Consider the following 226,347-nt stretch of genomic DNA (forward strand, 5'->3'; position numbering starts at 1 on the left):
TCGTGCATCAGCCCGCTGAGGGTCCAGATGTCCTGCTGCAGCTCCCACACGGCCTGGTTGAGCTCGGCGATGACGATCGGGCCCAGCCGGTACAGCGGCTCGGACCCGGCGGTCGCCTTGTCGCCGTAGGGGGTCGCCGCGAAGGTCCAGCCCTGGGACAGGTCCGGGTTGGCCGCCGCCTCGACGTAGAAGTCCACGGACATCCCGCTGCCCAGCAGCTTCAAGGGAATGTACTGGTTGCGCGGGGAGATCGCCTTGATCACGGTGCCGTCGGCCCGCCAGGCGGTGCCCTCGCATTGGAACCCCGGAAGGTCGCCGCTGAAGCCCAGGTCCACGAGGATTTCCACGCAGGTGTCCGCCGCACTGCCCCAGGAATCGGGGACCTCGCCCTGGAGCCGCAGCCACTTGGTGCTCCAGGGCCTCCCCCAGGCCTCCCCCTGCTCCTGCGGCGTGAACTGCTGCCGCACCGCCTCGAGCGCCGGGACGGGTTCGCCCGGGGCGTCCCAACTGCTCAGCGTGAGGGGCGCGCTGCGCGGGTAGACCGCGGGGATGATGCGTTCGCGCAGAAAGCGGTCCAGCCGGACTTCCGTGAGACGGCGGTCGTCGTGCAATGTGATCCTCTTCGCGCTGGTGCCGGTGGTTCGTGCGGGGTCGAGACGTGTGTCCAGTCGATGGATAAAAATCTACGTCGGCCGCCGCGGTTAAGCCAACGCGCCCTAGTCGGTGCCCTCCGGGGAGGACACGCGTTCGTGGCCCGCGTAGACGTTGAGCGTGGTGCCACGGCTGAACCCCGCGAGCGTCATTCCGCTGGCCTCGGCGAGTTCCACTGCCAGGCTGGAGGGGGCACTGACGGCGGCCAGAACCGGGATCCCGGCCAGCGAAGCCTTCTGCACCAGTTCAAAGGACGCCCGGCCCGACACTTGGAGCACGGTGCCGCTCAAGGGCAGCAGGCCTTCCCGCAGCGCCCAGCCCACGACCTTGTCCACCGCGTTGTGGCGGCCCACGTCTTCCCGCAGGCAGAGCAACTCGGCGGAACCGTCGTCGGAAATCCGGAAAAGTCCCGCGGCGTGGACGCCGCCGGTGACGTCGAAGACGGCCTGGGCTTCCCGCAGCCGGTCCGGCAACGAGGCGAGTGTCTCCACGGGCACGGTCAGCGGGTCGTCGGCGGGGTGGAAGTGCGAGGACTTACGCACGGCATCGATCGAGTCGGTGCCGCAGATCCCGCAGGAGCTGGAGGTGAAAAAGTTGCGCCCGGTGTCCGGCCGGACGACGTTGGGGCGCAGCTGCGCCTCCACAACGTTGAACGTCTGGACGCCGTCCTCATCCTCGCCGGCGCAGAACCGCAGGGAGACGAGTTGCTCCGGCGTCCAGATGACGCCCTCGGAAACCAGGAAACCGGCGACGAGGTCGAAGTCGCTGCCTGGCGTCCGCATGGTGACCGAGTAGGAGAGGCTGCCCAGCCGGATCTCGAGTGGCTCCTCGACGGCCAGCACGTCCTCCCGGTGCCGGACCGGGAACTCCAGCGCCTGCGGCGAGCCGTCCAGGACAAATTTGTGCACCTTGCGGCGCTGTGTCACGCGGCCCATTCGATACTCCTCATCAGCATTGCATTCGGGGTCGGCCGCCGGCGGCGGCACGCCCCTGGATCAATCATGAACTCAGCCCGCGCCTCAGCCAAGCAGTCCGCTCCAGTCCACCGGGCCGTCCGCGGCCGGCTTCCGGGCGGCACGCTTCGTGGCCGGCTTGGCGGGCGCCTTTGCCGGGGCGGGTTCCGGCAGCGCCGCGCCCCACGGCAGGGCAAACGCCGGCACCGGTTCGCCCAGCTGCACGCCGTGCGGCGGGACCACCAGGACACCGTCGGCCGCGGCCAGCCCGCGCATCATGCCCGGACCGGTGTGCTGCGCCGGCGACGCCATCCCGTAGACCATGCGGAACGGCATCAGCCGGGTCCGGCCGGGGTCGGGATCGATCATGGTTCCGCACGGTACCTCGGTCACCGCAGGCGGCGCACCATGGCCCAGGGCGGCCAACAGCGGGGCGCCGAGGGTGGACAGCGCCATCATGGCGGCGAGCGGATTTCCCGGCAGACCGATGATGAAGCGCCCGTCCGGCAGTTCCGCGAGTACGGCCGGGTGGCCCGGGCGCATGGCGATCCCGTCGACCAGCAGCCTGCCGCCCAGTTCCGCGACCGTGCGCCGGAGATGGTCGGTGCCGGAACGGCCCGTGCCGCCGGTGGTGATGACGACGTCGGCCGGCAGCGGTTCCGCGGCGTCGCCGGCGGCCGCGCCGGCCTGCGCCGCCGGGGCGTCGGTGTCTTCAAGGGCGGCGAGCCAGTCGGCGTCGGCGTCGCCGATCTTGACCGCACCGGCGAAGATCCCGCCGAGCATTTCCACGACTGCGGCCAGCTGCGGTCCGAAGGTGTCCCGCACCTCGCCCGGTTCGGGGACGCCGCTGCTGACGACCTCGGAGCCGGTGAGCACGAGCCGGACCACGGGCTTGCCCAGGACCGGCAGCTCGTCGTGTCCGGCGAGGGCTGCCAGGGCCAGGTGCGCGGGATTAAGGACGGCGCCAGCCTTGATGAGCACCTCACCGGCGGCGGCTTCCTGCCCGGCGTTGCGGATGTGGTCGCCGTTGCGCGGTTCCCCGGGCTTGGCCCCGCCGCCGAGTTTCACGACCGGCAGCCCGTCCTCGTCCGGGGCGATGACGCCGCTCTCACTGCGGAGCACGGCTTTCGCGCCGGCCGGGATCAGTCCGCCGGTGACGATCGGGCTGGCCTGGTGCGGGGCCAGCCGCTGCCCGGGCTCGGCGAGGATCCAGGGGCCGCTGCCGTTGACGGCCCAGCCGTCCATCGCGGAGGAGGCGTAGTGCGGCATGTCATGCAGGGCTCTCAGGTCCTCGGCCAGGGTCCGGCCCAGCGCATGCCGGAGCGGCACCGGTGCGGCCGGGATGGGGGTGGCACAGTCGAAGGCCAACTGCCGCGCCTCCTGCCAGCCGTGTGCAAGGTGCCGGTGGGGAGCCTCGGTGGAATCTCCGGGGGCTCGGTCGTCGGTGACCGAGGCGGCGGCGTCGGCATGCCGCGTGGGCAGCGGATCGTCGGGGCCGGTGCTGCTGTGGGGCGGCTCAGGCGTCATGCCCCGGGAGCCTCGGCGGCGGCGTATTCCTTCGCGAGTTTCCGTGCCACGCCCATCGCGGCCTGCATCGACACACTGTCCGCGGCCTGGCCTGAACCCGAGGCCAGGCCGGCGGCGAAGCCAGCGATGAAGGTGGTCAGCGGCGCGGCGGGGCGGACGATGGAGTGCGCCGCCACGCCGGCCAGTCCCAGCACTTCATTGATGTCGATTTCGACGTCGTCGAGCTCCAGGGCCTGGAGCAGCGCGCGGCACCAGTCTTCCAGTGTTTCATCCTGGCTTTTCACCGTTTGCCTCCAAAGTCGAATTCGGCCGCCCCGTCCCGGACCGGCCCGGGCCGGGGTCTGAAACCCCCAGCGCGGAAGCGTCATCCCAGGTGTCCACGTCGTCGGTGGAACCCGGCGGAACCGGAACCTTCCGCAGTTCAAGACTAGCAAGCAGGGCAAAGATGGAAGCCCCCTCAAGGGCGTTCCGCCGGGCCGCGTCGTCGACGGCGCGTTGTAGCGCAGCTGTGCGATATAGCCCGGCGAGGGGTTGGGGGCGTCCGTCCGACGAAACTGCCATGACCCCGTCGCCGGCCGGGACTCCCGTGTGGCCTTCCTCCCCTGCAGCCAGCAGGGTGCCGACGGCGGCGGCGATTCGCGGCATGTCGCAGGCGAGCACCAGGGTCAGGGCTGCGGGGCTGTTCCCGGCCTGCTCCCCCGCCCCGGCCAGGGCGTCGAGTCCGGCAGCGATCGCGGCGGCAGGTCCGGCGAACGGGGGTTCCTCGCGGCAGCCCAGCACCTCCGGCGGGAGGCCGCCCAGCTGCGGACCGACCACCACGGTCCGGCGGGCCCCACGGACTGCCGCGAGGGTGAGTTCCAGCAAGGTGGAGCCGTCAACTGCCAGTTGAGCCTTAGGCACGCCGCCGAGCCGGGAGGACCTGCCCCCGGCGAGGATCACGGCGTCGAATTCCACTCGCCCAGCCTAGCCGCAGCGGCCGGCACAGAGTGCAAGCGTGCGCCGTTCAGTGCGCCTTTTCGGGGAGCAGGAACGGGTCCCACGCCGGGGCCGGCTTCTCCAGTTCCTTGATCTGCCAGATGGTGCCTTTCGGTGGACCCGGGACGAAGCCGAGTTTCCAGCCCATTTCCGCGGGCGTGTGGTCCCCCTTGGCGTTGTTGCAGCGCAGGCAGGCGGCGACAAGGTTCTCCCATGAATCCGCGCCGCCCCGGGACTTGGGCTGGACGTGGTCGATGGTGTGTGCAGCCTTGCCGCAGTAGGCGCAGCGGTGATTGTCCCGGCGGAGCACTCCCCTGCGGCTGACCGCCGTCATGGTGTTGTATCGGGGCCTGATGTACCTGTTCAACAGGATCACCGAAGGGCGGCCGAGGATGTCCTGCGGGCCCACCACGGGATCGTCGCCTTCGGCCACCACGCTGGCCTTCCCCGTCAGCACAAGGACCAACGCCCGGCGGAAGGTGACTACCGCCAGCGGTTCATATCCAGCATTCAGAACGAGAGTGCGCATCCGCATACCTCTTCACGGCCGCACCCGCCAGGGGCACGAGGGCCGGCTGCCCTGTGCATGGTCGGGCTATGGATCGACACCACAAGAGTAAACACCGGGAGGCCGGATTACCGAATTTTTCTTATCCCTGGCCCCCACGGCACGGCCCAGCGGCGGTCCGCCAACGCAAAGGACCCCTGCCGCGGGGCAGGGGTCCTTCACAATGCTTCCGGCGTCGCCGGGATTCAGTCCTAGCCGCCGACGCGGATGAAGACCGGGCCGGAGCCTACGTTGACGCTGTAGAGCGCGGTGGTTCCGCCGTTCCAGCCGCCGTGGACGGCCATGCCGTTGCCGACGTAAACAGCGATGTGGGCCATGCCCATGCCGCCGTTCTGGTAGTAGGCGAGGTCGCCCGGCTGAGCCTCAGCGGCGCTCACGGTGCGGCCCAGGGACAGGTAACCTGCCGGCCAGCCGTGGTAGTTGATGCCCACTGCGGCCAGCGCGTTGGTCGCCAGCATGGTGCAGTCCTGGGAGACGCCGATCTGCGCGTAGGCAGCTGCGGCGATCGAAGCGCCCATGCCGCTGACAGCAGCCGGAGCCTTCGTGGCCAGGGAAGCCGTCACGGCGGTGCCGGTGGAAGCAGCAGCTTCCTTGACCTGGACGACCGGCTTGGGTGCCTCGACCGGGGCCGGTGCGGTGGTGACAGCAGGCTTCTCGTAGGAGATCGCGATGCTGGAGGCCGCTGAGATCGTGGCCGGTGCGGTGGACTGTACTTCCGTGGCGGAAGCAGAAGTCGATTCGCGCTGAACGTTGGTCTCGGCAGCGTTGGCTGCGATACCGCTGGTCAGTACCAGGCCGGAGGCTGCAGCGATAACCGCGGCCTGGCGACCCATACCACCGGCGTTGTCGCCGACGGCCTTAGCAATGACAGCCAGCGAGTTGGTCTTGGTGACCTCCGCGCGGTGGCGTGCAATGGTTGCACGAGTAGTCATTCAGTTCTCTCTTTCGTGATCCTTTTGTCCGCGCTGTTGCAGGCGGGACTGAGGACGCTCCGGCATCTTGGGGGTACGCCGGATCGCCCCGAAACGGGTTTCTTTAGCGAAGGGTGTACTGCGAAGACGCGCCAAAAGCGGGAACTGCGTTGTGAGATCCAGTCCGGGCGCCGGCAAGGGCCGCGCGGAGCATGGAGTTCAGCGGGCTCAAGTGAGCCTCGCCAGCGCGAGAACGCGCAGCATTGTGGCGTGAAGACACGAAAGTAGCCTCTCCCAATGCCTACGAGGTGAGCTGTCGGATTCGGATGGGAGTCACCCGGCCGCGCCGCTTCCTGGGAAGCTTTGCGACTTAACCCCAAGGTCTTCTTGCGAAGACCAAAATTGGTTCCCCCGCCCCTGCCAGACGATGTCATGCGAACGGACCTTGAGCGGTGGCAGAGTTAGGCAATCCACTCAAGAGCGCCAACTTCGGTGAAGTTGGCGTGCTTCATACGGTACAGCAGTTAGGACTCAATGTCACATTCAGATCACGGCGTGTCACGGAAATGCGAGTGGTCCCTCGGGTCGGTCTAAAGCCAGCCCAGCGGATCAACGACTTCTCCGTTGACCATCACCTCGAAGTGGAGGTGGCAGCCGGTGGAGGCGCCGGTGGTTCCGCTCATCGCCACCACATCGCCGCGGGAAACCTGCTGGCCCACGCGGACGTTTGAGGACGACAAGTGGTTGTACGTGGTCTCCAGGCCGTTGCCATGGTCGATCACGACGCGGTTGCCGCCCCCGTAGGGGTGCCAACCGGTAAAGGTTACGGTGCCGCTGGCCGCGGCGTGCACGGGGGTGCCGCACTGGGCGGCGTAGTCCTGGCCGCGGTGGAATTCGCCCACGGCCCCCGTGATGGGACTGATCCGGTAGCCGAACGGCGAGGCGGTCACCATCACGTCCAGCGGTGCCCCCAGGCTGCCGGCTGAGGCGGCCCGGGTAATCGTGCTGGCGGACTGGGCACTGAGCAGCTGCTTGAGCTTGCCGTCCGGGTCGCCCTTGGTGGTGATAGCCGTGCGGTTGAAGTCGATCTGGGCCGCTGAGGCCTTGACCTCGGGCTGGGCTGCGGCCGAAACAGAGCCGGTCTTTGCCGCGTCGTTGGCCATGACCGGGCCAGTGGCCGGGACGCTGATGGTGAGGACCAGTCCAGTGGCCGCCAGGGCGATGCCTGCCTTTTGCCCGACGCCGCTGACGGCGGCGAAGTCTGTCATCTGGCGGAACGCGCTGCGCCGGCCGCGGCGTTCAACGCGATGCGCGTCACGCGGGCGCTCGGCGGTCACGACGGCGGCCGGGCGCGGCTCCGGAGCGGGACCGGTCGCACGACGGCGGCCCCTGACGGTCTGGGTGGTCAAGTACGGTTCCTCTCTGGATAGCCTGCGAAGTTAGCTGTCGGATTCGGGTCAGAGAGATCAAAGACCCGGTCCGCCGATGCAAGCATCCAGACAGAGGGACATCCAGGGAGGCCCTCGTAGAGTTTGCTTGCCGCTAGCGGACTTCACCCCAAGGCTGTTGGATCAACAGCCGGTTGTGGTTCCCCCGCCTCTGCCAGAAGGTGACTCGCCTACTGATCCGCTGGCAGAGCTCGGCTTCGGATCAGATAACGCTTTAGTATCAGTGCCAGTGCTCAACTATAGGGGATTAAGCCAAGCGGTAATAATTTCGTTATCTCGCCTGTGCACAACCCCTGGCCGGCCCCGCGGGCGCCCGCCCCGCGCTTAGCTACCCGAGAGTAACAAAGACGTGGGCTGCAACCTCGGGAGGCAGTTCCAAGGCGCCTTCAATGTCCGGGACCCGAACCGAGATGTACTCCCCCACGCGTTCCAGCGACACCCTTGCGCCGGGACGGATTCCGCCTTCGTCCAGCTGGACCAGCAGCTCCGGCTCCACCTGGATGGGCTCAGCCAGGCGGCTCACGGTGATCCGGGAGTCTGTGCCGTAGCCGGCCATGGCGTCGAGGAGGTTGACGACCCCGTCCGCGATGCCTGATTCGGGGAGCCCGCCAAGATCTGCCAGTCCGGGGATCGGGTTTCCGTAGGGGGACACGGTGGGGTGGTCCAGCATCTCAAATATGCGCCGCTCAACCCGCTCGCTCATCACGTGTTCCCAGCGGCAGGCTTCCTCGTGGACGTACGCCCAATCGAGTCCAATCACGTCGGCGAGCAGCCGCTCAGCGAGCCGGTGCTTGCGCATGACCTCGATCGCGCGCTTGCGGCCCGCTTCGGTCAGCTCCAGGTGCCGGTCGCCGGAAACCACCACCAGGCCGTCCCGCTCCATGCGGCCGACAGTCTGGGAAACGGTGGGGCCGGAATGGCGGAGCCGTTCGGCGATGCGGGCGCGGAGGGCGACGATGTTCTCTTCTTCAAGTTCCAAAATGGTCCGAAGATACATCTCGGTGGTATCAATCAGATCCGTCATTCAGCTCAGCTCCTCGAGCGCCGTCCTTGCGTCATTCCCACCGTACCGCGTGCGGGATGCGCCCCGGCGAGATCCGCCGTACGTCACCGCACAGCGTAGCCTATTTTGAATTACTCCGGATAATCCCGGACCCCCGACGGCGCCGCCCCACCGCGCCTGTCTCAATGACCGGACTATGACGGACGATTTTCCCGCCTGCCCGGGACCGTCGGGCAGAATAAGGGCAGGTCCCCGGCCGCAGCCCACGCACGATCCGCCCGGGCCACGCCACGCACCCAGCCGACAATTGGAGCCACTGTGAGCGACACCAGCATCACCATCCCCGCGAACCTCATGCCCAAGGACGGCCGGTTTGGCGCCGGCCCGTCGAAGGTCCGGCCGGAGCAAATCCAGGCCCTGTCCGCGGCGTCGGCGACGCTGCTGGGCACCTCGCACCGCCAGGCTCCGGTCAAGAACCTCGTGGGTTCGGTGCGCACCGGACTCAGCGACTTTTTCCGGGCCCCCGAAGGCTACGAGGTTATCCTCGGCGTCGGCGGGTCCACGGCGTTCTGGGACATTGCCAGCTTCGGCCTCGTAGAGAACAAGGCACAGCACCTCTCCTTCGGCGAGTTCGGCTCGAAGTTCGCCGCGGCCACCAACAAGGCGCCGTTCCTGGCCGAATCCTCGGTCATCACATCCGAGCCCGGCACCCGCCCCGAGGCCCGGGCCGAGGCCGGCGTCGACGCCTACGCCTGGCCGCAGAACGAGACCTCCACCGGCGTTGCCGCGCCGGTGCGGCGCGTGCCGGGTGCGGACGAGGGCTCGCTCGTACTGGTCGACGCCACGTCCGCGGCCGGCGGCCTGGATGTCGACGTCGCCGAGGCGGATGTGTACTACTTCGCCCCGCAGAAGAACTTCGCGTCCGACGGCGGACTGTGGCTGGGCCTGTTTTCCCCGGCTGCGCTGGAGCGCGCCGCCCGGATCAAGGCCAGCGGCCGCTGGGTCCCGGATTTCCTGGATCTGCAGACCGCCATCGACAACTCACGGCTCAACCAGACCTACAACACTCCGGCGCTGGCCACCCTGGTGACCCTCGACGCGCAGGTGCAGTGGCTCAACGCCAGCGGCGGCCTCGACTTCGCCGCCGCGCGGACCGCCGACTCGGCCGGCCGCATCTACCGCTGGGCCGAGGCCTCTTCCTATGCCACGCCCTTCGTGGCCCGGGCCGAGGACCGCTCCAACGTGATCGCCACGATCGACTTCGATGACTCCATTGATGCCTCGGCCGTCGCCAAGGTCCTGCGCGCCAACGGCATCGTGGATACCGAGCCGTACCGCAAGCTGGGCCGAAACCAGCTGCGCATCGCCACCTTCGTGGCGATCGAGCCCGACGACGTGTCCGCGCTCCTGGAATGCATCGACTTCGTCGTGGGCGAGCTCAAGCAGTAACCGCGGCGGTGTCCCCCGCGGGGACGCGTCAGCGGCCGACGGCGTCGCCGGGGGCTTCCCCCCGGTCGGCGCCGTCGGCGTTTTCCCCGGCGTTTGCCTCCCGCCCGGCGGCGCCGGTCGACGGGCTGCCCGGGATGACCCGGAAGTAGCGCAGTCCGCGGGCACGGCGGTTGAAGCCGATCCGGAGCTGCTTTGCCCGCACAATCCAGGCCATCCCGATCAGGGCCGCGGCGACTCCCGCGGCCGCCGCGACGCCCATGGACCAGCGTGCGCCGGCAACGTTCGCCACCCACCCCACGAACGGGGCCCCGATGGGGGTTCCGCCCATGAAGATCGCCATGTACAGCGCCATCACCCGGCCGCGCATCACCGGATCGGTGGTGGTCTGGACGTAGCCGTTGGCGCTGGTCATCATGGTGATCGCGAAGAGGCCGACCGGCACCAGCGCGACGCCGAACCAGAAGTAGTCCGGCGCCAGCGCGGCGAGCCCGGAGGCCAGGCCGAAGGCCCCGGCCGCCCCGAAAATCACACGCATCCGCGGCCGTCCCCGTCCGGCCGAGAGCAGGGCGCCGGCGACCGAACCGATCGCCATGATCGAATTCATCAGACCAAAGGCTCCGGCGTCCAGGCCGAACTCCGTGCCGACCATGGCCGCAATGAAGAGGACGAAGTTCAGTCCCAGGGTTCCCACGATGAAGACCGCCACGAGCACCACCACGATGTCCGGCCGGAAGCGCACGTAGCGCAGGCCCTCGCGGATCCGGCCCTTGCCGGCCGGAGCCCTGGGCAGCTGCCGCAAGGAGGCTGCCGGGATTTTGGCCAGGCTCAGGAGCAGGGCCAGGAACGTGACGGTGTTGACCAGGAACACCCAGCCGGGCCCGATGGCCACGGTGAGCAGGCCGGCGACGGCGGGCCCGATCATCCGCGCCACGTTGAATGAGGCGCTGTTGAGGGCGACGGCGTTGGGCAGGTAGTCGTCGCGTACCAGCTCGGAGACGAACGTCTGGCGCACGGGGGCGTCGAGGGCGGACACGACGCCCAGCAGGAGCGCAAAGATGTACACGTGCCAGAGCTGCGCGGCCCCGGAGAGCACCAGGACGCCGAGCGCCGCGCTCAGCAGTGCCATGGCGGACTGCGTCAGGACCAGCAGTTGCTTGCGGTCGAAGCGGTCGGCGACCAGTCCGGCCACGGGTGCGAGGAACAGCTGCGGTCCCAGTTGCAGGGCCATCGTGATGCCCATGGCTCCGGCGTCCTGCGCGCTCAGGTGGTCAAAGACCAGCCAGTCCTGCGCGGTGCGCTGCATCCAGGTCCCGATGTTGGAGACCAGCGCGCCGATGAACCAGATCCGGTAGTTCAGGATGTGCAGCGATTTGAAGGTGGACCTCATGTCCGAACCCTCTGCTGCCTTCCCCCGAACGGAGCCAAATCGCTAGTCGGCCTCGACGGTGGACTCGTCCTCCGCCGCCCCGGTATTGGCGTTGTCGTCGGGCGCTGAGTGCGCCTCCACGGCGTTCTCGTCGGCGGGCTGTTCCGTCGGGGCGCCACCGGTGGGGGCGGCATCGTCGTCCTGCTGCGCGTCCTCCGGGCGAACCCGTTCGGCCCACGGAACCCACTCCGGGGCCAGGATGGAATCCTCGGAGGGCAGCAGTCCCAGTTCGTCCACCGTGACGACCTTGGAGCGGGAGTTGCGCGTCAGCACCGCGTACCACTGCCAGCCACCGTAGCCGGGCAGTTTGGACTCGAAAAGGTGCGTGACCAGACGGTCGCCTTCGCTCTTGGCACCCAGATGCCGGCCGATCTGCTCCGCCGGAGCGATGCCCTCCACGGCCGTCCGTGCGGCGTCCACCGCGGCGGCCAGAAAGGCGTCGGGCTTGCCGGTGCGCCAGACGGGGACGCCACAGCGCGGCTTGGATCCTGCTTTGGCGCCGGCGGCCTTGGCGGCCGCACCGGCCGTCGCGGCGGCGTTCTGTTCAGGTTCCGGAGTCATCGCGGGCCCTTACGCGTCCAGCTCGTCGGCGACCTTACGAAGCGCGGCGGCAATGGCCTTGGCCTTGTTGCCTTCCGGGTACTTCCCCGCGGACAGTGTTCCGGAAAGGTTGTCCAGCACGCTGACCAGGTCCTGCACCAGCGGTGCGAGGTCCTTGGCACTGGGCCGCTTGGCCTTCGCGATGGACGGCGTCTTATCCAGCACCCGCAGGCCCAGGGCCTGGGCTCCCTTGCGGCCGTCTGCCACGCCAAACTCCACCCGGGTTCCGGCCTTGAGCTCCGTCACGCCTTCGGGCAGCGCCGACTTGGGCAGGAAGACCTCCTGGCCGTCTTCGCCTGCGAGGAATCCGAAGCCTTTTTCCTTGTCATACCACTTGACCTTGCCGGTGGGCACGTAATCAACCTTCTTCGTTCTGCGGGGGACGCGGCCGGCGGTCAGCGCATCCGCATGGATATGCGGGTTCAGGGTGTGACTGCCAGGTCCGAGTTGGTCTGTTCCTCCAAGGTTATCCTGCCTTGGCCACTTTGACGGTTTGAGGCGCGGGCTGGACCGGGCTGTTAGCGTTGCCTGCATGACACCTCAGCGTTTCCGGCGGCCCGTGTTGATCCTGGCGGCCGTCGTTGCGGCGCTCTCGCTGGCCGCCGTCGGAGCCGTGATGGCCATGGCGTTGAACAATACGGTGGCCCCGGTGTGGGTCACGTCCGTCGCCCTGTACGGGCTGCCCCTGGCGTTCCTGCTCATGCTGGCCCTCGTGATCGACGCCGTGGCCAGCCGTCGCCGGACACCAGGGCACGGCGAAAGGTAACGTTGGACTGATGTCCCTGATCCGCGCGCTCAGCAAGGAACTGCAGGCCCGCAGCGACGACTCGTTGCGGGCCCTGTTCTCCGCGCGGCCGGACCTGATCTCCCCGGCGGTGCCGGACTTCCCCGCCTTGGCCGCGCGGGCCAGCGGCCGGGTCAGCGTCCAGCGGGCGCTGGAACGACTGAACCGTCCCGAAATGCAGGTGCTGGAAACCCTGCACCTCTGCACGAACACGGACACTGGCCACAGCGCGTCCGCCGCGACGCTCAAACGGCTGATCAACGGCTCCACCGTGACCGCGCTCGAGCGACTGCTGCACTCACTCCAGGAACTCGCCCTCGTGCATCGGGCCGAGCCCCCGCATGGTTCGACCCCGGCCGCGGGCCGGCAGCGCTTTTACCTTCCGGTCGGGAGCCTCAAGGACGTCATCGGTATCTATCCTGCCGGGCTGGGACGGAGCTATACAGAACTGGTGCGGCTGCAACCTGCCTTCGCCCAGCGCGTGGTCCAACTTGTCGGCGAACTGCACCGCACCGGTGCTGCCATCGCCCCGGCCACGACGCCGATGGAGGCCGCGCTGTCGTTGCAGCACTGGACCGCCTCGCCGGAAGCCCTGCAAACGCTGCTCGCCGACGCTCCCGACCGCACGGCGGCGCTGCTCGCCCGGTTCGGAAACTGGGCTATGGGCGCGGTTCCCCAGGCGCAGCGCCGCGCATCCGTGCTGAACGAGGGCTCCGACGTCGGGCCGGTCGACTGGCTGTTGGCCCGCGGGCTGTTGGTGCCGCTGGACGCCGCGCACGTGGAGCTTCCGCACAGCGTGGGCATTTCGTTGCGGGGCGGCTTCGTGATCGAACACTTCGCGCTCAGCCCGCCGGTGCCACGGCTGGGACAGACCAGCGCGGCGCTACGCCGCAACGCCGCGCTCGGCGCCATCGCCGAGACGCTGAGGCTGGTCGGCGAACTGCTCCACGCCGTGCGGGAACAGCCGCTCGTTACCCTGCGCAGCGGCGGCGTGGGCGTCCGGGAAATGAAGCGCCTCGCCGACGCCCTGCGGATCGGCCTGAATGAAGCCGGTGTGCTGGCGGAGCTCTGCGCCCTCTCCGGGCTGCTCCGCCTGGACGTGGACAGCTCTGCCTGGATCCCCGCGCCGCAGCTGGAATGGCCGGCGCTGCCCCGGCAGGAACAGTGGCTGTGGCTCGTCAACGCCTGGCTTGCCAGCGAACGCGTCCCGTCCCTGGTGGGCCAGCCGGTGAGTGGCGTCGCCACCGCCCAGGCGCACCGCGGCACGGCCGCAAGCACCATCAATGCCCTCTCCGCGGAAGCGCAGCGGCCCGATGCCCCGGTGGTCCGGAAACGGATCCTGGAGATCCTGAACGAACTCACTGTGGAGGCCGCGGCGGCCGACGGCGAGGCCCCGGTGCTCGACGCCGCCGCCGTGCTGGAACGCGCCGACTGGTCGCAGCCGCGGATGGCGCGCCGCTTCAGTTCGCTGATCCGCGGGGTCCTTGCGGAAGCCGAAATGCTGGGCTTGATCGGGTCCGGCGCCCTGAGCCAGATCGGGGCGGCGATCGCCGTCGAACAGCCCGATGAGGCCCTGGCCATCCTGGGCGAGCACCTGCCGGCGGCGCTGAACCACGTGCTACTCCAGGCGGACCTGACCGCCGTCGCCCCCGGGTACCTTGACCCGGAGCTGAGTGAGAAACTCCTGACCATGGCGGACGCGGAGGGCCAGGGCCCGGCCACCATCTACCGCTTCTCCGTGGCCTCGGTCCGCCGTGCCCTGGATGCCGGGCAGGACGCCCGGGGGCTGCTGGAGTTCCTGCGCGAGCACTCCGCGACCGCGGTGCCGCAGCCGCTGGAGTACCTGATCGAGGACACGGCCGCGCGCCACGCCCGGCTCCGGGTGGGGCCGGCAGCGAGCTTCATCCAGAGCGAGGACGAGACGTCCCTGCTGGAACTGCTCAATACCCCGGCTGCCGCCGGCCTGGCCCTGGTCCGGATCGCCCCGACAGTGCTGGTCTCGCCGGCCGCGCCCCGGGAGGCAGCCCAGGTGCTGCGCGGCCTGGGCCTCTCCCCCGCGCTGGAGGACACCGGTTCCCCCGTCGTCCGGCTGCGCCGCAGCACGGCGGCGCCCGGGAGCACCCGGCCGGTCTACACGGCCCCCCGCACCGCCCCTGCGGACGCCGACGTCGACGCCCAGCTGGCCGTGCTGCGCGACGGCCGCACCCTGCCCGCCGGCGGAGCGCCGGAGGGCCGCGGCACGGCGGCGCCCGGCGCCGAGGCCGCTACACAGCTGGGCCTGGAGACCCTGCAGAAAGCGATCCGGCTCAAGCAGCCGGTGGTGATGAACGTAGTGGACAGCCTGGGGAATGCCAGCCGCGAAACCGTTGTTCCGGTAGCAGTGAACGGCGGCCGGGTGCGGGTGTTCGACCCGGCCAAGGACACCGAACGCGTCCTGTCCATCCACCGGATTATTGATGTTGAAGCCACAGAGGAACTGCTCCAGTGAATGACGGACCGCTGATCGTCCAGAGTGACAAGACCATCCTGCTGGAAGTGGACCACGAACAGGCTACCGAGGCGCGCCACGCGATCGCCGCCTTCGCCGAGCTGGAGCGCGCCCCGGAACATGTCCACAGCTACCGCTTGACGCCGCTGGGGCTCTGGAATGCCCGGGCGGCCGGGCTCGACGCCGAACAGGTGCTCGACACCCTACTCAAGTACTCCCGCTTCCCGGTGCCGCACTCGCTGCTGATCGACATCGAGGAAACCATGTCCCGGTACGGCCGGCTGCGGCTGGAGAAGGACCCGCAGCACGGCCTCGTCATGCGCACCTCCGACTACCCGGTGCTCGAGGAGGTCAGCCGGGCGAAGAAGATCGCTCCCCTGCTGGGGCCGCGGATCGATGCCGAGACGGTGGTGGTGCACTCGTCGCAGCGGGGTCAGCTCAAGCAGTTGCTGCTCAAAATCGGCTGGCCCGCGGAGGACTTCGCCGGCTATGTCGACGGCACGCCGCACCCCATCATGCTCAATGAATCCGGCTGGAAACTCCGCCCCTACCAGCAGCTGGCCACGGAGAACTTCTGGGCCGGCGGCAGCGGCGTCGTCGTGCTTCCCTGCGGCGCCGGCAAGACGCTGGTGGGCGCTGCCGCGATGGCCACGAGTTCCACCACAACGCTGATCCTGGTGACCAACACGGTGTCCGCGCGGCAGTGGAAGGACGAGCTGCTCAAACGGACCTCCCTCACCGAAGAGGAGATCGGCGAATACTCCGGCTCGGTCAAGGAAGTCCGGCCCGTCACGATCGCCACCTACCAGGTGCTCACCACCAAGCGCGGCGGACTGTACCCGCATCTGGAACTCGTGGACGGCAACGACTGGGGCCTGATTATCTACGACGAGGTCCATCTGCTGCCGGCGCCGATCTTCCGGATGACCGCGGACCTGCAGGCACGCCGCCGCCTGGGCCTGACCGCCACGCTGGTCCGCGAGGACGGCCGCGAGGGCGAGGTTTTCAGCCTGATCGGGCCCAAGCGCTACGACGCCCCGTGGAAGGACATCGAGGCGCAGGGCTACATCGCGCCGGCGGACTGTGTGGAGGTCCGGGTGGATCTTCCCCGCGACGAACGCGTGGCGTATGCCATGGCCGAGGACGCGGACAAGTACCGGCTCTGCGCCACCTCGGAGACCAAGACCGGGATCGTGGAGCGGCTGGTGGCCGAGCACAACGGCGAGCAGCTGCTCGTGATCGGGCAGTACATCGACCAGCTGGACGAGATCGGCGAGCGGCTGCAGGCCCCGGTGATCAAGGGCGACACCTCGGTCAAGGAACGCCAGCGGCTCTTCGACGCCTTCCGCGCGGGCGAAGTGCAGACCCTCGTGGTGTCCAAGGTCGCGAACTTCTCCATCGACCTGCCGGAGGCCTCGGTGGCGATCCAGGTCTCTGGGTCCTTCGGCTCCCGCCAGGAAGAGGCCCAGCGGCTGGGGCGGCTGCTGCGGCCCAAGCAGGACGGTCGGGCCGCACGCTTCTATTCGCTCGTGGCACGGGACACCCTGGACCAGGACTTCGCCGCAAAGCGCCAGCGCTTCCTGGCCGAACAGGGCTATGCCTACAGGATCATGGACGCCAAGGATGTTGGCGCCGGCAGCTAGCCGGCCTCCATTCAACACACATCTGCCTCCCAGAAAACTCACAGAGTCTGGGAGCATCATGGGAACCATGAAAAAGAACGGTCCCGAAGCCAAGCTGCTCGTTGTTGACGATGAACCCAACATCCGAGAGCTGCTCTCCACCTCCCTGCGCTTCGCCGGCTTCGAAGTCGTCTCCGCCGGCACTGGGCGCGACGCCCTCGCCGCCGCGGAGCTCCATGCCCCCGACCTCGCCGTGCTGGATGTGATGCTGCCGGACATGGACGGGTTCACCGTCACCCGCCGGCTGCGCGCTTCGGGCAAGCACTTCCCGGTGCTGTTCCTGACCGCGAAGGACGACACCGAGGACAAGGTCACCGGCCTCACCGTCGGCGGCGATGATTACGTCACGAAGCCCTTCAGCCTCGACGAGGTGGTGGCGCGCATCCGCGCGGTGCTGCGCCGCACGCAGCCGCTCCAGGACGACGACGCCGTCATCCGCGTCGACGACCTTGAACTGGACGACGACGCCCACGAGGTCCGCCGCGGCGGCACCGTGATCGAGTTGTCCCCCACCGAGTTCAAGCTGCTGCGCTACCTCATGCTCAACCCGAACCGGGTGCTCTCCAAGGCGCAGATCCTGGACCACGTCTGGGAGTACGACTTCAACGGGGACGCCTCGATTGTGGAGTCCTACATCTCCTACCTCCGGCGCAAGGTGGACATCGACCCCGAGGCGCCGGCCCTGATCCAGACCAAACGGGGCGTCGGCTACGTGCTGCGGACGGCTGAGAAGCGCTGACCTTGCTGCACCGTTGGAGGGCGGCCTCGCTGCGGTCGCAGCTGGTCGCGATCATGATGGCCCTGATGCTGGTGGCACTCACCGCCACCGGCGCCGGCACGCTTGCCCTGCTGCACAGCTACCTGCAGGGACAGGTCGATGACAAGCTCAAGGCCGCCGTCGAGACCGCCCGCCAGCAGCAGTCCTTCAGCCAACTGCAGGACCAGAACCCGAACGTCCCCACCGACTACTCGCTGATGCTCTTCAGCCCGGGCCAGCCCGCCTACGTCTTTGGCGGCAGCAAGGGCTCGCGCCCTTCCATCGGCAGCATCAGCCCGGAGGACGCCCGCAGCCGCGGCGAGGCTCCCTTCCAGGTCCGCGGCACCGACGGCCGAAACTGGCGGGTCGTGGCGGTCAACGTGCTGGATGGGAACCAGCGTGCCGCCGTCGTGGTGATCGGCCTGCCGCTGTACCCGGTGGATTCGGTGATGGAACACGCCGCCCTCGTGGTGGTCGGCGTCGGGCTGCTGACCCTGGTCCTGGCCTTTTTCATCGCCACCTGGACCGTCACCCGGTCCTTCCGTCCGCTCGCGCGGGTGGAAAAGACGGCCGCGGCGATCGCCGCGGGCGACCTTTCCCGGCGTGTGGAGGTCGAGAACCCTGACACCGAGGTCGGCCGGCTGAGCCGGTCCCTCAACGCCATGCTGGCGCACATCGAATCGGCGTTCGCCGCCAGGATGGCTTCCGAGGCGAGGATGCGCCGTTTCGCCGCCGACGCCTCCCACGAACTCCGCACCCCGCTGGTCACCATCCGCGGCTTCTCGGAGCTCTACCGGCACGGCGCCCTGGCCACGCCCGAGGACGTTGCCACCGCCATGGGCCGGATCGAGAGTGAAGCCAAGCGGATGGGCGCCATGGTGGAGGACCTGCTGCTGCTGGCCCGGATTGACGAACAGCGCCCGCTGCAGCAGAAGCCTGCCGACCTCCTGCTGCTGGCCCACGACGCCGTGGTGGACACCCAGGCCAGCGACCGCAGCCGGGTGATCTCGCTCCGGGGGCTCGACGGCGGCTCCGGTGCCCCTGCCCCGGTGCTGGGCGACGAAGCGAAACTGCGCCAGGTCATTGGCAACCTGGTGGGCAACGCCCTGCGCTACACGCCCGAAGGCACCCCGATCGAGCTCGCCGTGGGGGTGCGGATGGACCCCGACGGCGCACGCCGCTCGGTGATCGAGGTCCGCGACCACGGGCCCGGCGTGCCCGAGGACGAGGCCGCGAGGATCTTTGAGCGTTTCTACCGGGCGGACACCTCGCGGACGCGGGAGACCGGCGGCAGCGGCCTCGGGCTGGCGATCGTGGCGGCCATTGTCGGTTCACATTCGGGTACGGTCCGCGTCCAGCCGACCGAGGGCGGAGGCGCTACCCTCGTGGTCAGCCTTCCGTATCTGGATGAAGCAGAGGCCACTGAGACGGCCGAGGCAGCCGAGCCACCCGTGGAGACGCCGTCGGAGGCCGGGGAGTCAGCGGGGGCCGCGGCCGGCCCGGCAGACGGTGCCGCGGCGGAACCCGGGCCGGATCGTTCCGTGCGCGGCTAGCGGTTGTCCACATAGCCGAACTGCCCTCTGGGGCGGGTTCCCGTCGCTGCCTAGGCTCAAAGGGTCCGGAAGATCCGGGCGCTTCCACCCCAGGCAGCCGGGAATCCTGCTCCCCCTGCGATTAAGTCGGGATGCCCGGCTGCCTGCCGGCACACTCGAAAGGCACCCCGTGAGCATCATTTCTGTCGACACTGAACTGCTCCAGCTCAAGTCCGCCAACGTCCAGGCCACGGTCGAAAGGATCAGTGCCGACGTGCAGTCCATGAAGCGCGGGCTGGACGAACTTCAGGCGAGCTGGCGCGGCGCCGCCGCAACCAATTTTCAGGCCTTGATCACGGAATGGGCGCTGACCCAGGGCAAAGTCGAGGCCTCTTTGGCCTCGATCAACCTTGCGCTCAATTCGGCAGCCGCCAACTACGCGCAGGTCGAGCTGAACAACGCCCAGCGGTTTGGCTAGCAGTTCCTGCACGCCAATGTTTGCTGCACCCCAACGCTCCCGTGCGCCCCTCAGCCGAGTTCGCTTGCCCGGGCCTGCGCCGCGTCTAGGCCTCGGGGGTGCCCTGGTGGAAGCGGAGCCGCCACTGCGCACCGTCGAGGACCCACAGGGAGCTGCGCAGCGCCGTTCCGGTGCGGGTGTGGCTGCGATAGGTCAGGAGCACGGTGCCTTCGCCGAGTCGCTCGGCGGCAATCAGCTCCAGCTCGGCGGGAACGCATGGATCGTCCTCCAGAGCCATCATCATCTCGTCGCGGGTCCAGAGCCGCCCCGAGATGCCGATCTCGGTGAAGTCCGGATGCAGCAGCACTCCCGTTCGTCCCAGGTCGGAGCGCGTCTCAGGCAGGAGCAGTTCCCGCTCCAGCGCCTCGACGGTGGCCTCCGGGGTCTGTTCCGCGCCGGCCGCGGCTGCCCGGGATTCCTCTTCCAGCACGCTAAAGAGGTCCGGTTCGGCGAACGGGCCGGATTCGCCGAACAGGGTCGGTTCATCGAACAGCTCCCGGGTTCCGGCCCGGGGTGCCGGCGCGGCGGCCGGGGTCCGGCGGACGCTTGCGGCAGACATGGTCTCCCCTGCGGGAACAGGCTCGCCGGCAACCTGCGCTGCGGGATCCTGCTGCGTGGCGGGGGCAGAGGCTTCTCCGGCGCGGACGAAGCCCGGGCCCTGCCGCGGTGCGACGCCCTGTTGGTAGGCCGTGGCCACCGCCCGGGCGCGGTCGTCCGCTGCCTCGTTGAGGTTGTGGCCCGCGTGGCCGCGGACCCACTCGAAAGTGTATTTGCGCCCGACGAGCGCCTGGTCGATCTCCTTGAGCAGTTCGACGTTAAGCACAGGCTTGCCGTCAGACTTCCGCCAGCCCTTGCGCTTCCAGCCCGGCATCCACTTGGTCACCGAATTGATGACGTACTGGCTGTCGCAGAGAATGTGCAGGTCCTCGCCGGGGAGGTGAGCCGTGGACCGGAAGAGGTCCAAGACGGCCATCAACTCGCCCTGGTTGTTGGTCCCATGCGGCCACCCGCCGGCACGCCAGCAGTCATCGTTCACGTACCAGGCCCAGCCGGCCGGACCGGGATTTCCTAGAGCCGAACCGTCGGCCGCTGCAGTAATCGTCACTGCACTATCCTGCCAGACCTCCGCCCTCCGACGCTCCCGCAGCACCGGCAACAAACCGCCCAACGCTCCCTCACCAATGTTTTTCGGGTGAGGGAGCTTTCCGCACGCCGCCGCCACAACCGCGGGAGCGTGTCTTAACGCCGACGGCGGCCCCACCCGAAGGTGGGACCGCCGTCGTCGAACAGCCAGTGGCTGGCGCTGGGGTTAGAAACCGCCCATGCCGCCCATGCCGCCCATGTCGTCGCCGCCGCCCATCTGGGCACCGGCCTTTTCGGGCTTGTCGGCCACAACGGCCTCGGTCGTGAGGAACAGGCCGGCGATGGACGCCGCGTTCTGCAGGGCAGAGCGGGTGACCTTGACCGGATCGTTGATGCCGGCAGCCAGCAGGTCGACGTACTCGCCGGTGGCTGCGTTCAGGCCGTGGCCTGCGGGCAGGCCACGGACCTTGTCGACCACGACGCCCGGCTCAAGGCCGGCGTTGAAGGCGATCTGCTTCAGCGGAGCGTCGATGGCAACGCGGACGATGTTCGCACCGGTTGCCTCGTCGCCTTCGAGCTGCAGGTTGGCGAATGCCTTGGCGCCGGCCTGGATCAGGGCCACGCCACCGCCGGCGACGATGCCTTCTTCCACAGCAGCCTTGGCGTTGCGGACGGCGTCCTCAATGCGGTGCTTGCGCTCCTTGAGCTCAACCTCGGTTGCGGCACCGGCCTTGATGACTGCAACGCCGCCGGCCAGCTTGGCCAGGCGTTCCTGCAGCTTCTCGCGGTCGTAGTCGGAATCGGAGTTCTCGATCTCCGCACGGATCTGGGACACGCGGCCGGCGATCTGGTCGGCGTCGCCGGCACCTTCGACGATGGTGGTCTCGTCCTTGGTGACAACAACCTTGCGGGCCTTGCCGAGCAGTTCGAGGCCGGCGGTCTCAAGCTTGAGGCCGACTTCCTCGGAGATGACCTGGCCACCGGTGAGGATGGCGATGTCGGCCAGCTGGGCCTTGCGGCGGTCGCCGAAGCCCGGAGCCTTGACGGCAACGGACTTGAAGGTGCCGCGGATCTTGTTGACGATCAGGGTGGCCAGGGCCTCGCCTTCGATGTCCTCGGCAATGATCAGCAGCGGCTTGTTGGACTGCATGACCTTTTCGAGGACCGCAACCAGTTCCTTGACGTTGGAGATCTTGGAGTTGACGATCAGGATGTACGGATCCTCGAGGACCGTTTCCTGGCGCTCTGCGTCGGTGACGAAGTAGGCCGAGATGTAGCCCTTGTCGAAGCGCATGCCCTCGGTGAGTTCCAGCTCGAGGCCGAAGGTGTTGGACTCCTCGACCGTGATGACGCCTTCCTTGCCGACCTTATCCAGGGCTTCGGCAATGAGGGCGCCAATTTCGTTGTCACCGGCGGAGATGGACGCGGTGGCAGCGATCTCTTCCTTGGTCTCGATTTCCTTGGCGGAGGCCAGGAGTTCGCGGGTGACGGCCTCGACGGCCTTCTCGATGCCGCGCTTGAGCGACAGGGGATCAGCGCCGGCCGCGACGTTGCGCAGGCCTTCCTTGACCAGGGCCTGGGCCAGCACGGTGGCGGTGGTGGTACCGTCGCCGGCGACGTCGTCCGTCTTCTTGGCAACTTCCTTGACCAGCTCGGCGCCGATCTTCTCGTAGGGATCGTCCAGCTCGATCTCCTTGGCGATGGAAACACCATCGTTGGTGATCGTGGGGGCGCCCCACTTCTTTTCGAGGACGACGTTGCGTCCACGCGGGCCGAGGGTGACCTTGACGGCGTCGGCGAGGATGTTCAGGCCCCGCTCAAGACCGCGGCGTGCCTCTTCATCAAATGCAATGATCTTGGCCATAACGGCAGTAGTCCTTTCGGGACAGTCGTTAAGAATGAACCTTGGCCGTGGTGCCCGCGACGGACGATTCCTGCCCGGCAGCCTCTGTATGCCGCCGGGCCGGGGATCTCACCCCAGCAAGGTGTTTCTCTCGCCCCCGGTGATCCCGCCGCCACGTCACAGCCGGCCGAGCCGGGCGTCGTGTTAGCAGTCAATACGCGGGAGTGCTAAGTCAATAATTAGCACTCCCCCGGGGAGAGTGCAAGCAGTGGCCGCCCCCGGCCCCGCCGCCACGGTGCGCTCTTCGCTACGAGCGATCAGGAGCCGGCACTGCGGGCGGTTTCGCTTCCGGTCATCTTGGCGTTGTTGTCGGGACCGTAGCTGTAGACCATGAAGGCGGCGGCGGTGACGTCGCCGTTGGAGTCGAAATTGACAGGCCCGGACTGCCCGTTGTAGTCAGGGCGCTTGCCGGCGCGGAGGGCTGCCACGCAGTCCTGGTAGGACCCGCAGGCCTCGGCCTCGCCGGACCCCGCTCCTCCGGCACCGGCCGTCCCGCCGGAGACGGCGATGAGCCTCGAGGCGATCGAGGTCCCGGCGTCGTCCTCCGCCGCGGCAGCGGCGATGGCGGCGAGATTGACGGCGTCGTACGTCTCGGCGGCGAAGGCCATGTCCTTCAGGCCGGGGTCGACGGCCACGAGTTCGGCCTGGAAGTGTGCGGAGGGAAAGGTGCCGGGGAGCACCCCGCGGGCGCCGTCCAGGGCCCTGGAGCCGAGGCCGTGGCCGTACTGGTTGACGGCGCCGTCGCTAAGGACGAGCTTGTTTCCGGCCAGACCCGCATTGTTGAGCTCGGCGATGGCTCCTTGGGCGCCGTCCCGGGCCACCAGCACGACGGCGTCCGGGGAGGCTGCCTTGGCAGCCGCCGCCGCCTGCTGCGCGTGGCCGGCCGTGAACTCGGCGTCGACCGAGGTGCCGAGGCCTGCGGCCTTCGCGGCCGCGGAGACGGCCACGGAGACTTCCTTGCCGTAGCTGCCCTCCTCGTGCAGCACGGCGATGGTCTTGGCGCCGCCGTCCTTGGCGAGCTTGACGAGCACGGAAGCCTGCGCGATGTCCGCGGCGGCGGTTCGGAAGTAGTAGCCGCCGCTCTTGTACTTGCTCAGGCCCGGTGCTGCGTTGGCCGGGGAAATGAGGGCGACCTTGGCCCGGGAGAGCACGTCAATGGCGTCGGCGGCCCGGCTGGAGTCGGTGGGTCCGATCACGACGTCGGCCTTGGCCGCCACCAGGTTCTTGGCCTGGGCTGCCGTATCCGTGCCGATCGATTCCGGCAGCAGTTCCACGGGCTTGCCCTTGTGGCCGCCCGCCGCGTTGATTTCCTTGACGGCCAGCTTTGCCGCCGCCAGCTGGGGGGCGTTGAGGAAGCTTTGTTTGCCGGTGTTGTCCAGGATCAGGCCGATCCGCAAGGTGCCGTCCCCGCTGGCGTCGGCGGCGTCCACCCGGGCGTTGCCGGTGGGCCCTGCGCACGCGCTGAGCGCCACGGCTGCTGCCAGGCCTGCAGCCGCCGCGCGGCGGAGCCGCCTGGCGGCCGGCCGGCGGTCAGGGCTCTTCGGGGCGGGTACGGCAGAGGAGAATGACACTAGGCGGGCCGGACGCTTTCGGCCTGCGGGCCCTTGTCGCCTTCGCCGATTTCCAGCTCCACCCGCTGGCCCTCGGTGAGGGCGCGGTAGCCCTCGCCGTTGATCGCGGACCAGTGCACGAAGACGTCGTCCCCGGAGCTGTCGACGGTGATGAAGCCGTAGCCCTTTTCGGCGTTGAACCACTTGACGGTCCCCAATGCCATCTTCTCCACACTTTCAGCTAGCTGGCTATCGGCCACCTCGTTGTGCGCCGTAATATGCGAAACCAAATCCGCAGATACTCTACCCACAGCCTTCCACCGGGGTGCGGACCGGGCCCGGTACCGCGCGGATAGTTATTGAGGCGTAACCGACGCCGGCGACCGGTGCTACTTGAAGCCGGGACCCAGAACGACAGCGAGGGGCATCTTGAGTTCGGCCGAATCCACGAGGGTGCCGATTCCCAGGAGCGAGCCCAGCGCTTCGGCGTTCGCCTTCTGCGCAGGGCCGTTGTAGAAGACCACCGAGGTCTGCTGGCGGGCGCCGCCCCAGTTGCCGAGCGGGCCAAGGACCCACCCTGCGGAGGTGACCGTGGATCCGACGCGGCCGGCCAGCCCCGCCGTCGCAGTTCCGTTGTAGATCGCCACCGGCTGGGTTTTGTCCACCGCTGCGCTCGGGACCGTCGATGCGGACGGCGCCGAGCCCGCCGGGGCAAGGCTGCCGCTCGGCTCGGCGCTGGCCGAAGGGGTGGGGCCGGCCGCGGCCGTGGTCGGGGCCGGCGACGTGGCGGCGTTGTTGCTGGCCTGGTCCGCCGTGATGGCCGATCCGCCGGCAGGGCCGAAGCCCAGCTTGGGCAGCAGGAGGAAGGCTACGAGGCCGATCGCGAGGGCCGCGGCGCCAAACGAGAGGATGGGACCCAACCGGGGGGAGTGGGGTGCGGAAGCCGTCCGGTGGACACCCTGGCGCGTGGAGGTCTCCGGGACCCGATCAAATTCATCCCGAGCGTACTTGGTCATGGTAAAAACGACGTCCTTGCTGATTTCTGGCTGATGGCCCGCCGACGGTAACTGCGCGGATTTGCGCGCCTCCGGCTGGATTTCCCGCGGGTTTAAGCGTCTGAGCCGAGACGGCGGGCGGTGCGGGCACGTTGACGTGACGTACGTAGTCTACGCAATCTCTTGACCAGCATGGGATCGTGGGCCAGCGCCGCCTCGGTATCGATCAAGGCATTGAGGATCTGGTAGTAGTGCGTGGCGGACAGGTCAAAAAGCTCCCGGATGGCCTGTTCCTTGGCGCCGGCGTACTTCCACCACTGCCGCTCCAGGGCGAGCATCTGCTGGTCCCGGCTGCTCAGCGGCGAGTCTTCGGCGACCGGCGACAGCCGGTCGCCCTCCGCCGGCAGGTACTCCGATGCTGCTTCGGCCACGACACACTCCCTGACTCGTTCCGATAGTTCTCCCCCACATGCTACGGCCGAATAACAGGCTTGTCATTTAACGGGCGGGTCGCGGGGCGTCCTGCGAGAATGGGACCGTGCCTAATTCGTCGCAGCCCGATGCTCTGTTCCAGCTCGAACCGGCGGCTGCCGGGACGGCGGGCTTCGCCGCTATGGCGCGGCAGCCGCTGGACGACCTCATGGCGCCGGACTGGGCGGCCGCACTCGCGCCGGTCGAGACGAACCTCCGGGCGGTCCTGCGCTTCCTCGCCGCCGAGGTGGCCGCCGGCCACGAGGTCCTGCCGGCGCCGTCGAGCCTGCTGCGCGCCTTCCGCCAGCCGCTCGCCGGCGTCCGGGTGCTGATTGTCGGCCAGGACCCGTACCCCACCCCGGGCCACCCCGTCGGCCTGTCCTTCGCCGTGGACGGCGCCACCCGGCCGATCCCGCGCAGCCTGGCCAACATTTATAAGGAGCTCGACGCCGACCTTGGGCTGCCGCCGCGGGTCCACGGGGACCTGGGCCGCTGGGCGGAGCAGGGAGTGCTGCTGCTCAACAGGGTCCTCAGCGTCCGGGCCGGCGCGGCCGGATCGCACCGCGGCAAGGGCTGGGAAGCCGTAACGGCCGCCGCCATCACCGCCGTGGCGGACCGGCACTCCGACGACGGCGCCCCGGCTCCGCTGGTCGCGGTCCTCTGGGGCAAGGATGCGGAAGGGGTGCGGCCGCTGCTCGGGTCCACCGCCGTGATTGCCAGCGCCCACCCCAGCCCCCTGTCGGCCTCCCGCGGGTTCTTCGGCTCCCGTCCCTTCAGCCGGGTCAATGACCTCCTCACCGCCCAGGGAGACGGCACGGTGGACTGGGAGCTGCCGCCGCTGCCCTGAGCCGTTGTTGGCTAGGCTTAGCCGCATGACTTCGCTCCCCGCCGCCACGACCGCCAACCGGAACTCCCGGCCCCAGACCAGCCTCACGGTCCTGCGGCGCGAGCAGCTCTCGCCGCACATGGTCCGGATCGTTGCCGGTGGCCCCGGTTTCGCCGGCTACGTCAACAACGGCTTCGTGGACCGGTACGTCAAGATTGTTTTCCCGCAGCCGGGGATCGACTATCCGCGGCCGCTGGACCTTTGGGCCATCCGGGAATCCTTTCCGCGCGACCAGTGGCCGCACACCCGGACGTACACCGTCCGCTGGGTTGACGAAGCCGCGGCCGAGCTCGCGATCGACTTCGTGATCCACGGCGACGAAGGCCTGGCCGGCCCGTGGGCCGCGGCCGCCCAGGCCGGGGACGCTCTCGTCTTCACCGGACCGGGCGGGGGCTACAACCCGGACCCCGCTGCCGACTGGCACCTGTTCGCGGGCGACGAGTCGGCCCTGCCGGCGATTAGCGCCGCGGTTGAGTCCCTGCCCCGGGGCGCCCGGGGCTTGGCCTTCCTGGAGGTGGACAGCGACGCCGACATCCTCGACGTCGACGCCCCCGCGGGCCTCGAGCTGCACTGGCTCCCCCGCCGCGGCGCCCCGGCCGGCAGCACCCCGCTGCTGGTGGCCGCCGTGCGCGACGCCGTGTGGCCGGAGGGGCGGGTCCAGGTCTTCGCGCACGGTGAGCGCGGCTCAATGAAGGGCCTGCGCGAGGTGTTCTATGCCCAGCGCGGCCTCGAGCGCGGCCAGGTCTCACTGTCCGGCTACTGGGCTCAGGGCCGGGTGGAGGACGACTTCCAGGCCGAGAAGAAGCTGCCGATCGGCAAAATCTAGCCGCTCGTCCCGGGCCGGCGGCCCCGGGTCCACTTGGGCAGGCTAGCGGCGGCGGGCCCGGCGCCGTTCGTTGCTGGCCAGGCTCCGGGTCAGAGGCCGGGCCAGGGTGTCACCGAGCACAATGCCGGCGGCAACGCCGAGCACGATTGCCCCGGCGTTGAGCATCCCGCCTGCGCCCATCAGGATCTCGGATTCCTCGATCGTCAATACATACATGGACCGGAATATAGTCAGGCCGGGCAGCAGGATGAGCGCCGCAGGCACCGCCACGACCAGCTGCGGGGCTCCCATCCGTAGCGCCACCACCCGGGCCAGGAGACCGATGACGACGGCTGCCAGGGCCGGAGCGAACCGGGGGCCGATACCCGCGGCCGTCCCGCCGATCAACACGAGGTGCCCGACGACGCCGACGGCCGCCGTCGGCAGCAATAGCTTCAGCGAGGTCTGCTCGGTCACGCCGATCGCGACCACGGCGATGGCGACCAGCGGCACGAGCGCCCACAAGGGATAGACCGGCGGGAATGTTTCGGTGACATCGATGGCTTTCATCCCGCTCATCGCCCCCACGACGAAGCCGACCGCGATTCCCGCGACGAGGGCTCCGAAGGTGAGCATGGTGGACAGGAACCGGCCGGCGGCCGTGACCGGGAAGCCGTTGATCGCGTCCTGCACCGAGGAGACGAGCCGGCCGGTGGGGAGCAGCAGGAGAATCCCGCCGACCACCACGATGGCGGGGGCGATCTGGATTCCGATGCTGCCGCCGAACCGCCACAGCAGCAACGCGATCAGCGTGACCACGAAGGAACACGCTGCCGTGATGAAGAAGTCCGGCGTGCGCCAGCGGCCCAGTTGCCGCGCCAGCAGGCTGATCAGCAGGTTGGACAGGAAGGCGACCCCGGAGGCGGCGAGGCCTCCGCCCAGCACGCCGACGAAAACTGCGGAGAAGACGCCGAAGGCAACGGTGACCATCCAGCGCGGGAAGGGTTTCGGGCTGTGCGTGATCTCGTCGAGCCGGCGCACCGCTTCCTCGCGCCCCACCCCCCCGGCCACGATCTCCGTGACCAGCTGGTGGACCTCGGCGAGGCCGGCGTAGTTGTTGGTCCAGGACCGCACGACGCGCAGCAGCGAGATGGGCGTCTGGTCCTTGGGCGCGTAGTTGATGGCCACCGACTGGTTGGTGATGTCCACCTCGATGTTCTTCAACCCCAGCGCGGCCGTGATGGCGATGATGCTGGTCTCCACTTCAAGGGCCCCGGCACCGTACCGGAACATCGATTCGGCCAGCTTGAGGGCAAAGTCGATGGTTTTGCGGGCGGACGCGTCCACGCCGCCGACCTGGATCATCGGGTTGGCGTACGGACTGCCGGCCAGCCGGTCGACGATGCTCAGCGGGGCCGTCGGCGGGTTTTCGCCCTGGACCAGCCTGCGGAGCATGCGTTTGGCGGCGGCGTTCTGGCGCACCTGCAGGGGCGACATCGGCTCGGTCTTGGGCAGTCCGTCGGTGTGCGGCCTCCGCTGCCCGTCGGTTTCCTTGGTCATTCCGGCGTCCTCAACTGGTCCGTGGCGTCCGGTTTAGTAGAACTGCTGGCCCGTGCGCCGCGTGTAGAGCTGGCGGGCGACGCGCTCCCCGGCGGCCATCCAGGCCTTGTACTTCAGCGGGCTCAGGACCTGGTCATAGCAGCCGACGAAGTCCGTGACGGTTTTGCTGAAGCTGGTCTTGAACAAGCCGAGGCCGTGGAACGGGTTGGACGTGTCCTTGAGCTGGTCGCTGGGGGGCGTGCCGCAGAAATCGTATTCGATGCAGCCGAGTTCTTTGAACTGGTTGATGGCCGTCCACTGCACCAGGTGCGAGTCGCCGTACTGGTTCCGCTTCTGCAGCGAGCCGCCATCCTTGTACGTGCCCTTGCGGCCGTAGTTGATGACGAATGCGCCCACCGAGGGCACGCCGTTCTCATAGACGAACAACAACCGTCCCTGGTCGCGCTTGATGAAGTTGGTCCAGAACTGGCGGTAGTACTCGTATTCGCGCACCCGGACCTGGGACTTGGCCTCCACCGTGTTGGTCATCAGCGCATACATGGCCCGGAAGTTCTCTTCGGTGGGGTCCACGTTGTGGACTTCCACGCCCTCCCGGAGAGCACGGCGGACGGCGTTGCGGCCGCGCGAGTGCAGGTTCCGCAGCAGCTGGTTCTCCTCCGGTGAGATGTCCAGCAGTGCTGTTGAGTCGTTGGGTTGCAGGTTGTGGGTCTTCACCAGGCCGGCACCTTCTATGACGCGCCGGGCCTCCTCGGAGAGGACGATGTCGGGTTCGATTTTGATCGCGAAGACTCCCAGCCGGGCGCGTTTCACAAACTCGGCGTTGGCCGCGGCGATCCCGGGGATGTCCTCGACGGACGCCACGTCCGGGCCCTTGATCAGGTACCAGAGCTTGCCGAGCAGCGGGAAGGACTTCTCCAGGATGAGGTTGTAGCTCGTGTAGTCAGCGGTCTCATAGACGAGGTGCAGGGGCTTCCAGCCAAAGTGCTGCTTGACCTCGGCAAAGGCCTCCGATTGCAGGAGATTGCCGCCATTGGGGTTCGCCGTGACGTGGGCATCCCAGTTGGCGATCTCTTCGGCTGAGGCAAAACGGGCAGTGAATTCACGCAAGGGGGCGGCATCCAATCATTGCGGTACGAGCATCGGCGGCATGGCTGGCATGCAGTCCCAAGTCTATCGGGGGCCGGGGCGGTCCGGGTCCCGCGGCCCTGTGCCGCCCGCCGGGCCGGGAATACTCTGGGGGTATGCATGAGCAGCCGGAACCCCGGGGCCCCGTTGGGCAGGTGCTGGTCCTGCTCGCACTGCTGGGCGCTTCCGGACTGGTTGCGGCACTCGGCGGGCTGGCCTCCGCAGCCAACGTCGACGGCTGGTACGCCGCCGCGGACAAGGCGCCGTGGTCCCCGCCGAACTGGCTTTTCGGGCCGGTCTGGACGCTGCTCTACATCGCGATGGCCGTAGCCGCCTGGCTGGTGTGGCGCAGCCGGTCCCCCGGGACAAGGGCGGCCCTCACCGTCTACGGCGCCCAGCTGGTGCTGAATCTCCTGTGGACGCCGGCCTTCTTCGCCCTATACCCGGCGTTCGGCACACCGGCGCTGTGGATCGGCTTGGTGATCATCGTCGGGCTGGCGGTCGCCGTGGCCGTCACCGTGGTGAGATTCGGGCCGATCAGCCCTGCCGCGGGGCTGCTGATGCTCCCCTACCTGAGCTGGATCGTGTTCGCCTCGTCCCTGAACCTGTGGGCGGCGCTGAACAACTGAGCCTCAGCACTCCACCACGTTGACGGCGAGTCCGCCCATGGCGGTCTCCTTGTATTTGGAGCTCATGTCCTTGCCGGTTTCGCGCATGGTCACGATGACCTCGTCGAGCGAGACGCGGTGCGTGCCGTCGCCCCACAGGGCCATCTTGGCCGCGTTGATGGCCTTCGCCGCGGCGATCGCGTTGCGTTCGATGCAGGGGATCTGCACCAGCCCGCCGATAGGGTCACAGGTCAGGCCCAGGTTGTGTTCCATCGCGATTTCCGCGGCGTTCTCGACCTGCTGCGGCGTGCCGCCCATGACTTCGGCCAGCCCGGCGGCAGCCATTGACGACGCCGAGCCCACCTCGCCCTGGCAGCCGACCTCTGCCCCGGAGATGGAAGCCTGTTCCTTGTACAGCACCCCGATCGCACCGGCGGTCAGCAGGAACTTGACGATCGTCTCGTCGCGGTCGGCCTGGGTGGCCTTGTCCATCCCGGGGGCGAAGTGCAGCGCGTAGTAGAGCACCGCGGGGATGATCCCGGCCGCGCCGTTGGTGGGGGCGGTGACGACACGCCCGCCGGAGGCGTTCTCCTCGTTCACGGCCAGGGCGATCAGGTTGACCCATTCCTGCCAGTACTTCGGGTCGCGGTAGTCGGGGTCCTGGTCGGCGTTTTCCTTGAGCAGGCGTTCGTGCCAGTCGGGGGCGCGGCGGCGGACCTTGAGCCCGCCGGGCAGCAGCCCCTCGCGCTTCAGGGAGGTGGCCACGCACTCGGCCATCACCGAGTAGATGTGCAGGAGGCCTTCGCGGATCTCCTCCTCGGTGCGGGAGGCACGTTCGTTGACGAACATGACCTCGCCGATCGAGAGGCCCCGGGCCTGGCAGTGTTCGAGCAGTTCCGCGGCGGTGCGGAACGGCAGCGGCAATTCCTTCTTGGATTCGTCGAGTTCCTTCAGCGCGGCGTCTTCCTCGCCGTCGCGGACGATGAAGCCGCCGCCGACGGAGAAGAAGGTGGCACTGTGCAGGGTTTCGCCGTCGGCGTCGGCAACGGTGAACGTCATGCCGTTGGTGTGCCGGGGCAGGATGGTGAGCGGCCGCAGCACCATGTCCTTGACGCCGTAGGGCAGGGTGACGGCGCCGGCCAGCTGCAGTTTCCCGCTCTCGGCGATGGCGGCCAGCCGCTCCTCCACTTCCTCGGGGAGGATCAGTTCAGGGTGGTAGCCCTCGAGGCCAAGCAGGATGGCCGTCATGGTCCCGTGCCCGTGGCCGGTCGCGGCCAGGGACCCGTAGAGGTCCACCCGCAGCGACGCCACACGCTCCAGGACCCCCGAGGCCTTGAGCTCCCCGGCGAACACCGCCGCGGCCCGCATGGGCCCTACGGTGTGCGAACTCGAAGGCCCCAACCCGATGGAAAAAAGATCAAAGACGCCAACAGCCATGGCCGGGTTCCTAACTGGATAAGTGTGGGGCTGGAGTGGCAGGTATGCTGCCCTCGAGGGGCCGGCGGAGCCGGGCTATTCGAAAGCGTGCGTCTCAGCGAGGGACGAGCGAGCACGCGTGAAAAGTCCGGTCCGCCGGGCCCGGAGCCAAACCCGAAAGAGATCGGCCCCGGGAAGCGGTCAACCTAGGTTAGCAACCGACGGGTAGAGCGGGTGGGCTGCGGCGAGGGCCTCGACCCGGGTGCGGAGACCGGAGAGGTCCGCACCGGCGTCGGCGGTCAAAGCCTCGGCGATGATGTCCGCGACTTCGGCAAAGGCAGCCTCGCCGAAGCCGCGGGTGGCCAGCGCCGGGGTGCCGATCCGCAGGCCCGAGGTGACCATCGGCGGGCGCGGGTCGAACGGGACGGCGTTGCGGTTGACGGTGATGTCGATGTCCGCGAGGCGGTCCTCGGCTTCCTGCCCGTTGAGCTCGCAGTTGCGCAGGTCCACCAGGACCAGGTGCACGTCGGTGCCGCCGGAGATCACGTTGATCCCCTTCGCGGTGACGTCCGGCCGGACCAGGCGCTCGGCGAGGATCCGGGCACCGGCGAGGACACGTTCCTGGCGTTCCTTGAATTCCGGGGACGCGGCGATCTTGAAGGCCACGGCCTTGCCCGCGATGACGTGCTCGAGCGGGCCGCCCTGCTGGCCCGGGAACACCGCGGAGTTGATCTTCTTGGCGATGTCGGCGTCGTTCGTCAGGATGATGCCGCCGCGCGGACCGGCGAGGGTCTTGTGCGTGGTGGAGGTGGTGACGTGCGCGTGCGGGACCGGCGAGGGGTGCAGTCCGGCCGCGACGAGCCCGGCGAAGTGCGCCATGTCCACCATCAGGTAGGCGCCCACCGAATCGGCGATCCGACGGAACTCGGCGAAATCGAGCTGGCGCGCGTACGCGGACCAGCCGGCAACAATGAGCTGCGGTTTGTGTTCCTGGGCGAGGCGCTCCACCTCGGCCATGTCGATCCGGTGGTCATCCTCCCGGACCTGGTACGGGATCACGTTGTAGAGCCGGCCGGAGAAGTTGATTTTCATGCCGTGCGTGAGGTGGCCGCCGTGTGCCAGGTTCAGGCCCATGATGGTGTCGCCCGGACGGATCAGGGCGTGCATCACGGAGGCGTTGGCCTGCGCACCGGAGTGCGGCTGGACGTTGGCGTACTCGGCGCCGAAGAGGGCCTTGACCCGGTCGATCGCGAGCTGTTCAATGACGTCCACGTGCTCGCAACCGCCGTAGTAGCGCTTGCCCGGGTAACCCTCGGCATACTTGTTCGTCAGCACCGAACCCTGCGCCTGCATCACGGCCCTGGCGGTGTGGTTTTCCGAGGCGATCATCTCCAGGCCGTCGCGCTGGCGGCCCAGCTCGGCGTCGATCCTGGCGGCGATCTCCGGATCCAACACGGACAGCTCCGCGTCCAGGGACGGGGAAACGACCTGCTCGAACACCGTTTCGGTCCCCGTCGCTGCCCCGCTCACAGTTCGCCGCCGTTCTTGGAGGCGTAGTCCTGTGCGGTGAGCAGCGGGCCGTCGGACTCGGCGGCCACCTTGAAGAGCCAGCCGGCGCCGTAGGGATCGCTGTTGATCAGTGCGGGGTCGTCGACGACGGCGGCGTTGATTTCGGTGACCTCGCCGGTGACCGGCGCGTACAGGTCCGAGACCGACTTGGTCGACTCGACCTCGCCGCAGGTCTCCCCCGCGGTCACCGCGGAACCGACCTCGGGCAGGTCAACGTAGACGATGTCGCCCAGGGCATCCGCGGCGACCGCGGAGATGCCGATGGACACAATGTTTGATCCGGCGTTGCCGGAGTCACGGGCAACCCACTCGTGCTCGTCGGAGTACTGCAGTTCAGGGGCAACTTTTGCCATGTGTTTTTCCTTTACGTTTGAAAAGTCGTGGGGCCACTTTAAGTGTGGCTGGGTTGGGTGGCGGATGAGGCGATTCCTCCGCGTGCTCGCTCGTTCCTCGCTTAGACGCACGCTTCCGGAATCCCCTCACCCGCCGCTATTCAGTTCAGTTTTCGGGGCCAACCGCTGCCTCCGGAAAGAAACACTGGCCGTGCGAATTTTCTAGGGCCGAGCCGCGGTAGGCGGTAGGGGCCCCAGCACCTTTGGCTTTCGAAGGCGCTGGTTCCTGTTGGTCTAGGTGTGGCGGCTTGTCCTGAAAGGTGAGCTGTCCTCGAGGGGCCGGCCGGCCGCGGTTTTCGAAAGCGTGCGTCTAAGCGAGGGACGAGCGAGCACGCGTGAAAACCGGGGCCCGCCGGTCCCGGAGCCGGGAACCGCCGGCCGGTCCCGGAGCCAGCCACCGCTCCGGGACAGGCCCCCGCCGGGCTATTTTTCGCGCTTGTAGAACGGCAGTGCGACAACTTCGAACGGCTCGCTCTTGCCGCGCAAGTCGATGTCCAGTGCGGTGCCGGGTTCGGTGAACTCGACGTCGACGTAGGCCATCGCGACGGGGTAGCCCAGGGTCGGGCTGGGCTGGCCGGAGGTGACTTCGCCGACCGTGGTGCCGTCCTTCAGGACCTGGTAGTGGCCGCGGCCGGCCCGGCGTCCGAGGCCTTTGAGTCCGACGAGCTTGCGGCCGGAGGTGGATCCGGCGCCGGCCGCCTTGAGTTCGGCCAGGGCTGCCTTGCCGACGAAGTCGCCTTCCTTGGAGAGCGCGACGACGGGGCCGAGTCCGGCGGCGAACGGGTCGCCTTCGAGCGAGAGTTCGTTGCCGTAGAGCGGCATGCCGGCCTCAAGCCGCAGCGAATCGCGGGAGGCGAGGCCGGCCGGGGTCAGTTCGCCCTCCTCGGCGATGGCGATGAGCGCCTGCCAGAGGGCGGCGGCGTCGTCGTTGGAGACGAAGATTTCGAAGCCGTCCTCGCCGGTGTACCCGGTGCGGGCCAGCAGGAGGTCCTGGCTGGCCCCGCCGAACATAAACGGGACGTCGACGGCGGCGTAGTACTTAAGGCCGGTGACGAGCTCGTGCTGGGCCGCGGGGACCAGGCGGAGCAGGATGGCTTCCGCTTTGGGGCCCTGGACCGCGATCAGCGAGGTGGAGGCGGAGGCATCTTCGACCGTGACATCAAAGCCTGCAGTCCGCTCGGCGAGGGCCGCGGCCACGACCGCTGCGTTGCCGGCGTTGGGGACCACCAGGAACTTCTGGTCGCCGCGCCGGTAGGTGATGAGGTCGTCGATGATGCCGCCGTCCTCGTTGCAGATCAGCGAGTACTTGGCCTTGCCGACCGCCATGGCGGAGATCTTGCCCACGAGGGCGTAGTCCAGGAAGGCTGCGGCGTCGGGGCCGGTGACCCAGACTTCGCCCATGTGGGAGAGGTCGAAAAGGCCCGCGGCGTTGCGGACGGCGTGGTGTTCAGCCAGTTCCGATTCGTACTTGAGCGGCATTTGCCAGCCGCCGAAGTCCGTGAAGGAGGCGCCGAGTTTCTTGTGCTCTTCGTACAGGGCAGTGTATTTCTCACTCATCGGGGGATCCTTAGTTTTCGAATTCGGAAAGCGGGGGGCAGGAGCAGATCAGGTTGCGGTCACCGGCTGCGCCGTCGATTCGGCCGACCGGCGGGAAGTACTTGTCCTGCTTGAGCGTGTGGACCGGGAAGACCGCCTGTTCGCGCGGGTAGCTGCGCTCCCAGTCGGTGCTGATCACGGCGGCCGCGGTGTGCGGGGCGTTGCGCAGCGGGCTGTGCTCGACGCTGAAGTCACCGTGGGCCACCTGGTCGATCTCGGCGCGGATGGCGATCATGGCCGTGATGAACCGGTCGATCTCGCCGAGGTCCTCAGACTCGGTGGGTTCGACCATCAGGGTGCCCGCCACGGGGAACGCGAGGGTGGGGGCGTGGAAGCCGTAGTCGATCAGGCGCTTGGCGACGTCCTCGGCGGTCACGCCGGTCTTGGCCGTGAGCTCGCGCAGGTCCAGGATGCACTCGTGGGCCACGAGGCCGCCCTCGCCGGTGTAGAGCACCGGGAAGTGGTCGTTGAGCCGCGACGCAATGTAGTTCGCCGCGAGCAGCGCCGACTTGGTGGCCTCGGTCAGGCCCTGCCCTCCCATGAGCTTCACGTACGCCCAGGAGATCGGCAGCACGCCGGCCGAGCCGTAGCGGGACGCGGAGATCGGGGTGCCCTCGGCGCCGTTGGCCGGATCGGCCGCGTTGCCCGGCATGAACGGGGCCAGGTGTGCCTTGGCCGCGACCGGGCCGACGCCGGGTCCGCCGCCGCCGTGCGGGATGCAGAAGGTCTTGTGCAGGTTCAGGTGCGAGACGTCGCCGCCGAACTGGCCCGGCTGGGCGAGCCCGACGAGGGCGTTGAGGTTGGCGCCGTCGATGTAGACCTGGCCGCCGGCGGCGTGGACGGCGTCGCAAACTTCGCGGACGTCCGCGTCGTACACGCCGTGCGTCGAGGGGTAGGTGATCATGATCGCGGAGAGCTCGTCCTTGTGCTGCTCGATCTTGGCGGTGAGGTCCGCGTGGTCGATCGTGCCGTCGGAGGCGGTGGCTACGACGACGACCTTCATGCCGGCCAGCACTGCGGAGGCGGCGTTGGTGCCGTGCGCGGAGGCCGGGATGAGGCAGATGTTGCGCTGGGCGTCGCCGCGGGAGAGGTGGTAGCCGCGGATGGCGAGCAACCCGGCGAGCTCGCCCTGGGAGCCGGCGTTGGGCTGGATGGAGACCTGGTCGTAGCCGGTGATCTCGGTCAGCTGGGCTTCGAGGTCCTCGATCAGTTCGCGCCAGCCGGCCGTCTGGGATTCGGGCGCGAAGGGGTGGATGGAGGCGAACTCCGGCCAGGAGATGGCTTCCATCTCGGCCGTCGCGTTCAGCTTCATGGTGCAGGAACCCAGCGGGATCATGGTCCGGTCCAGCGCGAGGTCCCGGTCCGATAGCCTGCGGATGTAGCGCAACAGCTGGGTCTCGGAGCGGTGCGTGTGGAAGACCGGGTGCTGGAGGTAGTCGGAGGTGCGTTCGACAGCCGCGTCCAGTGCGAACGCAGTGTCCGTGCCTGCGGCACTGTCTGCGACGCTGGCGCCGAAGGCGGCGACAACGTCGGCGACGATTGTCCCGGTCGTGGCCTCATCGGCGGAGATGCCCACCGTGTCGGCGTCGATGGCGCGCAGGTTGATGCCCCTGGCGTCGGCTGCGGCGATGATGTCCGCGGCCGTGCCCGGCACGGAGACCGTGACGGTGTCGAAGAAAGAGGCGTGCTGGACGGCCAGGCCGGCGGCCTTCAGCGAGGCGGCGATGGTCCTGGCGTGGCCGTGGACCGTTTCGGCGATCGCCTTCAGCCCGTCGGGGCCGTGGTAGACGGCGTAGAAGGAGGCCACGATGGCCAGCAATGCCTGGGCGGTGCAGATGTTGGAGGTGGCCTTCTCGCGGCGGATGTGCTGCTCGCGGGTCTGCAGGGCCAGACGGTAGGCGGGGACGCCGGCGTTGTCCTTGGAGACGCCCACGAGGCGGCCGGGCATGGAGCGCTCCAGGCCCTTCTGGACGGCCATGTAGGCGGCGTGCGGGCCGCCGAAGAACAGCGGGACGCCGAAGCGCTGCGCGGAGCCGACGGCGATGTCCGCGCCCTGTTCGCCGGGGGAGGTGATCAGGGTCAGGGACAGCAGGTCCGCGGCGACAGTGACGAGCGCGCCGCGTTCCTTGGCGTCAGCGATGACGGCCGAGTGGTCGAACACGCGGCCGGAGGCACCGGGCTGCTGCAGCACGACGCCGTTGATGACGCCGTCGGGCAGACCCTTGGACAGGTCTGCGACCTCAACCTCAAAGCCGAGGGCCTCGGCGCGGCCCTTGACGATCGCGATGGTCTGCGGGAGGCAGTCGGCGTCGAGGACGGTTTTGCCGTCGTGGGCCGTCTTATTCTTGTTGGCCCGGCGCATCATCAGAACGGCCTCGGCGACGGCGGTGGCTTCGTCCAGCAGCGAGGCGTTGGCGATCGGCAGGCCCACCAGGTCCTGGACCATGGTCTGGAAGTTCAGCAGCGCCTCGAGCCGGCCCTGTGAGATTTCCGGCTGGTAGGGGGTGTAGGCGGTGTACCAGGCCGGGGCTTCGAGGATGTTGCGGCGGATCACGGCCGGGGTGACGGTGTCGTAGTAGCCCTGGCCGATCATCTGCACGGCGGTCTTGTTCTTGGCTGCCAGCTTGCGCAGTTCGGCCAGCACTTCGACTTCGCTCAGCGCTGCTGCGAGCGCCAGGTCGGAGTCCTGCCGGATGTCCTTCGGAACGGCGGTATCCACCAGCGCGTCGACGGTGTCGTAGCCGACAGCCTTCAGCATGGTGTCGACGTCGGCCTGGCGGCGCGCGCCGATGTGCCGGTCAACGAAGGACGTGGAGGCTGAGGTAACAGTCACAAGGAACTCCATAACTAAGGCGGCGAGGGTACGCCACATTGATTCGGGTTCCTCCCCGCTCTGTATTGGACCTGAGAGTTTCCGCGGAGCCGCTTTGGCCGGGCTCCGCTTGCACCGTCGGTGAGCACGGCGCGTCACGAGACGCGCTTGCTGCTTTCCAGAGTTGCCTTGCCGCGGCGGTACATGGGCCTGAGAGATTCCTGGGGAGGGTTTGCTCCTACGGCGCCTGCTTGTACCTACTTGCAGAACTCTCCCGCCGCAGATCAAAGGCATATTCAGTTGCTCGTGACCGCAGTCACAACTTCTATTGTCCTATGCCGGAGACGCGTCCGCAAACTCCGGCGCCCGGACCGCTTCAGCGTTACGGTAGAGCGGTCGCCCAGATGCGGCGGTGCGGGCGGTTTCGAGACGAGGAGAGAATTCATGCTGGAGCAGAGGGCATTCGGGGCCACCGGTTTGGAGGTCTCCATTGTGGGGCTCGGCGCCGGCCAGATCGGCGAAAGCGATGTCACGGAGGCCGAAGCCGCAGAAGTGCTCAACGGAGCACTGGATCTGGGCGTCACGCTGATCGATACTGCGGCCAGTTACGGGCTGAGCGAGGAGCGTATTGGCCGGCACCTTGGCGGACGTCGGGATGAGTTCGTGCTCTCCACCAAGGGCGGGCCGAAGATCAACGGCCAGCGGGATTGGTCCCCGGGCAGCGTGCTTGAGAGCATCGAACAGTCTTTGCGCTTGACCCGGTCGGAGCGGATCGACATCTTCTATCTGCACTCTTGCCCGCTGGACATCCTGCGGCGCGGAGAGCTGCAGGACACCTTGGACCAGGCCGTCGACGCCGGCAAGATCGGCATCGCCGGCTACAGCGGCGACAATGAGCCTCTTGCCTTCGCCGTGGAGTCCGGCCGGTTCGGCGCCATCGAAACCAGTGTCAACATCGCCGACCAGTGGAATTTGCGAAACGTTCTCGGCCGGCGCCCCGAACTGGGAGTCATCGCCAAGCGCCCGATCGCGAATGCGCCGTGGCGGTTCGCCGAGCGTCCGGCCGGGAACTACGCCGAGCTTTACTGGGAGCGGCTAAAGGCTCTGGAGCTCGACCCGGGGGACATGGACTGGGCCGAGTTCGCCCTGCGCTTCACCGTGTATGCCCCCGGCGTGCACACCGCTATTGCCGGCACGGCCAAGCTGGACCACCTTCGCCGGAACCTCATGGCCGCCAGCCAAGGTCCGCTTCCGGCCGCAGCCTTGGACGGCATCGACCGCGCTTGGCGCGCTGTCGGCTCCGACTGGCCCGCTTCGACCTGACAGCCAGCAGACCTCACCACGTCCCCGGACCGGCAGCGTGCGGGGCGTCGACGCCGCGCGAGCCCTGTCACGCGGCCAGGCGGAAATGACAGCGACTGTGCTGCTGCACGGCGGCGGGGGCATCGCGTTCGATGGATGAGCGCAGGGCCGCCGCCTGCGCGGCGTCCAACCCGGCCTCCCGGGAACGCCGGGCCACAACAGCAAGCCGGTCCGCCACCTCATTCAACGGATCTCCGGCGTGCCCTTTGACCCAGCACAGCTCGGCCGAGGGTCCCGACAGCAGGGCGCAAATCCGGCCGACCTCGCCGCGGACGACGCCGGACCCGCCGGCCGGGAGGGACCCCGCCAGGCCCCGGCGCACCAGTTCCAGTCCACCCCGGCTGTCGCTGAAGAGCCGGAGGGTTCCGAGTCCACCGCGCAGGGCGGGGTGCAGGGACAGCGCCAGTTGGATGCCCTTGCGCATGGCCTTGAGCTCCGCGTGCAGGACGCTCGAGCACACGGCGGTTCCGGCCCCCGTCCGGAAGCTGCTGCCTTCGCCGGTCGCGACGACCCAGCCCAGGCCAACGGTCATTCCTCTGCCTTTGGAGGCGTCTGTCACCACATCCACCACTCCCCCTCCGGCGGACAGCCCGGCCAGGACGGCCGCTTCAGTCCTCCCATCGCTACTGCAGGAAACTTCAGCGAGGGAGATTGCCTCCGCCAGCCCGAGTTCCGACACCTGCCTGCGGAGCTCAAGCAGGAGCCGGCGGCATGCCACCACCCGCACTACCGCGCGCAGCTCAGCCTCGGCGCCGTGCGGACCGGCGCCCGGCCGCCGCTCCAGCAGCGCCAGGAGCACCTCCATCGCGATTCGCCGGTAGCAGTGGTCCGCACCCGGGCCGATGGCCGCGGTTCCCGTTACGAGGGGAGGATCCTTAGGACCGGCCGTTCCGGCGGAGGCTGCCGCGGCTCCGCCGACCGGGGCCAGCGCCCAGCAGCCCAGACCGAACTGGACCGTGGCCGCGACTTCCACGATGCTCGCCAGGTGATGCTTGCGGACCTCCGCCAGCATCACCCCGCGCCGCATCGGTGCCGACGGCTTCGGAACCGTCGTTCTCATTGGCGCCGGTGAAATGGTCTGCGCGGTCATACTTCCCCCTGTTTGGCAGGTCCCGGACGGCGTCCGGGGTTACTGGAAGGAAGGCTAACCGCGAGGTCCGACAATAAGGGCTGGGGGCTCAGGCGCGCAGCCGCTCGACGGCGGCCAGCAGCCTCTCGACGTCGCCGGCCTCCGTCAGCGGCCCCTCGCCGGGGCCGCGCGCCAGCATGGCATTGAAGTACAGCCCGTCCCCCATGTACAGCACGGCCTTCGCCATCGCGGGCCCGACGTCGGCCGCGAGCAGCGCCAGCCAGCTGGCCTGGACGCCGGCCATCCGGCGCAGGGTCTCTGCGTGCGCGACTTCGGCCAGCCGGGTGGCGGCCACGAACACCCGGTCCAGCGGGGTGTCGGCCCACACCGAGGACTTGATGAAGTAGGCCGCGGCGCCTTCGGGAGCGGCCGCCATGGCGTCGAGGTCCTCCGCGAGGAGCCGGTCCAGGCGCTCCAGCAGCACCGAGACCATGGCCTCCTTGTTCGGGAAGTGGTACAGCAGGCCGCCCTTGGAGACGCCTGCCAGCCGGGCCACCGCATCCAGCGTCGCGGCGCGTTCCCCCTCGGCGATGAGCAGGGATTCAAAGGCGTCGAGGACGGCTTCGCGGGCGACGGGTTTTCTGGCCATGGGTTACATCATGCCTGTCAGGAAGCGCATTTCTTAACTATACCGTCCAGACGGTATAGTTAACCTCCATGACCACCGCATCCCTGTCCGCACACGCCCGCCCGCCAGCGGCCGCCGAGCCGGCGCCGCGCACGCCCTGGCGCGACTGGCTGGCGTTGTCCCTGCTGATGTTCCCGGTACTGCTGGTGGCCGTGGACAACACGGCCCTGACCTTCGCGCTACCGGCGATTGCCCGCAGCCTGGATGCCACCGGCGTGGAACTGCTCTGGATTGTCGATGCGTATCCGCTGGTCTTGGCCGGCCTGTTGGTGGCGATGGGCAGCCTGGGCGACAGGATCGGTCGGCGCCGGCTGCTGTTTGTCGGCAGTGCGGGCTTCGCAGCAGTCTCCGCGGTGACGGCCTTTGCCCCCGGTGCGGCGTGGCTGATCGCAGGCCGGGCAGGGCTCGGCTTCTTCGGCGCCATGCTGATGCCATCCACGCTGTCGCTGATCAGGAACATCTTCCCGGAACCCAACCGGCGCCGGCTCGCGGTGGCGATCTGGGCTGCCGGCTTCTCCGCTGGCGCCGCACTGGGACCGATCCTGGGCGGCTGGCTGGTGGAACACCTCTGGTGGGGTGCTGTCCTGCTCGTCGCGGTGCCCATCATCCTGCCGCTGATGGTCCTGGGGCCGGCCCTGATCCCGGAATCGCGCGACCCAAACCCAGGCCCCGTGGACGCGCCCAGCATCGCACTGTCCCTGCTTGCCATGGTCCCGGTGGTCTACGGCATCAAGATCCTGGCGACCCACGGCCCGGCGCCGGAACCGCTGGCCGCCCTCGGCGTCGGCCTGCTGATGGGCTACGCCTTCGTCCGCCGCCAGCGCCGGCTGGCGGCATCGGCGTCGGCCGCTCCCCTGCTGGACCTCAGCCTCTTTGGCAACCCTGTCTTCAGCACCGCCATCACAGCCAACGTCCTGGCCTTGTTTTCCTACAACGGGTTCATCCTCTTCCTCGCCCAGCACCTGCAACTGCTGGAGGGCCAGTCACCGTCGGAGTCCGGCCTGGCGATGGTCCCGGCCCTGGCCGCCACGGTCGTCGCGGGGCTGCTCGTGGTGCCGCTGGTGCGCAAGATCCGCCCGGGCTTTGTGGTCGCGGGCGGACTGCTGCTGAGCGCCACGGGATATGCCTTGGTGGCCCTGGGCGACCACAGTGCCGGCCCGGGGCTGTTGCTGGCCGCCCTGCTGGTGCTCTGCCTGGGCGTCGGCGCGGCCGAAACTATCTCCAACGACCTCATCCTGGGGGCGGTCCCGGCAGTGAAATCGGGCGCCGCGGCGGCCATTTCGGAAACCGGCTACGAGGTCGGCTCCCTGCTCGGCACGGCCATCCTCGGCTCCATTCTCACGGCGTCGTACCAACGCAACCTGCAGCTTCCCGCCGACGTCGCCCAGGCCGGCCCCGGGGCGGTCCACCAGGCGGGGGAAACCCTTGCCGGGGCGGCCGAGCTGGCCCGGGCCCTCCCGGCACCGCTGGCGGAGGCCGTGACGGCTGCCGCCAGGAGCGCCTTCGATTCCGGCGTCCACATCACGGCCGCCATCGCGCTGGTGCTGATGGCCGGCGCCGCCGTCCTGGCCGCCGTGGTCCTGCGGAAAGTGCCGACGGCGCGCTAACCGGGAGCGTCAGCCGGCGCCCCGCCTGGTCACTTAAAAGCGAACGTCCGACGCCGGGTGGGAACCCGGCGCCGGGCGCTTGGAGGGCGCGCTGGCCTGCTACTTCTTGGTGTCTGGCGTGGTGACGCTGGCGGACGCGCGCATGGTTTCGGCGTTCACCATCCAGGCGAACTGCTCGAACTTGGCAATGAATTCATGCAGCAGGTCGGCGGTGGTGGGGTCTTCCTCATCCACCTCGTCGTGCACCTTGCGCATGGTGCCGACGGCGGCCTCAAGCGCGGCGACGATCTTGTCGATCGCGTCCTTGGTGTTGATCAGGCCGGCAGGGAATTCCGCCAGAGCGGTGGACTTGGAAACCGTCGAGCTGCGGCCGTCCGGCAGTGCGTGCAGGGCGCGCATCCGCTCGGCCAGGTCGTCGGCGAAACCGCGGGCAGCTTCGATAATCTCGTCCAGCTGAAGGTGGAGGTCGCGGAAGTTCGTGCCCACGATGTTCCAGTGCGCCTGCTTGCCCTGGACATGGAGTTCAATGAGGTCCACGAGAACGGCCTGCAGGTTGCTTGTCAGGGTGGGTGTTGCTTTCATGCATCCTCCTTGATTGGAACGTCTGGTACGGCGTTATGCCTCAGACGCTACCCCAGTGAGGACGCCCCCGCGACGGCCGCGGCGGAATTTCACGGTCAGCTTACTAAGTGAGCTTAGTAACGGACCGGAATGGCCTTAGACGGCCTGGTTCAGCATCGGCCCCTGCGGGAAGATGGCCCGGGTGATCCCTCCGGCAGTCGCGTCGGACAACTGGGCAAGGTAATCGTTCCGGCGGCGCGGCGTGATCCGCGACTGCGGTTCGAAGCCCTGGTCCGGGTCGTCCGCGTAGTGGGCGGTAAGGCCGTCACGCATCAGGCGGATCGCTTCGGCGCGCTGCTGCGACACGGCGGCGTGCGTGGAACCCAGTTCGGCTGCCAGATCCTTGACGGTGCGGTCGCCGAAGTAGATCTCCTCGACCACGTAGCGCATTCGCTCGGGCAGGGATTTCACGGCGGCCCGGAGGTACTGGAGACGTTCGTCAGCAAGCACGGAGTGCTCCGGCGACAGGGTTTCCGCTGCCAGCGTGTCCACAACGGCGTCGTCGAGCGGCGTGAGGGTGCGGGACGCATCTGCCAGCGCCGCCTCCACCACGCTTTGCTGGACGCCCAGCGCGGAGGCAATCTCATCCACCGAAGGCGTGCGGCCGAGGGCGGCCGCAAGGGTCTCCTGGACGGACATGGTCTCTTTGATCCGGCGGCGCGCGGAGCGGGTGGCCCAGTCACTGGCCCGCATCTCGTCCGCGAAGGCGCCAAGGATGCGACGCCGGGCGAAGGCGCCGAAAGGCACGCCAAGGTCCGGGTCGAAGGAGTCTGCCGACGTAATCAAGGCAACGGCGCCGGCCGACGCCAAATCATCGCGCGAGAGGTGGGACGCCTTCGAGCACAAATCTGAGACGAGATAACCCACCAGCGGAAGGTGCTGGGTGACCATCTCGTTGCGTTCCACGCGATTCAATAGTGTGTCCCCCCATGAGACCGGATCAGGAGCTTTAAAACCCTGAGAACCGCACCCGCAAACGGTCCCGCACTCCCCCCATGGGAGGCGGTGTTCGAAGCTCGGGCGCAGCACCCAGAACGAAACCTATCACCTGATCTGGAATCTGCGTGTACCCTCAGGGAAAAGCTTGGCGGAAAATGCGGAAAGCCGCAATTTGGCCGGGATGGCAAGGGAATGGGGCCCATGGGTGTAGGGGATCTTTCGGCGGCACTGTGGCAGGAGCGGCGGCAGCTGGAACTACTCCTGTTCAGGCTGGAAACCCAGCGCCTGCACGTGGCTGCCGGCAACACCCACTGGCTGACTTTCACCGCGTCCGAGGTCGAGTCGGTACTGGACCGCCTGCGCTTCGACGCCCTCGCCAGGCATGTCGAATCGGCGGCTGTGGCGGCCGAGTGGGGCCTGCCGGCGCAGGCGACCCTGGTTGAACTGATCGCGGCCGCCCCGCCGGGTGCCTGGCCGACGGTCCTGCAGGAGCACCTGGACGGTCTGCGCCAGTTGTTAGCCCGGCTCGGCGACACGGCCCGCGCCAGCGAGGAGATGCTTCAAAGCCGGCAGCTGCCCGCCGGTTCCGGCGATTCGGCCGCGCTGCTGGAGCAGCTGACGATGGCGGGAAACCTTGAACGTGCCTTGGCCATTACGCGCCGCGCCAGCCAGCCGCTGATGGCCCAGTACCTCGGCGACGACGCGAACTCCCGCTAGCCGCCGTCAGTCAACGGGGCGGGCGGCCGCCGGGGGAAGTAACCCGCGCAAGGCGTCTTCGGTTCCCGCGCCGGCTTCCGCGCCCGCTTCAGCGGCTGCCAGGTTCGCCGCCGCGATGGCCTCGATGACTTCCCGCCGCTGGATCGGGACACCGCGGGGCGCCTCGATGCCGATCCGGACGCCGTCTCCGCGGCCTTCCAGAACAGTGATGACGATGCCGTCGCCGATCATGATCTGTTCGCCCGGCTTGCGTGTAAGTACCAGCATTCTCTCAATCTACCCTTCGCGGCCCGGCGCTGCGTCCCACGGCAGCGGCCGGGTCGCCGGCCGGCCGTCGATCCAGCCCACGGGCAGGCCGAGGGCGTCAACGCTTTCGGGGGTGGCGGTGTCCGCGGCGCCCACCACGGCCACCGCGGCCACGTCGAGCCGCGCCCTCAGCAGGCCCACCCAACGGGCCGAATCCTCATGCTTGCGGCCGGCGTCCACGACGACCCAGAGCTGGTCCGGCGAGAGCGCCGCGATCGCCTGGAGCCGGGCGAGGGTGTTGCGTGCCTTGCCCAGCCCAAAGGCCGCCAGCACCGTCTGCTCGGTTTCCACGGCGTGGGCGCGGGCCGCCGTCGCGCTCTGGCGTCCGTCCAGGTGCAAGTGGCCGTAGGCGCTTAGCTCCCCCGCGGTGCGGACGTCCGCACCCCCGGTGGCGATGGACATGGCCAGGGCCGTGTCGAGTGCGTCGTCGTCGAGGCCCACCAGCACCACCAGGTCGCCGGTGCCGTTCAGCGGGACGGGGACAGTCTCCCGTGCCGGCGCGGCGCCCCGCGACGACGGCGACGGCGACGGCGCCGCCTGGCCGGCGGATGTCGCGGGGCGCTCCCCGTCCCCCGGGCGCGCCGAAACCACGGGCGCGGGCTGTGCTGCCTGCGACCGGAGCCCGGAACCGAGCTGGTCCAGCAGTTCGGCGAAACCCGGCGACTCGGTGGAAACGCCGGGACCGGCCGTCCGGTGCAGGGTCAGTTCGGCGGCGTCGGCTTCGGCCAGCAGGGCAGCGATCGCATCGCCTTGCAACTCGTGGCCGGGAGCGGCGGCCAGCCGCTGGACGCCCGGCCTCGTGGGCCGGGTGGTGTCCCGCGGCGTGTCGCCGCCGGTGGGCCGCGGCATGGGCCGGGGGGTTTCCCCCGGCGTGTCGCCGGGCATGTCGACGATCTCGCCTTCGGACAGGATGTCGGCGTCCGGGAGGACTTCACCGGTCACGACGTCGTGCCGGGGCTGGACCTCGATGACGGCTTCATAGCGGTTGGCGGCGAAGAGCCCGGCGATGCCGGGGCTGATGACACGTTCCGCGGACACGATGCGGGCCGCGGGGCCGTACTGGGCTTCTGCCTTGCTGCGGATTTCCTCCAGCGAGGCTCCCTTAAGCCGATAGCGGTTCGGCATGGCGCACGACTCCTACGGTTTCGATCCGGACGTTGGCGGAGGTGACTTCACGGTAGGACAGCACCGGCAGGGAACCCGGCTGCGCTCCGACGAGCCGATGGATCGCCGGGCGCAACGCGGGGGCGCACACCAGGACGGCCTGCCGGTTGGCGGCGGCCGCGGAGTCAACCGCGTTGCGCACCGAACGCAGCACGGCGTCGAGCCTGTCCTGCCCCATCACAATCTGGCTGCCGCCCTCGGCCGGGCGCATGTCCTCGAGCATGGACTGTTCCAGCAGCGGATCGATCATGATCACGTTGAGCACGGGGCCCTCCATGAACTTCGCGGTCAGCGCCGGTCCCAGGGACTGGCGGGCGGCCTCCACAAGCGATTCCGGGTCGGTGGAGATCTTGGCCCGGAGCGTGAGCGCCTCGTAGATGCGGGCCAGGTCGTTGATGGGGACCTGCTCGTCGAGCAGGCCCTGGAGCACGCGCTGCAGCTCGGCGAGCGAGAGCAGGGCCGGGGTGAGTTCGTCGACAGCCGAGGGACTCTGCTTACGGACGCCCTCGGTCAGCACCCGGACATCTTCGCGGGAGAGCAGCCGGGCGGCGTTGGCCGTGACGATAGAGGACAGGTGGGTGACAAGCACCGAGACCCGGTCGATCACGGTGGCCCCGGTCATTTCGGCGTTGTGCCGCATCTCGGCCGGAATCCACTTCCCGGCGAGGCCGAAGACCGGTTCGATCATCGCGACGCCCGGCAGCGAGTCCAGCAAGTCGCCGAGGGCCAGCATCTGGCCGGCCGGGGCGGTGCCGCGGCCGGCTTCCACGCCCGCGATCCGGATGGCGTAGGTGGCCGGCGGCAGGTCCACGCTGTCCCTGGTGCGGACCGGCGGGATGACCAGGCCCAGTTCCATGGCGATCTTGTGCCGGAGCGACCGGACCCGGGCCAACAGGTCGTCCGAGGCGCCGGAGACCATGTCCACCAGATCCGGGGCCAGCAGGATCTCCACGGGGTGGATGCGCATATCCTCGAGCAGCTTCTCGTTCGGGTCCAGCTCCGGGGAGTTCAAGGCCGCGGCCTCGGCATCGCGGGCCCGCTCCGCCTCCTTCTGGCTGGCTGCGGTGCGGCGGGAGGCCAGGATCAGCCCGGCGCCGACGAGGATGAACGGAATGGGCGGCATGCCGGGGATGAGCGCCATGGCGATGGCGGCCACGCCGGCGATCAGCAGGGCATTCGGTGACTGCAGCAGCTGGGTGGAGGCCGTCCGGCCCATGTCCGCTTCGGCGTTGGACCGGGTCACAATCATGCCGGTGGAGACCGCCATGAGCAGCGCCGGAATCTGTGTGACGAGGCCGTCGCCCATGGTCAGGAGGCCGTAGGTGTTGAGGGCGTCGCCGATTTGCATGCCGCGCTGCAGCATGCCGATGGCGATGCCGCCGATGAAGTTGATGATGATGATGATGATGCCGGCGATGGCATCGCCCTTGACGAACTTGGAGGCGCCGTCCATGGCACCGTAGAAGTCGGCTTCCGCCGAGACCTCCGCGCGCCGCTCCCGGGCCTGGGTGTCCGTGATCAGGCCGCCGTTGAGGTCGGCGTCGATCGCCATCTGCTTGCCGGGCATGGCGTCCAGGGTGAAGCGCGCGCCCACCTCGGCGACGCGCTCGGCGCCCTTGGTGACCACAACGAACTGGATCACCACCAGGATCAGGAAGACGACGGCGCCGATGATCATGGAGCCGCCGACCGTCACCTTGCCGAAGGCCTCGATGACCTGCCCGGCGTAACCGTTGCCCAGCACCAGACGGGTGGAGGCGACGTTCAGGCCCAGCCGGAACAGCGTGGCCACCAGCAGCAGCGAGGGGAACACGGAGAAGTCCAGCGGCTTCTTCACGAACATGCTGGTCAGCAGCACCAGCAGCGCGAGCAGGATGTTGCACACGATCAGGAAATCCAGCAGCGGGGCGGGCACGGGAACCACCAGCAGCAGCACGATGCCTACGATGCCGATGGGCACCGCAAGCCGGGCGAGCCTGTTGTTCATGATGCGGTCCTTTCACAGACGCTGGTTCGAAAAGTGTGCTCCACAATGTGTCTGGCGATTTTCACAGCGCGGCCCCTGCCATGCGGTGCAGCCCGGCGCCGGCGCCGCGGGCCTTGAGCGACATAACGAAGGCCAGCACCCCGGCCACGGCGTGGTAGAAATCCACTGGGATCTCCTGCCCCAGCTCGCAGGCGCCGTGCAGCGCCCGGGCAAGCGGGATGTCCTGGACCATCGGCACGTTTTTCGCCTCGGCCTCCTGCCGGATGCGTGCCGCGACGTGGCCGGCGCCCTTGGCCACCACCCGCGGAGCGGACTTTCCCGGCTCGTATTTCAGTGCGACGGCGACGTGCGTGGGGTTGACGAGCACGACGTCGGCGTCGCCGATCGCCGCGATCATGCGGTTCCGGCTCATGGCCAGCTGCCGGGCCCGGCGCTGGGACCGGATCAGCGGGTCGCCTTCGCTGCTCTTGTTCTCGTCCTGGACTTCCTTCTTGGACATCCGGGTTTTCTTCCGGTTCCGGCGCATCACCACAAAGAAGTCCACCGCGGCCAGCGCGATGCCGGCGAAGACGGCGAACTGGACCAGTGAGGAGATGCCGCCGCCTGCGGCCGCGACGACGCCGGCCACCGGCAGTCCGCCCGCAGTGAGCAGCACCGGGATCAGGCCCTGCACCACGGAGTAAAGCACGAGGCCCACGACACTGGCTTTCAGCAGGGCCTTGACGCCGCCCCAGAGCGCCTGGGTCCCGAAAATACGCTTCAGCCCGCTCAGCAGCTTGAAGTTCTCGAAGTCCAGGCGGAACTTCTTCAGGTGGATGCCGCCCTGCAGCGCGGAGCCGACCAGGACGACGACGAGCACCACGATCAGCATGGGGCCGAGGATTCCGGCCAGCGAGCCGAGCCCCGCCTCCAGGGCTTTGAGGGCCTTTGCCGGGTCCGGCTGCGCCATCACGCCCTTGACGCTGAAGACCTGGTCCGTGGCGGCGCTGGCCCCGCGCTCGACGGTGGAGGGAATCATGACCGCGGCGGCGCCGACCGCCAGCCACGCGGTGAGGTCCTGGGAGCGGGAGAGCTGGCCCTTGGAGCGCACCTCCCGCATGCGTTTGTCGGTGGCTTGTTCGGTCTTTTCCTGTGAATCCGACATCAGCCCACCCCCAGCACGGTCTTGGCAGCCTGCCCGGCGAGGGTGGAGACGATCCTGGGCAGCGCGAGGAAGAGGAATCCGGCCAGTGCGAGGGTCAGCATGATCTTCAGCGGGAAGCCCAGCGAGAAAGCGTTCAGCGCGGGGGCCACGCGGGTAAGCAGGCCCAGTCCGACGTCGGCGAGGAAGAGCACCACGAGCAGCGGCCCGGCGATCTGGACGGCGGCGAGGAACATGCCGGTCACCGCGGATGTCATGGCCTGGACCGGCTGGGCGAGGTCAAGGCCGCCGGCCAGCGGCAGCGCGGTGAAGCTTCCGGTCAGGCCGCCGATGACCAGTTGGTAGCCGTCCGAGGAAAACAATAGGGCCAGCGCGGCCATCTGCAGCAGCCGGGTGAACTGCGCGCCGTTGACCATCATCTGCGGGTCGAAGGCCTGGGCCATCTGGAAGCCGCTGAAGAGGTCCACCAGGGAGCCCGCGGACTGGACCGCGGCGAAGACCAGCATGACCAGGAAGCCCAGGACCAGGCCGGTGACGAGTTCCAGGACCACCCCGGTGAGGAACCCCGCCGTGTCGCGCGCGACGTAGCCGGCGGAAAGCCGCTGCGACACGGCCAGGCCCAGGCCCACGCCCAGCATGGCCTTAATCCGTCCGGGAAACGCCTGGTGCGCGAAAGGCGGCGCCACAATCAGGAAAGCCGTCATCCGGACGGTGGCGAGCAGGAGGACTTCCAGCCACGTCTGGTCGATCGGGATGCCCACCTCACAGGCCCCCGAGCAGGGACGGAATCTTGGCGAACAGGTCGTTGGTGAAGGCGACCATCTCCGTGATCATCCAGTGCCCGCAGATCACCAGGGCCACCGCTACGGCGGCGAGTTTGGGCACGAAGGAGAGGGTGGCTTCCTGGAGCTGGGTGATGGACTGCAGGAGGGAGATTGCCAGGCCCACCACCAGCGCCGTCACGAGCACCGGCGCGGAGAGTTTGGCAGCCACGATCATGGCCTGGAGGCAGATGTCCAGGACGGCGTTGGCGTTCATCCCGTGCCCGCATAACTCTGGATCAGCGAGGTGATGATCAGGCCCCAGCCGTCCACGAGGATGAAGAGCAGGATTTTGAACGGCAGCGAGATCATGACCGGCGGGAGCATCATCATGCCCATGGACATCAGTGCCGCGGAGACGACGAGGTCGATCACGAGGAACGGGATGAAGATGACGAAGCCGATGATGAAGGCCGCGCGGAGTTCGGAGATCATGAACGCCGGGATCAGCGTCTGCAGCGGCACCGACTCCGGCGTCGCCGGGTTCTCCATGCCGGCCGCGCGGGTCATCAGGGCGATGTCTTCCTCGCGGGTATGCGCCAGCATGAAGTGCTGCAGCGGCCCCGAGCCGGCGCTGAGCGCGCCGTTGAAGTCGAGGGTGCCGTTTAGGTAGGGCTGCACGCCGATGGTGTTCATCTCGTTGATGACCGGCCACATGACGAAGATCGACAGGAACAGGGCCAGTCCCGCGAGCACCTGGTTGGGCGGGATGGAGGGCAGCGAGAGCGCGTTGCGGGTCATGGCGAGCACCACGAAGATCTTGGTGAACGAGGTCATCATCAGCAGCAGCGCAGGCGCCACGGACAGCAGCGTGATCCCGATCAGGGTCAGGACCGCTGTGGAGGGCTTCCCGTCCATGCCGTTGATCTCTATGTTGACGCTGCCGGTGTCCGGGCTGGCCGGCGGTGTGGGCGGAACCGGCGGGACGGGGGCGGCGTGCCCGGCTGAGGCGGAGAACCACAATAGAAGGACGGCGAACAGCACGGCGGCGACGCCGATGGCGAGGATCCTACCGGGTCGGCGGGCGTTGACGGGGCGGATCAATTGCGGCGTCCGCTCCTGAGAGCGGCAGCGGCCTGCTTCCAGGTGGAACCGGCCAGGATCGACCCGTGCAGCGGCGCGTGTGGCGGGTTGCCCGGCATGGCGGACCGCCCCGGGCCGGTCCGGGCGTGGGAATCGCGGTGGATGGAACTGCGGCGGGACAGCGGCAGTTCCGGCGTCGCGCCGGGCCCGGGCTGGCTGCTGGGCTGGCCGCCAGCCTGCGGTGCGGCCCCGGCGTCGTTCCGGGGCGCGGCGGAGGCGCCCGCGAGGATCTGCGCGAAGGCCCCGGCCGCACCGCCGCGGCGGGGCTCCGGAGCCAGGTCTTCGACGGCCTCTTCCGGGATGTCGCCGGTGTGGAGGACGTTGACGGCGTGATCGGTGACGCCGAGCAGGAAGCGGTGGCCGCCGGCGTCGACCACCACGACGGAGGCGCGCTGGCCGAGGCTTTGGCGGCTGACGACGCTCAGCGCGGCGTCAGCGCGGCGCCGTCCCGGGCCTTTGCCGAGACGGCGTTGCAGCAACCAGATCAGGCCAAGCACCGCGCCCAGGGCTACGGCTACCCGCAGCCCGAGGATCAGCGAGTCCATTCAGCTGAGCCCCTCGGCCACGTCGAGGATCCGGGTGATCCGCACGGCGTAGTCCTGGTCCAGGACGACGACCTCGCCGTGCGCGATCAGCCGCCCGTTGAGCAGCACGTCGGCGGGGGCGCCCGCGGAGCGGTCGAGTTCGATGATCTTGCCGGGTTCAAGCGAGAGCACGTCGCGGACAGACATGCGGGTGCGGCCGATCTCCACGGTCAGGGCCATCTCGATGTTGTTGATGCGGCCCAGCCGGCCGGCCACCGTGTCGCCGCCGCCGAAGAGGTCGCCCGCGCGGTCCTGGCTGGTGCCGTGTTCGCGCAGCCGGACGGCGAACCAGGCCGCCGGGCTGGTGCCGTCGGAGAGTTCGAAGACGGCGGTGTCCGGGTCCGAGAGCAGCCCGGAGGCATCGGATTCGCGCAGGTCGGACAGCACGCCGGCGCCGAAGACGGAGCTGGCGCTTTCCATCGCCGGGCGGAGCACGTCGGTGACGGAGACGACGCCGAGCTGGCCGCCGGCCATGCCGCCGGCCGCTTCGTCCAGGAAGGTGCGGTCGCTGAGCATCAGGGCCAGGTCGGCGGTTACCGATCCGACAAAGGTCGCCGTGACGGCCTGCCGGGCGTAGGGGGCCGCGGCGCGGGCGGGGACCAGGGCAACAACCTTCAGGGCCACCGGGCTCGGCAGCTCCTCAACAAGCCGTTCCGCCGACGATTCATGCTTGGTCAGGGTGATGCTCATTGGTTGTTCTCCTCGATTGTGACAATGACGGCCGCGGCCCGGGACCCGTTGCGGGCGGGGGCGGCGGTCGCCAGCCTCGTGCCGTCCAGGGTGAGGTCGAAGGGGCGGTTTTCCAGGTGCGGGAGGGTCAGCACGTCGCCGACCGCGAGGCCCAGGACCTGGCTGGGGGTGACGTACGACGTCGACAGCCGGACCGAGAGCTCCACCGGGACGCGCTCCAACTGGGAACTGACGCGGGCGGCGGCGTCGCCGCGGTTGTCCGTCGGGTTGACCTTCTTCAAGCGGCCCAGCAGGATGGCTGCCGGCACCGCAAGGGTGGCGGGAGCGCTGATGTTGCCGACGTTGATGGTGAAGGAGGCGACGATCATCAGTTCGCTCGGCGCCGCGGCCTGGGCGAACTGGGAGTTGTACTGCACGGTGTCGACCCGGATGGATTCGCTCAGCAGCGGTCCGAGCGAGTAGCCGAGGTCCTCGAGGGCCTCGTCCATGAGCCCCTTGACCAGGGCCTGTTCGATCTGGGTGAACTTCCGGTCCGGCATGGCCGTGTCGTTCGAGGCGCCGAGCATCCGGTTGATCCAGCCGAGGGCGGCGGGCGCGGGGAACTGCACGACGAGCTTGGAATCGTGTGCTTCGACGGTGCACAGGACCATCGCCGTCACGGCCGGCAGGGAGGCGGCGTACTCGTCGTAGCTCTGCATGCCGACGTCTTCGAGCCGCACCACGGATTTCACCCGGACCTTGGCGGTCAGCTGCGTTCCCCACTGGCGGGCAAAGGTTTCGAAGGCGAGTTCCAGGACGCGGCTGTGCTCGCGCGCCAGCGTCGCCGGACGCCGGAAGTCATAGACGCTGACGGTCCGCTCCCGCACCACTTCCCGCTCATCCAGAACACTCACGGTTGCCACTATCGGCAAGGGATCGGCCGCCGTAAGCCATCCGCCCGAGGCAATACCCGCCTATTTCTGGGTGAGCTTCATCGCCTCAGGAATGAGGGCGCGGACGACGTCGGGCTTGTCCGAAATCACCACGATGTCCACCCGGCGGTTCCGTTCCATCAGTTCCGGGGTGGAATCGTCGTTGACCTGCCGGGCGGAGCCGAACGCGACCGCCCCGATCCGTCCCGGGGGGATCCCGCCGCGGTCCACCATGTAGCGCAGCACGTTGACCGCCCGGGCCGAGGACAGCTCCCAGGTGGACGGGTAGGACGTGATGCCGTTGGCCGCGTGGCCCTCCACCATGAGTTCCAGGGCGGCCGGGCCGAGGATGGGCGAGATGATCTGCAGCACCTGGGAGGCCCGGTCCGTGAGCTCGGGCCGGTCCGCGGCGAAGAAGGCCTGGGAGCCGATCAGCTTGACCGTCAGGCCGCGCTGGTCGATCTGGAACTCGACGTTGTCGGTGAGCCCGGCGGCGGCGAGGCCGGCCTTCATTTTGGCTTCCAGGGCGCGCAGCCGGTCGACCTCTTTCTTGGCTTCCTCGAGGGCTGCCTGCGTGGCCGGGTTGTCCGGGGCCGGGACGGCGGCGAAGGCTTCGAGGTTCTTGTCGACGAATTCGGGCGGCACCACCGTTCCGGAGGCGGTGTCCACGGTTTCCGAGGCCACCGCGCCGAAGCCGGTGGCGAGCGAGTTGCGCAGCTTTTCGAACTTGTTCGCGTCGACCGTGGACATGGCGTACAGGACGATGAACAGGCACATGAGCACGGTGACCATGTCCATGTAGGAGGCCATCCAGCGTTCGTCGACGTGGTGCGCCTCGGGTTTTTTGCGCGGCCGACGTCGGCCGCTCACGCGGCCGCGTCCATCGGCTCCGCAGAGGCGTCCCCGCTGGGCGCCTTCCGGCCCTTGTCCGCCCCCTTGAGCTGGTGTTCCGGGACCATGGAGCGGAGCCGTTCGGCCAGCAGCAGCGGCTGGGCGCCGGACTGCACGGCGAGCATGCCCTCCATCACGAGCGTCATGCGTTCGATGTCCAGCTCGGAGAGCCTGGCCAGGCGCGAACTGAACGGCAGCCAGATGAAGTTGGCAGAGAGCAGGCCCCACAGGGTCGCGACGAACGCGGCGGCGATCATGTGCCCCAACTCGTCCGGCTTCGAAAGATTTTCCAGGACGTGGGTCAGGGAGACGACGGTTCCGACAATGCCGATGGTCGGGGCGTAGCCGCCGAGGCTGGCGAAGAACTTTGAGGAGGCGTGGTCGCTGCGCGACTTTGTGTCGATCTCGTCCTCCATCTGCATCCGGAGGTCCTCGGCGTCGGTGCCGTCGGCGATGTTTTGCAGGGCGCGGGCGAGGAAGGGGTCCTTGACGCTAGCCGCCTCCTCCTCGAGGGAGAGCAGGCCCTCGGCGCGTGCCTTTTCAGCAAAGCGGACCATCTGGTCGATGCTTTCCTGCGGCTTCGATGTTTTGCCCATAAACATTCCCGGCACGGACTTGAACGCCTGGAGCACGTCCTTGAGGGTGTTGCCGGCCAGCCCGACGGCCAGGGTTGCGCCGAAGACCAGGACCAGGGGTCCGGGCAGCAGCAGGGCGGTGATGCTGCCGCCTTCAATGAGCACCATCGTGATGACGGACCCAAAGGCCAGGAGCAGTCCAATGATTGTTGCGGGATCCATGGCTTACTTCCTAGGTGATTCAGGTGCAGGGGCGCCGGACTCGTCGTCCGGTCCGGCCGGCGGGACCAGGCTCAACGGGTACCCCGTGACCGCGGGAAAGTCCCGCGCCTTGCTCAGCACATAGGCGCGGTAGTCGGCGATCAGCTCGACCACCTCGGCGAGGCTTTCGAGCACCACGTACGCGGCGCCGTCGAGCGTGACCAGGTGGGTGTCCGGGCTCTCGTGGATCCGTTCGATCAGGTCCGGATTGACCGCGAAGCGCGTTCCGTTGAGGCGTGTGACAACGATCATGGGCCGATTCTGCTCTGGGGACTGCTCGGCTGGGCGGCCAAGCGGCGGGGATAAGTGTTCTCCCTTTACTGTCGGCCGCCCGCACGCTTTCGTTAGGCACCGGGCAGGGAGCCCCCGCCGCCGGGTGGCCGGAGACCAGGATCAGCTGAATTTCCTCGGCGTTCCCGGTGCGGGCGCGGCTGCACGGGACTAGGGTGGAAGCCAACGGGGCCGCGCGGCCCGCCCCGTTAAACCCCTGGCCCGACACAGTTGGATGATCGTTGGTCCACGGGCGCCGCATAGAGCCACAAACACGGCCGCCAGCCCCAAGAGGAGGGCCAGCCATGGTGTCATTTCCGGCTCTTGAGCAGCCGCTGAACCCCTTTCCGCACTACGAAGCGATGCGCCGCAGTGATCCTGTCTTCCAGGATCCGGAGAGCGGTGTCTGGCACGTCTTCGGCTATGGGGACGTGCAGCGTGTCCTGTCCGACCACGCCACGTTTTCTTCCCGGTTCGGCGGTGACAATCCGTCCGAGACGGGCCAGCTCTTCGCGGCGAGCCTGATCAACACGGATCCGCCGCGGCACCGCCAGCTGCGTTCGCTGGTGACTCAGGCGTTCACCCCGCGGGCCGTGGAGGCGCTCGCCCCGCGCATCGCGGCGCTCACGGAGGGCTTGCTGGAACCTGTGGTTCCCGCCGGCAGTACGGATCTGATCGAGCAGCTGGCGTATCCGCTCCCGGTGATCGTGATCGCGGAGCTGATGGGCATCCCTGCCGCGGACCGGGACCGGTTCAAGCAGTGGTCGGACATGATCGTGAGCCCAGGCCCGGACGGCGACGAGGACCGGTCCCCCGGCAACCAGGACATGATCGAGTACTTCTTGGGGATGATCGAGGAACGGCGGCACCGGCCGGGCCAGGACTTGATCAGCAGCCTCCTCATGGCGGAGATCGATGGGCAGAAACTCAGCGTCATGGAGCTGCTGGGGTTCTGCGCCCTCCTGCTCGTCGCGGGGAACGAAACCACCACCAACCTGATTGGCAACGCCGTGCTGTGCTTCACCGAAGCGCCGGGCACGGCGGAGCGGCTGGCAGCCGAGCCGGAGCTGCTTTCCCAGGCGATTGAAGAGGTGCTCCGCTACCGCTCCCCCGTCCAGTCCATGTACCGGGTCGCCGCCGTAGACACCGAGCTGCACGGCCGGCCGATTCCGGCGGGCTCGCCAATCGTGGCCTGGATCGGCTCGGCAAACCGCGATGAGCACCAGTTCCCGCACCCGGACGTTTTCGACGTCGGCCGCTCGCCGAACCGCCACCTCGCCTTTGGGCAGGGCATCCACTTCTGCCTCGGGGCGCCGCTGGCCCGGCTCGAAGCAAAGATAGCGCTGCAGGCCCTGCTCTCCCGGTTGCCGGGGCTGGCAGTGGAACCCGGGGCGCGGCTGGAGCGGATGGACAGCACGATCGTCTTCGGGGTGAAACAGCTTCCAGTGTGCTGGCAGGCCGCCTGACGCCTGAGAACCGCGGCCGCACGACCGATGCCTGCACCCGCCCGTTGCCCTATCACGTATGGCTGCTTGGGCCTGCTTTTGGCAGCCATACGTGATAGGGCAACCCGGGGTGGTGGGCCGGAGATTAGCGCTTGAGCTGGGTCAGCTCCTGGAGGACCTCGTCGGAGGTGGTGATGATACGGGCGTTGGCCTGGAAACCGCGCTGGGCGACGATCAGGTTAGTGAACTCCTGGGAGAGGTCCACGTTGGACATTTCCAGCGAGCCGCCGGCCAGGGTGCCGATGCCCGGGTCACCGGCCGCGCCCAGCTGGACGTTGCCGGAGTTGGCGGTAGCGACGTAGGACGAGCCGCCGGCTTTCTCCAGACCGGCCGGGTTGGTGAACTTCGCCAGCGCGATCTTGGCCAGCACCTGCTTCGTGCCGTTGCTGAAGGACCCGATGAGCGAGCCGTCGTTGCCGAGGGTGAAGGATTCGAGCTTGCCGACGGCGGCGCCGTTCTGGCCGGCGACCGTGAGGGAGTTCATCGTGGCGTAGCCGGAGACCTTCGACAGGTCCACGGTAATGGCAGATGCACCGGCACCGAGCTGGAAGGGGCCGCTGGGCGTCAGGGTGCCGTCTGGATTCTGCGCGAGCTTGATGCTGCCCGTGGCTCCATTGGCATCGGTCCCCGTGGCGTCCCATCCCGTTGTGGTCTTGGAGAAGGTGAGTGTTACGTCGCGCGCGGCGCCCATGGCGTCGTACACCTTGACGACGCGCTGCAGGTTAGGGCTGCCGACGGCGGCGTCCGCTGGCAGGTTGCCGTCCAGCGTGACTTTGGTGGTGGGGGTCGCGATCATCGTGTTGGGGTTGAGCGTGATGTTGCCGATCGCGCCGGCCTGGTCCACCACGCCGCTGTTGTTCGCGGTCCAGCCCTGCAGGATGCCGCCGTCGGGGCTGACGAGTTGGCTGGCGGCGTCGAAGGTCATGGACCCGGCACGGGTGAACAGCTGCTGTCCGCCCTTGCTGGTGACGAAGAAGCCGTCGCCGGAGATCATCATGTCCGTGGCGCGGCCGGTGCTCTGCGAGGAGCCCTGGGCGAAGTTGGTGCTGACGCCGGCGACGCGGACGCCGAGGCCGATCTGCGCCGGGTTGCTGCCGCCGGACTCGCCCTGCGGCGCGGAGGCACCTTGGGTCATCTGCGAGAGGGTGTCCTGAAACTGGGTGGTCGAAGACTTGAAGCCGGCGGTGTTGACGTTGGCGATGTTGTTGCCGGTGACATCCAGCATGGTCTGGTGGGCACGGAGGCCGGAGATTCCGGAGTACAGCGAGCGGAGCATGGGAACTGCCTTTCTACGGGTGAAGCACTGATTAGGAGGCGGCGGGCGCCGTAATGCCGGAAATCGAGTCGAGCGGGATGGAAAGGCTGCCGACCTTGACGGCCGGAACTGCGCCGGCAAAGGTCACCGAAGAGGCGAGTCCGCTGCCGGTGGTGCCGTCGCTGAGCGTGTAGTCGACGTTGTGGCCCACCAGCTGCGTGGCGGCCGACCGCATCTGGAGGGAGAACGCCTCCTTGCTGTTGGTGGTCATCTCGGTGGTCTTTTCCATCATCGAGAGCTGGATAGTTTGGCTCATCATCTGGTTGGTGTCCATCGGAGCGCTGGGGTTCTGGTTTTTCATCTGCGCCACCAACAGCGTCATGAACACGTTGGCGTCCATGGTCTGAACGGGCGAGCGTACGGCCGAAGCCGGCACGGAGGCGGTGCCCCCGACAACCTGCGGCGTGACCGGCTTGGGAGCGATCGGCTGTGATGCGATCGGTTGAATCGTCATATGTCGCGTTCCTTCGTGTCAGACGAGAATGTCGAGGGTGGTCTGGGGGCCGTTCAAGATCCTGGCGTTACGCAGCGAGGATTCATCGGCCAGGGCGTCCCAGCGGTGACCCGGGCGCGGGTCTCCGGGCCCGTTGCGGCTGCCGGGGCCGGACCCGCCGCTGCCGGTCCCGAAGCCGTCGCGTCCGGTGTCCTGCCCCGCGTCCTGGCCTGCGCCGGCCGGCGGTCCGCCGTAGTCCGAAAGGTCCAGGCTGGCCCCGAAGCCGGAGTCCGCAAGTTCCTTGCGCAGCTCGGGGAGGATCGCGCGCAGCGCTTCCCGGCCGGAATCTCCCGGGGCGAACAGTTCGATCCGTACTCCGGTTCCGTCGATGTGGGCGCGCACGGTCAGCGGTCCCAGGTCTTCCGGAGTGACCTTCAGGGTCATAATGTGCTGGCCGTGCGGCGCCCCGGCGAGGGTGAAGAGCGGCTTGGCCAGCTGCAGCTGGAGGGCAGGCTGCGGGGCCGAAGCCGGGGCGGCGGCCTGGGGCGCGGCCGCCGACGGCACCGGCCCGGGCGTCGTCACCGGCACGGGTACCGTGGAACCCGCGACGCCGGCGGCGGCCAGGCCGTCGACGGGTGCGGCCGCGGTCGCTGCGGGGAGGCTGTCCGCGGGGGTTGCCGGCGCCCAGCCGGAAAGTGGACCGGCGGCTGCGACGCCCGCCCCGCCGGGTGCCGGTGCAGCCGCAGGAGCAGCTCCCGCGGTCGCCGTCGCTGTGGGAAGAGCAGGCGCCGGGGACAGGCCATGTCCTGCTGCCAGGGGAGCAACCGGCTGTCCCGGGGCGGCGGCAGCCGAGCCCGGGACAGCCTGCTCGGATGCCCGGCCGCCGGCGCCTTGGCCGCTCGGGCCGCTTTGACCACCGGCCGTTGGGAGGACGACGGCGCCCGGAAGCTGGGTCTCCGGCGTCGCCGCCGTGAGGCCGCCGGCTGCGCTGGTTCCCGATTCACGGGAGTCCGCTGCAGCGCCGGGGACCGAAAGCGCGCCTGGGGCCGTGGCGGCGGGCGGGACGGCGCCCTGGGGTGCCGCGCCTTGGAGTGCCGGGCTGGGCGCAACGGGCGCAGCGGGGCTGGCTGCGGCTGGGGCAGCGAGTCGCGGGTCGGCAAGCACCTGGGCGGAAGCTGCGATGACCTGGCCGTCGGCCGGCACGGGGGCCTGCTGCCCCGCCGTCATGGGCGTGTTTTCCGCCGTGCCCGCAGCGGGCTGAATTCCGGCCGCGAACAGTGCCGAGGCGGCGAGGAGGCCGGCGTCGGCGGCCGGAGCAGGGCTGGCCGGAGCGGAAGCTGTGGTGTCCGGCCCGGTGGCCTCGGCCGCGTCGCGCTTTGTCGAGGCGTCGGCGGGAGCTTGGGCGGCCTGGCCGGCCGAGACGGCCGCCTCGTGGGTCACGGCGTCGTTCAGTACCGTTCCGAAGCCTCCGGCTGCTCCGGCCTCGGAGCGGCCCCGGTTCCCCTGCTGGGTGCCGCGGGCCTGCGCGGGGGCCACGGCGAGCGCCGAAGCCAGGTCCGCCGAAGCCATGCCCTTCATGAGGCGCCTCCTGCCGGGACGATCCGCCGGATGGAGGTCAGGTTGGACTGCTGCTCCCAGGCGTCGCGGATCTGGATGGTCTTGCCAGGCACGGGCGCGTCGATGGCCTTGCCGTTGCCGAGGTAGATGGAAATGTGGTTCCCGCCGAAACTGATCAGCAGGTCACCGGGCTTGGCCTGCGCGAGGGACGCCACGGGAGTTCCCTGCTTCATCTGGTCGCTGACCACCCGGGGAAGCTCGATGCCCAGGTCCTTGAACACCCGCTGGGTGAAGCCGGAGCAGTCCATGCCGGTGGCCGGGTTGGTGCCGCCCCAGACGTAGGGCACGCCGATGTATTTCTTGGCCATGGCGGCCACGTCCGTGCCGGTGGCGGTGCCAGCCGGTACGGAAGAGGGGCCGAGGGAGGCAGGCGGGGTGAGCCCCTTCAGCGCCCCGAGCCCGGTGGCGCCGCCCATCCCCAGGCCCTTGGCCAGCGAGGAGACGTCCGTTCCGGACGCCAGGCCGCTCCCGCCGAGCGCCGCGGTGAGTGCGTCGGTGAACGAGGCGGCGCCGCCGGTTCCCGTGCCGGTTGCGAGGGAGGTCGCGGCGGCGGACTTCAGGGCCGCGGCTGTGCTCGCCGTCTGGGCCGGACGGCTCAGTTCCGCGATCATCGACTGGATCCCCTGCATGCGTCCCAGCGCCTCGGTCATGCTCATGAGCGCACCTGCTGCTCGTCCCGGTGCCACATCGTCGAGGAGATCTCGTCCAGCGTGGACTGTTCGGTGCGCAGCTCGGCGGTGGTGACCTCGGCGTGGTGCCTGGCCTGCAGTTTTTCCAGGCCGACGGAGCGGGTGCGGGCGGCGATGAATTCCTCGCGGGCGGCGGCCTCGTCGGTCTCGGCGATGCGGGCGAGGTTTTGCAGGTCCGCGAGCATGCTGTGCGAGGCTGACCGGGCGGCGGCGACGGCGCGCAACGACGCAGAGCTGACGACTTCCTCGTCGGCGGCGGTCAGTTGCCGGCGCGCCGAGGCTTCCCGGGCGCGGACTGAGTTGGACCGGGACCGGGCGCGGGCCAGCCCGGAGGCGGCCTGGTCCTGCTGGATCTGGCGGAGGCGCAACAGCCCCGCCAGTGAAAATTGCCGGCTCATGCCGCGGCTCCCAGGGTCGAAGTGAGGTGGTCCAGCTGGCGCCAGGACTCGGGGTGGGGGGTGGACTCGTCCATCGGCTGCTGCAGGAACCCGCTGATGGCGTGCTCGTGCGCCAAGGCGGCGTCCACCAGCGGGTTGGTCCCGGCCTGGTAGGCGCCGACGTCGATCAGGTCCTGGGCGGACTTGCGGGCCGCGAGGACCCGGCGCAGTGTGGCGGCCGCCTCCAGGTGGGGGCGGGCGTTGACCTTGGAGGCCACGCGCGAGACTGAGCCGAGCACGTCCACGGAGGGGAAATGCCCGGTCACGGCGAGTTTCCGGTCCAGCACCACGTGGCCGTCGAGGATCGACCGGGCGGCGTCGGCGATGGGTTCGTTGTGGTCGTCGCCGTCCACCAGCACGGTGTAGATGCCGGTGACGGAGCCGGTTTCGGCGGTGCCGGCGCGCTCCAGCAGCCGCGCGAGGATGGAGAAGGTCGACGGCGGGTAGCCGCGGGTGGCGGGCGGTTCGCCGGCGGAGAGGCCGATCTCGCGCTGGGCCATCGCCACGCGGGTGAGCGAATCCATCATCAGGACGACGTCCTGGCCCTGGTCGCGGAAGGACTCGGCGATGCGGGTGGCCGTGAACGCCGCGCGCATGCGCATCAGCGCGGGCTCGTCGGAGGTGGCGACGACGACGACCGAGCGGGCCAGCCCGGCCGGGCCCAGGTCGTCCTCGAGGAATTCGCGGACTTCGCGGCCGCGCTCCCCCACGAGGGCGATCACGGAGACTTCGGCGTCGGTGCCGCGGGCGATCATGGACAGCAGCGAGGACTTGCCGACGCCAGATCCGGCGAAGAGGCCCATGCGTTGGCCCTTGCCCAGCGTGGTCATGGTGTCCAGCACCCGGACGCCGGTCTGCAGTGCGGTGTCGATCCGGGCGCGTTTCATGGCGTTCGGTGCCTCGTTGTCGATCGGGACCCGCGGGCCGCTGAGCAGCGGGCCCTTGCCGTCGATCGGCCGGCCCAGGCCGTCGAGGACGCGGCCGAAGAGCCCGGCGCCGGTGGGGACCAGCACGGTGCCGCCCTTGGCGCGGACGGGGTCGCCGGCGGCGACGCCGGCGAGGCGTCCCAGCGGCATGCAGCGCACGGCGCCGTCGAGGGCCGCCACGACTTCGGCGTCGAGCCCGGGGTGCTCCCCCACGGTGAGGAGGTCGCCGAGCGCGCAGTCCAGGCCGGACACCTCCAGGCCCAGGCCCATCACGGAGGTGACGGTGCCAACCCGCTGCGGCGCGGCGGCGGCGAGGGCGGTGGGGAAGTCGTCGCCCTTGGGGCGCCACTGGGCGATCATGGCTGCCCGCCCTGGGATTCGTCGGCGGCGCTCAAGGACCCCTGCTGGTCCCCCAGCAGGGCCGCCTTGGCGCGGGCCAGTGCGCTGCCGAGGCTGGCATCGAGCCAGCCCTGCTGGTATTCCACCTTGGCGTCGCCGCGCTGCAGCGACGCGTCCGCGAGCAGCGGCAGGCCGGCCGGGTGGTCCTGGCCTTCCTTGGCGAGCACTTCGATGTCGGCCGGGTGCAGGCGGATGGCCAGCACGGTGGCGGCGTCGTTGCCGGAGAGGGCACGGTCCAGGGCGGCGCGGGCGGTCCGGGTCCCCTCGGCCAGTTCGTAGCCCAGAATGGCCTCGGCGAGTTCCAGCGCGGTGCGGGCCAGGACCTCCTCCGCGTCGTGCAGGGCCTGGACGTTGCGGTGCGCAAAGTCGGTGCGGGCTACCGCGAGGGCGCGGACGGCACGGTCAAGGTCCTGCTGCCCCGCGGCGAGCGAGGCGGCCTGCTCGGCCGCCATCCGGTCGCGCCAGCGGCGCTGTTCCTTCGCGGCGGCGCGCACTCCCGCGGCGTAGCCGGCTGCGTGGCCCTCGGTGTAGCCGGCCTGCTCGCTGGCTGGGCCGCTGGAACGCAGGGACGGGAAGACGATACGGGCCGGCGCCGCCCCCTCAGTAGACATAGTCTTCTTCGTCCCCGCGCTGGATCGTGATCTGGCCTTCGGCCTCTAGTTCGCGGATGGAGCGAACAACGGCGGCACGCGCCTCCTCGATCTGCGAGGCGCGCAAAGGTCCCAGCGCGGCCATCTCGGATTCGAGGATTTCCAGGTTGCGTCCCGAAACGTTGGTGGTGATGGTCTCCAGGACCGGTTCCGTGGCGCCCTTCATGGCCACGGCGAGCACAGAGGCGTCCAGGCCGCGAAGCACCAGCTGAACGTCGCGGCGTTCCAGCTTCACGATGTCGTCGAAGGTCACCATCTGGGCGCGGATCTCCACGGCGAGGTCCGGATCGAGCAGGTCCAGGCCGTCCAGGACGGACCGTTCGGTGCCGGCGTCGGTCCGGTTGATGATTTCGAGCAGCGGCTGGATGCCGCCGACCACCTTGGAGGCCTGCTGCGACACGGCCGCGCCGCCGCGCAGCTTCAGCGTGTCCGCCACGATGCCGATGGCTTCCGGAGCGCCGGAGCCCATTGTGGCGATGCTCAGTGCGACGTCGGCGCGGAGCGAGCCGGGCAGGCCGGACATCACGGCCGAGGCCTTGCGCGGGCTCAGGTGGGCCAGGACCAGGGCGATGGTCTGGGGCAGTTCGCCGTCGATCAGGGCGAGGATCTGCACCGGTTCGATGTCTTCCAGAAACTCAAAGGACTTGCCGGCCATGTTCACCGTCAGCCGGTTGATCAGGCCGGCGGCCTTTTCGGAGCCGAAGGACGCTTCGAGCAGGCCTTCGGCAAGCTCCCGGCCGCCGCGGGCCTGCCGCGGGCTGCTCAGGGCAGCCTCGTGGAAGTCCTTCATGATCTGCTCAGCGACCGCGGGATCCACCTTGCGGAGCCGGACAATCTCGGCGGCGATTTCCTCCGCTTCGGTGTCGGTGAACTGGGCCATCACCCGCGCCGCATTGGCGGGGCTCATCTGCATCAGGACGACGGCGGCACGCTGGGTCCCGGTAAGGGTCGATTCGGCAAGTTTCATGCTGGTTGCCTGTCATCCATCAGGCCGCGGAGGTAGTCGGCGGCCTTTTCCGGGTTGGCGGCGACCATGTTGTCGATTTCCTGCATCCGGCGTTCGGCTTCGAGCACTTCCATCGGCGGGGCCGGCAGCGGCTGCAGCGGCAGCGCGGTCAACGGGATGGCCGACGTCGCGGGCGCCGGGTCGAAGGCGGTCACGGCGGGCAGCGGCGGCAGCAGGTCCAGGCGTTCGCCGAGGTCCACCGGTTCACGCTTCTGCCGGCGGCGCAGGATGATCGTGACGATCAGGGCCAGGATCAGCAGCCCGAGCAGGATGCTGCCTGCGGTGACGAGGGTGCCGAAGAAGGCCGCCTGCTTCTGCGCCTCGATTTCGGCCTTGGCCGCGTCGAGGGAGGCATTCGCCTGGTCCGCGGCGGCCGTGCTGAACGGGACCACCTCGACGGTGACGACGTCGCCGCGGGCCCGGTCGACGCCGGCTGCGGAAGTAACCAGCGCGGTCAGCGAGCCGAGGTTGAGTCCGCCGGCGGCGGACTGGCTGACAGCCACGGAGATGGTCTGGCGCTTGACGGCGCCCGGCGGGATGACCCGGTCCTCGGTGACCTTGTTGACGGCGTTGTTCTTGGTCGCCGTGGTGGAGTCGAAATTGCCGTTGCCGCTGGTGCCACCGGGTACGGCGATGTTGTCCGGGCCCAGGACGCCGGCGGCCCCTCCCCCGGTTCCGCTGTACTTTTCGGTCTTGGAGGACTCACTCAGCGGCAGCGCGCCGGGGGTGTTGGAGAACGTTTCGCTCTTCTGCTGGGCGGATTCGCCGGTGACATCCGCGGCAACCGCCACGGTTGAGTTGCCCGGGCCCACCACACGGTCCAGCACGGCCCGGACGGCGTCGCCGGTGCGCTGTTGGTAGTCGGCAGCCTGTTTGGAGGACGAACCGGCGGCCCCGCCGCCCACGGCGGAGAGGACGTTGCCCTGCGAGTCGACCACGGACACGTTGGCGGGTTTGAGGTTCTCGATCGCGGCGGAGGTGAGGTGCACAATGGCCTGGACTTTGTCGCCGGAGAGCGTGACGCCGGGGGCGGTCTCGATGAAGACCGAGGCCGTCGTGTCCGGGGTCTTGGAGACGAAGACGGTCTTCTCCGGGATCGCCAGCCGGACGGCGGCGGTCTTCACGCCCTCCATGGCGGAAATAGTGCTGGCCAGTTCGCCTTCAAGCGCGCGCTTGTAGGTGACGGACTGCTGGAACTCCGAGGACGTGACGCCCATCTTGTCCAGCAGTGAGTACCCGGTGGCTGCCGCGGTGGGGAGACCCGCGGCCGCGGCCTTGAGGCGCTCGTCGTAGACCTTGTCCTGCGGCACCAGGATGGTGGCGCCGCCGTCGCTGAGTTGGTAGGGCACGTTGTCCTTGCGCAACTGCTCCACAATGCCGTTCGCGTCGGTGTTCTTGAGACCGGAGAACAGCGGCGTCATGGTGGGCTTGGACAGCCAGGCTGACAGCGCGATGATGCCCACCACGAGTAGCGCGCCGCCGAGGACGGCCAGCGTGCGCTGGCCGGTGGTGAAGCCCTTGAGGCCGGCGCCGAAGCGCTGGAAGAAGACGGTAATCTGCGGAGGCATCAGGCCTGCATCCTCATGATCTCGTTGAACGCGTCAACGCCCTTGTTGCGCATGGATGCCACGAGCTCCAGGGTTACCTGTGCCCGGGTGGCAGCGATGGTGGCGTCCTGGATGTCGTTGAGGTTGCCAGTCACGGCCGAGACGGCGAGCTGGTTAGACGTCGACTGTAGTTGCTGGAGGTTATCCACGGCCCCGGCGAGGGATACCGCGAAGCCGGAGCCGCCCGTGCTGGGCACAGCCGAGGCGCCGGAGAGGTAGTCAGTGGGAACGACGCCCTGGACCGGCGCGATGGGGGAAACAGGCATCAGGATCTTCCAATCTCAAGGGCGGCGAGGTAAGTTTCGCGGGCACGGTCCACTACCTGGGCGTTGGCCTGGTAGCCGCGCTGGGCAATGATCAGGGCACCCATCTGCTCGGCCATATCGATGTCCGGGTACTTCACGTTGCCGTTGGCGTCGGCCAGCGGGTGGTCCGGCTGGTAGACGATGCGTCCCGCACCGTCGCCCAGCTGCGTGCTCTTGACGTACACGCCGGTACCCCCGGCGCCCTCGGCGGCCTCGACGTACTTGGCGCGGAACGCCGGGCCGGACGTGGCCGAGGCGTTGTTCATGTTGGCCAGGTTGTCCGAGACGGCGTCGAGCCACTTGCGGTGCACTGTGAGGGCGGAGCCGGCGATGCCGATGGCGTCGAAGGTCATTAGTTGGTCCTCATTGCTGCGCGGACGGCACTGAACTCATAGCCAACAGCGCGGGAGGCGAACTGAAAGCGCAGCACGGTGTCAATGTTGGAGAGAGTTTCCGTGTCCAGGTTGACGTTGTTGCCGTTGAGCTGGGTGGGCTCCAGGGAGGAGGCTGTGGTGGCCTGGACGTGGCCGTCGCCGGATTGTACCGATTGGGCCAGCGCATCTTCGAAGCTGACGCGCTGGGCATGGTAGTTCGGCGTGTTGACGTTCGCGATGTTGTTCGCGATCGTGCGCTGGCGCAGGGACAGCCCGTTCAGGGCGCTGGCCAGGGCGGCGGAAGTCACGGATTCGAGCACAGAGTCCTGCCTGGGGAATTGTGGGGTGGCCGATCCGTGGCCGGTAAACGAGCGATCCGTGCTCTTACTGTGGTTATCGGCACAGTTCAGCGCCGCGTTAGCAAAATATGTGAAACGTTTATGCGGGTTCTTTTGAGCCGCTGCTCGGCGCCGGTTTTACCCGTTGACGTCGAGGTAAATCGCCCCGGCCGGGTCGCCGACCCCGGGCACCGAACTGACGGCGTGAAGCTGACGGACGACGTCGTGCTTGGCGGCTTTCAGTCGCCGGACTACCCGCTCCTGGGCCTCAGCCAGCGCCAGGGCCCGCCGGCGCGCCTCGGGAGGCAGCGGCCCACTGAGCGACGGCGGGGACCAGCGCTCCACCGGCAGCGCGGCCACCGGCTGATCCCGCGCGGAGAGGGGACCCAACGGGTCCTTGAGTGTCTTCTCCGCCGCGACCACGGCCATTTCCAGCACGTCCAGTACCAGGGACCACGCGGCGAGGGCGGGGTCCTCCTGGAATGACTCGGCTGTTTGGTCCCCCCAATGGGCTTGCTCAGCCAAAGCCAAGGCTCCCGCCGGCGGCACCCGGCTGCGGGGTCCAGGCACCGGCGGCCGCGAAGGCGGACGACGCCGGTCCGGCTGGCGTGGCGGCCGGGGCGGCACCCGGCTGGGCCACCGGGATGGATGCCGCGGCCTCGTGCCACGCCTGGCGCAGGGGTTCCAGGAGATCGATCGCTTCGCGCGTCAGGGCGGCGTCGCGCTGGATGTTGGCATTGACCAGGGCGGTGAAAGCGTAGTTGTAGAGGCCGAGCAGCCCGTCTGCGCCGTCCCAGGCGTCCGTCTTAAGCGATGAGATGAGCTCTGCGATAATCGCCTGGCCGTGCAGGAGGTTCTCCGAGGCGACCGGCCAGTTGGTGGCCTGCTGCGCGGCCTCGGCGCGGCCCAGGTCCAGCAGGAGCCGGTCGTAGAGCATGGTCAGGAGGCGCGCCGGCGGGGCCGAGAGGACGGAGTCCGCCAGGTACTGGTTCCGCTGGGCTGCGTTTCCGGAGCCGCCGCCGTAGCCGTTGCCGAAGGGGGTGCTGGTCATTACTTGGCGCTCCCGCCGGAGAGGCCCGCAAGCTGGGCGGTGAGCCAGGACTGTTGCGCCTTCATGCCGCTGAGCGCGGTCTCCAGGCCGGAGTAAGTGCGCTGGAGCGTGGCCTTGCGCGAGGCAAGCCGCATATCCCAGTCACTGATCCTGTCAGCCAGGTCCCGGACTTCGGACTGCTGCCCGGTGATCTTGGTGGTGAGCGTTCCGGTGTACCTGTCCGAGGCGGCAGTTGCTGCCGTGGCGATGCGCCCGGCGAGTTCCTGCACCTTGGCCGTTGTGCCGGCCGGGTCGGCAGCAAGCGCCGCGGCAAACTTTGTGCCGTCGAACTCCATCGTGCCGGTTTTGGTGATGCTGATGCCGATCTCCGAGGGCGAACGCGGCGGGGTGCCCACAGGCAGCGAGGCTGCGGAAAGAATGTTCTGGTTCACCGAGCGCACGGTGCCATCTCCGGCGAAGATCCCGGCGGAGGTGGTGGTGCCGCCGGTGGTCGTGGTGGTGCTGACCGCTGACTTGCTAGCAACCAGGGAGAAGATGCCATTCACGCCGTCCACCAGGTCAGAGGCGACCTTAGTGATGCCGGCGTCGTCTCGGGCAACGGTCAGCGTGGCTACGCCAGCCGTGACATCCTTCGCAGTGATGGAGACGCCCGGCAGGAGATTCGTGAAGGTGTTCGTGGAAGAGGACACCGTCTGGGCCGCTGTCGTGCCTGGCCAGAGCGAAATCTTGGCGTCCTGGGCGGTCTTGACGTCCGTGTAGGTGGTGCCCGGGTCGGTGATGGTGAACGCGCCGGCCGCGCCGGACTTCGCGGCGGTGAATTGGATCCGGAAGTCGCCGCCGCCGACGTCGACCTTGCTGGCGGTGACCCCGGAGCCGGAGGCATTGACGGCAGAAACCACGTCATCGAGGCTGTTGGACGCCGGCGTGATCGTATAGTTTGCGCCGCCGGTGTTGATCGTCATGGTGGTGTACGGCCAGCCGGTCACTGCGTTGACCTTGGGGGTAACCGTGACTTGGGTCTGGGCCAGCTGGGTGACCTGGAAATCCAGCGACCCGGCTTTGGCAGCCGCGGTGGTCGTAGCTATGACCTTGTCACTGTTTGTGGTCGCCGAGTAAAGGTCCAGGGCGCCCGGCTTGGCGGCGGCCGTGGCCTGAGTCGCCAGGGCGGCAACCTTGCCGTTGAGCCCCTGGAGCGCGGAGACCATGGACTGGATGTCGTAGGACTTGTTCTTGAGCAGGGTTTGCGGGAGGGCTTCGGACTGCATGATGGAGCTGATGAGGGCGGTGGTGTCGAGCCCGCTGGCCAGTCCGTCGAGTGAGATTCCCATCGCTGCCTCTCCTTGGCAATAACTGTCAAAAAATGTTCGGTGATCTGAAGTAACGGTTTTGCACGTAAGGACCGGACGATGGTTGTGCCATCGTCCGGTCCTTCCGCAGCTTGATGATCGGGGGTGTCTCTTCGTCCGATCAGGGTGGCAGGCTGACCGTTGACTGCCAGTCTGCCGGCTTTGCCTAGCGCAGGAGCGAAAGAACGCCCTGGCTGGACTGGTTGGCCTGGGCCAGCATTGCGGTGCCGGCCTGGGACAGGATGTTGGCCTTGGTGAACTTGACCATTTCCGAAGCCATGTCGACGTCGGCGATGCGGGACTGAGCGGCCTGCAGGTTTTCGCCGGCAACGTTCAGCGACTTGATGGTGTGCTCAAGGCGGTTCTGGGCAGCGCCCAGATCTGCGCGGGAAGCGGACACGTTGCCGATGTGGGTGTCCACGGTGGCGATGGCTGCTGCCGACGTGGTGGCGTCGGTGAAGGTCAGGCCCTTGACCGCGGTGGCGATGGCTTTGACGTCCATGCCCGCAGAGCTGGTGGAAACCGTGATCTGGTTGTCGGCGGTGGTGGAACCGGCGCCAACCTGGAAGACCATGGAACCTGCACCGTTGCCGGAAGTGGTGCCGGAGAGCAGCTTGATGCCGTTGAAGTTGGTTGCCGAGCTCATACGGTCCAGCTCGTCACCCAGAGCCGTGACTTCCTTGCCGATTGCCGTGCGGGCGGCGCCGTTGTTGGAGTCGTTGCCGGCCTGGACAGCGAGGTCACGCACACGCTGCAGGATGGAGTGAACCTCGGTCAGGGCGCCTTCAGCGGTCTGGATGACAGAGATGCCGTCCTGGGCGTTGCGGGCAGCCTGGGCCGAGCCGGTGACCTGGGACTTCAGACCTTCAGAGATGGACAGGCCTGCTGCGTCATCGCCGGCGCGGTTGATGCGCAGGCCGGTGGACAGCTTCTCCAGGGACTTGGAGAGGTCGGTCTGGGTGGCGTTGAGGTTGCGGTACGAGTTGTTCGCCGCGAGGTTGTTGTTGATAACGAAGCCCATGGTATTTCCTCCGTGAGTTGGGACTGTAAGCGATGGCCCGTCCGTGGGCCTTCAGGAGTAGTTATCGCCACCTGGGATGTACAGGTAAGGAGAATTCCAAAATTCTTTTCAGACATCTTGGGACTGCCGCGCGGCCTGTAATCAGCCTTATTCCTGCTAACGGCTGCGGAAATCCTGCCGATAGTTTGTACGAACCCAGCTGCAGGCCGCATCGTCCGCACGATGAATTTTGACCTCGGCAGCACCGCATCATTCACACACCCAAGGGAGCCGTCCGGACCATGGCCATCCACGAACTTTCTGCCCTGCTGTGGCGGGAGCGTGAACTTCTGGACGTACTGACTTTTAAACTGGAGGAAGAGCAGCTGCTGCTCACGGCCGGCAAGTCCCGCTGGCTGCCGCACGGGACCAAGGAAGTGGAGCAGGTTTTGGGGCACCTGTCCCAGGCAAGCTTGGCGCGCACCATTGAAGCGGCCGTCGTGGCTGAAATGTGGGGCCTGCCCACCGACGCCACCCTGGGTGAACTTGCCGAGGCCGCGCCGGAGGGCGCCTGGGCCGAAGTCCTGAGCGCGCACCTCGCCGCCCTCACCCGCCAGACCGCCCTGATCAAGGAACTGCGCGACTCGAACGAACAGTATTTGCGCACCGCCGTCCGGTCCACCCAGGAGTCGCTCGCCGATCTGCGTCCGGCCACCCCGGGCACCTACGACGCGCACGGCAAGACCGGGGATTCCGCCGGCTCCCGCATCTTCGACCAGCAATTCTAAGGAAGCGACCATGAGCACCTTCGGCGCCCTGAACACCGCCTACCGCGGGCTGACCGCCGCCCAGCAGGGCATGAACGTGGCCGGTCAGAACATCGCCAACGCGGCCACCGAGGGTTACACCCGCCAGCGCGTTGAACAGTCCGCAGTGGCCGCTCCGGCCCGCGGGATCTTCTCGGGCGGTGCGGTCCAGCCCGGGCAGGGCGTCTCGGTGGACGCGATTGCCCGGCTCGGCAGCAGTGTCCTCGATACCAGTGTTCGTTCCGCTAGCGCCCAGGCCGGCTATGCCGGGGTCCGATCTTCCGCCCTGCAGGGCATCGAGGGCGTGCTGCAGGAGCCGGGCGACAACGGTATTTCCGCCGCACTCCAAGGTTTCTGGTCCGCGTGGCAGGGAGCGGCCCGGCAACCGGACCAGGACGGTCCCAAAGGGCTGTTGCTGAACGCCGCCAACTCCGTCACGGACAAGATCTCCTCCGCCTACCAGGCCCTGCAGGGGCAGTGGAGCAGCGTCCGAGCCCAGGCCGCCGACGCCGTCACCGCCGTCAACGCCGCCGCCAGCCAGGTGGCGGCCTACAACGCCACCATCCGCTCCACCGTGGCCGCCGGCGGGTCAGCGAACGAGCTGATCGACGCCCGCGCCAAACTCACCGATACCATCTCGCGCTTGGCCGGCGGCACTGTGCGTGAACAGCCTGACGGCACGGTGGACGTCCATATCGGCGGTAACGCCCTGGTGATGGGCACCTCGGTTCGCGGTCTCGAGCTCTCCGGCAGCCAGGCCGGAGACACCCTCGGGACCACCGTGCAACTTCGCTGGAAAGACCCGGCGGGAGTGGCTTCGTCCGACGGCGGGGAAATCGCCGGCGCGCTGTCCGTGCTAGCCCCGGCCGCCGGCGGCAAGGGAGGTGCGATCGCCGAAGCAGCGGAGTCATACAACAGCTTCGCAACGGCTTTTGCCACCGCTGTCAATACCGTCCACCGGTCTGGGGTGACCGGCGCAGGCGCGTCGAACACCGACTTCTTCACGACCGGCAACCCGCCGGCGCTCGGCATCCAAGCGCCGGGAACCACGGCCGACATCGCGCTCAAGGCGGCGGCCAAGGGAGCGTTGGACACCACCATCGCGGACCAGATCTCCCAGCTCGGCACCGGACCGGCCTCACCGGACAAGCTCTGGTCCGGCATCGTCACCGGGATCGGCGTCCAGTCACGCGGCGCACAGCAGCGGGAGGCCCTCATGTCGGCGGCCCAGGCTTCGGCGGTAACCGGCCGGGCGTCGCAGGCGTCCGTGAGCCTGGATGAGGAAAACGTTAGTCTCCTCACCAACCAGCACGCCTACCAGGCCGCGGCCCGCGTGATGACCGCCGTCGACGAGGCCCTGGATGTCTTGATCAACCGCACTGGATTGGTAGGAAGGTAGCACCATGCTGAACCGAGTAACCAACCTGACCATGAGTGCGAACGCCCAGCGGACCCTGCAGTTCCAGCAGGCCAAGCTGGCCGATCTGCAAGACAAGGCCACCTCGCTCAACAAGATCTCCCGCCCCTCGGACGATCCCGCCGCCACGGCCCAGGCCCTGGCAACCCGGTCCCTTCAAGCGGCCAACGCCCAGTACGGCCGGAACATCGACGACGGCAACACCTGGCTCACCGCTGCGGACACCGCCCTGGAACAGGCCACGAACGTGATGCGCCGGGTCAAGGACCTCACCGTGATGGCCGGCAACGGCTCGCTGAACCAGTCCGGCAAGGACGCGATTGCCGCCGAGTTGGAGTCCCTGAACAAGGATCTCGTCTCGATCGCCAACACCCAGCACCTGGGCCGGAACGTCTTCGCCGGCAGCTCGGACAAGCCCGGCGCCTTCACCCCCGGCACGCCCCGCGACCCCAGCATCCCCAGCGACACCGGCACCCCGCCCACCTTCAACGGGACCGGCGCCAGCCCGGTAGATAGGCGGATCAGCGCCACCCAAACCGTGCGCGTCGACGCCGACGGCGCCGCGATCTTCGGCGACGGCAACGGTTCCGTTTTTGACCTCGTAAGCAAGCTGGCGGCGGACCTGCGGACCGGCACGGATATCGCCCCTCGGGTGGCCGACGTCGACACCGCCTTTAAGAAGATCGTCAACGGCCGTGCTGAAATTGGAACACGGCAGGCACAGCTGGAACGTGCCGGCAACGTCAACACCGAATTGGAGGCCTCCTTGGACGCCCAGCGGACCGGCATCGAAAAGGCAGATCTCGGCAGCGTGATCATGGACCTGAAATTGCAGGAGACCAACTACCAGGTGGCCCTGGCCGCAACGGCCAAGGTCCTGCAGCCCACCCTGATGGACTTCCTGCGATGAACTCCGTCCTGAGCAGCACGCCGGTGACCTTCACTGCCCCGATGCCGGGCCTGGAGAACATCCACGACTTCGCCCTGCGCAACATCGACAGCGCCCCGGGCCTGTACGCCCTCGAGTCCGCTTCGACTCCGGTGCGGCTGTTCCTCGCGGACGCGGCGGTCTTCGTTCCGGGCTACGCGCCACCGCTCCCCGGCTCCGCGCTGGAGGCCCTGGAACTCGGCGACGGCGAGGCACCCCAGGTGCTGGTGGTGGTCAACCATTCCGCCGCTGCCACCACGGTCAACCTGATGGCGCCGATCATATTCAACCCGGCCGCCCGGCGTTGCACCCAGCTCGTGTTGGACGGCAAGGAGTACCCGCTGCGGGCGGACCTCGGCGCGCTCTAGCGGGAACCGCCGTCGGGCGCGACAGGCTCAGCAGAGGCTGTTCACCAGAAATGCGCGACGTCGACCACCAGGCGTGAGCCGGTGCCGGGTCCTGGCAGCGCGAAGACCCGAAAGGGCAACCGAGCCCGGACGCCTAGCCCTAAGCTGGTGTAGCCCTCGAAGCTCCCGGCCCACGCCACCTGCCGAAAGGTCTGGTATCCACCGACGTTGCTGACCTCCTCCTTCGTGGCCGGCGTGTAGCTGGGCCGGCCGGCGTCGTCGTAGGCGGGGGCGTTGACGGTGAGCTGGAGGAAGGCCTGGCCCCGCAAGGGGATCGGCAATCCGGACCCGTCCTGCACGACCTGGGGGACGTACCGCACCGTGTAGCCGGCCACCGGGCCGTTGAGGTCGATGACGATCCGGTCGAAGCAGTAGTGCTGGCCGGTACGGACGTTGGCCACCTTCGCCTGGCTCATCGTGGCATCGGTCCTGGCCAACGACCCCCAAACGAAGCCGCAGTACGGCTCGGCCGCAGCCGGCCCCGGCGCCAAGAGCCCCAGCCCTGCCGCCATCAGTACTGCCGCCAACCAGACGGTGAGTTTCTTCCCCTGCACTCGCATCACGCGGGCCGCCCCCTCAAGTCATACAGACACCTCAAGCGTAGGATCGTGGACCCTCGTTGACGAGGGCCAGGGCCGCATCGGCGTTCAACCGTTAGCGGGCAGCGGCACTGGTCACGAATTCGACACGGAGTCCGGTTCCGGCGCTGCCGGATACGGCAAAGCGCCGGACCCTTGCGGGAGTCCGGCGCTTTGCTTATATATCGAAATTCTTGGAACGGGCCCGGGCGGCGGGCTCGCGCACTGGAAGGTATTAGCCTTCGCAGTCGCGGCAGTACTTCAGGCCGTTCTTCTCCTTGGCGACCTGGGACCGGTGGCGGACCAGGAAGCAGGAGGAACAGGTGAATTCGTCCGACTGCTCGGGAACAACAATGACAGTCAGTTCTTCGCCGGAAAGGTCGGCGCCGGGAAGGTCGATGCCTTCAGCGGTGTCGTTCTCGTCGACGTCGATAACAGCAGTCTGGGCGCCGCCGCCACGGGACGCCTGCAGGGCCTCCAGCGATTCAGCGGGAGACTCTTCTTCTGTCTTGCGTGGGGCGTCGTAATCGGTAGCCATAGCGGGATTCACTTTCGTTGCTGCGCAGCGCCATTTCAGGCACCTCAGTGAAGCAGTTTAGGCCATCATGCCCGGAGTTGAAGAATACTGTGTTTAAAGCGACATTCCGCGTCGCCGGACAGGGTCAAGCTGGAGGCAATGATGGCTACGAAACTCAACAAACAGGCGCTCTCCCACGCGCGCCGGCTGGTCGTCATTTCGCTCGAGAGCCGGGCCGCGCAACATGGTCATGAGGACATCGCCGACGCAGCCAGGAAACTCCTCGAAGAGATCGACGCCGACTAGCGTCGGATGACATTTGGAATCAGGCGACCGGCCAGACGATAAGGGTCTTCCACACCGCCGGATCCGGCTCGGTGCCGGGGTCGCTGAGGTAGTACTCCCACATGGTGTCGCCCGGTGTCAGGCCCTCCGCCTCCATCCGCGCCAGTACCTTGCCGTACGTCTCGGGCAAGGTCTCGTACGGGCCCACGTGCATCGCTTCCAGGGCGCGCCCGGCAGGAAGCACGCCGGCTGTCACACCGCCGTCGCCCCCGCCCGGGAAGGGGGCTGCGAGCGGGAAGCCCGCCTCGACGTCGACGACGTCGGTGGGCATGCCCCGGTACAGCGCGAACGGCGGGCCGGCCAACTGGACGTGCTGCTGCTGGACGGCGGCCATCACCGCCGAGTAGGCGCGGCCGAAGAATTCCCGCAGGTCATTCATCGGCACGGTTTCACGCAGCACCGCGGTCGGCTGTTCCTTCAAATCGGCGGACTTGATGTCGGCAGAGTTGATGTCGGGCGGCGTTTCCGGATTCGTATCGCTCATTTGAACAGCTTCCGCCGCCGCCCTCGGGGCGGTCAAGGGCCTAACGTCCCGACGGCCCTTGCGTTTGTGCAGAATATGCACTGGTGCATAAAATTGCCGCATGACAGCACGCGGCACGACATCACAGGGAACGACAGCCGCCAAAGTAATCGCGGGCCAGTCGCTTCGCGAGCGCCAGAAGGACGAGACCTGGGCGGCGATCCATGAGGCCGCCTCCGCTGCCGCACTGGAAGGCGGCCTCGCTTCTGCCACCGTAGAGGCGGTGGCCGAGCGGGCCGGCATCTCGCGGCGAACCTTCTTTAACTACTTCCCCACCAAGGAAGACGCCATCCTCGGGCTCCGCGAGCCCGCCTTGGCCGATGAGGCCGTCGCCGCGTTCCGCGCCGCTGGCCGGACGGCAGTGGGCGACGCCGTGCACCTGATGGCCGCCGCCATGCGCGCCGCCGGGCTGGGCGGCATGACCGCCTCACGGATGCGCAGCGTGCTCGTGGCCGTGCCGGAACTGACCACCCGGCTCAAACAGCACGTCACCGAGGTCCAGCAGATTGTCGAGCCCCTCATTGCCGAGCGCCTGGCCGGCAGGCCGGTGGAGGCTGCGGAGTTGTCCGCGGAGCTGCGGGAACACGTGGCCGTGGTGACGCTGCTGGCGGGCACGATCCTGAAGCACGCCTACGCGACCGAGCTGGCCGCCGTCGCAGCCGGAGACCCGGCAGCACTGGACCGGGCGATCGACGTGTTCCGGACCGTAAGCCGCGCCGAACTCTGAGCCAGGCGATAAGCGAACTTCCCGTCCAGAGGGCGGGGTTCCAGCCACACCTCATAGCCCTCTGCGGCTTCGATCAGTACCCGGTCCCGAAATCCGTCGGCAGCGATCCAGAGGGCGGAGGAATCCGCCATGGCGGCGTCGACGAGTCCTTCGCGGACGACCGCGCCTTCCCTGCGAATCTCCACGACGAGGCCGACCAGGTCGTGCCAGGTGTGATGGCGATAATGGGCCACAAACGCTCCCTTCCGGCGGCATTAATGCGGGCCGCGGCGGCTACCGCGCGATGATGACGTCGAGGATGCGTGGGCCGTGGACCCCTTCGACGCGCTCGAGTTCAATGTCACTGGTGGCGCTCGGTCCGCTGATCATGGTGAGCGGCCGGGTGCCATCGATCCGCCGCAGCGCCTCGGGGAGGATGCCGGCGATATCGGCGGCGTTCACGACGCAGATATGGTGGTCCGGAACGAGGCTGATGGCACGGCGGCCCTGGTTGGGACTTCCGTCGAGGATGATCGTCCCCGTTTCGGCGACGGCGACGGCGCTACCGGTCACGACGGCGTCTACGCCGTCCAGTTCGGCAACGGTCAGCGGCGCCGACACGGAATCCACGCGGCGGCGGTCGCCGTCGGAAGCGGAGTGCGGGCCGGCGGTCCAGTCGGGGTCGAGCCCCGCCGGGATGACGTAGCTGCGGGCGTCCGCGAGCAGCTCGGCGATCCGTTGGGGCACCTCGGCCGCGTCCAGCACGCAGACCCTGGCCTTGTAGTCGACCAGGCGGTCCACCAGCAGGTGGATCAGCGCGTCGTGGTCCAGCTCGGATGATGTGCGGTATGCCCGCGGAATCTGCGGTGCTACGGGTGCGTCCCGCAGCGCGGAGCGGATCCGATCCAGGATATCTTCGCGTGCGCTCATGCTCCGTCTTCCTTGTCCTGGGCGTTGAGGTGGGCATCCGCCTGGGCGGTGCCCCGGGCCGGTGCGTTGGTGCCGGCGGTTTCCGGGCCGTGGTGTTCCTTGGCCCACCAGTCCCGGAAGGATTTCTGCGGGGGCGCCGGGATGTCCCGGCTTTGGGTCCAGCCGGCGGCAATGCCGGGCAGCTTGGTGATCTTCTGATCCGGGCCGGCCGCCAGGCGCCCCAGGGGAAGGCCCTTTTCTACCAGCCCGAGCCGCTTCCCGGAGGACAGCACCCAGGATGCTGCCTTCATGCCGACGTCCATCTGGCTGGGCAGCTTCTTCTTTCCGCGCTTGCTGTCCACGTCGACGCTGCGCAGGTGCACCAGGATGTCCGGGATGTTGATTTTCACCGGGCAGGCGTCGTAGCAGGCCCCGCACAGTGAAGAGGCGTACGGCAACGAGCTGTTTTCCTCCGACTCGATGCCGGTCAGCAGCGGCGAAAGGATGGCGCCAATCGGGCCGGGATAGGTGGAGCCATAGGCGTGGCCGCCGGTCCGCTCGTAGACCGGGCAGACGTTCATGCAGGCGCTGCAGCGGATGCAGTGCAGGGCGGAGCGGCCCATCTCGTCGGCCAGGGCGGCGCTGCGTCCGTTGTCGAGCAGCACCAAGTGCACGTTTTGTGGCCCGTCGCCGTCCGTGACGCCGGTCCACAGCGAGGTGTACGGGTTCATCCGCTCCCCGGTGGAGGAGCGCGGGAGCAGCTGCATAAACACCTCGAGGTCCTGCCAGGTCGGCAGCAGTTTTTCCACGCCCATCACGGTGATCAGGGTCTCCGGCAGGGTCAGGCACATCCGGCCGTTGCCTTCGGATTCGACGACGGCCAGGGTACCGGAATCGGCGAGCGCGAAGTTGGCCCCGGACACGGCCACCTTCGCCGTGAGGAACTTGCGGCGCAGGTGCGCGCGGGCCGCCATGGCCAGCACCGCGGGGTTGTCGGTCAGCGCCGGGTCCGCGCCGGGCATCTCGCGCAGGAAGATGTCGCGGATTTCGGTGCGGTTCTTGTGGATGGCGGGAACCAGGATGTGGCTGGGTTTGTCGTGGTCCAGCTGCACGATCAGCTCGGCCAGGTCCGTTTCGAAGGCCGTAATCCCCTGCCCTTCGAGGTACTCGTTGAGCCCGATTTCCTGGGTGGCCATGGACTTGACCTTGACCACCTCGGTTTCGCCGGTGTCCCGGATCAGTCCCGCGACGATTTCGTTGGCTTCGCCGGCGTCGCGCGCCCAGTGGATGACTCCGCCGCGGGCGGTGAAGTTCTGCTCGAACTGTTCGAGGAGTTCGGGGAGCCGGGCCATCACGGATTCCTTGATGGCGGACCCGGCGTCGCGCAGCTGTTCCCAATCGGGCAGTTCGGAGACCACCTGGAGGCGCTTGTCGCGGATGGTGTGGGTGGCGTGGCCGAGGTTGGCGCGCAGCTGGGCGTTGCCCAGCTCGCGGTGCGCCGCCGTCGGGAACGATTCGGCGGCGTGCAAGTTGCCCGTGCCGAAGACAGGAAGGGAGGGCATGCCCAGGAAGGTGCTCATCGTGCTGCCTTTCCGCTGGCGACGCGGACCTCGCCGGTGACGGACGCCGGCGCTTCCGCGGTGCTGGCGAGGATTTCGGCCAGGTGCAGGGTGGTCACGTCGCTGCCTTGGCGGGACAGGCCGCCGCCGATGTGCATCAGGCAGGAGGCGTCCCCGCCCGTACACAACGCGGCGCCGGTGGAGCGGATGTTCGCCGTCTTGTCCTCAAGCATGGCGGAGGACACGTCGGCGTTCTTCATCGAGAAGGTGCCGCCGAAGCCGCAACACTGGTCCGCTTCCCGCAGTTCGGCCAGCTCGATTCCCTGGACGCTGCGCAGCAGCCGGGCCTGGCGGTCGCCGAGGCGGAGCAGGCGCATGCCGTGGCAGCTGGGGTGGTAGGTGACCCGGTGCGGGAAGTAGGAGCCCAGCTGGTCGCCGGCGTCGGTCACGCCCAGCACGTCCACCAGCAGCTCGGACAGCTCATACGTCCTGGCGCCGACGGCGGCGGCCCTGGCTTCCAGCGCGGTGTCGCCGCAGGAGCGGGCCACCATCGGGTGCTGGTGCTTCACGGAGGCGACGCAGGACCCGGACGGCGCGACGGCGACGTCGTAGTCCTCGGTGTCGAAGGCGTGCACATGGTTGGCGACGACCGGGACGGCTTCCTTGAGGTAGCCGCTGTTGACGTGCATCTGCCCGCAGCAGGCCTGGCCGGACGGGAACACGACCTCGTGTCCCAGCCGCTCCAGGATGCTCACGGTGGCCTGCGCGGTGCGCGGATACATCGCATCCACGATGCAGGTGGCGAACAAAGCGATTCTCATAACAGCCTTTCGGGCAACGCCGTAGTTATGTGGTCTGACCATAGTAAAGCACGTGATGGCCGCCACTTCCACCGCCGGATGAAAAGTGAACCCCCTCACACAGCGCATGAGATCTGCGCTACACTCGCATGGTCCGACCACAGTGGTCTGACCAAAGAACTCGTCGTCTCTCAACGCAGAGGAACTTCCGTGGACCACTTCACCCCCACCACCGACCCGGTGCTGAACAGCGTGGCCTGGTCGGCCATCGTCGGCCTACTGCCGCTGCTCACCTTCTTCATCCTGCTGGCCGTCGTGAAGACCAAGGCCCACGTGGCCGGGGCCTTCGCCCTGCTGGTCGCCCTCGTGGTCGGCATCGCCGCCTTCCACATGCCCGCCGGCCTGGCGGTCCTGTCCGCAACCCAGGGCGGGGTCTTCGGCGCCTTCCCGGTGCTCTGGATCGTCGTGATGGCCGTCTGGCTCTACCAGGTGACCGTCCTCAGCGGCAGGTTCGAGGACCTGCGCCGCGTCTTCGACGTGATCGGCGGCGGCGACGTACGCCTGCAGGCCGTCCTGGTGGCCTTCTGCTTCGGCGGCCTGCTGGAGGCCCTGGCCGGCTTCGGCGCCCCGGTGGCCATCACCGCCACCATGCTGCTGGCCTTGGGACTCCCGCCGCTGCGCGCGGCCGCCGCCGTGCTGGTAGCCAACACCGCACCGGTCGCGTTCGGGGCCATGGCCATCCCGATCACCACGGCCGCCGGCCTGACCGGGCTGCACGCGACGGACATCGCCTCCATCGTTGGCCGCCAGGCTCCCCTGCTGGCCACCTTCGTGCCGCTGATCCTGCTCTACATCATCGACGGCCGCCGCGGCCTGAAGGATTGCTGGCCCGCGGCGCTGGTGGTCGGCGGCTCCTTCGCCGTCGCCCAGTTCCTGTGCTCCAACTTCTTCTCCTACGAACTCACCGACATTCTGGCCTCGCTGGTCGGCCTCGGCGCCGCCGTCGTGTTTTTCCGGATGTGGAAGCCTAAGGGCAGCGCTGCCGCCCGCGAGCGCCTCGGCGTGGCCGCTGACGCTGTTGCTGGCGGCACCGCCGCACAGAGCCGGGGCTCGCAGGATGCCGGCAAGGCCGGCGTCGTGACCGCCGTAAAGGCCACCGACGGCGGCCTCACGCCGACGCGCACGTGGCTGGCCCTCTTTCCGTACTTCCTCGTGATCGTGGTGTTCGGCATCGCCAAGCTGTGGAAGCTCGGGGTCGACTTGCCCGCGTTCCTCGCCGCCACGGACATCAAGATCCCCTGGCCGATCCTGCACGACGCCCTCGTCAGCGCCGACGGCAAGCCCGTCTCCTCCACCGTGTACACCTTCCAGTGGCTGTCCAGCCCGGGCACGCTGCTGCTGATCACCGGCCTGCTGGTGGCGCTGGTGTACTCCAAGTACGACGACGGCGGCCGCTTCCGCCTCTCCTTCGGCGACGCGGTCCAGGAGATTGGACGGACCATCTTCAAGATGCGCTGGGCAGGACTCACCATCATCACGGTGCTCGCCCTGGCCTACGTCATGAACAACTCGGGGCAGACGGTCTCGATCGGCACCTGGCTGGCCGGCACCGGCAGCTTCTTCGCCTTCCTTTCGCCCGTGCTCGGCTGGCTGGGCACTGCCGTGACCGGCTCGGACACCTCCGCCAACGCGCTGTTCGCCAAGCTGCAGCAGACGGCGGGGCTGAAGGCCGGCATCGATCCGAACCTGCTGGTGGCCGCGAACACCTCCGGCGGCGTCGTGGGCAAGCTGATCAGTCCGCAGAACCTCGCCATCGCGGCGACCGCCGTCAACCTTGACGGCCAGGAGTCGGTGATCCTGCGTAAGGTGGTCGGATGGAGTGTGGCTCTCCTGCTGGTCCTGTGCACCCTTGCCTTCCTGCAGTCCACCCCCGTCCTGGGCTGGATGCTGCCTTAGCCGCCAGCCTTCACGCCATCAAGAGTGCGGGCCGCACACCGCGGCCCGCACTCCCGCCCGGAAGGAAACGCCCGTGACAACCGCCGAAGCAGGAGCAGGCCCCCGCCGTCGAACCTACGACGCGCTCCTGCAGGACATCGAGGCCGATCTGCGCTCCGGCAAGATCAAGCTCGGCGACCGCCTCCCGGGCGAACGGAGCCTGGCGGAAAGCTACGGGATCTCCCGCGCCTCGGTCCGCGAAGCCATCCGGATCCTGGACGCAATGGGCGTGTTGCGCAGTTCCGTCGGCTCCGGGCCCACTTCCGGGGCCATCGTCATCTCGGATCCCTCCGCCGGCCTGTCCTCCGCCCTGCGCCTGCATGTGGCCAGCAGCCGGTTGCCTGTCGAGGACATCGTGGAGACCCGTATCCTGCTCGAGACCTGGTCCGCCCAGGCCGGGGCTGCCCGCGGCGGCACGGAGGAAGAGCTGAAGCAGGCCGTCGCGCTGCTGGACGCCATGGACAACCCCGGCATTGACCGGGCCACCTTCCACGAACTCGATGCGCGGTTCCATGTCGCGCTGAGCTCGCTCGCCGGGAACGCCGTCGTCGCCACCATGATGGAGTCACTCAGCGGGGCCATCGTCGGCTACGTCAAGGGCGCCATGGACGCGATGGAGTCCTGGCCGGATGTCCTGTGCGAGCTGCGGAGCCAGCACCACGGCATCTTTGATGCCTTCCAGGCGCACGACGGCGAGCTTGCGGCCCGCCTGCTGCGCGAACACATCGAGTGGTTCTACGTTCGGGCGCAGGAAGCCACCCCGCCGCAATCCCCTCCCACCCCGTAACTCTCTGGAGCACCGCATGACCTCCACGGCCGCCGCCGCACCCCTGATCGACCAGCTTGACCTCGATACGGTCAGTACAAGGGATCTGGACCGCCGGGCCATGGCGCACGACGCGTCCCACTACCTGCTGATCCCTCAGGCCGTCGCCACCCCGCGCAACGCCGACGACGTCGGCCTGCTGCTGCGCCGCAGCCGCGAGCTCAAGCTGCCCGCCACCTTCCGTTCCGGCGGCACGAGCCTCTCCGGCCAGGCGCTCAGCGACAGCCTGCTCATCAACACCCGCCAGCACTTCCGCGGGATCGAGGTACTCGACGGGGGCGCCCGCGTCCGCGTCCAGCCCGGCGCCACCATCCGCAGCGTCAACGCCCGCCTGGCCGCGTTCGGCCGCAAACTCGGGCCCGACCCGGCGAGCGAGATCGCCTGCACCGTGGGCGGCGTGATCGCGAACAATTCCTCCGGGATGGCCTGCGGCACGGAGTTCAACACCTACCGCACCCTGGAATCCATGGTCCTGGTGCTGCCCTCGGGCACGGTCATCGACACCGCCGACGCCGACGCGGACGCGCGCCTGCGGCAGCTGGAGCCGGACCTCCACGAGGGCCTGCTGCGGCTGCGCCGGCGGGTGGCCGGGAACGCGGAGTCGGTGCGCACCATCACCTCGCTGTTCTCGATGAAGAACACGATGGGCTACGGGGTGAACTCGTTCCTGGACTACGAACGCGCCGTCGACATCCTGATGCACCTCATGATCGGCAGCGAAGGTACCCTCGGCTTCGTGGCGGAAGCGGTCTTCCGCACCGTGGAGGTCAAGCCCGCCGTCGCCACCGGGCTGTTGGTCTTCAACACGCTCGCCGCAGCCACGGCCGCCCTGCCCGAGCTGGTGGCCTCCGGCCTGGCGACCATCGAACTGATGGACGCCGCCGCGTTGAAGGTCGCGCAGCTCGCTGCCGACGCGCCCGCGGCCATCCGTTCGCTCCCGGTCCAGGCGCACACCGCGCTGCTGGTGGAACACCAGGGCGCCGACGCCGCGGAGCTGGCCGACAAGCGGCAAAACTCGCAGCCGCTCTTCGCGTCCCTGGACCTGGCCTCGCCGTTCGCGCTGACCGCGGACCCGAAAGACCGTGCGGCACTCTGGCACGTGCGCAAGGGCCTCTACACCACGGTGGCCGGCGCCCGCCCCTCCGGCACCAACGCGCTGCTGGAAGACATTGTGGTTCCGGTGCCGGCCCTGGCGGACACCTGCGGCGAACTGACCCGGCTCTTTGCCGAACACCGCTACGAGGAATCGGTCATCTTCGGGCACGCGAAGGACGGCAACGTCCACTTCATGCTCAACGAGCGCTTCGACGACCCGGCGCAGCTCCTCCGCTACCAGGCGTTTACGGATGACATGGTGGATCTGGTCCTCGGCGCGGGCGGCTCGCTCAAGGCCGAGCACGGCACCGGGCGCATCATGGCCCCGTTCGTCCGCCGCCAGTACGGTGACGAACTCTACGAGGTCATGCAGGAGATCAAACGGCTGATCGACCCCGCCAACCTCCTCAACCCGGGAGTGCTGCTCGCGGAGGAGCCGCTGTCCTACGTGCAGAACCTCAAGGTCGCGCCGACGGTGGAGGAAGAGGTGGACCGCTGCGTCGAGTGCGGCTACTGCGAACCGGTCTGCCCGAGCAAAGACATCACCCTCACGCCCCGCCAGCGCATCGTGCTGCGGCGCGAGATGGCCGCCGCGGAACAGCGCGGCGACGACGCCCTGGCCGCCCGGCTGCGCAAGGACTACGAGTACGACGGCGTGCAGACCTGCGCGGCCGACGGCATGTGCGTCACCGCCTGCCCGGTGCTGATCAACACCGGGGACCTGGTGCGGCGGCTGCGGACGGAAAACGCGAACGCCGTCGCGGAGGCCGGCTGGAGCGCCGCCGCGGATCGTTGGGGCGCCGTCACCGCCGGCGGCGGCCTGGCCCTGACGGTGGCGAAGGCGATGCCCGCGCCGCTGGCCAAGGCCGCGACCGCCGTCGGCCGGGCCGTGCTGGGCGCGGAGACCGTTCCCACCTACGACTCCGTGCTGCCCGGTGGCGGCTCCAAGCGCCGGCCGCGCCGGGACCCGGACAGCGTCGCCGTGTTTTTCCCGGCCTGCATCGGCACCATGTTCGGCCCCGCGGACGCGCCGGGTGGGCCTGCCAAGGGCTCGGCCCGGGCCTTCCTGGAGCTCTGCGAGCGCGCCGGCGTGGGGCTGACCGTCCCGGAGGAGATCGGCAGCCTGTGCTGCGGCACCCCGTGGAAATCCAAGGGCTTCGCGCAGGGCTACGCGGCGATGTCCGCCAAGGTCCTGGACGGCCTGTACCAGGCAAGCGGCCAGGGCCGGCTGCCGGTGGTGTGCGACGCCGCCTCCTGCACTGAGGGCCTGGAGACGATGAAGCGGCTCGCCGCCGAGGGCGGGGAGCGCTACGCCGGGCTGCGGTTCGTGGATTCTGTGGAGTTCGTGCACCAGCACGTGCTCGGGCAGCTGACTGTCACCGCCCCGGTGGGTTCCATGGCCCTGCACCCCACCTGCTCCTCCACCCAGCTGGGGACCAACGACGCGCTGACGGACATCGCCCGGGCCGTGGCCGGGGACGTGTTTGTGCCGCTGAACTGGGGCTGCTGCGCGTTCGCCGGTGACCGCGGCTTGCTGCACCCGGAACTGACCGACTCCGCCACGGACAAGCAGGCCCGGGAAATCAACGAGCGCGAATTCGACGCCTACGCCTCAACGAACCGCACCTGCGAACTGGGCATGTCCAAGGCCACCGGCCACGCCTACCGGCACCTGCTGGAAATCCTCGAAGAGGCCACCCGGCCGGCGGGGTGAGGCGGCGACGACGTTCCTAACCGTCCCAAGGCGCCGTTTCGACGGTTCCCCGCCCACTCGATGCCTGGAAGCGTCGTGTGGGCACGGAACCGTCGATTCGGCGGACCCACCAGGCTGCGGGTATGGAAAAACCCCTCCGTCCCGGGCAGAATCGCCGGAACGGAGGAGTTCAGTGGAGCCCCCTGTCGGATTCGAACCGACGACCCCCGCTTTACAAGAGCGGTGCTCTGGCCAACTGAGCTAAGGAGGCAGTTTCGCCGTCGTCGTCGGGCCGCTCAAGGGGCCTGACGCTAAGCGCTAGATAAGGGTAGCCCACAGACGCCTGCCGGTAAAAAATGCGGCACCCTGCCGAAAGAGAGACAGCCCGGCCCGGACGAATCCGGGGCCGGGCTGCATCCGTTGAGCGGCGGCTACTTCTTGGCGTCCACCGCTGCCTGGAGGTACTGGTCGAACGGGGTCTGGGCGCTGTCGCCCTTGCCCCACTGCTTGCCCTCGACAAAGACGGTAGGCGTTCCGGTGACGCCGATCGCCGCAGCCTGCTGGGTCGTGTACTTCACGTACGGGCGGTAGGTCTTGTCATCCACGCACTTGTCGATGCTCTTGGCCCCGGTGTCGGTGGCCAGCTTCTTCAAGTCCGAGTCGGAGAGGCCCGCGCTGCCCTCGGCCGGCTGCTTGGCGAACAGTGCGTCGACGAAGTCCGAGTACTTCTCCGGGGACTCATTCACCACGCAGGCCGCGGCGTTGGCTGCCCGCGAGGAGTAGTTCGTGCTGGAGCGGCTGTCCAGGAAGCCCAGCGGCCGGTACTCGACGGTGATCTTGCCGTCGTTGCGGAGCTTGGTGAGGGTCTGGTTGTACTGCGCCTCAAAGTTCTTGCACACCGGGCAGATGAAGTCGATGTAGAGGACCACCTTGACCGGCTTTCCGGCCTCGGCGTCGGCTCCGGGCGCCTTGATCTCTGCCGGCGGCGTAGCGGGGGCGGACGGCACGTCCGCGAGCTTGACGGTGGCCGGCGCCGACTTTGCCACCTCGGTGTTGGCCAGCAGCGTCACGCCGCCGTTGACGTTGCCGTTTGCCGGCGTCGGACCGGAATCAGCGATGGGTGCGTTCTTTTGGATGTTCGAGGTGACCACCAGGGCGACAATCACGATGATTGCGACGACCGCGGCCACGATGCCCCAGCCGATCAGCAGCTTGTTCCGCTTTTCCTTCTTCAGCTGCGCCTCGCGGATCTCACGAGCTTTCTCGCGCGCCGCGGCGGTGCGCTCCGCTTTGGACTGACGGGGTTCGTTTGCGGGGCTCATTAGTTCCTCGTGTCGATCGGCCTGGGATGGTCCACTGGGTGGCAACTCCATCATTTTAGGGGAGAAACCCGGGAGCTTGCGCCTTCAAGTTTCCTTCCGTGTGCCTAACGGGCGAATAGCACAGAAGATTCCGCCCGGCTAGGGTGGATCAGAGCCACAAGCAACCCCAGGGGGCACCAATGCAAGCAAGCCAGAGCGCCGAGCACCACACTGCACAGACAGCCGACGGGGAGCAGGACGCCCCGTCGACGGCGGACAAGCACCCGGGCGCTTCGGAAGCAGCCGACACGTTCGATTTCATGGTGGTGTCCAACCGTCTGCCCGTGGACCGCTGCTCCCCGGATGAGCCCGGCTGCGAGGACGGCTGGCGCCGCTCCCCCGGCGGCCTCGTGACGGCGCTGGCCCCCATGATGACCAAGACCGACGGTGCCTGGGTGGGCTGGCACGGCGCCCCGGACGAGCACCTCGAGCCCTTCAGCCACCGCGGCATCGACCTCATCCCCGTCCAGCTCAGCACCCGGGACATCGAGCTGTTCTACGAAGGCTTCTCCAACGCCACACTCTGGCCGCTCTACCACGACGTGATTGCGCCGCCGGAGTTCCACCGCGCTTGGTGGGACTCGTACCGCAAGGTCAACAAGCGGTTCGCCGACGCCGTCGTCCGCCACGCGGCGCAGGGCGCCACTGTCTGGGTCCAGGACTACCAGCTTCAGTTGGTGCCCAAGATGCTCCGCGAGGCCCGCCCGGACCTCAAGATCGGCTTCTTCAACCACATCCCCTTCCCGCCGCCGGAGATCTTCGCGCAACTGCCGTGGCGCCGCGCGATCATCGACGGACTGCTCGGCGCGGACCTGGTGGGCTTCCAGCGCAGCAGCGACGCCGGGAACTTCATGCGCTCCGCCCGCCGCTTCCTCGGCGCCAGCGTCAAGCAGCAGCAGGTCCACGTCAAGGGCGCCGACGGCGAAACCACCCACATTGCCCGCGCCCAGTCGTTCCCGATCTCCATCGACGTCAAACAGATCACCGAACTGGCCCACAAGCCGGAGATCATCGAGCGTGCCCGGCAGATCCGGCGCGACCTCGGCAACCCCAAGACGATCCTGCTCGGCGTCGACCGGCTGGACTACACCAAGGGCATCCGGCACCGGCTCAAGGCCTACGAGGAACTCCTGGAGGACGGCAAAGTCACGGTGGAGGACGCGTCCCTGATCCAGGTGGCCAGCCCCAGCCGCGAGCGGGTCGAACAGTACCGCCTGCTGCGCGAGGAAGTCGAGGGCACCGTCGGCCACATCAACGGCACCTACGACACGATGCAGAACACCGCCGTCCGGTACCTGCACCACAGCTACCCGATCGAGGAAATGGTCGCGCTGTACCTGGCCGCCGACGTCATGCTCGTCACCGCCCTGCGCGACGGCATGAACCTGGTCGCCAAGGAGTATGTCACGGCCCGGACGAACAACGACGGCGCCCTGGTGCTCAGTGAATTCGCCGGCGCCGCGGACCAGCTCAAGCAGGCCCTCCTGATGAACCCGCACGACATCGACGGGCTCAAGGACACCATCATGCGCGCGGTCAACATGCAGCCCGCCGAGGCCGCACGACGGATGCGCGCCATGCGCAAGCAGATCCTGACCAACGACGTCGACCTCTGGTCCGCTGACTTCCTTCGCGCGCTGCAGGAAAAGGTGGTCCGCGATGACTCCTGACGACGACCCCGCCACGACCTCGCTCTCGCTCTCCCCCGAACTGCTGGAGGCCGTGCACCGCGTGGCCGGCACCGAGGAACTGCTGGTCGCGATGGATTTCGACGGCACCATGGCCCCGTTGGTGGACCACGCGGCGGACTCGCGGGCACTGCCCCGTTCCGCCGCGGCCTTCGCCGCCCTCGCTGAGCTTCCGCGGACGACGACGGCGCTCATCTCCGGCCGCGCCCTGGACAGCCTGCGGGCCGTCGCCTCGCCCCCGGAGCAGACGCTGCTGATCGGCAGCCACGGCGCGGAGGTCTGGTTGGGCCCCGGCTCAACCGAACTCGTGCTGGAAGACGCCCAGCGGGAGCTGCTGGCCGACGTGCGCCGGATCCTGGCAGAGATCGTGGAGCAAGCGCCCGGAACCCTGCTCGAGGACAAGCCAGCCGGCGTCGTGCTGCACACCCGGCTGGCCGCCAACGACGTCGCCGAGGACGCCGTGGCGGCGGCCAAGGCCGCCCTGCAGGACCGCCCGGGTGTCTTCCTCAAGACTGGAAATCGCGTGCTGGAGACCTCCGTCGTCCACGCCTCCAAGGGCGAGGGGATCTCCTTCCTCCGCCAGGCCACCGGGGCCACCGCCGTCGTGTTCGCCGGCGATGACACCACGGACGAGGACGCCCTGGGCAGCCTCATCCGTGGGGACCTGGGCGTAAAGGTGGGCCTGGACTTCACCCAGGCAGAGTTCCGGGTGGAGGCGCCCACGCACGTCTCCGAGTTTCTGGAGGCGCTGCTGCGCGAACGCCGGAAGGCCGTCGGCGGCTAAGCGCACCCAACTGACCCGCAATAGGTGCCGTTTTCAGCCCTCAAAACGGCGGCTAATGCGACCTAGTTGGGTCAGGCCCCAAGTTCGTAGCCAATAAGCCAGTGCAGTCCGTGACGGTCCACGACCTGGCCATCCGACGCGCCCCAGGGCTTCGGGGCGAGGGGGTCGATCACCCTGCCCTCAACGGCGAGCTTGTCGAACCACTCGTGCAGCACGGCGGGCTCGGCGGTCCCCAGCAGCGAGAGAATCAGGCCTTCGCACCGGACACTTTTCTCGCCCGCCGCCGCATCCGAGCCCGCCAGGGCGACGGCGCCGTTCAGCTGGCCGTGGGCGATGGCATCCGGCGGGCCGTCGGTGCGGTGGAACTCCTCGTACGTGAACAAGGCCAGCTCCCCGCCGAAAATGTCCGCGTAGAAGCCGAGTGCTTCGCGCGCCGTGCCGGGGAAACTGACATAGATCTGCAGGGCCGTCATGCGCACAGCATACACAGCCGGATCGGACCCTCTGTGACCGACCCCACCTGTGAGATCCGTAACCTTTTAGCCCCAAAACCAAAAATCTGACATACTCTGTATGTGATGTGGCGCACAACTACCGTGCGGCGTCATTGGATGCTCCTCGGCTTCGGCCGGGGAGCATGCGCATCCACCTCCGGATGCCACAACTGAATATAAAGAACCATTCACTACGGATCGTCCGGCACGTACCTGCCGGTGAAGGGATTGATAACTGTGGCTACAGTTACTTTTGATAACGCTACGCGTCTGTACCCGGGCACAGAGAAGCCCGCTGTTGACAAGCTCAACATTGAAATCGCCGACGGCGAGTTCCTGGTCCTCGTTGGACCCTCCGGCTGCGGAAAGTCCACCTCCCTGCGTATGCTCGCAGGCCTGGAGGACGTCAACTCCGGCCGGATTCTGATTGGCGACCGCGATGTCACCGACGTCCCGCCGAAGGACCGCGACATCGCCATGGTCTTCCAGAACTACGCCCTGTACCCGCACATGACGGTGGCGGACAACATGGGCTTCGCGCTGAAGATCGCCGGCGTCAGCAAGGAAGAGCGCGCCGAGCGTGTCCGTGAGGCCGCCAAGCTGCTGGACCTCGAGCCGTACCTCGACCGCAAGCCGAAGGCCCTCTCCGGCGGCCAGCGCCAGCGTGTCGCCATGGGCCGCGCGATCGTGCGTAACCCGCAGGTCTTCCTGATGGACGAGCCGCTGTCCAACCTTGATGCAAAGCTCCGCGTGCAGACCCGCACGCAGATCGCATCCCTGACCCGCCGCCTCGGCGTCACCACCGTCTACGTGACCCACGACCAGGTCGAAGCCATGACCATGGGTGACCGCGTCGCCGTGCTCAAGGACGGCCTGCTGATGCAGGTGGACACCCCGCGCAACCTCTACGACAAGCCCAAGAACGTCTTCGTGGCCGGCTTCATCGGCTCCCCCGCGATGAACCTGCTGGAGCTTCCCGTCGTCGACGGCGGCGTGCAGTTCGGCGGCACCATCTACCCGGTCCCGCACGATGTCCTCGAAGGGGCCAGTGGCAAGACCGTCACCCTGGGCAGCCGTCCGGAAGACCTCGAGACCGCCCCTGAGGGCGAGGGCCTCCAGGTGGAGGTCGACGTCGTCGAGGAACTCGGCGCCGACGCCTATGTCTACGGCCACACCACCCTGGACGGCAAGAGCCACGACATCGTGGCCCGCGTCGACGGCCGCCGTCCCCCGATGAAGGGCGAGACCGTCTGGGTCCGCCCGCAGTCGGGCCACGTGCACCTGTTCGACACCAAGACCGGCCTGCGCCTCGGCGACTGACGTTCCGGCTTAGAGACCGACGGCGGTCCTCCTCCGGGAGGGCCGCCGTCGGCCGTTAAGCGGCAGATTTTAGGCGCGGTACCCCCATGTACGGGAGAATTGGCTCATGAGCGAGGACAACGGTGCCCAGTGGCACGACGAACCCACTGACTACGGGCAGATCGGCAAGCTGCCCCGGTACGAGGCCGCCAGCGCCAACGACGACAAGGCCGTCTCCAGTTCGCTGAGCATCACGGCCGCCGCCACGGAGCCCGAGCTGCTGGACCTGCCCTGGCACATCGCGCTGGAGGACTGGCCGGCGGAGTACCTCGCCGCGCTCCCCCGTGGCATCTCCCGGCACATCGTGCGGTTCGCCCACCTCGGCGGGTCCGTGATCGCCATCAAGGAGACCTCGGAGCACATTGCCCGGCACGAGTACCACATGCTCCGCAAGCTCGCCCGCCTGGACGTCCCCTGCGTGGAGCCGGTGGCGGTCATCACCGGCCGCACCACCCCCGAGGGCCGGCCGCTGAACCCCGTGTTGGTCACCCGGCACCTGAAGTTCTCTATGCCCTACCGCGCGCTGTTTTCCCAGATGCTGCGCAAGGACACCCTGACGCGCCTGATCGACGCGCAGGCCCTGCTGCTGGTCCGGCTGCACCTCATCGGCTTCTACTGGGGCGATGTGTCCCTCTCCAACACCCTGTTCCGCCGCGACGCCGGCGCTTTCGCCGCCTACCTCGTTGACGCCGAAACCGGCGAGCTGTACCCGGACCTGTCCACCGGCCAGCGCGAGTACGACCTGGAAATTGCCCGGGTGAACATCGCCGGCGAACTGATGGACCTGCTCGACGGCGGCCTGATCGAGGAGAAGGTAGATCCTGTTGCCACCAGCGAGCTGATCATGGAGAGCTACCGGCGGCTCTGGACCGAGCTGACCGAGAAGGAGTCTTTCGAGATCGGCGAACGCTGGCGCGTGGCCGCCCGCATCCGGCGGCTCAACGAACTCGGCTTCGACGTCGAGGAATACGCCATCAAGACCACCCAGAACGGCTCCACCATCCAGCTGCAGCCCAAAGTGGTCGACGCCGGGCACCACCAGCGGCGCCTGCTGCGCCTGACCGGCCTGGACGCCCAGGAAAACCAGGCCCGGCGGCTGCTCAACGACATGGACTCCTTCCGGGCAGATAACAACCCGGGCATGGACGAGGAATACAGCGCGCACCTCTGGGTAAGCCAGATCTTCGAGCCGATCGTCCGCTCAATCCCCCGGGACCTGTCCGGGAAGCTGGAGCCGGCGGAAGCCGTGCACGAGATCCTGGAGCACCGCTGGTACATGTCCGAGAAGGAGAACCGGCACATCCCGCTGGCCGAGGCCGTGCAGTCCTACATCGACTCCGAGCTCCGGCACCGCCGGGACGAGGCCGCGATCATGCTCAACCCGGACACCGAGCTGCTGAAGATCCTCGAAGTGGAAACCGAGGAGTCCCGCTACGGCGATGACGAGTCGGCCGAGGAGTACCCGGACGCGGACGACTAGGGCACCCCGCACCCGCACGGACGCAACTAGCTCGCAGTTAAAGCCGTTTTCAGCGATGAAAACGGCCTTAACTGCGAGTCAGTTGGGCAGACGCGATTCCAGCACGCCCGGGCTAAATCGCTTTGCCTGGATTCAGGATGCCGGCCGGGTCGAAGAGCTCCTTGATCCGGCGCTGCAGTTCCCGTACCGGTTCCTTCTGCTCCAGCCCCAGCCAGCGCAGCTTGTACTGCCCCACGCCGTGCTCCCCTGTGATGGTGCCGCCCATCGCCAGGGCCACCGTGACGGAATCGTCCAGGGCGGCGCCTAGCCGCTCCATGGCCGCGGCATCCACCGCGTCGCCGGTCCGGTCCACCCAGAAGGTGGGGTGCAGGTTGCCGTCGCCGGCGTGCGCCACCACCTTGAGCTTGACCTCGTGCCGCACGGCCATGGCCTCAAGCTCTTCGACGTAGTCCACCAGCCGCGAGCGCGGCACGGCGACGTCCTCACCCACCCGGTATTCGTCGTCGACCTCCACGCCGCGGCTGTTGCGGCGCAATTCCACGAGCTGCTCCGCTTCGGCGTTCGCCTCCATGGTCACCACGGCCCCGCCGGCGGCCAGCAGCGGCCGGATCGCGGCCGCCTCCGCCTCGGCGCCGAAACCGTCGGTCTGGATCAGCAGCAGCGAGGCGCCCCGGGAGGCCAGGTTCGAGCCGTGGAGCGCATCGAGCCGGGCGAGGGTGCCATCGTCGAGCAGTTCCATGATGGCCGGCTGGACCCGTGCGCGGCCCACCGCGAGGACCCCGGCCGCGGCGCTGCGGAAGTCCGGGTAGAAGGCCGCGATGGTGTGGACCTCCCGCGGCAGGTACTTCAGCCGCACCGTGACCCCGACGACGATCCCGAGGGTCCCCTCCGACCCCACGAACAGCCCGGTGAGGTCGTAGCCTGCCACGCCCTTGAAGGTCTGGTGCCCGCTGTGGATGAGCGAACCGTCCGCGAGCACGACGTCGAGCGCCAGCACCGAGTCCCGGGTCACCCCGTACTTCGCGCAGCGCAGCCCGCCGGCGTTGGTGGCGACGTTGCCGCCGATGGTGGAGATTCTGTAGCTGGCCGGATCGGGTGCGTACATCAGGCCGTGCACCGCGGCGGCGGCGTTGAGGTCCGCGTTGATGACGCCGGGTTCGACGACGGCGGTCTCGTCGTCCGGGTTGAGCTCCAGGATGCGGTTCATCCGTTCCAGGCTCAGCACCACGCAGCCCTCGCTGGCGTGGGCGCCGCCGGACACCCCGGTACCGGCACCGCGGGCCACCAACGGCACCCGGCGGGCGGCGCAGGCCCGGACGGCAGCCTGGACGTCGGCCACGGATTCGGCGAGGACCACGGCCTGCGGGAGCTGGTAGTCCAGCACGGGCGCCTGGTCCACGGCATAGCCGGTCAGGGTCGCCTCATCCAGGGCGATTTTCTCGGTGCCCAGGGCGGACGTCAGCTCCTCGACAATGCTGCGCATGGCTCTCCAGTTCTCCGTCGAATCCGGCCGTCAGTTGTGGCCTTCAGTCTAGGGTGCCGGCACCGTGACTCCGGGGAGCACCCAGGCGGCGGCCGCGGGGCCGCCGGCACGGAGGCGTGCCCCGGCCGCAGCAATGTCTCCGACGGCGAAGGCCGGCGGCCGGGAGAGCGCATCGAGCTGGCCGTCGGAGAGCAGCCCGGCGGTGAGGTGCACGTCTGCGGCGGCCCGGGCCACCATCACCAGCACCGCGTTGTCCGGGGTTTCCCGGATGAAGGCCAGCGCATCCCCCTGCGCGTGCAGCCAGCGGATTCCGCCGCCGGTGAGCGCCGGCTGGTCCCGGCGCAGCGCGGTGAGTGCGGCGTAGGTGCCGCGGAGGTCGGTCAGGATCCGGCCGGGGTCGGTCCAGGGCATGGGGGTCCGGGAGAACTCGCCGTTATCGCCCTTGAGCCCGAACTCGTCGCCCGCGAACAGCACCGGGACGCCGGGGAGGGTGAACATCAGTACGGCGCCCAGCCGCTGGCCGCCGTCGATCATGACCGTGGCCGCCCGGGCGGTGTCGTGGCTGTTCAGGGCGTTCATGTTCTGCTGCCGGACGTCCCAGCTGAACGCAGCGGCCAGGTCCTGATGCGTGGCGAGGAAGTCCTCCGCGTCCATCCGGTTCGGCCCCGGCAGAGGCGTGCCGAAGAAGTTGACGTGCCCGGCATCGCCGGCGAGCCAGGCCCACAGCGGCCGGGTGAAGTTGGAGTACGTCATGGCCCCGTGCCAGTGCTCGCCGCTGAAGTCCGGGGCGGCGTCGTTGGTCGCTTCGGCCAGCAGCGCCGCGTCCGGATTGATTTCCCGGACCCGGTCGGCGATCAGCCGGGCGACCTCCTGGTTGAGGTCGGTTGCCCCAAGCCGCCCGGTCATGTTGCCGACGTCGATCCGCCAGCCGTCGAGGTTGAACGGCGGACGGAGCCAGCGGGCCACCGGGGAATCGTCGGCCAGGACGAATTTGTCCCGCAGACCGGCCGATGCCCAGTTCAGCTTGGGCAGCGAGGGCACGCCGTACCAGGCCTCGTAGCTGCTGTGGTCCGCGTTGAAGTAGTAGTAGCCGGCTTCCTCGGAGCCGGGGGCGGCCAGGGCCCGCTGGAACCATTCGTGCGCGTCGCCGGAGTGGTTCGCTGTGAGGTCGCCCATCACCTTCAGGCCGCGGGCGTGCGCCGCCTCCACGAGCTCCACCAGGGCTTCATCGCCGCCGAGCAGCGGGTCCACCGTGGCAAAGGTGGAGGCGTCGTAGCGGTGGTTGGAGCGCGCCGGGAAGAACGGCGTCAGGTAGATGATGTCCGCCCCGAGGGCCTGGATGTGGTCCAGGTGCTCGGTGATGCCGTGCAGGTCGCCGCCGTAGAACTGCACGGGCGTCTGCGCGGAGGCGCCCTGCACCTCCGTGGTGTCCCAGTCGCAGGGGACGGCCCAGTCCGGTGCCGGGTGCGCCGCGGCCGGGTTTTGTCCGGCGGACGAGCGGGCGAAGCGGTCCGGGAAGATCTGGTACATCGTGCCTTGGCGCAGCCACTGCGGGGCGGCCGGGAAGGTCGTCAGCCGGAAGTCGGCGTAGTCGGAGACGTCCCGGCTGAAGAGGCCCTGAGCGTTGAGGCTCCAGTACCGCTGACCGGCCTCGATCAGGAAGCGGTAGCGGGCCACCGGGTTGGTGACGGCCAGCTCCGCTTCCCACCAGGCCCAGCCATCGGCCACGCCGAGGCTGGCGGCGGCCGTGTACCGGGGTTCGCCGTCGTGCACGGAGCGAAGCCAGACCCGGCTCGCGTGGCCCCACGGCTCGGGGATGCGGAGCCGGAGCCGGGCGGCCTCCCCGAGTGCCGCCTTCTGCGGGGCGTGCAGCCCCGAGCCGTCGTGGTGCGGAAGCGGCCCCGGCGTGTGCGCCCCCGGCATGCCTAGCCCTTCACCGAGCCCGCCGTCAGCCCGCTGACGATGTAGCGCTGCAGGAACAGGAACAGCGCCATCACCGGCAGGGCGGAGATCACGGCGCCGGCGGCGAACACGCCCCAGTTTTCGGAACGCTGCTGCGCCACGAAGGAGTAGAGGCCGACGGCCAGGGTCTGGCTGTCCGGGTCGGTGAGCACCACGGACGCAATCACGAATTCACCGGAGATGGCTATGTAGGTCAGCAGTCCCACGACCGCCAGGATCGGGGTGACCAGGCGCATGATGATGCCGAAGAAGATCTGGGTGTGGCTGGCGCCGTCGATCTTGGCGGCCTCGTCCAGGGACTGCGGCACGGTGTTGAAGAAGCCGTACATCAGGTAGGTGTTCACGCCGAGGGCGCCGCCCAGGTAGACCATGATCAGGCCCAGCTGGCTGCCCAGGCCCAGTGCCGGGATGACTTCGGAGATGCCGCTGAGCAGCAGGAAGATGGCGACGACCGCCAGCAGCTGCGGGAACATCTGCAGCAGGAGCAGGCTCAGCAGGCCCACGCGGCGGCCGGTGAAGCGCATCCGGGAGAACGCGTAGGCGGCCATCGCGCCGAGGAACACCGTGGCGGCGGAGGTCACGCCGCCCACCACCAGGGTGTTGAGGAACCAGCGGGCAAAGGGCCGGGAGGGGATGTTGAACAGCGCCGCGAAGTTGCCGAGGTCGATCTTGCTGAACAGGGCGTTGGATCCCACCAGCGTGCCGGTGGAGTTGAGAGCCGCCGAGAGCACGTACAGCAGCGGGAAGACGGCGAAGATGGTGACGACAATGCCGACCAGGTGGCGCCAGCCCTTGTCCTTGAACCAGGCCCCGAACGGGCGCCGGCGGTGCAGCGACTTGAGGTAGTCGACGTCGGTGGTGCCCCCCGCGGCGCTCGGGTGGTCCGTGGTGGGTGCCGCCGGAGCGGTGCGCGGTGCTGACCCGTTCATGAGTTCACGTCCTCGAGTGCCTTGGTCTGCTTGAAGCTGATGGCCGATACGGTGGCCACGATGATGAAGATGATGATGGCCAGGGCGCTGGCCAGGCCGTAGTCACGGCCGGTTCCCTGTCCGAACGCCACCTTGTACACCAGGGTGATCAGGATGTCGGTGGCTCCGATGTCCCGGTTGGTGTCCGCGAAGCGGGGACCGCCGCCGGTGAGCATGAAGATCACGTTGAAGTTGTTGAAGTTGAAGGCGAAGGACGAGATCAGCAGCGGCGCGATCGAGACCAACAGCAGCGGCAGCTTGATCGAACGGAATACCCGCCACGGCCCGGCGCCGTCCATCCGGGCTGCCTCGTCCAGCTCGCTGGGAACCGACTGCAGGGCCCCGGTGCAGACGAGGAACATGTAGGGGTAGCCCAGCCAGAGGTTGACCACCAGCACGCTGATCTTGGCCAGCACCGGGTGGGTGAGCCAGCCGATGGAGGCTCCGCCGAGCAGGGTCTGGTTGAGCCAGCCGAACTCCGGGTTAAGGATGCCGGACCAGACGAGGCCGGTGAGGAAGGCGGGGAAGGCGTAGGGCAGGATCATCAGGATCCGGTAGACCTTCTTGCCCTTGAGGTCCTCGCGGTTGAACGTGATGGCCAGGAAGAGGCCCAGGGCGAAGGTCAGGGCGACCGAGGCGAGCGCGAAGGTGAACGTCCAGAGGATCACGCCCAGGAGCGGACCGCGCAGGCTCGGGTCGGTGAACGCGCGGGCGAAGTTTTCCATGCCGACGTCGATCTTCCAGCCGGTGGACAGCGTCGCGCCGTTGTCCGCGGCGAAGGCGCCCTTGCCGTTGTCGCGGTAGACGGCGCCGCTGTCGGTGTCGGTGAAGGTGTCCGCGGCGGCGTCGTACTTCAGGGCCGGTTTGAACTGGTAGGCGTTGCTGCCGTCGGCGGTGCGCAGCGTGCCGTCGGCCGGGTCGGAGGAGACCGGGACGGTGATGCCCAGGATCTGCTGCTGGTTGGCCACGATTTCCTGGAAGTTCAGGGTCCGGTAGCCGTCCAGGGCATTGGCCTTGCCGGTGGAGTCCTTGCCGGCAGCGTCGACGCTTTTCAGCGGGGTGTCGGTGCTGCCGAGCGAGACCTTGCCGTCCGGGGCGGTGAAGAGCAGGTAGAAGGAGTTGTCTTTGGCGAGCACGGCGGCCTTGTAGGCCGGCGAGTCGGGCACGCGCTTCTGGGCCGTGAGCTGGATGGCCGCGATCGCGTCATCCTTGGTGCTGTTGTGGCCGTCGCCGTAGTTGGTGAAGGCGATATAGCCGCTGAACAGGACCACAAAGACCTGGAAGACCAGCAGGAACAGCACGCCGGGCGCGAGGTACTTCGCGGGCAGGCCGCCCTTGCGCAGGTAGATCCAGTTGATGGCCAGCACGACGACGGCGGAGACGGCCAGGACCATCCAGGAGTGGCTGAAGAACAGCATCATCAGGACGTAGACGGCCACGGCATCCACGAGGCCCAGCAGGACGATTTTGGCGATGGTTCCCTTGGTGCCGTCCGGGCCGAAACGGCGGCGGGAGCTGCCGCGCTGCCTTCCGAGGACGGAGGGGCCGGCGATCTTGGCTGCCGGCGCGGCGTCGGGGCCGGGGCCCTCGCGGAGTTCAGTTTCTGGCATAGCTGTCTTCAGTCCTTGGGGGAAGCTGGGGTGATGCAGGAACGGGCCGGGCGGTTTGATGCCGCCCGGCCCGGTGCTGGCCGGTTCCTGGCGCTGCTCGCACGTCTCGAGGCGTCAGGAACCGGCGCGGGGGCTAGCCCCCGATTTTGGTCTTGATGCTGGCCGCCATCTTGGCCCAGTCAGCGGCGGGGTCGCCCTGGCCCTTGATGAGGGAGAGCTCGGTGGCTCCCCAGTCAGCCCAGACGGCGCTCATTTCCGGGATGGCCGGCATCGGAACGCCGGTGGCGCCGATCTTGCCGAACGCTGCGACAACCGGGTCGCTTGCAGCCTTTTCGAAGGAGGACTTGAGTGCCGGCGGGCGGCCGCCTGCCTTGTACATGGAGTCCTGGGCCGCCTCGGAGGTGAGGTAGTTGGTCACGAACTCGTTGGTGGCCAGCGCGTTGGCGCTCTTGGCACTGATGAAGAAGCCGTTGACACCGATGAACGGCTGCGCCGGCTGGCTGCCCGTGGTGGGCAGTGCGTCGACAGCGAACTTGATGCCCTTCTTCTGCACGTCCGGGACATTCCACGGGCCGGTCAGGAAGTACGGGGACTCGCCGGCCAGGAACTTCTCCTTGGCGATGTCACCGGTGATGTTGGAGTTGATGATCTTCTCGCCGGCGTCGCCCCAGGCGGCCAGCTTCTTGGCAAAGTCGACGCCGGCGGCATCGCCGATGAGGAGCTGCTTCGGGTCGTAGCCGCCGTCGGAAGCCTTGCCGAAGACCTGCGAGCCCATCGAGGACTGCAGCGGGTACAGGTGGTACGGGTCGCCCTGCTTCGGGTCCATACCGACGAGGAACGGGAACTTGGCCTTGCCGTCGGCGACGGCCTTCTTGCCGTTGGCGATGACCTCGTCCATGGTCTTGGCCGCGTCGGACACGATCGCGGTGTTGCGCAGCAGCGCGATGTTCTCGATCGCGTAGGGAACGCCGTAGACCGAACCGTTGTAGGTCATGGCCTTGATGGAGGAATCCTGGAAGGCGGCCTTCTTGTCGCCGAGCTCGACGGGGGCGATCACGCCGTTCTGGACGAACTTGCCTACCCAGTCGTGCGGGCCGACGATGAGGTCCGGGCCCTTGCCGGTGGGAACCTGGGTGATGAAGTCGTCGCGGACTGCCGCGAAGTCCTTGACCACGAGCTTTACTTCGATTCCGGTGTCAGCCTGGAACTTCGCGGTGATGTCCTTCAGCGCGGGCGAGCGCTCGGCGTCGACCCACATGGTGATCGTGGCTGCGCCGGCGGACTTGAGGTCCGGCTTCGCGGTGGCCGTGGCCGGGGCGGTGGCTGCCGCGCCGCCGCAGGCACTCAGTGCCAGCGCCGCGGCCACGGAGAGCGCGCCGGCCGTGAAGACCCGGCGGCTGGTCCCGGTTGTGAGGGTGTTCTGCACCTTCATTGGTGTCCCTTTCATGAAATCCTGCATCCACGCGTTGGGCCCGATCGGTAGGATTCGGGCCCGGTGGCATCGTCGGTGATGTGGCTCACAGCTGCAAGCGCTTCCAAGCTACACGGTGATGCACGCTTTGGAAAGTCATTCTAGCGGGGCGTGTCGTCGCCTGCCGACCACGGCCGTGTTCCCGGGGATTCCGAGAACCCGCGCAGACAGGGCCCGGATGCCGTCTTTGGCCGGGGATTCGGCGGGGAGGGTGAATTCGGCACCGCGGCGCGCGGCAACTGGAAGCGTTTTCAATTTCGGTGTGGGGGCCTTACGATTACCGGCATGTCCGTTGATTCAGTCCTCTCCGCCCTGGCCAGCCCGTTGACCCTGGTGCATGCCGCAGACCACACGCCCGGATGGTGGCGTTCCGCCGTCATTTACCAGGTGTACCCGCGTTCGTTCCGGGACCTGAACGGCGACGGCGTCGGCGACCTTGCCGGCATCACCGCCGAACTGCCCCAGCTCGCGGAGCTGGACATCGACGCCGTCTGGCTCTCGCCGTTCTACCGCTCCCCGCAGCGCGATGCCGGCTACGACGTCAGCGACTACTGCGACGTCGATCCGCTGTTTGGCACCCTGGCCGACTTCGACGCGATGATGGCCGAGGCCACCCGCCTCGGCCTGCGGCTGATCGTGGACCTGGTGCCCAACCACTGCTCGGACCAGCACACCGCGTTCCAGGCGGCGCTGGCCGCCCCCGCGGGCAGCCCGGAGCGGGACATGTTCATCTTCCGGGACGGCCGCGGCGAGTCCGGCGACGAGCCGCCGAACAACTGGCAGTCTCACTTCGGCGGACCGGCCTGGACCCGGATCACCGAACCGGACGGAACTCCCGGCCAGTGGTACCTGCACCTGTTCGACACCTCCCAGCCCGACTTCAACTGGGACAACGACGCCGTCCACGCCGAGTTTGAGCGCGTCCTGCGCTTCTGGCTCGACCGCGGCGTCTCCGGCTTCCGCGTCGACGTGGCGCACGCGCTCGTCAAGGCCCCGGGCCTGCCGGAGTGGGGCGGCCGCGCCGACGGCAACAGCTCGCACGGCTTCCCCGGGCACGAGGCCCCGATGTTCGGCCAGCCCGCGCTGCACGACATCTACCGCACCTGGCGCCGGATCCTGGCCGAATATGGTCCCGACCGCATCCTCTGCGCCGAGGCCAACGTGGACCCGCTCCCCCGGCTGGCCGACTGGGTCCGCCCGGACGAGATGCACCAGGCCTTCAACTTCCCGTACCTTCACGCCGGCCTGGACGTGCACCGCATGCGCGGAGTCATCACGGACTCGCTGACCGCCCTGGACGCCGTCGGAGCCCCCAGCACCTGGGTGCTGTCCAACCACGACGTCGTCCGGCACGCGACCCGCTTCGGCTACAACGGTCCGGCGCCCCGCGACGGCGACGGCATCGGCCCGTCCGATGTGCAGCCGGACGAGGAGCTCGGTCGCTCCCGCGCGGCCGCGGCCTCGATGTTCATGCTGGGCCTGCCCGGCGGCGCCTACCTCTACCAGGGCGAAGAGCTCGGGCTGCCCGACGGCATCGACATCCCGGACCACCAGCGCCAGGACCCCACCTTCGGGCGCACCGGCGGCGAGCGGCTGGGCCGGGACGGCTGTCGGGTTCCGCTGCCGTGGCGTTCCGCCGAAGCCCACGCGGGTTTCGGCGCCGGAGCCGACCCCTGGCTGCCCCAGCCCGCGAGCTTCGCGGGGCTGGCCCGCGACGCCCAGGCCGCGTCGCCGTCGTCGCACCTGAACCTGTACCGGCGGATGCTGGGACTCCGGCGCGAGCTCGGCCTGGGCGAGGGCTCCCTCGCCTGGCTCGAGGACTGGTGCACGGACACGTCGCTGGCCTACCTGAACGGCACCACCGCGGTGCTGATGAACGTCGGGCCGGATTCCGTCGAACTGCCCGCCGGCGAGGTGCTGCTGCGCAGCGCCGCGTCGTCGGAACCGGACGGGGCTACCCATCGGTTAAGCTCAGGTGAAACTGTTTGGCTGGATATCTACATCGAGGACACGGAGAGCTGAAAATGCCCGGCATCAAGGACGTCGCGGAACGGGCCGGCCTCTCCATCGCCACCGTTTCGCGCGCCTTGAGCGGCAAGGGCAACGTCTCAACCCAGAGCCGCGAGCGTGCCCAGGCAGCCGCGGCCGAACTGGGGTTTGTGCTCTCCTACCACGCCTCCAGCCTGGCGTCCGGGCGGAACCACAACGTCGGCGTCGTGGTTCCCTCCGTGCACCGCTGGTTCTTCTCCTCGGTGGTGGAGGGCGTCTCCGCGACCCTGCTGGACGCCGGCTACGACCTCACGCTCTATAACGTCAGTGAGGGCGAGGAGCGCCGGCACAGCGTCCTGAACGACTTCCTGCTGCGCAAGCGCGTGGACGCGGTCATCGCCGTGTCCCTGGAGCTCAGCGAGGCCGAGATCCAGCAACTGCTTGCCATCCACCGGCCCATCGTCGGGATCGGCGGGCCCCTGCCGGGCGCCTCGACGATCCGGATCAACGATTCGGGCATCGCCGAAGCCGCGGCCCGGCACCTGATCCAGCTCGGCCACAGCAGGATCGCGCATATGACCGGCGATGCGGCGTACGAGAAGGACTTCCGGCTGCCGGGCACCCGCCAGGGCGGTTTCACCAAGGCCATGCGGGACGCCGGCCTGCCCATTCGTCCGGAATGGCTGGTCTCCGCCGACTTCACCATCCAGGGCGCCTACGCCAGTGCGCGGCAGCTGCTGGGCAGTTCCCCGGAGCGGCCCACCGCGGTTTTCGCCGCGTCCGACGAGATGGCGATCGGCACCATCCTCGCCGCCCGCGACTTCGGGCTCCGCGTTCCCTACGACCTGTCGGTCATCGGCATCGACGGCCACGAACTGGGTGAGCTGTTCGGCCTGACGACCATCGACCAGGATCCCCGGGGCCAGGGCGCCATGGCGGTCCGACGGCTGCTGGCAGGGCTCGACGGCGGCACGGACACCGCGGCGGCGGACACCGAATATCCGACCAGTTTCGTGATCCGTTCCAGTACCGCCGTTCCCCCGGTCGACGCCGCTCCCCTGCGCTAGCTGTACTGCAACTCCAGGCTTCCAGGATGGCGGGCAATGCCGTTCCAGCCCGGTTACCCCTCCGTCGTGTGGTTCCGGCAGCGCGCAAACGGCCTAAACTCAGCTGACCGCCGGGGCCCGGTAAGCTTCACCGCCATGAACCGGGCTGGAGCGCCGCGTTACAGGAGTTCCGGCACCTGTCCGCCCATGAAGCGGACGAACCTCTGCAGCACGCCGGGCCAGCCCGCCTGGTACTCCGCACGCGTGGCGGCCGGGTCCTGAGCGCCCTCCCAGCCACTCTGCACCAGGCGCAGCTCCGTGCCACCCTCCACGGCCCGGAACGCGACGCGCAGCTCGGTGGACCACAGGGCTTGTGTGCCGGGGTGCCAGCTGGCGTGGAAGGACAGCGGGGGCTGCCAGTCATCGATCGTGCCCCAGATGGCGGTCCGGCCGTCGTCCGCCGTTTCAAGAATCAGGTTCTCCTCGAACTCCACATAGGAGCCCGTTCCGTACACACTGTGGTCCTCGAGCGGCCACCAGAGATGCGTGTGCTCGGTAAACCCGACAAAGGCCCTCGCGACCGCGCCGGGGACGACGACGGTGCAGACCACCGGCTCGAGGCCTCCTGCCGGCTCGGGTTCCGGGGCTGCCGCGGCGTGGCTGAAGAGGTTATCCATGGGCACCAACTCTACAAGGCCAAGCCCTCCGCCCTGGCTGCCAGCGCCACTCCCGACGCTCCCGCAGCTCTGGCGGGGTTCTGCCGGCTCCGATTCTGCGGAAAGACGTTTTGGGTGTTAAAGGGGGAGAGCCTCCAACCTGGTGGTTGGAGGCTCTCGACCTAATGTATGTCCGGCGGTGACCTACTCTCCCACACCCTCCCGGGTGCAGTACCATCGGCGCTGTGGGTCTTAGCTTCCGGGTTCGGAATGGGACCGGGCGTTTCCCCCACGCTATGACCGCCGTAACCCTGTGTCCGCACCCTGGGGGCTGTGAGAGCCGTTCCCGGGGTGGGAAATCTGGTGGTTACAACTTCCTGCCCCTGGGGGCAGTGTGGTGTTGTTATTTTGTTGTTGGTTCCGTCAAGCAACGTGCCCGTGGCGGGTTTGTTGTTTGGGAACCACATAGTGGACGCAAGCAGTCTTGTTTCTTTGTACCCTCTTCCATGGTGTGAACGTCTTTTGAATCCGTTCACGGAAGGGGGTGTGTGGTGTAAGTTATCGGCCTATTAGTACCGGTCAGCTTCACGAGTCGTTAGTCCTCGCTTCCACATCCGGCCTATCAACCCAGTGGTCTGGCTGGGGGCCTCTCACACACAAGGTGTATGGAAATCTCATCTCGAAGCGAGCTTCCCGCTTAGATGCTTTCAGCGGTTATCCCATCCGAACGTAGCTAATCAGCGGTGCACTTGGCAGTACAACTGACACACCAGAGGTTCGTCCGTCCCGGTCCTCTCGTACTAAGGACAGCCCTTCTCAAATTTCCTGCGCGCGCAGCGGATAGGGACCGAACTGTCTCACGACGTTCTAAACCCAGCTCGCGTACCGCTTTAATGGGCGAACAGCCCAACCCTTGGGACCTACTCCAGCCCCAGGATGCGACGAGCCGACATCGAGGTGCCAAACCATGCCGTCGATATGGACTCTTGGGCAAGATCAGCCTGTTATCCCCGAGGTACCTTTTATCCGTTGAGCGACGGCCATTCCACAATGTACCGCCGGATCACTAGTCCCGACTTTCGTCCCTGCTCGAGATGTCTCTCTCACAGTCAAGCTCCCTTGTGCACTTACACTCGACACCTGATTGCCAACCAGGCTGAGGGAACCTTTGGGCGCCTCCGTTACTTTTTAGGAGGCAACCGCCCCAGTTAAACTACCCATCAGGCACTGTCCCTGACCCGGATTACGGGCCGAAGTTAGATGTCCAAAGTGACCAGAGTGGTATTTCAACGATGACTCCACCCGAACTGGCGTCCGGGCTTCAACGTCTCCCACCTATCCTACACAAGCCACTCCGAACACCAATACCAAACTATAGTAAAGGTCTCGGGGTCTTTCCGTCCTGCTGCGCGTAACGAGCATCTTTACTCGTACTGCAATTTCGCCGAGTTTATGGTTGAGACAGCGGGGAAGTCGTTACTCCATTCGTGCAGGTCGGAACTTACCCGACAAGGAATTTCGCTACCTTAGGATGGTTATAGTTACCACCGCCGTTTACTGGGGCTTAAATTCTCAGCTTCGCCTTGCGGCTAACCGGTCCTCTTAACCTTCCAGCACCGGGCAGGAGTCAGTCCGTATACATCGTCTTGCGACTTCGCACGGACCTGTGTTTTTAGTAAACAGTCGCTTCCCCCTGGTCTCTGCGGCCCCTGCACGCTCCGGACAGCTAGTGTCCATCACGATAGGGGCCCCCCTTCTCCCGAAGTTACGGGGGCATTTTGCCGAGTTCCTTAACCATAATTCTCTCGATCGCCTTAGTATTCTCTACCTGATCACCTGTGTCGGTTTGGGGTACGGGCGGCTAAAACCTCGCGTCGATGCTTTTCTAGGCAGCATAGGATCACCGAATCCCCCCATACGGGGGTCCCGTCGGGTCTCAGGCATCATGAACGGCGGATTTGCCTACCGTTCGCCCTACATCCTTAGACCGGGACAACCATCGCCCGGCTCGGCTACCTTCCTGCGTCACACCTGTTAATACGCTTGCCTCCCAGGATCAGGTCCCGCGCTCCACCAAAACCCTTCACCCACAAGGGGTGTCGGGCAGGTCTCGGGCGGTTAGTATCCCCTGTTCAGCATGGGCGGTTTTTCGCCGGTACGGGAATATCAACCCGTTGTCCATCGACTACGCCTGTCGGCCTCGCCTTAGGTCCCGACTTACCCAGGGCAGATTAGCTTGACCCTGGAACCCTTGATCATTCGGCGGACGGGTTTCTCACCCGTCTTTCGCTACTCATGCCTGCATTCTCACTCGTGTAGGCTCCACCGCTGGTTTCCACCGCGACTTCACTGCCCACACGACGCTCCCCTACCCATCCAGACGCCTGAACCACAAGGGCTTAGCTAATATCTGAATGCCACAACTTCGGCGGTGTACTTGAGCCCCGCTACATTGTCGGCGCGGAATCACTTGACCAGTGAGCTATTACGCACTCTTTTAAGGATGGCTGCTTCTAAGCCAACCTCCTGGTTGTCTTCGCAACTCCACATCCTTTCCCACTTAGCACACGCTTAGGGGCCTTAGTTGGTGGTCTGGGCTGTTTCCCTCTCGACTATGAAGCTTATCCCCCACAGTCTCACTGCTGCGCTCTCACTTACCGGCATTCGGAGTTTGGCTGACGTCAGTAACCTTGTAGGGCCCATTAGCCATCCAGTAGCTCTACCTCCGGTAAGAAACACGCAACGCTGCACCTAAATGCATTTCGGGGAGAACCAGCTATCACGAAGTTTGATTGGCCTTTCACCCCTACCCACAGCTCATCCCCTCCATTTTCAACTGAAGTGGGTTCGGTCCTCCACGACGTCTTACCGTCGCTTCAACCTGGCCATGGGTAGATCACTTCGCTTCGGGTCTAGATCACGCCACTGCAACGCCCTGTTCAGACTCGCTTTCGCTACGGCTTCCCCACACGGGTTAACCTCGCGACGTAACACTAACTCGCAGGCTCATTCTTCAAAAGGCACGCCGTCACCCCTACACAGCAAGCTGCGGAGGCTCCGACGGATTGTAAGCACACGGTTTCAGGTACTGTTTCACTCCCCTCCCGGGGTACTTTTCACCTTTCCCTCACGGTACTGGTCCGCTATCGGTCATTAGGGAGTATTTAGGCTTATCAGGTGGTCCTGACAGATTCGCACGGGATTTCTCGGGCCCCGTGCTACTTGGGATACTTCCCAGGCGGCACACTACATTTCGGTTACGGGGCTCACACCCTCTCTGGCCGGCCTTTCAAGACCGTTCACCTATGCACATGCTCTCACCCCACTGTCCCGGCAGAGACAGAACGGAAAGTCCCACAACCCCGACCATGCAACGCCCGCCGGCTATCACACATGGAACGGTTTAGCCTGATCCGCGTTCGCTCGCCACTACTGACGGAATCACTATTGTTTTCTCTTCCTGCGGGTACTGAGATGTTTCACTTCCCCGCGTTCCCTCCACGCACCCTATGTGTTCAGATGCGGGTCACCAGATCACTCGCGCGTCTGGCGGGGTTTCCCCATTCGGACACCCTGGGATCACAGTCCGGTTATCGACTCCCCCAGGCTTATCGCAGATTCCTACGTCCTTCTTCGGCTCCTAATGCCAAGGCATCCACCGTGTGCTCTTAAAAACTTGACCACAAAAGATCAAGGAGTAATTTCGAGAGAACCACAGAAACCACCCCCACACCCAAAGGCGCAAGGACAGATCCAGGTTCATATTCTTGGAAATTGCTTCTTATAAAAGATGCTCGCGTCCACTATGTAGTTCTCAAACAACAACCCCGTACCACACACCCCACACACATCACATGCGCGCTCGGTGCAGCCAGGAAACCAGAAACACAAGCCCCGGAAAGGAAAACCCTCCCGGTCCTGTTGTCTCAGGACCCAACAGTGTGCCAAACACTACCCAACGGTTCATTCCGGCGAGCGTTCCAGGACAGGGACCCCGAAAGGACCCATCCGTACTTGCTGCCGGCCTGTGCCGCCAGGCACCTATTCGTTGATATTCCACCCGTGAGCACCCGCCGCAGAACTTACGTCTGCGCAACGGGCGTACTCCTGACAACCCCGACACACAGGCATAACGCCCGGCACGGTGATTGTAGGTGCTCCTTAGAAAGGAGGTGATCCAGCCGCACCTTCCGGTACGGCTACCTTGTTACGACTTAGTCCCAATCGCCAGTCCCACCTTCGACAGCTCCCTCCCACAAGGGGTTAGGCCACCGGCTTCGGGTGTTACCAACTTTCGTGACTTGACGGGCGGTGTGTACAAGGCCCGGGAACGTATTCACCGCAGCGTTGCTGATCTGCGATTACTAGCGACTCCGACTTCATGGGGTCGAGTTGCAGACCCCAATCCGAACTGAGACCGGCTTTTTGGGATTAGCTCCACCTCACAGTATCGCAACCCTTTGTACCGGCCATTGTAGCATGCGTGAAGCCCAAGACATAAGGGGCATGATGATTTGACGTCGTCCCCACCTTCCTCCGAGTTGACCCCGGCAGTCTCCCATGAGTCCCCGCCATTACGCGCTGGCAACATGGAACGAGGGTTGCGCTCGTTGCGGGACTTAACCCAACATCTCACGACACGAGCTGACGACAACCATGCACCACCTGTGAACCGGCCCCAAAGGGGAAGGACTGTTTCCAGCCCGGTCCGGTCCATGTCAAGCCTTGGTAAGGTTCTTCGCGTTGCATCGAATTAATCCGCATGCTCCGCCGCTTGTGCGGGCCCCCGTCAATTCCTTTGAGTTTTAGCCTTGCGGCCGTACTCCCCAGGCGGGGCACTTAATGCGTTAGCTACGGCGCGGAAAACGTGGAATGTCCCCCACACCTAGTGCCCAACGTTTACGGCATGGACTACCAGGGTATCTAATCCTGTTCGCTCCCCATGCTTTCGCTCCTCAGCGTCAGTTAATGCCCAGAGACCTGCCTTCGCCATCGGTGTTCCTCCTGATATCTGCGCATTTCACCGCTACACCAGGAATTCCAGTCTCCCCTACATCACTCTAGTCTGCCCGTACCCACCGCAGATCCGGAGTTGAGCCCCGGACTTTCACGGCAGACGCGACAAACCGCCTACGAGCTCTTTACGCCCAATAATTCCGGATAACGCTTGCGCCCTACGTATTACCGCGGCTGCTGGCACGTAGTTAGCCGGCGCTTCTTCTGCAGGTACCGTCACTTTCGCTTCTTCCCTACTGAAAGAGGTTTACAACCCGAAGGCCGTCATCCCTCACGCGGCGTCGCTGCATCAGGCTTGCGCCCATTGTGCAATATTCCCCACTGCTGCCTCCCGTAGGAGTCTGGGCCGTGTCTCAGTCCCAGTGTGGCCGGTCACCCTCTCAGGCCGGCTACCCGTCGTCGCCTTGGTGAGCCATTACCTCACCAACAAGCTGATAGGCCGCGAGTCCATCCAAAACCACAAAAAAGCTTTCCACCCCCCACCATGCGATGAGGAGTCATATCCGGTATTAGACCCAGTTTCCCAGGCTTATCCCAGAGTTAAGGGCAGGTTACTCACGTGTTACTCACCCGTTCGCCACTAATCCCCCAGCAAGCTGGGATCATCGTTCGACTTGCATGTGTTAAGCACGCCGCCAGCGTTCATCCTGAGCCAGGATCAAACTCTCCGTTGAAGTAAAACAGACACACCATGCGCCCCCGGGAAAACGGGATACACACAATGCACAAAATTTGAAACCAGCTAAAAACACCGGACCCATCCACGGGGTGGCGGATCCGGCACAATCAACCAATTCAATACAAAAAATTGGTATCAACAAACTTGGCACACTATTGAGTTCTCAAACAACAGACACACCCGGCACCACCACAACCACAAAACCAGTCGAGGATCGCTCCGGAGCAACTTTTCAAACTTACCGGGCCGCTTCACCCTAGTCAAATCAGCGTTCCGACTCAGTCTTGCCATAGGCTTCTTGGTCTTCTTAGCGGATCAACTCCGGGGAGCAGCGCGGAAATAAACTCTACCACCACTTGGGCCAGCTGACAAAGCCGCTCCAGGGCACCCTCCTCTCCCCCTCAATCGGGGCCCGCCGGAGGGCAAGGAAAAGCCCGGAATCACAAGGATTCCGGGCCCTTCCCCGACTCCCGCCCGGGCGCTCTCCTGCCTGGAGCGTCAGCCGCGCTCGTCCAGGGAAGCTCCTAGCCCAGCGCCCTGAAGTACGCGGCGCCCAGCGGGGGCAGCGTCAGGGTGAGGGTGGCCAGCTGCCCGTCGATGCCGTCGGAGGATGCCGTCAGCACGCCTTCGTTCAGGACCCCCGAACCGCCGTAGGCAGCGGCGTCGGTGTTCAAAACTTCCTCCCACTGCCCCGCGGCCGGAACACCCAAGCGGAACTCCTGGTGCGGGGCACCGGAGAAGTTCAGGGCGCAGACCAGCGGGTTGCCGGCGGCGTCCCGGCGGATGAACGTCAGCACGTTCCGGTCGGCGTCGCCGCCGTTGATCCACTGGAAGCCGTCGGGATCGTTGTCCCGTTGGTACAGGGCCGGCGTGGAGCTGTAGAGCTCGTTGAGGTCCTTGGTCAGGAGCTGCACGCCGCGGTGCGCGGGGATGTCCGCCAGCCACCAGTCCAGGCCGTGCTGTTCGGACCATTCCGCCTCCTGGCCAAACTCGGTGCCCATGAAGATCAGCTGCTTGCCGGGGTGCGCCCACTGGTAGGCCAGGAAGGCCCGCAGGTTGGCAAGCTGCTGCCAGCGGTCGCCGGGCATCTTGCGCAGCATCGAGCCCTTGCCGTGCACCACCTCGTCGTGGCTGATCGGGAGCAGGAAGTTCTCCGTGTAGGCGTAGACCATCGAGAAGGTGATGGTGCCGTGGTGCCATTTGCGGTTGTACGGGTCCTCGGCCATGTACTTGAGCGAGTCGTGCATCCAGCCCATGTTCCATTTGATCCCGAAGCCCAGGCCGCCCTGGCTGGTGGGGGCGGTGACGCCGGGGAACGCGGTGGACTCCTCGGCGATCATGACCGCGCCCGGGTGCGTTTTGTAGACCGTGGCGTTGACCTCCTGCAGGAAGGAGATCGCCTCGAGGTTTTCGCGGCCGCCGAAGCGGTTCGGCTGCCACTGGCCCTCCTCGCGGGAGTAGTCGAGGTACAGCATCGAGGCCACCGCGTCGACGCGGAGGCCGTCGATGTGGAATTCGTCGAGCCAGTAGAGCGCGTTGGCGACCAGGAAGTTGCGGACCTCGCTGCGGCCGAAGTCGAAGATCAGGGTGCCCCAGTCGGGGTGTTCGCCCAGGTTCGGGTCCGAGTGCTCGTACAGCGGATCCCCGTCGAAGCGGGCAAGCGCCCACTCGTCCTTGGGGAAGTGGGCCGGGACCCAGTCCAGCAGCACGCCGATACCCGCCTGGTGCAGTTCGTCCACGAGGTGCCGGAACTCGTCCGGGTGCCCGAAACGCGAGGTCGGCGCGAAGTAGGACGTGACCTGGTAACCCCAGGATCCGCCGAAGGGGTGCTCGGCGACCGGCATGAATTCAACGTGGGTGAAGCCAAGCCACTTCACGTATTCGACCAGTTCCTTGGCCAGCTGGCGGTAGTCCAGCCCGACCCGCCAGGATCCCAGGTGCACTTCGTAGACGCTCATCGGGGCGTTGTGCGGATCCCGGGCCGCGCGGGCCTTCATCCACTCGTCGTCCTTGAAGGCGTAGGACGGCTCCACGACGCGGGACGCCGTCAGCGGCGGAATTTCCGTGCCGAAGGCCAGCGGATCGGCCTTTTCCACCCAGTGGCCGTACTTGGTCTTGATTTCAAACTTGTAGCACGCCCCTGCCACAACGCCGGGAATGAACAGCTCCCAGATGCCTGAGGACCCGAGCGAGCGCATGGAAAATTCGCGGCCGTCCCAGCCGTTGAAGTCGCCCTTCACCCGCACGGCCTGGGCGTTCGGGGCCCACACCGCGAAGGACACGCCGTCGACGTCGCCGAGGGCGGACTTGTAGTGCCGCACATGGGCGCCCAGCACATCCCAGAGTCGCTCGTGGCGGCCCTCACCGATCAGGTGCAGGTCGATTTCCCCCACCGTCGGAAGGTAGCGGTAGGGCTCATCCGCCGCCTGCGGCTCCCGGCCCTCATAGCTGACCTCGAGCCGGTAGTCCGGCACATGCCCCTCATCGACGGGCTCCAGCACTGCTACCCACACGCCGCCGGATTCATGCGACATCGGGAAGCTGCCGGCCGAGGTCACCACGGAGACGGCTTCGGCCAGGTGCTTCACGGTGCGGATGGTGACGTGGCCGTAATCGTCGAGGTGGGCGCCGAGGACTGAGTGCGGCGCATGGTGCTCGCCGGCTGCGACCCGCGCAAGGGTCTCGGCGTCCACGGGGAGCGGTACGCCGGGTCGTTCGGTACGTGCTGGACCTGTCATTTTGATACCTTCCGCTGCGGCTTCGGCGGGAGCGCCGGAGCCTGTACTACCGAGGAGACGACGGGATGCGTTCACCGGGATGGCGAGCCAGTCGGGCCTGTTCCGGAGTTCGTAGACCACTTCGTAAAGTGCTTTGTCGAGCCACAACGCCACGAACAGGGGCGAGTCGCGGTCGATGGTGCCGGGCGTGACTTCCGCGTAGCCGGCCAGGAAGGCCTCGGCGCAGTCATCCACCCAGTCGGCGGGGACAACGGCATCGTCGTACTCGCGGACCGCCGCGCCGGCGGCGTAGTCAAAGGAGCGCAGCATGCCGACGACGTCGCGCAGCGGCACGTCCGGAAAATTACGTTCGGAGATCGGCCGCAGCGGCTCACCCTCGAAGTCCAGGATCGCCCAGCGCGGCGGCATTCCCGCGGCGCCGGGAACCTGCAGGATCTGGCCAAGGTGCAGGTCGCCGTGGATCCGCTGCAGGGGGCCAGCGCTGCTGCCTTCGAGCCGCGCCAGCAGGGCTTCCAGTTCGTCGTCAAAGGGTCCGACGGCGGCTCCGGCTTCCGCCCAGGACTGCCGGACCCGCTGGGCGACGCCGGGCGCGATGTCCCCGCCAGGCACTCCCTCGGCGGCGGTTCCCAGCGCCTCGGCCAGGCGGCGGTGCACCGTGGCCGTGGCGACGCCGAGGGCGCGGGCCTCCGCGGTGAAGTCGGTTCCGGTGCTGGCCGCATCGACGGCGAGACGCCAGGCGTCCAGGCCGCCGGCCAGGAATTCGTGCGCGACGGCGAGCTCGCCGCGGGCAGAGCGCCCGCCGCCGGCCGGGCCAGTGCCCTCCGTGGCGCCGACGGTGCCGTCGCCCGGGACTTCCCATTCCCCGGTGACCCAGCCCAGGGTGGCCGGAACCTCCCCTGTACGGCCCGCGGTCAGTGCCGCGCCGATCTCGACCTCGGGGTTCTGCCCCGCGGACAGCACCCGGAAGAATTTGAGGATCGCCGCAGAGTCGCCGTCGTCGACGATCACCGAACTGTTGGACTGCTCGCCGGAGAGCACCCGGACCTTGCCGGTGGCGAAGGGCAGCCGGTAGCCCGACTCCACCAGGTGGCCGGCGGCCGTGCCGTCAGGCGTGGCCGCGCGGGTCCGCATCAGGTCCAGCCAAGCTGCAACGAACGCCGGGTCGTGGACGCCGTCGTAGATCCAGCCGCGGTCCGGGTCCGCACCGGCCCCGGGGATCTCCCCCAGCAGGGCGGCTCCGGCGCCGGCCAGCGGCAGCGCACGGAAACTGAGCGGAACCTGGACGACGTCGGTACGGTTGCCGTCCGCCGTCGGATACGTCACGGCGAGCAGCAGCACCTCCAGGCCGACGCCGTCCTCCGGCCGTCCGGCATCCGCGCCGCCGCCGAGACGCACGCGGCCTGCTGGTTCGAAGCTGAAGTGCGCGCTTTTGACGGGGAACCAGCGCTGGCGCGGCAGCCAGCTGCGGAGCAGCGCGTCGAGCGCGGGGGACAGAGTGGGTCGGGTCATTTCAGCCTTCGATGGACAGGATAGGCATCGCCTGGGTGTGCGGCGAGGCCGGGTTGGACGCGGATGAGCGGATCCGCAGCCAGAAGAAATCGTGGCTGCCCAGGGTGAGTGTCAGCGTTCCGTCGTCGGAGATGGCGGGGAACGCCTGGCCACCAAAGACGTCGCGGAGGCCTCGGCCGGCGTACTGCGGCACCTTCAGCGTGGTCGCCACCGGGTGCTGGGACAGGTTGAAGGCGCAGAGGATGGTTTCGGGGTCCTCGCCGGCGGCGTTGCCCGCCGGGAGCTCGCGCAGGTAGGAAAGGACGACGTCGTGGTCCGCCTCGACGTGCTGGAAGGAGCCGAGCCCGAAGGCGGGGTGGTTCTTGCGCACGCTCAGGATCTGCCGGGTCCAGCGCAGCAGCGAGCCGGAGTGCGCCGCCTCCGCTTCGACATTGGCCATGCTGTAGTTATAGACCAGCGACTGGATCACCGGGAGGTAGAGCTTGCCCGGGTCCGCATGCGAGAACCCGGCGTTGCGGTCCGGGTTCCACTGCATCGGGGTGCGGACCGCGTCGCGGTCTTCGAGCCAGATGTTGTCGCCCATGCCGATCTCGTCGCCGTAGTACAGGAACGGGCTCCCCGGCAGCGAGAGCAGCAGGGCGTTGATGAGTTCGATTTCGGAGCGGGAGTTATCCAGCAGCGGGGCCAGCCGGCGGCGGATGCCGATGTTGGCTCGCATGCGCGGATCCGGTGCGTACCAGCCGAGCATTGCGGCGCGTTCGTCCGCGGTGACCATTTCCAGGGTCAGCTCGTCGTGGTTGCGCAGGAAGGTGCCCCACTGTGCGCCCTCGGGAATGTCCGGGGTGTCCTTCATGGTCTCGATGATCGGGGCGGCCTTCTGGTCCCGCAGCGCGTAGTACAGCCGCGGCATGATTGGGAAGTGGAAGGCCATGTGGCATTCCGGTTCCTCTTCGGTGCCGAAGTACTCCACCACTTCGGCGGGCGGCTGGTTGGCTTCGGCGATGATCACTCGTCCCGGGTAGCTCTCGTCGACCATCCGGCGCAACTGGCGCAGGAACTCGTGGGTGGCGGGCAGGTTCTCGCAGTTGGTGCCTTCCTCCTCGAAGAGGTACGGGATGGCGTCGGCGCGGAAGCCGTCAATGCCCTGGTCCAGCCAGAACCGCACGACGTCGAAGAGGGCGTCGATCACCTTGGGGTTCTCGAAGTTCAGGTCCGGCTGGTGGCTGAAGAAGCGGTGCCAGAAGAACTGGCGGCGGATCGGGTCGAAGGTCCAGTTGGACTCCTCCGTGTCCACGAAGATGATGCGGGCGTCCTGGTATTTCTCGTCCGTGTCACTCCACACGTAGAAGTCGCCGAACGGGCCGTCCGGGTCCTTGCGCGACTCCTGGAACCAGGGGTGCTGGTCCGAGGTGTGGTTCAGCGGCAGGTCGATGATGACCCGGACGCCGCGGGCGTGGGCCTCGGCGACAAGCCGCTTGAAGTCGCTGATGGTGCCGAATTCGTCCAGCACGGAGTTGTAGTCGGAGATGTCGTAGCCGCCGTCGCGCAGCGGGGACTGGAAGAAGGGCGGCAGCCAGAGGCAGTCGACGCCGAGCCACTGCAGGTAGTCCAGTTTGTCGATCAGGCCGTGGAAGTCGCCGGATCCGTCCCCGTTCCCGTCCGCGAAACCCCGGACCAGGACCTCGTAAAAGACCGCCTTCCGGTACCAATGCGGGTCGTGCTGGAGGCCGGGCGCGTTCAGTTCGAACGATCCCTTCGGGGTGAAGTGCTGGTTGGGGTTGCTCGGGCTGAAACTCACTGGCGCTACCTCCGGATGTTCAGGATGTGGGCGGGTTCGACGTGTGCGTCAAGGCGTACGTAGTTGTACTCGCCCCATTCCCAGCTTTCGCCGGTCAGCAGGTCTTCGACGATGAAGCCGCCGTTGTGCGTCAGGTTGTCCGGGTCCAGCTCAAGGGCGGCCAGGTCCAGGGACACCGTGCTTTCCCTGGTGCTGTGCGGATCCACGTTGACCACGATGATCAGGGTGTCCTTGGTGCCGTCCGGGAGGGTCTTGTGTTTCGAGTACACAACCGTGGCGCCGTCGGTGCTGGAGTGCAGGGTCAGGTTCTGCAGGTCGCCGAGGGCGGGGTGGGAGTGCCGGATCTCGTTGAGCCGGGTCAGGTACGGGGCCAGGGTGCGGCCGGATTCCGTGGCCGCGTCCCAGTCGCGGGCCTTGTACTCGAACTTCTCGTTGTCAATGTATTCCTCGGCCCCGGGCCGGGCGACGTGCTCGTAGAGCTCGTAGCCGGCATAGACGCCCCAGATCGGGCTGGCCGTGGCGGCCAGGGCGGCCCGGATCTTGAACGCCGCCGGTCCGCCGAACTGCAGGTACTCGGTGAGGATGTCCGGGGTGTTGACGAAGAAGTTCGGACGGAAGTACGCCGGGGATTCGTGGCTGACCTCCTGGAAGTACTCCTCCAGCTCCTCCTTGGTGTTGCGCCACGTGAAGTAGGTGTAGGACTGCTGGAAGCCGGCGCGGCCCAGGGCGTGCATCATGGCCGGCCGGGTGAACGCCTCGGCGAGGAAGACGACGTCGGGGTGCTTCTTGTTGACCTTGGCGATCAGCCATTCCCAGAACCACACCGGTTTGGTATGCGGGTTGTCCACGCGGAAGATCTTCACACCGTGGCTGACCCAGAGCAGGACGATCCGCAGGATCTCGTTGGACAGGCCGGCGGGGTCGTTGTCGAAGTTGAGCGGGAAGATGTCCTGGTACTTTTTCGGCGGGTTTTCGGCGTACGCGATGCTGCCGTCCACGCGGGTGGTGAACCACTCGGGGTGGCTCTGCACCCAGGGGTGGTCCGGGGCGGCCTGCAGCGCAAGGTCCAAGGCCACCTCCAGGCCCAGCTCGCCGGCGCGCGCCACGAATGCGTCAAAGTCCTCGAAGGTCCCAAGGTCCGGGTGGATGGCGTCGTGGCCGCCCTCCTTCGCCCCGATCGCCCACGGCGATCCCGGGTCGTGCGGTCCGGCCAGCAGGGTGTTGTTCGGGCCCTTGCGGTGCTGGGTGCCGATCGGGTGGATCGGCGGCATGTAGATGATGTCGAAGCCCATCGCGGCCACGGCGTCGAGGCGCTGCGCGGCGGTGCGGAACGTCCCCGAGGTCCATTCGCCGGTTTCGTGGTTGCGGACAGCGCCCTCGGAGCGGGGGAAGAACTCGTACCAGGCGCCGCGGCCGGCCAGTTCGCGCTCCACCAGCAGCGGGTAAGGCTCGGAAACGGTCACCAGTTCCCGGATCGGCTGGCGTGCAACGACGGCGGCCACCTCGGCGCTGAAGCCGGCGGCGAGGCGCTCTTCCGGGGTTTTTGAGCCGTCGGACAGGCCCACGACGGCGATCCGCAGCGTGCGCCGGTCCGCGGAGGGGCGGGCGGCGTCCTCGGAGGCCTCGGTCAGCAGGGCGGCGCCCTCGGCCAGCATCAGGTCGACGTCGATGCCCGCCTCAACCTTGACCTCGGCGTTGTGGTGCCAGGTGCCGTAGCGGTCGTGCCAGGCCTCGATGACGAACGACCACTGGCCGGTTCCCGACGGCGTGAGCAGGCCTTCCCAGCGGTCGGTGCCCTTGCCGCGGTTCCCCCGCGGCGGGGCCAGCCGGACGCGCTGCCGCTCTTTTCCGCGCGGGTCAAGGAGCACGGCGCTGACGCCGAGCATGTCGTGGCCCTCCCGGAAGGCGGTGGCTCCGACGACGATGCTCTCGCCCACGACGGCCTTGGCGGGGAACTTTCCGCCCTCGACCGCAGGCTGTACGGCAGTGATCGGAAACCTGCCGAATTTCAGCCCCTCCGTGATCAGGGCCTTCGGCTTTTGCTTGGACACGGCACTGGTTCGCGAGTTAGTCGTCACAGCCTCGACGTTATCTACAAATCGCGCAGAATGCTAAGGCTGCTCAGTTTTTTCCAGCGAGTCCTGACGGCAATCCGACATTTACCGGAAAGAAACCCAAAGCTGTTCCGGGGCCCTAAGTTGTCCGTTAGTGTTTCGCTGGTGAAGGCTATCCGCAGATTTACCGTCCGAACTGTTCTTCCTGAATCGATCCGGCCTTTGGCGCGGCTCGCCACCAACCTTCGCTGGTCGTGGCACGTGCCCACCAGGGAGCTCTTCGAGCAGCTGAACCCGGCGATCTGGGCCAAGAGCGCGCACGATCCGGTGACCTTCCTGGGCTTGGTCAGCCGGGAGGAGCTGCAGCGCCTCGCCGCGGACCAAGAGGTCGTCCGCCGCGTCCATGCCGCGGCCGCGGACCTGGACCATTACCTGGAACAGCCCCGCTGGTACCAGAGCCTGGGCGAGGACGCGCCCCGCTGCATTGCGTACTTCTCCCCCGAGTTCGGAATCACCGAAGTCCTGCCGCAGTACTCCGGCGGCCTCGGCATCCTGGCCGGCGACCACCTGAAAGCGGCCTCGGACCTCGGCGTCCCGCTGATCGGCGTCGGCCTGCTCTACCAAGCCGGCTACTTCAAGCAGTCGCTGTCCCGCGATGCCTGGCAGCAGGAGACCTACCCCGTCCTCGACCCGGACGGCCTGCCGCTGACCCTGCTCCGCGAGGCCTCTCCGGACGGCAACGGCCGGCCCATCCAGATTTCGCTCCCGCTCCCCCACGGACGCCGGCTGCTGGCACACGTGTGGCGGGCCGACGTCGGGCGCGTCCCGCTGCTGCTGCTGGATTCCAATGTGGCCGGCAACGACGACGCTGCGCGCGGCATAACCGACCGTCTCTACGGCGGCGGCGGCGACCACCGGCTCCAGCAGGAGCTCCTGCTGGGCATGGGTGGGGTCAAGGCGCTGCGGGCCTACCAGCGGCTGACGGGAGCCCCTGCGCCGGAGGTGTTCCACACGAACGAAGGCCACGCCGGCTTCCTTGGCATCGAGCGCATCCAGGAGCTGATGTCCGGGGACAACCCGCTGAGCTGGGACGAAGCCCTGACTGCGGGCCGCGCCTCCACCGTGTTCACCACCCACACCCCGGTTCCGGCCGGCATCGACCGCTTTGAGACCTCGCAGATCGAGCACTTCTTCACCGCCGGGCTGGCCCCGGATGTCCCCATCGCGAAGATCCTCGACCTGGGCCGGGAGGACTTCGCCGACGGCAACCCGTTTGTCTTCAACATGGCCGTGATGGGGCTGCGGCTGGCCCAGCGCGCCAATGGCGTCGCGAAGCTGCACGGCGTCGTCTCCCGCGGCATGTTCTCCGCGCTCTGGCCGGGCTTCGACCACTCGGAGGTGCCCATCACCTCGGTCACCAACGGCGTCCACGTGCCCACTTGGGTGGACCCCCGGGTAACGCAGCTGGCCCGCGAGCAGTTCGGCTCCGACGCCGAGACCGAGGGCCGCTGGGACCTGGCCTACAACGTCAGCGACGAGGCGCTGTGGGCGCTCCGCCGCGACATGCGCGTGTCCCTGGTCGAGGACGTCCGCCGCCGTCTTCGGGCCGCCTGGAAGAAGCGCGGGGCGGCCGACGCCGAGTTGTCCTGGACCGACTCGGTGCTGGATCCGGACATCCTGACCATCGGCTTCGCCCGCCGCGTGCCCACCTACAAGCGACTGACGCTGATGCTGCGGGACCCGGAGCGGCTCAAGGCCCTGCTGCTGCACAAGACCCACCCGATCCAGCTGGTGATCGCGGGCAAGTCCCACCCGGCCGACGACGCCGGCAAGAAGATGATCCAGGACCTAGTCCGCTTCACCGACGACCCCGAGGTCCGGCACCGGATTGCCTTCCTGCCCAACTACGACATCGCCATGGCCCGGACCCTGTTCCCGGGCTGCGATGTCTGGCTCAACAACCCGCTCCGCCCGCTGGAGGCCTGCGGCACCTCGGGAATGAAGGCCGCCCTCAACGGCTCGCTCAACCTCTCCGTGCTGGACGGCTGGTGGGACGAGATGTACGACGGCGAGAACGGCTGGGCCATCCCGACGGCCAACAACGACGCGTCCCCCGAGGAGCGGGACGACATCGAGGCAGCGGCGTTGTACGAACTGCTGGAAACCCAGGTGGCGCCGAAGTTCTACGGCCTCACGGTCTCCGACGGCGCGGGCGCCGCGGGCCCCTCGCAGTCCGGGCCGCAGAAGGTCCCCACGCACTGGGTCTCGATGATCAAGCACACGATGGCGCACCTGGGGCCGGCCGTGTCCGCGGACCGGATGCTCCAGGACTACGTCAACGTCCTCTACCGGCCCGCCGCGATCTCCGGGCGGCACGCCTCGGCGGACAACTTTGCCGAGGCGAAGGCCCTCGCCGCCTGGTGCTCGCGGATCCGTGCCGCGTGGCCCCAGATCCAGGTGGAACACGTGGATTCGGTGGGCGTGTCCGAGGACCCACAGATCGGCGACGACCTGCAGGTGAACGCCTACGTGGCGCTCCATTCGCTGCCGCCGCAGGACGTGTCGGTCGAGGTGGCCTACGGCCGCGCCGAGGACAGCGACGAACTCGCCGACGTGACCGTGGCGGAGCTGAAGTCCGTCGAGGACCTCGGCAAGGGGCGGTACCTGTTCAGCGGCAACCTCGTGATCGACCGTTCCGGTTCCTTCGGCTACACCGTCCGGGTGCTGCCGAAGCACGAGGGGCTCGCGTCCAAGGCGGAACTGGGCCTGATCGTCAACGCCTAGAGGCAGACCACGATGACGGCGAGGTCCTTGCCGGCGTAGCGTTCGGTGTCCTGGAGGATTTCGCAGACGATGCCGAAGGATCGGTCGCCGCGGAAGACGGCGGGAACCTGCCAGATGACGGTGACCGGCCGCTGGCCGTCCTCGGCCACGGCGTCGGCGAAGTCGTGCAGCGAGTCGTTGAGGGCGTCGAGGTTCACGCCGTAGTGCTCGGGGAAGTCCAGGGCCTCGCCGAAGGTCTCGAGAACGGCTTTCTTGGAGTCCGCGGCGGGGATCACGAGGGCCCTGCGGCCGGCGTCGTGGACCTGCGCCCGCAATTCCTCGAGGGTCCAGGTATCGGCGGAAAAAATCTTCATGGTCCCCTACTTGCCTTCGGCGATGAATTTGAACGATTGGTAGTGATCGTCTGTGTAGTATTTTTCGCCGGCTTCCCCGGCCACGATCCGGCGGGCGCCCCGGTCCGACTCCCCCGGGGTGCGCACAGTGAATTCCCGGTAATACCCGGAGGCTTTCCGCGGGAGGATCCGTTCGAAATTCCCGAACGGGACATTATCCCGGGAATACGGGTATGGGCCGCCCCTGGTGATCAGATCGAGGGTCTGCCGGGCCTCGGGGGGCAGCTCCGAAGCCTTGATCTCCGGCAGCCCCGAGGGGTTGGCGACGGCCGCCGGGGTCCGGGACGCAGAGGTACTTTGGGAGGGTGCTGCCGGGCCGGCGCCCGTCGGACCGGTCCCGGTCTGCGGAAGGCTGCCCAGCATGAAGGCCAGCACCACCAGCCCCAGCAATACGGCGAGGAGGGCGGCGAGCCGCCGGACCCTCACGAGTGGCTCCTCGGTGACGGGGGGTGTGACAGGCTGCTAAACACGGTAGATGCTTATGCTGTTGGCCTGGACCACGTCCCGCTCGCCCGAGGAAATGCGGACGCCCTGGCGGCGGTCGTGCAGTTCCGAGGTGGTCAGCCGCAGCTCGTAGAGCCGGCCGCCGCCGCCGCCGTCGTCGCTGGGGATGACTGGCAGTGTGACCTTGACGTCCTCGGCGCCGCCGTTGACCACCACCAGGCCGTCCACGCGGCCGTCGTCCGAGCCCAGCAGGAGCTGGACCACGCGCTGGCCGGGGTCCTGCCAGCGGTCACCGGACATCGGCTCGCCGTGGACGTCGAACCAGTGGAAATAGGACTGCTGGTCCCGGGCCGGATAGTCGTGCGGCTGGCCGGCGAGGAACTCCTTGCGCAGCCGGATCACGCGCTTGGTGCTGCGCAGCATGGAGTGTGATTCGGGGGTGCTGGTCCAGTCGATCCAGGTGGTCGGATTGTCCTGGCAGTAGGCGTTGTTGTTCCCCTGCTGGCTACGGCCGATTTCGTCGCCGGCGGTGATCATCGGCACGCCCTGGGAAATCATCAGCGAGGCCATCAGGTTCCGGCTGGTCTGCGCGCGCCGGGCGAGGACTTCCTCGTCTTCGGTGCGTCCTTCAAAACCGTGGTTGTAGCTGCGGTTGTCTCCGTGGCCGTCGCGGTTCTGTTCGCCGTTCGCCTCGTTGTGTTTGCGGTCGTAGGAGACCAGGTCGGCCAGGGTGAAGCCGTCGTGCGCGGTGATGAGGTTGACCGAGGCCAGCCGGCTCCGTCCCGAGGCCGCGAACAGGCCCGCGGACCCGGACAAGGCGTCCGCCAGCCGCGCCACCGAACCGCCCTGCCCGCCGGCGTCGATCGCGGCCCGGTCCGCCAGCCAGAACGTGCGGACGGCGTCGCGGAAATGGTCGTTCCAGTCCACCCAGCCCGCGGGGAAGCGGCCCGTCTGCCAGCCGCCGTAGCCGACGTCCCAGGGTTCGGCGATGAGCTTCGTTTCGGACAGCACCGGGTCTGCGGCGATGGCGACGAGGAAGGGGTGCCGTGGGTCGAACTCGTTGGCGGCATTGCGGCATAGCGTGACGGCCAGGTCGAAACGGAAGCCGTCAATGTGGAACTCGTTCACCCAGTAGCGCAGTGAATCCAGCACCAGCTGCACCACCCGGGGCTCGCCGAAGTTCAGGGCGTTGCCGCAGCCGGTGGTATCCACATACTTACCGTGGCCGTCGTGGCGGTAGTACTCCAGCTCGCCGAGGCCGCGGAAGCTCAGGGTGGGCCCGTCCGCGCCGCCCTCCGCGGTGTGGTTATAGACGACGTCGAGGATGACTTCGAGGCCGGCGGCGTGCAGGAGCTTGACCATGCCTTTGAACTCGTCCTGCACGGCTTGCGGGCCGGCCTCCTGGGCCGCCTGGGTGGCATAGCCGGGGTGCGGTGCGAAGAACGCGGCCGTGTTATAGCCCCAGTAGTTGGTCAGTCCCAGGTTCTGCAGGTGCAGCTCGTCCACGTGGAAGTGCACCGGCAGGAGCTGGACGGCTGTGACGCCGAGCGAGATGAGGTGCTCGACCGTGGCCGGGTGGGCCATCCCGGCGTAAGTGCCTTGGAGATGCTCGGGGATGTCCGGGTGCAGCATCGTCTGGCCGCGGACATGGGCCTCGTAGATGATGGTGTTCCGCCACGGCGTGCGCGGCCCGGAGTCCACGCCCCAGTCGAAGTCGCCGGCCATCCGGACGTTGGTGATGAAGCCGTCGCGTTCGTCCACGCCGCGGCCGTACGGGTCGAGCAGCAGCGGCTGGTCGCCGTCGAAGTCCATGGCCGGCACGGGGAGGGGCAGGGCATCCTCCGGCGAGGCGCGCAGCCCATAGCGGGAACCGACCGGCAGCCCCTCAACGATGCCATGGTGCACCCCGTCCGTGACGTTCGGGAGGGTCTTCAGCTGCCAGCTGCCGCCGGGGGCCTGGTAGGCGATGTCCAGAGTGGCGACCCCGGGGGCGTAGACAGCCACATTGGCGAAGGCACCCCGAGGATCGTCCGTCGCCGGGGAACCCGTGCGCGGGACGCTGACGCCGAGCGGAAACGGCCGCGAGGCGTCTACGGTGGTAGCTGGCTCTACTAAGGACTTGACCATCGCTTAAAGCTTAGCCGGGGATGACAAATGGGCCTCGTTTCGGTGGCGCTCGGCGTGCGCTCTGCGCGGACCTGCCGCGCATACTTGGACTAAGCGCTGAATTGGAGGTAACCGTGCGCATAGCACTTGCTCAAATCATCACGGGCCGCGAGCCGGAGCGGAATCTGGACCTCGTGCGCGACTACGCCGGCCAGGCCAAGGCCGGGGGCGCGGCCCTGGTGGTCTTCCCCGAGGCGACCATGCGGGCGTTCGGCGGCAACTCACTGCTGGACATCGCCGAACCCCTGGACGGCCCGTGGGCCGCGCAGGTCCGAGCCATCGCCGCGGAAGAAGGCATCGTCATCGTCGCGGGGATGTTTACCCCCGGGAGCGGCGGGCACAAGGTCCGCAACACCCTTCTGGTCACCGGGCCCGGCGTCGACACGAGCTACGACAAGATCCACCTCTACGACGCCTTCGGCTTCGCGGAGTCGGACACCGTGGACGCCGGCACCCAGCCGGTGACGTTCGACGTCGACGGCGTCACCTTCGGTCTGGCCACCTGCTACGACGTCCGGTTTCCGGACCTGTTCACCGAAAACGCGGAGCGCGGCGCACTGGTCAACATCGTCTGTGCCTCGTGGGGTGCCGGCCCGGGCAAGGTCGAGCAGTGGAAGCTGTTGTCCCGTGCCCGCGCGGCGGACTCCACCACCTTCATCTTGGCGTGCGGCCAGGGCGATCCCGCTAGCGTTGGTCTCGAGACGAAGGGCTCCGCGCCCACCGGCGTGGGGCACTCCGCCGTCGTCTCCCCCTTTGGTGAAGTCCTTCAGGAGCTCGACGGCGCCCCGGGACTGCTCTTCGCCGACCTGGACCCCGCCATCGTCGCGGACGCGCGGACCAAACTGCCGGTCCTCGCTAACCGCCACAAGTTTTAGCCCTGGGTCTTTGTCAAAGGTGAGAGTGGCTCATCGCCGGAAACGGAGTTTTGCAAGGAGCGCATCGCCGACCAGAGCGGAGAGAGGCCGCCCGCGGCCGAACGAAGCGCCGGGAGGTGTCTAAGCGACGGCAAAAATCCGGTTGCGGCGGAAACCGACCACCGCGCCCTTTACTTGGTGGCGCGTTGGCGGGAGATCTCATAGAGGGAGATGCCGACCGCCATCGAGGCGTTGAGCGATTCCATCGCGGAATCGATCGGGATGGAGACGATTTGGTCGCAGTTTTCGCGGACCAGACGGCTGAGGCCCTTGCCTTCTGACCCGACGACGATGCAGACCGGTTCGGTGGCCAGGGCGAGCTCCGGCAGCGAGACGTCGCCGTCGCCGTCCAGGCCCAGCACGTAGATGCCCATGTTCTTGAAGGCCTTGAGCGTGCTGTTCAGGTTCGCGGCGCGGGCCACGGGGACGCGGACGGCGGCGCCGGCGCTGGTCTTCCAGGCCGAGGCGGTGACGCCGACGGACCGACGTTCCGGCACGATGACGCCGTGGCCGCTGAATGCGGAGACCGAGCGGATGATCGCGCCGAGGTTGCGCGGGTCGGTGATGCCGTCAAGGGCGACGAAGAGCGGCGCGTTGGCGATGTGGCCCTTCTTCCACCCCTCGATGGTCTCCTCGGCCAGTTCGTACGCGTCCTGGTACTCGTACGGCGGGATCTGGAGCACGAGGCCCTGGTGGATGGCGTCGTCGGTCATCCGGTCCAGCTCGGGCTTGCCGGTCTCGAGAAGCGGGATGCCGCGTTCGGCCGCGAGCTTCAGCGACTCCTTGACGCGGTCGTCCATCTCGATGCGGATCGCGACGTGCAGGGCCTTGGCGGGGATGCCGGCGCGGAGCGCCTCGACCACGGAGTTGCGGCCGGTGACAACTTCCTCGGTGGCACGGCCCTTGGGGCCCGAGCGGGCACCGGCTCCGGCACTGCGCGCACCCGTCCCGCGCTTGGCGGCGGAGCGTTCCGCGAGCTGCTTGCTCTTGTGGGCCTTGTGGTACGGACGGTCTTCCGCCTTGGGAGTCGGGCCCTTGCCCTCAAGGGCCTTGCGGCCGTGGCCGCCGGTCCCGACGGTGGGGCCCTTCTTCATTTTGACCGAGCGCCGACCGTTGTTGGCCATGAGTTTCACCCTTTTAACTACGCGATTCGTTGATAAGTCTGAACTCCAGTCTACTGACTCGAGTTCAATCTTCGACCGCGGGGGCCGCCGCCGGCCCGCTTCGGGCTACCGCGGCGCACGGGTTCAGCCGCGCTTCAAGCTCCAGCTGGCGCCGTCCGCGCCATCCTCGACGACGACGCCGGCAGCCGCCAGCGTGTCCCGGATCGCGTCAGATGCGGCCCAGTCCTTGCCGGCACGTGCCTGGGCGCGGGCGGCGAGCTGGGCTTCGACCAGGACTCCGAGGGCGGTGGTGGCCTGCTCGTCCACCGCCGGGGCCGCAGTGTCGTTGAGACCAAGGACACGCATCATGTCCCTGACGGCGGCCAGGGCCTGCCGGGCGTCATCGAGCTGGCCGGCGGTGAGCGCGGTGTTGCCGGCGCGGACGGTGTCATGCAGGACGGCGAGGGCCTGCGGCACGTTCAGGTCGTCATCCATGGCGGCGGCGAAGGCATCCGGGACGCTGCCATGGCCGGCGTCGGCAGCGTCGGCGTCGGCTCCGGACAGGGCGCGGGCGGCGCGGCTGATGAAGCCCTCGATCCGCTCCACCGCTGCCGAGGCCTCCTGCAGCGAGGTGGGCTGGTAGTCCAGCACCGAGCGGTAGTGGGCCTGGCCGAGGTAGTAGCGGACCACGCGGGGCGGAGCCAGCTCCAGCATTTCGGCAGGGCTGATGGTGTTGCCGATGGACTTGGACATCTTCTCGCCCGCGTAGGTGACCATGCCGTTGTGCATCCAGAAGTTCGCGAAGCCGTGGCCCGCGGCCTGCGACTGGGCCATCTCGTTCTCGTGGTGGGGGAAGCGCAGGTCCAGTCCACCGCCGTGGATGTCGAATTCGGCGCCAAGGTATTTGGTGACCATTGCGGAGCACTCCAGATGCCAGCCCGGCCGGCCGGCGCCCCACGGCGAGGCCCAGCTCGCCGTCGTCGGCTCGCCGTCCTTATGGCCCTTCCAGAGGGCGAAGTCGCGGGGGTCCTTCTTGCCGCGCGGGTCGGCATCCGCCGCGCCCTGCATGTCGTCGATGTTCTGGCGCGTCAGGGAGCCGTACTTGGCCCAGGAGCGTACGTCGAAGTAGACGTCGCCGGAGCCGTCGAGGGCCGGGTAGGCGTGGCCGCGGTCGATCAGCTGCTGGATCAGGGCGTGCATCTCGGGGATGTGACCGGTGGCGCGCGGCTCGTAGGTGGGGCGCGAGACGCCCAGGGCGTCGTAGGCCTTGAGGAATTCCTGCTCGTAGCGGTAGGCCAGGGCCCACCATTCCTCGTTTCGGACCGTGCCCGGCTCGGCGGCGAAGTCCACGGCGAACGACTCCGCGGACTTGGCGAGGATCTTGTCGTCGATGTCGGTGACGTTGCGGACCACCGTGACCCGGTAGTCCCGGTACTGCAGCCAGCGGGTGAGCTGGTCAAAGGCGATCGCGGAGCGGATGTGCCCGACGTGCGGCATTCCCTGCACCGTGGCGCCGCAGTAGTACAGGCTCACATTGCCTGGAACCAGGGGGACGAAGTCACGGACTTCGGCGGAGGCGGTGTCGTAAAAGCGCAGGGTCACCGCTCCAGATTAGCCGATGCCCTTAGGGCGCAGGTCCGCCGCCCTACTTGCAGTGCTGGCCGATCTGGTCCATCTGCTGCCTGAGCTGCGTCAGCTGCTCGGAGGTCTGGATCCCGGTGGAGCTGTTGCCCACCTGCTTCATGATGTCCGCCATCTTCTGGATCGGCTCGGCGACTTCCGGCGCCACCTTGTCCGCAACCTCCTGGTAGTGCTGGCCGATCTGGCCGGCCTTCTCCTTATCGCTCCCCTTGGGGACGAAGGTATCGGTGTTGAGGAACTTGCAGCTTTCCTCGACACTCATCCGGGGCGTGGCCGACGGGGCCGGAGAGCCGGAGCACCCGGCCAGCAGCGTTCCTGCAACAAGGACGACGGCGGGCAGCAGCTTTTTCACGGGAGGTCTCCTGACGGTTCCGGAGGGGTTGTCCCTTAAGCGTAGGGCAGTTCGCCTGCTCCGGCTCAGCCGGCGGGATAGACCAGGGCGGTGGCCGTGGCCGCGATGCCTTCGCCGCGGCCGGTGAACCCGAGGCCGTCACTGGTGGTGGCCGAGACACTCACGGGTGCGCCGGCGGCTTCGCTGAGGACCCGCTGGGATTCCTCCCGGCGGGGGCCGAATTTCGGCCGGTTCGCTACGAACTGCACCGCAATGTTGCCGATCTCGAAGCCGCCGGCTCGGACGATCCGGGCCGCTTCGGCAAGCAGCGTGACGCCCGAGGCCCCCGCGTATTCCGGGCGGTCGGTGCCAAAGTGAGTCCCTAGGTCCCCGAGGCCGCTGGCGGAGAAGAGCGCGTCTGCGGCGGCGTGGGCCACCGGGTCGCCGTCGGAATGGCCTGCCAGGCCCCGCTCGCCGTCCCAGTGCAGGCCCCCGAGCCATAGCGGCTGCGGGGCGTCCGCGGGGGCGTAGGCGTGGACGTCGATGCCGATCCCGGTGCGCGGGAGCAGCATCCGGGGCCGCTGGTTTCCGTCCATTTAGCCCTCCACCCAACGCGCGCCGAGCGGGCCTTCAAGGAGACCCTCGGCGAGGATGAGATCCAGCGGTGTGGTGATCTTCAGTGACTGGCTGGCCCCGCGCACGGCGTACACCGGGACGCCGAGCTGCTCCACGAGCATGGCGTCGTCCGTGACGGCAGCCTCCCGGGCGTTGTCGTATTCTGTTGCAGCCTCGTGGGCACGCTGCAGGGTGGCGAGGTCGAAGCCCTGCGGGGTCTGGACGGCACGCAGCATTTCCCGGGGCGCGGTGCCGGTGACGACCTCGGGGGCGATGTCGGCGTCGGCGCCGAAGCTGGGGTCCACGGTCTTGATCGTGTCCACGACCGGCATAACGGGGATCACGGCCACTGCACCGGCGGCGAGGGCCGCAGCCACGCGGTGGAAGACGGCTTCGGGGGCGAGCGCCCGGGCAGCATCGTGGACGAGGACGGCCTGCATGCCCGGCACGAGCGCGGACAGCGCGGCCCGCACCGACTCGGCGCGGCTGGAACCGCCGTCGACGACGGTCACGGCCGGCAGCTGCACCCCCTCCCCCGACCCGGCGGTGCGCCGGTGCTCGGCCTGGAGTTCCGCTTCGAAGGCCTCGCACTGGGCGCGCAGTTCAGGGTCCCCGGGCGGGATGGCAACGCAGATCTGCCGGGCGATGCCGGCGGCGGCCACGCCGCGCAGGGCGTGGGTGAGGATACTGTCTCCGCCGAGGGGCACCTTGGCCTTCGGCATGCCGTAGCCCAGTCGTTGGCCGGATCCCGCGGCGACGAGGATGACCGCCGTGACGTCGGCTCTCGATGCAGTGTTCATGCGGACAAGACTACGTCCCGGGGCGAGGCATCAGCCCAGGCAGCCCGCACTTGGGCCGGTTTTTGGGCAAAAAGAAGCCCGGCGGCCGTTACGCCACCGGGATTCGATTCTTAGTTAGGAAGCCAGGACTTCGTCGAGAACGCTTGCGGCCTTCTCTTCATCAGTCTTCTCAGCCAGTGCCAGTTCCGAAATCAGGATCTGGCGGGCCTTGGCCAGCATGCGCTTCTCTCCTGCGGAGAGACCCCGGTCGTGGTCACGGCGCCACAGGTCGCGGACGACCTCTGCCACCTTGATGACGTCACCGGAAGCAAGCTTCTCCAGGTTTGCCTTGTAACGACGCGACCAGTTGGTGGGCTCTTCAGTGAACTCGGCCCGGAGCACGTCGAATACGTGCTCCAAGCCTTCCTTGCCCACTACGTCCCGGACCCCAACAAGGTCAACGTTTTCTGCTGGAACTTCAATGGTCAGATCACCCTGAGCCACCTTGAGCTTGAGATACATCTTCTCTTCGCCCTTGACAGTGCGCATCTTGATTTCTTCAATTTTGGCTGCACCGTGGTGAGGGTAAACTACTGTCTCGCCGACCTCAAAAACCATGTGGACATTCCCCTTTCCCGCAGACCAGTTTATCACGATTAAGGCATACAACTGCCATGGATCCTGCCCCGAAACCGCATGAATCCGCGGAAAACGACCCGAATTGACCCCTTGAACCCCTTGACGAACGCGGATAATAGTGCATTGGGCATCCGCTGCCAAGGGCCTGCTGGTCCGCTGGCCGGCTGTCACCGAGTCCGCGTTTGAGCGCCATTGCGGATAGGCTATGGCTGAATAATGTTTCAAGACTCTCAAGGAGTGCGTGACGTGCGTTTCACTGCGATGACTCGGGGCCGGCGCGGCAAGCTGGCAATGGCAACGGCTGCACTTGGCATCGGCCTGCTGTCGGTGACCGGTTGCGGCTACATCAACCCCCAGCAGACCTCCGTGCAGTATTCGGCGTCGGACGGAACCCGGACCGACCTCGGCCCGCTGCAGCTCCGCAACATGATGATCATCTCCGACGGCGAGAGCAAGCCGGGCCGGGTGATCGGTGCCGTGTACAACACCTCGTCCAACGACGTGAAGCTGACCATCAACGGCGCAAGCGGTTCCCAGACCCAGGTCCCGGTCAAGAAGAACTCCTACGTCCTGCTGAACGACAGCACCGACTCGGCGATCCTCAGCACCTCCGGCGGCAAGCCCGGTTCCCTGGTCGAGGTGACCATCCGCGAAGACGGCACCAATGCGGACGCCAAGTTCAAGATGCCGGTCCTGGACGCCTCGATCACCGACTACAAGAAGTACCTGCCGACCGCTCAGCCCACGAGCTCCGGCTCCGCCTCCGGAACCGCGACGCCGACCCCGTCGGCCACGACGTCGTCTCCGGCAACGGCAACCCCGTCGCCGACCAGCACCCGCTAGCATCAGGCGCCGCACGGGGCGCGGCGGAACGCACAAAGGAGGGGCACCCACACCGGGTGCCCCTCCTTTGTGTTTTAAGCGTCCGGCCGGCGCCGGCCGGCTACGGCTCGAACTTGTAACCCAGCCCGCGGACGGTGATCAGGTACCGCGGCGCGGAGGGGTCCGGTTCGATCTTGCTGCGCAGCCGCTTGACGTGCACGTCCAGGGTCTTGGTGTCACCCACGTAGTCGGAGCCCCAGACCCGGTCGATCAGCTGTCCCCGGGTGAGCACCCGGCCGGAGTTGCGCAGCAGCATCTCGAGCAACTCGAATTCCTTCAGCGGCAGGGACACCTGGTCGCCCTGCACGCTGACGACGTGCCGCTCGATGTCCATCCGGACCGGGCCGGCCTGGACGGTGTTGGAGACCAACTCCTCGGGCTCGCCGTGGCGGCGCAGCACGGCCCGGACCCGGGCCACCAGCTCCCGTGAGGAATAAGGCTTGGTGACATAGTCGTCGGCACCGAGTTCCAGCCCCACCACCTTATCGATTTCAGCGTCCTTGGCGGTCAGCATGATCACCGGGACGGAGGAGCGCTGGCGCAGCTGGCGGCACACCTCGGTCCCGGACTGCCCAGGCAGCTGCAGGTCCAAGAGGACCAGGTCGGCGCCGTTGCGGTCGAATTCGGTGATGGCGTCGAGGCCGTTGTCCACGACCTCCACCTCGAATCCTTCCTTGCCCAGCAGGTAAGAGAGGGGGTCGCTGAACGATTCCTCGTCCTCGACAATAAGAATCCGGCTCAAGCGCTAGCTCCTTGTTCATGGACGCCGGCGGCGTCGCGTCGTTCTGGTCGTGCGGTGTGCGGGGTCCGGCGGGGATCAGCCGCGGGCTGGTCCTGGCCCTCCATCTCGGGAAGGCGGATGGTGAAGGTGGAGCCCTGCCCGGGCTGGGACCAGAGCGTCACCTCGCCGCCGTGGTTGGCCATCACGTGCTTGACGATGCTGAGGCCCAGACCGGTGCCGCCGGTGTGGCGGGAGCGGGCGGAGTCCACGCGGTAGAAGCGTTCAAAGACGCGCTCCTGGTCCTCGGCGCTGAGTCCCTCGCCCTGGTCTGTCACGGAGACAGCTACCAGGCCGTCCCGGGCGCGTACACCGACGCCCACCCTGGTGTTCTCCGGCGAATACCGGATGGCGTTGTCGATCAGGTTGCGCAGCGCCGTGACGAGCAGGTCTTGGTCGCCGTAGACCATCGCGTCGGTCCGGCCGCCGACCACAATCTCGATGTTCTTGCTTTCGGCAGGAAGCTGGGACCGGTCTACGGCCTCGGCGACGACGGTGTTGATATCCACGGGGTGCGCCTGCTGGGCCACGTTGGCCCCCTGCAGCCGGGAAAGTTCGATGATGTCCTGCACGAGGGCGGCCAACCGGGTGGATTCCTTGTGCATGCGCTTGGCGAACCGGCGGACGGCTTCCTCGTCGTCGGGCGAGGCTTCCAGCGCCTCGGCCAGCAGCGAGATGGCGCCGACGGGGGTCTTCAACTCGTGCGAGACGTTCGCCACGAAGTCGTTGCGGATCTCCTCGGTGCGGGTGATCTCGGTTCGGTCGTCCGCAAGCAGCAGGATATATTCCTCGCCGAGCATGGCCGCGCGGACCTGCACCACGATGGTTCCCTGGCCCAGCGGGCCGCGGGGCAGTTCAAGCTGCTTCTCGAGGATCACGCCGTCGCGCCGGACCTTGGCCGTCATTTCCAGCAGCTGCTGGTGCACCACGGTGTGCCCCCGTACGAGGCCGTACGCGTAAGCCGCGGGGCTGGCCCGCACCACGCCGTCGATCGCGTCAACCACCACGAACGCTCGGCCGACGACTGCGAGCACTTCCGCGGCGCCGTCCGGAAGCGAGGGGTCCCCGGTCTCCACGTCGCTGATTTTGCGCTGCTGCTCGCTGACCCGGAAGGCGAGCACGCCGAAGATGCCGAGCGACAGGCCGATCAGGCCCGCGATCACACCGATGAGCATTGGATCCACGGCTCCAGCTTATGCTCTGCGCCCCGCCGGAAATCGAAAACTTGTGCGATTGGGGGGCTGGTTCAGCTAACGTTCACCTATTGAGGCGTAACAGTTCACCGGAGAGTGGAAGGGTGGCAGGTTGAACGCCGCTACGGTGAAACGAAACGGACCGGCCACAGCGTGCCCGGCGATGTTTCCGAGGAAAGGACGCACCTGTGCGCAAGGTTTTTCAGGAAGAGCTCGCCCAGGTGGGCGAGCAGCTCGTCGAAATTTCGAAGCTGGTCAGCGAGGCCTTCGAGAAGGCCACGACGGCTTTCGAGGGTGCCGACATCGACCTTGCCGAGGACGTTATCGCGGCCGACGCCCGGATCGATTTCCTGCAGAACAGCCTTGACGAGCGTGCCATCGACATCCTCGCCCTGCAGGGTCCCGTGGCCAGCGACCTGCGGATGATCGTGGGTTCGTTGCGGATGAGCGCCTCGCTGGAGCGGATGGGCGACCTCGCCCGGCACCTCGCCCAGCTCGCCCGCCTGCGCTACCCGGCAAACGTTATCCCGGAGCCGCTGCAGGAGACCTTCAAGAGCTTTGCCAAGTACGACCTCGAGATCGCCGAGAAGCTCACCGTGCTGCTGGAGACCCGCGACCTTGAGGTTGCCCGCGACATCCTCAAGGCCAACACCGCCGTCAACGACCTGCACCTGAGCGTCTTCAAGTCGATCGCGCGCAGCGACTGGACCGAATCCGCGGCCACCACCGTCGACGTCGCCCTGGCCAGCCGCTACTTCGAGCGTTTCGCCGACCATGGCGTCTCCGTCGCGCAGAAGGTCACCTACCTGGTCACCGGCGCCTGGCACCCGACCAGCATCGAACACAGCTGACGCCTCGCCCTTCCCGCGGCAGACAGTAGGACGGCGGCCGGTCACCTTGGGGGTGACCGGCCGCCGTCGTCGTCTCCGGGGTGCGGTAGGTGTTACTTCTTGCCCTGGTTCGCAACTGCCTTGATGGACTCCGCGGCGGCTTCCGGGTCGAGGTAGGTGCCGCCCGGGTTCAGCGGTTTGAAGTTTTCGTCCAGTTCGTACACGAGCGGGATGCCGGTGGGGATGTTGAGCCCGGCGATGTCCTCGTCGCTGATGCCGTCAAGGTGCTTGACCAGCGCGCGCAGGGAGTTGCCGTGGGCCGTGACCAAGACGGTCTTCCCGGCCCTGAGGTCCTCCTTGATCTCCGACTCCCAGTAGGGCAGCAGCCGGATGAGGACGTCCTTGAGGCACTCGGTGCGCGGCATGGCGTCGCCGAGATCCTTGTAGCGCGGGTCCCCCACCTGGGAAAACTCGGAGTCGTCCGCGAGGGGCGGCGGCGGGGTGTCGTACGAGCGGCGCCAGGTCATGAACTGCTCCTCGCCGTATTCGGCCAGGGTCTGGGCCTTGTCCTTGCCCTGCAGCGCGCCGTAGTGGCGTTCGTTGAGGCGCCAGTCTCGCTTGACGTCGATCCAGCCGCGGTCCGCCTTCTCCAGTGCGAGGTTCGCGGTGTTGATGGCCCGCTTCAGGCGTGAGGTGTAGAGGATGTCCGGGAGGATGTTGTTCTCCACCAGCAGCTCGCCGCCGCGCACCGCCTCGGCCCGGCCCTGGTCGTTCAGGTCAACGTCCACCCAGCCGGTGAACAGGTTCTTGGCGTTCCATTCGCTGTGGCCGTGGCGCAGCAGAATCAGCTTGTAAGTCATGCTTTTCATCCTAACCGAGCGCCCGCGAACGGTGCCCTGCGTTACACAGCGGCCGGAACAGCACGACGCGGGGATAGGGTTGGCGTGTGGTGCAGAAGGCTGAGCGGGTGGCGTCCCCCCGGAACCAGGGTGGGACCCGGGCGGGACGGCCGGTGGGGAACGTGACCCGCGGGACCACCAACCCCAACCGGATGCGACGGGTCGACCGCTGGCTCACCGGCCCGCAGGCCTGGCGCCTGCGATGCGCCGAGGATCCACTCGTCGTCGACCTCGGCTACGGCGCGTCCCCGGCCACCGCCGTCGAACTCTTCGAACGCCTCTTAGCCCTCCGGGCCGACGTCCGCGTGGTCGGAATTGAGATCGAGCCGGAGCGGGTCCGGCAGGCCAAGGCGCTGGAACGCCCCGGGCTGAGCTTCCAACTGGGCGGCTTCGAACTCCCGGTGCCGGGCCGTCCGGTGCTGGTGCGGGCGTTCAACGTGCTGCGGCAATACGAGGAAGCGGACGTCCCTGCCATCTGGCGGCTGGTGCAGGGCCGGCTCGCCCCCGGCGGCCTGTTCATCGACGGCACCTGCGACGAGATCGGACGCCGGGTCACGTGGGTGGCGCTCGACGCCGACCGCCCCCTCAGCCTGGGGCTGTCCATGCGCTTCGGCGCTTTCGAGCTGCCCTCGGAGATCGCCGAACGGCTGCCCAAGGCGCTCATCCACCGGAATATGCCGGGCGAAAGAATCCATTCCTACCTGCAGGCGCTGGACAAGGCCTGGGTGGAGGCGGCGCCGCTGGCTTCGTTCGGGAACCGGCAGCGCTGGACGGCCATGTGCCGGGCACTGCGCGCCGGCGGCTGGCCCGTGCAGGACGGGCCGGCGCGGTGGCGCCTCGGCGAGTTGACCGTGGACTGGGAAGCCGTGGCGCCGGACGGCTAAGAGCTTAGGGAGCCGGTGGTGGGGCCACGCCGGCAGGGTTCCCTGACGGAGCGTGCGAGCTTAGGGGGCCGGTGGGGATCACCAAGGCCCGTAGGGCCCCATGTTCCTGCTGCCGCCGCGGCCGGCGTCCTTCACCGCGGGGCGCACATCGGCGAGATAGACGGAGGCTGCCGTCACGGCCGCGAGCCCGAAGAGTCCCAGCGGGCCGAAGAACCCTCCGCCGCCGCCAACGATGGACAGCAGGCCGATGGCCAGGGCGCCGCCGGTCAGCGCGAGCCAGAAGGTCTTGGTCCGCTTGGACACCGCCTCGAAGGCGTTGGCCTTGTGCCGCAGGCAGTCGAAGAACGCCCACACCTCAAGCCCAAGGGCCACGAGGGCAAGGAGGAAATAGATTCCCCTGTCGGCAATTTCAATCAGCGCTCTTCCGTCCATGCCCCCAGCCTAGCCGTCCAGTGTGGCCAAAGCCTGCTGCAAATCGGCCCACAGGTCCTCGACGTTTTCAATTCCCACGCTCAGCCGGACCAGGTTGTCCGGCACGCTGGCAGGCTCCGCCGTGTGCCGGCGCCGGCGCTCGATCAGCGATTCCACTCCGCCCAGCGAAGTGGCCGGAAGCCACAGCTGCAGGGCCCGGATCATCCGGTCGGCGGCGTCCGCGCCGCTCAGGCCGGCCCCGGCCACCGGCGCCATTTCGATGCACAGCACGGAGCCGAAGCCCCTCATCTGGGCCTTGGCCCGCTCGTGGCCGGGGTCTGAGGGGAGTCCCGGGTACCGGATGGCCCCGACCCGCGGGTGCCCGCTCAGTTGTTCGGCGAGGAACGCCGCGGAGGCCTGCGAGCGCTCAACCCGCAAGGCAAGGGTGCGCAGACCCCGCAGTGCCAGCCACGCCTCGAACGGCCCGGCGATTCCGCCGTGGATCGTGCGGTGGTGCAGCAGACTCGCGTGCAGTTCGGCGTCGGAGGTCACCAGGGCACCCAACACGATGTCGGAATGGCCGGACAGGTACTTGGTGACCGAGTGCAGGACGACGTCGGAGCCCAGGCTGAGCGGCTGCTGCACGAGCGGGGTGGAGAAGGTGTTGTCGGTGACCACCAGGGCCCCGGCCGCGTGCGCCGCCGCGGTGAGTGCACGGATGTCGGCGACGCCGAGCATCGGGTTCGTGGGGCTCTCCAGCCACAGCATGCTGGCCGGTTTGCCCCCGGCGGGCGCCAACTGCTCAAGCACGGCGTCGGTGTCCGCGATGTCCACGGTGCGCAGCTCCAGCGCGCCCTTCTGCGCCAACTCCGTCGCCATCACCAGCGACCCGGCGTAGCTGTGGGACGGCATCACCAGCACCCCCTGCGCCGGAACCAGGGACAGCGCGGAACTGACGGCGGCGAGACCCGAGGCATACAGCAGCCCGGGCAGCGCCGCGCCTTCCAGCTGCGCGAGGGCCTGCTCGAACGGGTCCCAGGTGGGGTTGGAGTAGCGTCCGTAGCCGCGGTCGCCCGGGCCCAGCGGGCCGGTGCCGAAGTAGGTCGAGGACAGCACGATCGGAGGGTTGACCGGGGCGTCGCGCTCGCGCGGCGGCCTGCCTGCGGCCACCACAAGGGTTTCGGCGGAGAGCATGGCGACCTGTTCTTCGGAGAGACTCATGGACACAGGGTACTTTGGAGCCGCGCCGGGCCCGTAAGGCGTTACGCGCAGGCCGCCATAGTGTCGGTGATTGTCGGTAGGCTAGAGCAGTGACTATCGAGACTCCCGGCCCGTTCCCCGGACTGTTCATTGCCTTCGAGGGCGGCGACGGAGCCGGCAAGTCCACCCAGGCCGCGGAACTCGCCCGGGCGCTGGAGTCACGCGGGTTGACCGTGCTGCGGACCCGGGAACCGGGGGGCACCCCGATCGGCGAGAAGCTCCGGTCCCTCGTGCTGGACCATGGCCACGGCCACATCGACGCGCGCACCGAGGCCCTGATCTTCGCGGCCTCCCGCGCCGCCCATGCCGCCCAAGTCATCCGGCCCGCGCTGGAACGGGGCGAGGTGGTTTTGACCGACCGGTATATCGACTCCTCGGTGGCCTACCAGGGCGCCGGCCGCGACCTCGGCACGGACGCGGTCCGCGAAGTCAACGACTGGGCCACCTCCGGCCTGCAGCCGGACCTCACGGTGTTGCTCGACGTCGACCCGGCCGATGGACGACGGCGGCGCACCGCCGGGAACACCCCGGAAGACCGGCTCGAATCGGAGGCCGACGAATTCCACGCCAGGATCCGCGCCGCCTTCCTGGCGCTGGCAGCGGCCCGGCCGGAGCAGTATCTGGTCCTCGCCGCGCACCTGCCCGTGCCAGAGCTGGCCGCCCGGATCCTGGAACGGGTCCAGGCGTTACTCGCACTCCGCCAAGGCAGCTCGGCATGAGCGTCTGGGACGACCTCCAGGGCCAGCCCGCCGTCGTCGCCCAGCTGCGCCAGGCCGCGGAGGGTGACGGGCTGACGCACGCCTGGCTGTTCACCGGGCCACCGGGCTCCGGCCGCTCCAACGCCGCGAAGGCGTTTGCCGCGGCCCTGAACTGTGACCAGGAGGACGTGGCCCGGCGAGGCTGCGGCGTGTGCCCGGCGTGCCAGACAATCGTGGGCGAAACGCACTCCGACGTCACGTTCGTGCGGACCGAGAAAGTCACGATCACCATCGATGAGGCCCGCGAGCTGGTCTCAAGCGCGGGCAACCGGCCCTCCTCCGCGCGCTGGCGCATCATCGTCGTCGAGGACGCGGACCGCATGGCGGAGCGCACCACCAACGTGCTGCTAAAGGCGATCGAGGAACCCACGCCGCGCACCATCTGGATGCTCTGCGCCCCCTCCCCAGCGGACGTGCTCGTGACCATCCGCTCCCGCTGCCGACCGGTGGCGCTACGGCTCCCGCCGGCCGCCGACGTCGCGGCCCTCCTGGTCAAACGCGACGGCGTCGACCAGGACGTCGCCGAACGCGCGGCCCGGGCAGCGCAAAGCCATGTGGGGATCGCGCGCAGGCTGGCCCGGGACCCGGAGGCACGGGAGCGCCGGCTGGAGACCGTGCGGTTCCCGCTGCAGCTGCGCGGCATCACCGCGGCGGTGATGATGGCGGACAAGCTGGTCAAAATCGCCACCGAGGAGGCCAACAGCTCCAACGAAGAGCGCGACGCCGCGGAGAAGGCCGCGCTGCTCGCCACGCTCGGCGCCCCGGAAAGCGGGCCGCTCCCGCCGGCCATGCGCGGACAGGTCAAACAGCTCGAGGACGACCAGAAGCGGCGCGCCAAGCGCTCCGTCACCGACTCGCTTGACCGCACCCTGACCGACCTGTTGTCCTTTTACCGGGATGTGCTGATCATCCAGATGGGGAACGCCGTCGAACTGGTCAACGTTGAGCTGAGGAACGAACTGCAGGACTTTGCCGGACGTTCCACGGCCGAGGTGACGCTTGCCCGCATGGACGCCATCAACAAGGCCCGCAAGCGGATTACGACCACCAACGTGGCGCCGCTGCTGGCGATAGAGTCCATGGCCGCCAGCCTGATCTGACCTGACCAACGCTCGACCCGCCTTGCTTCGCACAGTTCCACATCCCAAGGAGAACCGCATGACGTCAGCAGCACCACGGCCCGCAGGCCACCGACCCGTGGACCGCGGGGTGCGGGCGGCCGGCGCCCTGGCGCTGGGCCTGGTGCTGGCCCTGGTGTTGTCGTCCTGCACCCTCTTCGGCTCCGGTGACGGCGGCTCCAAGAGCGCTCAGGCCACGGCCGACCCCGGGATCGCCGCCGCGGCCCCCGCCGAGCTCCGGAAGTTCTACTCCCAGCAGCTCAGCTGGACGCGTTGCGAGGGCACTTTCCAGTGCGCCAAGGTCAAGGTGCCGCTGGACTACAGCAAACCCGACGGCGACACGATCGAAATCGCTGCCATCAAGCTGGCCACGAAGGGCGGCAACAAGAAGGGCAGCCTGCTGGTCAACCCGGGCGGCCCGGGCGGCTCCGGGTACGACTTCGTCAAAGACGCCGGCTCCACGAACATCTCGGAGAAGGTGCGCGCGAACTACGACGTCGTCGGCTTCGACCCGCGCGGCGTGAAGCGCTCAGCGCCCGTCACCTGCCTCACCGACCAGGAACGCGACGAATCCCGCGCCAAGATCTACAAGCTGGACACCGACGCAGGGCTGGCCGAAACCCTCAAGGACAACAAAGTCATTGCCGCCAAGTGCGCCGAGAAGACCGGGCCCGTCCTGGCCCACGTGGACACCGCCAGCGCCGCCAAGGACCTGGACGTGCTCCGCGGCGTCCTCAACGACGCGAAGCTGAACTACCTCGGGTATTCCTACGGCACCTTCCTCGGCTCCACCTACGCGTCCCTGTTCCCGGACAACGTGGGCCGGATGGTCTTGGACGGCGCGATGGACCCCTCGCTGAGCAATGAGGAGTTGACCGCAGGCCAGGCGAGGGCTTTCGAGAAGGCCATCCACGCCTATGTGACCAAGTGCCTCCAAAACAGCGGCTGCCCGTTCAGCGGCACCCCGGGCGACGCCGTCAAACAGATCCAGGACATCATCGCTTCCGTCGAAGCGAACCCGAAGCCCGCCAAAGACGGACGGGTGGTGAACGCGTCCATGTTCGTCAGCGGCTTCATCCTGCCGTTCTACAACTCCGACAACTGGCCCGTGCTGACCCAGGCCCTGGACAGCGCGATGAAAGGCGACCTGTCCCCGATGCTCCGGCTGTCCGACTTCGGCGCGGACCGGGAGCCGAACGGCACCTACTCGGCGAACTCCACGTTCGCCTTCACCGCCGTCAACTGCCTCGACTATCCGATGTCCTCCGACACGGCCGCGATGCGCGCCGAGGAACAGCACCTCCGCCAACTCTCCCCCACCCTGGGCTACTACTTCGCCTACGGCGGCACGAGCTGCAAGGACTGGCCTTACAAGAACGTGCGCACCCCTGCGCCGGTCGAGTACAAGGGTTCGACCGAGATCGTCGTGGTGGGCACCACCGGCGACCCGGCAACGCCGGTCGAGTGGGCTAGCGCCTTGCGCAAGCAACTGGGCACAGCCTCCCTGCTGACGTGGAAGGGCGAGGGCCACACCGCCTACGGACGGTCCAACAGCTGCATCGAGAACGCCGTGGACGGCTACCTCGTGGACGGAAAGACCCCGACAGACAACACCGTCTGCTGACCGGCTGCTCCCCTCCGGAAGCCGCCCCGCGGCCCATTTTGACCGGGTGCAGGGACTCCATTACAGTTGTCTCTTGCATGATCCGCCCGGTTCGCCGGGGTTTCACGCGGTTGCTTCCTTAGCTCAGTCGGTAGAGCGTCTCACTCGTAATGAGAAGGTCATCAGTTCGATTCTGATAGGAAGCTCGAGAAGAACCCCGTATACCCGCTGATTCAGCGGGTATACGGGGTTTGTTGTTTGGCGCGAGTACATGAGCCGAAACCGGAACCCGCCGGACTTGTCCTTGTAGACCTCGAACTTGCCTGCCATGAGCACTCCTTCGTCTCGGGTGGATCCGGCCGGTCGGCCGTTGGCCACACACTACCGAGGGGCCAGTGAATAGGATCGGGCATGCCGCGCTTAAGGCGCCAGGATCGCGCAGACGTCCGTTATTTTGCCCGGCCCGGTTAGCCCCCCGTTCGGGGAAACCGGCCCATTCAAAGTCCAGTTCACCTGACCTGATGTGTAGAAGATGCCAGGGGCGCCGGAACCAATGGGGAGCGAGATCAGGTTTTTTCCGGTCGCTTTATAGACAATGTCGGTAGGTCCAAGCGCCACCCGTATTGTCCCGTTCAAGGAGTAGCTGACCACTTTTGCGGTCGGGCCCGTCAGCGTGATTGTGATAGCTGCACCCACGTTGGTAAAGAGCCGCAACGGCTTGGAGCCATTGTAGTGATGGGGAAACTGTTCGATCACTTTAGCCTTGCCCACAGTCACGGCCTCGACTTGGAAACCGGGGCAGTCAAGCGTCTCCGGTGTCGGGTCGACTGGCGTTGGCGGTGCGGCAACTGCGGAGCCCGTCCCGGCGAAAAGTCCGATGACGAGGACGAGAGGTGCGATCAATCGCTTCATGAGGTTGCTCCTTCGTAACTTTGCGAAAAAAGTCCCCCCACGGGCACGGGAAAATCCCTGACAAAATGTCCGCGCATCATAGGCCCGCGGCGCGGGGCCGGCAAGGGTGGGCGCTACCTGCCCGACGAACCCTGCAGCAGGAAGACGCACGGTAGGACCGGACCGCGGAGCGCAGCTACATTGCGGGGGCACTTCGACCCGGACACGCCGTGTTCTGAGGGGGCGGCAACCGGCACCGGACCCAAAGGCGCCCCGCACGGTCGCTAAGGACCGCCGGCCGGAGCTCCGCCCTTGTCAATCCCCGCCAGGTCCGCGACCCTTGGGACATGGAGCGGCCTGAGCGCGAGGTGCCCGTCCCCTCCGGGCCGCGCACGTCCCCAGCCCAGGCCACAACGCCGGGGCGGGACCGCCGCCCCTGGGGCACGGTGGTTGGTTTCGGGCTGGTTAGCCTTGCCACCGACATCGTCTCCGACGGGGCCCGGCCGCTCGCCGGGCCGCTGCTGGCCCAACTTGGCGCCTCCGCGCTGCTGGTGGGGCTCGTCACGGGCGGGGCCGAGGCAGCGGCGCAGGGCCTGCGCGTGATTTTCGGACCGTGGGCGGACCGCACCCGGAAGTATTGGACGTTCACGCTGGCCGGTTATGCCCTGACGGCCCTCTGCGTGCCGCTCCTCGCGTTCGCCCCGGCTGCTGGCGCCGCGGGGCTCGGGGCGGCCTCGGTGCTGATCATCGGAGACCGTGTGGGCAAGGCAGTGCGGAGTCCGGCAAAGACGGTGCTGCTGGCCTCGGCCGCCAAACACGTGGGGCGGGGCCGGGGCTTCGCCGTGCACAAGTCCCTGGACCTCACCGGCGCGCTGCTCGGGCCGGTGATCGTCGCGGCCGTGCTGGCGGCCACCGGCCTTATCTCCGCCGCGTTCGCGGTGCTGGCCGTACCGGCCGCGGCAGCGCTGGCGCTGCTGCTCTGGCTGCGCCGCCGGCTCGCGGCGCCCGACGGCGAGGGTTCCGTTTCGGCCCCCGGCGGCCGGTCCGCGGCGCCCGACGGCGGCGACGGCGCCAGCGCCCCGTCCGCACCGGCCGGCAGACCGGCGTCGTTGTTATCCGGTGTTTTCCTGCCCTTTGCGGTGTGCGCCTTTTTCTGGAGCGCGGGGCTGGTGGCGTTCGGCGTCATCTCCTACCACCTGACTAACGCGGCGGCAGTCGCGGCTCCGGTGGTGCCGTTGCTCTACGCCGCGGCCATGGGCGCGGCGGCGCTCGGCGCCCTCGGCAGCGGCTTCCTTTATGACCGGGCGGGCCCGGCCGTGCTGCTCTCCCTGCCCGTGCTGATTGCCGCCGTCCCGGTGCTGGCGTTCTCCACGGGGATCGGCCTGGTGCTGGCCGGCGTGGCGATCTGGGGCGCCGCGACCGGGGTCCAGGACTCCACCGTCAAGGCGCTGGTCGCTGACCTCGTACCGGAGGCGCGGCAGGGGTCGGCGTACGGGGTCTTCGCGGCTTTCGAGGGGGCCGGTGCGCTGGCCGGGGGCGCCCTCTACGGTGCCCTCTACGAGGCGCGCCCTGCCCTGATCGCCGCGGTCGCGGTGTTGCAGGCCGTGGCCTTGGTCCTGCTGCTGATGACGGTGCGGCGGGCGCGCCCGGCGTGGCAGCGGAGCGCGCCGGCCCGGTCAGGTCCGCGCTAGCGCGCCCAGACGGAGGCCGCGCCGGAGTGCCCGGTGATGACACTCTGGTACAGGAAGAACGCTCCGGCCAGGGCTCCGGCAACCAGCAGGACCACCCGGAGGACGCGGTTTTCCCGCAGCGGCCCCAGGAAGGCGAAGCGCCGGCCGATGGGCTCGAAGCTCACTACGATCATCGCCGCGACGATGACGAAAAATATTACCGAAACGATCTTCAGCACGTCGCCCTGCTGGGCGTGTTCGCGGACCAGTTGCGTAGCCGGACGGGCCTTCTCCAGCTGCTCGCCCGCCTGCGCAGTGACGAGCGCGACCGGGACCAGCCCCAGCGAGAGAACACCCAGCGGCCAGGCCAGGTACCTCCGCCAGCGGGTCACCGCCGCGTAGACGATGGCCGCGAGGCCGGCGATCGGGCCAAGCACCACGACGGCGTGGACCAAGAGGATATGGGCCGGCAGTCCGGCAATTTCGATCACGTGGGCTCTCCTACGGTGGACGTGTGCTGCGCGCCCCCCGGCGCGGGGGCCGGAGCTTCTATGATTCTTGCATGGCAAACCGTGAGCTGGCGGGCATCGCGGCACAGCTCTATGCGCTGCCGTTCGACAATTTCGTCGCGGCCCGCACCGCGGCGGCCAAGGCGCTGCTCGGGGCGCAGCCCGCGACGCCGGAGCTGCGCTCCCGTGCTGCGGAGGTCCGCGCCCTCCCCAAGCCCTCGGTGAGCGCTTGGGCCGTCAACATGCTCGCCTGGCACCGGCCCGAAGCGCTCCGGGAAGTGGCGGAGCTGGGGCTCGCCATGCGCCAGGCCCAGGCGGCCCTTGATGCCGCAACGCTCCGCCGCCTCGCCGGGGAACGGCGGAAGCTGCTGGCCGACGCGGTCGGGGCAGCCGGCGCGGTGGCGGAGCAGCAGGGCCGGAAATTCAGCGCCACCATCGCGACGGAAGTGGAACAGACTCTGCGCGCCGCCACAGCCGACGAGGGCGCTGCCGCGGCCGTCCGCAGCGGGTGCCTGCTCCGGGCGCTCACCGCCGACGGGGTCGACGTCGTGGACCTCGATGACGCCGTCGCCCTCCCGGATGCCCCCGGACCCGCCGTTCCGGCCGGGGCTCCGACGACGACCGCGCCGGGAGGGGCGGTGCCGTGGCAAGGATTGGTCCCTCCGCCGTCGGCGCCCCAGCCGCGGTTGCGGGCCGTCGGGCAGGAGCGGCCGGCGCCAGGTCCATCCGTGCGGGAGCGTGCCCGCGCCGCCTTGGAGCAAGCGTCCGAGGCCGCCCGCTCAAGCACGGCGGAAGCTGACCGCGCAGCCGGGGAGCTGGGCGAGGCCGCCGCCGCTGCCGAGGCCCTGGCGGAGGAGGCGGCCCGGCTCAGGGAAGGCCTGGCGCAGGCCGAGACTGGGCTGCGGGAGGCCCGGAAGCGCCTGGAGCAGGCCTCCGCCGCAGCACAGCAGGCCGCCCGGGCCGCGGACAAGGACCGCCGCCGGGAAGACCTGGCCCGGGAACGGGTGCTGCGGCTGGGCAACACGCCGGGCGGCTGACCGCTGACTGTCAGAGGCCGGTTGCAGACTTGAAGTATGGAACAGCATCAGGATGTCTCAGCAGTCCAGCAGCCATCAACCCAGCAGCCATCAGCCATGTACTGGGAAGTCACGTACTTGGACACCGAGTGCGGCCGGGTGCGCACCGAGTCGTTCGACGACGCCGCGGCGGCCGAACGCTTCGCCAGCCGACGGGTCCGGGACGAACACGGCTGGGCCGTCGTCGACGTCGTGCGCCTGCGGGGGGGCCGGGCGGCCGCCTGAGGATGCAAACAGGGCCCCCACCCGAAGGTGGAGGCCCTGCCACAACAAGGCTGCTTAGGCGAAGTCGGAGACCGCCGGGTCCGGACCGATGCGGCCGGCGCCCTCTGCGCTGCGGTCCAGGCCGTTGATGGCCTGCACGTCGGTCTCGTCCAAGGTGACGTCCAGGGCCGCATAGTTTTCACGGATCCGCGACTCGGTGACCGACTTGGGGATCACGACATTGCCGATCGCGAGGTGCCAGGCGATGACCACCTGCGCCGGAGTGGCGTTGTGCTTGGCCGCGATCTGGGAGATGACCGGGCTTTCGAGCAGTTCCCCGCCTTGGCCCAGCGGCGACCAGGCTTCGGTGAGGATGCCCTTGGAGGCGTTGAAGTCGCGGAGCTCGGCCTGGTTGAAGAACGGGTGAAGCTCAACCTGATTGATGGCCGGCACAACACCGGTTTCGTCGATCAGGCGCTGCAGCCCTTCCTTGGTGAAGTTCGAGACGCCGATCGTCTTCACCCGGCCCTGCTTCTGGAGCTCGATGAGCGCCTTCCAGGTGTCAACGTACTTGTCCTGCTTCGGCTGCATCCAGTGGATCAGGTACAGATCAAGGGTCTCGAGGCCGAGACGCTCCATGGATTCCTCAAAGGCCTGGAGGGTGGACTCATAGCCCTGGTCCGCGTTCCACAGCTTGGTGGTGATGAAAATTTCCTCCGGCTTGAGGCCCGAGCGCTCGATCGCGCGGCCCACCCCGGCCTCGTTTCCGTAGATCTTGGCGGTGTCGATGTGCCGGAAGCCGGCCTCGAAGGCTTGGACAACCACCTTCTCGGCGACGTCGTCCTCTACCTGCCAGACGCCGTAACCGAGCTGCGGGATGGTGTTGCCGTCATTGAATGTCAGTTCAGGTGAAGAAGTCATCCATCTATCCTGCCAACGGGAGGCCGGTCAGGCCAGTGTTTTCCGCCCGGCTAAGCTAGGCGCTTAACCCGGAATATGCGGCCTCAGCTGCCCGCGGCCGCCTCGGCGAGGCGCCGTTCGGCGTCGTCGACGTGCTCCACGACGGACTCCGCGCGGCGTCGAACGGAGGCAGCACCCACCGGAACCGGCCCGACGGCGAGGCGGAGCATGGCCGCCGCCTCCGCCGTCATGGCCAGTGAGTTGCCCGCCGTCGAGAGCGAGCGGTGTACGCCGGCCAGGGCGCCGGGGATGTCGAGGCCGTCACTGGGCGAGCGGCGCTGGGCTTCCATGCAAATCTGCCGGACCCGGCCTGCCAGGGCGGAGAGTTCGTTGGCGATCTCGACCAGTTCGGCGTACAGCGCCTCGTCCTCGACGCCTTCGAGCACCTGGTGGTAGCGGTCCAGCCCGCGGAGGAACCGGTCGTGGGCGCGACGCCACAGTCCCTTGCCGAGTTCGACGTCGTCCTTGCGTCCCTGCCGAGCGGCGCTAAAGAATCCCAATGGTGCCCTAGAGGTACTGGCCGGGACCGTGGTCCGGGTCGGCGGGTTTGGCTGGCTGCGAGGGATCGTCACCGGGCTGCGGCTCGGCGGCGCGCTGGGGCTCGCCGTTTTCGCCGATGATGACGCCCGGCGCGATCATGGTGCCGGGCGGAAGCTGGCGGAGTTGCAGCTGGGCGGCCGCGTGCTCGCGGACGGCGTGCTGGGCCGCGATGGCTGTCTGGATGCCGTGGAAGAGGCCCTCGAGCCAGCCCACCAGCTGGGCCTGTGCGATGCGCAGTTCGGCGTCGGAGGGGGTGCCGTCCTCGGGGAACGGCAAATGGATCCGCTCGAGTTCCTGGACCAGCTCGGGCGCCAGCCCGTCCTCCAGTTCCTTGATCGAGCGTTCGTGGATTTCGGCCAGCCGGGCCCGGGCCGCGTCGTCCAGCGGGGCGGACTTCACTTCGTCCAAGAGCTGTTTGAGCATGGTGCCGATCCGCATCACCTTGGCCGGTTCGTCCACCAGATCCTGGAGGTGGCTTGCCCGGCTGCGCGGGGCCGGATCGCGGGAATCGAGCAGGCGCGGGCTTTGTCCGCCGCTAAACGCTCCTGCCTCGTTCTGCGGGGCAGCGGGCGTCGTAACGCCCTCCACCGGGGCGCCTTCCGGGGCCGTGTCGCGGCCGGGCTGAGTGTCTTTCGGATCGCTCATGGCTTCATACTCTCACGCGTCGGAGGTAAGTGACGGGGTGCGTGACGCCGGGTCCGTGCCCGGCATCGTACCCGGAAACGGCAGGGGGCGCCGCCGGGAACGGGTGTTCCCGGCGGCGCCCCCTGCAGGGCGTTAGCCACTCGGCGCAGATGCGGCCCCAGATGCTGCCCGGTGCCCGCAGCCTAGCAGCAGCGGCCTTGCGGATTGCTGTCCTGACGGTCCGTGTGGTCCCGCCAAAAGTCCCGCTCGCACATCGGGGGCCCGTCGTGGCCCGAGGCCCGGTGGTGCTCCAGGTACTTCTTGTAGGCATCGGCTCCGAGGACCCCGCTGAAGTAGTCGGCAAAGCCCCGGAATCCCGCTAGGAACGCGTTCATGGCTGCGTCCTCAGTGCCGGGCGGAGTGTTCGAGCCGCTGCTCTGCAGGCAGTTTCTTCCACTCCGCGTCCAGCTCACGCTCCGCCGCGGTGGGGAAGACGCCGGCCGGCGCGAAGACACGGGACGGCTGCGCCGGATCCTCGAACTCCACGTTGGCGACGCCCGCGGAGGCGTTGCGGTACGCCTTGATAGCCGCGATTACCGCCGTGATGATGACGATGATGCTCAGCACCACGAAGATCACCGAGAGCCAGCCCTGGATCATCGTGTTGCGGACCACGGCTTCCATCGCGGCCTGCGTCTTGGCCGTGCCGAAGGAGGTCTTGCCCTCGGCCAGCGCCTTGGCGAAAACCGCGTTGTTGGCGAAGTAGCCGACGGCGGGCACCGGCGAGAAGATCTTGTAGAAACTGGCCGTAATGGTCACGACGGCGGCGAACGCCAGCGGGAGCGCCACGATCCAGAGGTACTTGAAGGTGCCGCGCTTGGCCACGATGGCGAGGACCACCGCGAGGGCGATGGCCGCGAGCAGCTGGTTGGCGATGCCGAACAGCGGGAACAGGGTGTTGATGCCGCCCAGCGGGTCGGTGACGCCCATCAGCAGCACCGCTCCCCACGCCAACACCATAACCGCGGTGGTCAGCCAGGCCCCCGGGCGCCACGAGTGGTCCTTGAACTTCGGGACGAAGTTGCCGATCGAGTCCTGGAGCATGAAGCGTGCGACGCGGGTGCCGGCGTCGACCGCGGTGAGGATGAAGAGCGCCTCGAACATGATGGCGAAGTGGTACCAGAAAGCCATCATGGCGGTGCCGCCGATGAACTGCTGCATGATGTGCGCCAGGCCCACGGCGAGGGTGGGAGCGCCGCCGGAGCGGGAGATGATGCTTTGCTCGCCGACGTCCTTGGCGGTTTGGGCGAGTTCACCGGGGGTGATGTTGACCCCGGCGAGGCCCAGGCTGTTGACCCACTGCGCGGCCGATTCCACGGTGCCGCCGGTCAGGGCGACGGGGGCGTTCATGGCGAAGTAGATGCCGCGGTCAATGGAGATGGCTGCCACGAGCGCCATGATGGCGACGAAGGACTCCATCAGCATGCCGCCGTAGCCGATGAGGCGGGTCTGGCGTTCCTTTTCGATGAGCTTCGGCGTCGTGCCGGAGGAGATCAGGGCGTGGAAGCCGGAGAGGGCGCCACAGGCGATCGTGACGAACAGGAAGGGGAACACGGCGCCGGAGAAGACGGGGCCGTTGTCGCGGCTGGCGAACTCGCTGAAGGCCGGGACGTTGATTTCCGGACGGACCACGATGATGGCGACGGCCAGCATCACGATCACGCCAATCTTCATGAAGGTGGAGAGGTAGTCCCGGGGCGCGAGCAGCAGCCAGACGGGCAGGATCGCCGCGATGAAACCGTAGATGATCAGGCCCCAGGCGATGGTGACCTTGTCCAGGTGGAAGACCGCGGCGCCCCATTCGGTGCCTGCCACGGCGCCGCCGCCGATGATGGCGGCCATCAGCAGCACGAAGCCGATGATCGAGACTTCCATGACCTTGCCTGGGCGGAGGTAGCGCAGGTAGACACCCATGAACAGGGCGATCGGGATGGTCATGCCGACGGAGAACACGCCCCAGGGGCTTTCGCCGAGGGCGTTGACGACGACGAGGGCCAGGATGGCGACGATGATCACCATGATCAGGAGGGTGGCAACGAGGGCGGCGGTGCCGCCGACCACGCCGAGTTCTTCGCGGGCCATCTGGCCCAGGGACCGGCCGCCGCGGCGCATGGAGAAGAACAGCACCAGGTAGTCCTGGACCGCACCGGCCAGGACGACGCCGATGATGATCCAGATGGTGCCCGGCAGGTAGCCCATCTGGGCCGCAATGACCGGACCGACCAGCGGTCCGGCGCCGGCGATGGCGGCGAAGTGGTGGCCGAACAGGACGTTGCGGTCAGTCCGGACGTAGTCCTTGCCGTCGGCCTTGTATTCGGCGGGGGTGGCGCGGCGGTCGTTCGGCTTGGTGATGTACCGCTCGATCACCTTGGAGTAGAAGCGGTAGCCGATCAGGTAGGTGCAGACCGAGGCGAACACAAACCAGATCGCGTTTACCGTCTCGCCGCGGACGATCGCGAGCATGAACCAGGCGACGCCGCCCAGCAGCGCGATTGCCACCCAGAGGGCGATTTTCGCGGGCGTCCATTTGCGCTCTTCCGCTTCACGGACGGTCTCGTCGATGGCCGTGGCCGGAAGCCCCGGTACCGGTGAGATCCCGTCGTCGAGTTGTGCGGTGTTTAGCTTGTTTAGCCTGCCATCTGGCATTGTGCCCATGTCTCCTCCTTGAGAAACCCCATCTAACAGATCAGCAGTCAGATCTGCCCCATGGCACCTTACCAACCGGGCGTTCGGATGGACACGGCAGGCGGCCCGGCGCGCCTGTCCGCTCGCCGAGCGGTGTCCGATGCGCGGTGGGCGGCGTCACAGTGGTGCAGGCTGTCAGGCCGGTCCGGCCAGCTGCATCAGCCGGGCTTCGCAGAGGTCCAGCCAGCGGACCTCGGCCTCGGTTTGGAAGATGAGTGAATCCAGGACCAGGAGACGCGCCGTGTCGGTCGGGCGCGGCTGCACGGCGGCTTCGCGCCGGGACTTGGTGTACTCCTGCAGGGCCCGGATGGAGACGGCGCGCTGAGCCTGGATAAGTCCGCCGACGTCGACGGCGGGGAGTGTGAGTGCGAGCGCCAGCTTGATGGCGAGCTCGTTGCGGGGCGGATTGGCCCGGCCCACGGGTGAGTGGAACCACTCACGGACCTGTGCTTGGCCTGCCTCGGTGATGCTGTAGATGATGTGGCCCGAGCCGTCGCCGCCGTCTTTTTGCACAAGGCCGTCGCGTTCAAGGCGGTCCAGGGTGGTGTAGACCTGCCCGATGTTGAGGGGCCAGGACGATCCGGTGCGGTCCTCGAATTCGGTCCTGAGCTGGTACCCGTAGCGGGGCCGGTCCTGCAGCAGCGCGAGAAGGCTGTGGCGGATAGACATGGTGCTCCCGAGGGTAGCAGGACGACGGCATACACGCGCCCCAAGACGCGTGTATACCGCGCATGGAACTACATTATCGTCATTAGCACCGGGCGGCCGCCAAGCATATGCCTACAGAGGCATGCATTACGTCACACCGGGGAAGGCGCCTTGGACTAGGTGACGAGCAGGACCTTGCCCACGTGCTCACCCGAATCGAAGTAGCGGTGGGCCGCCTGGACCTGGTCCAGCGGAAACGTCTTGGCCACCAGCGCCCGGATCCGGCCATCGGCGAGCATCGGCCAGACGGCGTCGCGGACCGCATTCATGATGACCGTTTTTTCTTCCACGGGGCGCGGACGAAGCGCGGTGGCGATGATGGCCGCGCGCTTGCGGAGCAGCACGCTCAGGTCCAGTTCCGCCGTGGTCCCGCCCTGCAGCCCGATCACGACGAGCCGGCCGTAGTCGGCGAGCGCTTCCACGTTCTGCCGGAGGTACTTTGCCCCGACGACGTCGAGGATGACATCCGCGCCCTTGCCGCCGTTTTGGGCGCGCAGGCTCTCGGGGAAATCCTCCACGGTGTAGTTGATAGCGATGTCGGCACCGAGGAAGGCCTTTGCGGTACCAACCTTCTCCGCGGTACTTGCAGTGGTGGCCACCCGAGCACCGAGGGCTTTCGCCAGCTGGATAGCCATGGTGCCGATACCGCCGGTGGCCCCGTGGATAAGTACGGTTTCCCCGGCCTGCAGCTGCGCCGTCATGACCAGGTTGGAATAGACCGTGGCCGCGACTTCCGGCAGCGCCGCGGCGGTAACCAAGTCCACGCCGTCGGGAATCCGCAGCACCTGGCCGGCCGGAACCGCCACCTGTTCGGCGTAGCCGCCCCCGGCGAGCAGGGCAACGACCTTGTCCCCGACGGAGAAGGGCTTGGTGACGCCGGGGCCGAAGCCGGCGATCCGGCCGGACACTTCGAGGCCCGGGATCTCGGAGGCGCCCGGGGGCGGCGGGTAGAACCCCCGCCGCTGCTGGACGTCCGCCCGGTTGAGGCCGGCAGCCACCACGTCAATCAACACCTCGCCCGGGCCCGGAACGGGCGGCGGCACGTCGCGGAGCTCCAGGGCTTCCGGGCCGCCGGGCGCAGAGATGTAGACAGCCTTCATGGCGAACTCCCGATTCCTCACTGGTTTTCGTACGGGCTGGGCGCCGCCCATCACACGGTGCGGACAACGCCTGTCTCCAGAGTAGGTGCCCGAACCGGCGTCGTCTGCGAGCGCCGCCGGTTTTTGTGGCTCCTGACCGGCTATGAAAGACTACTCGTTAGGGAAGGTTGTCCGAGCGGCCGATGGAGCTGGTCTTGAAAACCAGTGTGCGGTAACCCCGTACCAAGAGTTCGAATCTCTTACCTTCCGCGGGCGCGCAGTGTTTGCGCGGTTTGGAGGCCGGTTGGGTCGATCGAAAGATCGGCCCGGCCGGCCTCACCTGTCTCCCGTGCCATCCGTCCGGCCCGTTTCCGCCCGGCCCATAACGGCGGCGGCAAACGCTGCGGTGGTCGCCATGACGCGGGATTCGCCGCAGCGGGTGCAGGTAATGGCGAGGGCAACGGTCTCCTGCCGGTCATCCAGAACCACGAGTGAGCCTGCCAGGAGGTGCCGGTCGCTGTGGCAGGACGCGCACCACGGCTGGCGGCCCCGGGGTTGGTGCGCGCCATCCGGCCGGTACGTGTCGGCGGTGATGGTCACCCGGCTCAGACCAGTCCCGGGTAACTGGACAGGATGTAGTCCGTGGCCGCGGGGCCCTTGATGCGCAATGGCGTGTGTCCGGGACGGATCTTCTTCTCTTTCATGGCCGCCCAGAAGGCGTCTTCAGGCCGGGGCACAGCCCGGGACAGGAAACACCAGCTCGTGTAGACGCCATAGAGGCAATCCCGTCCGAGGACGGAGCCGGAGACGCCGTCGATAGTGGTGGCTTCGTGGAGGAACTGGTCATACTGCGAATCTGCCATGGGAGGCTCGTTTCCGCTGGGTGCTTTGAATGCCGCCGAGGGCTACAGCAGCTGACGCTTGAACGCAACGCACGGGGCGCCAAGCGGAACCCGGCCGCCGAAGCTCGGCAGACCGGGGATGAGGCATTGTGGGGAGGCAGGAATCGGGCCTCTCTACAATGTAGACTGTAGGCGTAGACTTCGGTGTATGCAAGCTCGCTGAATCACCTTCCGAGGGTGGCCGCCCGTCAGGGCCGGCCTCGGACCGACAGGATCGGAACCATGTCCTCCGCAGAAAAGCCGCCGCCCACACCGGCCGCCGGCAGTAACCCATCCCCCGGCACCAAAAAACGCCTCAGCCGGGAGCTTGTGCTGTCCGCGGCCCTGGCGCTGGTCGATGCCGAGGGACTCGACGCACTCACCATGCGCCGGCTCGGGCAGGAACTCGGCAGGGACCCAATGAGCCTGTACCGCTACGCCGAAAACCGCGCGGCCCTGCTGGACGGCGTCTCTGAGCTCGTCCTGAACGAATTGGACATCGTCCCCGATGACCCGGACTGGCAGGCCCAGCTCCGGCGCATTGCCCACGGCCTGCGCGGCCTGGCGCTCCGGCACCCCAACGTCGTACCGCTGCTCGTCACCCGCCCGCTGTCCACCCCGCTGGGCCTGCGCCCCCTGGGCACGCTGCGACCCCTGGAACAGATTCTCTCCCTGCTGATTGAGGCCGGCTTCGCCCCGGCGGATGCGCTGCATGTCTATCGCGCCTACTACGGCTACCTGTACGGCCACATCCTCAACGAACTGCAAGAGTTCATCGTTGATCCCGAGGAGAACGAAGCCCTCCTCCGCCTTGGCCTGCACCGGTTGCCGCCGAAGGAATTTCCCCACATCCGGTCCCTCGCCCCCGTGCTCGCAGACTACGACGGGATGGCCGAACTGGACGAAGGAATCACGATTCTGCTCGCGGGCCTGGCGGCCCGCCTCTCCCCCGGGCGGGGACGGCCAAAGCGCTGAACCGGGTCTAGCTGGCCGGCCACACTCCCGGAGAACCCCCGGCAGTGCAAAGATGAGGCGATACAGCACTTCTCAGGGCGCATTGAAGCGAAGGGGATGGCTCATGGCAGGGAGCTACAGTTTCAGGATCGTGGTTGGAGTGGACGGTTCGGCGCAATCCCGGGCAGCCATGGACTGGGCGGTCGAGGAAGCCCGGCTACGCCACGGCGAGGTCCTGGCCCTTACGGCGTGGAACTTCCCCTACGTCACTGACGCCCTGGGCCAGGCCTGGGACTACGAGGCTTTCCAGTCAGATGCCCGGGCCATCCTCGAGGAGGAGCTTGCCCGCGTAGGAAACCCCGGAGTGAAGATCACGGGACGACTGGTGCAAAGCAGTCCTGCCTCGGCGCTCGTGGAAGCCTCCCGGGACGCCGAACTTGTGGCAGTGGGCTCGCGCGGCCATGGCGGATTCACCGGCATGATGCTCGGTTCCGTGTCGACTCAAACGGTCCACCACGCCCACTGCCCGGTGCTGGTGTTCCGCGAAGGAACCGAGGTTAGTGCCCAGCCGTTACCCGGCGTGTGACGGACGCGGCGGCAGCGCTCTACGGCGTTCTTTGTCAGCGGCTCCCGGGTCAGCCCGTACCGGATCGGCGTTAGAATTCCTGCATGACACCGCAGGAGCTGGCCAACCTCGCCCACCTGCGCCGGGCGCGGGACCTGATCGACCGCGGCTACGCCCGGCCCCTCGATGTGCCCACCATGGCCGCCGGCGCGCTGATGTCCCCGGCGCACTTTTCCCGCCAGTTCAAGGCCGCCTACGGCGAGACGCCGTACAACTACCTCATGACGCGGCGGATCGAGCGCGCCATGGCGCTGTTGCGGGCCGGCGCCAGCGTAACCGACGCCTGCATGGAAGTCGGCTGTACCTCACTGGGTTCGTTCAGTTCGCGGTTCACCGAAATCGTCGGGATGACTCCCAGCGCCTACCGGGACCTGGAGCACCGTGCGGTCAAGGCCATGCCGTCCTGCGTCGCCCGGCTGCGCACGCGGCCGCCACGCAAACCGAGCAGGATTGAAGAAGCACCGGCAGTGCCGCTCCCCTAGCGTGGGAGTCATGAACATTTCATTGCAGTACGCACAAATCACCGTCAACGACCTCGACGAGTCGCTCGCCTTCTACCGCGACGTACTCGGCCTGGAGGTACGCAACGACGTCGGCTCGGACGGCCACCGCTGGGTCACCCTTGGCAGCGCGGCCCAGCCGGATCTGGAGATCGTGCTTTCGCCCCCGCATGCGGGCCGCTCGCAGGACGACGGCGACGCGCTGCAGCAGCTGCTCACCAAGGGCGTGCTGCCGGTGATCGTGTTCCGCACCGATGACCTGGATGCCACGTTCGAGGCCGTCCGTGCCGCCGGCGCCGAAGTCCTCCAGGAGCCCATCGTCCAGCCGTGGGGGCCGCGCGACTGCGCCTTCCGCGACCCGTCCGGCAACATGGTCCGCTTCAACCAGGCCTGACCGGAACGGCTGTCGGACCCCACCCGCAGTGTGAAGATCAGCCGCGGGCGGGGGCGTCGGGTTCATCGGACGGGATGAAGATGGCCTCGATGGGCTGCCCGAACAGGCGGGCGATGCGAAAGGCCAGGGGCAAGGCGGGGTCGTAGCGGCCCGTTTCCAAGGCGTTCACCGTCTGCCTGGAAACGCCGAGCCGGTCCGCCAATGCCCCTTGGGTCCAGCCCCGGTCCTCGCGCAGCGCCTTGAGGTGGTTGTTCACCGACGCCCCGCAATGGCGCCTGTGACGATCCAGCCCAGCATTCCGGCGCCGTAGATCAACCACCCGGCACCGGTCAGCCCAAGCCCGGCAATCTCCAGGAAGGCCAGCGTCACGGAGGCGATCATGGCGACGGCGAATCCGCCGCCGAACCCGTGCAGCAGCAGGAGCCGCTGGTATTCGTCGCTGCGCCGCACGTGGCGCAGCACCGCCCGCACGATCCAGAGCGCGGGGATCACCGGCAGCACGGCCCACAGGAACCGCCAGGGGCTCTGGCCGTCCAGGTCGCCCCAAAGCAAGACCCCTGTGAGCACCACAGCATAGGCGACAATGCCCGGCCAGAATTCACGATGGTAGGCCCGGGCCCGTGCGCGGTCGCCTTCGCTGCGGTCCCGCCTGTCAAGTTTGCTTGTCATTACCCCAGTCTGGCGCCGCGCTGCGACTGTGTCAAGGGTGCTTGTCACCCTGATTCTGGTCCATTGAAACCGTCGGACCCCCGGCATAGGGTCTCCCTTGTCTGACCCAACCATCAAGGCTGAGGCTGCCCAGCAGGCACGCCGCAGCCGCGCAGAGCAGGAGACCCCCATGCCCAGGCCCGACATCACCCCCGGCGCACCGTGCTGGATCGACCTCATGACCTCGGATACGCAGCAGGCGCAGTCCTTCTACGGCGAACTGTTCGGCTGGACCTTCGAGGCCGGCGACCCCGAGAAATACGGTGGCTACATCACCGCATCGAAGGACGGAAAGTCCGTTGCCGGCATCATGCAGAAGATGGCCGAGCAGTCCGGGTTCCCGGACGTGTGGAGCACTTATCTGCGCGCCGACGATGCCGCCGCTACCGCCGAGGCCGTGAAGGCACACGGCGGGCAGGTCTACATGGAACCGATGGAAGTCCCCGAGCAGGGCAAAATGGCGATGTTCGCCGACGCTACCGGCGCTTCGATCGGGGTCTGGCAGCCGCGCGAAATGAAGGGCTTCGAGCTGGCGGCCGAACCCGGCGCCCCGGCTTGGCATGAACTCCATGCCAAGGATTACCCCACGGCCGTGAAGTTCTACCAAGACGTGTTCGGCTGGAACACGGACGTCATGAGCGATACCCCGGACTTCCGCTACACCACGCTCGGCGCCGGCGATGCGGCCAAGGCGGGGATCATGGACGCCTCCGGCTATCTTCCCGCGGACGCGCCCTCCAACTGGCAGGTCTACTTCGCGGTCCAGGACGCCGACGCCACCGCGGGAAGGGCCGTGGAGTTGGGTGCGACAGTGCTTCAGGCGCCCGAAGACACGCCGTTCGGACGGATCGCGACCCTGAGTGATCCCACCGGAGCCCTGTTCAAGATCGTTGCGGAGACCCGCCGGGAGGGTTCCGGCGCCCAGAACGGCTAAGCATGGGCACTTTCTAAATCCTTTGGAAAAATTGCTGTAAGAAATACCGGCCAACCGCTTTCCAGGCGGCTACTGGCCGGTATTCTCTTGAGTGCCATGGCCAGGGGGACGGCCGGGTCATTCCAAAAATGCTCAACCAACACCGGCGCTGGGGCACCTTGTTGGGGTTCCCGCCGGCTGTGAGGCGTTCCGCTGGGGGCCGTCTCGCCGAATGCACATGCAATCCATCCTGTGTTCATTCACCCCTGTTTTGCTGTGCCGGAATCTGCTTGACCAGGAGCAGACCGGCCGGTCCGGGGCCATCAACCCGGACATCGCACCCAGCCCTTACCCGGGAACCCTAATGAGAGTTAGAGCGGATGAAAATCACCTATTGGAAAACAGCGCTGGGCACTGCGCTGTCCGCGGGGCTCATCGCAGCCCCGCTGACAGCGGTGCCTGCCGCCGCACTGGAGGTCTCGCCGGCAGCCGCCGGAACTTCGCCGGTCGTCATCAATGAGGTCTATCTCAGTGGCGGCAGCGCCGGAGCGGCCTACAAGAACAAGTTCGTCGAGCTGTTCAACACCTCGGACGCCCCCGTCGCCCTGGACGGCTGGTCCATCCAGTACCGCTCCGCGCCTGGCACCACCGCCCCGTCCACCACCGCTCCGCTTACCGGCACCATCGCCGGCAAGGGGTACTACCTGCTCATGGGTGGCAGCAACGGCACCGTCGGACTGGACCTGCCCGCCGCCGACGCTACCGCGACCGGGTTCAACCCGGCCGGCGCGGGCGGCACGATCGTCCTGGCCAAGCAGTCCACGGCCCTGAACCCGCTTGCCACCGGCTCCGTCGTCGAACCCGCCAACGTGGCCGATCTGCTCGGTTACGGGACCTCCAACACCTTCGAAACCCAGGCCGCAACGGCGCCCTCGGGCAACACGGACGTCAAGAGCATGAACCGCAGCGGCGGAGCGGACAGCAACAACAACTCCGCCGACTTCGCCCTGAACGCCGCCATCACCCCCAAGGCCGCCAACGGTGTCGCCGCTCCGGGGCCCGTTGATCCGGGGCCCGTCACGCCGCCTGCCCTCAGGAGCATCGCCGAGATCCAGGGCACGGGAACAGCCAGCCCGCTCGCCGGAACCTCGGTGACGACCCGCGGCAAGGTCACCGCGGCCTTCCCCACCGGCGGCTTCGCCGGTTTCTATCTCCAGACGCCCGGCACCGGCGGCGACCTGACGCCCGCCAACCACACGGCGTCGGACGCCATCTTTGTCTACGCGCCCTCCGCCGTCGGCTCCGTGCAGATCGGTGACTACCTTGAAGTCACCGGCGACGTAGCCGAGTACTACGGCATGACACAGCTCAACGTGTCCGGCCCGGCCGGGGTCACCAAGCTGACCGAGGCCGCCCCGGAGGTGAAAGCCACCGGTTTCTCCCTCCCGGCCGACGAAGGGTTCCGCGAATCCCTCGAGGGCATGCTGCTGACGCCGCAGGGTCCGGTCACGGTCGCTGACAACTTCTCACTCAACCAGTACGGCGAGATTGGCCTGGCCGGCGGCACCACCCCGCTGGAGCAGCCCACCGCCGTCGCCGCGTACGGCTCCCCCGAGTACACCGCCACCGTCGCGGCCAACGCCGCTCGCGGCATCAAGCTCGACGACGGCGCCAGCACCAACTTTCTCAAGGACGCCACCGCCAAGGCCCTGACGCTGCCGTACCTCACCACCGCGGACCCCGTCCGGGTCGGCGCGCCGGTGACGTTCAAGACCAACGTGGTGCTCAGTTACGCCAACAACTCCTGGAAGTTCCAGCCGTTGACCCAGCTGACCGCGGCCAATGCGGACACCGTCCAGCCGGCCGCCTTCGGCGCCACCCGCGCGGAAGCACCGGCAGCTGTCGGGGGCAACCTCAAGATCGCCTCGTTCAATGTGCTGAACTACTTCCCCACCACCGGGGACCCGATCGCCGGCTGCAAGTTCTACACCGACCGGGCGGGGAACCCGATCACCGTCAGCGGCGGCTGCAACGTCCGCGGCGCCGCCAACGCGGAGAACTTCAAGCGCCAGCAGGACAAGATCGTCGCCGCCATCTCCAAGTCCGGCGCGGACGTCGTCACCCTGATGGAGGTCGAAAACTCGGCCCAGTTCGGCAAGAACCGCGACGACGCCCTGTCCAAGCTGGTTGACGCCCTGAACATCGCCACGCCCGGCATCTGGGACTACGTCCGCACCCCCGCGAACGCACCCCCGCTGACGGACGAGGACATGATCCGCACCGCGTTCATCTATAAGAAGGCCGCGGCCGAGCCGGTGGGCGAGTCCATCATCCACAACGACACGGTCGCCTTCGCCAGCGCCCGCAAGCCGCTGGCCCAGGTCTTCAAGCCCGTCGGCGCCGCCGATGACAAGAAGTTCATCGCGATCGCCAACCACTTCAAGTCCAAGGGCTCGGCGGCCACGCCGGATGACACGGACAAGGGCCAGGGCAATTCGAACCTCGCCCGCACCGCCCAGGCGCAGTCCCTGCTGGCCTTCTCCGACGAGCTGCAGAAGTCCAAGGGCACCAACAAGGTGTTCCTGATCGGTGACTTCAACTCCTACGCCAAGGAGGACCCGATCAACGTCCTCACCGGCGCGGGGTACGTCAACCAGGACGACAAGGCCAAAAACGCCGACGGCAGTGCCAAGCACTCCTACCTCTTCGGCGGCCTGGTGGGCTCGCTGGACCACATCCTCGCCTCACCGGCGGCCAACGCCGTCGTCACCGGCGCCGATATCTGGAACATCAACTCGGTGGAATCCGTGGCGCTGGAGTACAGCCGCTACAACAACAACGTCACCGACTACTACGTGCCGAACCAGTTCCGCGCCAGCGACCACGATCCGGTGGTGGTGGGACTGAACCTGCCCGCCGTGCCGGCCAGCGTTGACCTGAACTTCCTGGGCATCAACGACTTCCATGGCCGCATCGATTCCAACACCGTGCTGTTCGCGGGAACCATCGAGAAGCTCCGGGCGGCCGCGGCCCCCGGTGCCACCGCGTTCCTCTCCGCCGGAGACAACATCGGCGCCTCGCTGTTCGCCTCCGCCGTCGCCAAGGACCAGCCGACCATCGATGTGCTGAACGCCCTCGAGCTGCGCACCTCCGCGGTGGGCAACCACGAGTTCGACGGCGGTTGGGCCGACCTGCGCGACCGCGTCATCGCCGGCGGCAGCAACGCGAAGTTCCCGTACACGGGCGCCAACGTCTACAAGAAGGGCACCACCGAGCCGGCCCTGCCGGAGCACACCGTGTTGGACATGAACGGGATCAAGGTGGCCGTGATCGGCACCGTGACCCAGGAAGTGCCCTCGCTGGTCACCCCGGCCGGGATCACCGACCTCGAATTCGGTGACCCGGTGGCCGCCATCAACCGCGTCGCCGCGAAGATCAAGGCCGGCAAGCTCGCCGACGTGATCATCGTGGAGAACCACGACGGCGCCGGGTCCGGCGCCCCCGAAGGCGCCACCCTGGAGCAGGAAGTCGCCGCCGGCGGCCCCTTCGCCAAGATGGTCCAGGACGTCACCCCGGACGTTGCTGCGATTTTCAACGGCCACACCCACAAGCAGTACGCGTGGGACGCCCCCGTGCTGGATTCAGCCGGGCGGCCTACGGGCAAGACCCGTCCGATCGTGCAGACCGGCAACTACGGCGAGTTCATCGGCCAGATCCAGCTGACGATCGACACCAAGACCATGTCCGTCACCGGCTACAAGGCGGCCAACGTCAAGCGGACGACGGATGCGGCGGCCGGACTGGTCGCCACGTACCCGCGGGTGGCCGCGGTGAAAGCCATCGCTGACAAGGCCGTCGCCGACGCAGCCGTGATCGGCAACCAGCCGGTCGGCAAGGTCACCGCGGATATCACGACGGCGTTCGGCGGAACCCCCGCCGTGCGTGATGACCGCTCGAGCGAATCCACCCTGGGCAACCTCGTGGCGGACTCGCTCGTGGACGCGCTCAAGGCACCCGAGCTCGGCGCCGCCGAGATCGGCGTCGTCAACCCGGGCGGGCTGCGCAACGAGCTGTACTACGCGCCGGACGGCACCATCACCTACGCGGAGGCCAACGCGGTCCTGCCGTTCGTGAACAACCTCTGGACCACAACGCTCACCGGTGCGCAGTTCAAGACGCTGCTGGAACAGCAGTGGCAGACCAACCCGGACGGCACAGTCCCCAGCCGCGCCTACCAGCAGCTGGGCCTGTCCAAGAACGTCAACTACACCTACGACACCGCCCGCGCCGCCGGTGACCGGATTACCGCGATCCGGGTCAACGGTGCGCTGATCGACCCGGCGAAGTCCTACCGGATCGGAACGTTCAGCTTCCTGGCAACCGGCGGCGACAACTTCCGGATCTTCAAGGACGGCGCCGGCACCAAGGACTCGGGACTCGTGGACCGTGACGCGTGGATCAAGTACCTGCAGGCCCACAATCCGGTCTCGCCCGACTTCGCCCGGCGTTCCGTGGCCGTGGTGAACAGCACCGCGGCCGAGGTCAAGGGCGGGGACCCCATCACGCTGGCGGTCTCCAAGCTGGATCTCACGTCGCTGGGCAGCCCGGCCAACACCTCCCTGCGAGCCGAGTTCATCGACGCGGCGGGTACCGTGACCGCGCTCGGCATCGTACCGGTGACCGCCGGTGCGGCCTCGGTGAGCGTGCTGGTGCCTGCCGGAGCCGCCGCCGGCACGGGCACCCTGGTGCTTACCGCCGTCGAGTCCGGCACCCTGGTGAAGGCGGGCGTGCTGGTCGCGGCCAGCGTGCCCGTCCCGCCGCAGTGCACCGCACCGGTGCCGCCGACCAAGTGGTATGACATCGCCGGCTGGATCAAGTACTCGATCGCGTGGGTCAAGTACCACAAGTGCCTGGGGGCTAATCCCTAGCGCTGCCGGAGTGAGCATGCCCCTCCCCCAGCCGGAGCGGTGGACATTTTATGGAAGTGTCCATTGGCCGGTCAGGGGAGTGGGCATGCTCCTTTTTGTTGGCCAGGTGGACCCGAAGTCAAATAACCCGGGTGGGACAGCTGTGACAATTGGGGCACATGTTGCGGTGGTAGCATGTCGCGCATGCCTGGAGGGAAACTTCATCGGGCCGTCGGCATCTTCATCGCACTGACGGCCGGCGGCGCAGCCGCGCTCCTGTGGTACGCCGTAGCGGCCGGTGGCCCGGCGCTAAGTGAGTCCCCCGCCCACGGCATTTTCTTCGGTTTCTGGAGCATCCTCTACAACACGGACGCACCGGCGCCGCGTGTTCTGCTGGCCGCCGGCGCGCTGGCACTCCTCCTGGCCGCCGGCGTCGCCGTGGTGGACCGGCGGATCGCGAACAGGTCCCGCCGCTCCGCGGACCCGCTCACCGGCCCGCTCGCGCCCCGCGTGGTGATGTCGGCGACGCGCGGCGAGGACGCCGGCCCCATCAAGGTCACCGTGCTCATCCCGGCCCACAATGAGGAAGCCTCGTTGCCGCAGACTATCGCCTCCCTGCTGGACCAGTCGCGCCGGCCGGACCGCGTCATTGTGGTGGCGGACAACTGCAGCGACGCCACGGTCTCTCTTGCGCGGGAGGCCGGGGTCGGGGTATTCGAATCAGTCAGCAACACCAAAAAGAAGGCCGGCGCGCTGAACCAGGTACTTAGGCGGCTTCTCCCCGAGCTCGGCGACAACGACGTCGTAATGGTCATGGACGCGGACACCAGCCTCGACGACGGCTTCCTCGCCGCGGCGGTAGACCGCTTCGCCTCCGACCGGGCGCTGATGGCCGTCGGCGGCCTGTTCTACGGCGAGGAGGGGCACGGCCTGATCGGCCAGTTCCAGCGAAATGAATACCTGCGCTACAGCCGGGAAATAGGACGGCGCCGCGGCCGCGTCTTCGTGCTGACCGGGACAGCATCGATCTTCCGGGCACGGGCACTGCGTACCGTGGCCGCCAGCCGCGGGTCCTCGATCCCGGGCACGCCCGGCTACGTCTATGACACCGCCGCCCTCACCGAGGACAACGAGCTCACCATTGCGTTGAAATCCCTGGGTGGGCTCATGATCTCGCCCCTGCAGTGCACCGTGGTGACCGAGTTGATGCCCAGCTGGCGCACCCTCTGGGCTCAGCGGCTGCGCTGGCAGCGCGGCGCGCTGGAAAACATCGGCGCCTACGGCATCACGCCGCCAACCCTGCGGTACTGGGCCCAGCAGCTCGGGATCGGCTACGGCGTGATCGCACTGGGCTCCTACCTGCTGCTGATTTTCCTTATGGTGTTCTCACTTGACACCTGGATCTGGTTCCCATTCTGGCTGGGGGTGGGCGGCCTGTTCATGGTCGAACGCGTCGCCACCGTCTGGAAGGGCGGCTGGCGGGCACGGCTCTTGGCCCTGACGCTGTTCCCGGAGTTGTTCTTCGATATGTTTCTCAACGTCGTCTACCTCAAGGGCGTCGCCGACATCTCGCTCGGCCGGACGGCCAGCTGGAAGCACGTTGAGCACGTCAGACCACGCGAACCCACGGGGGCCGAGCGCTCATGACCATCACAGCCGCCGTCGTTGCCCCACGGGGCATCGTGTTCCCGGAGACGCTCCTGCATTCAGAATGGTTCGCCATCCTCGCCACCTTCGTGGCGATCAATACCGTGATGTACGCTACCCTCGCGCTGGCGAAGATTCTGCCCAAACTGCATCCCTCGGACTGGATCCGGACCCGGAATGAGCGCTCGGAAACCCGCAGCATCCACCCCGACGCCAACAACTAAGGCGCTACCGGCCGAGGATGTCCCGGGCGATTTCGTCGGCGTCGCGCAGGGTGCGCTGGCCGCTGCGGTAGACCGGGCCCCGCTGCTGCCGGGCCTCGGCCGCGATTGCGGTGCCCCATTGCGCTGCGGAGAGCTGGAGGCCCAGCACGTACACACCGTCGGTGACCGTCCCGTTCGCCGCCACGGGACGGTAGGGATGCGGGACCACGTCCAGGCCGGAACTCTGCACCGGAGTTCCTTCCACGCTCATCATCAGGCGCGGACGCACCAGGCCGTCCGCGAGCAGCTGCTCGAGCAGCGGGGAGGCATTGATCGCCACCCGGTTGGCCGGTGCCAGCGCTTCGATCAGCACGGGTGCCTCGACGCGGTCCCCGCCGTCGCGGCCGCGGCCGCGGCCGGCCACCCACGGAGAGGCGGCCGTGAACATCCGGGCCTTCCGGTCCACACCGAACTTCGGGTCCGGGCCCACGAAACTGACCACCCCGGCCCGCGCGAGGGCCGCGAGCTGCTCGGCGCGAAGGGCGGGCGGACCGCTCGCGATCCCCTCCACAAATGATTCGAACCAGCCGCGCAGGCCTGCCACCCACGATTCGTCGGTGATGCCGCCGTCGGCCACCACGGTCTTCAGCACCGCGCGTCCGTGGTGCAGGGCGCCGATCGCCATCTTCACCGGATCGTCCTCGCCGAGGGCGGAGCGCCGCGCGTCGTCGAGCAAGTAATCGACGACGGCGGCGTCCAGATCCGCGCGGGAGGCGAAGCTGCGGCCGGCCAGGGGTGCGGCGAGGCCCAGCAGGTCCAGGCGGTGGTGCGGCCGGACCGACGCGTCGATCACCGACCGGGCGGCATCTTCCCAGTTCGCGGTGGAGTGGGCATGCGGCCGCAGGGCCTCCTCCAGCGCGCCGAGGAAGCCGGCCGGATCCGGGCCGACGGCGTCGGGCTGCGAGCGCGCCAGGGTCGAGTAGTAGGCCCACACGGCATCCCGGTGCAGCAGCGGCCACAGGTCGTGGTCGAAGGCGGGCACAATGCCTGCGGCCGCGAACCTGGCGACCGCTTCCTCGGTGCAGTACTTCAGCTGCACCGCTGCGGGGTAGTAGCCGGCCAGCGTCGCCTTGGCCCGGTACGGGGTGCCGCGCCGGGAGGCGGCGATGATGTGCGGTTCCCGCCCGGACGGCAGGTACGTGAGCCCGGTCCCGTCCGGCGCGGGCAGGAATTTGCCGCCGCGGCCCTCGGTCAGCTGGCCCATCACGTCGAAGAAGTTCAGGCCCATGCCGCGCACCAGCACCGGCTGGACCGCGGGGATCCCGGACCAGTCGACGTCGGCCGGGGCGGCCGGCGGCAGGTACTTCAGGCCCAGCTCGTCGGCCGCGGCCTGCAGTTCACGCTGTTCGGGGTTGAGCCTGGACTCCAGATGGCCAAGCGCCAGCACCACCGATCCGACGGCAAGCACGGAACCGTCGGCGAGCTCGACGTCGAACCCGGCGTTCCCCTCTCCGGCGGGCTCTCCGGCGGCCGTTGCCCCGCCGGCCATTCTCCCGCCGGCCGGGCGGACCGCCGTCGCGGTACTCTGGTGGAATCCCACCGTGACGCCGTCGGGCAGCCGGTCCAGGAGGTCCTCCAGCGTGCACCGCAGGTAGCGGCCATAGAGCGCACGGCTCGGGAAGTCGGCCGATTCCAGGCCGGCCAGCTCGGCGCGCTCCTCGGCGGAAAGCGCCGGGTGCGGATCCCGCCGTTGCGCCTCGCGCCACTGGTCGAAGGTGCACCCGGCCAGCGGCAGCGCCAGCTCCGGATCCTCCGGGATCACCGTGGGATAGAAGGACTGCGTGTTCATCAGGTAGAGCCGCGACTGGCCGGGCTGCCAGACATGGCCGGGGCCCGCGGGATAAGGGTCGATGACGTGGATGTGCAGGGTGGCCCCGGGCGCGGCGGGGGTCCAGTTGGCGAGCAGCCGCTCCAGCACACTGGTGCCCCTGGGCCCGGCCCCCACCAGGGCTGTCCGGATGCTCTGCGATATGACCACGGCATCCAGCGTATCCGTATGCGGGCCGGCGGCTTGACTTGCCTGCCCGGCGTCGCAGTTGCTTGGATGGGGCCATGACCACCACTGCAGCTGAGCAACCCACCGCGCCCGGCGGGCCCACCGGGGAGACTTCCGGCACCGCCCCCGAGCCCGTCGACGAGAATATCTGGCTGGAGGACATCTACGGCGAGGCCCCGCTGGCCTGGGTCCGGGAGCAGAATGCCCGCACCGAGGAACTGCTCCAGGACGCCGAATACGCCGAGCTCGAGACACGGATCCTGGAGGTCCTGGACTCCACCGACCGGATCGCCATGGTGGGCAAGCACGGCGGCTGGTATTACAACTTTTGGAAGGACCGCGACAACCCCAAGGGCCTGTGGCGGCGCACCACCTGGGAGAGCTACCGGGCGGGTTCACCCGAGTGGGAAATCCTGCTCGACATTGACGCCCTCGCCGCCGCCGAAGGCGAGGAATGGGTCTTCCACGGCGCCAACTTCCTGCGCCCCGCCGCCGGGCAGCCGCACCGGCTGGCCCTGCTGGCGCTCTCCCCCGACGGCGGCGACGCTAACCGCTACCGGGAGTTCGACGTCGAGACCCGCAGTTTTGTAGACCCGGCGGACGGCGGCTTTGACCTGCCGACGGCGAAGGGCAACGTGTCCTGGCTGGACGCGGACACGCTGCTGGTCACGAGCACGGCCGCCGGCCTGCCCCGGACCAGTTCCTCGTACGCCCGGACCGGCGTGGTGCTGGGCCGGGGCGAATCCCTCGCCGCCGCCGAGCGGATCTTCGAAATCCCCGAAGACCACATGATGGCGATCCTGGCGCACGATTCCACCCCCGGCTTCGAGCGGACGTTCGCCGTGGACTGGATCAGCTTCTTCGAAAGGCGTACCTCGGTCCTGCGCGACGGCGTGTGGGTGGAGATCGACGTGCCGGAGGACGTGAACCTGAGCTCGCATCGGGAGTGGCTGCTCTTCCGGCCGCAGGGCGACTGGACGGTCAACGGCACGAGCTACCCGGCTGGATCCCTGCTGGCGGCGGGATTTGAGGACTTCCTGGCCGGCAGCCGGGAACTGTCCGTGCTGTTCACCCCGGATGAGCACACCTCCCTGCAGTCCTGGAGCTGGACCCGGGACTTCCTGCTGCTGAACCTGCTCCGGGACGTGTCCTCCGAAATCCGGGTACTGGACCCGGCGCGGCCCGGCACCGATGTCGCGTGGGCCGCCAGCGTGCTGGACGCCTGCCCGCCGCTGCACGACGTCAACGCGTACAGCGTCAGCGACGAAGACGGGGCCGAGGACGGGGCCGGTGCCGAGGGCGGCGGCGACGACAACGCTGCCGGGAATGACTTCTGGCTGGTCGCCACCGGGTTTGCGACGCCGAGCACCCTGACCCGCGGCACCTTGACGCGCGCCGGCGCGGACGGCGTCGTCAGCACGCACGAGGTGGTCCGGACCGCGCCGTCGTTCTTCGACGAGGGCGCCTATGAGGTCCAGCAGCACTTTGCGGTGTCCAAGGACGGCACCCGGGTGCCCTACTTCCAGGTCGCCTCGCGGGACCTGGTGCTGGACGGGCAGAACCCCACCCAGCTCTCCGGCTATGGCGGATTCGAGATTTCCCGCACCCCGGCCTACAGCGGCGCCGTCGGCCGGGTCTGGCTGGAACGGCGCACGGACGAATCCGCTGGCGCGGACGGCGAGGCTCCGCACAGCCGTGGCGGGGTCTATGTGGTGGCGAACATCCGCGGTGGCGGCGAGTATGGTCCGGCATGGCACCGCGCCGCGCTGCAGGACAAGCGCCACCGGGCCTACGAGGACTTCGCCGCCGTCGCGCAGGACCTCATCTCGCGCGGCGTGACATCCCGCCAGCGGCTGGGGTGCGTGGGCGGCTCGAACGGCGGCCTGCTGGTGGGGAACATGCTCACCCAGTACCCGGACCTGTTCGGGGCCGTCTCCTGCGGGGTCCCGCTGCTGGACATGCGCCGGTACACCAAGCTCTCCGCAGGGTATTCCTGGATTGCCGAATACGGCGACCCCGACGTGCCCGGGCAGTGGGAGTTCATCCGGACCTTCTCGCCCTACCACCTGCTCCGCGACGGGGTGGAGTACCCGGAAACCTTCATCTGGACCGCAACCTCCGATGACCGGGTGGGTCCGGTGCAGGCCCGCAAGATGGCAGCCCGGATGCAGGCCATGGGCATCCCCAACGTCTGGTTCCACGAAGCGCTTGAGGGCGGCCACGCGGGGCCTTCGGACAACCGGCAGGCCGCGGCGCTGCAGAGCCGCAGTCAGCACTTCCTCTGGCGCGCGTTGGCGGGCCGGGCGGACTGAGACCGGCCTTGCCGCAGCGCAACGCGGGGTCGGTTCCGGCCCATTCCCTGCGCCGGGAGCGGCCGGAAGTGACCCCGCGTTGACCGTTTTGCACTGCATGGCCCCTTCTGCGTATCCTTGGTTGGCTAGTAATAGCAATTGGAGACGTGCCAGAGCGGCCGAATGGGCTTCACTGCTAATGAAGTGTGGGGCACAACTCCACCGGGGGTTCAAATCCCCCCGTCTCCGCGTTTGGCCCCGGTCCTGGACCGGGGCCTTTTGCGTTCCCGCCCTAACGCGCCCTCACCTCCGGCCGGTCCGGGGCGTTCGGATGGCAGGATAGGCGCATGTCGACCAACCACACGTATGACGCGATCATTGTCGGGGGCGGCCACAACGGCGTGGCCGCGGCAGCGTACCTGTCCAGGGCGGGCCGGAAGGTCCTGCTGTTGGAAAAGCTCGGCCACTCCGGAGGCGCGGCGGTGTCCGCGCAGGCGTTCGACGGCGTCGGGGCCCGGCTCTCGCGCTATTCCTACCTCGTGAGCCTGCTGCCCCAGCAGATCATCGACGACCTCGGCTTGCGCATCACCCTGGCGCGGCGGCGGTACTCCTCGTACACCCCGGACCCTGCCGACCCCGGCCGGGCACTGCTGGTCGACAACGAGGACGCCGCGGCAACAGCGGCCTCCTTCGCCGCTATCGGAGCCTCCGAGGACGAGTTCCGCGCCTTCAACGACTTCTACGCCGGCTGCGGAAAGCTCACCCAGGCCCTCTGGCCCACAATGACCTCGCCGCTGCCCACCCGGTCAGCGGCGAGGCAGCTGGGCCGGGCGGCCGGCGCCGCAGAAGCGTGGGAAGCCATGATTGAGCAGCCGATCGGGCACGCCATCACGCGGGCGCTGCGGCACGACCTGGTCCGCGGCGTCGTGCTGACAGACGCACTGATCGGCACCTTCGCCCGCGCCGACGACGCCGACCTCCAGCAAAACATCTGCTTCCTGTACCACCTGATCGGCGGCGGCACGGGCGACTGGGACTTACCCGTGGGCGGCATGGGCGCGGTGTCCGGGGAGCTGGAACGGTCCGCCCGCCAAGCCGGGGCGACCATCCTGGTGTCCGCCGAGGTCGCCTCGGTGCAGCCGGGCGGCGTCGTGGGTTACCGGCACGACGGCGCAGACCACACCGTTACCGCCCCGTGGGTTCTGTCCAACGTGGCACCGGTGGTGCTGGACCGACTGCGCAACGCCGCGACCGCCGGGTCGGGGGCGGCAGGGTCGGGTGCGGCCGGGTCGGGTGCGGCCGGGTCGGGTGCGGGTTCCGCGCCGGCACCCGCCGTGACCCCGCGCGCCACACTGAACCCGAACCACCTCCGCGAGGGCGCCCAGGTCAAGGTGAACCTGCTGCTCAAACGGCTGCCCCGGTTGCTGGACGGGTCCGTGAGCCCGGAAGCTGCCTTCGGCGGCACCTTCCACATCAATGAGACGTGGTCCCAGCTGGATGGCGCGTACCTTCGCGCCGCGGCCGGGAACGTCCCGGAACCCCTGCCATGCGAAATCTACTGCCACTCGCTGACGGACCCCAGCATCCTGTCACCTGAGCTGCAGGCCGCCGGCGCGCAGACCCTCACGGTGTTCGGCCTGCATGTCCCGGACCGGCTGATCACCGCCCAGAACAATGAGGACCGGCGCGCCGAACTGCAGGCGGCCGTGCTGCGGTCCCTGAACAGTGTGCTCGCCGAGCCGGTCGAGGATCTGCTGCTAACGGATTCGAACGGCCGGCCATGCATCGAGACCAAGACCACGCTGGACATCGAACGCGCCGTCGGGATGCCGCGGGGAAATATTTTCCATGGCGGCCTCGATTGGCCCTTTGTGGAGGACGGCGCGCCCCTGGACACCCCGGCGCAGCGCTGGGGTGTCGCCTCCGACGATCCGCAGCTCCTGTTGTGCGGCTCCGGTGCACGCCGCGGCGGCGCCGTCAGCGCGATCGGCGGCCACAACGCGGCCATGGCCGTGCTGGAATCGGAACAGCCGCCCGGGGAGTGAGGCGGTGGGCCCGCCCGCTGCGCGTGCCGGCCTAGCCGGCCTGGCCGAGCACGAGCGGCAGCACGGCGCCGGCGCCGGCGAGCCGGAGGGCCCGCCCGGCCACGGTCACGGTCCAGCGGCTGTCCACGAGATCGTCCACGAGCATGACACTCTGGCCCCGGATGCCCTCCAGCGCGGCGGCCAGCTCGGGTCCCACGACGAGCCGGTCCCAGACGCCCGCAAGCCGGTAGGCGCTGTTTCCGCCGCGGCCACCCGTCGGACCGCCGTGGGCGAGCTGCAGCTGGCCCAAGTAGGGGATGCGACCGATCTCGGAGATGCCGCGCGCCAGCGACTCCACCAGTTCCGGCTTGCCACGGGACGGAACGCTGACGATCGCCGCCGGGCGACCCGCGCCGCTCCAGCCGGGCGTGCGCGCGTCTCCGCTGCCCCATTCGCGCAGGACCTGAACACAGGCACGCAGCATTCCCGGGTCGACGGCCCGGTCGGGGGCGCCGGCGGCGAAAGTTTCGCGCAGCGCCCCGCCCCAGCCCAGGTCCGTCAGCCGCGCCAGCACCCGGCCGTTGGCCAGGGCCTCCTCCGGCTTGATCTTGCCCTTCACGTTCACGCCCAGGCGGTCCATGCCGCTGGGCCACTGCAGCCGCGGTTCCAGCACCATTCCGGCACGGCTGAGGGTCGCGCCCGCCGCCTCCGTGGCGTCCGCGGCGATGTCGGCCGGGAACCACCGGCCGGCGCAGTTGTCGCAGCGGCCGCAGGCCCGGGCCGTCTCGTCGTCGAGGACCGAGGTGATGTACTCCATCCGGCAGCCCGCAGTGTCCTGGTAGATCACCATGGAATCCTGCTCGTCAACCCGGGCCTCGGCGATCCGGCTGTACCGTTCGGCGTCGTAGGTCCAAGGCCGCCCGGTGGAGCGCCACCCGCCGCCCACGCGTTCGACGGCGCCGTCGACGGCCAGCACTTTGAGCAGGAGTTCCAGCGGAGTCCGACGCAGGTCCACCCGAGCCTCCAGCGCCACGGTGGACACGGCCGTCCCCGCCTCGGCGAGGGCGGTCAGCACAGCGGCGGCCTTTTCTTCCGAGGGCATGGACGCGGTGGCGAAGTACTGCCAGATATCCCGGTCCTCGGAACCGGGCAGGAGCAGCACGTCGGCGTTGGCGGCGCCGCGGCCGGCACGGCCGACCTGCTGGTAGTACGCCACCGGGGAGGACGGCGCGCCCAGGTGCACCACAAAACCAAGGTCCGGTTTGTCGAAGCCCATGCCAAGCGCCGAGGTGGCCACGAGCGCCTTGACCTGGTTGTCCTTGAGCAGCTGTTCGGCGCGTTCGCGGTCCGCGGGGTCGGTCCGGCCGGTGTAGGCAAGTACCTCGTGGCCGGCTTCGGCCAGCAGGCGGGCGGTGTCCTCGGCGGCGGAGACGGTAAGGGTATAAATGATGCCGCTGCCGGGCAGGTCGGACAGGTGGGTGAGCAGCCAGCCCAGCCGTTCCCGCGAGTCCGGCAGCCGCAGCACGCCCAGGCGCAGGGACTCCCGGCCCAGGGCGCCGCGGATGGTCAGCACGCCCTCGCCGAGCTGTTCCTCGATGTCGTGCACCACCCGGGAGTTGGCGGTGGCTGTGGTGGCCAGGACCGGCACGCTGTCCGGCAGCTGGGTGATCAGGTCCGCGATCCGCCGGTAGTCGGGGCGGAAGTCGTGGCCCCAGTCGGAGATGCAATGCGCTTCATCGATCACCAGCAGCCCGGTCCGGCGGACCAGTTCGGGGAGCTGGTTTTCGCGGAACGACGGGTTGGTGAGCCGCTCCGGAGACACCAGGAGCACGTCCACCTCGTCCGCCGCGAGCTGTTCACGGACGGTGTCCCACTCGAGCTGGTTGGCCGAATTGATGGCCACCGCACGGACTCCTGCCCGCGCCGCGGCGGCCACCTGATCGCGCATCAGGGCCAGCAGCGGGGACACGATCAGGGTGGGGCCGGCGCCGCGGCGGCGCAGCAGCAGGGACGCGACGAAGTACACGGCCGACTTCCCCCAGCCGGTGCGCTGCACGACGAGGGCACGCCGGCCGCCGTCGACGAGGGCCTCGATCGCCTCGAACTGGCCGTCATGGAACTCTGCGCCGGCGTGCCCCACAAGCTCGCGCAGCACCGCCTGGGCCTGCTCACGCGTTCCGGACCCCGCAGCGGCGGAAGCGGCGGCGGATTCGGGAACGGTCAGGATTGCAGCGTTCTGGTTATTGGCCATTGCTTCAGTATCCCAGCCTCCTCCGACAGCCACGAAGCGGGCGGCCGCGTATGTGGACAGGCGTTGTCCACACACGCGGCATGCTCCCGGCGGCCCGCAGCGGCTTGCACGTAAGATGGAGCCGTGACTAGCGACCAGACGAAGACTTTTGACCTCTCGGCTTCCTTCAAGGCCTACGACGTGCGCGGAATCGTGGGCGACTCCATCACGGCCGAAATCGTCGAGGCCGTGGGGGCTGCCTTCGTGGATGTCCTGGGCCTGGCCGGACAGACTGTGCTGGTCGGCGGCGATATGCGCCCCTCCTCCCCCGAGTTCAGCCGCGCCTTTGCCAACGGCGCAGCCACCCGCGGGGCCAACGTCCAGCTGCTGGACCTGATCTCCACCGACGAGCTGTACTACGCGTGCGGCGCGCTGAACGCCGCCGGAGCCACCTTCACCGCAAGCCACAACCCGGCCGAATACAACGGCATCAAGATGGCCAAGGCCGGCGCCGTGCCGATCTCCTCGGAAACCGGCTTGAAGGAAATCCAGGCTCTGGCAGAGGACTACCTCAACGCCGGCGCGATCCCCGCGAACGGCACCCGTGGCCTGATCAGCGTGCGCGACGTGCTCAAGGACTACTCCGAATACCTGCGCAGCCTCGTTGACCTCCGCGGGTCCCGTCCGCTCAAGGTCGTGGTCGACGCCGGCAACGGCATGGCAGGGATGACCACCCCCGCGGTGCTGGGGGACACGCTGCTGCCGAAGCTGCCGCTTGAGATCATTCCGCTCTACTTCGAGCTCGACGGGTCCTTCCCGAACCACCCGGCCAACCCGCTGGAGCCGGAAAACCTGCGCGACCTGCAGGCCGCCGTCGTCGAGCACGGCGCGGACATCGGGCTGGCGTTCGACGGCGACGCCGACCGCTGCTTCGTGATCGACGAAAAGGGCGAGCCGGTCTCGCCGTCGGCCGTGACCGGCATGGTGGCCCGCCGCGAGATTGCCCGCGCCAAGTCCAATGGCGAGGACAACCCCACGATCATCCACAACCTGCTGACCTCGCGGGCGGTGCCCGAACTGGTGGCCAACGACGGCGGCCGCGCGGTCCGGACCCGGGTGGGCCACTCCTTCATCAAGGCCGTGATGGCTGCGGAGGGTGCGATCTTCGGCGGCGAGCACTCCGCGCACTTCTACTTCCGCGACTTCTGGAACGCGGACACCGGCATGCTGGCCGCCATGCACGTCCTGGCTGCCCTCGGCGAGCAGGACGGCCCGCTCTCGGAGCTCGGCCGCGAATACGAGCCCTACCGGTCCTCCGGCGAAATCAACTCGGAAATCGAGGACAAGGCAGGCGCCGTGGAGCGCGTCCGCCTGGACTTCCACGACGAGGACGTCGAGGTGGACTACCTCGACGGCAGCACCTTCATCGCGGCGGACGGAAGCTACTGGTTCAACCTGCGCCCGTCCAACACCGAGCCCTTCCTGCGCCTGAACGTCGAGGCCACGGACCAGGCGACCATGGAACGCATCCGCGACCGGGTCCTGGCCGTGGTCCGGGGCTGACCGCCATGACCGATTCCTCCGAGGCCCAGAGCACCATCCTGCAGCCCGCGGACCCGGCAGCGGACTCCTGGCGCGGCTCGGTGCCGGACGCCAGCGCCACCGACCTGGAGAACCTGCTGGGCACCGGGGTCGGGGCCGCCCAGGAGCAGCTGGAGCGCAACGGCGGCTTCCTGCCGTTCGCCCTGGTGGTGGAAAACGACGGCGAGGTCCGCCTCGTCGCCGTGACACCGGCCGACGCGGCCGGGGACAGCGACGCCGACTTCGACGCTGACGGCATGATCAGCGACCTCACCGAACTGCTCCGGCAGCACCGGGACGAGTTCCGCGCCGCCGCCATCGTCTGCGATATCACCCTGTTGGAAGAAGACTCGGACGCGATCCACGTGGCCGCCGAACACCAGGACGGCTCCGTCTTCGCCGCAGTGCTGCCTTACGGCGCCAACCCGGAGACGAACGAGCTGGAGTTTGGCGAGCTTTCCGCCGACTCCAACGAACCCGCCGTCTGGGTGGACTAGACCAGGCCCTGCCATGAAGATCAACGCCTTCGCGGACGTGAGCCTGCGCGCGATGATGGTGCTCGCGGCCGCGGCCGACGGTGAGCTGCTCACCACCCAGAGCATCGCCGATGCCGTCGGCACGCCCTACAACCACGTCAGCAAGGCGATGGCGAAGCTGCGGGCACTGGGCCTGATCGACGTCGAACGCGGCCGCAACGGCGGGTCCCGGCTCAACGGGGCGGGCCGCGCCGCCACCATCGGGCAGCTGCTGCGCGCTTTGGATACCCGGACCGACCCGGCCGACTGCGTCGCAGCCGCCGGCACCTGCCCCCTGATCACCGAGTGCCGGCTCCGCGGCGCGCTCGGCCGGGCCAGGGAGGCCTTCTACCTTGAGCTTGACGACATTGTCGTCGCATCACTGCCCACCACGCGGCAGATGAACCCCGTCTTTCAGGCGATCGGCCTGCGCCCGGGCCTCTAGCCCGCCAGCGGCCCTCTTCGGTAATCCCCGCTCAATTTGCAACCGTTTTCTACGGCGTGTAGAACTGAGGCATAAATACTCGTATTTCAAATGCATGTATTTCCAGTTCGGTCCGGTTGAAGACGCCGGGCCACTACCTCAGGAGTCAGTAATGCTCTCGGACAAGTCCTTCCCCGTCATCGAGGCCACCCTGCCGCTGGTCGGTTCCCGGATCGGCGAAATCACCCCCAAGTTTTACGCCCGGCTCTTCGGCGCGCACCCCGAGCTGCTGGACGGGCTGTTCAGCCGCTCCAACCAGCGCTCCGGCGACCAGCAGCAGGCCCTGGCCGGAAGCATCGCCGCTTTCGCCAGCCACCTCGTGAGCCACCCGGGAACCCTGCCCGAGACCGTCCTGGCCCGCATCGCCCACCGGCACGCCTCGCTCGGCATCACCGAACCGCAGTACCAGGTGGTCTACGAGCACCTCTTCGCAGCCATCGCCGAGGACCTGGCCGAGGTCATCACCCCCGAAATCGCCGAGGCATGGACCGAGGTGTACTGGCTCATGGCCGATGCGCTGATCAAGCTCGAAAAGGGCCTCTACGCCGCCCAGGCCAACGGCAGGATGTGGAGCCCGTGGCGGGTCGCGGCCAAGGCGCCCGCTGGCACCGGCTCCATGACGTTCGTGCTGGAACCGGCCGACGACACCCCCATCACCCCGGCGCTGCCCGGCCAGTACGTCAGCGTCAAGGTCACCCTGCCGGAGGGCCTGCGCCAGGTCCGCCAGTATTCACTCTCCGGCGACGCCGGCACCAGCCGCAGCTTCACCACCAAGCTCGACGACGGCGGCGAGGTCTCCCCCGTGCTGCACAACAACGTCGAGGTCGGCGACGTCCTTGAGATCTCCAACCCCTACGGCGAAATCACACTCAAAGAAGACGAAGGGCCCGTGGTGCTGGCCTCCGCCGGCATCGGCTGCACGCCGTCGGCCTCGATCCTGCGCTCCCTCGCGGCAACCGGCTCGGACCGCCAGGTGTTGGTCCTGCACGCGGAAAGCACCCTCGACAGCTGGGCCCTGCGCTCCCAGATGACGGACGACGTCGAACGCCTCGAGGGCGCCGAGCTGCAGCTCTGGCTCGAGCGTCCAGAGGCCGGTGCCAGGGAAGGCTTCATGTCGCTGCGCGACGTGGACCTGCCGGCCAACGCCTCGCTGTACCTCTGCGGCCCGCTGCCGTTCATGAAGAACATCCGCAACGAGGCCATCAACGCCGGCATCCCCGCCACCAAGATCCATTACGAGGTCTTCGGCCCGGACATCTGGCTCGCCAACTAAGTCCCCACGACGGCGGCCCCGCAGCTTATCCAAGGTGCGGGGCCGCCGTCGTTGATCAGGGCGCGGGTTAGTGCGCGGACATCCGTTCCTTCAGCGCCTCGAGCTCGGAGCGCAGCGCGTCCGGCAGGGAGCCGCCGAACTTGGCGTACCACTCCTCGATGGAGGCCAGCTCGGCGTCCCATTCCTCGCGGTCGACGCGGACGGCGTCCTCGACGTGGGCGTGGGTCAGGTCCAGTCCGGTGAGGTCCAGTGCGGTGCCGGTCGGGACGAAGCCGATCGGGGTCTCGACGGCGTCGGCCTTGCCCTCGATGCGCTCGATGGCCCATTTGAGGACACGGGCGTTGTCGCCGAAGCCGGGCCAGGCGAAGCCGCCGTCGGCCGTGCGGCGGAACCAGTTCACCAGAAAGATGTGCGGCAGCCGCTCGGGGTTGGCCTTGCCGGAGACGCTGATCCAGTGCTTCAGGTAGTCGCCGGCGTCGTAGCCGATGAACGGCAGCATGGCCATCGGGTCGCGGCGGAGTACGCCGACCTGCCCGGCGGCGGCGGCCGTGGTCTCCGAGGAGAGGGTCGAGCCCATGAAGATGCCATTGGTCCAGTTGCGGGCCTGGGTCACCAGGGGGACGGTGGTCTTGCGCCGGCCACCGAAGAGGATCGCGGAGACCTCGACGCCCTCGGGGCTGTAGTACTCCTCGGCCAGCATGTCGACCTGCGAGATCGGGGTGCAGAAGCGGGAGTTCGGGTGCGCTGCCGGCTTGTCCGACGCCGGGGTCCAGTCATTCCCCTGCCAGTCGGTCAGATGCGCCGGGACTTCGTCCGTCATTCCTTCCCACCACACGCCGCCGTCATCGGTCAGCGCGACGTTGGTGAAGATGCTGTGGCCCTTGGCGATGGCGCGCATGGCGTTGGGGTTAGTGCCCCAGCCGGTGCCCGGGGCGACGCCGAAGAGGCCGGCCTCCGGGTTGGTGGCGCGCAGTTCGCCTTCCTTGCCGATCCGCATCCAGGTGATGTCGTCACCGAGGGTTTCGACTTCCCAGCCGTCAATCGTGGGGTCCAGCAGGGCGAGGTTGGTCTTGCCGCACGCGGAGGGGAACGCCGCGGAGACGTAGTAGTTCTTCTTCTCCGGCGAGGTCAGCTTGAGGATGAGCATGTGCTCGGCGAGCCAGCCCTCGTCGCGGGCCATCACGGACGCGATGCGCAGCGCGTAGCACTTCTTGCCCAGCAGGGCGTTGCCGCCGTAGCCGGACCCGTATGACCAGATGGAACGCTCCTCCGGGAAGTGCACGATCCACTTCTCGGGGTTGCAGGGCCACGCGACGTCGGCTTCGCCGGGGGCCAAGGGCGCTCCCAGGGAATGCAGGGCGGGGACGAAGAAGGCGTTGGTGGCGGTGATCTTGTCCAGCACGGCAGTGCCGATCGTGGCCATGATGCGCATGGAGGCAACAACGTAGGCGCTGTCCGTGATCTCCACGCCAAACTTGGGGTCCTCAGCGTCGAGGTGGCCCATAACGAACGGGATGACGTACATCGTGCGGCCGCGCATGGAGCCGCTGAACAGGCCGCGCAGCTTCTCCTTCATCTCAGCGGGGGCCATCCAGTTGTTGGTGAAGCCTGCATCGCGTTCGTTTTCGGAGCAGATGAAGGTCTGCTCTTCGACCCGGGCGACGTCGGCGGGATCCGAGAACGCCGCGAAGGACTTCGGGAACAGTTTCTCGTTCAACCGGGTCAGGGTGCCGGCGGCGACGAGCTCGTCCGTGAGCCGGGTGTTCTCCTCTTCCGAACCATCAACCCAGTGGATCCGGTCCGGCTGGGTCAGTTCAGCAACCTCTTCAACCCATGCCAGCAGTCCAGCATGAGTGGTGGGTGCTTTCTCAAGCAGCGGCAGTCGCGCCAGATCGCCCATTACGGTTCCCTTCCTCGGGTTCAGTGGTGTGTCCTAAATGCTAGGTGCCGCGGAGGATTCATTTTCGGGCCCAAATACGGGTTGACGGCGGGACCCCGATCCAAAAACCGCGGAAATTCAAGGTTTAATAACTCCATACGGCGGACATTTTGTGATCAAGGTCACATAGACCGGTCTAGTCAGCCAGATTACAGGGTTTCCGATTTGGAACTCTGGGCCCATCTCGCGTAAAGTAATTCGAGGTTCGGGGGAGCGAGAAACTCCCGAAGAGCCGAGAATGCGCCCATAGCTCAGCTGGATAGAGCGTCTGTCTACGGAACAGAAGGTCAGGGGTTCGAATCCCTTTGGGCGCACAGAGAATAGCGACACAAAGAAAGAGATCCGCACTGGTTCGCCGGTGCGGATCTTTTGTTTTCCCTGGTGCGAGGCGCCTCCGGAAAAGTGCTGCGCTTTGAGACCGGCGCGGGCCCCCGCGGCCCCCTACTCCCCCGCGGCCCCCGCGATCCGGCGGCGCAGTCCGTCAAAGTGACGGCCCAGGCGCTCGGCCGCGAGCGCCGCATCGCCCGCCGTCACGGCCTCGTAGATGCCCCGGTGCAGGGCGGCCGCCGCCGCCGGATCGACGTCGTCGCCTCCGAGTTCCTGCTGGATTCCGCGGTAGACCGCCTGGAACGCCCCGAGCAGCTCGCGCAGCAGCGCGTTGTTCAGCGGCTCGAACAACAGGCGGTGGAATTCGGCGTCGGCTTCGGCGAAGTGCTCTCCGGATCCGGCCAGGACTTCCATCCGGCGCACGGTGGCCTCGAGTCCCTCGAGCCGGTCGGGCGTCATGAGCGCCATGGAGCCGCCGATCAGCGCGGATTCGAGCACCCGCCGGAGCTCAATCAGTTCCAGCGCCTCCTGCCCGTGGTGGCGCAGCGACAACCGTGCCCGGAAGGTCAGTGCGTCCGTCAGCGCCCCGAAGCTGCCTGGGGCCACGAACATGCCGAAGCCGTGGCGGATCTCGATCACGCCCAGGGCCTGGAGTACCTTGAGCGCCTCCCGCAGCGTATTACGGCCGATTCCCAGCAGGGCGGCCAGCTCTGTTTCGGTGGGCAGGGCCTCGCCGGGCTCCAGTTCCCGTTCCAGGATCAGATCGATGATCTCGGCCTGCAGGGCGCGCAGCCTGGCCTGGGCGCCGAGCCGGTTCGGCGGCACGGACCCGCCCGCGCTCAAAGTTGCTGCGTTCACTGGCGACTTCCTCCCCCAAGGTGGTCCTCAGCGTAGCGGACGTCCCATGTCCTGCAAAGGTCCCGAACCGGCCTCCCCGACGGGGCTAGGCTGTTGCCATGACGGCACATATTGAGCGGGAATTCGATGTCATCGTGATCGGGGCCGGCGCGGTGGGCGAGAACGTGGCCGAGCGCGTGGTCAAGGGCGGCCTGACCGCGGTCCTGGTCGAGGCCGAACTGGTGGGCGGCGAGTGCTCCTACTGGGCGTGCATGCCATCGAAGGCCCTGCTGCGGCCCGGCGCCGCGCTGCACGGCGCCCAGACCGTGCCCGGCGCCGAAGAGGCCGTCACCCGCGTGCTCGACGCCGCCGCCGTCCTGAAGCGACGGGACTACTTCACGTCCAACTGGCAGGACGACAGCCAGGTCAAGTGGGCGGAGGACACCGGCATCGAGCTGATCCGCGGCCACGGCTGGATCACCGGCCCCCGCCGGGCGGAGGTGGCCGGGCTGGACGGCAACAGCTACGCGCTCACGGCACGCCACGCCGTCGTCGTAGCGACCGGGTCTCGCCCGAGCATCCCGCCCGTGGAGGGCCTCGCCGACGTCGACTTCTGGACCACGCGGGAGGCGACGTCCGCCCAGGAGATCCCGCCGCGGCTGGGCGTGCTCGGCGGCGGCGTCGCCGGCACGGAACTCGCCCAGGCGTTCGCCCGGCTCGGGGCGTCCGTGACCGTGGTGGCCAGGGGCGGGCTGTTGGGAGCGTTCCCGGCCCCTGCGGCGGAGCTGGTCCACGCCGGGCTGCGCGCCGACGGCGTCGAACTCCACCTCCGCACCGGCACCCAGAACGTCCATGAGAACGAGGACGGCTCCCTGACCCTGGCGCTCGACGGCGGCGGCCGCGTCACGGTGGACAAGCTTCTGGTCGCAACCGGCAGGCACCCCGCGCTGGAGGGTATCGGACTCGAGAGTGTGGGCCTGGCCGGCAAGGACGGGACGCCGACGCGGCTCCGGATCGACGCGAGCGGACTCGTCGTCGGAGCCGACGGCAACGAGGACGCCCCGTGGCTGTACGCCGTCGGCGATGCCGCAGGCAAGGTCCTGCTGACCCATCAGGGCAAATACGAGGCCCGTGCCACCGGCGACGCTATTGCCGCCCGCGCCCGGGGCACGCTCCCCGGGGAGCCCGCCCCCTGGAGCCCCTACGCCCGCACGGCCGACGAACACGCCGTGCCCAACGTCGTCTTCACCGACCCCGAGCTGGCAAATGTGGGCCGCAGCCTGGAACAGGCCCTCAAGGACGGCTACCGGGCCACGTCCGTGGAACTCCCGATCCAGGTGGCGGGATCCTCACTGCACTCCGAGCACTACAAGGGCTGGGCCCAGCTCGTGGTCGACGAGGACCGCCAAGTGCTCCTGGGCGCGACGTTCGCCGGTCCCGACGTGGCCGAGCTGCTGCACGCGGCGACGATCGCCGTCGTCGGCGAGGTCCCGTTGGACCGGCTCTGGCACGCCGTCCCGGCCTACCCCACCATCAGCGAGGTGTGGCTGCGGCTGCTCGAAAAGTACGGCCTCTGAGCGCGAACGGACACGTGGCGCCCTGAATCAGCCCGTTTCCGGGGCGTCAAGTGTCCGCTCGCTCACATCCGAGGGGCGTCAAATGTCCGTTCGCTCACATCTATTTGAACTGACCGGTCAGTTTAGTTAGCCTTGGAGCAGATCATTTCTGCGAAAGGCTTCCCTTGCTCTGCGTTCAACAGCTCCATGTGAAGGGCCGGCGCGACTATCTGCTCCCGCCCACCTCGCTGCAGGCCAACCGGGGCGAACTGCTGCTCGTCACCGGCAAGCGCCAGGACCAGCGCACCGCCCTGGCGCTGACGCTCAGCGGCCGGATGAAGCCCGCGGCCGGCACTCTGGAATGGGACCGCGGCACCGCTCCCAAGACCGGGATCAAGCAGCTGCGGCAGGCCAGCGCCGTCGTGGACGCCCCGGGCGTGAACGAACCGGAGCCGCACCTGAGCGTCCGGGACCTGGTCACCGAGGACCTCGCCCTGATCCCCCGCCGCTACCGGGGCGCGCTGCTCAGCACGCCCTGGCTCAAGGTCAACCGCTTCGAGGACATCGCCGGTCTCTGGGCCGAGGAGCTGCCCGCGGACCGGCGCCTGGAACTGCTCACGGCACTGGCCCTGGCCAATCCGCACACCGACCTGCTGGTGGTCGACTCCCCCGACCGCCACAGCGGCGACCCGGCCGACTGGCTGCCGCGGCTCCAGAACCTGGCGTACGACGACGGGCGGCCCCTCGCCGTCGTCGCCACCGTCGGCAGCGTCCCGCCGGGCTGGACCGGTCCAGTCGCGGAGATCGGCAACGCCGTCCCGGCCCACGAGTCCGCAGCCGCCCCTAACTCCGAAACCGAGGATCCCCGATGACCGTGCTGCGGCTGGCCCGTTCCGAACTCAAGCGCATGACCGGCGGCCTGCTGCCGAAACTGACCATCCTGGCGCTGACCCTGGTGCCGCTGCTCTACGGCGCGGTGTACCTGTACGCGAACTGGGATCCCTACGGCAAGCTGAACCAGATCGACGCTGCCCTCGTGGTGGAGGACTCCGGAGCCGGTACCTCCGACGGCTCCCGGCTGGAGGCCGGCCGGAAGGTCGCCGACAGCCTCGTGGAGGGGCATGTCTTCAACTGGCAGACCGTCTCCAGCGCGGAGGCCGCGGACCAGGGCGTGAGCAGCGGCAAATACGCCTTCGCGCTGAAGATCCCCCGTGACTTCTCCGCCAACCTGGTCTCACCGGGGAGCTTCGACGCCGCCAACCAGGCCATGCTGAACGTCACCACCAACGACGCCAACAACTACCTGCTCAGCACGATCGTGGACAAGCTCACCACCGCGGTCCACGCCACCGTCGCGAAAGAGGTGGGCGAAGGAACCGCCAACCAGCTCCTGACCGGATTCGGCACCATCCACACCCAGATGCTCAAGGCCTCCGACGGCGCCCAGAACCTCGCCGGCGGGGTGTCCTCACTCCACGACGGCGCGGTGACGCTACACGAGGGCACGGGCTCGCTCCGGAGCGGTGCCGCCGAGTTGGCGGCTGGGCAGCACAAACTGCTCGACGGCGCCAATGCCCTCAACAGCGGCGCCGGGCAGCTCTCCTCCGGGCTGGGCCAGCTCAAGGACAAGACCGCCACCCTGCCGCAGGATTCGCGGCAACTGGCCGACGGCGCCGCCCAGGTGGCCGCCGGAAACGCCGCGCTCAACACCAAGGTCCAGGGCCTGGCCGGGCAAATGGCCGCGGCGGATCAGGCCGCCGCGCAGGCCCAGCGCGCCAAGGTGGCGGACTCGACCGCCCGCATGGTGGCCTCCGGGCTGATGCTCCAGCCCCAGGCCGACGCACTGATGGCCGACTACGATGCCCACAACACCCGGGCCCCCTCGGGCGCGGCCGCTGCGCTGAAGGGGGCCGCCGGGCAGATCCAGCAGCTCGCGGACGGCTCGGCCGCCGTCAGCGCGGGCGCCTCACGGCTGGCAGGAGCGACGCCGGCCCTCACCGACGCCGTCGGCAAGGCCTCCGCCGGCGCCGACCAGCTCGCCGGCGGCTCCGCGGCCTTGGCCAGCGGGGAGCAGAACGCGGCCGCCGGGGCAGACAAGCTCTCCGCCGGCGCGGCGCAGCTCGACGACGGCGCGGCGCAACTGGACAGCGGTTCCGCCAAGGCGGCCGACGGCGCGAAAACCCTCGCCGCCGAACTCGCCAAGGGCGCCGGCAAGATCCCCAACCCGGACGACGCACAAAAAGACAGCCTCGCCAAGGTCATGGCGGATCCGGTCGCCGTCAGCAACGTTTCGCAGGCCAAGGCCGGATCCTACGGTGCCGGCCTGGCGCCCTTCTTTCTCACCCTCGCGCTGTGGATCGGTGTGTTTATGCTGATCCAGGCGATGCGCCCGGTCACCCAGCGCGCCCTCGCCTCCAACGCTCCCGCGTGGAAGATCGCCGTCGGCGGCTGGCTGCCGTTCCTGGCCGTCGCCGCAGCGCAGGCCAGCCTGCTGACCCTCGTGGTGGATGTGGGGCTGGGCCTGGATCCCGCCCATCCCGTGCTGATGTGGGTCCTGATGCTGGCCGCCGCCATGGCGTTCAGCGCGATCATCCAGGGCATCGTGGCGCTGCTCGGCTCCCCCGGCAAGCTCGTGGTGCTGATCCTGCTGGTCCTGCAGCTGGTCTCCTCCGGCGGCACCTTCCCCTGGCAGACCACGCCGGAACCGCTGCACGTGGTCCACCAGCTCCTGCCGATGGGTTACGTGGTCAGCGGCATGCGGCACCTGATCTACGGGGCCGATCTGGCGAGCATCCTGCCCACCATGCTGGGCCTGGTTGGCTACACTTTGCTGGGACTGGCGATGTCCGCCGTCGCCGTCCGGAAGCACAAGTTCTGGACCCTCAAGACCCTGAAGCCGGAGATCGCCCTATGAGCACCACCAGCGCGACAAGCCCTCCCAGCGCAACCGGGGCATCGGACGCCGAAGGCGGGAAGAAGCTCCGGCCCGGGCGCACCAACGCAACCAAGCAGAAGTTGTTCGACGCGTCGATGGAGCTGATTGGCGAACGCGGGGCCGCGGGTGTGACGGTCGACGAGATCGCGGCGGCGGCCGGGGTTTCCAAGGGCACGGTGTACTACAACTTCGGCAGCAAGTCGGATCTGATCGCGCAACTGCTGCGGCACGGAGTGGACATCCTGATGGCACGGCTGCTGAGCGTCAAGGACGAGTCGGTGGACCCGCTGGCGGCAATGGACGAGATGATCGGCCAGGCCATGGATTTCATGGCCGAATACCCCTCCTTTGCCCGGTTGTGGGTCAGCGAGAACTGGCGGACGCCCAGCGAGTGGCAGGACACCTTCGCCGAGCTCCGCGGCCGGCTGCTCGGGGTGATCGGCGACGCCATCGAGGCTGTGGCCGCGAAGTACCCGGTGGACCCCGGGGTGTCGCGCGGCAGCCTGGAGACGGCGATTTTCGGGGCGTGCTTTGTAGTGGGGCTGGACCGCCAGACCTACAATCCGGAGCGCACCCGGGCGCAAAGTGTCGCCGCAATCATGGCGACCATGCGTGGCTACGTCGTGAAATAGCCGCGCTCAGGGATGATTGGTCACATGCGCCACATGGGTAAAAGCGGCAGGACTGCCATCGGAGCGTCCCTTGCCGCCCTGGCCCTGCTGGTGCTGACCGGCGCCACCCTGAACGAAACGGTGGGGCTGTGGTTCCTGGCCGCCTGCGCCCTGGCCTACGTGGCGTGCGTGGCTGAGGTGGTGATCCGGCGGCGGCACAAGACGCTGCTGGCAAGCGGCGTCGGCAGCATCCTGTTCATCGCCTTCGGCATCGCGTTCCTGCGGCAGTGGGGACTGGCCTTCAATCCCGACCCGGAGGCGCTGTCCACCCGTGTGGATGCCGAACACCCGGATCTGTACTTCTATCTTTCGGCGGCCGCCGGCGCGGCGACGCTGCTGCTGTTGCTTGCCGGCACGGTTCTCCCGGGTCGCGGCCCGGCCCGGCGCTCCGGCTACCCGTCCCGGCGTCCGGCGCCGCGCAGGCCGGCTGCCCGGCCGTCCGTGCCGCGCGCGTCCGCGCCCCGAACGGCGGTCTCCGGCACCGCACGACCGCGTGCTTCCACGCCCCGGCCGTCGGCGCCGCGCGCCTCCGCACCCCGCTCCTCCGCCCCGCAGTCCGCGGCCCCGCGCACGTCCACGCCCCGGTCCGCCGCCCCGCGCGCGTCCACGCCGCGGGCTTCCGCAGCGCGTTCCTCGGCTGCACGGACGCCCGCGCCGGCAGCCAAGCGTCCGTCGTCGGCGGCCAAGCCGGCCGCAAAGGTGCCGCCCAAACCGGCGCCCAAGCCTTCCACCCGGCGCTGACCGCCCCTCCGCGGCCCCGGAGCCCGGAGCACCGCGACGGCCACCCCGGCCAGGAGCAGCAGCCCGCCCGCCACTTCGGCCGGCGAGGGCACCTCGGCCAGGACCAGCCACGCCGTCGTCATGCCGACCACGGGGACCAGCAGCGTGAAGGGCACCACCGCGGAGGACGGATAGAGCCCCAGCAGGCGGTTCCAGATGCCGTAGCCCACGAGGGAACCGAAGGCGGCGGTGTAGATCGCACTGGCGATTGTCACCGGCTGCAGGTCCATCAGCGCCCCCGACACCGCGGCCGGCCCGTCGACCAGCAGGGAGAGCCCGGCCAGCGGCAGCGGCACCACGGCGCCGGACCACACCACGAGTCCCAGGCCGGACGCCGCCTTCGCCTTGCGGGCCACGACGTTGCCCGCGGCCCAGGACAGCGCAGCGCCGAGCACAATGAGCAGGGGCAGCACGGGGGCCACGAGGCTGCGGCCGACCGCCACCACCGCGAGCCCGGCAATCCCCAGCACGACGCCTGCCAGCTGCCGCCGGGTGGGCCGCTCGGCAAGGATTCCGGCCGCCAGCAGCACCGTCAGCAGCACCTGCGCCTGCAGCACGAGCGAGGCCAGGCCGGCGGGCATGCCCAGCGCCATCGCCAGATAGAGCAGCCCGAACTGGCCCGCACTCATCAGCAGACCGACGCCGATGATCGCCTTCCAGCTGACGTCCGGCTTGCGGATGAAGAACACACAGGGAAACACCACAAGGGTGAAGCGCATGGCCACGAACAGGAGCGGCGGCATCTGGGCGCCGCCCCCGGGGTGCAGGCCAAGGTCGATGGCAACGAAGTTGATGCCCCACAGGATGGCGACCAGCAGGGCCAGCCCGGAATGACGAGGGGTCATCGCGCGAGCGGCCTCCGCCGTTCCGGCGCGTCAGAGATTGCGCGGCCGTTCGCCGTGCGGGCCCTCGGTGTCGCGCCGCTCCGCTGCCGTGTCCTCGCGGAACCCTGCGGCATCCCCCGCTTCTGCCGGACGCTCGCGGTCGCCCCGGTCCCTGCGCAGTTCCTCCTGAGGCTGGTTGCCCTGGTGGGCCGCGTCGCCGCGTTCGGTTGTGACGACGTCCGGGTCGACGTCGTCGGCCCGGCGGAGCTGCTCCTCGGCGCCGGCGCGGACGGTTTCCGCCTCCTGCTGCGTGCCGCGCGCCTGCATGCGGAGGCGTTCGGCCTCGACTTCGGCGGCCTTCGCGTCGGCTTCCGCCCGCGCCGCCTTCGCCTCGTGCTCGCGGGCGGCCAGCTGGTCGGCTTCCGCCCTCTCGCGCATTTCAGCGGCCCGGTTCCGGTCCGCCTCAGTCTTGCGCCTGCGGCCGAAGTAGATTGCCACTGCGACGATCGCGAGTACCACCACGATGCCGACGATGATCCCTACGAGCTGTCCTGAATCCACGGTGATCCACCTTTTCCCTCGGTCACTAAGAAAACACCGGCAGTAAAAGCAATAACAGCATCAGTAAACAACACAATCAGCGTGCTGACCATCAATCCGGCGCCGCGCTGGCCTGCTACTTCGCCCGCGGCACCTTGAAGTGCGTCAGCCGGGCGTCCTGGCCGTCGAGCTCGGCCCACGACTTCTCCGTCTCGAAGACGGTCAGGCCGCTGGTGGGGTAACGCGTGGCCGCGTCCATGTAGGCGTCATGGTTGGAGTCACGGGAGGCCAGGTGCATGGCAAGATCCTGCACGCCGGGCATGTGGGAGATCACCATGAGTGTCGTGACCGTGTCCGGGACGTGGTTGATGACCGCGAGCATGCGCAGGGCGGAGGCTCCGTAGAGGCCGTCCTCGAGTTTCGGCGTCGGGGCTTTGTCTCCCACTTCGCTGCACACCCAGGTGCAGGTCTGCCTGGTCCGCAGGGCGCTGGAGCACAGGATGAAGTCGGGAACCACGCCGTGTTTGAGGAGCCATTTCCCCGCCAGCGGCGCCTCGCGGTGTCCACGCTCTTCGAGCGGCCGTTCATGGTCGGCGACGCCGCCCGGCCAGTCCGCCTTGGCGTGCCGCATGAGCACCAGCCGTTTGATGTGATGCGCGCTCATGGCTCAATCCTAGTGCGGCGGGATTCGCCACGGGCGCGCATCACGAGGGTGCCTCAGTCGTCCAGGACGAAGGTCACCTCAAGCACCACGTGCCAGGCCACGACGGCGCCGTCGCTGATTTCGACCTTCTGCTCCTTCACCCAGGCCCCGGTGACATTGCGCAGGGTCTTGTTGGCCCGCTCGACGCCCTCCTTGATGGCGGCGTCAAACGAGGTTTTGGAGTTGGAGCTCAGGGTAGTAATACGTGCAACAGACATGGTTCCTCCCGATAGTCGGCTCGACGGGACCGAGACTACGCCGAAGCCCCCAAACGCAACAGAGTCCAAACTCCGCGGAGGCTCCTGCTCCGTCAGCCCGACCACGAGAGGCAGCCATTCGTGAGGGCTCAGCAGCGCAGCGACACATCCCGAAAGCGCGCGGAGGGCGGCGTTTTGCGTAGTGCCGCATCGCCGACCGAGGAACGAGGGAGGTGTCTAAGGCACGGCAAAATGCCGTCAGGCGCGCGCGACCTGCGCGCCGCGAAAGCGAAAGCGCCCGCCCCCAAAAAGGGACAGGCGCTTTGCGTGACGCTAAGGCTAGATGGAGTACTCCGGAGCGGCCCAGACAACAACCTCGGGGTGCTCGTAGAACCGGTAGCCCTGGCCGCGCACGGTCCGCACGGTGTTGGCCAGGCGGCCGAGCTTGGAGCGCAGCCGGCGGATGTGGACGTCGATGGTGCGCTCGTTGGGAACCTCTTCGGCATTGCGCCACAGGCCCTCGAGCAGTTCGTCGCGGCCCACGGTGCGCGTGCCGTTCTCGACGAGGTAGTTGAGGAGCTCGAATTCCTTGAACGTCAGGTTCAGGGACTCGCCGTCGAGCGCCACTTCGCGGCGGGCGAGGTCGATCAGCACGCCGGACGGACGCGGGTCCTGGGGCTGCTGCAGCCGCGCGTTGTCGGCGCGCTGGCGGGCTCCGGCGGTCGGGTCGCCGAAGGTGGACCGGACGACGTCGAGCGCGGATCCCGGGGCGGACGCGGGGGCGACGGCGACGGCGGCGTAGCTTTCGGCTCCGGCAACGAGGGACTGGGCGTACGCACGGATTTCCTGGGCGAGCTTGGCAATGGAAGTGCCGGCGGCGGCGGCGGTTTCCTCATCGATGCCCATGTAGAGCACGAAGCCGCGGGCCACGTTGTCGTTGGGCACGGGGCGGACCGGGCTGCTGTTGCCGGGGGCGATCACCGGAGTCGGCGCGGTGGCCGGGGGCGCCTCGGCGGCGGGGACGGCGCGCAACTGGCCGTAGGAGTTGGGATTGTAGCCCTGCGCGGCGTAACCGGGGGCGGGGAAACTGTTGCTTGCTCCCGCGGGGCTGTAGCTCGGACGGCCGCCAAAGCCCTGGCGGAGGCCGGATGCCTGGCCGGCCTTATTGGCGTTACGGACGGAGATGTGGACGTATCCGGATGCAACTGACATGGAATGCTTACCTCAATGTGAATGGCCGTCATCGCGGCTCGAATGCTGGTTTCCCCGCAATGAGAACTGGGGAGGGGCGCCCGACGCTGGGCTGGGGGCGAATGCCTAGAAACGTTCTGGGGTGTAGAAGTTAGGCGTGCATTCGACAACAACGCATCTCGGTACCAGCTGGTGCGCTGATCCAGGAAGCTGCGGCTGCAGGTGCTGTTGAGTTCTTGTTCACATTTGAAGTGTGCAACGTAACAATGAGAACTAGCAAGTAACAATGGACCTCAAAGTCCGCATTGTGAGACAAAAAGCTCGATTGTAGCGCAAGTCACAATTCTGGCCAGTCAAAGAAGCATGCTTCGTTTTTGTCCCCCGAGCGGTCAGTCACCGGAGCTTGTCGAATATTGTTCGGCGTGCCCCTCCGCCGGCGGGAAATCGTTCACGGTACGCCGGCGCGGCAAAATCACGGGGCCCGGACTCCGCCGCCGCCGCCGTCCCAGCGGGCGGACACCCGCAGAACCCGGCCGGCGGGTTGATCCAGCTCGCTAAGCTGTGATTCACAGCTGGCGCACAGGATCCCCAAAGCCATCCCCTACTGCCGGATTGGAGAGTTGTCCCATGGCCACCTCGCACTCCATGACCAACAACCTGCCCACCCTCACGCACCCGGACGGGTCTCCCATCCGCGCTTTGGTGGTGGACGACGAGCCGAGCCTCTCGGAACTTATGAGCATGGGGCTGCGGATGGCCGGCTGGTCCGTGGCGGTGGCGGCGGACGGCCCGGCAGCGGTGAAACTCGCCAAGGAGTTCCGGCCGGACGTGCTGGTTCTGGACGTTATGCTCCCGGGCTTCGACGGCGTCGAATTGCTGGGCCGGATCCGGGCCTTCGCGCCGGAGGTGCCCGCATTGTTCCTGACCGCCAAGGACGCCGTCCAGGACAGGATCACCGGCCTGGCAGCGGGTGGGGACGACTACGTGACCAAGCCCTTCAGCATGGAAGAGGTCCTGCTGCGGCTGCACCGGCTGGTCCAGCGCTCCGGTATCGCGGCCATGGACACCGCCGAGCTTGTGGTCGGGGACCTTGTCCTCAACGTGGACACCCGGGAAGTGACCCGTGCCGGCGAAGAACTGCACCTCACCGCGACCCAGTTCGAACTGCTGCGCTACCTGATGGAAAACCCGAAACGCGTGGTCAGCAAGGCCCAGATCCTGGACCGCGTCTGGGACTACGATTTCGGCGGCCAGGCCAACATCGTGGAGCTCTACATCTCCTACCTCCGCAAGAAGATCGACGCGGTCCACCCGCCGATGATCCATACCGTGCGCGGGGCCGGGTACGTTCTGAAACCGGCGGACTAGTCCGTGGCAGCCCCCGAGCGTGACCCCTCCGCCCCCGGCCGGGACTGGCGCAGCCCCTCAACCTGGCACCTGCGCACGCGCCTGGTCCTGCTCGCCATGGCCCTGCTCGTCGCGATCTGCGGCGCCGTCGGCCTGGTCAGCTACGCCTCGATGAATCTCTTCCTGACGAAGCAACTGGATTCCCAGCTTGACCAGGCCTCCGAGCGGGCCCGGGAGTTCGGCCGGCCCGGCAACGGGGACGGGCGACGGGACCCGCTTGAGGCGCGCGGCCAGGCCGTCGGGACCCTCAACGCCCGGATCCACAACGACGACGTCACCAGTGCCGGCTTCCTGGCCGAGGATGCCAGCCGGAAAGCCCTCTCCGCCGCCGACGCCGACGTCCTGCTCGCGCTCACTCCCGACGTACCGGCCGTTGACCGGACCCTGTCCAGCGGCGCCTACCGCCTCGTCGCCGCGCAGACCCCCTATGGCGACGTGATCGTCACGGGCCTGCCACTGAAGGAGAAGCAAGACACCCTCGCCTCGCTGGTGTGGACCATGGTGCTGGTCTCCGCCGGCGGGCTGGTCGTGATCGGATTGGCCGGAACGGCACTGATCCGGCGGACCATGAAACCCCTGGAGCACCTTTCCGAGGTGGCCACCAAAGTCTCCCGCCTCCCGCTCGACGCCGGCGAGGTCGCCCTCGCGGTGCGCGTGCCGCCGTCGGCCGCCAACCCCGCCACCGAGGTGGGCAGCGTGGGCTACGCCTTGAACCAGATGCTGGATAACGTCTCCAGCGCGCTTGAGTCGCGGCAGCAGAGCGAGATGAAGGTGCGCCAGTTCGTTGCCGACGCCTCGCATGAGCTGCGGACTCCGCTGACGGCCATCCGCGGCTACACAGAACTGATGCGCATGACAGAGCACTTCACCCCGGACGGCGAGAAATCCCTCGCCCGGGTGCAGAGCCAGTCGGAACGGATGACGACCCTCGTGGAGGACCTGCTCCTGCTGGCCCGCCTCGACGAGGGCCAGCCGCTGAAGTTCAGCGACGTGGATCTCTCCCAGCTTGCAATCGAGACGGTCAGCGATGAGAAGGTCATGGCCCCGGACCGCCTCTGGAAGCTGGAGCTCGCCGAGGAGCCCGTCGTGGTGCGGGGCGATGCTGCCCAATTGCACCAGGTGCTGGCGAACCTGCTTTCCAACGCTCGCAAGCACACCGAGCCGGGAACGACCGTGACCACGGCGGTAGAACGCACCAATGACGGCACCGCCATCGTCACGGTGACGGACAACGGCACCGGAATTGCCCCCGAATTCGTGGATAGGGTGTTCCGCCGCTTTGCCCGTGCGGACGCGTCCCGCCGGAACCCCGTTGGAACCGCGGCGCCGGCCGCAGTGCCATCCCGGGCGGGATCGCAGGCACCGGCGCCCGCCATGGCGCGGGCGCGCGCGGGCTCCGCCACCTTCACTTCCCCTGTTCCGGCGGCGACGGCGGAAGGCACCAGCGGTCTGGGGCTGTCCATTGTGCAGGCGATTGTCGAGGCCCACGGCGGCACCGTCCACGTCACGTCCGGGCCCGGCCGCACGCAGTTCGCCGTCCGCCTCCCCGAGGCGGCTCCGGCGACCTAGGAGAGGCAAGCTGCCGCGCGGTTGGACGAGGCCTCCGTTACCCAAATGTGACATCCAATGGAAAGTCCGGTACCGTTTTTAGGGTGCGGCCATCGATCTGGCCGCATATCCGGATTGACGCCAAACTCTGCCGCTTCCCGGATTCCGATGGATTAGGCAGAGACGGGGGACCCAGAGTTCCCGGGCATCTGCATCCATGCACCCTTGGGGTTAAGCCGCCACGTCGAGATTCCGTGCGGCCGGATTTTTGCATCCGAACCCGACAGCTAACTCCGTAGGCGTTGAGAGGCAAACATGACTCATTTCAAGGTACCCATGCGCCCACAAGGCGCAAAACAGGCATCCGAAGCCGCGATCGCGCGCCACCGCGCCGAGCCGGCGAAGCGCACGACACTGTCCCGGATTGGCGCCCGCGCGGGCTCCAAGGGCAAGCGCGCCGCCGTCGCGGCAACCGCCCTCGCGGTACTGCTGGGCGCAGGCGCCGCGGGCCAGGCCTCCAGCACGACGGCCCACACGGCAGACGCGTCCAAGGAATCGTCGCTGCAGAAGTTGGAGTTCGAACAGGTCGGCAGCAACTCCCCCGCCTCCCCCTCCACCGGCACTGTGGAAGCCAAGGCGGCGGAAGTCAAGCCCGCCGAAGCCCCGGCACCGCCAGCCCCGCCCGCGCCGGTCGCCCCAGCCGCCGCCCCCGCCCCGGTGCAGCCGGTCGCCGTCGACGATCCGGCCGGCGCGCAGGCCTATGCCGCCGCGCAATTGCCCGTCCACGGCTGGGCTCCCAGCGAGATGCCGTGCCTGCAGAAGCTGTGGACCAGGGAGTCCGACTGGAAGACCACCGCCACGAACCCCAGCAGCGGCGCCTACGGCGTGGTGCAGTCCCTGCCGGCGGAGAAGATGGCAAGCGCCGGCGCGGACTACCGGACCAACTACCGGACCCAGATCAACTGGGGCCTGAAGTACGTGCAGGACCGGTACGGCTCGCCCTGCGGCGCCCTGAACTTCCATTACGCGAACAACTGGTACTAAACAGCCGCCACACGGGCCCCGGCCCGGCGACACGCAAGGCCCCGGATTCAGTGCATCCGGGGCCTTGCGTGCGCCTGCAACCTTGGCGGTCCGCCCGCCCAGTAAGGCTAGGCGTTGGGACGGCCGGGGATGTATTGCACCGCCCACTTGTTGCCATCAGGGTCGGAGAAGTGGACGAAGTGGCCCCAGTCCTGGATGTCGACGTCGCTGACGTCCACGCCGTTGTCCTTCAGCTGCTTGTGGGCGGCCTGGATGTCGCTGACCACCAGTTGCAGGCCCGGGGCGGTGCCGGGCGGGGCACTGTTGAGACCCTCGCCGATCGCGATCGAGCACCCTGATCCCGGCGGTGTCAGCTGGACGAACCGGATGCCTTCGGTGGGCCGTTCGTCGTAGTCGGCGTTGAAGCCCACCTTGTTGACGTAAAAATCCTTAGCGCGGTCCACATCGGACACCGGGACAAATACGAGTTCAAGTTTCCAGTCCATGGGCACAGGCTAGTCCCGGATGCCGGACGCCGGAACCCCCGGCGTGGTGCCTAGCCTGCGATGCCGTAAAGGCGGTCCCCGGCGTCGCCCAGGCCGGGGACAATGTAGGACTTCTCGTTGAGCTTCTCGTCGATCGAGGCCAGGACGATGGTCACGTTGGCTTCCGAGAGCTCTTCCTCCAGCTTGGCCAGGCCCTCCGGCGCGGCGAGCAGGCAGATGCACGTGACATCCGAGGCGCCGCGTTTGAACAAGAACTTGATGGCCTCACGCAAGGTGCCGCCGGTAGCCAGCATGGGGTCCAGGACGAAGATTTGGCGGTCCGTCAGGTCCTCGGGGAGGCGCTCGGCGTAGGTGATGATGTCGAGCGTCTCTTCGTCGCGGGCCATGCCCAGGAAGCCGACCTCGGCCGTGGGGACCAGCTTGGTCATGCCCTCGAGCATGCCGAGTCCGGCGCGCAGGATCGGGACCACAAGCGGGGTGGGCTTGGTGAACGCCGTGCCGATGGTGGTGCTGACCGGAGTCTCGATGCTCACGGGTTCGGTGCGGACGTCGCGGGTTGCCTCGTAGGCCAGGAGCGTGACGAGCTCCTCGGTGAGCTGGCGGAAGACCGGGGACGGAGTGTTCTTGTCCCGCAGAACGGTGAGCTTATGGGCGACCAGCGGGTGGTCCACAACGAGAGTGCGCATGGGTCAAAACTATCACTCGGACGCCGAGGACCGTCCCGCCGGGCCGGGGGTATCGGCGTCGTCCGTTCCGCCCTCGCGGCTGCTCCCGGGGGCCCGGTCGCGCAGGTGGGCCTTGTTGTCGAACGTCGGTGCGGGGCCGGTGTGTTCCCGGTGCCGCAGCACGTGGAAGAGCCTGTGGGCCAGAATCACGATCCCGACCCAGCCCAGCCCGAGCACCCAGCCGATGATCACATCCGTCATCCAGTGATGGCCCAGGTACACCCGGCTCATGCCCATGGCGAAGATAAAGATCACACCGGCTGTGATGAAGCCAACCCGGGCGATCGTGCGCTTGACCTGCAGGCAGGCGAGGTAGACCACCAGCCCGATAACCACGGTGGTGTTCAGTGTGTGGCCGCTGGGGAACGACGGTGAGCTCTCGTAGGGCGGCACGGCGTCGGCGTAGTCGGGCCGCGTCCGGCCGATCAGCTTCTTGCCGAGTGACGTGGCAGTCACCGAAACCGCGGCGGCACCTCCGATCAGGATCAGCGGCCGCCAGGTCCGGGAGACCCAGATCAGCCACGCCGTCAGGACGCTGGCCAGAATCGGCATGCCGATGCCGCCGCCGATGTTCGTGAACCCGGTGACGAAGGAGTCCAGGCCCGGACTGCGCAGTTGCTCCATGTAGGAGAGCATCGGTTTGTCCAGGTTGGCCAGGCCGGCGTCGTCCACGACATTGTCATAGACCTCCGCGCTGGTCAGCGCCAGGGCCACGAGGACCACGCCGCCGATCAGCATCGTGATCCACAAAGCGGCGTACGGCACCACCCACTTGCCCCAGCGCCGCATCAGCCAGCTCTCAGTCCTGGTGCTCAATGCCGTCTCCCGACTTTCCGGTGCACCGCAAGGGTGCACAGCCTGCTTAGGATCGAAACTACCATTGACCCATGACTACGCCCGAGCCCCGGCATGCGGAATGGATGGGTCTGGCCCTCACCGAGGCACGCCGGGCGCTGGCCACCGCGGACGTGCCGATCGGCGCGGTCGTGATCGGACCCGACGGTTCGGTGCTCGGTGCGGGACGCAACGAGCGGGAGGCGCTTGGGGACCCGACCGCGCACGCCGAAATGGTGGCCATCGGGGAGGCAGCGTCCCGGCTGCGCGCCCGCCGCGCGCTGGAAGGCCTGAACGACGACGGCTGGCGGCTCGAGGACTGCACCCTGGTGGTGACGCTAGAGCCGTGCGCCATGTGCGCCGGCGCCGTGGTGCTGGCCCGGATTCCGCGGGTGGTCTTCGGCGCCTGGGATGAGAAGGCCGGGGCCGCCGGTTCCGTGTTCGACATTCTCCGCGAACGGCGGCTCAACCATTGGGTGGAGGTGTACGGCGGCGTCCGGGAGCAGGAGTGCGGGGCGCTGCTGCGGGACTTCTTCGCGGCACACCGCGGTGCCTGAGGCCGACGTTCGAGGCGCCTGAGGCTACCGCTCCGCGGTGGCGGTCGTGGACGCCCGCAGCGCGTCAATCCGTTTCTGCCGGGACGCCGGCGAGTCCAGGCTGAACGCCCGGAAATCGCCCAGGTCCTCCTTGATCCAGGTCTCCACCTCGGCGATCCTCCGGTCCACGGCGGGCGTAGCCTCACCGAAGACCCAGGCGGCGATCCGTTCCTCGGCGGGGTCGTACTGCCACAGGCCGATGATCCGGCCGCGGTCGAGAATCGGATGGTCCGGCAGGTCGGCCTGCAGCGCGAGCCGGCCCAGCGCTGGTTTGTTCCGCTCCTCCCCGGCCAGCAGTTCCGCCGCGTTCCGGCGCAGCAGCACCAGCGAATCGGTTCCGGCGAGCAATTGGATTTGTTCTTCGGAAGGCTCTTCGAAGACGGCGAGCCCGGCGACGTCGTCGGGCAGCATCCAGAGCGGGTCCCCGCCGGCGGCCGTGGGGACTTCGACGGCGCCGACGGCGGCGAGCGCGGCCTTGCTCTGCGCGACCGTGAAGCCGGTGAACCACTGCGACTGCTTGAAGGTGGCCCCTCCGGTCCAGCCGAGGTAGCGCCGGATCAGCTCGGTACGGACCTCCTCGTCGCTGAGGGTGCTTGGCTCCAGGTTCCAGGGTTCGTAGGCGTAGCGCTGCTGGTCGAGCCGGCCGGTCGCCGGGACGCGGCGGATCCGGCCGTCCGCCTGCAGGATGCCGAGCGCGGTGGGCAGCGTGGTCGCGGCACCCTTCTTCTTACCCTCCTCGCCAAGGTTGCGCACCGAATCCCCGAGTTCGTCCTTGAGCTGGCGCGGGTCCAGCGGGACACCGGCTTCCGCGAGGGTGTGCAGCACCTGCTCCTCGAGCAGCGCGATCTCGCCGCGGTCCACGCCCAGCCTGCCGACGACTTTGAAGCTTGCTTCAGCCGGATCCCGTCCCAGCCGCAGCGCCCACGCAAAGTCGCCGCTGCCGAGCACGTAGGTGCAGCCGCGGGCCGTCGGGAGTTCCAGGATCCGGTGGGACTGCACGTCGGCGTCCACCTGTGCGCGCCGAATGCCCGCCCGGGCGAAGAGCGTGAGGTACGGGTTAGCCCCGCCCACGGACCGCGCCCAGCCTGCCCGGGCAAGGATTTGTTCCGCCGTGCACCCCGCCAGCGAGCCGTCCAGGCCCTGCCGGTGCCACGACCAGGCACGGAGCCGCCCGGGGGTGAGGCTCTCGACGGGTGGCAGCAGGACGGTCATGGGCTCGGTGGTCATGGGGTCATTCTCCACCCGCACCGCCCAACTAGCTCGCAATAGGTGCCGTTATGGGCCCTGAAATCGGCAACTACTGCGAGTTAGTTGGGTGGGCCTGCGGCTCAATTCCGAGAATCGCCAGCACAGCCCGCGCCGTGGCGTCCCAGCCGGGAAGGCGCTCCCGCGCGGCCTGGGCTGCGGCCCGCCATTCGGCACGGAGCGCAGGTTCGGTGAGCCAGCGGCGGAGCATGGCGGCCAGCGGCGCCGGGTCGACGGCGAGCGCGACGGCGGCGCCCGGCAGACCTGCTGTGCCTGGCGCGCCCGGGGCGGCCGCGGCCGCGGGGGTTCCTGCGGCGAGCGCCTCCACCGCGCCCGTGCCCTGCCGCACGATGACGGGAATGGCCCGGGCCAGGGATTCGGTGACCACCAGCCCGTAGGTCTCGGCACGCGATATCAGCAGGCTGAGGTCGGCGGCGGCCCATTCGGCGTCCAGCGCGGCCCCGCGCAGCTCCCCCGGGATGCGGACGCGCCCAGCCACGCCGAGGCGTTCGGCTTCCCGCCGGAGCAGCGCGGCGTAGGCAGGGTCGGCCGTGTCCGAGCCCGCGAAGGACGCTGTCCAGGGCAGGTCCGTGAGCCCGGACAGGGCGCGCAGCAGCAACAGCTGGTCCTTGTTGGGCAGCAGCGCGGCCACCGCGAGCAGATGCGGCGGCTCGGAGCCGACGGCGGGCGGGGCGGACGCCGTTCCCGGCAGCGCGACTGCGATCCCGTCGATTCCGTACCGCTCGCGCAGGTCCGCCCCGGCCGAGCCGCTGGTACAGATCACTCCTGCCGCTGCCTGCAGGGCACGGCGTTCCAGCGCCGGGTGCGTGCTGAGAGGCATGTGGAGCAGGATCCAGGCGGGCACCCCGGCGCCGGCCGCCGCTTCCAGCTCATCGGGCGCCCCGCAGGCCACCAGGCCGTCCACGAGTGTCACCCGGCCGCCGTCGGCGTCGGCAAGCAGCCGTCCGAACCGCTGCCGGTCCTCCGGGCTGCCGACCGGCCAGTCGCCGTCGACCCCGCAGGCCTCGGCCGCCACGCCGAGGCCTGCGACGGCGCGCAGCAGCGCGGCGTTGTAGGCGTTCCCGCCCGAGTGGTGGCGCACGTTGCCTGGCAGGACCAGGCGCAGGCCGGCTGGGTCCACGGGCTGCTAGCCGGCGTCGAACTCGAGCGAGTAGCTGGCCCAGGCGTCCGGGGTTTCGCGCAGGGTGACGTCGATGCCGGCGAGCGCCTGCCCGTCGGTGCCGACGCGGATCTTGGCGGCGACGGCGTGGGCGATGTACTGGGCCAGCGCTTCGGTGGTGCTGAGTTTGCCGGCGAAGTCCGGGTGCTCGTCCAGGTTCTGGTAGTTCAGGTCCGCCAGGATGGCGTCCAGCACCTCGCCGGCCTCGCCGATGTCCAGCACGATCGAGTCCTCATTCAGCGTCCGACGGCGGAAGGTCACCTCCGTGACGAAGGTGGCCCCGTGCAGTCCCTGGGCCGGCCCGAAGGCGGGGCGCGGCAGGCTGTGGGCGATCATGAAATTGCGGCGGACGGTCAGGCTGAACACGGTTTACCTCGTGGTTTCTGTGGCTGGGGCATCGGCGGCTGGGTATTCGATGACATGGCAGAGCGCGTCGAGGCTGCCGTCGGAGAGGCGCCGGACGACCTCGGGCAGCTCGCTGAAGGCGGACGTGCCGGTGAGGAAGGTGTCGAAGACCGGGTCGGCCAGCAGCGAGACCGCGAGTTCGAGCCGGTCCGCGGTGGTGCGGCGGTGCCGGCGGGCGCGGGCCACGACGCCGACCTGGCTGGCGCGGATGGAGAGCCGCCGGGCGTGGAAGTCCTCCCCCAGCGGCAGGGTGATGCGGCGGTCAGCGTACCAGGACATCTCGATGATTTCGCCCTCGTCGCCCACCAGTTGCAGGGCGCGTTCGAGACCGGCCTGCGAGGCGGAGCAGTGGATCACGATGTCGCAGTCCGGCAGTGCGTCGTCGGGGTGGCTGAAGTCGACGCCGAGGGTATCGGCGAACGCGCGCTTCGCGGGGTCGACGTCGATGAGCTGGAGCCTGCCCACCGGGAAGGACCCGAGCAGCTTGGCAACCATGCCGCCGACGAGCCCCGCGCCAATGACGGCCACCCGGTCGCCGAGGCGCGGGCCGGCCTCCCAGAGGGCGTTGACCGCGGTCTCCACGGTGCCGGTCAGCACGGCACGGCGGGCCGGGACGTTCTCCGGGACGACCGTGAGCGACGCGACCGGGACGACGTAGCGGTCCTGGTGCGGGTGCAGGCAGAAGACGGTCCTGCCCACCCAATCCGCCGGGCCGTCCTCGACGACGCCGACGGAGAGGTAGCCGAACTTCACCGGCGACGGGAAGTGGCCTTCCTGGTGGGGCGCAGCCATTTCCTCGGCGATGCACTCGGGCACGCGGGCGTGGTGCACCACCATCTCGGTGCCTTTGCTGATGCCGGAGTAGAGCGAGCGCACGACGGCCTCGCCCGGGCCGGGGGCGGGCAGTTCCGCGCTCCGGAGTTCGCCCCGCTCCCGGCCGACGGTCCAGTAGGCGGTTGCGGTGGTGTGGCCCGAGGGTGCGGGGCTGGTGTTATAAGAGGTGCTCATCTTGCTTACGAATCTAGTGCCGCGGGCGGGCCGGGGGAAGCTTGGGTGCCGCGGGCGGGGCGCGGCGGGGCGCTTTCGGCGGCCGTTTTGGGGTTGGGCGCCTTGCTCCGGTACCCTAGTCAGGTTGGTGACGTGTCCGAGCGGCCGAAGGTGCAACACTCGAAATGTTGTTTGGTGTAAAAGCCAACGTGGGTTCAAATCCCACCGTCACCGCCAGATAGCGAGGCCCCCGCTTCCCTTTATTTACAAGGGAAGCAGGGGCCTTTGCTTTGCCCGACTCTGGATCATTGGCAAAGAATTGGCAAAACTTGATTACGCCTCCCCCGGCCGCACCCCAACTCTGGGCTTCAGCTCCGAAGTCAAACCCCATGTCCGGTCTGCACCTTCTGACATACCTCGCCGGACCTATCCACTCCGGGGTAATCAACGACACTGCGCTGGAAACGCTCCGATCCGCGGAAGGGCTCAGGGAAGAACTCCCCCGAAATAACGCGTGAGGCGAACCCAGGGCAGGAACTCATCCAAACGTAGACGACCGCCCTCGACGGTCGTCTAGTGATGTGCGGATTGACATCCCACCGTCAGACGCGAGAGAAGGCCAGCCCGGCTCCAGACCGATAGAGCAATCAGGGCCATTTGCCTAGGTCACCGGACGCGGGCTAGCCAAGTTCCTTCAAGCAGGCCCGTCAGGTTGGAATCTAAGACTGCTTCACCGAGTGAGTGCCCGACGCGGACTCTGACCTGACGGTTTTTGAATGACCGACTGACGTCAGGCCGGGGTGTGCCCTAGGTGGGCAATCTCAGGAGAGGAGTATGGTTGCCGGAAGCCGCTTCGACAATCTGGTTCGCCGAGTTCCTGTGAGACGAGATTCAGAGTCACGGGAGTGTGCAAATAGCGGAGAGCCGTAGCAGGGCAGGACAATAGGGGTACCCGTTTGCATTAGTCTTTTGTGAGCGCCACGCGCAGACCGCCTCATCGAAAGGACGCCATGAAGGCATCCCACGGTTACCTCGTCTTCTTGATAAGGATGAACGAACCCCACCGCATCTCGCAACTTCATCGCCTGAGTGCCTTCGGCGAGAAGAGGGACCTTGATCTCTTAGTCCTAGCGGAAAAGTCCTTGACCACGATTCGGGATAAGTATTTTCGTGAGAACGGCAGCGTCGAGGGCTATCGACTTCGACAAGTTAGCGTCGAGGGTCGGACGTTGTTCGTCCAGGTAAACAAGGGGCCGCACAGTACTGGCGGCGAAGCCTATGAAACGACGACCGGTAAGTCGATAGATGTGCCAAGTACGACTGCAATGCTCAACAGGATGCGCTGTATGTTGGCTCTGCCCAAGGACGCGTATTACGGCCTCTTGTTTGCAGAACGACATGGCAACCGGAACCTCAAGGAAGTCATTCGAGGGCAAGCCCTTACACCCAACGCAGTTTTCAACAACATGACCATTCATGTCGACGCCTTTGCGGAATCTAAAGACTGGGAGAAACTCTTGAAGGGGCAACAGGCATTGAGCCTGACTCAGCACCTTGAGATCACGGACACCACAACCGACGGTTCGACGTCGAGGACGCCGGTGAAGCTCGTGGCCGAAGGTCCCCGAGTCAACAAAATCACCAAGGGTTTAATAGGGGCAATAACATCGAGAGCGCAGCGCCGGGAAGCAATACTAGACGCCATGAGTACGGCTGCGGACCTCGAAGAAAAGAAGGTGGCTCAGAAAAGCGCCTTTTCCGTAGCTGATGAAACTGAGCTTGCCAACCAGAAAAAGGCTCTCCAGGATCTGAAAAAATCACCTGAGCTTGCCGACGAAATTAGAGACCAGCTCAGGGGCGCTGTCCCGGTGCACGTCGAGGGGGACGTACAGCATAAGCGTGTTGAAGTTGTCACAGGTCAGGATCGCCCGGAACGGACATTCAGCGTGGATCGAAACAGCCTGCCTCAGTTTGTCTACCACACGGCTGAGACCCTTTCTGATGACGAGTTGTTCAAGACCTGGGTGGCCCACGCTGAGACGATATTCTCCTCTCGTGGTATCAGATTGCCATCAAACTGGGCTTCGTGATAGTCACTGTCAGCACCTTCGGGTACCGTCATGAGTAGGGAGGGCCGCCAGGGCAATGATGACATTCAAAGAACGCACCGGGCTCCATGATGTGCTGCGCGACAACATGGAAACATGGTCCATTCGAGTTGGTGCGGAACGGCGCAAGGACCGGCGAAGAGCCTTCGCCTGGTACTACGTTGTTCCAACGATATTTTCGATGATCCCGGTCATATTGGCTGTTACCCAGGTGCACGAGATTCGCATCGGGGGCGTTGGGCCGATACTTTCGGGTGTTTCCATATTTACGGGTCTACTCTTTGGACTACTAGTATTGATGTTCAACACCGGCGTCGCCGTGAAAAAGGACCGGAATGCCCTTGAGAACGCCCACGGTGTCGCACAAGTTATCGATGACGCGCGCGCCAACGTTACGTATTCGGCGTTAGTTGCTTTGTTACTGGCTTGCGTACTTGTATGCGCTGCCGCTACGAACCGTTCGCAGGACGGCGTGTTGGCTTGGGGCTGGACTGCTCCTCTAGCATGGCTGGGAAGCCACCTGATGCTCAATGTCCTAACCATACTGAAACGTTTGCGAACTGCTTTCAACAACATCACTCGATAGTGCAACAAATCACTTACGCGTATCTTCGCTGCGTCTTACAAAGCAGCTTGTCCTGAAGGGCATGATGCACGCACCGGGCGGTATCACGGCCAAGCTAGTTTACCCGCCGGTACTGCACAAACAACGATGTTTTCCCTTACGATTGGGCGATGGAGAGCTCAGAGCCACTCTTGGTTTGGCGGAGTACAGAGGAAGCTGAATACGTCCCCATTACTGCGGGTGAGCATGGACGTGGCTTTTATTGCCCGTACTGCGGCGAACTGCTGGTGAAAACGAGTGTGCAGACGGCCGACTGGCAAGGTGACTTGTCCGGTATGGATTGTTTTTTCTGCGGTTGGACTCAGTGGCACATGGAAGAGAGCTGGTGCTCACTTTACGACGAAGCCCAGGATCGTCAGGCCATATTGTTGGAGCGAACCTTAAGCGACCCGGATCTGGCAATATCCGAAATCCGTGCAGCCTTGTCGCACTCTCCCAGCATGGCGGTCGAATTGACCCCACGTCGATTCGAGGAAGTTGTGCACAGCGTGTACCGCGAACTCGGCTATGACGCTGTGCTCACTCAGCAGTCAAAGGATGAGGGTCGTGACCTTATACTGTTTGGGAAATCTCCGAAAGACTTCGCCATAGTGGAGGTAAAGCGTTACGCCAACCGCGTGGGCGTTGAATTGGTCCGACAGTTAAGGGGAGTCCAGCTACGCGAAGACGCTCCTCGAGCCATTTTGGTTACCACTACTGGGTTCACGGCGGGAGCAAAGAAGGAAGCTGCCCACAGGGTCCCCGCTCGTAAGGGTTATGCCATGGAGCTCGTCCTTATTTCTGAGCTTCTTTCCGAAATTGCCGTGACGCATGAACCATTGGCAGATGTCATGGCAAGCGGCCGCGGCAGGGAAAATTATCGACGATGGTTCAACGACACCTTTCAACTCTCGGTACGCGATACTGTGAACCCACTGGTTGAGTCTGGAGGACCAAAGACCTTGATCACAGGCTGGTGGCGGTCCTAGTCATTCACCTACACCGACGCCTCCGGACTCATCACCCCGGCCATTGCCACTGCCGTGGGCGGCCGGCAGGCCAGCGATCCGGACAAAGCGCTGCAGGACGTCAAAGACGGCGCAACCGACGCCCACTTCGCTTACCCCGCCGACCCGGCCACCCAGCCGGTCAAGGTCTACGGGCAGGACCAGGGGATCTTCGACAACGGCAAGTACGACGCCGTCGCCAGACAGCTCCTCACCGCCTCCGCCCAGGCCGCCATCGGCTCACCGCAATTGATGGCCGCGGCCAGCGGCGACGTCAAGACCGAATCCCAGACCTTCAAGGATGGCCAGCCGAGCGGGGGCCTGGGCTCCGCCGTCCCGCCGCTGATGTTCCTGCTGATCTTCTACGTCTCGATCATTTTGCTCTCCAACCAGATGCTCAATAGCACCTTGGAAGAGAAAGAAAACCGGGTCACCGAAATGATCCTCACCACCGTGAACCCGACCACCCTGATCATCGGCAAGGTCATCGCCCTGTTCGTGGTCGGCATGGTCCAGATTTTGGTCTTCCTCACCCCCATCGCCGTCGGCTACGCGTTCTTCCGCGACAAGCTCGCCATGCCCGACCTGGACCTGTCGACCCTGACCTTCGAACCCGGCACCATGATCGTCGGGGCACTGCTGCTGCTGGGCGGCTTCACCGTCTTCACCGGAGTCCTGGTTGCGATCGGCGCGGTCATGCCCACCGCCAAAGACGCCGGCACGATCTTCGGGCCCTTGATGGCGCTGATCTTCGTCCCCTTCTACGCCATGACCCTCATCGTCTCGGACCCGCGCGCACCCATCGTGCAGATCTTCACCTACTTCCCGCTCTCAGCCCCCGTCACCGCCCTGCTCCGCAACGGTTTCGGCACCCTCTCCCCCGTCGAGGCGATCATCGTCATCGCCGAACTCTTCATCATCGGATTCCTCATCCTCCGACTCGCCGTCCACCTCTTCCGCTACGGGTCCATCCAGTACTCGGGCAAACTCTCCATCGCCGAGACTTTCCGCAAACGCAGCCCGCTCACCGGAAAATGACATCGTAAGGAAGTTGCAGCGAAGTCTTCGAGCTGCTCTCAGACCGGGGCACCGGCGGGGTTAGGACGCTGGTCACCAGCCAAGATCCGTTTTCGTTCGACGTCTTGCTTGTCCGCTATCCTCTAGGACGCTCGACGGTTTCACCGTCTAGGCCATTCCACGGCGACAGTCATGATTCAAGGTCCCTATTCACGAAGCGCGCTGGTTCTCGATCGAAAGTGAGATGGCACTGTACCCCGCCTCCGTAAGGAAACGGTTCACCAAATCAGTTACACCACGCAGGATCTCAATCAACGTCTCTTCCAAAGGAAATCCTGCCTTTGCGGAGGTTTGGCTCATAGCAGGTGCAATGTTTAGGTCCAAGGCGGACTCCTCTACAGCAAACCCCCAGAAATTCGGCTCACCGAGAGGGTCCGCGTATCGCTGCACCCGGTTCACCCGAAAGCGATACGTGGGGATCACTTCCACGGCCATGCGGTGCTTATCCCTATTGCTTAGGTCGAGTAACTTCGCGGACCAGTCCACACCGACGAACGGCTGCACTTCGCGTATCCAGCTCGCGTGCTCAGGAGTGATTCCGGGCAAGGAGCTTCGCTTCTCCTTGCCCCACCGGTCCCGATCCAGCACGAGAGGAAACTTGGTATTGTCACGAGCGCTGCTGCCGTCCAACCAGACCACGTGGTATGCGCAGTAGTCCAGCGCGATTCGAGCGTGGTGAAGCACCTCACTGGCAAGAAACGTAAGTGCACGAGCTGTGGGCATTTGCGACCAGCTCCAGTCCACGAGGGACAGCTGCAGCTCATGGGGCGCGCTCTTGGGTGCGCGCACGACGGGATACCCTGCCCACTCCATGGCCAAGTCAGGCATCCGTTCCTGTAGCTCGCTTAATCGTCGACCGGCCTCGACTACCCGCCATGCTGCAGGGCGAAAATTGGGGCCGGTAGTGTCCAATACCGGCACTAGAGCTAGGTAGGGATCAATGGGTTGTGGGTTGGAATCAGTCACGTTGTCCATCGTTGCAGATCTCGGTGCCCAAAGGCGCTGCAGCCTTCCGTGACCTGTGGGCTGCCGTGTAATGGCAGTCTGCTTTGGGCTGCTCCGTCGTAGGCGGGGACGCCGCGTTAACGATCACGGTACGCGCACCGGCAAGCCGACCAGCATGAGGCCCCGAGGGTCTCCAACTTACCCGCGCCCTAATGGAATTGTTTACGTCTCGCGGGGACTGCATCCTCAAGGTGCTGGAAGGTCCGGCCCGTCGCAGTCTTCCAGGTAATTCTGCCGTTGATGCTACCGTCTAAACCTACTGCGCCAGCGATGCTAGAACTGCTTAACAGCTGCTGCTCTACTAGACGTAATCGTCATGCGGAATCTTAAAAACGCCCTGCATGAGAGGATCAATCTCACGACCATAAGGGGTGCTATCGCATGGCTAAAACGTCTTCCTCTGTTCTTGACCTTCTCCAAAGTGACTGCCTGGAGTTGCTTCTCGCCTTGGCAGCCTACGATGCGCATACTTCTAAGCCCTGGTCGCAATTTCAAAGCCGGGAACAGCTCCACTTCCACAACGTGACGGCCAGAGAAGCCGAGACGATGCTCGCGCTTCGGGTCTGCCGCTTTGACGACGAGGCGAGCAATCAAGTCTGTTTCAGGACCGCCCTGAAGGACGTCAAGGAAAATTTGCACGCGGATGCAGTGACAGAAATTCAAAACAGGATCAAGAGCTTCCGCATCGCGATCAATCCCATCAAGACAACAGTACGAAACAGATATGGCGCACATCGTGACGTGCAGACGAAAGTACCCCAGGACCCGAGCGCCTGGGCTATACGTGTCGTCGGCTCGACCGCTGCAAAGGATAAGACGAACCATCCTTCGTCAGCACTGCAGATCGACAAAGTCGGGATTGACGCCATCCGTGCAAGAGCGGGAGAGATTGTGAAGCTGGTCGACCTCCTAAGCGGTACGCCCCATCGCTATGTCATGAAGTCAGGCTCCGTAGAGCCCGGAGTGGACCTGCGCACCCTCTGCGAGATCGAAGTAGCGCGCTAGATAGCTAGCTGGGAATCGGAAAGGTCCCGGGCCGGTGCACTGTCTGTCGTATAACCACTTGGCTGGCTTCCTGGTCTCGAAATCACCCCGAAGCATTAGACGGACATCCACACCATAGTGGCCATTATGTTGTGGATTGACTGCGCACTCTCGGCCCGACATGCTGCCAACAACTTGTCGGTGTTTGCACGATGACCCACCTGTATTCGCACTTGGGCCGACAGACTTCGGTCGGCGGGTGACGCGGGAGGATGGTCTCGCCTCCAGTGAGGGACACCTGACACTAGGTTCGAGCCATCCTTTGGGACCTCGGCCGGCACCCGCGGGAATGACCCTGGATAGCCACCTCGAGCGGTCGAGAGTCGGAGCTGCGGTCAGGCGCCCTCGAATCGTGAAATGTAGTCTGCCATCCCGGGGACGGTGAACGCCACCCGACCGAGCGCCGGTGCGTAGATAATGCCCTTGCGGATCAGCGAGGAGCGGGTCATGGTCATCGAGCTTTGCTTCTTTTGCGCCCTGGCGGCCAGGTCGGCGGTGCTGGACCCCTCGTCGCCGTCGACGGCCATGAGCTGTAGATACGACTTTTCGGCCTTGGACGCCCGCTCCCAGCGGGACGGAAAGAAGCCCTGGTCAAGCTGCTGGCGGCCGATCTCCACGGCAACTTGAGCGTCGCTGAGGGTGATGACCTTCTCGGGTGCGGTCTCCCATGCGGCGTAGCCGTACTCCTGCAGGAAGTACGGATAGCCGCCGGAAGCGTTCAGGAGCAGGTCTGTGGCGGCCGGCTCGAAGGATGCGCCGAATTTCGCGGCGGGGACAGTCAGGGCGGACTCCGCCGCCGGGCGCGGCAGCGGGCCGATGCTGCGGTAGTTGAACAGCCGCTCGGCGTAAGAGCGGGATTCGCTGAGAACAGAGGGCAGGTTGGGCAGGCCGGCGCCGGCGATGTAGAACGGCCATTCCCGCTGGTTCGCCAGATGCTGCACGCTGAGCAGCGCCGTGATCAGGGGCGCGTCAAGGTCCTGCATCTCGTCGATCACAAAGACCAGGCCAGACCGTTTCTCTGTCAACGCCGTGCAGAGATCCTCGACCAGCTCTTCAAGGTCAACCTCGATGGATCCCGAGTCCGCTCGGCCGTGGTTGAGTGCGACACCGATGTCGATACCGGTAACCCCCAGTTTGGCGGAGAAGGAAGCCACACTGCCAAGGGCGGATTTCAAAGTCGCTCCGGCGCTCCTGTTGTTGAGCTTTCGCCCCGCCTGGAGAAGATTCCTCGCCAGCTTCGCCCTGATGGCGTCCGGGCCGCCGTCAGCGTCCAGGCCTTCAAGGGTGACCACCATGAATTCCGCACGTTCGGCCTGCCGACGGAACTCGTTCAACAGCACGGTCTTCCCGACACCCCGGAGCCCGTGCAGGACAATCCCACGGTCCGGTCGACGCTGCCGGGCCTTGGCCATCAGCAGGTCGAAGGCGTCCACCTCGTCCTGCCGGCCAGCCAGCTCCGCCGGACGACGGCCCGAGCCGGGCGAATACGGGTTCAGTGCGCTTTCCATATCCGCAAGCATAAAGCCATATCCACAAAAATGGATATCGGGTTATGAGGCCTTATGGGGACTCTTCGACTGGAGCTAGAGCCTGCTGCTGCCCTTCCACTCCTCCGCCGTCACTCGCTTGATGCTGGCAGAGTGCGCCCAGCCAAGGTGGTAGATACCGGACACATCCAGCCACTCGATCAGGCCGTAGTTGTTTGACCAGGCGACGGCCTTGCCGTAGATGCTGCCGACCTGCACCATGGGACGGCCGTACTTCGGGAAGTCCCGAATCGGCGAGGCGTCGTCCATCGGACGGACCTTGTCGGCGTCCAGGCGCGCCATAATCCGCTCCATATCCTCGGGAGAGCCTGACTTGATCACGGCTCCATCTTAGGACGACTTCGGGGCATCTATCGAACACATATTCTCCACAGACTTCTCCACATGTGAACATGTCTTCGGTTACAGCCGTTCGCCGCGAGAACCTGCGATGACCGCCGCAAGTACGAGTGCGTGGGGACACGTCCCCTGACGGGCTAGCCACAGCAGCGTGAGCAATTCCGATTCCGAGCAGACGGCTACGCTGTCTTCATTTACCCAGCGGGACGACCGGGGGTCCCCTACTCAGTCGATAAGCTTGAAGGACCAGCAGTACCACACGAGGAAGTCGCAATGGGGAGCACCAGCAAGCGCAGACTGCCGATAGACACGGCCGCCGTTCAAGCTGACCGCGTCCTGACCCCTGAGCAGAAACGCGAGCTCACCATCGACACGATGGCCAGCTGGGCCCTGGAGGGTATGGAACCCAGCCGTCAGACCGTCGAAAACATCAATGCGTTCTTGCGCGGCGAAGTCACCATGGATGAATACCTGCGGAAGTTGAAGGGATCGTGCCCGCGGTAGAGGCTTGCAGCGGCATCGGAACGTCCCCCACCAAGACCTTTGAGCCGCGCCGTGGCCGGATGATGACGCCCGTAATGGACGGGCCGTTGTCGCTGCCGCGCCGTATGAAGAATGGGGGTCGATGTTTCCGCTCAGGCTGGCCCGAATCGAATTGCTTTCACATGGCCTGCGCTTTAGTACCCTAGGCCGACGCATGCTCACGCGTGCCTACTAGCTATGCGCCATCGGTAGACGAGGGCCGGGCGGAACCGAGGCTTCGCAGACCATCCTTTTATACAGCTTTACATTTTTTATATTCTTTATATTTTATAAATATGCCCATCCAGCCGCCTTTGCGACTCCTGACGAGCACCACCCTTCGGCCCCCGTCAGGCGATTTGCGAACTTACATCCACCGAGGACCTCTCCAAGCCATCGCAGTGGCAAGATGACACCCATCATGGACAGGAAGTTGCGGCGCGCTCCTGACGCGGAATGGGTGTTGATGTACCGGCTCGGGCTGAGCCGGAAACGCATCGCCGAGCTGGTGCGCGCCGAACCCGCCACCGTCGGTTACCACCTTGTCATCGCGCGCCGCCGGGATCCGGAGCTTGAGGCGGCACATGTGGCCGCCGCCGGAACCAAGGCTGGCCCCTCCCCCGCGGAACTTGCCCGCATGGAAGTGATTATCGCCTGGATCAAGGCCGAAGGCAGGCTCCCCCGGGACGGCTCCGAGGACAAGGAAGAACGGTTTATGGCCCGGTGGCTCTCGGACCGACGCCGCGAAGCGGCCGAGGAGACCCTTGACCCGGGCTACCGTGACGGTCTGGCCCAGGTGCCAGGGTGGCAGAAAAACCGCAGGGAGTCCGAGGACGACGAACGCTGGCACCGCCGTCTCGCCCAGCTCGCGTCCCACCGCGAGGAAGGCCACGACTGGCCCCGCCACAAGGACTGCGATTCTGAGCGGGAACATACCCTAGGCGTGTGGATCCACACCCAGCGGTACAAACACCGCCGCGGCGACCTCGCTCCCGACAAGGTCAAGCTCCTCGACGGCGCCGTCCCCGGGTGGCAGACCGGCAGGACCCGGGGCCGCCCACCCAGCAGGTAAACGAGAGACCTGCACCGCGCCGGCGGAGTCGTCGCTCAAGTCATCACCGCCTCTACGGGCGCGACTCCATCTCAGCGACGCTGGGAAAGCCATGTATCGAAGTCGTGAATCTTGATCTTGTGGGCGTCCGTCGGTTTGTGTCCCCATCGCGACATCTGATGGTGTAGGTATTGCAGATAGTCACGGGCATTGTCCCACCAGACCGAATCGTGAGCCGCTACAGGATGGTCCTCGGGAACGGAGAAGAGATTCGACGTTCCGATCGCACCGAAGTGCTCCCCCAGCGCGGAAGCGACGCTTCTCCTGACATGACGCCAGGATCCAGGGAGCAAAGTCTCATGCCTGCGGTACGTGGTCTCCCAGAGCGCGACCGCCTCAAAGATCTCCTGAGACGGGACGGGGTGGATCTCCGAACGCACGACGAGCTTTTGAAGGCTATACAGTCTCTCGCAGAGGGAGGCCGCCGCCTCGCGCTCCACCGCCCGTCGATCGCTCCTGTCCTCGCGCCTCAGAGTCCACCTATGAGTGAGGAACGCCGCGGTCAGAACGCCAACGGCGGCGAGGACTGCTGCAATGAGCGGGACGGCCAAACTCTCGTTCATGCTCCTCCTTCATGGGGTCGGCGTGCGGGCTATTTCTGTACCAGTTGGTAGAGCGTGCCGTGCTTGCTGGCCATCGTGGACTCAACAGACTGGGCGAGAGCGGAGTCTTGTACGAGAAGGCCGAATTCGATGTTGCGGTTCTCGGCGCTGAAGGAGAAGTTGGCGCTGGTCAGCAACAGCATTTCATGGTCAATGACGACGAACTTCGCATGACTGACCACGGGTTTGCCGGTTGGCAGAACGGCGGATCTATAGACAGTCGCACGCCCGAGATGGGCTTTGATGTTCACGGCGTCGGCCTTGTCCCCGTCGACGTAGACGGTGACGGTGACGCCGGGCTGTTCGGCGCTTTCCCGGAGCACTGTCCACATCTTCGAGGTCTTCTCGAAGTTATACGTTGCGCAGGTCACGGACTGGCGGGCGGAGCGGACGAGCCGGTGGAACTCGCCCGTGAGGTGGCCGATTTTGGCTTCGTTGCCGGGCATGGTCCAGACAGGGGTCAGGTCCCGATGGACGGTCCTAGCTCCAGCGACAGCCTGTAGGACGGCAACCGAGCGCTCGACGTCAGTGTGCCCAAGGCCGGCGGCTGTAAGGAGTCCGCGGGCCCGTTCACGACGGGAGGCACTGACCGCTCCGAGGGCCTTGGCGAAGTGCTGACCCGCGGCGAGCTGCGCGGCAAGTCCCCCGGCTTCGGCAGCTGTGAGGAACTCGCCGAGCGCCGCGAAGGGGTCAGACGGCATCCACGCTCCCAAAGAACCCGGGCACCGTTGGACCCATGGTGGTCGGCAGGTTGAGCAGGAAGCGCCGGTCCAGGAACCGGTTCGACTTCTCGCACGAGGTCTCCGAGGCGAACGTACAGCAGTGGCAGGCCGCACCATGGAGGAAGTCCTCCGGGTCGCTGGGGGTGCGCACCGCACAAACGGGGTCCGAGGAACACCGCGACGCCCTGCGCAGAGCCGAGATGACGAGGCCCTCCAAGCGCGCAGGTTCGGAGAGTGCGACCAGCCCGCCGAGCGTTCCCTCGCTGTCGGAGGCGGTGGTGCAGATGAGCAATCCGGCCGCCGCCTCGCGGTGCGGCCCCGCAGGCCATCCGTAGATGCGTTCGGTGAGGCTGGCAGCGCCGTAGCCACAGGACATCGCCATCTCGCGAATGAGCGTGTGGGCAAAGGTGTGCAGGAGCCAGTACCGCGGGCCAGGCAGCCGGGTGTCGGGATTTACTGATGCGGCGGTCTCCGAAAAGCGGCGGGAGAAGTTCAGTCGGTGTGCCTGCTGATGAGCCGTCCATAGCGGGGAGTCGAGGATCTTCTTTTCCCACTCGTCCACGGCTTTCAGGTCGAGCTGAAGGAAGATTCCCTCGCCGCGGTCTTCGGTCGCCGGCACCCAGGCTGGTCTGCCTTTGCGCGTTAGTTTGACGAGGCGGCTGGCAAGGTCGTTCACCCGGTCCATCTCGTCGAGCCGGGTAAACCCGAGAACGGCGTTGATTTTTTTCATGCGGTTGACGGCGACGACTCGCGCAATGCGCGCGTGGAGGTTCTGCCCTCGTTGCATCTCGGTGACCATTAGGCCGCTGGAGTTTTGCTGCTGCGGGAACAGAGTTGGCTTTTGCAGGTACCGCCATTCCGGCACGAGTAGCTCGACCGGGTCCCAAGTGGCGAGCTTCTCCTGGCGGACTTCCTCGGGATCGACGGGCGCGAGGACGTCCGCGACGGCGGCCGCAAGGCTCGGGTCAGACACATCCTTGAGGTCGATCTTTCCGTCTGCCACGTCCCTGAGGGTGTCCAGATCGGAGGCGTACTTGGCGATCTTTTCGATTCCCACGGCAGCGCGCAATTGGTCAGCGAGGGCTTCGGCTTCTTCAGCGTCGGTGCGGGGCATGACAATGACCGACTGGGTGGAGGAGAACCAGAGGTTGGATGCCCCCATCATGATCAGGGTGGGACGGGCGCTGCATTCGGCGTCGAAGGCGTTCAGGTGCGGGTGTCGTCCACGGCATTTCTGCGGGAGTTTGTCCCGCCCGGCTGCGCCCTGGGCTTCGGCCATGCCACGGGATGCGCCGCAAGAGGCGCAGCTGATGACGGATCCGATGCTCTGTCCGATGTTCGCGTCCCGCATCTTCAGGTCGGGTGCCTCGGCTTTCGGGCATATTCCGCCGCGGTGCACCCATAGTGTGTAGGGGAACTCGTCGAGGTGGCCGTTGGTGCAGGTCAGCAGGTGCGGGGCTGGAACGGCCGGGCTCTGGCGTTTCCCTCCGGCTGCTCCGGCCGCTTTCCTGCCACGGCCCGGACAGCTCTGGTGGGTGAACTGGGCCAAGTCCGGGCGGAAGGGATGGGTATTCGTGTAGCTGAAGCGCGGCAGAGGTCCGAGGTAGTCGCAGCCGGTGCAGCGCAACCACTGCGGGAAGACGCGCGCCGGAACGCCGAGGTCGGATCCTTCCTTGGACATCGCTCCCTTCTTCGGCTGCCACGGGAACGGGCGGAGCGAGTCAACCTGAGGCCCGAGGTGAAGCCGTACAACATTCAGCAGCCGCGGTTCGACGATGGTCGGGGTGAATTCCCGGCGCTTCCAGATCGGTTCCCAGTCGTCGAGCCCGGCCGGCATCACAGCAAATCCTGGGAGGTCCATGATCGCGCCTGGGCCATAAGTGTAGAGCAGCGAGGAGGGGCGTGCGGAGCCGACCTTTGCACGGTTCTTGACCGTGCCCTCTTCGGCGTCAGTCAGCGGGTCGAGCGTCTGCCCGGGATCGTGGAACATGGCGAGGCGGTTTAGCGGCTCCGCATTGTCTTTATCGGTGGAGATGGTTTCGGCCATCAATCGTCCTCTCCCATTGGCAGGGCCCACTTCGGGACTCCCTCGGGTGCCCGCGAGAACAGCCGCTCAGACAGCGGGCTGACCAGCACATTAATTTCCGGCTGCACTTCACGCATCGAATTGGCAATAACGAACGGCGCCTCGGAAGACCCTCCCACCGATGCCCTGGCATTCTCGGGGCTGATGATCAACGGCAGGTACTTGTCGCCTTCTCCGGTGCGTTCGTACACCAGAGTCTTGCTCATCTCCGCGGCCCGCTTCGCACGCTGGTTCCAGCGGTCAATGCGGTTCACAAGAAGGTCACTTGCCTTCTTGGCGATTCCCTCGTCTTGAGCAGCTGCCGCGATGCGTTTTTTCAGCCGATCCGCCAGCGCTTCGAGCGCCTCTGGCTGCTCCTTGATCCGCCAGGCGCTGCGTTCCGGGGAGAGGCCATCAGCGACGGGAGCCTGGAGCACCCGTGCAACGCTGACCAGCAGTCCGTCGATGCCTCGCTCCAGCGAGGTCGGTGAATACGGGGTCACTGAGAGTGCCTCGACCTGGGCGTAGAACGTGCTGTGGTAGTTCCGGAACTGCTCGAAATGAGCCAGGTCACGTGGGCGCGCCCAGTTCCCGAGGGCGACCACGAGACCGGGCCGGTCAGAGGGATCGCGGCCGACGCGCGAGGATGCCTGGATGTACTCTGCGGTGTTCTTCGGCTGCCCGACCACGAGCATGAGCCCCAGTCGCTGCACGTCCACGCCGACTTGGAGCATGGAGGTCGCCAGGACGACGTCGAACGGCGCGTCTTTCCTGCCGGCAGGCTTCTTGTTGTCGCGGATGGCGGCTATGCGGGCCTGGACAGCTGTGGTCGTGTCAAAGTTGGGGTCGAACTCCAACCCGAGCCGGTCAAGAGTCCTGCTGATCTCGGCCGAGGCGATCCGGGAGGTCAGCTCGGCCATGTGTAGGTTGCCGAAAGCTGCGCCGTATCGCTTGGGGAAGCCCGAGTCCTTGCGCGGGTTACCCACCCTGTTTGCCACATCGTCGGCGATATACCTCGCCATGCCCGCGAGTTCACGGGTGGCATTGAAGTAGCCGACCAGCGTCATGTACGGGTCCGCAGCGCTCCCGGCCCTGTCGAAAAGGAGCTGGCTCGCCAGTAGGAGTACCTCGGCGAGCCGGATTTCCGCACTGGAGAGGCGCACACCCTGGGCACTGACACCAAGGTACCGCCGCCCCGGGTTCTCCCGACTGACCGGAACCTCCTGGGAGAAGTAGGTATCAGCGACGTCGAGCACTTGCGGGGGAAAGATCTCGACCTGCCGCCCGTAGAGTCCCCGCACTTGATCCTGCGCGTTGCGCACGGTCGCTGTCGAGGCCACGATCAAGGGTCTCACCGGTTTGCCGGCTGATGTTTCCCATGAGGACAGGGTCTCCACAGCTGCCTCGAAGAGGCCGACAGCTGTGCCGAGGGCCCCGGTGATCAGGTGCAGCTCGTCCTGGATGATCAGGTCCGGCGGCCGCAGCCGGTTCACGGTCTGCACAGTCGCTGCCGGGTGCCCGTACTTGCTCGCCGGGTGCGTGGTCGTGATGTCGCAGTTGCTGTAATCCGGATGGACGTACCCGTGGCGGCCGCACCTGCGGCTGACGTATCCGAACAGTGAGGCCGCCTCGCCCTCGCGGGCGAGTCGGGCGAACTTGTCCACGGTCGCGATTACAAAGGCGGGGGTGAGGCGGTAAATCTCCTCGTCGACGGTGAGTACCGGCAGTCCTTCATTGACGAGGCCGCCCTTGGAGAAGGGGCAACGGGCGAGGTCGTCGCCGCAGTAAACAAATACCCGACGGACTGTCGCATCAGTCTTGACCTGGGTCGCTGTAATGGGCGTGCCACACCAGGGGCACCGCTGAATCTGGAGGACCGTCAGCCGGTGGGAACCGTATTCGTTGGCCTTGGTGAGCTGCTCGTCCGCTTCCTCGAACCGTTTCGGGCTCACGTCTGTCCCTACCCACAGCCCGATGCGGAATGGCTCGGCTCCCCAAATCTCCTCATTTTCGCGGCGCGCCAGCTCGGCCGCGCACATCAAGGTCGTTGCCCGCTGGAACTGCTGGGCGGTCAGCAGTCGCAGGGTGTACCGCATGAGAACCGCTACGCCATCGCGCCCGTCGAGCTGGCCGTCAGTCGAGGAGACCAGGCCCTGGCGGCGACGGATCGCGAACGTGTAGGCGGCAAGGCCGAGATAGGCCTCGGTCTTGCCACCACCAGTGGGGAAGAACAGCAGCTCAACGCGAGCAAGGTGGTCGGCGCTGCGGAATTGTGCTGTCGGATCGGTCAGTGCCCCGAGCTGCATGAGGATGAACGCAAGCTGGAACGGACGCCAGGAAGCTGCGCCCGGACCCTTTGCGGCAACTGCTGCCTGTGCTTGCTCGATCGTCACTGTTGGATCAGATGCCCGCAGGGCTGCTACCTGGGAGGCGATGCGCTGATCGCGCATCACGCGGTTCATGAACTGGAAGCAGCGCAGCGCTTCAGGATCGCTGGCGATGTGTTCGAGCCCGTCGGCAAGCCGTTGGCGCGCCTGGGCCGCATCCCACAGGACCGCCTCGGCGGTCTCCTGAAGATGCGCCGGAAGACTCTTCGCAGTTGCCCCCTGTTCGTCGAGCCACGCACCGTAACCCGAGACCAGGGGGGTCAGGCCCGCCTTCAGTCCCTCTGGTGTCACTGTCGAAAGCGCATCCATCGACAGCAGCGCGTCTTTTACCGATCGTGCGCGTGTCTGCGGCGTTTCAGCGACAGGAAGCCACGTCGTAGAAACCTCAGCTGCCCGCCGTGAACCAGTGCGCGCCACCCAATCCACCGAACAGGTACGACCGATCGCGAACTCCAGGCGGTTGCGGTACTGGAGGTTCAACCGCTTGACCTCGTCGTCATACTCCGACCAGTCCTGCTCCAGCGCATCCCGCACCGGGAGAAACACCTCCGCCCCGCCGGCGTTCACGCGGAGCAGGGTCTGGAACAGCCACATGTTCACCGGGATCGGCATCGGCGTCTCCCGGTCATTGCACAGGGCAATCTCCACCAGAACCCGGCCGAACTGCGGATCGTCGTACCTGTCCACTCGCAGGCAGATCGAATCCCGCAACGTTATCGTCGCAGTCTTCCCCGGGGTCAGTTGAGCGAGCGTGATCGTACGGGGTTCTTCGACGGGAGTGCGCTGGTAGTGACGGATGGTGCGGCCGGCTTTGGTGACCTGGTCGGTCTCGACCGTCGAGTACGTACCCCATGATGCAGTAACGGTGAACGAAGCCAGGTCTGCCGGCACCTGGAACCGTAGTCCCATTGACGCCGGGATCATCAGCCCCTGTTTCGGGGTGCGGTCCTCCGTGTCATCGTCGTCGGCGTCCGCAGTTGTCTCGTCGGCCGCGAATGCCGGAACACCGCGCTGCTCACGGGCAGCGTCACCGTCCATGCGGGCCTCGACGATGTGCCCACGCTCTGGGGCGCTTTCGGATGCGCCGTCTTTCAGGGCCTTGCCTGTGAGCTTGACTGGAGCGATGTGGCCCACCAGATACTGGGAGCGGGGGCTGAACGGCAAAACTTCTTCAGGTCCGTGGATCGGCCCGAGCAGTTCCCGCTCCAGGATGTCGGCCAGATTCTCGCGCACCATGAATGACGAACCATCCAGCTCGTGGTTGAGCTCGTACGGCTTCTGTGGTGAGCGCGTTGTCGTAGTCTCACTCATGAGAAAAGTACCTCCGCCTGCTGCGACACAGCTTTTCTGCCTCTTGCCGTTTTCTTCGGGCTTGCAGCGGCCTGCGAAGCCGCTTGGATGCGGTTCTCCTCCAACAATCGGCGCCGCAACTCATCGCGTTGAGCGGAGTCGCATGTAAAGCGCAGAACTCCTGCAAGCTCGTGGAATCCGTGGTTAAGATCGAGATCGGTCCACCCGTAACTGCCTATTACCGCAGCATCAAGAGCCATTTGTGCCTCTCGAAGTCGGGAGACCGCATATCCGCCCGAATTAGGATTGTCCAAAAGGTTGTAAAGCTTCGTTGGCGATGTGACCTCTGACAGAGCCTCGTCCCGAACCGCAACGAATTCATCTGCAGCCGTCATAAGATTCTGATTCTCAAGATCGGGAAAGGGGAATGTGCGCAGGCAGCGCGACACAACGTAGTTACTCGTGGCGCCGCGGCCTGTGCGGGTGCGCTCGAACCAAGCCGAGTGTACGGTCGATGAGAGTACGCCCAAGACAGGAGCAGAAGCTGAGGCGATCACGACGACCTTGTGCGAAAGGAGCGAGCGGTGATCGTGCCTGAACAGGAAAACTGGCACGCGGGTGTCGCCCGCCAGGGCTATGAACCGATCCAGTTTCATAGCTTCCTGGAAGAGCTCCTCGCGTTTGTCCCAAAACGCCCAATATCGATGCTCGTGCATTTGGCTTGTGATTGCATCCCTCACAGGTTTGACTGTCGTACGGAGGTGCTCAAATAGGTTGGGCATTTCCCGGCGAAGTGAATCTTCGTCAACGTAGGCGCCCACATCGATAACATTCCGTCCCGATGGAACTCCAGACATCAATGTCTGTCCATTGACGAAGGGCCGCAATGCGTGTTTTTCCACCTCATTGAGAGACTCCAAGATCGGAGCATCCGCCTCAAGGACGAGTCCTTCACCATAGGCCTTAACTCCAGTACCGGCAAAGAAGGGAAGATCCAGTGGCGACGCGGATGTGATATCTGCGACGCCTGCGTCGTCTAGGGACGGAGATAATGCCGAGACAGCACGGCCATCAAGGATTCGGGGAATTTCCGATGCATCCGAAGGTGTTTTCGATGCCCAAACAATCGCGGCACCTGTTGACGCTTGTCCTGGCCAGCGGAACGCCGACACTGCTCGATAGAGCGTTCCTTGTTCCACCAAGAGCTGCGTACTCATCAGAGCAGTGTCGCCCTGCCCAATTCGATCGGTGGCTATCAGCCCCAGGGACCCACCGTCCACCATTAGCAACCACGCCCGACGAATGAAATGAGCGCTTATGTCTGCCGAACCTTTCAGTCCGCTCAAATCTGCCTTGATCCAGCTTTCAATGTTTGAGCCATTTGCGATAGCAATTCTCTTCCCTGCGAGGAACGGAGGATTCCCAATGATGGCGTCAAAGCCGCCGTGATCAACCATTACGTCGGGAGCTTCGAGTACCCAGTGGAGAGGCTGCCAACGCTCGTAGTCGGTTTGCACAGTAGGGGTGAGCCCGATGTCGATGATCGCGTTGAGCCATGTACTGTCAGGTTGCTCACCGAACGTTTCCTGGTGCGCCTTCTTCACGGCCGCCCGGAGATTCTCGTATGCCTCATCGAGCGCCCTGCCTGGCTTGCCTCCGTGGGGCAGCCCAGCGGCGATCACGCCGTCGGCGGTCGCACGCAAGGATGCGGTGACCTCGCGAAGCTCTCTCAGCTGACGATGCTTCGCAGCACTGCTACGGGCGGGGTCGTCTTCGTCGATCTCCGTCGCAAGACGTTCGCGCAAAGCGACTGCCTTGCGGACGATGGCGTCGATGTCGACGTGGAAGATGTCGAGCATCTCGCCGGGCGTCACGCGCTTGGTGTCGATGTGGAGTTTGTGGAGCTGATCGAGATTGGTGAGACCGAGCAGGGAGTTGCCGACAAACACCTTGTCGTCGACAAAGGAGAACGGCATGTCGCGGTCGAGGGATACGAGCCAGAGTGAGAGCTTGCACATCTCGACGGCCATGTCGTTGATGTCGGCGCCGTACAGGCAGTTCGCGACAACCTGCCGGATGGCCCGCAGGTATAGGTTCTTACGGTGCGAGTTGGACGGGTCTTCCTCAGTCCATGCCTCCACCACGCGGTCCGCGAGGTATCGGGCAGCAGCCACAAGGAACGCCCCGGACCCGCAGGCGATATCGGCGACCTTGAGTCCCAGCAGTTCGTCGGAAGATTTCAGCTTCCACTGCTCGCCGTCAGCGGTCTGATGCGGGCCGGGAGAGTAGCACAGCGGCTGGAGAGCATGGAGAACGACCTCTTCAGCCAGGGACTTCGGCGTGTAGTGCGCGCCGGCGTTCTTTCGCGAAGGGGTCTCCTTCACCACCAGCCCTCCGGTCACGACAACGAACGGGTGGCCCCGCAAATCAGGCCTGATGAGCCCAAGCCATGGCTTGATGCGGTCGCGCAGCGTGTTGTCGTCGCCAACAGTCTGAGTGAGGGCACTGACTGCACTCGGGTCGGCCGCTGCGGTGACGGCTTTGGCGATCGCCGCAGCTGACGACGGGCTCGCAGAGGGCTGGTCTTTATCAACCCATTCGCGGACCGCCGCGGCGAGCTTCTTCGGGTCGGTGTAGGTAGTCGCCAGGTCTTCAAGTACGGCCAGCGGAATCTCGGGCTCAGCTCCGGTGGTTCCGATGATGCCGATGGTGGGCTCACTGACGCGTGTCGCCGTATAGCCAAGCAGGCCTTCGTAGATGTAGCCGATCTGCTCGACGTCGATGTCGCGGAATGAAATCTGCCGACTTTCCCCTTTCACGTAGGCCACCTGAATGGAGCGCAGCACGTGCAGCATCACCCGGTCGGAGACAGTGACCGCGAGGGCTCCCTGTTCATTAGTGTCCGTGAGGAAGGGGAACCGTACCGGGTCGAACAGAGACCCTCCGTAGGCGGGCATGCGCAGGTTCTCGAAGGACGCCCCTTTGTAGAGAGCCTGGCTGGTTGCAAGCATCCGGTGCCAGGTCAGCGAGGTGGCATCGAGAGCTTCCTCGCTCTCCTCGTTCTGCCGGGCAGTGAGCCGCTCGAGTTCGGCGGCGATGCCGTAGCCCTGCTCGAAGAGCTCGCCCGCAGGAAGCAAGCCGCGCTCTTCCGCGAACAGCAGGAACACCGCCCGCATCATCACGGTGACGGCAGCCTCGTAAATGTCGTGGGAACGGTCAGGGAGCGGGTTGGGCAAGCCACGGCGTTCAGCTTCGGCAGCAGACTCTGAGAATGACTGGATGAGCAGTTCGACGGCCCGCCGTACCTGCGCACCCAGGGCCTCGGTAATCTCCTCCGCTGCGGCGATGGATTCCTGGAAAAGCACAGGAAGCCGCTCGGCGGGGTCGCCACCGATGATGTGCTGCCTCCCGACCAGAGTGAGGAAGGCGTCCCGTGCCCGGGGTTCTTCGACCCAGGCGAGCGCGTCCACGATGCCGGAAGCGGCCATGCTGCCCTCGCGGGCGCAGACCAGGCCCCACCAGCGACCGTCAGTGACGATGCCGATCTCGACCCTGTTTTCGCGCAGCAAAGCTTCGCAGCGATCGACCGGCGTTGCTGCCCACAGGTCGCTGGGAGTCTGCCGCAGTGAGTCTGTCGGATCCACGACGAGCACGAGGGCACCAAGACCGTCCAGGCCGACAAGCGCCCCCTGTGCGGTGACGGTGACAGCGCGGTTAGGTGACTGCGCCTCTACGCCAAGGACCGCGCCCCATTCCAGCGACTCCCCCCAGCCGACGACCTCGCGCAGAACTGTTTCGACCCATTTGTCGCGTTCTGTCCGGTAGCCGCCGAGCCTGGTGTCACTGCCGGGGTCGCGGTCAAGGGCTTCCCAGGCAGACTCGAACGCCGTGCGGGCTTCGATTAGTGCGTAGAAGCGGTCTGGGTGAGTGGCGCGGAAGTCCGGGATGCCGTTCGGCCATACCTTTTTGAGCGGCGGGATGGCGAGGAACGGCCCGTCCGTGTCAACGAGCTGGAGCCACGCCCGGTGCAGGTCGGTAGCGTTGGTCTTCAGACCCGTGACCTTCTTTGGTCGAGCCATCAGTTGGTCCATCCTTCTGCGTCATGACGGGTGAGGGCGAATACGACCGCTGCGGCTGTGGTGTGCGGCTTGACGTCGGCGTACCGTTCTTTGATCGCGTCGATCTCACGGGCTTCTTCGTCATCGAGTTCGTCCAGACGGCGTTCCATGGCCTCCATGTCCCGGCGGCGCTGGCGCTGCTGGTCATCCGGCAGGAGCATCGCGGCCGCCTCGTCTTCGGCGCGACGCAGACGGGCGAGCGACTCGCGAAGGTTAGTCCGGAACGCTGCGAAGATGTCCCGTCCCCTCTGGATGTCTGCTTCCTGGCGTCGCGTTAGCTGTTCGAGGACAAGCTCGTGGCGCCGGCCGGCCCGGGCCTGCATGGACTCTTCAAGCCTGATGCGCAGCGGCGCGTCGGGCACGTTCCACAGGTCGCAGAGCTGGTCGCGGACGCGTTCGTCCGCGAGTGCGATGTTTTCGCCGTCGAGTGCGTGGTCAAGGGCATTTTCGGCCTTCTCCTCTGCCATCGCGCGGCGCCCATGCAGGCGGACGCCAGCCAGGAAGACTTCTTCGTGCAGGCGGATGCCGCCCCGTCCGACTAGGACCATGCGGGTGACTGCGGCGACGAATGACTCGGGCAGATCGTCCACCACGACGGCGGTCACCCGGCTCAGCGGGGAGTCGACGCTCCACAGTGAGCGACGCAGAAGACGCTGGGCCTTCTGCACGATCGGGTGTCCGAGGTGCACGTACACAAGTTCATTGCGCCCGTCCGCTGCCTGGGGGTCGAAGGTGATAGGGCGTAAGGAATCGGGTTTCAGACGTGTCGGCAAGCCTTTGAGGGCTGCACTCCATCCCGCCGACAAGCTGGGCACGTCGAATACCTCGGCGTCAGTGCGCTCCTGGAATTTGTGGTTGGGCGTGAGCGGCTGCTGGTGGTTAATCCGCAAGGCGGTGTCGACCACTCGGCGCAGGTTGGCCGGGTCCAAGTGCATTTCCGTGCGTGATGCCTCGTAGCCCTGTTCGAGCTGCGTCAGCCTCGCGTTGAGCTCCATGCCGCCGGCGAGGGCAGTGTTGATGACGTCATTGGTGTCAACGCCTTTCGCTTTGGCCCGCACTGGTGTCCGCTTGCCGAACTGGCGCTGTATCTCGTCGCCGATGACCTGGTTCACTGAGCCGAGGTCCTGTTCGACGTTTGCGACTTTTCTCGCGACGCGGGCCATGAAGGAGGCGTCTGCGGCGTATACGGAGGAGTCATTGGCAGGGGCGAAGTGGTAGACCAGCGGTTCCTGCTTCTGGCCGTACCTATCAATGCGGCCGATGCGCTGCTCCAGGCGCGACGGATTGAACGGAATGTCGAAGTTCACCAGCCGGTGGCAGTGCGTCTGGAGGTCGATACCTTCGCCGGCGGCATCCGTGGCGAGCAGGACCCGCACCGGTTCTATCTTCGGGTCCTCGGTGAATTGGGACCGGATGTACTCGCGGTCCTCCGGCGAGGTGGAGCCCTGGATAACGGCCAGCCTGTCCCCGTACCCGCGCTGGGTCAGTACACGGGTGAGCCAGTCGACAGTGTGGGCGTACTCGGTGAATACAACCACTCGATCTGTCGAAAAGTCTTTGCCGTCCGGACGGCACACCGAGTCGAGGTACTTCAACAGTTCATCGAGTCGGGAGTCCGCCCGGGATTCGTAGCTCAGGCCCCATTCCATAAGAGCTTGGAGCTGCTCCGGCTCCGCCGCGACCAGCGGATCGGAGCCCTTCGATTCACGCAGCCGTTCGGCCTCGTCCTGCTCCCACAGGCCCTCTTCCTCATCCGACTGTCCCTCGCCAAAGACGTCATCGTAGTCATCGTCTGCCAGACCGCGGCCTGCCTTGGCGCTGAGGTAGTGCGAGAGGGTCTGCCCGAAAGCGAACGGGCTGGACAGGAACCTCTTCTTCAGCAGCATGGTGACGATGTCGCCGCTGGGTTTGGTGCCGTTGGCCTTGGCACTTTCGACGACAATCTGATCCAGGAGCTGGAACATCTCCTGCTCGTCGTCGCGCGGGGTGTAGGGCAGGGCGCTGACCTTGCGCTTTTTGAAGTCCTTGCCCGTCAGGTCGCTCTTGAGGCGGCGGACGGTTACATCCTTGAGCGCTTTGGAATCCAGGAGCGCGCCGCGGGAGAAGCGCCGGGAGTCGATCATCTCCATCAGTGCGGTAAAGGATTCCGGGTGTCCATTGTGCGGGGTCGCGGAGAGGAAGAGCCGGTGTTCGCATCGTTCCGCGAGATCCCTCACCGCGACGGTGCGCTGGGTGTCCACGGCGTACCCGCGGCCTCCGGCGATTGCGGGGGGACTGGACGGGGCGACGTGGTGAGCCTCGTCAACCACGAGGATGTCGAATGCGAAGCGTTTCGCCGTCTTTGGGCTTTTTACTTGCGCATACACGTCGCGCAGCAGCCGCTGGGAGCGGAGTTGGGGCAGCCAGGCCATGCTCACGATGACACGGGGGAACATCAGGAACGGGTTGGCGTGCAGTCCGTGGGTGCGGCGTACTTCTGCCATTAGCTCGGAGTTGACGATGGTGAAGTCCAGCCCGAACTTGTCCCGCATCTCGTCCTGCCATTTTAGTGACAGGCTCGGAGGACACACGATCACAGCGGTGCGGGCACGGTGCCGCAACAGCAGTTCCTGAATCACCAGGCCCGCCTCGATGGTCTTTCCCAGGCCGACATCGTCGGCCAGCAGCAGGTTGGTGCGCGGCGCGCCGAGGGCACGGCGCAGCGGCTCAAGCTGGTATGCCTCCACGTTCGCGCCGGACCAGAACGGAGCCTGGTAGCGGTTTGGGTCGGCGCTCGTGACCGCACCCCACCGCATGGCGTCCACAAAGCCAGCCAGGGTGGTTGGGGCATCGAACTGCTCGGCATAGATCGTCTCCGGCAGTCCCTGAGCCGGAGTGAGTGTGTGACCTACTTCCAGCTCCCACACCACTGACAGCTGCTCCCCGAGACGGTCCTCGTCAAGGGACTGTAAATCGACCACGTGCGTAAGCTGCGCAACTGATTCGTCCGCCGGGCTGCGGGGCAGTCCCTGTGCCTGAACGTTGGCCACGGCCCAAGTTGATCCGCGAACCTCGACAACCTGGCCGGGCTCCGGCAACGGCGGCGCGGCAACAGCTGATGCTGACACGTGTGACTCCTAGCTCCGTTGTTTCACCACTGGGAACCCCAGCACGTTGCAACGGTGACGCCCGGGGTGTGGACTCATCTAATCATTGTCTGATGGGAATCCTCGTAACTTGCGAGCAACTCCGCCTTCTGAGGGTGCAGACGGCTTCTGAGGGTGCAGACGGCTTCTGAAACTGACACACTTTCCGGGCACTTAGGGGAACTGGAACACGTTCGAGAGGACGCTCCCCCGGAGGCGTATTTGGATCGTCATGCCACGGCGTGCTTAGCCCTCCAGGCTAGCTCGCTGCTCCATGACTGCCTCAACGTAGCCGCGCACGCGCTCCCTTTCCGGTCCTGACAGGTCACGGATGAGGTCCTCCAATTCCACCGTGTTCACGGACTTGCCGCGACGCCGCACGATCGGGGTGGGCTTCTGCAGGCGAGGCATCCGTACCCCGTCGCGCGATGTGAAATTGGCCCAATATACCCAGATGATCGGTAGAGGAACGAAGGCTGCGAAGGCTGCTTCGAGGTTCTTTTGGGTATTGGGGAAAGTCACCCATGCGCCTGCTTCGTCTACATCGGGCATCATATAGGGGCTATCGAACTCGTCCGGCTCCACCTGTACCGATGCGTTCGGAAGAAGCCGTTTTAAAACACCGGCGATTCGTACCGCGAGCCGGAAAGTCGCCTCAAGATCAGGCCAGTCGCCCAATGTCTCGATGATGTCAGCATCTAGTGGTGCCGAGCCGAGCGCGTCGGGCCGATCGCTGTAGAAGGCGAATCGATCCTTCCCTACGGGTACCAGTCCTTGGCATAGCACCCAGAGTTCGTGGAGATCAGCTTCGCTCACCTCGAGGGCAGCAGCCCACGGCGCGAGCTTCGGTTCCTTAAGGGCCCGCTGACCCTTCTCGACCTGGGATACGGTCGCGGCCGGCGCCCCGATGTTCTCCCCAACCTGCCGCATGGAGTCGCCAACCCCTACCGACCGCACCAGCGAGAGCAACTGGCCGAAGAGTTTCGCTGACGGTGTTCCTCGCCTCATGTCCACGAAATGAGCCTAACGCATTTCAGAGAGATGCATACATTCCACGGCGTACCACTTGGATGCTCTTTCTAGTTATGTCTATGATGTCTACGTGCGGCGATTTTCGTCGTCCCCCTAGATCAAAGGATGAGAGCAATGAATGATGACAAGTCGGAGGTCCAGGAAGTTCTGGTCGACATCCCGAAGTACGACAAGGACGGAAACCCCATCACCCTCGACTCGCTGAGCTCGGGCGGCGCCCGGAACGCTGCCGGCTTCATCCGAGTTCAATACCGCAACCCGAGGATTCCGGAGGCGGCCAACGAGCCTGAGTTCGACCGCGACTTCGAAGAGAGCCTCCGCCGCGAATACGACGCGCGGCGGAGGCGCGAAGAAATAGCCGAAGAGCGCGCCCGCAAGGAATATGCCCGCCTCCAGTTTGTCTATGACAATCTTGTAAGACCCTACGTAATTCCGATGGTGGCAGAGTTGTGGGACACCCACGTGCTGCCCGGGGGCAAGCGGTTGTGGGACACCAAGATGCTGCCCGGCGGCAAACGGCTTGCGCAGCGCTGGCTCCGCCCGAAGAGGAGCCAGTCCGAGGCCCCAGGTGGGAGCGAAGATTCGTCTGAGTTTGGGGCCGGGAATGCCAACCCTCTCGCAACCTCCACGTACAACACCGACCACACCGCTGAAATATCGACAGTCCAAGAGGGGGGCGAGGACACTCCGCTCGCTGACGTGATTCAGATAGATGAATTTCAGAACCGTCGGTCCGCCTAGCGATTCAGGGCGCGTTTGAGGTCGTGGGAAGTCTCAGCCAGGGATTCTTTTCTGAGATGAACCTAGGCAGTCAGGTCGACGCAAGAACGCCCGAGCCGGTGGCATAAGGTGTTCCCGTGTCTGATCTGCGATCCATTGCCCCCTTCGTGCCAGCCGAGACGGGAACCCCCGCCAGGCCAACTCCCACTGCGTCCCTTACCCTCGGTCACGTACTCACTGGCATGGGAGCGGACCACGATCCGACGGTCCGGCCGGAGGACATTCACGTCATCCGCCACACCTTCAAGCCAGGCGACCCCGGAGCGCTGCGCGGGCCGGAGGACCTGACCGAGGAGCGAGTCCTCGCCTATACCAGAGAGCAGGACCTCTCGCCGCGTCGCTTCCCCGCAGACCCTCCGCGATACTGGGTGATCCTCGTCGCTGATGGCCAGCACCGCTCCCGCCTGTGGGGTACCTTCGAGAACCACGGCGAAGTGACCGCAGATCGCACCGAGTCGAGCCGTTTCTTCGACCTGCGCCCGTCGGGCTTCCTTGCACCCCTCAATGACCGACTCGTGGTCGAATGGGACACCCCTCGCAGCTGGCACCGAAGTGCCGCCGCTGCCAGCGCCGCGCGCATGCCCGTATTAGAGATTGCGGACCGCGACAAGGTCCAGTTCCCTGGGTTCGATGGCGTCCTGCTCAGCTACTACCAACTACGCGACATGGTGGAAGATCCCCGCTACGCCGACTGGCGCGCGGCTCTGTCAGAGGTCCAAGGGATTTATCTCATTACAGACTCCACCAACGGCAAGCAGTACGTCGGCAAGGCCGACGGTGCCGAACGCATCCTCGGCCGGTGGACAGCCTACGCGCGTGACGGTCACGGCGGGAACGTCGCTCTCCGCGAGCTTGCCCTCGCCAGCGCAACCGGGGAAGACACAAGGACGAAGACAGACCACGCTCGACACTTCGTTTTCAGCCTCCTCCGCGTCTTCGGACCCAGCACACCGTCCTCCGAGGTGAACTCGGCCGAGTCCCACTACAAAGCAGCGCTTATGACACGCAAATTCGGCCTTAACAGGAACTGATCGTGCCGCCGGAAAAGCCGGCGGCATCGGCTATACCTAGGGAAGGAAGCTGCCTCCGGTGAAAAGGGCTGCCATGCTGAACCATGAACGCGGATGCCGGGAGTAACCTTTACCGGCGAGATGATGCAATACACGGCGCTGGTCGCGAGCCGCCCGGCGAACAATGGAAGCTGTGGCATCCTCAAAACATGAACGCACCGAACGACGCACCCCGAGTCCTCGACCCGCAAGCCTGGGAGACACTTCGAGAGTCCCACGCCGCCTACATGGTGGGCACATCGCG

At 67.3% G+C, this 226,347-nt stretch carries 200 protein-coding genes, 6 tRNA genes, 3 rRNA genes, 1 pseudogene and 5 riboswitches (2 of these 215 cut by a window edge); of the genes and pseudogenes, 77 read left to right on the top strand and 133 right to left on the bottom strand.

Going from position 1 to position 226,347, the window contains the following annotated elements:
* The 9 genes from ACZ5Z0_RS05930 to ACZ5Z0_RS05970 all read right to left on the bottom strand — a co-directional run.
* Positions 1-611, bottom strand: partial view of an alpha-mannosidase gene (locus ACZ5Z0_RS05930; RefSeq protein ID WP_464110298.1) — the 5' end (the start) only. 2,446 nt of this gene lie to the left of the window's left edge; 611 of the gene's 3,057 nt are visible here — the first part of the coding sequence; the start codon lies at positions 609-611; the stop codon falls past the left edge of the window.
* A 105-nt stretch (positions 612-716) separates the two neighbouring features.
* Positions 717-1,586, bottom strand: coding sequence for a formate dehydrogenase accessory sulfurtransferase FdhD (fdhD, locus tag ACZ5Z0_RS05935; RefSeq protein WP_464110299.1), 870 nt, complete (start codon positions 1,584-1,586; stop codon positions 717-719).
* 84 nt (positions 1,587-1,670) lie between these two features.
* Entirely contained in the window at positions 1,671-3,131 is a 1,461-nt protein-coding gene (locus ACZ5Z0_RS05940) for a molybdopterin molybdotransferase MoeA (protein ID WP_464110300.1), read from the bottom strand.
* Entirely contained in the window at positions 3,128-3,415 is a 288-nt protein-coding gene (locus ACZ5Z0_RS05945; protein WP_464110301.1) for a DUF6457 domain-containing protein, read from the bottom strand. Before ACZ5Z0_RS05945 ends, ACZ5Z0_RS05940 begins: the two co-directional genes overlap by 4 nt.
* Positions 3,399-4,085, bottom strand: coding sequence for a molybdenum cofactor guanylyltransferase (gene mobA / locus ACZ5Z0_RS05950; protein WP_464110302.1), 687 nt, complete (start codon positions 4,083-4,085; stop codon positions 3,399-3,401). Before mobA ends, ACZ5Z0_RS05945 begins: the two co-directional genes overlap by 17 nt.
* A gap of 49 nt (positions 4,086-4,134) precedes the next feature.
* On the bottom strand, positions 4,135-4,635 hold the full coding sequence (locus tag ACZ5Z0_RS05955) for an HNH endonuclease (protein WP_464110303.1): 501 nt from the start codon (positions 4,633-4,635) through the stop codon (positions 4,135-4,137).
* A 230-nt stretch (positions 4,636-4,865) separates the two neighbouring features.
* On the bottom strand, positions 4,866-5,606 hold the full coding sequence (locus tag ACZ5Z0_RS05960; RefSeq protein ID WP_464110304.1) for an NlpC/P60 family protein: 741 nt from the start codon (positions 5,604-5,606) through the stop codon (positions 4,866-4,868).
* Positions 5,607-5,869: 263 nt separating this feature from the next.
* Positions 5,870-6,028, bottom strand: a riboswitch (cyclic di-AMP (ydaO/yuaA leader).
* Between the two features lie 147 nt (positions 6,029-6,175).
* A complete protein-coding gene (locus ACZ5Z0_RS05965) occupies positions 6,176-6,994 on the bottom strand; it encodes a M23 family metallopeptidase (protein WP_464110305.1) in 819 nt (272 codons plus the stop codon).
* Positions 6,995-6,998: 4 nt separating this feature from the next.
* A riboswitch (cyclic di-AMP (ydaO/yuaA leader) is annotated at positions 6,999-7,240 on the bottom strand.
* Between the two features lie 121 nt (positions 7,241-7,361).
* Positions 7,362-8,057, bottom strand: a complete 696-nt coding sequence (locus ACZ5Z0_RS05970) for a metal-dependent transcriptional regulator (protein WP_464110306.1) — start codon at positions 8,055-8,057, stop codon at positions 7,362-7,364.
* Between the two features lie 297 nt (positions 8,058-8,354).
* Here ACZ5Z0_RS05970 and serC point away from each other — a divergent pair, with 297 nt between their 5' ends.
* Positions 8,355-9,485 (top strand): phosphoserine transaminase, encoded by a 1,131-nt coding sequence (gene serC, locus ACZ5Z0_RS05975; protein WP_464110307.1) that lies wholly within the window; start codon positions 8,355-8,357, stop codon positions 9,483-9,485.
* Between the two features lie 28 nt (positions 9,486-9,513).
* Here serC and ACZ5Z0_RS05980 read toward each other — a convergent pair whose 3' ends face one another.
* Genes ACZ5Z0_RS05980 through ACZ5Z0_RS05990 form a run of 3 tightly spaced genes read right to left on the bottom strand, consistent with a single transcriptional unit; the run spans position 9,514 to position 11,865 of the window.
* Positions 9,514-10,872: an MFS transporter gene (locus ACZ5Z0_RS05980; protein WP_464110308.1), complete on the bottom strand. Its 1,359-nt coding sequence runs from the start codon at positions 10,870-10,872 to the stop codon at positions 9,514-9,516.
* A gap of 42 nt (positions 10,873-10,914) precedes the next feature.
* On the bottom strand, positions 10,915-11,472 hold the full coding sequence (locus tag ACZ5Z0_RS05985; protein ID WP_464110309.1) for a DUF3027 domain-containing protein: 558 nt from the start codon (positions 11,470-11,472) through the stop codon (positions 10,915-10,917).
* Between the two features lie 9 nt (positions 11,473-11,481).
* Positions 11,482-11,865 (bottom strand): cold-shock protein, encoded by a 384-nt coding sequence (locus tag ACZ5Z0_RS05990; RefSeq protein ID WP_138770163.1) that lies wholly within the window; start codon positions 11,863-11,865, stop codon positions 11,482-11,484.
* 178 nt (positions 11,866-12,043) lie between these two features.
* Between ACZ5Z0_RS05990 and ACZ5Z0_RS05995 the strand changes: the two genes are divergently transcribed.
* The 6 genes from ACZ5Z0_RS05995 (at position 12,044) to ACZ5Z0_RS06020 (ending at position 19,232) form a co-directional block, all read left to right on the top strand.
* A complete protein-coding gene (locus ACZ5Z0_RS05995; protein WP_464110310.1) occupies positions 12,044-12,277 on the top strand; it encodes a hypothetical protein in 234 nt (77 codons plus the stop codon).
* 10 nt (positions 12,278-12,287) lie between these two features.
* A complete protein-coding gene (locus ACZ5Z0_RS06000) occupies positions 12,288-14,783 on the top strand; it encodes a helicase-associated domain-containing protein (RefSeq protein WP_464110311.1) in 2,496 nt (831 codons plus the stop codon).
* A complete protein-coding gene (locus ACZ5Z0_RS06005; protein ID WP_464110312.1) occupies positions 14,780-16,426 on the top strand; it encodes a DNA repair helicase XPB in 1,647 nt (548 codons plus the stop codon). The genes ACZ5Z0_RS06000 and ACZ5Z0_RS06005 overlap by 4 nt, the downstream gene beginning before the upstream one ends.
* A 67-nt stretch (positions 16,427-16,493) precedes the next feature.
* Positions 16,494-17,204, top strand: coding sequence for a response regulator transcription factor (locus tag ACZ5Z0_RS06010; RefSeq protein ID WP_138770167.1), 711 nt, complete (start codon positions 16,494-16,496; stop codon positions 17,202-17,204).
* Positions 17,205-17,206: 2 nt separating this feature from the next.
* Entirely contained in the window at positions 17,207-18,775 is a 1,569-nt protein-coding gene (locus ACZ5Z0_RS06015; protein ID WP_464110313.1) for a sensor histidine kinase, read from the top strand.
* 169 nt (positions 18,776-18,944) lie between these two features.
* The gene (locus ACZ5Z0_RS06020; protein WP_138770168.1) at positions 18,945-19,232 is read left to right on the top strand and encodes a WXG100 family type VII secretion target; all 288 of its coding nucleotides are present in this window, start codon (positions 18,945-18,947) and stop codon (positions 19,230-19,232) included.
* Positions 19,233-19,317: 85 nt separating this feature from the next.
* Here ACZ5Z0_RS06020 and ACZ5Z0_RS06025 read toward each other — a convergent pair whose 3' ends face one another.
* From ACZ5Z0_RS06025 to ACZ5Z0_RS06050, 6 genes are all read right to left on the bottom strand, one after another.
* A complete protein-coding gene (locus tag ACZ5Z0_RS06025; RefSeq protein WP_464110314.1) occupies positions 19,318-20,376 on the bottom strand; it encodes an RNase H family protein in 1,059 nt (352 codons plus the stop codon).
* 204 nt (positions 20,377-20,580) lie between these two features.
* Positions 20,581-22,218, bottom strand: a complete 1,638-nt coding sequence (gene groL, locus ACZ5Z0_RS06030) for a chaperonin GroEL (RefSeq protein WP_138770170.1) — start codon at positions 22,216-22,218, stop codon at positions 20,581-20,583.
* Between the two features lie 296 nt (positions 22,219-22,514).
* Positions 22,515-23,828 carry an ABC transporter substrate-binding protein gene (locus ACZ5Z0_RS06035; RefSeq protein ID WP_464110315.1) on the bottom strand — a complete coding sequence of 438 codons (1,314 nt, stop codon included), beginning with the start codon at positions 23,826-23,828 and terminating at the stop codon, positions 22,515-22,517.
* Positions 23,828-24,031, bottom strand: coding sequence for a cold-shock protein (locus ACZ5Z0_RS06040; protein WP_138770172.1), 204 nt, complete (start codon positions 24,029-24,031; stop codon positions 23,828-23,830). The genes ACZ5Z0_RS06035 and ACZ5Z0_RS06040 overlap by 1 nt, the downstream gene beginning before the upstream one ends.
* 165 nt (positions 24,032-24,196) lie before the next feature.
* Positions 24,197-24,823 (bottom strand): LytR C-terminal domain-containing protein, encoded by a 627-nt coding sequence (locus ACZ5Z0_RS06045; RefSeq protein WP_464110316.1) that lies wholly within the window; start codon positions 24,821-24,823, stop codon positions 24,197-24,199.
* A 92-nt stretch (positions 24,824-24,915) separates the two neighbouring features.
* A complete protein-coding gene (locus ACZ5Z0_RS06050) occupies positions 24,916-25,233 on the bottom strand; it encodes a DUF3263 domain-containing protein (RefSeq protein WP_464110317.1) in 318 nt (105 codons plus the stop codon).
* A gap of 182 nt (positions 25,234-25,415) precedes the next feature.
* On the opposite strand from ACZ5Z0_RS06050, the gene ACZ5Z0_RS06055 reads away from it, so the two are divergent.
* Complete coding sequence (locus tag ACZ5Z0_RS06055) at positions 25,416-26,120, top strand: uracil-DNA glycosylase (protein ID WP_464110737.1); 705 nt, start codon at positions 25,416-25,418, stop codon at positions 26,118-26,120.
* A gap of 25 nt (positions 26,121-26,145) precedes the next feature.
* Positions 26,146-26,985, top strand: a complete 840-nt coding sequence (locus tag ACZ5Z0_RS06060) for a siderophore-interacting protein (RefSeq protein WP_464110318.1) — start codon at positions 26,146-26,148, stop codon at positions 26,983-26,985.
* A 42-nt stretch (positions 26,986-27,027) separates the two neighbouring features.
* Here ACZ5Z0_RS06060 and ACZ5Z0_RS06065 read toward each other — a convergent pair whose 3' ends face one another.
* Positions 27,028-28,524 carry a threonine/serine exporter family protein gene (locus ACZ5Z0_RS06065; protein WP_464110319.1) on the bottom strand — a complete coding sequence of 499 codons (1,497 nt, stop codon included), beginning with the start codon at positions 28,522-28,524 and terminating at the stop codon, positions 27,028-27,030.
* A 33-nt stretch (positions 28,525-28,557) separates the two neighbouring features.
* A complete protein-coding gene (locus ACZ5Z0_RS06070; RefSeq protein ID WP_464110320.1) occupies positions 28,558-29,631 on the bottom strand; it encodes a lipid II:glycine glycyltransferase FemX in 1,074 nt (357 codons plus the stop codon).
* A gap of 134 nt (positions 29,632-29,765) precedes the next feature.
* Here ACZ5Z0_RS06070 and ACZ5Z0_RS06075 point away from each other — a divergent pair, with 134 nt between their 5' ends.
* Positions 29,766-30,278 carry a TspO/MBR family protein gene (locus ACZ5Z0_RS06075; protein WP_464110321.1) on the top strand — a complete coding sequence of 171 codons (513 nt, stop codon included), beginning with the start codon at positions 29,766-29,768 and terminating at the stop codon, positions 30,276-30,278.
* Positions 30,279-30,281: 3 nt separating this feature from the next.
* Here the strand turns inward: ACZ5Z0_RS06075 and ACZ5Z0_RS06080 are convergent, their stop codons facing one another.
* The 5 genes from ACZ5Z0_RS06080 to gcvP all read right to left on the bottom strand — a co-directional run bounded on the left by ACZ5Z0_RS06080 (position 30,282) and on the right by gcvP (position 38,063).
* Positions 30,282-31,694: an L-serine ammonia-lyase gene (locus ACZ5Z0_RS06080; protein ID WP_464110322.1), complete on the bottom strand. Its 1,413-nt coding sequence runs from the start codon at positions 31,692-31,694 to the stop codon at positions 30,282-30,284.
* Positions 31,695-31,874: 180 nt separating this feature from the next.
* Positions 31,875-33,203, bottom strand: coding sequence for a serine hydroxymethyltransferase (gene glyA, locus ACZ5Z0_RS06085; RefSeq protein WP_464110323.1), 1,329 nt, complete (start codon positions 33,201-33,203; stop codon positions 31,875-31,877).
* On the bottom strand, positions 33,200-33,595 hold the full coding sequence (gene gcvH, locus ACZ5Z0_RS06090; RefSeq protein ID WP_464110324.1) for a glycine cleavage system protein GcvH: 396 nt from the start codon (positions 33,593-33,595) through the stop codon (positions 33,200-33,202). The genes glyA and gcvH overlap by 4 nt, the downstream gene beginning before the upstream one ends.
* A 462-nt stretch (positions 33,596-34,057) precedes the next feature.
* Complete coding sequence (gcvT, locus tag ACZ5Z0_RS06095) at positions 34,058-35,191, bottom strand: glycine cleavage system aminomethyltransferase GcvT (protein WP_464110325.1); 1,134 nt, start codon at positions 35,189-35,191, stop codon at positions 34,058-34,060.
* Positions 35,192-35,201: 10 nt separating this feature from the next.
* Positions 35,202-38,063, bottom strand: a complete 2,862-nt coding sequence (gene gcvP, locus ACZ5Z0_RS06100) for an aminomethyl-transferring glycine dehydrogenase (RefSeq protein WP_464110326.1) — start codon at positions 38,061-38,063, stop codon at positions 35,202-35,204.
* A gap of 50 nt (positions 38,064-38,113) precedes the next feature.
* Positions 38,114-38,229: riboswitch (glycine riboswitch) on the bottom strand.
* Between the two features lies 1 nt (position 38,230).
* Positions 38,231-38,329: riboswitch (glycine riboswitch) on the bottom strand.
* A 157-nt stretch (positions 38,330-38,486) separates the two neighbouring features.
* Between gcvP and ACZ5Z0_RS06105 the strand changes: the two genes are divergently transcribed.
* Positions 38,487-39,365 carry an aldo/keto reductase gene (locus ACZ5Z0_RS06105; protein ID WP_464110327.1) on the top strand — a complete coding sequence of 293 codons (879 nt, stop codon included), beginning with the start codon at positions 38,487-38,489 and terminating at the stop codon, positions 39,363-39,365.
* A gap of 67 nt (positions 39,366-39,432) precedes the next feature.
* Here the strand turns inward: ACZ5Z0_RS06105 and ACZ5Z0_RS06110 are convergent, their stop codons facing one another.
* Positions 39,433-40,464, bottom strand: a complete 1,032-nt coding sequence (locus tag ACZ5Z0_RS06110; RefSeq protein WP_464110328.1) for a ribonuclease H family protein — start codon at positions 40,462-40,464, stop codon at positions 39,433-39,435.
* 118 nt (positions 40,465-40,582) lie between these two features.
* Positions 40,583-41,122 (bottom strand): TetR/AcrR family transcriptional regulator, encoded by a 540-nt coding sequence (locus tag ACZ5Z0_RS06115; protein ID WP_464110329.1) that lies wholly within the window; start codon positions 41,120-41,122, stop codon positions 40,583-40,585.
* A gap of 68 nt (positions 41,123-41,190) precedes the next feature.
* On the opposite strand from ACZ5Z0_RS06115, the gene ACZ5Z0_RS06120 reads away from it, so the two are divergent.
* Complete coding sequence (locus ACZ5Z0_RS06120) at positions 41,191-42,768, top strand: MFS transporter (RefSeq protein ID WP_464110330.1); 1,578 nt, start codon at positions 41,191-41,193, stop codon at positions 42,766-42,768.
* Positions 42,769-42,867: 99 nt separating this feature from the next.
* On the opposite strand, the gene ACZ5Z0_RS06125 is transcribed toward ACZ5Z0_RS06120, so the two are convergent.
* Positions 42,868-43,350, bottom strand: coding sequence for a Dps family protein (locus ACZ5Z0_RS06125; RefSeq protein ID WP_138770185.1), 483 nt, complete (start codon positions 43,348-43,350; stop codon positions 42,868-42,870).
* A gap of 135 nt (positions 43,351-43,485) precedes the next feature.
* Positions 43,486-44,304, bottom strand: a complete 819-nt coding sequence (locus ACZ5Z0_RS06130) for a sigma-70 family RNA polymerase sigma factor (protein WP_464110331.1) — start codon at positions 44,302-44,304, stop codon at positions 43,486-43,488.
* Positions 44,305-44,529: 225 nt separating this feature from the next.
* Between ACZ5Z0_RS06130 and ACZ5Z0_RS06135 the strand changes: the two genes are divergently transcribed.
* Entirely contained in the window at positions 44,530-45,045 is a 516-nt protein-coding gene (locus tag ACZ5Z0_RS06135; protein ID WP_464110332.1) for a flagellar protein FlgN, read from the top strand.
* 6 nt (positions 45,046-45,051) lie between these two features.
* Here ACZ5Z0_RS06135 and ACZ5Z0_RS06140 read toward each other — a convergent pair whose 3' ends face one another.
* The 13 genes from ACZ5Z0_RS06140 to ACZ5Z0_RS06200 form a co-directional block, all read right to left on the bottom strand.
* The gene (locus ACZ5Z0_RS06140; RefSeq protein WP_138770188.1) at positions 45,052-45,312 is read right to left on the bottom strand and encodes a carbon storage regulator; all 261 of its coding nucleotides are present in this window, start codon (positions 45,310-45,312) and stop codon (positions 45,052-45,054) included.
* A 9-nt stretch (positions 45,313-45,321) separates the two neighbouring features.
* Complete coding sequence (locus ACZ5Z0_RS06145) at positions 45,322-46,476, bottom strand: hypothetical protein (protein ID WP_464110333.1); 1,155 nt, start codon at positions 46,474-46,476, stop codon at positions 45,322-45,324.
* Positions 46,454-48,502: a flagellar biosynthesis protein FlhA gene (locus tag ACZ5Z0_RS06150; protein ID WP_464110334.1), complete on the bottom strand. Its 2,049-nt coding sequence runs from the start codon at positions 48,500-48,502 to the stop codon at positions 46,454-46,456. The genes ACZ5Z0_RS06145 and ACZ5Z0_RS06150 overlap by 23 nt, the downstream gene beginning before the upstream one ends.
* Positions 48,503-48,563: 61 nt before the next feature.
* Positions 48,564-49,646 carry an EscU/YscU/HrcU family type III secretion system export apparatus switch protein gene (locus ACZ5Z0_RS06155; RefSeq protein ID WP_464110335.1) on the bottom strand — a complete coding sequence of 361 codons (1,083 nt, stop codon included), beginning with the start codon at positions 49,644-49,646 and terminating at the stop codon, positions 48,564-48,566.
* Entirely contained in the window at positions 49,646-50,404 is a 759-nt protein-coding gene (locus ACZ5Z0_RS06160; protein WP_146335706.1) for a flagellar biosynthetic protein FliR, read from the bottom strand. Before ACZ5Z0_RS06160 ends, ACZ5Z0_RS06155 begins: the two co-directional genes overlap by 1 nt.
* 1 nt (position 50,405) lies before the next feature.
* The gene (gene fliQ, locus ACZ5Z0_RS06165; RefSeq protein WP_138770193.1) at positions 50,406-50,681 is read right to left on the bottom strand and encodes a flagellar biosynthesis protein FliQ; all 276 of its coding nucleotides are present in this window, start codon (positions 50,679-50,681) and stop codon (positions 50,406-50,408) included.
* The gene (gene fliP, locus ACZ5Z0_RS06170; RefSeq protein WP_464110336.1) at positions 50,678-51,508 is read right to left on the bottom strand and encodes a flagellar type III secretion system pore protein FliP; all 831 of its coding nucleotides are present in this window, start codon (positions 51,506-51,508) and stop codon (positions 50,678-50,680) included. The genes fliQ and fliP overlap by 4 nt, the downstream gene beginning before the upstream one ends.
* The gene (fliO, locus tag ACZ5Z0_RS06175) at positions 51,505-52,092 is read right to left on the bottom strand and encodes a flagellar biosynthetic protein FliO (protein WP_464110337.1); all 588 of its coding nucleotides are present in this window, start codon (positions 52,090-52,092) and stop codon (positions 51,505-51,507) included. Before fliO ends, fliP begins: the two co-directional genes overlap by 4 nt.
* Positions 52,093-52,821: a flagellar motor switch protein FliN gene (gene fliN / locus ACZ5Z0_RS06180; RefSeq protein ID WP_441418232.1), complete on the bottom strand. Its 729-nt coding sequence runs from the start codon at positions 52,819-52,821 to the stop codon at positions 52,093-52,095.
* Positions 52,818-53,714 (bottom strand): flagellar motor switch protein FliM, encoded by an 897-nt coding sequence (locus tag ACZ5Z0_RS06185; RefSeq protein WP_464110338.1) that lies wholly within the window; start codon positions 53,712-53,714, stop codon positions 52,818-52,820. The genes fliN and ACZ5Z0_RS06185 overlap by 4 nt, the downstream gene beginning before the upstream one ends.
* Before the next feature lie 60 nt (positions 53,715-53,774).
* Entirely contained in the window at positions 53,775-54,602 is an 828-nt protein-coding gene (locus ACZ5Z0_RS06190; protein WP_464110339.1) for an OmpA/MotB family protein, read from the bottom strand.
* Complete coding sequence (locus ACZ5Z0_RS06195; RefSeq protein ID WP_464110340.1) at positions 54,599-55,420, bottom strand: motility protein A; 822 nt, start codon at positions 55,418-55,420, stop codon at positions 54,599-54,601. Before ACZ5Z0_RS06195 ends, ACZ5Z0_RS06190 begins: the two co-directional genes overlap by 4 nt.
* Positions 55,421-55,423: 3 nt before the next feature.
* Entirely contained in the window at positions 55,424-55,711 is a 288-nt protein-coding gene (locus ACZ5Z0_RS06200) for a flagellar FlbD family protein (RefSeq protein WP_464110341.1), read from the bottom strand.
* A 323-nt stretch (positions 55,712-56,034) separates the two neighbouring features.
* Here ACZ5Z0_RS06200 and ACZ5Z0_RS06205 point away from each other — a divergent pair, with 323 nt between their 5' ends.
* Positions 56,035-57,195: a cytochrome P450 gene (locus ACZ5Z0_RS06205; RefSeq protein WP_464110342.1), complete on the top strand. Its 1,161-nt coding sequence runs from the start codon at positions 56,035-56,037 to the stop codon at positions 57,193-57,195.
* Between the two features lie 124 nt (positions 57,196-57,319).
* Here ACZ5Z0_RS06205 and ACZ5Z0_RS06210 read toward each other — a convergent pair whose 3' ends face one another.
* The 16 genes from ACZ5Z0_RS06210 to ACZ5Z0_RS06285 form a co-directional block, all read right to left on the bottom strand.
* A complete protein-coding gene (locus ACZ5Z0_RS06210) occupies positions 57,320-58,510 on the bottom strand; it encodes a flagellar hook protein FlgE (RefSeq protein WP_464110343.1) in 1,191 nt (396 codons plus the stop codon).
* Positions 58,511-58,541: 31 nt separating this feature from the next.
* Positions 58,542-59,003 (bottom strand): flagellar hook assembly protein FlgD, encoded by a 462-nt coding sequence (locus ACZ5Z0_RS06215; RefSeq protein WP_464110344.1) that lies wholly within the window; start codon positions 59,001-59,003, stop codon positions 58,542-58,544.
* Between the two features lie 18 nt (positions 59,004-59,021).
* A complete protein-coding gene (locus ACZ5Z0_RS06220) occupies positions 59,022-60,560 on the bottom strand; it encodes a flagellar hook-length control protein FliK (RefSeq protein WP_464110345.1) in 1,539 nt (512 codons plus the stop codon).
* Positions 60,557-61,255 (bottom strand): C40 family peptidase, encoded by a 699-nt coding sequence (locus tag ACZ5Z0_RS06225; RefSeq protein ID WP_464110346.1) that lies wholly within the window; start codon positions 61,253-61,255, stop codon positions 60,557-60,559. The genes ACZ5Z0_RS06220 and ACZ5Z0_RS06225 overlap by 4 nt, the downstream gene beginning before the upstream one ends.
* The gene (locus ACZ5Z0_RS06230; RefSeq protein WP_464110347.1) at positions 61,252-61,686 is read right to left on the bottom strand and encodes a flagellar FliJ family protein; all 435 of its coding nucleotides are present in this window, start codon (positions 61,684-61,686) and stop codon (positions 61,252-61,254) included. Before ACZ5Z0_RS06230 ends, ACZ5Z0_RS06225 begins: the two co-directional genes overlap by 4 nt.
* Positions 61,683-63,011, bottom strand: a complete 1,329-nt coding sequence (locus ACZ5Z0_RS06235; protein ID WP_464110348.1) for a FliI/YscN family ATPase — start codon at positions 63,009-63,011, stop codon at positions 61,683-61,685. The genes ACZ5Z0_RS06230 and ACZ5Z0_RS06235 overlap by 4 nt, the downstream gene beginning before the upstream one ends.
* The gene (locus ACZ5Z0_RS06240) at positions 63,008-63,661 is read right to left on the bottom strand and encodes a FliH/SctL family protein (protein ID WP_464110349.1); all 654 of its coding nucleotides are present in this window, start codon (positions 63,659-63,661) and stop codon (positions 63,008-63,010) included. Before ACZ5Z0_RS06240 ends, ACZ5Z0_RS06235 begins: the two co-directional genes overlap by 4 nt.
* Positions 63,651-64,667, bottom strand: a complete 1,017-nt coding sequence (fliG, locus tag ACZ5Z0_RS06245; RefSeq protein ID WP_464110350.1) for a flagellar motor switch protein FliG — start codon at positions 64,665-64,667, stop codon at positions 63,651-63,653. Before fliG ends, ACZ5Z0_RS06240 begins: the two co-directional genes overlap by 11 nt.
* Positions 64,664-66,274 carry a flagellar basal-body MS-ring/collar protein FliF gene (gene fliF / locus ACZ5Z0_RS06250; RefSeq protein ID WP_464110351.1) on the bottom strand — a complete coding sequence of 537 codons (1,611 nt, stop codon included), beginning with the start codon at positions 66,272-66,274 and terminating at the stop codon, positions 64,664-64,666. The genes fliG and fliF overlap by 4 nt, the downstream gene beginning before the upstream one ends.
* Entirely contained in the window at positions 66,274-66,579 is a 306-nt protein-coding gene (gene fliE, locus ACZ5Z0_RS06255) for a flagellar hook-basal body complex protein FliE (protein ID WP_464110352.1), read from the bottom strand. Before fliE ends, fliF begins: the two co-directional genes overlap by 1 nt.
* Positions 66,579-66,971 carry a flagellar basal body rod protein FlgC gene (locus ACZ5Z0_RS06260; RefSeq protein WP_138770210.1) on the bottom strand — a complete coding sequence of 131 codons (393 nt, stop codon included), beginning with the start codon at positions 66,969-66,971 and terminating at the stop codon, positions 66,579-66,581. The genes fliE and ACZ5Z0_RS06260 overlap by 1 nt, the downstream gene beginning before the upstream one ends.
* Positions 66,971-67,312: a flagellar basal body rod protein FlgB gene (locus ACZ5Z0_RS06265; protein WP_138770211.1), complete on the bottom strand. Its 342-nt coding sequence runs from the start codon at positions 67,310-67,312 to the stop codon at positions 66,971-66,973. Before ACZ5Z0_RS06265 ends, ACZ5Z0_RS06260 begins: the two co-directional genes overlap by 1 nt.
* 156 nt (positions 67,313-67,468) lie before the next feature.
* The gene (locus ACZ5Z0_RS06270) at positions 67,469-67,855 is read right to left on the bottom strand and encodes a hypothetical protein (protein ID WP_464110353.1); all 387 of its coding nucleotides are present in this window, start codon (positions 67,853-67,855) and stop codon (positions 67,469-67,471) included.
* Positions 67,848-68,381, bottom strand: a complete 534-nt coding sequence (gene fliS, locus ACZ5Z0_RS06275; RefSeq protein WP_464110354.1) for a flagellar export chaperone FliS — start codon at positions 68,379-68,381, stop codon at positions 67,848-67,850. The genes ACZ5Z0_RS06270 and fliS overlap by 8 nt, the downstream gene beginning before the upstream one ends.
* Positions 68,381-69,709, bottom strand: coding sequence for a flagellar filament capping protein FliD (fliD, locus tag ACZ5Z0_RS06280; RefSeq protein ID WP_464110355.1), 1,329 nt, complete (start codon positions 69,707-69,709; stop codon positions 68,381-68,383). Before fliD ends, fliS begins: the two co-directional genes overlap by 1 nt.
* A gap of 184 nt (positions 69,710-69,893) precedes the next feature.
* On the bottom strand, positions 69,894-70,748 hold the full coding sequence (locus ACZ5Z0_RS06285) for a flagellin N-terminal helical domain-containing protein (protein WP_464110356.1): 855 nt from the start codon (positions 70,746-70,748) through the stop codon (positions 69,894-69,896).
* Between the two features lie 281 nt (positions 70,749-71,029).
* Between ACZ5Z0_RS06285 and ACZ5Z0_RS06290 the strand changes: the two genes are divergently transcribed.
* Genes ACZ5Z0_RS06290 through ACZ5Z0_RS06305 form a run of 4 tightly spaced genes read left to right on the top strand, consistent with a single transcriptional unit; the run spans position 71,030 to position 74,246 of the window.
* Entirely contained in the window at positions 71,030-71,515 is a 486-nt protein-coding gene (locus tag ACZ5Z0_RS06290) for a flagellar protein FlgN (RefSeq protein WP_146335746.1), read from the top strand.
* 10 nt (positions 71,516-71,525) lie between these two features.
* Positions 71,526-72,932: a flagellar hook-associated protein FlgK gene (flgK, locus tag ACZ5Z0_RS06295; protein WP_464110357.1), complete on the top strand. Its 1,407-nt coding sequence runs from the start codon at positions 71,526-71,528 to the stop codon at positions 72,930-72,932.
* Between the two features lie 4 nt (positions 72,933-72,936).
* The gene (flgL, locus tag ACZ5Z0_RS06300; protein ID WP_464110358.1) at positions 72,937-73,860 is read left to right on the top strand and encodes a flagellar hook-associated protein FlgL; all 924 of its coding nucleotides are present in this window, start codon (positions 72,937-72,939) and stop codon (positions 73,858-73,860) included.
* Positions 73,857-74,246 (top strand): flagellar assembly protein FliW, encoded by a 390-nt coding sequence (locus ACZ5Z0_RS06305; protein WP_464110359.1) that lies wholly within the window; start codon positions 73,857-73,859, stop codon positions 74,244-74,246. Before flgL ends, ACZ5Z0_RS06305 begins: the two co-directional genes overlap by 4 nt.
* A 41-nt stretch (positions 74,247-74,287) precedes the next feature.
* Here ACZ5Z0_RS06305 and ACZ5Z0_RS06310 read toward each other — a convergent pair whose 3' ends face one another.
* Positions 74,288-74,845 carry an AMIN-like domain-containing (lipo)protein gene (locus ACZ5Z0_RS06310; RefSeq protein ID WP_464110738.1) on the bottom strand — a complete coding sequence of 186 codons (558 nt, stop codon included), beginning with the start codon at positions 74,843-74,845 and terminating at the stop codon, positions 74,288-74,290.
* Between the two features lie 253 nt (positions 74,846-75,098).
* Complete coding sequence (locus ACZ5Z0_RS06315; protein WP_056741192.1) at positions 75,099-75,401, bottom strand: DUF4193 domain-containing protein; 303 nt, start codon at positions 75,399-75,401, stop codon at positions 75,099-75,101.
* Positions 75,402-75,539: 138 nt separating this feature from the next.
* Between ACZ5Z0_RS06315 and ACZ5Z0_RS06320 the strand changes: the two genes are divergently transcribed.
* Positions 75,540-75,686 carry a hypothetical protein gene (locus ACZ5Z0_RS06320; RefSeq protein ID WP_464110360.1) on the top strand — a complete coding sequence of 49 codons (147 nt, stop codon included), beginning with the start codon at positions 75,540-75,542 and terminating at the stop codon, positions 75,684-75,686.
* A gap of 19 nt (positions 75,687-75,705) precedes the next feature.
* Here ACZ5Z0_RS06320 and ACZ5Z0_RS06325 read toward each other — a convergent pair whose 3' ends face one another.
* Positions 75,706-76,209, bottom strand: a complete 504-nt coding sequence (locus ACZ5Z0_RS06325) for a GyrI-like domain-containing protein (protein ID WP_464110361.1) — start codon at positions 76,207-76,209, stop codon at positions 75,706-75,708.
* Positions 76,210-76,309: 100 nt separating this feature from the next.
* Between ACZ5Z0_RS06325 and ACZ5Z0_RS06330 the strand changes: the two genes are divergently transcribed.
* Positions 76,310-76,975, top strand: coding sequence for a TetR/AcrR family transcriptional regulator (locus ACZ5Z0_RS06330; protein ID WP_464110362.1), 666 nt, complete (start codon positions 76,310-76,312; stop codon positions 76,973-76,975).
* 273 nt (positions 76,976-77,248) lie between these two features.
* Here the strand turns inward: ACZ5Z0_RS06330 and ACZ5Z0_RS06335 are convergent, their stop codons facing one another.
* From ACZ5Z0_RS06335 to ACZ5Z0_RS06345, 3 genes are read right to left on the bottom strand one after another with little or no spacing between them, the layout of a single operon-like run.
* Entirely contained in the window at positions 77,249-77,884 is a 636-nt protein-coding gene (locus ACZ5Z0_RS06335; protein WP_464110363.1) for a LutC/YkgG family protein, read from the bottom strand.
* Positions 77,881-79,443, bottom strand: coding sequence for a LutB/LldF family L-lactate oxidation iron-sulfur protein (locus ACZ5Z0_RS06340; RefSeq protein WP_464110364.1), 1,563 nt, complete (start codon positions 79,441-79,443; stop codon positions 77,881-77,883). Before ACZ5Z0_RS06340 ends, ACZ5Z0_RS06335 begins: the two co-directional genes overlap by 4 nt.
* Positions 79,440-80,243 (bottom strand): (Fe-S)-binding protein, encoded by an 804-nt coding sequence (locus ACZ5Z0_RS06345; protein ID WP_464110365.1) that lies wholly within the window; start codon positions 80,241-80,243, stop codon positions 79,440-79,442. The genes ACZ5Z0_RS06340 and ACZ5Z0_RS06345 overlap by 4 nt, the downstream gene beginning before the upstream one ends.
* A gap of 189 nt (positions 80,244-80,432) precedes the next feature.
* On the opposite strand from ACZ5Z0_RS06345, the gene ACZ5Z0_RS06350 reads away from it, so the two are divergent.
* The 3 genes from ACZ5Z0_RS06350 to ACZ5Z0_RS06360 all read left to right on the top strand — a co-directional run bounded on the left by ACZ5Z0_RS06350 (position 80,433) and on the right by ACZ5Z0_RS06360 (position 85,852).
* Positions 80,433-82,178 (top strand): L-lactate permease, encoded by a 1,746-nt coding sequence (locus tag ACZ5Z0_RS06350; RefSeq protein ID WP_464110366.1) that lies wholly within the window; start codon positions 80,433-80,435, stop codon positions 82,176-82,178.
* Between the two features lie 73 nt (positions 82,179-82,251).
* Complete coding sequence (locus ACZ5Z0_RS06355; protein ID WP_464110367.1) at positions 82,252-83,004, top strand: FadR/GntR family transcriptional regulator; 753 nt, start codon at positions 82,252-82,254, stop codon at positions 83,002-83,004.
* 16 nt (positions 83,005-83,020) lie between these two features.
* The gene (locus ACZ5Z0_RS06360) at positions 83,021-85,852 is read left to right on the top strand and encodes an FAD-binding and (Fe-S)-binding domain-containing protein (RefSeq protein WP_464110368.1); all 2,832 of its coding nucleotides are present in this window, start codon (positions 83,021-83,023) and stop codon (positions 85,850-85,852) included.
* 173 nt (positions 85,853-86,025) lie between these two features.
* Here ACZ5Z0_RS06360 and ACZ5Z0_RS06365 read toward each other — a convergent pair.
* Both ACZ5Z0_RS06365 and ACZ5Z0_RS06370 read right to left on the bottom strand, forming a co-directional pair.
* Positions 86,026-86,102 (bottom strand) — tRNA-Thr (locus ACZ5Z0_RS06365).
* Positions 86,103-86,262: 160 nt separating this feature from the next.
* Entirely contained in the window at positions 86,263-87,153 is an 891-nt protein-coding gene (locus ACZ5Z0_RS06370; RefSeq protein WP_464110369.1) for a DsbA family protein, read from the bottom strand.
* A gap of 179 nt (positions 87,154-87,332) precedes the next feature.
* Between ACZ5Z0_RS06370 and ACZ5Z0_RS06375 the strand changes: the two genes are divergently transcribed.
* Both ACZ5Z0_RS06375 and otsB read left to right on the top strand, forming a co-directional pair.
* On the top strand, positions 87,333-88,862 hold the full coding sequence (locus ACZ5Z0_RS06375) for an alpha,alpha-trehalose-phosphate synthase (UDP-forming) (protein WP_464110370.1): 1,530 nt from the start codon (positions 87,333-87,335) through the stop codon (positions 88,860-88,862).
* The gene (otsB, locus tag ACZ5Z0_RS06380) at positions 88,852-89,664 is read left to right on the top strand and encodes a trehalose-phosphatase (RefSeq protein WP_464110371.1); all 813 of its coding nucleotides are present in this window, start codon (positions 88,852-88,854) and stop codon (positions 89,662-89,664) included. Before ACZ5Z0_RS06375 ends, otsB begins: the two co-directional genes overlap by 11 nt.
* A gap of 71 nt (positions 89,665-89,735) precedes the next feature.
* On the opposite strand, the gene ACZ5Z0_RS06385 is transcribed toward otsB, so the two are convergent.
* Positions 89,736-90,137 (bottom strand): VOC family protein, encoded by a 402-nt coding sequence (locus ACZ5Z0_RS06385; RefSeq protein WP_464110372.1) that lies wholly within the window; start codon positions 90,135-90,137, stop codon positions 89,736-89,738.
* Between the two features lie 258 nt (positions 90,138-90,395).
* On the opposite strand from ACZ5Z0_RS06385, the gene ACZ5Z0_RS06390 reads away from it, so the two are divergent.
* Complete coding sequence (locus ACZ5Z0_RS06390) at positions 90,396-91,478, top strand: ABC transporter ATP-binding protein (RefSeq protein ID WP_464110373.1); 1,083 nt, start codon at positions 90,396-90,398, stop codon at positions 91,476-91,478.
* Between the two features lie 106 nt (positions 91,479-91,584).
* Positions 91,585-92,997 (top strand): DUF4032 domain-containing protein, encoded by a 1,413-nt coding sequence (locus tag ACZ5Z0_RS06395; protein WP_138770232.1) that lies wholly within the window; start codon positions 91,585-91,587, stop codon positions 92,995-92,997.
* A 112-nt stretch (positions 92,998-93,109) separates the two neighbouring features.
* On the opposite strand, the gene ACZ5Z0_RS06400 is transcribed toward ACZ5Z0_RS06395, so the two are convergent.
* The 5 genes from ACZ5Z0_RS06400 to ACZ5Z0_RS06420 form a co-directional block, all read right to left on the bottom strand.
* A complete protein-coding gene (locus ACZ5Z0_RS06400) occupies positions 93,110-94,480 on the bottom strand; it encodes an FAD-binding oxidoreductase (protein ID WP_464110374.1) in 1,371 nt (456 codons plus the stop codon).
* 48 nt (positions 94,481-94,528) lie between these two features.
* Positions 94,529-96,403: a glycoside hydrolase family 13 protein gene (locus ACZ5Z0_RS06405; protein WP_464110375.1), complete on the bottom strand. Its 1,875-nt coding sequence runs from the start codon at positions 96,401-96,403 to the stop codon at positions 94,529-94,531.
* A 2-nt stretch (positions 96,404-96,405) separates the two neighbouring features.
* Positions 96,406-97,371: a sugar ABC transporter permease gene (locus tag ACZ5Z0_RS06410; RefSeq protein WP_464110376.1), complete on the bottom strand. Its 966-nt coding sequence runs from the start codon at positions 97,369-97,371 to the stop codon at positions 96,406-96,408.
* Positions 97,368-99,020: an ABC transporter permease subunit gene (locus ACZ5Z0_RS06415; protein ID WP_464110377.1), complete on the bottom strand. Its 1,653-nt coding sequence runs from the start codon at positions 99,018-99,020 to the stop codon at positions 97,368-97,370. The genes ACZ5Z0_RS06410 and ACZ5Z0_RS06415 overlap by 4 nt, the downstream gene beginning before the upstream one ends.
* 133 nt (positions 99,021-99,153) lie before the next feature.
* Positions 99,154-100,452, bottom strand: coding sequence for a sugar ABC transporter substrate-binding protein (locus ACZ5Z0_RS06420; protein ID WP_464110739.1), 1,299 nt, complete (start codon positions 100,450-100,452; stop codon positions 99,154-99,156).
* Positions 100,453-100,776: 324 nt separating this feature from the next.
* On the opposite strand from ACZ5Z0_RS06420, the gene ACZ5Z0_RS06425 reads away from it, so the two are divergent.
* The gene (locus tag ACZ5Z0_RS06425; protein WP_464110378.1) at positions 100,777-102,513 is read left to right on the top strand and encodes a glycoside hydrolase family 13 protein; all 1,737 of its coding nucleotides are present in this window, start codon (positions 100,777-100,779) and stop codon (positions 102,511-102,513) included.
* 2 nt (positions 102,514-102,515) lie between these two features.
* Entirely contained in the window at positions 102,516-103,547 is a 1,032-nt protein-coding gene (locus tag ACZ5Z0_RS06430; protein WP_138770239.1) for a LacI family DNA-binding transcriptional regulator, read from the top strand.
* Positions 103,548-103,705: 158 nt separating this feature from the next.
* On the opposite strand, the gene ACZ5Z0_RS06435 is transcribed toward ACZ5Z0_RS06430, so the two are convergent.
* From ACZ5Z0_RS06435 to ACZ5Z0_RS06465, 7 genes are all read right to left on the bottom strand, one after another.
* The gene (locus ACZ5Z0_RS06435; protein WP_464110379.1) at positions 103,706-104,203 is read right to left on the bottom strand and encodes an SRPBCC domain-containing protein; all 498 of its coding nucleotides are present in this window, start codon (positions 104,201-104,203) and stop codon (positions 103,706-103,708) included.
* A gap of 170 nt (positions 104,204-104,373) precedes the next feature.
* Positions 104,374-104,490: ribosomal RNA gene (gene rrf, locus ACZ5Z0_RS06440) — 5S ribosomal RNA — on the bottom strand.
* Between the two features lie 240 nt (positions 104,491-104,730).
* Positions 104,731-107,864, bottom strand: a 23S ribosomal RNA gene (locus ACZ5Z0_RS06445).
* 483 nt (positions 107,865-108,347) lie between these two features.
* Positions 108,348-109,872, bottom strand: a 16S ribosomal RNA gene (locus tag ACZ5Z0_RS06450).
* The 16S, 23S and 5S rRNA genes sit together here, the layout of an rRNA operon.
* A gap of 529 nt (positions 109,873-110,401) precedes the next feature.
* Positions 110,402-114,124: a 1,4-alpha-glucan branching enzyme gene (locus ACZ5Z0_RS06455; RefSeq protein ID WP_464110380.1), complete on the bottom strand. Its 3,723-nt coding sequence runs from the start codon at positions 114,122-114,124 to the stop codon at positions 110,402-110,404.
* A 1-nt stretch (position 114,125) separates the two neighbouring features.
* Complete coding sequence (gene treS / locus ACZ5Z0_RS06460; protein ID WP_138767407.1) at positions 114,126-115,922, bottom strand: maltose alpha-D-glucosyltransferase; 1,797 nt, start codon at positions 115,920-115,922, stop codon at positions 114,126-114,128.
* 5 nt (positions 115,923-115,927) lie between these two features.
* A complete protein-coding gene (locus ACZ5Z0_RS06465) occupies positions 115,928-118,000 on the bottom strand; it encodes an alpha-1,4-glucan--maltose-1-phosphate maltosyltransferase (RefSeq protein WP_464110381.1) in 2,073 nt (690 codons plus the stop codon).
* 141 nt (positions 118,001-118,141) lie between these two features.
* On the opposite strand from ACZ5Z0_RS06465, the gene glgP reads away from it, so the two are divergent.
* Positions 118,142-120,760 carry an alpha-glucan family phosphorylase gene (gene glgP / locus ACZ5Z0_RS06470; protein ID WP_464110382.1) on the top strand — a complete coding sequence of 873 codons (2,619 nt, stop codon included), beginning with the start codon at positions 118,142-118,144 and terminating at the stop codon, positions 120,758-120,760.
* Here the strand turns inward: glgP and ACZ5Z0_RS06475 are convergent.
* From ACZ5Z0_RS06475 to glgX, 3 genes are read right to left on the bottom strand one after another with little or no spacing between them, the layout of a single operon-like run.
* Positions 120,757-121,113, bottom strand: coding sequence for a barstar family protein (locus ACZ5Z0_RS06475; RefSeq protein WP_464110383.1), 357 nt, complete (start codon positions 121,111-121,113; stop codon positions 120,757-120,759). The genes glgP and ACZ5Z0_RS06475 overlap by 4 nt on opposite strands.
* A 6-nt stretch (positions 121,114-121,119) precedes the next feature.
* On the bottom strand, positions 121,120-121,578 hold the full coding sequence (locus tag ACZ5Z0_RS06480; RefSeq protein WP_464110384.1) for a guanyl-specific ribonuclease: 459 nt from the start codon (positions 121,576-121,578) through the stop codon (positions 121,120-121,122).
* A 36-nt stretch (positions 121,579-121,614) separates the two neighbouring features.
* Positions 121,615-123,723 carry a glycogen debranching protein GlgX gene (gene glgX / locus ACZ5Z0_RS06485; protein ID WP_464110385.1) on the bottom strand — a complete coding sequence of 703 codons (2,109 nt, stop codon included), beginning with the start codon at positions 123,721-123,723 and terminating at the stop codon, positions 121,615-121,617.
* A gap of 113 nt (positions 123,724-123,836) precedes the next feature.
* Here glgX and ACZ5Z0_RS06490 point away from each other — a divergent pair, with 113 nt between their 5' ends.
* The gene (locus ACZ5Z0_RS06490) at positions 123,837-124,637 is read left to right on the top strand and encodes a carbon-nitrogen hydrolase family protein (protein WP_464110386.1); all 801 of its coding nucleotides are present in this window, start codon (positions 123,837-123,839) and stop codon (positions 124,635-124,637) included.
* A gap of 170 nt (positions 124,638-124,807) precedes the next feature.
* On the opposite strand, the gene rlmB is transcribed toward ACZ5Z0_RS06490, so the two are convergent.
* The 6 genes from rlmB to ACZ5Z0_RS06520 form a co-directional block, all read right to left on the bottom strand.
* Positions 124,808-125,800, bottom strand: coding sequence for a 23S rRNA (guanosine(2251)-2'-O)-methyltransferase RlmB (gene rlmB, locus ACZ5Z0_RS06495; protein WP_464110387.1), 993 nt, complete (start codon positions 125,798-125,800; stop codon positions 124,808-124,810).
* Positions 125,801-125,923: 123 nt separating this feature from the next.
* Positions 125,924-127,381, bottom strand: a complete 1,458-nt coding sequence (gene cysS, locus ACZ5Z0_RS06500) for a cysteine--tRNA ligase (protein WP_464110388.1) — start codon at positions 127,379-127,381, stop codon at positions 125,924-125,926.
* 43 nt (positions 127,382-127,424) lie between these two features.
* Positions 127,425-127,772 (bottom strand): hypothetical protein, encoded by a 348-nt coding sequence (locus ACZ5Z0_RS06505; RefSeq protein WP_138767416.1) that lies wholly within the window; start codon positions 127,770-127,772, stop codon positions 127,425-127,427.
* 65 nt (positions 127,773-127,837) lie between these two features.
* Positions 127,838-128,323 carry a 2-C-methyl-D-erythritol 2,4-cyclodiphosphate synthase gene (gene ispF / locus ACZ5Z0_RS06510; RefSeq protein ID WP_464110740.1) on the bottom strand — a complete coding sequence of 162 codons (486 nt, stop codon included), beginning with the start codon at positions 128,321-128,323 and terminating at the stop codon, positions 127,838-127,840.
* A 24-nt stretch (positions 128,324-128,347) separates the two neighbouring features.
* Positions 128,348-129,166, bottom strand: a complete 819-nt coding sequence (gene ispD, locus ACZ5Z0_RS06515; protein ID WP_464110389.1) for a 2-C-methyl-D-erythritol 4-phosphate cytidylyltransferase — start codon at positions 129,164-129,166, stop codon at positions 128,348-128,350.
* A 114-nt stretch (positions 129,167-129,280) separates the two neighbouring features.
* Complete coding sequence (locus ACZ5Z0_RS06520) at positions 129,281-129,763, bottom strand: CarD family transcriptional regulator (protein ID WP_026266570.1); 483 nt, start codon at positions 129,761-129,763, stop codon at positions 129,281-129,283.
* Between the two features lie 282 nt (positions 129,764-130,045).
* Between ACZ5Z0_RS06520 and ACZ5Z0_RS06525 the strand changes: the two genes are divergently transcribed.
* Complete coding sequence (locus ACZ5Z0_RS06525; protein ID WP_464110741.1) at positions 130,046-130,627, top strand: hypothetical protein; 582 nt, start codon at positions 130,046-130,048, stop codon at positions 130,625-130,627.
* Between the two features lie 100 nt (positions 130,628-130,727).
* On the opposite strand, the gene ACZ5Z0_RS06530 is transcribed toward ACZ5Z0_RS06525, so the two are convergent.
* Both ACZ5Z0_RS06530 and ACZ5Z0_RS06535 read right to left on the bottom strand, forming a co-directional pair.
* Positions 130,728-131,408, bottom strand: coding sequence for a response regulator (locus ACZ5Z0_RS06530; RefSeq protein WP_464110390.1), 681 nt, complete (start codon positions 131,406-131,408; stop codon positions 130,728-130,730).
* The gene (locus ACZ5Z0_RS06535) at positions 131,405-132,619 is read right to left on the bottom strand and encodes a sensor histidine kinase (RefSeq protein ID WP_464110742.1); all 1,215 of its coding nucleotides are present in this window, start codon (positions 132,617-132,619) and stop codon (positions 131,405-131,407) included. Before ACZ5Z0_RS06535 ends, ACZ5Z0_RS06530 begins: the two co-directional genes overlap by 4 nt.
* Before the next feature lie 206 nt (positions 132,620-132,825).
* Here ACZ5Z0_RS06535 and phoU point away from each other — a divergent pair, with 206 nt between their 5' ends.
* On the top strand, positions 132,826-133,488 hold the full coding sequence (phoU, locus tag ACZ5Z0_RS06540; RefSeq protein ID WP_464110391.1) for a phosphate signaling complex protein PhoU: 663 nt from the start codon (positions 132,826-132,828) through the stop codon (positions 133,486-133,488).
* A 92-nt stretch (positions 133,489-133,580) separates the two neighbouring features.
* On the opposite strand, the gene ACZ5Z0_RS06545 is transcribed toward phoU, so the two are convergent.
* Positions 133,581-134,327 (bottom strand): phosphoglyceromutase, encoded by a 747-nt coding sequence (locus tag ACZ5Z0_RS06545; protein WP_464110392.1) that lies wholly within the window; start codon positions 134,325-134,327, stop codon positions 133,581-133,583.
* An 86-nt stretch (positions 134,328-134,413) separates the two neighbouring features.
* Here ACZ5Z0_RS06545 and ACZ5Z0_RS06550 point away from each other — a divergent pair, with 86 nt between their 5' ends.
* Complete coding sequence (locus ACZ5Z0_RS06550) at positions 134,414-135,250, top strand: class I SAM-dependent methyltransferase (protein ID WP_464110393.1); 837 nt, start codon at positions 134,414-134,416, stop codon at positions 135,248-135,250.
* A gap of 78 nt (positions 135,251-135,328) precedes the next feature.
* Here ACZ5Z0_RS06550 and ACZ5Z0_RS06555 read toward each other — a convergent pair whose 3' ends face one another.
* Positions 135,329-135,682, bottom strand: coding sequence for a DUF2516 family protein (locus tag ACZ5Z0_RS06555; protein ID WP_464110394.1), 354 nt, complete (start codon positions 135,680-135,682; stop codon positions 135,329-135,331).
* 9 nt (positions 135,683-135,691) lie between these two features.
* Complete coding sequence (locus tag ACZ5Z0_RS06560) at positions 135,692-136,882, bottom strand: trans-sulfuration enzyme family protein (RefSeq protein WP_464110395.1); 1,191 nt, start codon at positions 136,880-136,882, stop codon at positions 135,692-135,694.
* A gap of 89 nt (positions 136,883-136,971) precedes the next feature.
* Here ACZ5Z0_RS06560 and tmk point away from each other — a divergent pair, with 89 nt between their 5' ends.
* The 4 genes from tmk to ACZ5Z0_RS06580 all read left to right on the top strand — a co-directional run bounded on the left by tmk (position 136,972) and on the right by ACZ5Z0_RS06580 (position 140,606).
* Positions 136,972-137,640 carry a dTMP kinase gene (gene tmk, locus ACZ5Z0_RS06565; RefSeq protein ID WP_464110396.1) on the top strand — a complete coding sequence of 223 codons (669 nt, stop codon included), beginning with the start codon at positions 136,972-136,974 and terminating at the stop codon, positions 137,638-137,640.
* A complete protein-coding gene (locus ACZ5Z0_RS06570; protein ID WP_464110397.1) occupies positions 137,637-138,779 on the top strand; it encodes a DNA polymerase III subunit delta' in 1,143 nt (380 codons plus the stop codon). The genes tmk and ACZ5Z0_RS06570 overlap by 4 nt, the downstream gene beginning before the upstream one ends.
* 58 nt (positions 138,780-138,837) lie before the next feature.
* Complete coding sequence (locus ACZ5Z0_RS06575; RefSeq protein ID WP_464110398.1) at positions 138,838-140,421, top strand: alpha/beta hydrolase; 1,584 nt, start codon at positions 138,838-138,840, stop codon at positions 140,419-140,421.
* A 112-nt stretch (positions 140,422-140,533) separates the two neighbouring features.
* A tRNA-Thr gene (locus ACZ5Z0_RS06580) sits at positions 140,534-140,606 on the top strand.
* A 214-nt stretch (positions 140,607-140,820) separates the two neighbouring features.
* On the opposite strand, the gene ACZ5Z0_RS06585 is transcribed toward ACZ5Z0_RS06580, so the two are convergent.
* On the bottom strand, positions 140,821-141,312 hold the full coding sequence (locus ACZ5Z0_RS06585) for a hypothetical protein (protein ID WP_464110399.1): 492 nt from the start codon (positions 141,310-141,312) through the stop codon (positions 140,821-140,823).
* Between the two features lie 326 nt (positions 141,313-141,638).
* On the opposite strand from ACZ5Z0_RS06585, the gene ACZ5Z0_RS06590 reads away from it, so the two are divergent.
* On the top strand, positions 141,639-142,982 hold the full coding sequence (locus ACZ5Z0_RS06590; protein WP_464110400.1) for an MFS transporter: 1,344 nt from the start codon (positions 141,639-141,641) through the stop codon (positions 142,980-142,982).
* Here ACZ5Z0_RS06590 and ACZ5Z0_RS06595 read toward each other — a convergent pair.
* Positions 142,979-143,452 carry a hypothetical protein gene (locus tag ACZ5Z0_RS06595; protein ID WP_464110401.1) on the bottom strand — a complete coding sequence of 158 codons (474 nt, stop codon included), beginning with the start codon at positions 143,450-143,452 and terminating at the stop codon, positions 142,979-142,981. The two genes, ACZ5Z0_RS06590 and ACZ5Z0_RS06595, sit on opposite strands and share 4 nt — an antisense overlap.
* 71 nt (positions 143,453-143,523) lie before the next feature.
* Here ACZ5Z0_RS06595 and ACZ5Z0_RS06600 point away from each other — a divergent pair, with 71 nt between their 5' ends.
* Both ACZ5Z0_RS06600 and ACZ5Z0_RS06605 read left to right on the top strand, forming a co-directional pair.
* Positions 143,524-144,507, top strand: coding sequence for a hypothetical protein (locus tag ACZ5Z0_RS06600; RefSeq protein WP_464110402.1), 984 nt, complete (start codon positions 143,524-143,526; stop codon positions 144,505-144,507).
* Between the two features lie 36 nt (positions 144,508-144,543).
* A complete protein-coding gene (locus tag ACZ5Z0_RS06605; protein WP_464110403.1) occupies positions 144,544-144,771 on the top strand; it encodes a hypothetical protein in 228 nt (75 codons plus the stop codon).
* Positions 144,772-144,825: 54 nt separating this feature from the next.
* Here ACZ5Z0_RS06605 and ACZ5Z0_RS06610 read toward each other — a convergent pair whose 3' ends face one another.
* From ACZ5Z0_RS06610 to ACZ5Z0_RS06640, 7 genes are all read right to left on the bottom strand, one after another.
* Positions 144,826-145,671, bottom strand: a complete 846-nt coding sequence (locus tag ACZ5Z0_RS06610; RefSeq protein ID WP_464110404.1) for an aldo/keto reductase — start codon at positions 145,669-145,671, stop codon at positions 144,826-144,828.
* Between the two features lie 83 nt (positions 145,672-145,754).
* Positions 145,755-146,210 (bottom strand): hypothetical protein, encoded by a 456-nt coding sequence (locus tag ACZ5Z0_RS06615; RefSeq protein ID WP_464110405.1) that lies wholly within the window; start codon positions 146,208-146,210, stop codon positions 145,755-145,757.
* A gap of 7 nt (positions 146,211-146,217) precedes the next feature.
* Complete coding sequence (locus ACZ5Z0_RS06620; protein ID WP_464110406.1) at positions 146,218-146,895, bottom strand: bacterial proteasome activator family protein; 678 nt, start codon at positions 146,893-146,895, stop codon at positions 146,218-146,220.
* Positions 146,896-147,077: 182 nt separating this feature from the next.
* Positions 147,078-147,269: a YbdD/YjiX family protein gene (locus ACZ5Z0_RS06625; RefSeq protein ID WP_464110407.1), complete on the bottom strand. Its 192-nt coding sequence runs from the start codon at positions 147,267-147,269 to the stop codon at positions 147,078-147,080.
* A gap of 10 nt (positions 147,270-147,279) precedes the next feature.
* Positions 147,280-149,589, bottom strand: coding sequence for a carbon starvation CstA family protein (locus tag ACZ5Z0_RS06630; RefSeq protein WP_464110408.1), 2,310 nt, complete (start codon positions 149,587-149,589; stop codon positions 147,280-147,282).
* 165 nt (positions 149,590-149,754) lie between these two features.
* The gene (locus ACZ5Z0_RS06635; protein ID WP_464110409.1) at positions 149,755-150,288 is read right to left on the bottom strand and encodes a PadR family transcriptional regulator; all 534 of its coding nucleotides are present in this window, start codon (positions 150,286-150,288) and stop codon (positions 149,755-149,757) included.
* A 155-nt stretch (positions 150,289-150,443) separates the two neighbouring features.
* A complete protein-coding gene (locus tag ACZ5Z0_RS06640; protein WP_464110410.1) occupies positions 150,444-151,427 on the bottom strand; it encodes an NAD(P)H-quinone oxidoreductase in 984 nt (327 codons plus the stop codon).
* A gap of 161 nt (positions 151,428-151,588) precedes the next feature.
* Here ACZ5Z0_RS06640 and ACZ5Z0_RS06645 point away from each other — a divergent pair.
* Positions 151,589-151,676 (top strand) — tRNA-Ser (locus ACZ5Z0_RS06645).
* Between the two features lie 66 nt (positions 151,677-151,742).
* Here ACZ5Z0_RS06645 and ACZ5Z0_RS06650 read toward each other — a convergent pair.
* Both ACZ5Z0_RS06650 and ACZ5Z0_RS06655 read right to left on the bottom strand, forming a co-directional pair.
* Entirely contained in the window at positions 151,743-152,006 is a 264-nt protein-coding gene (locus ACZ5Z0_RS06650; protein ID WP_464110411.1) for a hypothetical protein, read from the bottom strand.
* A gap of 5 nt (positions 152,007-152,011) precedes the next feature.
* Positions 152,012-152,269: a hypothetical protein gene (locus tag ACZ5Z0_RS06655; RefSeq protein WP_464110412.1), complete on the bottom strand. Its 258-nt coding sequence runs from the start codon at positions 152,267-152,269 to the stop codon at positions 152,012-152,014.
* A 261-nt stretch (positions 152,270-152,530) separates the two neighbouring features.
* On the opposite strand from ACZ5Z0_RS06655, the gene ACZ5Z0_RS06660 reads away from it, so the two are divergent.
* The 4 genes from ACZ5Z0_RS06660 (at position 152,531) to ACZ5Z0_RS06675 (ending at position 154,760) form a co-directional block, all read left to right on the top strand.
* Positions 152,531-153,262 (top strand): TetR/AcrR family transcriptional regulator C-terminal domain-containing protein, encoded by a 732-nt coding sequence (locus ACZ5Z0_RS06660; RefSeq protein WP_464110413.1) that lies wholly within the window; start codon positions 152,531-152,533, stop codon positions 153,260-153,262.
* A gap of 103 nt (positions 153,263-153,365) precedes the next feature.
* On the top strand, positions 153,366-153,827 hold the full coding sequence (locus tag ACZ5Z0_RS06665) for a universal stress protein (RefSeq protein WP_464110414.1): 462 nt from the start codon (positions 153,366-153,368) through the stop codon (positions 153,825-153,827).
* Positions 153,828-153,910: 83 nt separating this feature from the next.
* Positions 153,911-154,348 carry a helix-turn-helix transcriptional regulator gene (locus ACZ5Z0_RS06670; protein WP_464110415.1) on the top strand — a complete coding sequence of 146 codons (438 nt, stop codon included), beginning with the start codon at positions 153,911-153,913 and terminating at the stop codon, positions 154,346-154,348.
* A 10-nt stretch (positions 154,349-154,358) separates the two neighbouring features.
* The gene (locus tag ACZ5Z0_RS06675; RefSeq protein ID WP_464110416.1) at positions 154,359-154,760 is read left to right on the top strand and encodes a VOC family protein; all 402 of its coding nucleotides are present in this window, start codon (positions 154,359-154,361) and stop codon (positions 154,758-154,760) included.
* Positions 154,761-154,797: 37 nt separating this feature from the next.
* Here the strand turns inward: ACZ5Z0_RS06675 and ACZ5Z0_RS06680 are convergent, their stop codons facing one another.
* Together ACZ5Z0_RS06680 and ACZ5Z0_RS06685 are read right to left on the bottom strand one after the other, a co-directional pair.
* Positions 154,798-155,016 carry a helix-turn-helix transcriptional regulator gene (locus tag ACZ5Z0_RS06680; RefSeq protein WP_464110417.1) on the bottom strand — a complete coding sequence of 73 codons (219 nt, stop codon included), beginning with the start codon at positions 155,014-155,016 and terminating at the stop codon, positions 154,798-154,800.
* Positions 155,013-155,429 carry a hypothetical protein gene (locus ACZ5Z0_RS06685; protein ID WP_464110418.1) on the bottom strand — a complete coding sequence of 139 codons (417 nt, stop codon included), beginning with the start codon at positions 155,427-155,429 and terminating at the stop codon, positions 155,013-155,015. Before ACZ5Z0_RS06685 ends, ACZ5Z0_RS06680 begins: the two co-directional genes overlap by 4 nt.
* 169 nt (positions 155,430-155,598) lie before the next feature.
* Here ACZ5Z0_RS06685 and ACZ5Z0_RS06690 point away from each other — a divergent pair, with 169 nt between their 5' ends.
* The 4 genes from ACZ5Z0_RS06690 to ACZ5Z0_RS06705 all read left to right on the top strand — a co-directional run bounded on the left by ACZ5Z0_RS06690 (position 155,599) and on the right by ACZ5Z0_RS06705 (position 163,159).
* A complete protein-coding gene (locus tag ACZ5Z0_RS06690) occupies positions 155,599-156,402 on the top strand; it encodes a VOC family protein (protein WP_464110743.1) in 804 nt (267 codons plus the stop codon).
* A 359-nt stretch (positions 156,403-156,761) separates the two neighbouring features.
* The gene (locus tag ACZ5Z0_RS06695; RefSeq protein WP_464110419.1) at positions 156,762-161,309 is read left to right on the top strand and encodes an ExeM/NucH family extracellular endonuclease; all 4,548 of its coding nucleotides are present in this window, start codon (positions 156,762-156,764) and stop codon (positions 161,307-161,309) included.
* A 183-nt stretch (positions 161,310-161,492) separates the two neighbouring features.
* Positions 161,493-162,935, top strand: a complete 1,443-nt coding sequence (locus ACZ5Z0_RS06700; RefSeq protein WP_464110420.1) for a glycosyltransferase family 2 protein — start codon at positions 161,493-161,495, stop codon at positions 162,933-162,935.
* On the top strand, positions 162,932-163,159 hold the full coding sequence (locus ACZ5Z0_RS06705) for a hypothetical protein (RefSeq protein ID WP_464110421.1): 228 nt from the start codon (positions 162,932-162,934) through the stop codon (positions 163,157-163,159). Before ACZ5Z0_RS06700 ends, ACZ5Z0_RS06705 begins: the two co-directional genes overlap by 4 nt.
* 4 nt (positions 163,160-163,163) lie before the next feature.
* Here ACZ5Z0_RS06705 and ACZ5Z0_RS06710 read toward each other — a convergent pair whose 3' ends face one another.
* Positions 163,164-165,176: an FAD/NAD(P)-binding protein gene (locus tag ACZ5Z0_RS06710; protein WP_464110422.1), complete on the bottom strand. Its 2,013-nt coding sequence runs from the start codon at positions 165,174-165,176 to the stop codon at positions 163,164-163,166.
* Positions 165,177-165,250: 74 nt separating this feature from the next.
* Between ACZ5Z0_RS06710 and ACZ5Z0_RS06715 the strand changes: the two genes are divergently transcribed.
* From ACZ5Z0_RS06715 to ACZ5Z0_RS06725, 3 genes are all read left to right on the top strand, one after another.
* On the top strand, positions 165,251-167,506 hold the full coding sequence (locus tag ACZ5Z0_RS06715) for a prolyl oligopeptidase family serine peptidase (protein WP_464110423.1): 2,256 nt from the start codon (positions 165,251-165,253) through the stop codon (positions 167,504-167,506).
* Positions 167,507-167,646: 140 nt separating this feature from the next.
* Positions 167,647-167,734, top strand: a tRNA-Ser gene (locus ACZ5Z0_RS06720).
* Between the two features lie 98 nt (positions 167,735-167,832).
* Positions 167,833-169,530, top strand: a complete 1,698-nt coding sequence (locus ACZ5Z0_RS06725; RefSeq protein WP_464110424.1) for a phytoene desaturase family protein — start codon at positions 167,833-167,835, stop codon at positions 169,528-169,530.
* Between the two features lie 31 nt (positions 169,531-169,561).
* On the opposite strand, the gene ACZ5Z0_RS06730 is transcribed toward ACZ5Z0_RS06725, so the two are convergent.
* The gene (locus ACZ5Z0_RS06730; protein WP_464110425.1) at positions 169,562-171,760 is read right to left on the bottom strand and encodes a RecQ family ATP-dependent DNA helicase; all 2,199 of its coding nucleotides are present in this window, start codon (positions 171,758-171,760) and stop codon (positions 169,562-169,564) included.
* 123 nt (positions 171,761-171,883) lie between these two features.
* On the opposite strand from ACZ5Z0_RS06730, the gene ACZ5Z0_RS06735 reads away from it, so the two are divergent.
* From ACZ5Z0_RS06735 to ACZ5Z0_RS06750, 4 genes are all read left to right on the top strand, one after another.
* Positions 171,884-173,302: a phosphomannomutase/phosphoglucomutase gene (locus ACZ5Z0_RS06735; protein WP_138767450.1), complete on the top strand. Its 1,419-nt coding sequence runs from the start codon at positions 171,884-171,886 to the stop codon at positions 173,300-173,302.
* A 5-nt stretch (positions 173,303-173,307) separates the two neighbouring features.
* Complete coding sequence (locus ACZ5Z0_RS06740) at positions 173,308-173,817, top strand: hypothetical protein (protein ID WP_464110426.1); 510 nt, start codon at positions 173,308-173,310, stop codon at positions 173,815-173,817.
* Between the two features lie 13 nt (positions 173,818-173,830).
* The gene (locus ACZ5Z0_RS06745; RefSeq protein WP_464110427.1) at positions 173,831-174,280 is read left to right on the top strand and encodes an RrF2 family transcriptional regulator; all 450 of its coding nucleotides are present in this window, start codon (positions 173,831-173,833) and stop codon (positions 174,278-174,280) included.
* A 151-nt stretch (positions 174,281-174,431) separates the two neighbouring features.
* Positions 174,432-175,592 (top strand): globin domain-containing protein, encoded by a 1,161-nt coding sequence (locus tag ACZ5Z0_RS06750; protein ID WP_464110428.1) that lies wholly within the window; start codon positions 174,432-174,434, stop codon positions 175,590-175,592.
* Between the two features lie 67 nt (positions 175,593-175,659).
* Here the strand turns inward: ACZ5Z0_RS06750 and ACZ5Z0_RS06755 are convergent, their stop codons facing one another.
* The gene (locus ACZ5Z0_RS06755) at positions 175,660-177,492 is read right to left on the bottom strand and encodes a phosphoenolpyruvate carboxykinase (GTP) (RefSeq protein WP_464110429.1); all 1,833 of its coding nucleotides are present in this window, start codon (positions 177,490-177,492) and stop codon (positions 175,660-175,662) included.
* Positions 177,493-177,771: 279 nt separating this feature from the next.
* On the opposite strand from ACZ5Z0_RS06755, the gene ACZ5Z0_RS06760 reads away from it, so the two are divergent.
* Positions 177,772-177,845 (top strand) — tRNA-Arg (locus ACZ5Z0_RS06760).
* 127 nt (positions 177,846-177,972) lie between these two features.
* Here the strand turns inward: ACZ5Z0_RS06760 and ACZ5Z0_RS06765 are convergent.
* Positions 177,973-178,716 (bottom strand): FadR/GntR family transcriptional regulator, encoded by a 744-nt coding sequence (locus ACZ5Z0_RS06765; RefSeq protein WP_464110430.1) that lies wholly within the window; start codon positions 178,714-178,716, stop codon positions 177,973-177,975.
* 98 nt (positions 178,717-178,814) lie between these two features.
* On the opposite strand from ACZ5Z0_RS06765, the gene ACZ5Z0_RS06770 reads away from it, so the two are divergent.
* From ACZ5Z0_RS06770 to ACZ5Z0_RS06785, 4 genes are all read left to right on the top strand, one after another.
* On the top strand, positions 178,815-180,272 hold the full coding sequence (locus ACZ5Z0_RS06770) for a dihydrolipoyl dehydrogenase family protein (protein ID WP_464110431.1): 1,458 nt from the start codon (positions 178,815-178,817) through the stop codon (positions 180,270-180,272).
* Between the two features lie 164 nt (positions 180,273-180,436).
* Positions 180,437-181,123 (top strand): ABC transporter ATP-binding protein, encoded by a 687-nt coding sequence (locus ACZ5Z0_RS06775; protein ID WP_464110432.1) that lies wholly within the window; start codon positions 180,437-180,439, stop codon positions 181,121-181,123.
* Positions 181,120-183,165 carry a YhgE/Pip family protein gene (locus ACZ5Z0_RS06780; RefSeq protein WP_464110433.1) on the top strand — a complete coding sequence of 682 codons (2,046 nt, stop codon included), beginning with the start codon at positions 181,120-181,122 and terminating at the stop codon, positions 183,163-183,165. Before ACZ5Z0_RS06775 ends, ACZ5Z0_RS06780 begins: the two co-directional genes overlap by 4 nt.
* Entirely contained in the window at positions 183,162-183,818 is a 657-nt protein-coding gene (locus ACZ5Z0_RS06785; RefSeq protein WP_464110434.1) for a TetR/AcrR family transcriptional regulator, read from the top strand. The genes ACZ5Z0_RS06780 and ACZ5Z0_RS06785 overlap by 4 nt, the downstream gene beginning before the upstream one ends.
* A 6-nt stretch (positions 183,819-183,824) precedes the next feature.
* Here ACZ5Z0_RS06785 and ACZ5Z0_RS06790 read toward each other — a convergent pair whose 3' ends face one another.
* The 6 genes and pseudogenes from ACZ5Z0_RS06790 to ACZ5Z0_RS06815 form a co-directional block, all read right to left on the bottom strand.
* The gene (locus ACZ5Z0_RS06790; RefSeq protein ID WP_464110435.1) at positions 183,825-184,145 is read right to left on the bottom strand and encodes a hypothetical protein; all 321 of its coding nucleotides are present in this window, start codon (positions 184,143-184,145) and stop codon (positions 183,825-183,827) included.
* A 365-nt stretch (positions 184,146-184,510) separates the two neighbouring features.
* A pseudogene (locus ACZ5Z0_RS06795) lies at positions 184,511-185,482 on the bottom strand (EamA family transporter); the annotation flags it as partial.
* 30 nt (positions 185,483-185,512) lie between these two features.
* Positions 185,513-186,022 carry a hypothetical protein gene (locus ACZ5Z0_RS06800; protein ID WP_464110436.1) on the bottom strand — a complete coding sequence of 170 codons (510 nt, stop codon included), beginning with the start codon at positions 186,020-186,022 and terminating at the stop codon, positions 185,513-185,515.
* Positions 186,023-186,137: 115 nt separating this feature from the next.
* Positions 186,138-186,665, bottom strand: coding sequence for a SixA phosphatase family protein (locus ACZ5Z0_RS06805; protein ID WP_464110437.1), 528 nt, complete (start codon positions 186,663-186,665; stop codon positions 186,138-186,140).
* Positions 186,666-186,718: 53 nt separating this feature from the next.
* Positions 186,719-186,922 carry a dodecin family protein gene (locus ACZ5Z0_RS06810; protein ID WP_138767461.1) on the bottom strand — a complete coding sequence of 68 codons (204 nt, stop codon included), beginning with the start codon at positions 186,920-186,922 and terminating at the stop codon, positions 186,719-186,721.
* Between the two features lie 318 nt (positions 186,923-187,240).
* The gene (locus ACZ5Z0_RS06815; protein ID WP_464110438.1) at positions 187,241-188,113 is read right to left on the bottom strand and encodes a winged helix-turn-helix domain-containing protein; all 873 of its coding nucleotides are present in this window, start codon (positions 188,111-188,113) and stop codon (positions 187,241-187,243) included.
* Between the two features lie 606 nt (positions 188,114-188,719).
* On the opposite strand from ACZ5Z0_RS06815, the gene ACZ5Z0_RS06820 reads away from it, so the two are divergent.
* The 3 genes from ACZ5Z0_RS06820 (at position 188,720) to ACZ5Z0_RS06830 (ending at position 192,091) form a co-directional block, all read left to right on the top strand.
* Complete coding sequence (locus ACZ5Z0_RS06820) at positions 188,720-189,460, top strand: response regulator transcription factor (RefSeq protein ID WP_464110439.1); 741 nt, start codon at positions 188,720-188,722, stop codon at positions 189,458-189,460.
* 3 nt (positions 189,461-189,463) lie between these two features.
* Positions 189,464-191,068 carry a sensor histidine kinase gene (locus ACZ5Z0_RS06825; protein WP_464110440.1) on the top strand — a complete coding sequence of 535 codons (1,605 nt, stop codon included), beginning with the start codon at positions 189,464-189,466 and terminating at the stop codon, positions 191,066-191,068.
* A 108-nt stretch (positions 191,069-191,176) separates the two neighbouring features.
* A riboswitch (cyclic di-AMP (ydaO/yuaA leader) is annotated at positions 191,177-191,364 on the top strand.
* 19 nt (positions 191,365-191,383) lie between these two features.
* Positions 191,384-192,091, top strand: coding sequence for an aggregation-promoting factor C-terminal-like domain-containing protein (locus ACZ5Z0_RS06830; protein ID WP_464110441.1), 708 nt, complete (start codon positions 191,384-191,386; stop codon positions 192,089-192,091).
* Positions 192,092-192,198: 107 nt separating this feature from the next.
* Here ACZ5Z0_RS06830 and ACZ5Z0_RS06835 read toward each other — a convergent pair whose 3' ends face one another.
* Genes ACZ5Z0_RS06835 through ACZ5Z0_RS06845 form a run of 3 tightly spaced genes read right to left on the bottom strand, consistent with a single transcriptional unit; the run spans position 192,199 to position 194,117 of the window.
* Positions 192,199-192,576: a VOC family protein gene (locus ACZ5Z0_RS06835; protein ID WP_464110442.1), complete on the bottom strand. Its 378-nt coding sequence runs from the start codon at positions 192,574-192,576 to the stop codon at positions 192,199-192,201.
* A 50-nt stretch (positions 192,577-192,626) separates the two neighbouring features.
* Positions 192,627-193,262, bottom strand: a complete 636-nt coding sequence (upp, locus tag ACZ5Z0_RS06840) for a uracil phosphoribosyltransferase (protein WP_464110443.1) — start codon at positions 193,260-193,262, stop codon at positions 192,627-192,629.
* A 12-nt stretch (positions 193,263-193,274) separates the two neighbouring features.
* Positions 193,275-194,117, bottom strand: coding sequence for a phosphatase PAP2 family protein (locus tag ACZ5Z0_RS06845; RefSeq protein WP_464110444.1), 843 nt, complete (start codon positions 194,115-194,117; stop codon positions 193,275-193,277).
* Between the two features lie 71 nt (positions 194,118-194,188).
* Here ACZ5Z0_RS06845 and ACZ5Z0_RS06850 point away from each other — a divergent pair, with 71 nt between their 5' ends.
* Positions 194,189-194,692, top strand: coding sequence for a nucleoside deaminase (locus ACZ5Z0_RS06850; RefSeq protein ID WP_464110445.1), 504 nt, complete (start codon positions 194,189-194,191; stop codon positions 194,690-194,692).
* A 24-nt stretch (positions 194,693-194,716) separates the two neighbouring features.
* On the opposite strand, the gene ACZ5Z0_RS06855 is transcribed toward ACZ5Z0_RS06850, so the two are convergent.
* The 4 genes from ACZ5Z0_RS06855 to ACZ5Z0_RS06870 all read right to left on the bottom strand — a co-directional run bounded on the left by ACZ5Z0_RS06855 (position 194,717) and on the right by ACZ5Z0_RS06870 (position 198,569).
* Positions 194,717-195,958 carry a DNA glycosylase AlkZ-like family protein gene (locus tag ACZ5Z0_RS06855; RefSeq protein ID WP_464110446.1) on the bottom strand — a complete coding sequence of 414 codons (1,242 nt, stop codon included), beginning with the start codon at positions 195,956-195,958 and terminating at the stop codon, positions 194,717-194,719.
* A gap of 70 nt (positions 195,959-196,028) precedes the next feature.
* Positions 196,029-197,117 carry a glycosyltransferase gene (locus ACZ5Z0_RS06860; RefSeq protein WP_464110447.1) on the bottom strand — a complete coding sequence of 363 codons (1,089 nt, stop codon included), beginning with the start codon at positions 197,115-197,117 and terminating at the stop codon, positions 196,029-196,031.
* A 6-nt stretch (positions 197,118-197,123) separates the two neighbouring features.
* Positions 197,124-197,522 (bottom strand): 6-pyruvoyl trahydropterin synthase family protein, encoded by a 399-nt coding sequence (locus ACZ5Z0_RS06865; protein WP_464110448.1) that lies wholly within the window; start codon positions 197,520-197,522, stop codon positions 197,124-197,126.
* Between the two features lie 3 nt (positions 197,523-197,525).
* Positions 197,526-198,569 (bottom strand): zinc-dependent alcohol dehydrogenase, encoded by a 1,044-nt coding sequence (locus ACZ5Z0_RS06870; RefSeq protein WP_464110449.1) that lies wholly within the window; start codon positions 198,567-198,569, stop codon positions 197,526-197,528.
* A 126-nt stretch (positions 198,570-198,695) separates the two neighbouring features.
* Between ACZ5Z0_RS06870 and ACZ5Z0_RS06875 the strand changes: the two genes are divergently transcribed.
* The 5 genes from ACZ5Z0_RS06875 (at position 198,696) to ACZ5Z0_RS06895 (ending at position 203,305) form a co-directional block, all read left to right on the top strand.
* A tRNA-Ser gene (locus tag ACZ5Z0_RS06875) sits at positions 198,696-198,785 on the top strand.
* 773 nt (positions 198,786-199,558) lie between these two features.
* Complete coding sequence (locus tag ACZ5Z0_RS06880) at positions 199,559-200,638, top strand: hypothetical protein (RefSeq protein WP_464110450.1); 1,080 nt, start codon at positions 199,559-199,561, stop codon at positions 200,636-200,638.
* A 55-nt stretch (positions 200,639-200,693) separates the two neighbouring features.
* The gene (locus tag ACZ5Z0_RS06885; RefSeq protein ID WP_464110451.1) at positions 200,694-201,242 is read left to right on the top strand and encodes a hypothetical protein; all 549 of its coding nucleotides are present in this window, start codon (positions 200,694-200,696) and stop codon (positions 201,240-201,242) included.
* A 149-nt stretch (positions 201,243-201,391) separates the two neighbouring features.
* Positions 201,392-202,249, top strand: coding sequence for a restriction endonuclease (locus ACZ5Z0_RS06890; protein ID WP_464110452.1), 858 nt, complete (start codon positions 201,392-201,394; stop codon positions 202,247-202,249).
* Between the two features lie 54 nt (positions 202,250-202,303).
* The gene (locus ACZ5Z0_RS06895) at positions 202,304-203,305 is read left to right on the top strand and encodes an ABC transporter permease (RefSeq protein WP_464110453.1); all 1,002 of its coding nucleotides are present in this window, start codon (positions 202,304-202,306) and stop codon (positions 203,303-203,305) included.
* A 189-nt stretch (positions 203,306-203,494) separates the two neighbouring features.
* On the opposite strand, the gene ACZ5Z0_RS06900 is transcribed toward ACZ5Z0_RS06895, so the two are convergent.
* Positions 203,495-204,310, bottom strand: coding sequence for a hypothetical protein (locus ACZ5Z0_RS06900; protein WP_464110454.1), 816 nt, complete (start codon positions 204,308-204,310; stop codon positions 203,495-203,497).
* Between the two features lie 420 nt (positions 204,311-204,730).
* Between ACZ5Z0_RS06900 and ACZ5Z0_RS06905 the strand changes: the two genes are divergently transcribed.
* A complete protein-coding gene (locus ACZ5Z0_RS06905) occupies positions 204,731-205,354 on the top strand; it encodes a hypothetical protein (protein WP_464110455.1) in 624 nt (207 codons plus the stop codon).
* Between the two features lie 374 nt (positions 205,355-205,728).
* Here the strand turns inward: ACZ5Z0_RS06905 and ACZ5Z0_RS06910 are convergent, their stop codons facing one another.
* A complete protein-coding gene (locus ACZ5Z0_RS06910) occupies positions 205,729-206,901 on the bottom strand; it encodes an ATP-binding protein (protein ID WP_464110456.1) in 1,173 nt (390 codons plus the stop codon).
* A gap of 75 nt (positions 206,902-206,976) precedes the next feature.
* Positions 206,977-207,261 carry a hypothetical protein gene (locus ACZ5Z0_RS06915; RefSeq protein WP_464110457.1) on the bottom strand — a complete coding sequence of 95 codons (285 nt, stop codon included), beginning with the start codon at positions 207,259-207,261 and terminating at the stop codon, positions 206,977-206,979.
* Between the two features lie 291 nt (positions 207,262-207,552).
* Between ACZ5Z0_RS06915 and ACZ5Z0_RS06920 the strand changes: the two genes are divergently transcribed.
* A complete protein-coding gene (locus ACZ5Z0_RS06920; protein WP_464110458.1) occupies positions 207,553-207,783 on the top strand; it encodes an antitoxin VbhA family protein in 231 nt (76 codons plus the stop codon).
* A gap of 439 nt (positions 207,784-208,222) precedes the next feature.
* Positions 208,223-208,873, top strand: a complete 651-nt coding sequence (locus tag ACZ5Z0_RS06925) for a helicase associated domain-containing protein (protein ID WP_464110459.1) — start codon at positions 208,223-208,225, stop codon at positions 208,871-208,873.
* A 71-nt stretch (positions 208,874-208,944) separates the two neighbouring features.
* On the opposite strand, the gene ACZ5Z0_RS06930 is transcribed toward ACZ5Z0_RS06925, so the two are convergent.
* The 7 genes from ACZ5Z0_RS06930 to ACZ5Z0_RS06960 form a co-directional block, all read right to left on the bottom strand.
* Positions 208,945-209,475: a hypothetical protein gene (locus tag ACZ5Z0_RS06930; RefSeq protein WP_464110460.1), complete on the bottom strand. Its 531-nt coding sequence runs from the start codon at positions 209,473-209,475 to the stop codon at positions 208,945-208,947.
* 29 nt (positions 209,476-209,504) lie between these two features.
* Entirely contained in the window at positions 209,505-210,215 is a 711-nt protein-coding gene (gene drmC, locus ACZ5Z0_RS06935) for a DISARM system phospholipase D-like protein DrmC (protein WP_464110461.1), read from the bottom strand.
* Positions 210,205-212,283: a DrmB family protein gene (gene drmB / locus ACZ5Z0_RS06940; protein WP_464110462.1), complete on the bottom strand. Its 2,079-nt coding sequence runs from the start codon at positions 212,281-212,283 to the stop codon at positions 210,205-210,207. The genes drmC and drmB overlap by 11 nt, the downstream gene beginning before the upstream one ends.
* Positions 212,283-215,999, bottom strand: coding sequence for a DISARM system helicase DrmA (gene drmA, locus ACZ5Z0_RS06945; protein ID WP_464110463.1), 3,717 nt, complete (start codon positions 215,997-215,999; stop codon positions 212,283-212,285). Before drmA ends, drmB begins: the two co-directional genes overlap by 1 nt.
* On the bottom strand, positions 215,996-220,069 hold the full coding sequence (locus ACZ5Z0_RS06950; protein WP_464110464.1) for an Eco57I restriction-modification methylase domain-containing protein: 4,074 nt from the start codon (positions 220,067-220,069) through the stop codon (positions 215,996-215,998). The genes drmA and ACZ5Z0_RS06950 overlap by 4 nt, the downstream gene beginning before the upstream one ends.
* Positions 220,057-223,125 carry a DISARM system SNF2-like helicase DrmD gene (drmD, locus tag ACZ5Z0_RS06955; RefSeq protein ID WP_464110465.1) on the bottom strand — a complete coding sequence of 1,023 codons (3,069 nt, stop codon included), beginning with the start codon at positions 223,123-223,125 and terminating at the stop codon, positions 220,057-220,059. The genes ACZ5Z0_RS06950 and drmD overlap by 13 nt, the downstream gene beginning before the upstream one ends.
* Positions 223,126-223,467: 342 nt before the next feature.
* Positions 223,468-224,235 (bottom strand): helix-turn-helix domain-containing protein, encoded by a 768-nt coding sequence (locus ACZ5Z0_RS06960; RefSeq protein WP_464110466.1) that lies wholly within the window; start codon positions 224,233-224,235, stop codon positions 223,468-223,470.
* A gap of 132 nt (positions 224,236-224,367) precedes the next feature.
* Between ACZ5Z0_RS06960 and ACZ5Z0_RS06965 the strand changes: the two genes are divergently transcribed.
* The 3 genes from ACZ5Z0_RS06965 to ACZ5Z0_RS06975 all read left to right on the top strand — a co-directional run.
* Entirely contained in the window at positions 224,368-224,994 is a 627-nt protein-coding gene (locus ACZ5Z0_RS06965) for a hypothetical protein (protein ID WP_464110467.1), read from the top strand.
* 116 nt (positions 224,995-225,110) lie between these two features.
* Positions 225,111-226,064 carry a GIY-YIG nuclease family protein gene (locus ACZ5Z0_RS06970; protein ID WP_464110468.1) on the top strand — a complete coding sequence of 318 codons (954 nt, stop codon included), beginning with the start codon at positions 225,111-225,113 and terminating at the stop codon, positions 226,062-226,064.
* A gap of 188 nt (positions 226,065-226,252) precedes the next feature.
* Positions 226,253-226,347, top strand: the 5' portion of a protein-coding gene (locus tag ACZ5Z0_RS06975; protein ID WP_464110469.1) for a hypothetical protein. Its footprint extends 514 nt past the window's final position; 95 of the gene's 609 nt are visible here — the first part of the coding sequence; the start codon lies at positions 226,253-226,255; the stop codon falls past the right edge of the window.

The sequence above is a fragment of the Arthrobacter sp. T2-23 genome (assembly GCF_055398325.1).

Excerpts from the sequence above, each read along its gene's own strand:
- fdhD (WP_464110299.1), bottom strand. The coding sequence starts at position 1,586 with ATGGGCCGCGTGACACAGCGCCGCAAGGTGCACAAATTTGTCCTGGAC.
- ACZ5Z0_RS05940 (WP_464110300.1), bottom strand. The coding sequence starts at position 3,131 with ATGACGCCTGAGCCGCCCCACAGCAGCACCGGCCCCGACGATCCGCTG.
- ACZ5Z0_RS05955 (WP_464110303.1), bottom strand. The coding sequence starts at position 4,635 with ATGCGCACTCTCGTTCTGAATGCTGGATATGAACCGCTGGCGGTAGTC.
- ACZ5Z0_RS05960 (WP_464110304.1), bottom strand. The coding sequence starts at position 5,606 with ATGACTACTCGTGCAACCATTGCACGCCACCGCGCGGAGGTCACCAAG.
- ACZ5Z0_RS05970 (WP_464110306.1), bottom strand. The coding sequence starts at position 8,057 with ATGACGGATCTGATTGATACCACCGAGATGTATCTTCGGACCATTTTG.
- ACZ5Z0_RS05980 (WP_464110308.1), bottom strand. The coding sequence starts at position 10,872 with ATGAGGTCCACCTTCAAATCGCTGCACATCCTGAACTACCGGATCTGG.
- ACZ5Z0_RS05985 (WP_464110309.1), bottom strand. The coding sequence starts at position 11,472 with ATGACTCCGGAACCTGAACAGAACGCCGCCGCGACGGCCGGTGCGGCC.
- ACZ5Z0_RS05995 (WP_464110310.1), top strand. The coding sequence starts at position 12,044 with ATGACACCTCAGCGTTTCCGGCGGCCCGTGTTGATCCTGGCGGCCGTC.
- ACZ5Z0_RS06000 (WP_464110311.1), top strand. The coding sequence starts at position 12,288 with ATGTCCCTGATCCGCGCGCTCAGCAAGGAACTGCAGGCCCGCAGCGAC.
- ACZ5Z0_RS06010 (WP_138770167.1), top strand. The coding sequence starts at position 16,494 with ATGAAAAAGAACGGTCCCGAAGCCAAGCTGCTCGTTGTTGACGATGAA.
- groL (WP_138770170.1), bottom strand. The coding sequence starts at position 22,218 with ATGGCCAAGATCATTGCATTTGATGAAGAGGCACGCCGCGGTCTTGAG.
- ACZ5Z0_RS06040 (WP_138770172.1), bottom strand. The coding sequence starts at position 24,031 with ATGGCATTGGGGACCGTCAAGTGGTTCAACGCCGAAAAGGGCTACGGC.
- ACZ5Z0_RS06045 (WP_464110316.1), bottom strand. The coding sequence starts at position 24,823 with ATGACCAAGTACGCTCGGGATGAATTTGATCGGGTCCCGGAGACCTCC.
- ACZ5Z0_RS06055 (WP_464110737.1), top strand. The coding sequence starts at position 25,416 with ATGGCGCGGCAGCCGCTGGACGACCTCATGGCGCCGGACTGGGCGGCC.
- ACZ5Z0_RS06060 (WP_464110318.1), top strand. The coding sequence starts at position 26,146 with ATGACTTCGCTCCCCGCCGCCACGACCGCCAACCGGAACTCCCGGCCC.
- ACZ5Z0_RS06065 (WP_464110319.1), bottom strand. The coding sequence starts at position 28,524 with ATGACCAAGGAAACCGACGGGCAGCGGAGGCCGCACACCGACGGACTG.
- ACZ5Z0_RS06075 (WP_464110321.1), top strand. The coding sequence starts at position 29,766 with ATGCATGAGCAGCCGGAACCCCGGGGCCCCGTTGGGCAGGTGCTGGTC.
- ACZ5Z0_RS06080 (WP_464110322.1), bottom strand. The coding sequence starts at position 31,694 with ATGGCTGTTGGCGTCTTTGATCTTTTTTCCATCGGGTTGGGGCCTTCG.
- gcvH (WP_464110324.1), bottom strand. The coding sequence starts at position 33,595 with ATGGCAAAAGTTGCCCCTGAACTGCAGTACTCCGACGAGCACGAGTGG.
- gcvT (WP_464110325.1), bottom strand. The coding sequence starts at position 35,191 with ATGAGTGAGAAATACACTGCCCTGTACGAAGAGCACAAGAAACTCGGC.
- ACZ5Z0_RS06105 (WP_464110327.1), top strand. The coding sequence starts at position 38,487 with ATGCTGGAGCAGAGGGCATTCGGGGCCACCGGTTTGGAGGTCTCCATT.
- ACZ5Z0_RS06110 (WP_464110328.1), bottom strand. The coding sequence starts at position 40,464 with ATGAGAACGACGGTTCCGAAGCCGTCGGCACCGATGCGGCGCGGGGTG.
- ACZ5Z0_RS06115 (WP_464110329.1), bottom strand. The coding sequence starts at position 41,122 with ATGGCCAGAAAACCCGTCGCCCGCGAAGCCGTCCTCGACGCCTTTGAA.
- ACZ5Z0_RS06120 (WP_464110330.1), top strand. The coding sequence starts at position 41,191 with ATGACCACCGCATCCCTGTCCGCACACGCCCGCCCGCCAGCGGCCGCC.
- ACZ5Z0_RS06125 (WP_138770185.1), bottom strand. The coding sequence starts at position 43,350 with ATGAAAGCAACACCCACCCTGACAAGCAACCTGCAGGCCGTTCTCGTG.
- ACZ5Z0_RS06135 (WP_464110332.1), top strand. The coding sequence starts at position 44,530 with ATGGGTGTAGGGGATCTTTCGGCGGCACTGTGGCAGGAGCGGCGGCAG.
- ACZ5Z0_RS06140 (WP_138770188.1), bottom strand. The coding sequence starts at position 45,312 with ATGCTGGTACTTACACGCAAGCCGGGCGAACAGATCATGATCGGCGAC.
- ACZ5Z0_RS06145 (WP_464110333.1), bottom strand. The coding sequence starts at position 46,476 with ATGCCGAACCGCTATCGGCTTAAGGGAGCCTCGCTGGAGGAAATCCGC.
- ACZ5Z0_RS06150 (WP_464110334.1), bottom strand. The coding sequence starts at position 48,502 with ATGAACAACAGGCTCGCCCGGCTTGCGGTGCCCATCGGCATCGTAGGC.
- ACZ5Z0_RS06155 (WP_464110335.1), bottom strand. The coding sequence starts at position 49,646 with ATGTCGGATTCACAGGAAAAGACCGAACAAGCCACCGACAAACGCATG.
- fliQ (WP_138770193.1), bottom strand. The coding sequence starts at position 50,681 with ATGAACGCCAACGCCGTCCTGGACATCTGCCTCCAGGCCATGATCGTG.
- fliO (WP_464110337.1), bottom strand. The coding sequence starts at position 52,092 with ATGGACTCGCTGATCCTCGGGCTGCGGGTAGCCGTAGCCCTGGGCGCG.
- fliN (WP_441418232.1), bottom strand. The coding sequence starts at position 52,821 with ATGAGCATCACCCTGACCAAGCATGAATCGTCGGCGGAACGGCTTGTT.
- ACZ5Z0_RS06195 (WP_464110340.1), bottom strand. The coding sequence starts at position 55,420 with ATGGATCCCGCAACAATCATTGGACTGCTCCTGGCCTTTGGGTCCGTC.
- ACZ5Z0_RS06200 (WP_464110341.1), bottom strand. The coding sequence starts at position 55,711 with ATGATCGTTGTCACACGCCTCAACGGAACGCGCTTCGCGGTCAATCCG.
- ACZ5Z0_RS06205 (WP_464110342.1), top strand. The coding sequence starts at position 56,035 with ATGGTGTCATTTCCGGCTCTTGAGCAGCCGCTGAACCCCTTTCCGCAC.
- ACZ5Z0_RS06210 (WP_464110343.1), bottom strand. The coding sequence starts at position 58,510 with ATGCTCCGCTCGCTGTACTCCGGAATCTCCGGCCTCCGTGCCCACCAG.
- ACZ5Z0_RS06215 (WP_464110344.1), bottom strand. The coding sequence starts at position 59,003 with ATGACGATTCAACCGATCGCATCACAGCCGATCGCTCCCAAGCCGGTC.
- ACZ5Z0_RS06220 (WP_464110345.1), bottom strand. The coding sequence starts at position 60,560 with ATGAAGGGCATGGCTTCGGCGGACCTGGCTTCGGCGCTCGCCGTGGCC.
- ACZ5Z0_RS06225 (WP_464110346.1), bottom strand. The coding sequence starts at position 61,255 with ATGAGCATGACCGAGGCGCTGGGACGCATGCAGGGGATCCAGTCGATG.
- ACZ5Z0_RS06230 (WP_464110347.1), bottom strand. The coding sequence starts at position 61,686 with ATGAGCCGGCAATTTTCACTGGCGGGGCTGTTGCGCCTCCGCCAGATC.
- ACZ5Z0_RS06235 (WP_464110348.1), bottom strand. The coding sequence starts at position 63,011 with ATGATCGCCCAGTGGCGCCCCAAGGGCGACGACTTCCCCACCGCCCTC.
- ACZ5Z0_RS06240 (WP_464110349.1), bottom strand. The coding sequence starts at position 63,661 with ATGTCTACTGAGGGGGCGGCGCCGGCCCGTATCGTCTTCCCGTCCCTG.
- fliG (WP_464110350.1), bottom strand. The coding sequence starts at position 64,667 with ATGAAACTTGCCGAATCGACCCTTACCGGGACCCAGCGTGCCGCCGTC.
- fliF (WP_464110351.1), bottom strand. The coding sequence starts at position 66,274 with ATGCCTCCGCAGATTACCGTCTTCTTCCAGCGCTTCGGCGCCGGCCTC.
- fliE (WP_464110352.1), bottom strand. The coding sequence starts at position 66,579 with ATGCCTGTTTCCCCCATCGCGCCGGTCCAGGGCGTCGTTCCCACTGAC.
- ACZ5Z0_RS06260 (WP_138770210.1), bottom strand. The coding sequence starts at position 66,971 with ATGACCTTCGACGCCATCGGCATCGCCGGCTCCGCCCTCACAGTGCAC.
- fliS (WP_464110354.1), bottom strand. The coding sequence starts at position 68,381 with ATGACCAGCACCCCCTTCGGCAACGGCTACGGCGGCGGCTCCGGAAAC.
- fliD (WP_464110355.1), bottom strand. The coding sequence starts at position 69,709 with ATGGGAATCTCACTCGACGGACTGGCCAGCGGGCTCGACACCACCGCC.
- ACZ5Z0_RS06285 (WP_464110356.1), bottom strand. The coding sequence starts at position 70,748 with ATGGGCTTCGTTATCAACAACAACCTCGCGGCGAACAACTCGTACCGC.
- ACZ5Z0_RS06290 (WP_146335746.1), top strand. The coding sequence starts at position 71,030 with ATGGCCATCCACGAACTTTCTGCCCTGCTGTGGCGGGAGCGTGAACTT.
- flgK (WP_464110357.1), top strand. The coding sequence starts at position 71,526 with ATGAGCACCTTCGGCGCCCTGAACACCGCCTACCGCGGGCTGACCGCC.
- flgL (WP_464110358.1), top strand. The coding sequence starts at position 72,937 with ATGCTGAACCGAGTAACCAACCTGACCATGAGTGCGAACGCCCAGCGG.
- ACZ5Z0_RS06305 (WP_464110359.1), top strand. The coding sequence starts at position 73,857 with ATGAACTCCGTCCTGAGCAGCACGCCGGTGACCTTCACTGCCCCGATG.
- ACZ5Z0_RS06310 (WP_464110738.1), bottom strand. The coding sequence starts at position 74,845 with ATGCGAGTGCAGGGGAAGAAACTCACCGTCTGGTTGGCGGCAGTACTG.
- ACZ5Z0_RS06315 (WP_056741192.1), bottom strand. The coding sequence starts at position 75,401 with ATGGCTACCGATTACGACGCCCCACGCAAGACAGAAGAAGAGTCTCCC.
- ACZ5Z0_RS06320 (WP_464110360.1), top strand. The coding sequence starts at position 75,540 with ATGATGGCTACGAAACTCAACAAACAGGCGCTCTCCCACGCGCGCCGG.
- ACZ5Z0_RS06325 (WP_464110361.1), bottom strand. The coding sequence starts at position 76,209 with ATGAGCGATACGAATCCGGAAACGCCGCCCGACATCAACTCTGCCGAC.
- ACZ5Z0_RS06330 (WP_464110362.1), top strand. The coding sequence starts at position 76,310 with ATGACAGCACGCGGCACGACATCACAGGGAACGACAGCCGCCAAAGTA.
- ACZ5Z0_RS06335 (WP_464110363.1), bottom strand. The coding sequence starts at position 77,884 with ATGAGCGCACGCGAAGATATCCTGGATCGGATCCGCTCCGCGCTGCGG.
- ACZ5Z0_RS06340 (WP_464110364.1), bottom strand. The coding sequence starts at position 79,443 with ATGAGCACCTTCCTGGGCATGCCCTCCCTTCCTGTCTTCGGCACGGGC.
- ACZ5Z0_RS06345 (WP_464110365.1), bottom strand. The coding sequence starts at position 80,243 with ATGAGAATCGCTTTGTTCGCCACCTGCATCGTGGATGCGATGTATCCG.
- ACZ5Z0_RS06360 (WP_464110368.1), top strand. The coding sequence starts at position 83,021 with ATGACCTCCACGGCCGCCGCCGCACCCCTGATCGACCAGCTTGACCTC.
- ACZ5Z0_RS06370 (WP_464110369.1), bottom strand. The coding sequence starts at position 87,153 with ATGAGCCCCGCAAACGAACCCCGTCAGTCCAAAGCGGAGCGCACCGCC.
- ACZ5Z0_RS06375 (WP_464110370.1), top strand. The coding sequence starts at position 87,333 with ATGCAAGCAAGCCAGAGCGCCGAGCACCACACTGCACAGACAGCCGAC.
- otsB (WP_464110371.1), top strand. The coding sequence starts at position 88,852 with ATGACTCCTGACGACGACCCCGCCACGACCTCGCTCTCGCTCTCCCCC.
- ACZ5Z0_RS06385 (WP_464110372.1), bottom strand. The coding sequence starts at position 90,137 with ATGACGGCCCTGCAGATCTATGTCAGTTTCCCCGGCACGGCGCGCGAA.
- ACZ5Z0_RS06395 (WP_138770232.1), top strand. The coding sequence starts at position 91,585 with ATGAGCGAGGACAACGGTGCCCAGTGGCACGACGAACCCACTGACTAC.
- ACZ5Z0_RS06400 (WP_464110374.1), bottom strand. The coding sequence starts at position 94,480 with ATGCGCAGCATTGTCGAGGAGCTGACGTCCGCCCTGGGCACCGAGAAA.
- ACZ5Z0_RS06405 (WP_464110375.1), bottom strand. The coding sequence starts at position 96,403 with ATGCCGGGGGCGCACACGCCGGGGCCGCTTCCGCACCACGACGGCTCG.
- ACZ5Z0_RS06410 (WP_464110376.1), bottom strand. The coding sequence starts at position 97,371 with ATGAACGGGTCAGCACCGCGCACCGCTCCGGCGGCACCCACCACGGAC.
- ACZ5Z0_RS06415 (WP_464110377.1), bottom strand. The coding sequence starts at position 99,020 with ATGCCAGAAACTGAACTCCGCGAGGGCCCCGGCCCCGACGCCGCGCCG.
- ACZ5Z0_RS06420 (WP_464110739.1), bottom strand. The coding sequence starts at position 100,452 with ATGAAGGTGCAGAACACCCTCACAACCGGGACCAGCCGCCGGGTCTTC.
- ACZ5Z0_RS06425 (WP_464110378.1), top strand. The coding sequence starts at position 100,777 with ATGTCCGTTGATTCAGTCCTCTCCGCCCTGGCCAGCCCGTTGACCCTG.
- ACZ5Z0_RS06430 (WP_138770239.1), top strand. The coding sequence starts at position 102,516 with ATGCCCGGCATCAAGGACGTCGCGGAACGGGCCGGCCTCTCCATCGCC.
- ACZ5Z0_RS06435 (WP_464110379.1), bottom strand. The coding sequence starts at position 104,203 with ATGGATAACCTCTTCAGCCACGCCGCGGCAGCCCCGGAACCCGAGCCG.
- ACZ5Z0_RS06455 (WP_464110380.1), bottom strand. The coding sequence starts at position 114,124 with ATGACCCGACCCACTCTGTCCCCCGCGCTCGACGCGCTGCTCCGCAGC.
- ACZ5Z0_RS06475 (WP_464110383.1), bottom strand. The coding sequence starts at position 121,113 with ATGAAGATTTTTTCCGCCGATACCTGGACCCTCGAGGAATTGCGGGCG.
- glgX (WP_464110385.1), bottom strand. The coding sequence starts at position 123,723 with ATGGTCAAGTCCTTAGTAGAGCCAGCTACCACCGTAGACGCCTCGCGG.
- rlmB (WP_464110387.1), bottom strand. The coding sequence starts at position 125,800 with ATGGCCAACAACGGTCGGCGCTCGGTCAAAATGAAGAAGGGCCCCACC.
- ispF (WP_464110740.1), bottom strand. The coding sequence starts at position 128,323 with ATGCTGCTCCCGCGCACCGGGATCGGCATCGACGTCCACGCCTACGCC.
- ispD (WP_464110389.1), bottom strand. The coding sequence starts at position 129,166 with ATGAACACTGCATCGAGAGCCGACGTCACGGCGGTCATCCTCGTCGCC.
- ACZ5Z0_RS06520 (WP_026266570.1), bottom strand. The coding sequence starts at position 129,763 with ATGGTTTTTGAGGTCGGCGAGACAGTAGTTTACCCTCACCACGGTGCA.
- ACZ5Z0_RS06525 (WP_464110741.1), top strand. The coding sequence starts at position 130,046 with ATGACTCGGGGCCGGCGCGGCAAGCTGGCAATGGCAACGGCTGCACTT.
- ACZ5Z0_RS06535 (WP_464110742.1), bottom strand. The coding sequence starts at position 132,619 with ATGCTCATCGGTGTGATCGCGGGCCTGATCGGCCTGTCGCTCGGCATC.
- ACZ5Z0_RS06545 (WP_464110392.1), bottom strand. The coding sequence starts at position 134,327 with ATGACTTACAAGCTGATTCTGCTGCGCCACGGCCACAGCGAATGGAAC.
- ACZ5Z0_RS06555 (WP_464110394.1), bottom strand. The coding sequence starts at position 135,682 with ATGGACGGAAGAGCGCTGATTGAAATTGCCGACAGGGGAATCTATTTC.
- ACZ5Z0_RS06560 (WP_464110395.1), bottom strand. The coding sequence starts at position 136,882 with ATGAGTCTCTCCGAAGAACAGGTCGCCATGCTCTCCGCCGAAACCCTT.
- ACZ5Z0_RS06570 (WP_464110397.1), top strand. The coding sequence starts at position 137,637 with ATGAGCGTCTGGGACGACCTCCAGGGCCAGCCCGCCGTCGTCGCCCAG.
- ACZ5Z0_RS06575 (WP_464110398.1), top strand. The coding sequence starts at position 138,838 with ATGACGTCAGCAGCACCACGGCCCGCAGGCCACCGACCCGTGGACCGC.
- ACZ5Z0_RS06585 (WP_464110399.1), bottom strand. The coding sequence starts at position 141,312 with ATGAAGCGATTGATCGCACCTCTCGTCCTCGTCATCGGACTTTTCGCC.
- ACZ5Z0_RS06590 (WP_464110400.1), top strand. The coding sequence starts at position 141,639 with ATGGAGCGGCCTGAGCGCGAGGTGCCCGTCCCCTCCGGGCCGCGCACG.
- ACZ5Z0_RS06600 (WP_464110402.1), top strand. The coding sequence starts at position 143,524 with ATGGCAAACCGTGAGCTGGCGGGCATCGCGGCACAGCTCTATGCGCTG.
- ACZ5Z0_RS06605 (WP_464110403.1), top strand. The coding sequence starts at position 144,544 with ATGGAACAGCATCAGGATGTCTCAGCAGTCCAGCAGCCATCAACCCAG.
- ACZ5Z0_RS06610 (WP_464110404.1), bottom strand. The coding sequence starts at position 145,671 with ATGACTTCTTCACCTGAACTGACATTCAATGACGGCAACACCATCCCG.
- ACZ5Z0_RS06620 (WP_464110406.1), bottom strand. The coding sequence starts at position 146,895 with ATGAGCGATCCGAAAGACACTCAGCCCGGCCGCGACACGGCCCCGGAA.
- ACZ5Z0_RS06625 (WP_464110407.1), bottom strand. The coding sequence starts at position 147,269 with ATGAACGCGTTCCTAGCGGGATTCCGGGGCTTTGCCGACTACTTCAGC.
- ACZ5Z0_RS06630 (WP_464110408.1), bottom strand. The coding sequence starts at position 149,589 with ATGGGCACAATGCCAGATGGCAGGCTAAACAAGCTAAACACCGCACAA.
- ACZ5Z0_RS06635 (WP_464110409.1), bottom strand. The coding sequence starts at position 150,288 with ATGTCTATCCGCCACAGCCTTCTCGCGCTGCTGCAGGACCGGCCCCGC.
- ACZ5Z0_RS06640 (WP_464110410.1), bottom strand. The coding sequence starts at position 151,427 with ATGAAGGCTGTCTACATCTCTGCGCCCGGCGGCCCGGAAGCCCTGGAG.
- ACZ5Z0_RS06655 (WP_464110412.1), bottom strand. The coding sequence starts at position 152,269 with ATGGCAGATTCGCAGTATGACCAGTTCCTCCACGAAGCCACCACTATC.
- ACZ5Z0_RS06660 (WP_464110413.1), top strand. The coding sequence starts at position 152,531 with ATGTCCTCCGCAGAAAAGCCGCCGCCCACACCGGCCGCCGGCAGTAAC.
- ACZ5Z0_RS06665 (WP_464110414.1), top strand. The coding sequence starts at position 153,366 with ATGGCAGGGAGCTACAGTTTCAGGATCGTGGTTGGAGTGGACGGTTCG.
- ACZ5Z0_RS06670 (WP_464110415.1), top strand. The coding sequence starts at position 153,911 with ATGACACCGCAGGAGCTGGCCAACCTCGCCCACCTGCGCCGGGCGCGG.
- ACZ5Z0_RS06675 (WP_464110416.1), top strand. The coding sequence starts at position 154,359 with ATGAACATTTCATTGCAGTACGCACAAATCACCGTCAACGACCTCGAC.
- ACZ5Z0_RS06685 (WP_464110418.1), bottom strand. The coding sequence starts at position 155,429 with ATGACAAGCAAACTTGACAGGCGGGACCGCAGCGAAGGCGACCGCGCA.
- ACZ5Z0_RS06690 (WP_464110743.1), top strand. The coding sequence starts at position 155,599 with ATGCCCAGGCCCGACATCACCCCCGGCGCACCGTGCTGGATCGACCTC.
- ACZ5Z0_RS06695 (WP_464110419.1), top strand. The coding sequence starts at position 156,762 with ATGAAAATCACCTATTGGAAAACAGCGCTGGGCACTGCGCTGTCCGCG.
- ACZ5Z0_RS06700 (WP_464110420.1), top strand. The coding sequence starts at position 161,493 with ATGCCTGGAGGGAAACTTCATCGGGCCGTCGGCATCTTCATCGCACTG.
- ACZ5Z0_RS06705 (WP_464110421.1), top strand. The coding sequence starts at position 162,932 with ATGACCATCACAGCCGCCGTCGTTGCCCCACGGGGCATCGTGTTCCCG.
- ACZ5Z0_RS06715 (WP_464110423.1), top strand. The coding sequence starts at position 165,251 with ATGACCACCACTGCAGCTGAGCAACCCACCGCGCCCGGCGGGCCCACC.
- ACZ5Z0_RS06725 (WP_464110424.1), top strand. The coding sequence starts at position 167,833 with ATGTCGACCAACCACACGTATGACGCGATCATTGTCGGGGGCGGCCAC.
- ACZ5Z0_RS06730 (WP_464110425.1), bottom strand. The coding sequence starts at position 171,760 with ATGGCCAATAACCAGAACGCTGCAATCCTGACCGTTCCCGAATCCGCC.
- ACZ5Z0_RS06740 (WP_464110426.1), top strand. The coding sequence starts at position 173,308 with ATGACCGATTCCTCCGAGGCCCAGAGCACCATCCTGCAGCCCGCGGAC.
- ACZ5Z0_RS06745 (WP_464110427.1), top strand. The coding sequence starts at position 173,831 with ATGAAGATCAACGCCTTCGCGGACGTGAGCCTGCGCGCGATGATGGTG.
- ACZ5Z0_RS06750 (WP_464110428.1), top strand. The coding sequence starts at position 174,432 with ATGCTCTCGGACAAGTCCTTCCCCGTCATCGAGGCCACCCTGCCGCTG.
- ACZ5Z0_RS06755 (WP_464110429.1), bottom strand. The coding sequence starts at position 177,492 with ATGGGCGATCTGGCGCGACTGCCGCTGCTTGAGAAAGCACCCACCACT.
- ACZ5Z0_RS06770 (WP_464110431.1), top strand. The coding sequence starts at position 178,815 with ATGACGGCACATATTGAGCGGGAATTCGATGTCATCGTGATCGGGGCC.
- ACZ5Z0_RS06780 (WP_464110433.1), top strand. The coding sequence starts at position 181,120 with ATGACCGTGCTGCGGCTGGCCCGTTCCGAACTCAAGCGCATGACCGGC.
- ACZ5Z0_RS06785 (WP_464110434.1), top strand. The coding sequence starts at position 183,162 with ATGAGCACCACCAGCGCGACAAGCCCTCCCAGCGCAACCGGGGCATCG.
- ACZ5Z0_RS06805 (WP_464110437.1), bottom strand. The coding sequence starts at position 186,665 with ATGAGCGCGCATCACATCAAACGGCTGGTGCTCATGCGGCACGCCAAG.
- ACZ5Z0_RS06810 (WP_138767461.1), bottom strand. The coding sequence starts at position 186,922 with ATGTCTGTTGCACGTATTACTACCCTGAGCTCCAACTCCAAAACCTCG.
- ACZ5Z0_RS06815 (WP_464110438.1), bottom strand. The coding sequence starts at position 188,113 with ATGTCAGTTGCATCCGGATACGTCCACATCTCCGTCCGTAACGCCAAT.
- ACZ5Z0_RS06820 (WP_464110439.1), top strand. The coding sequence starts at position 188,720 with ATGGCCACCTCGCACTCCATGACCAACAACCTGCCCACCCTCACGCAC.
- ACZ5Z0_RS06830 (WP_464110441.1), top strand. The coding sequence starts at position 191,384 with ATGCGCCCACAAGGCGCAAAACAGGCATCCGAAGCCGCGATCGCGCGC.
- ACZ5Z0_RS06835 (WP_464110442.1), bottom strand. The coding sequence starts at position 192,576 with ATGGACTGGAAACTTGAACTCGTATTTGTCCCGGTGTCCGATGTGGAC.
- upp (WP_464110443.1), bottom strand. The coding sequence starts at position 193,262 with ATGCGCACTCTCGTTGTGGACCACCCGCTGGTCGCCCATAAGCTCACC.
- ACZ5Z0_RS06850 (WP_464110445.1), top strand. The coding sequence starts at position 194,189 with ATGACTACGCCCGAGCCCCGGCATGCGGAATGGATGGGTCTGGCCCTC.
- ACZ5Z0_RS06855 (WP_464110446.1), bottom strand. The coding sequence starts at position 195,958 with ATGACCACCGAGCCCATGACCGTCCTGCTGCCACCCGTCGAGAGCCTC.
- ACZ5Z0_RS06870 (WP_464110449.1), bottom strand. The coding sequence starts at position 198,569 with ATGAGCACCTCTTATAACACCAGCCCCGCACCCTCGGGCCACACCACC.
- ACZ5Z0_RS06880 (WP_464110450.1), top strand. The coding sequence starts at position 199,559 with ATGAAGGCATCCCACGGTTACCTCGTCTTCTTGATAAGGATGAACGAA.
- ACZ5Z0_RS06885 (WP_464110451.1), top strand. The coding sequence starts at position 200,694 with ATGATGACATTCAAAGAACGCACCGGGCTCCATGATGTGCTGCGCGAC.
- ACZ5Z0_RS06890 (WP_464110452.1), top strand. The coding sequence starts at position 201,392 with ATGGAGAGCTCAGAGCCACTCTTGGTTTGGCGGAGTACAGAGGAAGCT.
- ACZ5Z0_RS06905 (WP_464110455.1), top strand. The coding sequence starts at position 204,731 with ATGGCTAAAACGTCTTCCTCTGTTCTTGACCTTCTCCAAAGTGACTGC.
- ACZ5Z0_RS06910 (WP_464110456.1), bottom strand. The coding sequence starts at position 206,901 with ATGGAAAGCGCACTGAACCCGTATTCGCCCGGCTCGGGCCGTCGTCCG.
- ACZ5Z0_RS06920 (WP_464110458.1), top strand. The coding sequence starts at position 207,553 with ATGGGGAGCACCAGCAAGCGCAGACTGCCGATAGACACGGCCGCCGTT.
- ACZ5Z0_RS06925 (WP_464110459.1), top strand. The coding sequence starts at position 208,223 with ATGGACAGGAAGTTGCGGCGCGCTCCTGACGCGGAATGGGTGTTGATG.
- ACZ5Z0_RS06930 (WP_464110460.1), bottom strand. The coding sequence starts at position 209,475 with ATGAACGAGAGTTTGGCCGTCCCGCTCATTGCAGCAGTCCTCGCCGCC.
- drmC (WP_464110461.1), bottom strand. The coding sequence starts at position 210,215 with ATGCCGTCTGACCCCTTCGCGGCGCTCGGCGAGTTCCTCACAGCTGCC.
- drmB (WP_464110462.1), bottom strand. The coding sequence starts at position 212,283 with ATGGCCGAAACCATCTCCACCGATAAAGACAATGCGGAGCCGCTAAAC.
- drmA (WP_464110463.1), bottom strand. The coding sequence starts at position 215,999 with ATGAGTGAGACTACGACAACGCGCTCACCACAGAAGCCGTACGAGCTC.
- ACZ5Z0_RS06950 (WP_464110464.1), bottom strand. The coding sequence starts at position 220,069 with ATGGACCAACTGATGGCTCGACCAAAGAAGGTCACGGGTCTGAAGACC.
- ACZ5Z0_RS06965 (WP_464110467.1), top strand. The coding sequence starts at position 224,368 with ATGAATGATGACAAGTCGGAGGTCCAGGAAGTTCTGGTCGACATCCCG.